General features: G+C 73.8%; 211 protein-coding genes, 1 pseudogene and 3 riboswitches (2 of these 215 only partly in view). Of the genes and pseudogenes, 141 read left to right on the top strand and 71 right to left on the bottom strand.

From position 1 onward, the window contains the following. The 5 genes from BJY28_RS09520 to BJY28_RS09540 all read left to right on the top strand — a co-directional run. Positions 1 to 743, top strand: the 3' portion of a protein-coding gene (locus tag BJY28_RS09520) for a F0F1 ATP synthase subunit gamma (RefSeq protein ID WP_179462796.1). 160 nt of this gene lie to the left of the window's left edge; 743 of the gene's 903 nt are visible here — the last part of the coding sequence; its start codon lies off the left edge, out of view; the stop codon is at positions 741 to 743. Positions 744 to 758: 15 nt separating this feature from the next. Further along, on the top strand, positions 759 to 2219 hold the full coding sequence (gene atpD / locus BJY28_RS09525) for a F0F1 ATP synthase subunit beta (RefSeq protein WP_179462797.1): 1461 nt from the start codon (positions 759 to 761) through the stop codon (positions 2217 to 2219). A gap of 84 nt (positions 2220 to 2303) precedes the next feature. Next, positions 2304 to 2804 (top strand): DUF2752 domain-containing protein, encoded by a 501-nt coding sequence (locus BJY28_RS09530; protein WP_179462798.1) that lies wholly within the window; start codon positions 2304 to 2306, stop codon positions 2802 to 2804. 84 nt (positions 2805 to 2888) lie between these two features. Further along, complete coding sequence (locus tag BJY28_RS09535) at positions 2889 to 3155, top strand: F0F1 ATP synthase subunit epsilon (RefSeq protein ID WP_179462799.1); 267 nt, start codon at positions 2889 to 2891, stop codon at positions 3153 to 3155. A 7-nt stretch (positions 3156 to 3162) separates the two neighbouring features. After that, complete coding sequence (locus BJY28_RS09540) at positions 3163 to 3594, top strand: DUF2550 family protein (RefSeq protein ID WP_179462800.1); 432 nt, start codon at positions 3163 to 3165, stop codon at positions 3592 to 3594. A gap of 62 nt (positions 3595 to 3656) precedes the next feature. Here BJY28_RS09540 and BJY28_RS09545 read toward each other — a convergent pair whose 3' ends face one another. Further along, complete coding sequence (locus BJY28_RS09545) at positions 3657 to 4286, bottom strand: cob(I)yrinic acid a,c-diamide adenosyltransferase (protein WP_179462801.1); 630 nt, start codon at positions 4284 to 4286, stop codon at positions 3657 to 3659. Positions 4287 to 4471: 185 nt separating this feature from the next. Between BJY28_RS09545 and BJY28_RS09550 the strand changes: the two genes are divergently transcribed. From BJY28_RS09550 to BJY28_RS09565, 4 genes are all read left to right on the top strand, one after another. Further along, positions 4472 to 4777 (top strand): STAS domain-containing protein, encoded by a 306-nt coding sequence (locus BJY28_RS09550; RefSeq protein ID WP_179462802.1) that lies wholly within the window; start codon positions 4472 to 4474, stop codon positions 4775 to 4777. A 293-nt stretch (positions 4778 to 5070) separates the two neighbouring features. Next, the gene (locus BJY28_RS09555) at positions 5071 to 7095 is read left to right on the top strand and encodes a protein meaA (protein WP_246313726.1); all 2025 of its coding nucleotides are present in this window, start codon (positions 5071 to 5073) and stop codon (positions 7093 to 7095) included. A gap of 29 nt (positions 7096 to 7124) precedes the next feature. Continuing rightward, positions 7125 to 7406: a metalloregulator ArsR/SmtB family transcription factor gene (locus BJY28_RS09560; RefSeq protein WP_179462804.1), complete on the top strand. Its 282-nt coding sequence runs from the start codon at positions 7125 to 7127 to the stop codon at positions 7404 to 7406. A gap of 7 nt (positions 7407 to 7413) precedes the next feature. Beyond that, complete coding sequence (locus BJY28_RS09565; RefSeq protein ID WP_179462805.1) at positions 7414 to 7770, top strand: hypothetical protein; 357 nt, start codon at positions 7414 to 7416, stop codon at positions 7768 to 7770. 63 nt (positions 7771 to 7833) lie between these two features. On the opposite strand, the gene BJY28_RS09570 is transcribed toward BJY28_RS09565, so the two are convergent. Both BJY28_RS09570 and nucS read right to left on the bottom strand, forming a co-directional pair. Further along, entirely contained in the window at positions 7834 to 9291 is a 1458-nt protein-coding gene (locus BJY28_RS09570; protein WP_179462806.1) for a serine hydrolase domain-containing protein, read from the bottom strand. Positions 9292 to 9388: 97 nt separating this feature from the next. Continuing rightward, entirely contained in the window at positions 9389 to 10084 is a 696-nt protein-coding gene (gene nucS, locus BJY28_RS09575; protein WP_179462807.1) for an endonuclease NucS, read from the bottom strand. 87 nt (positions 10085 to 10171) lie between these two features. On the opposite strand from nucS, the gene BJY28_RS09580 reads away from it, so the two are divergent. Together BJY28_RS09580 and BJY28_RS09585 are read left to right on the top strand one after the other, a co-directional pair. Continuing rightward, on the top strand, positions 10172 to 11401 hold the full coding sequence (locus BJY28_RS09580; protein ID WP_179462808.1) for a 3-hydroxyacyl-CoA dehydrogenase family protein: 1230 nt from the start codon (positions 10172 to 10174) through the stop codon (positions 11399 to 11401). 272 nt (positions 11402 to 11673) lie between these two features. Continuing rightward, a complete protein-coding gene (locus tag BJY28_RS09585; RefSeq protein WP_179462809.1) occupies positions 11674 to 11946 on the top strand; it encodes a hypothetical protein in 273 nt (90 codons plus the stop codon). A 198-nt stretch (positions 11947 to 12144) separates the two neighbouring features. Here the strand turns inward: BJY28_RS09585 and ccrA are convergent, their stop codons facing one another. Together ccrA and mce are read right to left on the bottom strand one after the other, a co-directional pair. Next, positions 12145 to 13485: a crotonyl-CoA carboxylase/reductase gene (ccrA, locus tag BJY28_RS09590; RefSeq protein WP_179464046.1), complete on the bottom strand. Its 1341-nt coding sequence runs from the start codon at positions 13483 to 13485 to the stop codon at positions 12145 to 12147. 164 nt (positions 13486 to 13649) lie between these two features. Continuing rightward, the gene (gene mce, locus BJY28_RS09595; protein WP_179462810.1) at positions 13650 to 14081 is read right to left on the bottom strand and encodes a methylmalonyl-CoA epimerase; all 432 of its coding nucleotides are present in this window, start codon (positions 14079 to 14081) and stop codon (positions 13650 to 13652) included. A gap of 156 nt (positions 14082 to 14237) precedes the next feature. On the opposite strand from mce, the gene BJY28_RS09600 reads away from it, so the two are divergent. Beyond that, positions 14238 to 15440, top strand: a complete 1203-nt coding sequence (locus tag BJY28_RS09600; protein ID WP_179462811.1) for an acetyl-CoA C-acetyltransferase — start codon at positions 14238 to 14240, stop codon at positions 15438 to 15440. Between the two features lies 1 nt (position 15441). Next, a complete protein-coding gene (meaB, locus tag BJY28_RS09605) occupies positions 15442 to 16464 on the top strand; it encodes a methylmalonyl Co-A mutase-associated GTPase MeaB (RefSeq protein ID WP_179462812.1) in 1023 nt (340 codons plus the stop codon). On the opposite strand, the gene BJY28_RS09610 is transcribed toward meaB, so the two are convergent. After that, on the bottom strand, positions 16442 to 17017 hold the full coding sequence (locus BJY28_RS09610; protein WP_179462813.1) for a hypothetical protein: 576 nt from the start codon (positions 17015 to 17017) through the stop codon (positions 16442 to 16444). The two genes, meaB and BJY28_RS09610, sit on opposite strands and share 23 nt — an antisense overlap. A 133-nt stretch (positions 17018 to 17150) precedes the next feature. Between BJY28_RS09610 and BJY28_RS09615 the strand changes: the two genes are divergently transcribed. The 4 genes from BJY28_RS09615 to BJY28_RS09630 all read left to right on the top strand — a co-directional run bounded on the left by BJY28_RS09615 (position 17151) and on the right by BJY28_RS09630 (position 21025). Beyond that, positions 17151 to 18713: a serine/threonine-protein kinase gene (locus BJY28_RS09615; RefSeq protein ID WP_179462814.1), complete on the top strand. Its 1563-nt coding sequence runs from the start codon at positions 17151 to 17153 to the stop codon at positions 18711 to 18713. 76 nt (positions 18714 to 18789) lie between these two features. Continuing rightward, a complete protein-coding gene (locus BJY28_RS09620) occupies positions 18790 to 19101 on the top strand; it encodes a thiamine-binding protein (RefSeq protein ID WP_179462815.1) in 312 nt (103 codons plus the stop codon). Between the two features lie 257 nt (positions 19102 to 19358). Beyond that, positions 19359 to 20036, top strand: a complete 678-nt coding sequence (locus BJY28_RS09625; RefSeq protein WP_179462816.1) for a hypothetical protein — start codon at positions 19359 to 19361, stop codon at positions 20034 to 20036. After that, positions 20033 to 21025 carry a DUF8094 domain-containing protein gene (locus tag BJY28_RS09630; RefSeq protein ID WP_179462817.1) on the top strand — a complete coding sequence of 331 codons (993 nt, stop codon included), beginning with the start codon at positions 20033 to 20035 and terminating at the stop codon, positions 21023 to 21025. The genes BJY28_RS09625 and BJY28_RS09630 overlap by 4 nt, the downstream gene beginning before the upstream one ends. Positions 21026 to 21065: 40 nt before the next feature. Here the strand turns inward: BJY28_RS09630 and BJY28_RS09635 are convergent, their stop codons facing one another. Beyond that, complete coding sequence (locus BJY28_RS09635; protein ID WP_179462818.1) at positions 21066 to 21860, bottom strand: methyltransferase domain-containing protein; 795 nt, start codon at positions 21858 to 21860, stop codon at positions 21066 to 21068. A 167-nt stretch (positions 21861 to 22027) separates the two neighbouring features. Between BJY28_RS09635 and BJY28_RS09640 the strand changes: the two genes are divergently transcribed. After that, entirely contained in the window at positions 22028 to 22960 is a 933-nt protein-coding gene (locus BJY28_RS09640) for a co-chaperone YbbN (RefSeq protein WP_179462819.1), read from the top strand. Positions 22961 to 23272: 312 nt separating this feature from the next. Beyond that, entirely contained in the window at positions 23273 to 24880 is a 1608-nt protein-coding gene (locus tag BJY28_RS09645) for a PQQ-dependent sugar dehydrogenase (protein WP_179462820.1), read from the top strand. On the opposite strand, the gene glgB is transcribed toward BJY28_RS09645, so the two are convergent. From glgB to BJY28_RS09660, 3 genes are read right to left on the bottom strand one after another with little or no spacing between them, the layout of a single operon-like run. Next, entirely contained in the window at positions 24780 to 26978 is a 2199-nt protein-coding gene (gene glgB, locus BJY28_RS09650) for a 1,4-alpha-glucan branching protein GlgB (RefSeq protein WP_179462821.1), read from the bottom strand. The genes BJY28_RS09645 and glgB overlap by 101 nt on opposite strands. Beyond that, positions 26975 to 28390 (bottom strand): maltokinase N-terminal cap-like domain-containing protein, encoded by a 1416-nt coding sequence (locus tag BJY28_RS09655; protein WP_179462822.1) that lies wholly within the window; start codon positions 28388 to 28390, stop codon positions 26975 to 26977. Before BJY28_RS09655 ends, glgB begins: the two co-directional genes overlap by 4 nt. 9 nt (positions 28391 to 28399) lie before the next feature. Then, on the bottom strand, positions 28400 to 30520 hold the full coding sequence (locus BJY28_RS09660) for an alpha-1,4-glucan--maltose-1-phosphate maltosyltransferase (RefSeq protein ID WP_425485706.1): 2121 nt from the start codon (positions 30518 to 30520) through the stop codon (positions 28400 to 28402). Positions 30521 to 30608: 88 nt separating this feature from the next. Between BJY28_RS09660 and glgP the strand changes: the two genes are divergently transcribed. Then, on the top strand, positions 30609 to 33188 hold the full coding sequence (gene glgP, locus BJY28_RS09665) for an alpha-glucan family phosphorylase (RefSeq protein WP_179462824.1): 2580 nt from the start codon (positions 30609 to 30611) through the stop codon (positions 33186 to 33188). 7 nt (positions 33189 to 33195) lie between these two features. Next, complete coding sequence (locus tag BJY28_RS09670) at positions 33196 to 33900, top strand: maleylpyruvate isomerase family mycothiol-dependent enzyme (RefSeq protein ID WP_179462825.1); 705 nt, start codon at positions 33196 to 33198, stop codon at positions 33898 to 33900. Between the two features lie 3 nt (positions 33901 to 33903). On the opposite strand, the gene glgX is transcribed toward BJY28_RS09670, so the two are convergent. Then, on the bottom strand, positions 33904 to 36081 hold the full coding sequence (gene glgX / locus BJY28_RS09675; RefSeq protein ID WP_179462826.1) for a glycogen debranching protein GlgX: 2178 nt from the start codon (positions 36079 to 36081) through the stop codon (positions 33904 to 33906). Positions 36082 to 36115: 34 nt separating this feature from the next. On the opposite strand from glgX, the gene BJY28_RS09680 reads away from it, so the two are divergent. From BJY28_RS09680 to BJY28_RS09720, 9 genes are all read left to right on the top strand, one after another. Next, complete coding sequence (locus BJY28_RS09680) at positions 36116 to 36670, top strand: T3SS (YopN, CesT) and YbjN peptide-binding chaperone 1 (RefSeq protein WP_179462827.1); 555 nt, start codon at positions 36116 to 36118, stop codon at positions 36668 to 36670. After that, the gene (locus BJY28_RS09685) at positions 36667 to 37446 is read left to right on the top strand and encodes an enoyl-CoA hydratase/isomerase family protein (RefSeq protein ID WP_179462828.1); all 780 of its coding nucleotides are present in this window, start codon (positions 36667 to 36669) and stop codon (positions 37444 to 37446) included. Before BJY28_RS09680 ends, BJY28_RS09685 begins: the two co-directional genes overlap by 4 nt. Positions 37447 to 37566: 120 nt before the next feature. Continuing rightward, entirely contained in the window at positions 37567 to 37890 is a 324-nt protein-coding gene (locus BJY28_RS09690) for a YqfO family protein (RefSeq protein ID WP_179462829.1), read from the top strand. Positions 37891 to 38107: 217 nt separating this feature from the next. Continuing rightward, entirely contained in the window at positions 38108 to 38887 is a 780-nt protein-coding gene (locus tag BJY28_RS09695) for an electron transfer flavoprotein subunit beta/FixA family protein (RefSeq protein WP_179462830.1), read from the top strand. Positions 38888 to 38917: 30 nt separating this feature from the next. Beyond that, entirely contained in the window at positions 38918 to 39874 is a 957-nt protein-coding gene (locus BJY28_RS09700; protein WP_179462831.1) for an electron transfer flavoprotein subunit alpha/FixB family protein, read from the top strand. 326 nt (positions 39875 to 40200) lie between these two features. Further along, the gene (locus BJY28_RS16275; protein WP_179462832.1) at positions 40201 to 41100 is read left to right on the top strand and encodes a VldE C-terminal domain-containing protein; all 900 of its coding nucleotides are present in this window, start codon (positions 40201 to 40203) and stop codon (positions 41098 to 41100) included. A 180-nt stretch (positions 41101 to 41280) separates the two neighbouring features. Further along, positions 41281 to 42414: a tyrosine-type recombinase/integrase gene (locus BJY28_RS09710; protein WP_343037043.1), complete on the top strand. Its 1134-nt coding sequence runs from the start codon at positions 41281 to 41283 to the stop codon at positions 42412 to 42414. After that, positions 42389 to 42745, top strand: a complete 357-nt coding sequence (locus BJY28_RS09715) for a helix-turn-helix domain-containing protein (protein WP_179464048.1) — start codon at positions 42389 to 42391, stop codon at positions 42743 to 42745. Before BJY28_RS09710 ends, BJY28_RS09715 begins: the two co-directional genes overlap by 26 nt. Before the next feature lies 1 nt (position 42746). Then, positions 42747 to 44867 carry a hypothetical protein gene (locus BJY28_RS09720; protein ID WP_179462833.1) on the top strand — a complete coding sequence of 707 codons (2121 nt, stop codon included), beginning with the start codon at positions 42747 to 42749 and terminating at the stop codon, positions 44865 to 44867. A 47-nt stretch (positions 44868 to 44914) separates the two neighbouring features. Here BJY28_RS09720 and BJY28_RS09725 read toward each other — a convergent pair whose 3' ends face one another. Next, a complete protein-coding gene (locus BJY28_RS09725) occupies positions 44915 to 45277 on the bottom strand; it encodes an ArsR/SmtB family transcription factor (RefSeq protein ID WP_179462834.1) in 363 nt (120 codons plus the stop codon). Between the two features lie 84 nt (positions 45278 to 45361). Between BJY28_RS09725 and BJY28_RS09730 the strand changes: the two genes are divergently transcribed. Genes BJY28_RS09730 through BJY28_RS09750 form a run of 5 tightly spaced genes read left to right on the top strand, consistent with a single transcriptional unit; the run spans position 45362 to position 48416 of the window. Continuing rightward, positions 45362 to 45829 (top strand): ArsI/CadI family heavy metal resistance metalloenzyme, encoded by a 468-nt coding sequence (locus BJY28_RS09730; RefSeq protein WP_179462835.1) that lies wholly within the window; start codon positions 45362 to 45364, stop codon positions 45827 to 45829. Positions 45830 to 45831: 2 nt separating this feature from the next. After that, positions 45832 to 46935, top strand: a complete 1104-nt coding sequence (gene arsB / locus BJY28_RS09735) for an ACR3 family arsenite efflux transporter (RefSeq protein ID WP_179462836.1) — start codon at positions 45832 to 45834, stop codon at positions 46933 to 46935. Continuing rightward, positions 46932 to 47555, top strand: a complete 624-nt coding sequence (locus BJY28_RS09740) for an arsenate reductase/protein-tyrosine-phosphatase family protein (protein ID WP_179462837.1) — start codon at positions 46932 to 46934, stop codon at positions 47553 to 47555. The genes arsB and BJY28_RS09740 overlap by 4 nt, the downstream gene beginning before the upstream one ends. Before the next feature lie 25 nt (positions 47556 to 47580). After that, on the top strand, positions 47581 to 48003 hold the full coding sequence (locus BJY28_RS09745) for an arsenate reductase ArsC (RefSeq protein WP_179462838.1): 423 nt from the start codon (positions 47581 to 47583) through the stop codon (positions 48001 to 48003). A 14-nt stretch (positions 48004 to 48017) separates the two neighbouring features. After that, positions 48018 to 48416: an arsenate-mycothiol transferase ArsC gene (locus BJY28_RS09750; RefSeq protein ID WP_343037044.1), complete on the top strand. Its 399-nt coding sequence runs from the start codon at positions 48018 to 48020 to the stop codon at positions 48414 to 48416. A 191-nt stretch (positions 48417 to 48607) separates the two neighbouring features. On the opposite strand, the gene BJY28_RS09755 is transcribed toward BJY28_RS09750, so the two are convergent. The 3 genes from BJY28_RS09755 to BJY28_RS09765 form a co-directional block, all read right to left on the bottom strand. Further along, positions 48608 to 49204, bottom strand: a complete 597-nt coding sequence (locus BJY28_RS09755) for a cadmium resistance transporter (protein WP_179462840.1) — start codon at positions 49202 to 49204, stop codon at positions 48608 to 48610. After that, on the bottom strand, positions 49201 to 49560 hold the full coding sequence (gene cmtR / locus BJY28_RS09760) for a Cd(II)/Pb(II)-sensing metalloregulatory transcriptional regulator CmtR (RefSeq protein WP_179462841.1): 360 nt from the start codon (positions 49558 to 49560) through the stop codon (positions 49201 to 49203). The genes BJY28_RS09755 and cmtR overlap by 4 nt, the downstream gene beginning before the upstream one ends. 157 nt (positions 49561 to 49717) lie before the next feature. After that, positions 49718 to 50611 carry a cation diffusion facilitator family transporter gene (locus BJY28_RS09765; protein ID WP_179462842.1) on the bottom strand — a complete coding sequence of 298 codons (894 nt, stop codon included), beginning with the start codon at positions 50609 to 50611 and terminating at the stop codon, positions 49718 to 49720. 174 nt (positions 50612 to 50785) lie between these two features. On the opposite strand from BJY28_RS09765, the gene BJY28_RS09770 reads away from it, so the two are divergent. The 5 genes from BJY28_RS09770 (at position 50786) to BJY28_RS09790 (ending at position 55768) form a co-directional block, all read left to right on the top strand. Further along, the gene (locus tag BJY28_RS09770; protein ID WP_179462843.1) at positions 50786 to 51604 is read left to right on the top strand and encodes an undecaprenyl-diphosphate phosphatase; all 819 of its coding nucleotides are present in this window, start codon (positions 50786 to 50788) and stop codon (positions 51602 to 51604) included. Positions 51605 to 51658: 54 nt separating this feature from the next. Further along, positions 51659 to 52843 carry an aminotransferase class V-fold PLP-dependent enzyme gene (locus BJY28_RS09775; protein ID WP_179462844.1) on the top strand — a complete coding sequence of 395 codons (1185 nt, stop codon included), beginning with the start codon at positions 51659 to 51661 and terminating at the stop codon, positions 52841 to 52843. A gap of 3 nt (positions 52844 to 52846) precedes the next feature. After that, positions 52847 to 53926, top strand: a complete 1080-nt coding sequence (mnmA, locus tag BJY28_RS09780; protein ID WP_179462845.1) for a tRNA 2-thiouridine(34) synthase MnmA — start codon at positions 52847 to 52849, stop codon at positions 53924 to 53926. Between the two features lie 101 nt (positions 53927 to 54027). Continuing rightward, positions 54028 to 55047, top strand: a complete 1020-nt coding sequence (locus tag BJY28_RS09785) for a uroporphyrinogen decarboxylase/cobalamine-independent methonine synthase family protein (protein WP_343037045.1) — start codon at positions 54028 to 54030, stop codon at positions 55045 to 55047. A 463-nt stretch (positions 55048 to 55510) separates the two neighbouring features. Next, a complete protein-coding gene (locus tag BJY28_RS09790) occupies positions 55511 to 55768 on the top strand; it encodes a metal-sensing transcriptional repressor (protein ID WP_179462846.1) in 258 nt (85 codons plus the stop codon). Positions 55769 to 55918: 150 nt separating this feature from the next. On the opposite strand, the gene BJY28_RS09795 is transcribed toward BJY28_RS09790, so the two are convergent. Beyond that, positions 55919 to 57418, bottom strand: a complete 1500-nt coding sequence (locus BJY28_RS09795) for a long-chain-fatty-acid--CoA ligase (protein ID WP_179462847.1) — start codon at positions 57416 to 57418, stop codon at positions 55919 to 55921. A 153-nt stretch (positions 57419 to 57571) separates the two neighbouring features. Here BJY28_RS09795 and ligA point away from each other — a divergent pair, with 153 nt between their 5' ends. Further along, complete coding sequence (ligA, locus tag BJY28_RS09800) at positions 57572 to 59824, top strand: NAD-dependent DNA ligase LigA (protein WP_246313382.1); 2253 nt, start codon at positions 57572 to 57574, stop codon at positions 59822 to 59824. Next, positions 59817 to 60293: a mycothiol transferase gene (locus BJY28_RS09805; RefSeq protein WP_179462848.1), complete on the top strand. Its 477-nt coding sequence runs from the start codon at positions 59817 to 59819 to the stop codon at positions 60291 to 60293. Before ligA ends, BJY28_RS09805 begins: the two co-directional genes overlap by 8 nt. Before the next feature lie 139 nt (positions 60294 to 60432). Here the strand turns inward: BJY28_RS09805 and BJY28_RS09810 are convergent, their stop codons facing one another. From BJY28_RS09810 to BJY28_RS09820, 3 genes are read right to left on the bottom strand one after another with little or no spacing between them, the layout of a single operon-like run. After that, positions 60433 to 61221 carry a hypothetical protein gene (locus BJY28_RS09810; protein ID WP_179462849.1) on the bottom strand — a complete coding sequence of 263 codons (789 nt, stop codon included), beginning with the start codon at positions 61219 to 61221 and terminating at the stop codon, positions 60433 to 60435. Continuing rightward, the gene (locus tag BJY28_RS09815; protein ID WP_179462850.1) at positions 61218 to 61742 is read right to left on the bottom strand and encodes a hypothetical protein; all 525 of its coding nucleotides are present in this window, start codon (positions 61740 to 61742) and stop codon (positions 61218 to 61220) included. Before BJY28_RS09815 ends, BJY28_RS09810 begins: the two co-directional genes overlap by 4 nt. After that, on the bottom strand, positions 61739 to 62059 hold the full coding sequence (locus BJY28_RS09820) for a hypothetical protein (protein ID WP_179462851.1): 321 nt from the start codon (positions 62057 to 62059) through the stop codon (positions 61739 to 61741). Before BJY28_RS09820 ends, BJY28_RS09815 begins: the two co-directional genes overlap by 4 nt. A 127-nt stretch (positions 62060 to 62186) precedes the next feature. Here BJY28_RS09820 and BJY28_RS09825 point away from each other — a divergent pair, with 127 nt between their 5' ends. Both BJY28_RS09825 and BJY28_RS09830 read left to right on the top strand, forming a co-directional pair. Then, entirely contained in the window at positions 62187 to 66986 is a 4800-nt protein-coding gene (locus BJY28_RS09825) for an NAD-glutamate dehydrogenase (RefSeq protein ID WP_179462852.1), read from the top strand. A gap of 31 nt (positions 66987 to 67017) precedes the next feature. Beyond that, positions 67018 to 68505 carry a histidine kinase N-terminal domain-containing protein gene (locus tag BJY28_RS09830; protein ID WP_179462853.1) on the top strand — a complete coding sequence of 496 codons (1488 nt, stop codon included), beginning with the start codon at positions 67018 to 67020 and terminating at the stop codon, positions 68503 to 68505. A gap of 108 nt (positions 68506 to 68613) precedes the next feature. Here the strand turns inward: BJY28_RS09830 and BJY28_RS09835 are convergent, their stop codons facing one another. After that, a complete protein-coding gene (locus BJY28_RS09835) occupies positions 68614 to 68862 on the bottom strand; it encodes a WhiB family transcriptional regulator (protein ID WP_179462854.1) in 249 nt (82 codons plus the stop codon). Positions 68863 to 69069: 207 nt separating this feature from the next. Here BJY28_RS09835 and BJY28_RS09840 point away from each other — a divergent pair, with 207 nt between their 5' ends. After that, positions 69070 to 69483 (top strand): hypothetical protein, encoded by a 414-nt coding sequence (locus BJY28_RS09840; RefSeq protein WP_179462855.1) that lies wholly within the window; start codon positions 69070 to 69072, stop codon positions 69481 to 69483. A 25-nt stretch (positions 69484 to 69508) separates the two neighbouring features. Then, positions 69509 to 71212, top strand: a complete 1704-nt coding sequence (locus BJY28_RS09845) for an amidase (protein ID WP_179464051.1) — start codon at positions 69509 to 69511, stop codon at positions 71210 to 71212. Positions 71213 to 71351: 139 nt separating this feature from the next. Here the strand turns inward: BJY28_RS09845 and BJY28_RS09850 are convergent, their stop codons facing one another. Beyond that, entirely contained in the window at positions 71352 to 75503 is a 4152-nt protein-coding gene (locus tag BJY28_RS09850) for a type VII secretion EssC family protein (RefSeq protein WP_179462856.1), read from the bottom strand. A 237-nt stretch (positions 75504 to 75740) separates the two neighbouring features. Here BJY28_RS09850 and BJY28_RS09855 point away from each other — a divergent pair, with 237 nt between their 5' ends. From BJY28_RS09855 to ftsY, 12 genes are all read left to right on the top strand, one after another. Then, positions 75741 to 76973 (top strand): TadA family conjugal transfer-associated ATPase, encoded by a 1233-nt coding sequence (locus BJY28_RS09855; protein ID WP_179462857.1) that lies wholly within the window; start codon positions 75741 to 75743, stop codon positions 76971 to 76973. Continuing rightward, on the top strand, positions 76970 to 77839 hold the full coding sequence (locus BJY28_RS09860; protein ID WP_179462858.1) for a type II secretion system F family protein: 870 nt from the start codon (positions 76970 to 76972) through the stop codon (positions 77837 to 77839). Before BJY28_RS09855 ends, BJY28_RS09860 begins: the two co-directional genes overlap by 4 nt. After that, a complete protein-coding gene (locus BJY28_RS09865) occupies positions 77836 to 78789 on the top strand; it encodes a type II secretion system F family protein (protein WP_179462859.1) in 954 nt (317 codons plus the stop codon). The genes BJY28_RS09860 and BJY28_RS09865 overlap by 4 nt, the downstream gene beginning before the upstream one ends. 98 nt (positions 78790 to 78887) lie before the next feature. Continuing rightward, complete coding sequence (locus BJY28_RS09870; protein ID WP_179462860.1) at positions 78888 to 79109, top strand: hypothetical protein; 222 nt, start codon at positions 78888 to 78890, stop codon at positions 79107 to 79109. Beyond that, positions 79106 to 79498 (top strand): TadE family protein, encoded by a 393-nt coding sequence (locus BJY28_RS09875; RefSeq protein ID WP_343037046.1) that lies wholly within the window; start codon positions 79106 to 79108, stop codon positions 79496 to 79498. The genes BJY28_RS09870 and BJY28_RS09875 overlap by 4 nt, the downstream gene beginning before the upstream one ends. 19 nt (positions 79499 to 79517) lie before the next feature. Beyond that, a complete protein-coding gene (locus BJY28_RS09880) occupies positions 79518 to 79967 on the top strand; it encodes a pilus assembly protein (RefSeq protein ID WP_179462861.1) in 450 nt (149 codons plus the stop codon). Then, a complete protein-coding gene (locus BJY28_RS09885) occupies positions 79964 to 80452 on the top strand; it encodes a pilus assembly protein TadG-related protein (protein ID WP_179462862.1) in 489 nt (162 codons plus the stop codon). The genes BJY28_RS09880 and BJY28_RS09885 overlap by 4 nt, the downstream gene beginning before the upstream one ends. Positions 80453 to 80571: 119 nt before the next feature. Beyond that, positions 80572 to 81897, top strand: coding sequence for an AI-2E family transporter (locus tag BJY28_RS09890; protein WP_218875280.1), 1326 nt, complete (start codon positions 80572 to 80574; stop codon positions 81895 to 81897). Positions 81898 to 81970: 73 nt separating this feature from the next. Then, a complete protein-coding gene (locus BJY28_RS09895; RefSeq protein ID WP_179462863.1) occupies positions 81971 to 82186 on the top strand; it encodes a hypothetical protein in 216 nt (71 codons plus the stop codon). After that, positions 82183 to 84162 carry a M13 family metallopeptidase gene (locus BJY28_RS09900; RefSeq protein ID WP_179462864.1) on the top strand — a complete coding sequence of 660 codons (1980 nt, stop codon included), beginning with the start codon at positions 82183 to 82185 and terminating at the stop codon, positions 84160 to 84162. The genes BJY28_RS09895 and BJY28_RS09900 overlap by 4 nt, the downstream gene beginning before the upstream one ends. Before the next feature lie 79 nt (positions 84163 to 84241). Continuing rightward, complete coding sequence (locus BJY28_RS09905) at positions 84242 to 87748, top strand: ABC transporter ATP-binding protein/permease (RefSeq protein WP_179462865.1); 3507 nt, start codon at positions 84242 to 84244, stop codon at positions 87746 to 87748. Between the two features lie 506 nt (positions 87749 to 88254). After that, on the top strand, positions 88255 to 89430 hold the full coding sequence (gene ftsY / locus BJY28_RS16280; protein ID WP_343037169.1) for a signal recognition particle-docking protein FtsY: 1176 nt from the start codon (positions 88255 to 88257) through the stop codon (positions 89428 to 89430). A gap of 94 nt (positions 89431 to 89524) precedes the next feature. Here ftsY and BJY28_RS09915 read toward each other — a convergent pair whose 3' ends face one another. The 3 genes from BJY28_RS09915 to BJY28_RS09925 are packed head-to-tail and all read right to left on the bottom strand — an operon-like array spanning position 89525 to position 91419. After that, complete coding sequence (locus BJY28_RS09915; RefSeq protein WP_179462866.1) at positions 89525 to 90337, bottom strand: hypothetical protein; 813 nt, start codon at positions 90335 to 90337, stop codon at positions 89525 to 89527. After that, positions 90334 to 90765, bottom strand: coding sequence for a thiol-disulfide oxidoreductase DCC family protein (locus BJY28_RS09920; RefSeq protein ID WP_179462867.1), 432 nt, complete (start codon positions 90763 to 90765; stop codon positions 90334 to 90336). The genes BJY28_RS09915 and BJY28_RS09920 overlap by 4 nt, the downstream gene beginning before the upstream one ends. 9 nt (positions 90766 to 90774) lie before the next feature. After that, a complete protein-coding gene (locus BJY28_RS09925; RefSeq protein WP_179462868.1) occupies positions 90775 to 91419 on the bottom strand; it encodes a hypothetical protein in 645 nt (214 codons plus the stop codon). Between the two features lie 58 nt (positions 91420 to 91477). Between BJY28_RS09925 and BJY28_RS09930 the strand changes: the two genes are divergently transcribed. The 9 genes from BJY28_RS09930 to BJY28_RS09970 all read left to right on the top strand — a co-directional run bounded on the left by BJY28_RS09930 (position 91478) and on the right by BJY28_RS09970 (position 101736). Continuing rightward, positions 91478 to 91696, top strand: a complete 219-nt coding sequence (locus BJY28_RS09930; RefSeq protein ID WP_179462869.1) for a hypothetical protein — start codon at positions 91478 to 91480, stop codon at positions 91694 to 91696. A 1-nt stretch (position 91697) separates the two neighbouring features. Further along, positions 91698 to 92900, top strand: coding sequence for a hypothetical protein (locus BJY28_RS09935; RefSeq protein WP_179462870.1), 1203 nt, complete (start codon positions 91698 to 91700; stop codon positions 92898 to 92900). 90 nt (positions 92901 to 92990) lie between these two features. After that, a complete protein-coding gene (locus tag BJY28_RS09940; RefSeq protein WP_179462871.1) occupies positions 92991 to 94427 on the top strand; it encodes an ammonium transporter in 1437 nt (478 codons plus the stop codon). After that, complete coding sequence (locus tag BJY28_RS09945; RefSeq protein WP_179462872.1) at positions 94424 to 94762, top strand: P-II family nitrogen regulator; 339 nt, start codon at positions 94424 to 94426, stop codon at positions 94760 to 94762. Before BJY28_RS09940 ends, BJY28_RS09945 begins: the two co-directional genes overlap by 4 nt. A gap of 19 nt (positions 94763 to 94781) precedes the next feature. Next, complete coding sequence (locus BJY28_RS09950) at positions 94782 to 97160, top strand: [protein-PII] uridylyltransferase (RefSeq protein WP_179462873.1); 2379 nt, start codon at positions 94782 to 94784, stop codon at positions 97158 to 97160. 10 nt (positions 97161 to 97170) lie between these two features. Beyond that, complete coding sequence (gene ffh, locus BJY28_RS09955; protein ID WP_179462874.1) at positions 97171 to 98787, top strand: signal recognition particle protein; 1617 nt, start codon at positions 97171 to 97173, stop codon at positions 98785 to 98787. Between the two features lie 9 nt (positions 98788 to 98796). Next, a complete protein-coding gene (locus BJY28_RS09960) occupies positions 98797 to 99621 on the top strand; it encodes an alpha/beta fold hydrolase (RefSeq protein ID WP_179462875.1) in 825 nt (274 codons plus the stop codon). A 186-nt stretch (positions 99622 to 99807) separates the two neighbouring features. Then, the gene (locus BJY28_RS09965) at positions 99808 to 100896 is read left to right on the top strand and encodes an amidohydrolase family protein (protein WP_179462876.1); all 1089 of its coding nucleotides are present in this window, start codon (positions 99808 to 99810) and stop codon (positions 100894 to 100896) included. Positions 100897 to 101037: 141 nt separating this feature from the next. Next, a complete protein-coding gene (locus BJY28_RS09970) occupies positions 101038 to 101736 on the top strand; it encodes a hypothetical protein (protein WP_179462877.1) in 699 nt (232 codons plus the stop codon). Positions 101737 to 101756: 20 nt separating this feature from the next. On the opposite strand, the gene BJY28_RS09975 is transcribed toward BJY28_RS09970, so the two are convergent. Beyond that, a complete protein-coding gene (locus tag BJY28_RS09975) occupies positions 101757 to 102674 on the bottom strand; it encodes a sulfite exporter TauE/SafE family protein (RefSeq protein WP_179462878.1) in 918 nt (305 codons plus the stop codon). Between the two features lie 167 nt (positions 102675 to 102841). On the opposite strand from BJY28_RS09975, the gene BJY28_RS09980 reads away from it, so the two are divergent. The 14 genes from BJY28_RS09980 to BJY28_RS10045 all read left to right on the top strand — a co-directional run bounded on the left by BJY28_RS09980 (position 102842) and on the right by BJY28_RS10045 (position 114025). Further along, on the top strand, positions 102842 to 103339 hold the full coding sequence (locus BJY28_RS09980) for an Rrf2 family transcriptional regulator (RefSeq protein ID WP_179462879.1): 498 nt from the start codon (positions 102842 to 102844) through the stop codon (positions 103337 to 103339). Between the two features lie 330 nt (positions 103340 to 103669). Next, entirely contained in the window at positions 103670 to 104212 is a 543-nt protein-coding gene (gene rpsP, locus BJY28_RS09985) for a 30S ribosomal protein S16 (RefSeq protein ID WP_179462880.1), read from the top strand. 2 nt (positions 104213 to 104214) lie between these two features. After that, positions 104215 to 104457, top strand: coding sequence for an RNA-binding protein (locus BJY28_RS09990; protein WP_179462881.1), 243 nt, complete (start codon positions 104215 to 104217; stop codon positions 104455 to 104457). Between the two features lie 129 nt (positions 104458 to 104586). Next, complete coding sequence (rimM, locus tag BJY28_RS09995; protein ID WP_179464055.1) at positions 104587 to 105162, top strand: ribosome maturation factor RimM; 576 nt, start codon at positions 104587 to 104589, stop codon at positions 105160 to 105162. Continuing rightward, entirely contained in the window at positions 105163 to 106365 is a 1203-nt protein-coding gene (trmD, locus tag BJY28_RS10000; RefSeq protein WP_179462882.1) for a tRNA (guanosine(37)-N1)-methyltransferase TrmD, read from the top strand. Positions 106366 to 106541: 176 nt separating this feature from the next. After that, complete coding sequence (rplS, locus tag BJY28_RS10005) at positions 106542 to 106898, top strand: 50S ribosomal protein L19 (RefSeq protein WP_179462883.1); 357 nt, start codon at positions 106542 to 106544, stop codon at positions 106896 to 106898. 11 nt (positions 106899 to 106909) lie between these two features. Then, positions 106910 to 107608, top strand: a complete 699-nt coding sequence (gene lepB, locus BJY28_RS10010) for a signal peptidase I (RefSeq protein ID WP_179462884.1) — start codon at positions 106910 to 106912, stop codon at positions 107606 to 107608. A gap of 105 nt (positions 107609 to 107713) precedes the next feature. Beyond that, positions 107714 to 108532 (top strand): signal peptidase I, encoded by an 819-nt coding sequence (lepB, locus tag BJY28_RS10015; RefSeq protein WP_343037047.1) that lies wholly within the window; start codon positions 107714 to 107716, stop codon positions 108530 to 108532. 4 nt (positions 108533 to 108536) lie between these two features. Next, positions 108537 to 109349, top strand: a complete 813-nt coding sequence (locus BJY28_RS10020; RefSeq protein WP_343037048.1) for a ribonuclease HII — start codon at positions 108537 to 108539, stop codon at positions 109347 to 109349. Further along, the gene (locus BJY28_RS10025) at positions 109346 to 109660 is read left to right on the top strand and encodes a DUF2469 domain-containing protein (protein WP_179462885.1); all 315 of its coding nucleotides are present in this window, start codon (positions 109346 to 109348) and stop codon (positions 109658 to 109660) included. The genes BJY28_RS10020 and BJY28_RS10025 overlap by 4 nt, the downstream gene beginning before the upstream one ends. A gap of 163 nt (positions 109661 to 109823) precedes the next feature. Next, a complete protein-coding gene (locus BJY28_RS10030; protein ID WP_179462886.1) occupies positions 109824 to 110189 on the top strand; it encodes a YraN family protein in 366 nt (121 codons plus the stop codon). After that, the gene (locus tag BJY28_RS10035; protein ID WP_179462887.1) at positions 110186 to 111721 is read left to right on the top strand and encodes a YifB family Mg chelatase-like AAA ATPase; all 1536 of its coding nucleotides are present in this window, start codon (positions 110186 to 110188) and stop codon (positions 111719 to 111721) included. The genes BJY28_RS10030 and BJY28_RS10035 overlap by 4 nt, the downstream gene beginning before the upstream one ends. Beyond that, complete coding sequence (locus BJY28_RS10040) at positions 111718 to 112905, top strand: DNA-processing protein DprA (protein WP_179462888.1); 1188 nt, start codon at positions 111718 to 111720, stop codon at positions 112903 to 112905. Before BJY28_RS10035 ends, BJY28_RS10040 begins: the two co-directional genes overlap by 4 nt. A gap of 133 nt (positions 112906 to 113038) precedes the next feature. After that, on the top strand, positions 113039 to 114025 hold the full coding sequence (locus BJY28_RS10045; RefSeq protein WP_179462889.1) for a tyrosine recombinase XerC: 987 nt from the start codon (positions 113039 to 113041) through the stop codon (positions 114023 to 114025). A gap of 29 nt (positions 114026 to 114054) precedes the next feature. Here the strand turns inward: BJY28_RS10045 and BJY28_RS10050 are convergent, their stop codons facing one another. The 3 genes from BJY28_RS10050 to BJY28_RS10060 form a co-directional block, all read right to left on the bottom strand. Next, positions 114055 to 114651 (bottom strand): murein hydrolase activator EnvC family protein, encoded by a 597-nt coding sequence (locus BJY28_RS10050; RefSeq protein WP_179462890.1) that lies wholly within the window; start codon positions 114649 to 114651, stop codon positions 114055 to 114057. Positions 114652 to 114806: 155 nt separating this feature from the next. Further along, on the bottom strand, positions 114807 to 115955 hold the full coding sequence (locus BJY28_RS10055) for an aminotransferase class I/II-fold pyridoxal phosphate-dependent enzyme (RefSeq protein WP_179462891.1): 1149 nt from the start codon (positions 115953 to 115955) through the stop codon (positions 114807 to 114809). A gap of 13 nt (positions 115956 to 115968) precedes the next feature. Beyond that, positions 115969 to 117252 carry a PucR family transcriptional regulator gene (locus BJY28_RS10060; RefSeq protein WP_179462892.1) on the bottom strand — a complete coding sequence of 428 codons (1284 nt, stop codon included), beginning with the start codon at positions 117250 to 117252 and terminating at the stop codon, positions 115969 to 115971. A 181-nt stretch (positions 117253 to 117433) separates the two neighbouring features. Here BJY28_RS10060 and BJY28_RS10065 point away from each other — a divergent pair, with 181 nt between their 5' ends. The 8 genes from BJY28_RS10065 to tsf all read left to right on the top strand — a co-directional run bounded on the left by BJY28_RS10065 (position 117434) and on the right by tsf (position 124841). Further along, positions 117434 to 118285 (top strand): ABC transporter ATP-binding protein, encoded by an 852-nt coding sequence (locus BJY28_RS10065; RefSeq protein WP_343037049.1) that lies wholly within the window; start codon positions 117434 to 117436, stop codon positions 118283 to 118285. Beyond that, on the top strand, positions 118278 to 118982 hold the full coding sequence (locus BJY28_RS10070) for an ATP-binding cassette domain-containing protein (RefSeq protein WP_179462893.1): 705 nt from the start codon (positions 118278 to 118280) through the stop codon (positions 118980 to 118982). The genes BJY28_RS10065 and BJY28_RS10070 overlap by 8 nt, the downstream gene beginning before the upstream one ends. Before the next feature lie 24 nt (positions 118983 to 119006). Continuing rightward, positions 119007 to 119882, top strand: coding sequence for an ABC transporter permease subunit (locus tag BJY28_RS10075; protein WP_179462894.1), 876 nt, complete (start codon positions 119007 to 119009; stop codon positions 119880 to 119882). Further along, entirely contained in the window at positions 119882 to 120910 is a 1029-nt protein-coding gene (locus BJY28_RS10080) for a branched-chain amino acid ABC transporter permease (RefSeq protein ID WP_218875283.1), read from the top strand. The genes BJY28_RS10075 and BJY28_RS10080 overlap by 1 nt, the downstream gene beginning before the upstream one ends. A gap of 52 nt (positions 120911 to 120962) precedes the next feature. Next, positions 120963 to 122300 carry an ABC transporter substrate-binding protein gene (locus tag BJY28_RS10085; protein ID WP_179462895.1) on the top strand — a complete coding sequence of 446 codons (1338 nt, stop codon included), beginning with the start codon at positions 120963 to 120965 and terminating at the stop codon, positions 122298 to 122300. Between the two features lie 169 nt (positions 122301 to 122469). Further along, complete coding sequence (locus BJY28_RS10090) at positions 122470 to 122886, top strand: hypothetical protein (RefSeq protein ID WP_179462896.1); 417 nt, start codon at positions 122470 to 122472, stop codon at positions 122884 to 122886. A 167-nt stretch (positions 122887 to 123053) separates the two neighbouring features. Continuing rightward, a complete protein-coding gene (gene rpsB / locus BJY28_RS10095; protein ID WP_179462897.1) occupies positions 123054 to 123977 on the top strand; it encodes a 30S ribosomal protein S2 in 924 nt (307 codons plus the stop codon). A gap of 36 nt (positions 123978 to 124013) precedes the next feature. Then, positions 124014 to 124841: a translation elongation factor Ts gene (gene tsf, locus BJY28_RS10100; protein WP_179462898.1), complete on the top strand. Its 828-nt coding sequence runs from the start codon at positions 124014 to 124016 to the stop codon at positions 124839 to 124841. A gap of 114 nt (positions 124842 to 124955) precedes the next feature. Here the strand turns inward: tsf and BJY28_RS10105 are convergent, their stop codons facing one another. From BJY28_RS10105 to nadA, 4 genes are all read right to left on the bottom strand, one after another. Beyond that, a complete protein-coding gene (locus tag BJY28_RS10105) occupies positions 124956 to 125546 on the bottom strand; it encodes an antibiotic biosynthesis monooxygenase (protein WP_179462899.1) in 591 nt (196 codons plus the stop codon). Positions 125547 to 125634: 88 nt separating this feature from the next. After that, entirely contained in the window at positions 125635 to 126492 is an 858-nt protein-coding gene (gene nadC, locus BJY28_RS10110; protein WP_179462900.1) for a carboxylating nicotinate-nucleotide diphosphorylase, read from the bottom strand. Beyond that, the gene (locus BJY28_RS10115) at positions 126489 to 128042 is read right to left on the bottom strand and encodes an L-aspartate oxidase (RefSeq protein WP_179462901.1); all 1554 of its coding nucleotides are present in this window, start codon (positions 128040 to 128042) and stop codon (positions 126489 to 126491) included. Before BJY28_RS10115 ends, nadC begins: the two co-directional genes overlap by 4 nt. Further along, entirely contained in the window at positions 128039 to 129037 is a 999-nt protein-coding gene (gene nadA / locus BJY28_RS10120; RefSeq protein WP_179462902.1) for a quinolinate synthase NadA, read from the bottom strand. The genes BJY28_RS10115 and nadA overlap by 4 nt, the downstream gene beginning before the upstream one ends. A gap of 150 nt (positions 129038 to 129187) precedes the next feature. Here nadA and BJY28_RS10125 point away from each other — a divergent pair, with 150 nt between their 5' ends. The 8 genes from BJY28_RS10125 to BJY28_RS10155 all read left to right on the top strand — a co-directional run bounded on the left by BJY28_RS10125 (position 129188) and on the right by BJY28_RS10155 (position 137367). After that, the gene (locus BJY28_RS10125; RefSeq protein WP_343037050.1) at positions 129188 to 130120 is read left to right on the top strand and encodes an NUDIX hydrolase; all 933 of its coding nucleotides are present in this window, start codon (positions 129188 to 129190) and stop codon (positions 130118 to 130120) included. Between the two features lie 89 nt (positions 130121 to 130209). Then, the gene (pyrH, locus tag BJY28_RS10130) at positions 130210 to 130962 is read left to right on the top strand and encodes a UMP kinase (protein ID WP_179462903.1); all 753 of its coding nucleotides are present in this window, start codon (positions 130210 to 130212) and stop codon (positions 130960 to 130962) included. A gap of 100 nt (positions 130963 to 131062) precedes the next feature. After that, positions 131063 to 131620 (top strand): ribosome recycling factor, encoded by a 558-nt coding sequence (frr, locus tag BJY28_RS10135; protein ID WP_179462904.1) that lies wholly within the window; start codon positions 131063 to 131065, stop codon positions 131618 to 131620. Between the two features lies 1 nt (position 131621). Continuing rightward, entirely contained in the window at positions 131622 to 132509 is an 888-nt protein-coding gene (locus BJY28_RS10140) for a phosphatidate cytidylyltransferase (protein ID WP_343037051.1), read from the top strand. A gap of 40 nt (positions 132510 to 132549) precedes the next feature. Beyond that, entirely contained in the window at positions 132550 to 133905 is a 1356-nt protein-coding gene (locus tag BJY28_RS10145) for an NAD-dependent succinate-semialdehyde dehydrogenase (RefSeq protein ID WP_179462905.1), read from the top strand. A gap of 202 nt (positions 133906 to 134107) precedes the next feature. Further along, on the top strand, positions 134108 to 135334 hold the full coding sequence (gene rlmN / locus BJY28_RS16285) for a 23S rRNA (adenine(2503)-C(2))-methyltransferase RlmN (protein WP_246313383.1): 1227 nt from the start codon (positions 134108 to 134110) through the stop codon (positions 135332 to 135334). Next, positions 135331 to 136209, top strand: coding sequence for a formyltetrahydrofolate deformylase (purU, locus tag BJY28_RS10150; protein WP_343037052.1), 879 nt, complete (start codon positions 135331 to 135333; stop codon positions 136207 to 136209). The genes rlmN and purU overlap by 4 nt, the downstream gene beginning before the upstream one ends. Positions 136210 to 136341: 132 nt before the next feature. Beyond that, positions 136342 to 137367, top strand: a complete 1026-nt coding sequence (locus BJY28_RS10155) for an ornithine cyclodeaminase (RefSeq protein ID WP_179462907.1) — start codon at positions 136342 to 136344, stop codon at positions 137365 to 137367. A gap of 65 nt (positions 137368 to 137432) precedes the next feature. Here BJY28_RS10155 and BJY28_RS10160 read toward each other — a convergent pair whose 3' ends face one another. From BJY28_RS10160 to BJY28_RS10185, 6 genes are all read right to left on the bottom strand, one after another. Then, on the bottom strand, positions 137433 to 138590 hold the full coding sequence (locus BJY28_RS10160) for an LOG family protein (RefSeq protein ID WP_179462908.1): 1158 nt from the start codon (positions 138588 to 138590) through the stop codon (positions 137433 to 137435). 378 nt (positions 138591 to 138968) lie between these two features. Continuing rightward, a complete protein-coding gene (locus BJY28_RS10165; RefSeq protein WP_179462909.1) occupies positions 138969 to 139550 on the bottom strand; it encodes a dihydrofolate reductase family protein in 582 nt (193 codons plus the stop codon). Between the two features lie 88 nt (positions 139551 to 139638). Then, on the bottom strand, positions 139639 to 140631 hold the full coding sequence (locus BJY28_RS10170) for an NAD-dependent epimerase/dehydratase family protein (RefSeq protein WP_179462910.1): 993 nt from the start codon (positions 140629 to 140631) through the stop codon (positions 139639 to 139641). Positions 140632 to 140744: 113 nt separating this feature from the next. After that, positions 140745 to 142163 (bottom strand): NAD(P)/FAD-dependent oxidoreductase, encoded by a 1419-nt coding sequence (locus tag BJY28_RS10175; protein WP_246313384.1) that lies wholly within the window; start codon positions 142161 to 142163, stop codon positions 140745 to 140747. Between the two features lie 51 nt (positions 142164 to 142214). Beyond that, positions 142215 to 143630 carry an aspartate aminotransferase family protein gene (locus BJY28_RS10180; protein WP_179462911.1) on the bottom strand — a complete coding sequence of 472 codons (1416 nt, stop codon included), beginning with the start codon at positions 143628 to 143630 and terminating at the stop codon, positions 142215 to 142217. Continuing rightward, positions 143627 to 144103: an Lrp/AsnC family transcriptional regulator gene (locus BJY28_RS10185; RefSeq protein WP_179462912.1), complete on the bottom strand. Its 477-nt coding sequence runs from the start codon at positions 144101 to 144103 to the stop codon at positions 143627 to 143629. Before BJY28_RS10185 ends, BJY28_RS10180 begins: the two co-directional genes overlap by 4 nt. Positions 144104 to 144299: 196 nt before the next feature. On the opposite strand from BJY28_RS10185, the gene BJY28_RS10190 reads away from it, so the two are divergent. From BJY28_RS10190 to BJY28_RS10235, 10 genes are read left to right on the top strand one after another with little or no spacing between them, the layout of a single operon-like run. Further along, entirely contained in the window at positions 144300 to 145751 is a 1452-nt protein-coding gene (locus tag BJY28_RS10190; RefSeq protein WP_179462913.1) for an aminobutyraldehyde dehydrogenase, read from the top strand. A 57-nt stretch (positions 145752 to 145808) separates the two neighbouring features. Continuing rightward, positions 145809 to 147059, top strand: a complete 1251-nt coding sequence (locus tag BJY28_RS10195; protein ID WP_179462914.1) for an ABC transporter substrate-binding protein — start codon at positions 145809 to 145811, stop codon at positions 147057 to 147059. After that, entirely contained in the window at positions 147059 to 148219 is a 1161-nt protein-coding gene (locus tag BJY28_RS10200) for an ABC transporter ATP-binding protein (protein WP_179462915.1), read from the top strand. The genes BJY28_RS10195 and BJY28_RS10200 overlap by 1 nt, the downstream gene beginning before the upstream one ends. Then, the gene (locus BJY28_RS10205; protein ID WP_343037053.1) at positions 148216 to 149166 is read left to right on the top strand and encodes an ABC transporter permease; all 951 of its coding nucleotides are present in this window, start codon (positions 148216 to 148218) and stop codon (positions 149164 to 149166) included. The genes BJY28_RS10200 and BJY28_RS10205 overlap by 4 nt, the downstream gene beginning before the upstream one ends. A gap of 1 nt (position 149167) precedes the next feature. Next, the gene (locus tag BJY28_RS10210) at positions 149168 to 149983 is read left to right on the top strand and encodes an ABC transporter permease (protein WP_179462916.1); all 816 of its coding nucleotides are present in this window, start codon (positions 149168 to 149170) and stop codon (positions 149981 to 149983) included. Between the two features lie 18 nt (positions 149984 to 150001). Beyond that, complete coding sequence (locus BJY28_RS10215; protein WP_179462917.1) at positions 150002 to 151324, top strand: saccharopine dehydrogenase family protein; 1323 nt, start codon at positions 150002 to 150004, stop codon at positions 151322 to 151324. Next, positions 151321 to 152202, top strand: a complete 882-nt coding sequence (locus BJY28_RS10220; protein WP_179462918.1) for a nitrilase-related carbon-nitrogen hydrolase — start codon at positions 151321 to 151323, stop codon at positions 152200 to 152202. Before BJY28_RS10215 ends, BJY28_RS10220 begins: the two co-directional genes overlap by 4 nt. Then, positions 152202 to 153908: an amidohydrolase gene (locus BJY28_RS10225; protein ID WP_246313385.1), complete on the top strand. Its 1707-nt coding sequence runs from the start codon at positions 152202 to 152204 to the stop codon at positions 153906 to 153908. The genes BJY28_RS10220 and BJY28_RS10225 overlap by 1 nt, the downstream gene beginning before the upstream one ends. Continuing rightward, positions 153905 to 155275 carry an APC family permease gene (locus BJY28_RS10230; protein WP_343037054.1) on the top strand — a complete coding sequence of 457 codons (1371 nt, stop codon included), beginning with the start codon at positions 153905 to 153907 and terminating at the stop codon, positions 155273 to 155275. Before BJY28_RS10225 ends, BJY28_RS10230 begins: the two co-directional genes overlap by 4 nt. Before the next feature lie 14 nt (positions 155276 to 155289). Beyond that, positions 155290 to 155799: a hypothetical protein gene (locus BJY28_RS10235; protein WP_179462919.1), complete on the top strand. Its 510-nt coding sequence runs from the start codon at positions 155290 to 155292 to the stop codon at positions 155797 to 155799. On the opposite strand, the gene BJY28_RS10240 is transcribed toward BJY28_RS10235, so the two are convergent. Both BJY28_RS10240 and BJY28_RS10245 read right to left on the bottom strand, forming a co-directional pair. Then, positions 155744 to 156937: an MFS transporter gene (locus BJY28_RS10240; protein WP_179462920.1), complete on the bottom strand. Its 1194-nt coding sequence runs from the start codon at positions 156935 to 156937 to the stop codon at positions 155744 to 155746. The genes BJY28_RS10235 and BJY28_RS10240 overlap by 56 nt on opposite strands. After that, the gene (locus tag BJY28_RS10245) at positions 156934 to 157752 is read right to left on the bottom strand and encodes an alpha/beta fold hydrolase (RefSeq protein ID WP_179462921.1); all 819 of its coding nucleotides are present in this window, start codon (positions 157750 to 157752) and stop codon (positions 156934 to 156936) included. The genes BJY28_RS10240 and BJY28_RS10245 overlap by 4 nt, the downstream gene beginning before the upstream one ends. Before the next feature lie 22 nt (positions 157753 to 157774). Between BJY28_RS10245 and BJY28_RS10250 the strand changes: the two genes are divergently transcribed. After that, positions 157775 to 158146 (top strand): MerR family transcriptional regulator, encoded by a 372-nt coding sequence (locus tag BJY28_RS10250; protein ID WP_218875285.1) that lies wholly within the window; start codon positions 157775 to 157777, stop codon positions 158144 to 158146. 132 nt (positions 158147 to 158278) lie between these two features. Here the strand turns inward: BJY28_RS10250 and BJY28_RS10255 are convergent, their stop codons facing one another. Then, on the bottom strand, positions 158279 to 159349 hold the full coding sequence (locus BJY28_RS10255) for a beta-eliminating lyase-related protein (protein WP_179462922.1): 1071 nt from the start codon (positions 159347 to 159349) through the stop codon (positions 158279 to 158281). Then, positions 159346 to 161493: a DUF6421 family protein gene (locus BJY28_RS16865; protein WP_218913143.1), complete on the bottom strand. Its 2148-nt coding sequence runs from the start codon at positions 161491 to 161493 to the stop codon at positions 159346 to 159348. The genes BJY28_RS10255 and BJY28_RS16865 overlap by 4 nt, the downstream gene beginning before the upstream one ends. Before the next feature lie 181 nt (positions 161494 to 161674). Between BJY28_RS16865 and BJY28_RS17050 the strand changes: the two are divergent. From BJY28_RS17050 to BJY28_RS10270, 3 genes and pseudogenes are all read left to right on the top strand, one after another. After that, positions 161675 to 161953 (top strand): annotated as a pseudogene (locus BJY28_RS17050) (DUF7507 domain-containing protein); the annotation flags it as partial. A gap of 75 nt (positions 161954 to 162028) precedes the next feature. Next, positions 162029 to 162517, top strand: coding sequence for a DUF7507 domain-containing protein (locus BJY28_RS17055; RefSeq protein WP_425485724.1), 489 nt, complete (start codon positions 162029 to 162031; stop codon positions 162515 to 162517). 224 nt (positions 162518 to 162741) lie between these two features. Continuing rightward, positions 162742 to 163143 carry a sortase domain-containing protein gene (locus BJY28_RS10270; protein WP_179462925.1) on the top strand — a complete coding sequence of 134 codons (402 nt, stop codon included), beginning with the start codon at positions 162742 to 162744 and terminating at the stop codon, positions 163141 to 163143. Positions 163144 to 163147: 4 nt separating this feature from the next. Here BJY28_RS10270 and BJY28_RS10275 read toward each other — a convergent pair whose 3' ends face one another. Continuing rightward, complete coding sequence (locus BJY28_RS10275; protein ID WP_179462926.1) at positions 163148 to 164272, bottom strand: DUF429 domain-containing protein; 1125 nt, start codon at positions 164270 to 164272, stop codon at positions 163148 to 163150. Between the two features lie 230 nt (positions 164273 to 164502). On the opposite strand from BJY28_RS10275, the gene BJY28_RS10280 reads away from it, so the two are divergent. The 3 genes from BJY28_RS10280 to BJY28_RS10290 are packed head-to-tail and all read left to right on the top strand — an operon-like array spanning position 164503 to position 166789. Then, complete coding sequence (locus BJY28_RS10280; RefSeq protein ID WP_179462927.1) at positions 164503 to 165966, top strand: NAD-dependent succinate-semialdehyde dehydrogenase; 1464 nt, start codon at positions 164503 to 164505, stop codon at positions 165964 to 165966. Then, positions 165966 to 166421 carry a guanyl-specific ribonuclease gene (locus BJY28_RS10285; RefSeq protein ID WP_179462928.1) on the top strand — a complete coding sequence of 152 codons (456 nt, stop codon included), beginning with the start codon at positions 165966 to 165968 and terminating at the stop codon, positions 166419 to 166421. The genes BJY28_RS10280 and BJY28_RS10285 overlap by 1 nt, the downstream gene beginning before the upstream one ends. Then, positions 166418 to 166789, top strand: coding sequence for a barstar family protein (locus BJY28_RS10290; protein WP_218875287.1), 372 nt, complete (start codon positions 166418 to 166420; stop codon positions 166787 to 166789). The genes BJY28_RS10285 and BJY28_RS10290 overlap by 4 nt, the downstream gene beginning before the upstream one ends. On the opposite strand, the gene BJY28_RS10295 is transcribed toward BJY28_RS10290, so the two are convergent. Further along, entirely contained in the window at positions 166764 to 168086 is a 1323-nt protein-coding gene (locus tag BJY28_RS10295; protein WP_179462929.1) for a peptide synthetase, read from the bottom strand. The genes BJY28_RS10290 and BJY28_RS10295 overlap by 26 nt on opposite strands. Before the next feature lie 62 nt (positions 168087 to 168148). On the opposite strand from BJY28_RS10295, the gene BJY28_RS10300 reads away from it, so the two are divergent. From BJY28_RS10300 to BJY28_RS10315, 4 genes are read left to right on the top strand one after another with little or no spacing between them, the layout of a single operon-like run. After that, positions 168149 to 168943: an alpha/beta fold hydrolase gene (locus BJY28_RS10300; RefSeq protein WP_179462930.1), complete on the top strand. Its 795-nt coding sequence runs from the start codon at positions 168149 to 168151 to the stop codon at positions 168941 to 168943. A 7-nt stretch (positions 168944 to 168950) separates the two neighbouring features. Continuing rightward, positions 168951 to 169442, top strand: a complete 492-nt coding sequence (locus BJY28_RS10305; RefSeq protein ID WP_343037055.1) for an acyl-CoA thioesterase — start codon at positions 168951 to 168953, stop codon at positions 169440 to 169442. Then, positions 169439 to 170644 (top strand): 1-deoxy-D-xylulose-5-phosphate reductoisomerase, encoded by a 1206-nt coding sequence (gene dxr / locus BJY28_RS10310; RefSeq protein WP_179462931.1) that lies wholly within the window; start codon positions 169439 to 169441, stop codon positions 170642 to 170644. Before BJY28_RS10305 ends, dxr begins: the two co-directional genes overlap by 4 nt. Positions 170645 to 170646: 2 nt before the next feature. Then, the gene (locus BJY28_RS10315) at positions 170647 to 171978 is read left to right on the top strand and encodes a M50 family metallopeptidase (RefSeq protein ID WP_179462932.1); all 1332 of its coding nucleotides are present in this window, start codon (positions 170647 to 170649) and stop codon (positions 171976 to 171978) included. Positions 171979 to 172083: 105 nt separating this feature from the next. On the opposite strand, the gene BJY28_RS10320 is transcribed toward BJY28_RS10315, so the two are convergent. After that, the gene (locus tag BJY28_RS10320; protein ID WP_179462933.1) at positions 172084 to 173073 is read right to left on the bottom strand and encodes a hypothetical protein; all 990 of its coding nucleotides are present in this window, start codon (positions 173071 to 173073) and stop codon (positions 172084 to 172086) included. A gap of 240 nt (positions 173074 to 173313) precedes the next feature. On the opposite strand from BJY28_RS10320, the gene ispG reads away from it, so the two are divergent. After that, complete coding sequence (gene ispG, locus BJY28_RS10325; protein WP_179462934.1) at positions 173314 to 174474, top strand: flavodoxin-dependent (E)-4-hydroxy-3-methylbut-2-enyl-diphosphate synthase; 1161 nt, start codon at positions 173314 to 173316, stop codon at positions 174472 to 174474. Positions 174475 to 174537: 63 nt separating this feature from the next. Next, positions 174538 to 175380, top strand: coding sequence for a GNAT family N-acetyltransferase (locus tag BJY28_RS10330; protein WP_179462935.1), 843 nt, complete (start codon positions 174538 to 174540; stop codon positions 175378 to 175380). Positions 175381 to 175410: 30 nt separating this feature from the next. Here the strand turns inward: BJY28_RS10330 and BJY28_RS10335 are convergent, their stop codons facing one another. Then, entirely contained in the window at positions 175411 to 176094 is a 684-nt protein-coding gene (locus BJY28_RS10335; RefSeq protein ID WP_179462936.1) for a hypothetical protein, read from the bottom strand. Positions 176095 to 176364: 270 nt separating this feature from the next. On the opposite strand from BJY28_RS10335, the gene BJY28_RS10340 reads away from it, so the two are divergent. From BJY28_RS10340 to BJY28_RS10355, 4 genes are read left to right on the top strand one after another with little or no spacing between them, the layout of a single operon-like run. After that, positions 176365 to 177693, top strand: a complete 1329-nt coding sequence (locus BJY28_RS10340) for a glycosyltransferase (protein ID WP_218875289.1) — start codon at positions 176365 to 176367, stop codon at positions 177691 to 177693. Further along, positions 177690 to 179258 (top strand): polysaccharide deacetylase family protein, encoded by a 1569-nt coding sequence (locus BJY28_RS10345; RefSeq protein ID WP_179462938.1) that lies wholly within the window; start codon positions 177690 to 177692, stop codon positions 179256 to 179258. The genes BJY28_RS10340 and BJY28_RS10345 overlap by 4 nt, the downstream gene beginning before the upstream one ends. A gap of 38 nt (positions 179259 to 179296) precedes the next feature. After that, positions 179297 to 179689: a DoxX family protein gene (locus tag BJY28_RS10350; RefSeq protein ID WP_179462939.1), complete on the top strand. Its 393-nt coding sequence runs from the start codon at positions 179297 to 179299 to the stop codon at positions 179687 to 179689. Further along, positions 179686 to 180480, top strand: a complete 795-nt coding sequence (locus BJY28_RS10355; RefSeq protein WP_179462940.1) for an SIR2 family NAD-dependent protein deacylase — start codon at positions 179686 to 179688, stop codon at positions 180478 to 180480. Before BJY28_RS10350 ends, BJY28_RS10355 begins: the two co-directional genes overlap by 4 nt. A gap of 82 nt (positions 180481 to 180562) precedes the next feature. Here the strand turns inward: BJY28_RS10355 and mftD are convergent, their stop codons facing one another. The 7 genes from mftD to mftA are packed head-to-tail and all read right to left on the bottom strand — an operon-like array spanning position 180563 to position 186437. Then, positions 180563 to 181738: a pre-mycofactocin synthase MftD gene (gene mftD / locus BJY28_RS10360; protein WP_179462941.1), complete on the bottom strand. Its 1176-nt coding sequence runs from the start codon at positions 181736 to 181738 to the stop codon at positions 180563 to 180565. A gap of 11 nt (positions 181739 to 181749) precedes the next feature. Then, entirely contained in the window at positions 181750 to 183198 is a 1449-nt protein-coding gene (mftF, locus tag BJY28_RS10365; protein ID WP_218875291.1) for a mycofactocin biosynthesis glycosyltransferase MftF, read from the bottom strand. Continuing rightward, the gene (locus tag BJY28_RS10370) at positions 183191 to 183970 is read right to left on the bottom strand and encodes a mycofactocin-coupled SDR family oxidoreductase (protein ID WP_179462942.1); all 780 of its coding nucleotides are present in this window, start codon (positions 183968 to 183970) and stop codon (positions 183191 to 183193) included. The genes mftF and BJY28_RS10370 overlap by 8 nt, the downstream gene beginning before the upstream one ends. An 11-nt stretch (positions 183971 to 183981) precedes the next feature. Further along, positions 183982 to 184761, bottom strand: a complete 780-nt coding sequence (gene mftE, locus BJY28_RS10375; protein WP_179462943.1) for a mycofactocin biosynthesis peptidyl-dipeptidase MftE — start codon at positions 184759 to 184761, stop codon at positions 183982 to 183984. 3 nt (positions 184762 to 184764) lie between these two features. Next, positions 184765 to 186027: a mycofactocin radical SAM maturase gene (gene mftC, locus BJY28_RS10380; protein WP_179462944.1), complete on the bottom strand. Its 1263-nt coding sequence runs from the start codon at positions 186025 to 186027 to the stop codon at positions 184765 to 184767. Continuing rightward, positions 186024 to 186287 carry a mycofactocin biosynthesis chaperone MftB gene (gene mftB / locus BJY28_RS10385; protein ID WP_179462945.1) on the bottom strand — a complete coding sequence of 88 codons (264 nt, stop codon included), beginning with the start codon at positions 186285 to 186287 and terminating at the stop codon, positions 186024 to 186026. The genes mftC and mftB overlap by 4 nt, the downstream gene beginning before the upstream one ends. Positions 186288 to 186314: 27 nt before the next feature. Beyond that, positions 186315 to 186437 (bottom strand): mycofactocin precursor MftA, encoded by a 123-nt coding sequence (mftA, locus tag BJY28_RS10390; RefSeq protein ID WP_179462946.1) that lies wholly within the window; start codon positions 186435 to 186437, stop codon positions 186315 to 186317. A gap of 328 nt (positions 186438 to 186765) precedes the next feature. Between mftA and mdo the strand changes: the two genes are divergently transcribed. The 4 genes from mdo (at position 186766) to mftM (ending at position 191908) form a co-directional block, all read left to right on the top strand. Beyond that, positions 186766 to 188058, top strand: coding sequence for an NDMA-dependent methanol dehydrogenase (gene mdo, locus BJY28_RS10395; protein ID WP_179462947.1), 1293 nt, complete (start codon positions 186766 to 186768; stop codon positions 188056 to 188058). A 112-nt stretch (positions 188059 to 188170) separates the two neighbouring features. Continuing rightward, positions 188171 to 189451 carry an AAA family ATPase gene (locus BJY28_RS10400; protein ID WP_179462948.1) on the top strand — a complete coding sequence of 427 codons (1281 nt, stop codon included), beginning with the start codon at positions 188171 to 188173 and terminating at the stop codon, positions 189449 to 189451. A 10-nt stretch (positions 189452 to 189461) separates the two neighbouring features. Further along, positions 189462 to 190988 (top strand): VWA domain-containing protein, encoded by a 1527-nt coding sequence (locus BJY28_RS10405; RefSeq protein ID WP_179462949.1) that lies wholly within the window; start codon positions 189462 to 189464, stop codon positions 190986 to 190988. Beyond that, positions 190985 to 191908, top strand: a complete 924-nt coding sequence (mftM, locus tag BJY28_RS16630) for a mycofactocin oligosaccharide methyltransferase MftM (RefSeq protein WP_179462950.1) — start codon at positions 190985 to 190987, stop codon at positions 191906 to 191908. Before BJY28_RS10405 ends, mftM begins: the two co-directional genes overlap by 4 nt. 9 nt (positions 191909 to 191917) lie before the next feature. Here mftM and BJY28_RS10415 read toward each other — a convergent pair whose 3' ends face one another. From BJY28_RS10415 to BJY28_RS10430, 4 genes are all read right to left on the bottom strand, one after another. Next, positions 191918 to 192598 carry a MadR family response regulator transcription factor gene (locus BJY28_RS10415; protein ID WP_179462951.1) on the bottom strand — a complete coding sequence of 227 codons (681 nt, stop codon included), beginning with the start codon at positions 192596 to 192598 and terminating at the stop codon, positions 191918 to 191920. Then, a complete protein-coding gene (locus tag BJY28_RS10420; protein ID WP_179462952.1) occupies positions 192595 to 194070 on the bottom strand; it encodes a MadS family sensor histidine kinase in 1476 nt (491 codons plus the stop codon). The genes BJY28_RS10415 and BJY28_RS10420 overlap by 4 nt, the downstream gene beginning before the upstream one ends. Further along, positions 194067 to 195287 (bottom strand): iron-containing alcohol dehydrogenase, encoded by a 1221-nt coding sequence (locus tag BJY28_RS10425; RefSeq protein ID WP_179462953.1) that lies wholly within the window; start codon positions 195285 to 195287, stop codon positions 194067 to 194069. Before BJY28_RS10425 ends, BJY28_RS10420 begins: the two co-directional genes overlap by 4 nt. Positions 195288 to 195407: 120 nt before the next feature. Then, a complete protein-coding gene (locus BJY28_RS10430; RefSeq protein WP_179462954.1) occupies positions 195408 to 196028 on the bottom strand; it encodes a pyridoxamine 5'-phosphate oxidase family protein in 621 nt (206 codons plus the stop codon). A 132-nt stretch (positions 196029 to 196160) separates the two neighbouring features. Here BJY28_RS10430 and BJY28_RS10435 point away from each other — a divergent pair, with 132 nt between their 5' ends. From BJY28_RS10435 to BJY28_RS10450, 4 genes are read left to right on the top strand one after another with little or no spacing between them, the layout of a single operon-like run. Continuing rightward, on the top strand, positions 196161 to 197933 hold the full coding sequence (locus BJY28_RS10435) for a proline--tRNA ligase (protein WP_179462955.1): 1773 nt from the start codon (positions 196161 to 196163) through the stop codon (positions 197931 to 197933). Then, entirely contained in the window at positions 197930 to 198766 is an 837-nt protein-coding gene (locus BJY28_RS16870) for an HAD family hydrolase (protein WP_343037056.1), read from the top strand. Before BJY28_RS10435 ends, BJY28_RS16870 begins: the two co-directional genes overlap by 4 nt. 13 nt (positions 198767 to 198779) lie before the next feature. Beyond that, the gene (locus BJY28_RS10445) at positions 198780 to 199556 is read left to right on the top strand and encodes a TSUP family transporter (RefSeq protein WP_179462956.1); all 777 of its coding nucleotides are present in this window, start codon (positions 198780 to 198782) and stop codon (positions 199554 to 199556) included. A 26-nt stretch (positions 199557 to 199582) separates the two neighbouring features. Beyond that, complete coding sequence (locus BJY28_RS10450) at positions 199583 to 200332, top strand: cobalt-precorrin-6A reductase (RefSeq protein ID WP_179462957.1); 750 nt, start codon at positions 199583 to 199585, stop codon at positions 200330 to 200332. Positions 200333 to 200568: 236 nt separating this feature from the next. Here the strand turns inward: BJY28_RS10450 and BJY28_RS10455 are convergent, their stop codons facing one another. Genes BJY28_RS10455 through BJY28_RS10485 form a run of 7 tightly spaced genes read right to left on the bottom strand, consistent with a single transcriptional unit; the run spans position 200569 to position 209402 of the window. Beyond that, the gene (locus BJY28_RS10455) at positions 200569 to 201543 is read right to left on the bottom strand and encodes a cobalamin biosynthesis protein CobD/CbiB (protein WP_179462958.1); all 975 of its coding nucleotides are present in this window, start codon (positions 201541 to 201543) and stop codon (positions 200569 to 200571) included. Beyond that, a complete protein-coding gene (locus tag BJY28_RS10460) occupies positions 201540 to 202094 on the bottom strand; it encodes a bifunctional adenosylcobinamide kinase/adenosylcobinamide-phosphate guanylyltransferase (protein ID WP_179462959.1) in 555 nt (184 codons plus the stop codon). Before BJY28_RS10460 ends, BJY28_RS10455 begins: the two co-directional genes overlap by 4 nt. After that, a complete protein-coding gene (locus BJY28_RS10465) occupies positions 202091 to 202894 on the bottom strand; it encodes an adenosylcobinamide-GDP ribazoletransferase (protein WP_179462960.1) in 804 nt (267 codons plus the stop codon). Before BJY28_RS10465 ends, BJY28_RS10460 begins: the two co-directional genes overlap by 4 nt. Beyond that, on the bottom strand, positions 202891 to 203976 hold the full coding sequence (cobA, locus tag BJY28_RS10470; protein WP_179462961.1) for a uroporphyrinogen-III C-methyltransferase: 1086 nt from the start codon (positions 203974 to 203976) through the stop codon (positions 202891 to 202893). Before cobA ends, BJY28_RS10465 begins: the two co-directional genes overlap by 4 nt. Continuing rightward, on the bottom strand, positions 203973 to 206552 hold the full coding sequence (gene cobBC / locus BJY28_RS16875) for a bifunctional hydrogenobyrinic acid a,c-diamide synthase/histidinol phosphate aminotransferase CobBC (protein ID WP_343037058.1): 2580 nt from the start codon (positions 206550 to 206552) through the stop codon (positions 203973 to 203975). The genes cobA and cobBC overlap by 4 nt, the downstream gene beginning before the upstream one ends. A 31-nt stretch (positions 206553 to 206583) precedes the next feature. Further along, entirely contained in the window at positions 206584 to 207198 is a 615-nt protein-coding gene (gene cobO, locus BJY28_RS10480; RefSeq protein WP_179462963.1) for a cob(I)yrinic acid a,c-diamide adenosyltransferase, read from the bottom strand. Further along, on the bottom strand, positions 207198 to 209402 hold the full coding sequence (locus BJY28_RS10485) for a VWA domain-containing protein (RefSeq protein ID WP_179462964.1): 2205 nt from the start codon (positions 209400 to 209402) through the stop codon (positions 207198 to 207200). The genes cobO and BJY28_RS10485 overlap by 1 nt, the downstream gene beginning before the upstream one ends. 68 nt (positions 209403 to 209470) lie before the next feature. After that, positions 209471 to 209562, bottom strand: a riboswitch (adenosylcobalamin (AdoCbl) riboswitch). A 185-nt stretch (positions 209563 to 209747) separates the two neighbouring features. Between BJY28_RS10485 and cbiE the strand changes: the two genes are divergently transcribed. Next, on the top strand, positions 209748 to 211067 hold the full coding sequence (cbiE, locus tag BJY28_RS16880; protein ID WP_179462965.1) for a precorrin-6y C5,15-methyltransferase (decarboxylating) subunit CbiE: 1320 nt from the start codon (positions 209748 to 209750) through the stop codon (positions 211065 to 211067). Continuing rightward, positions 211064 to 211858 carry a precorrin-4 C(11)-methyltransferase gene (cobM, locus tag BJY28_RS10495; RefSeq protein WP_179462966.1) on the top strand — a complete coding sequence of 265 codons (795 nt, stop codon included), beginning with the start codon at positions 211064 to 211066 and terminating at the stop codon, positions 211856 to 211858. The genes cbiE and cobM overlap by 4 nt, the downstream gene beginning before the upstream one ends. Here cobM and BJY28_RS10500 read toward each other — a convergent pair. After that, complete coding sequence (locus BJY28_RS10500) at positions 211822 to 212217, bottom strand: RidA family protein (protein ID WP_179462967.1); 396 nt, start codon at positions 212215 to 212217, stop codon at positions 211822 to 211824. The genes cobM and BJY28_RS10500 overlap by 37 nt on opposite strands. Before the next feature lie 103 nt (positions 212218 to 212320). Between BJY28_RS10500 and BJY28_RS10505 the strand changes: the two genes are divergently transcribed. From BJY28_RS10505 to BJY28_RS10525, 5 genes are all read left to right on the top strand, one after another. After that, positions 212321 to 213316, top strand: coding sequence for a helix-turn-helix transcriptional regulator (locus BJY28_RS10505; RefSeq protein ID WP_179462968.1), 996 nt, complete (start codon positions 212321 to 212323; stop codon positions 213314 to 213316). Between the two features lie 210 nt (positions 213317 to 213526). After that, positions 213527 to 213652: riboswitch (cobalamin riboswitch) on the top strand. 36 nt (positions 213653 to 213688) lie between these two features. After that, positions 213689 to 214378, top strand: a complete 690-nt coding sequence (locus BJY28_RS10510) for an energy-coupling factor ABC transporter permease (protein WP_179462969.1) — start codon at positions 213689 to 213691, stop codon at positions 214376 to 214378. A 28-nt stretch (positions 214379 to 214406) separates the two neighbouring features. Then, entirely contained in the window at positions 214407 to 214757 is a 351-nt protein-coding gene (locus tag BJY28_RS10515) for an energy-coupling factor ABC transporter substrate-binding protein (RefSeq protein WP_179462970.1), read from the top strand. A 3-nt stretch (positions 214758 to 214760) separates the two neighbouring features. Next, positions 214761 to 215516, top strand: coding sequence for a cobalt ECF transporter T component CbiQ (gene cbiQ, locus BJY28_RS10520; RefSeq protein ID WP_179462971.1), 756 nt, complete (start codon positions 214761 to 214763; stop codon positions 215514 to 215516). Between the two features lie 28 nt (positions 215517 to 215544). Then, positions 215545 to 216426, top strand: coding sequence for an energy-coupling factor ABC transporter ATP-binding protein (locus tag BJY28_RS10525; RefSeq protein WP_179462972.1), 882 nt, complete (start codon positions 215545 to 215547; stop codon positions 216424 to 216426). A 40-nt stretch (positions 216427 to 216466) separates the two neighbouring features. Here the strand turns inward: BJY28_RS10525 and BJY28_RS10530 are convergent, their stop codons facing one another. The 3 genes from BJY28_RS10530 to BJY28_RS10540 form a co-directional block, all read right to left on the bottom strand. After that, entirely contained in the window at positions 216467 to 217087 is a 621-nt protein-coding gene (locus BJY28_RS10530; protein WP_179462973.1) for a WD40 repeat domain-containing protein, read from the bottom strand. Between the two features lie 8 nt (positions 217088 to 217095). Beyond that, positions 217096 to 217875 (bottom strand): WD40 repeat domain-containing protein, encoded by a 780-nt coding sequence (locus tag BJY28_RS10535; RefSeq protein WP_179462974.1) that lies wholly within the window; start codon positions 217873 to 217875, stop codon positions 217096 to 217098. A 781-nt stretch (positions 217876 to 218656) separates the two neighbouring features. Then, positions 218657 to 220114, bottom strand: coding sequence for an nSTAND1 domain-containing NTPase (locus tag BJY28_RS10540; RefSeq protein ID WP_179462975.1), 1458 nt, complete (start codon positions 220112 to 220114; stop codon positions 218657 to 218659). A 311-nt stretch (positions 220115 to 220425) separates the two neighbouring features. Between BJY28_RS10540 and BJY28_RS16645 the strand changes: the two genes are divergently transcribed. After that, the gene (locus BJY28_RS16645; RefSeq protein WP_281366926.1) at positions 220426 to 220557 is read left to right on the top strand and encodes a hypothetical protein; all 132 of its coding nucleotides are present in this window, start codon (positions 220426 to 220428) and stop codon (positions 220555 to 220557) included. A 12-nt stretch (positions 220558 to 220569) separates the two neighbouring features. Here the strand turns inward: BJY28_RS16645 and BJY28_RS10545 are convergent, their stop codons facing one another. The 3 genes from BJY28_RS10545 to BJY28_RS10555 are packed head-to-tail and all read right to left on the bottom strand — an operon-like array spanning position 220570 to position 224029. Continuing rightward, positions 220570 to 222150 carry a precorrin-2 C(20)-methyltransferase gene (locus tag BJY28_RS10545; protein ID WP_179462976.1) on the bottom strand — a complete coding sequence of 527 codons (1581 nt, stop codon included), beginning with the start codon at positions 222148 to 222150 and terminating at the stop codon, positions 220570 to 220572. Next, positions 222147 to 222827: a precorrin-8X methylmutase gene (locus BJY28_RS10550; protein WP_179462977.1), complete on the bottom strand. Its 681-nt coding sequence runs from the start codon at positions 222825 to 222827 to the stop codon at positions 222147 to 222149. The genes BJY28_RS10545 and BJY28_RS10550 overlap by 4 nt, the downstream gene beginning before the upstream one ends. Further along, positions 222824 to 224029: a cobalamin biosynthesis protein CobG gene (locus BJY28_RS10555; RefSeq protein ID WP_179462978.1), complete on the bottom strand. Its 1206-nt coding sequence runs from the start codon at positions 224027 to 224029 to the stop codon at positions 222824 to 222826. Before BJY28_RS10555 ends, BJY28_RS10550 begins: the two co-directional genes overlap by 4 nt. A 52-nt stretch (positions 224030 to 224081) precedes the next feature. Beyond that, positions 224082 to 224186: riboswitch (cobalamin riboswitch) on the top strand. Positions 224187 to 224269: 83 nt separating this feature from the next. On the opposite strand from BJY28_RS10555, the gene cobN reads away from it, so the two are divergent. Continuing rightward, positions 224270 to 226852: the 5' portion of a cobaltochelatase subunit CobN gene (gene cobN, locus BJY28_RS10560; RefSeq protein WP_179462979.1), read on the top strand. It continues 1146 nt past the right edge of the window; only the first 2583 of its 3729 coding nucleotides appear in the window; its start codon is at positions 224270 to 224272; its stop codon lies off the right edge, out of view.

The raw sequence follows: 226852 nt of genomic DNA on the forward strand, positions 1-226852 counted from the left end.
CGTCGGCGGTGGCCACCTTCTCCGACGAGGACCACCCGCTGACCAGCGAGAAGCCCGACGTCAAGCGCGCCGCGGTGCTCGTCATCGCCGCGGACCGCGGCCTGGCCGGCGGCTACAACGCCAACGTGCTCAAGGAGGGGGAGCGGCTGACCACCCGCCTGCGCGAGGAGGGCAAGGAGGTCGTGCCCTACCTCGTCGGCCGGCGCGCGGTGAGCTACTACAGCTTCCGCAAGCGCGAGTACGCCGCCGAGTGGACCGGCTTCACCGAGAAGCCGACCTTCGAGGACGCCCGCGAGATCGGGGAGCGGCTGGTCGCCGACTTCCTCAAGGACACCGACACCGAGGCCGGGGTCGACGAGGTGCACGTCGTCTTCACCCGCTTCGTCAGCATGGTCACGCAGGAGCCGACCGTGGTCCGGCTGCTCCCGCTGGAGGTCGTCGAGTCCGAGGAGGACACCTCCGACGAGGAGCTGTACCCGCTCTACGAGTTCGAGCCGAACGCCGAGGAGCTGCTCGACACGCTGCTGCCGCGGTACGTCAGCTCGCGGATCTTCGCCTGCCTGCTCAGCGCCTCCGCCTCCGAGCTCGCCGCCCGCCAGCGGGCGATGAAGTCGGCGACCGACAACGCCGAAGAGCTCATCAAGAAGTACACGCGGCTGGCCAACCAGGCCCGCCAGGCCGAGATCACCCAAGAGATTTCCGAGATCGTCGGTGGGGCCACCGCCCTCGCCGACTCGAAGTGAGAAGGTAGAGAGCACATGACTGCCACCGTTCCCGAGTCCGCGCAGGACACCCAGACCCCCGGCGGCGTCGGTCGCATCTCCCGGGTCACCGGCCCGGTCGTCGACGTCGAGTTCGCTGCCGACGAGATGCCCGACCCCTACAACCTGCTCACCACGCAGGTCGAGGTCGGCGGGGAGACCAAGGACCTCAACCTCGAGGTCGCCCAGCACATCGGCGACAACATGGTCCGGGCGATCTCGCTGCAGCCCACCGACGGCCTGGTCCGCGGCACCCAGGTGCGCGACAGCGGCGGCCCGATCTCCGTGCCGGTCGGCGACGCCACCCTCGGCAAGGTCTTCAACACCACCGGTGTCTGCCTCAACCTCGAGGAAGGCGAGACGCTGGAGGTCAACGAGCGGTGGGGGATCCACCGCCCGGCGCCCGCCTTCGACCAGCTCGAGTCCAAGACCGCGATGTTCGAGACCGGCATCAAGGTCATCGACCTGCTCACCCCCTACGTCCAGGGCGGCAAGATCGGCCTCTTCGGCGGCGCCGGCGTGGGCAAGACGGTGCTCATCCAGGAGATGATCGCCCGTGTCGCCCGCGACCACGGCGGTGTCTCGGTCTTCGCCGGTGTCGGCGAGCGCACCCGTGAGGGCAACGACCTCATGGTCGAGATGGAGGAGGCCGGCGTCCTCGGCCAGACCGCCCTGGTCTTCGGCCAGATGGACGAGCCGCCGGGCACCCGCCTGCGCGTCGCCCTCTCCGCGCTGACCATGGCGGAGTACTTCCGCGACGTGCAGAAGCAGGACGTGCTCCTCTTCATCGACAACATCTTCCGGTTCACCCAGGCCGGCCAGGAGGTCTCCACCCTGCTGGGCCGGATGCCGTCCGCGGTGGGCTACCAGCCGACCCTGGCCGACGAGATGGGCGTGCTGCAGGAGCGCATCACCTCGACCCGTGGTCACTCGATCACCTCGATGCAGGCGATCTACGTCCCCGCCGACGACTACACCGATCCGGCGCCGGCGACCACCTTCGCCCACCTCGACGCGACCACCGAGCTGAGCCGTGAGATCGCCTCGCAGGGCATCTACCCGGCCGTGGACCCGCTCACCTCGACGAGCCGGATCCTCGACCCGCGGTACATCAGCCACGACCACTACGCCACCGCGGTGCGCGTGAAGTCGATCCTGCAGCGCAACAAGGAGCTGCAGGACATCATCGCGATCCTCGGCATCGACGAGCTCTCCGAGGAGGACAAGCTCCTCGTCAACCGGGCCCGCCGGATCCAGCGGTTCCTGTCGCAGAACACCTACGTGGCCAAGCAGTTCACCGGCATCGAGGGCTCGACCGTCCCGCTGAGCGACACCATCGAGGCCTTCACCAAGATCGCCGACGGCGAGTACGACCACGTCGGCGAGCAGGCCTTCTTCATGTGCGGTGGCCTCGACGACGTCGAGCGCCAGTGGGCGGAGATCCAGAAGGACCTCTGAGCCCACCCGCTCCCGACGGCCGCCCCCTTCCCACGGTGGAAGGGGGCGGGCGCCGTCGTTGCCGGGGCCTGTACACTGGCCGCCATGAGCAACCCGGTCCCGCAGCAGGGCTACCTCGCCCAGGCGCCGGTGCCCCCGCCGGCCGACCAGGGGCGGGCGTACTCCCTGCCCTCCCGGATCGTCACCCTCGCGCTGGCCGCGGTGGGCTCGATCGGGCTGGTGATCGCCGCCCTGTGGCCGGTGAGCAGCGTCGACAACGGCCAGAGCACCTGCCTGCTGCAGATGACCACCGGGCTGCCCTGCCCCGGCTGCGGGATGACCCGCTCGTGGGTGCACCTCGCCCACGGAGACATCTCCGGGGCCTTCGCGTACAACGCCTTCGGACCGCTGGTCATGGCCGCCACGGTCGCGGTCGTCGGGTACACCGCCTGGGCGCTGCTGCGACGCCGCCCGCCCGAGCGCTTCTTCGACCTCATCCGGCCCCGGCCGGTGCTCGTCCTCGTCGGGGCCTGGCTGGCCTACTCGACCTGGCGGATCGTCAGCCTCTCCCTCGGGTACGACACCTTCGCGCTGGTCGTCTCCTGACGCCCGCCCCCGTGGTCGGGGGGTCGCCACGGCGCCGCTACCATGGGAGCAGCCCCTGCCGCCGGAGACGAAGGACTCCCACCCGTGAGCTCGCTGAACGTCGAACTCGTCGCGGCCGACCGCAAGGTCTGGTCCGGCGAGGCCTCCATGGTCCGTGCCCGTACCGCCGAGGGTGAGATCGGCATCATGCCCGGCCACACCCCGCTGCTCGGGGTGCTCATCGAGGGCGACGTGATCATCCACGCCACCGAGGGCGGCGACCAGACCGCCCGGATCGACGGCGGCTTCCTCTCCGTCGACCACGACTCCGTGACGATCGTCGCCGAGACGGTGACCGACGCCGACGCCTGACCCGGTCATGTCCACCCTGCAGCTGACGGAGATCCTCCTCGCTGCGGGGTGCCTGCTGGTGCTGGCCTGGCTGGCGCTGATCCTGGTCCGCCGCCGTCGGATCGGGGCGCTCGGGCCGATCGCGCTGTGCGCGGTGCGTCTGCCCGGGCGGCCGCGCTGGCGGCTGGGTCTGCTGCGGCTGGGGCCCGAGGGGCTCGGCTGGTTCAGCGTCACCGGGGTGACCACGCGGCCTCGGCTGCTGTGGCCGCGCGACGACCTCGAGATCAGCACCCCGCAGGACGAGCAGGTCAGCGTGCCCGGCCTGGAGCGGCCGGTGGCGATCAGCCTGCACGGTCCCGCCGGGCACCTGGCCGACCTGGCCGTCGAGCGACAGGTCTACTTCACGGTGCGCTCCTGGCTGGAGTCCGCGCCGCCCGGGCACGGCGTCAACGTCGCCTGAGCCGAGACGCCCGGTCCGTCGCCGGGTCGACGCCGGGTCGACGCCGGAGGGCGGGGCGCGGCTCAGCCGCGGCGGCGCTCCGGCCGCTCCTCGCGCCCACCGCCGGGCTGCCACAGCACGTCGCCGCCGACCGCCAGGTTGGCGACCCGGGCCAGCACGAAGAGCAGGTCCGAGAGCCGGTTGAGATAGGTCGTCGTCAGCGGGTTGACCCCGCCGGTGCCCCGGTCGTCGGCCTCGTCCGTGCCGTAGGCCTCACGGGCCGCCCACGCCGACCGCTCGGCCCGTCGGACCACGGTCGTCGCCACGTGCAGCTGCGCCGCGGCCGGGGTGCCGCCGGGGAGGATGAAGGAGCGCAGCGGCTCGAGGCGCTCGAGGTAGCGGTCGCAGTCGGCCTCGAGCTCGTCGATCCACTGCTGGCGCACCCGCAGCGGCGGGTGCGGCGGGTCCTGGCGCAGCGGGGTGGACAGGTCGGCGCCGAGGTCGAAGAGGTCGTTCTGCACCCGGGTGAGGGTGGCGACGACGTCCTCGTCCAGGCCGCCGCCGGCCACGGCCACCCCGATCGCCGCGTTCGCCTCGTTGGCGTCGGCGTAGGCCGCCAGCCGCGGGTCGGTCTTGGCGGTGCGGGAGAAGTCGCCGAGCGCGGTGGTCCCCTCGTCACCGGTCCGGGTGTAGATCTTCGTGAGGTTGACCATGGGCCCATCGTCGCAGAGCGAGGGTGAGGCTCTGGCAGGCAGCGGCAGGGGGTCCGGCAGGTAGCGGGCGGCCCCGGCAGGCAGCGGCATCGTGATCCACTCGTGACGGGTTGGTGCTGCGTGGCCGATGTCACATCAGGCACAGTTGTCCCGACGGCAGACGCAGGGGACAAGGGGAACCCGTCATGAGTGCAGCAGCCATCCTCCTCGAGGAGGAGGCCACCACCACGGTGAGCATCACCGTGCCCTTCGACGTGCACCACGCGCCGGATCTGAGGCACCAGCTCATCGCGGCGATCCGCCAGGGGAGCGGGCCGCTGGTGATCGACCTGAGCGGGACGACGGTGCGCGACTCCACCGGCTTCGCCACCTTGCTCTCCTCGCACGTGCGGGCCTCGCACGCCGGGCGCGCGCTGCGCTTCTCCGGGGCCGACGCCCGCACCCGCCGGCTGCTGTGGCGCTCCCGCATGGGCCGCCTCCTCGTCGACTGACCGCGCCCCGAGCCTTTATCGGGTAACCCGATAAAGGCTCGTTCGCCGGGGAAGGCTTCTCCGGCATCCGAGCGGTTCTCCCACCCGCCGCCCGCGGGCCTGGCCGCCGCGCCCGTCCGCGCGTCCTGCGGGCCGACGTCCGCCCGCCTGTGGCCACTTTCACCCCCGGGCGAAGGGGGTGGGCCCTGCCGCTGGCGACCCGGCGCAGGTACCTTGCCCCTATGTCCGAGAGCACCGACGCCCCCACCCCCGCCGCCGAGGCGAGCCGCCCCGAGCGCGACCGACCGTGGGTGATGCGGACCTACGCCGGGCACTCCAGCGCGGCCGCCTCCAACGCGCTCTACCGGCGCAACCTGGCCAAGGGCCAGACCGGGCTCTCGGTCGCCTTCGACCTGCCGACCCAGACCGGCTACGACCCGGACCACGTGCTCTCCCGCGGCGAGGTCGGCAAGGTCGGCGTGCCGATCAGCCACATCGGCGACATGCGTCAGCTCTTCGCCGAGATCCCGCTCGGCGAGATGAACACCTCGATGACGATCAACGCCACCGCGATGTACATGCTCGCGATGTACCAGGTGGCCGCCGAGGAGCAGGCCGAGACCGCCGGTGAGCCGGTCGAGGAGATCGTGCAGCGGCTGGCCGGGACCACCCAGAACGACATCATCAAGGAGTACCTCAGCCGCGGGACGTACGTCTTCCCGCCCGGACCCTCGATGCGGCTGATCACCGATATGGTCAACTACACGGTCGAGGCCATCCCGAAGTGGAACCCGACCAACATCTGCAGCTACCACCTGCAGGAGGCCGGGGCGACCCCCGTGCAGGAGATCGCCTACGCGATGAGCACCGCGATCGCCGTCCTCGACGAGGTGCGCGCCAGCGGGGTGGTGCCGCCGGAGGAGTTCGGCAAGGTGGTCGCCCGGATCTCCTTCTTCGTCAACGCCGGCGTGCGCTTCGTCGAGGAGATGTGCAAGATGCGCGCCTTCGTCGAGCTGTGGGACGAGCTGACCCGCGACCGCTACGGGGTGACCGAGGCCAAGCAGCGCCGCTTCCGCTACGGCGTCCAGGTCAACAGCCTGGGCCTGACCGAGGCGCAGCCGGAGAACAACGTCCAGCGCATCCTCATCGAGATGCTCGCCGTGACGATGAGCAAGGACGCCCGCGCCCGCGCCGTGCAGCTGCCCGCGTGGAACGAGGCGCTCGGCCTGCCCCGGCCGTGGGACCAGCAGTGGAGCCTGCGGATGCAGCAGGTGCTCGCCTACGAGACCGACCTGCTCGAGTACGACGACCTCTTCACCGGCTCCACCGTCGTCGAGGCGAAGGTGGCCGAGCTCGTCGCCGGGGCGAAGGCGGAGATCGACCGGATCCAGGAGATGGGCGGGGCGGTGCCGGCGGTCGAGTCCGGCTACATGAAGTCGGCGCTGGTCGCCTCGCACGCCCTGCGCCGCCAGCGGATCGAGGCCGGCGAGGACATCATCGTCGGGGTCAACAAGTACGAGACCACCGAGCCGAACCCGCTGACCGCCGACCTGGACACGGCGATCCAGACGGTCGACGCCGGTGTCGAGGCCGCCGCCGTCGAGGCGGTCCGTGCCTGGCGCGAGCAGCGGGACGGCGACCCGGCCAAGCAGGAGCGCGCCCGGGCGGCGCTGAGCCGGCTCCAGGAGGCCGCCGGCACGGACGAGAACCTCATGGAGGCCTCGTTGGAGTGCGCCCGCGCCGAGGTGACCGTGGGGGAGTGGGCGCAGGCGCTGCGCGACGTCTTCGGAGAGTTCCGGGCGCCGACCGGGGTGAGCGGGTCGGTCGGGGTCGGTGACGGCGCCGACGCCAGCCTGACCGCGGTGCGCGAGCGGGTGCGGGCCACCGAGGCCGAGCTTGGCGAGCGGCTGCGGGTGCTCGTCGGCAAGCCCGGCCTGGACGGGCACAGCAACGGCGCCGAGCAGATCGCCGTCCGGGCACGCGACGCCGGCTTCGAGGTGGTCTACCAGGGGATCCGGCTCACCCCCGACCAGATCGTCTCGGCGGCGGTCGCCGAGGACGTCCACCTCGTCGGCGTCTCGATCCTCTCCGGGTCGCACATGGAGCTCGTCCCCGACGTCATCTCCGGCCTGGCCGACCAGGGCGCGGACGACCTGCCGGTCATCGTCGGCGGCATCATCCCCGAGTCCGACGCCGCCCGGCTCACCGAGATGGGCGTCGCCGCCGTCTTCACGCCGAAGGACTTCGGGCTCAACGACATCATGTCCCGCTTCGTCGAGATCATCCGCGCCTCGCGCGGTCTGCCGGCCGAGGTGGGCGAGGCCGTCACGGCGGGCTGACCCTGCCGCCGCCGGGGTAGGTTGAGCCGGTGGACGAACGGATCGCTGCCGCCGCGGAGCTCTTCAAGGTGCTCTCCTCACCGGTGCGCCTGCGGGTCGTCCACGAGCTCACCGAGGGACCACGCAGCGTCGCCGAGCTGGCCGCGGTCGTGGAGGCCTCGCCGACCCTGATGTCCCAGCACCTGCGGGTGCTGCGGATGGCCGGCCTCGTCGACGCCGAGCACGAGGGTCGGCAGCGGCTCTACCGGATCGCCGACGAGCACGTGACGCACATCGTCCAGGACGCCGTCCGGCACGCCGCCGAGGACTGAGCACCCGGTGGGTCTGCACTGCGCCGCCGTCGTGATCCTCGCCCGGGTCGAGGAGCTGCGCGCAGACCTGGTCCCGGACGCTGCTCCAGGGTCGGGACGGCTGGACGACGAGCGGATCGCCGCGGTGGCGTCGTTCGGGCCCACGGGCGAGCAGGCGGCACGGCTGGCGATCCAGCTCGAGGTGCCTCACGAAGCGCTGGTGGACGAGCCGTCGGCGCTGCAGGAGCTGGCCGACCGGTATCGCGGGGAGGGCGTGCTGCTGCTGGTCGGCGGTGCCGACCTGCCCCGGTGCCTGGCCCTGGTGGCCACCCGGCTGCCGCGTCGTCTCGAGGTCGACGACGACGGTGTCCGCGTCCTCGCCTGACCGGCCGACGACCGCGGCCCGGGTGCACCCACCCGGGCCGCGGACGTGGCCCGTCGGTCCTCGTCAGCCGGCCGCGTCCCGGCCCCGTCCCCGCCGACGGACCATGGCCACGGCGGCGGTCAGCCCGGCGACGCTCCAGGTCGCGACGACGGCCCACAGCCCCCAGCCCAGGTCGGGCGCCCACAGCCGCAGCTGCGCCGAGGTGTAGCCGAGCAGCGAGGGCGCCACCAGGGCGAGCGCGGTCAGCAGGACGCCGGCGACGAGGACGAGGACCCGGGTCGGCGTGCCCCGACGCAGCGCGGCCAGCGCGGCCAGGACGCCCACGACGCTCAGCCCGAGCACCGCGAAGGGGGCGCCGGCCAGCACCGGGTCGGCGCCGCTGCGCTGCGGCTGCTCACCGTCGAGGATGCGCTGCACGTCGCCGGCGACGTCGTAGAGGGCCCCGGCCCGTGCCTCGCTGTAGCTGTTCGCCAGCACGACGACCGCCCGGTCACGCTCCGGCTGCACCCGCACGTGGCTGAAGTAGCCCGGGGTCGCGCCGGTGTGCTCCACCAGGCTGTGGCCGTCCTGCTCGCCGACCCGCCAGCCGTAGCCGTAGGCGTCGCCGCTGCCGGTCTGCACCCGCGCGGTGTGCAGCTCGGCCAGGGTCGCCTCGTCGATCCCGCCGCCACCGAGCTGGGCGCGGGCCCACGCGGCGGCACCGTCGAGGTCGGTGCCGAGGTAGCCGTAGGGGGCGCCCGAGGTGTCGTAGCGGGTGTCGAAGGCGACCGGTCGGCCGAGCACCTGGCGGTGCCCCGGCGGCAGCGCCTCGGCAGAGGCCTCGTCGGCGACCACCTGCTCCACCCCGGCGGGGGCCAGCACCCGGTCGGTGACGACCTCGGCGAAGGGCGCCCCGGCCTGCTCCTCGACGATCGCCCCGAGCAGCAGGTAGCCCAGGTCGCTGTACTCGTAGCCGGCGCCGGGGTCGCGGGCGAGGGTGACGTCGTCCAGTCCGGTCGCCTGCCGCTGCAGGGCGCCCGACGCGGTGTCGAAGCGGTCGGCGTGAGCCAGCCCGTCGGCGGTGGTCAGGCCGGCGGTGTGGGTGAGCAGCTGCTGCACCGTGATGTCGTCGGCGCGCTCGTCGGCGATGCCGTGCTCGGGCAGCAGGTCACCGAGCCGGTCGTCGAGGGTGAGCTCGTCCGCGGCGGCGAGGTCGAGCACGGCGGTCGCGGTCACCGACTTCGACACCGACCCGAGGAGGAAGGGGGTGCTCTCGCTCATCGCGGCGCCGTCCCCGTCCTCCGCGATCATGTGGGTGCCGACGCTGTCGCCGTCGACGACGGCGACGGCAAGTCCGGGCAGCTGCTGGTCGTCGGCGACCTGCTGCAGGTAGGCCCGCACGTCGGTGCCGGCCTCGGCCGGCTCGGGCGCGGCGGCGGCCGGTGGGGCGAGCAGGAGGCCCAGGCCGGTGGTGGCGAGGGCGGTCCGGGCGCCGGTACGGAGGGTGGCGAGGGGGCGGGGTGCAGGGGTCGCGGTGTCCATGCCCCTACGCTTCCGTCGCGCCGCTGCCGGGGCACTGGTGCCCGGCCCCGAGCGCACCGGCGGGATACCCCACCCCGGCGGCGCGGCGGCCCCCCCGTCAGAAGAGCCGGGTCTCGCTGGAGTCGATGCCCTTGAGCTGGTCGTAGTCGAGGACGACGCAGCGGATGCCGCGGTCCTCGGCGAGGGTGCGTGCCTGCGGCTTGATCGCCTGCGCGGCGAAGACGCCGGTCACCGGGCGCAGCGCCGGGTCCCGGTTCATCAGCTCGAGGTAGCGGGTGAGCTGCTCGACCCCGTCGATCTCGCCGCGGCGCTTGATCTCGATGGCGACGCTGCCGCCCTTCGGGTCCCGGGCCAAGATGTCCACCGGACCGATCGCCGTCATGAACTCCCGGCGGACCAGGCTCCACCCGTCGCCGAGGGTGGTGATGTGCTCGGCCAGCAGCGCCTGCAGGTGCGCCTCGACCCCGTCCTTGACCAGGCCCGGGTCGACACCGAGCTCGTGGGCGGTGTCGTGGTGGACCTCGTGGATCTTCACCCGCAGCCGGTCCTCGGACTTGGCGTGCTGGACGTTCCACACGCTGAGCACGCCCTCGGCGGCGTCCTCCTCGTCCGGCTCCACCTCGGCCATCGCGCACGGCGGGGACATCCAGTTCAGCGGCTTGTACGAGCCGCCGTCGCTGTGCACCAGCACCGAGCCGTCGGCCTTGACCAGCAGCAGCCGGGTCGCCAGCGGCAGATGGGCGGTCAGCCGGCCCTCGTAGTCGACGCTGCAGGTCGCGATCACCAGACGCACGGCGGCCACCCTACGTGCCGCCGGTGGTGGTGACCATCACGCCCGGATGCCCTCCCGAACCGGCGGCGTGGTTGGGAGACTCCCGCCATGCCTACCAACGATGCCAAGGCGCTCGCCGACGCCCTCGTCTTCCCCTACCTCAACCACGCCGCCTCGATGTACGAGGACAGCTACGCCACCCGGGAGGACGTCGACGCCGGCATGCGCTTCGGCTGCGGCCTGCCGCAGGGCCCGCTGGCCGTCATCGACGCCATCGGTGTGGATGTCGTGCGCGACGCCCTGGCCGCCCGGCACGCCGAGACCGGTGACGCGATGCACGCCCCGCGCCCGGTCCTGGACCAGCTGGTCGCCGAGGGACGCACCGGGCGGGCCGCCGGCCGCGGCTTCTACACCTACGCCGAGGCCGGGTCCGAGGAGGTCGTCGCCGACGAGCTGACCCCCGCCCAGGGCGGCTCCCGCGACGGGGTCCGGGTCGTCGAGACCGTCGGGGTGGTCGGCTCCGGCACGATGGCTACCGGCATCGTCGAGGTCTTCGCGAAGGCCGGCTACCCGGTCACCTTCGTCGCCCGCAGCCCGGAGAAGTTGGACGCCGTGCAGGCCCGGATCGAGAAGTCCCTGGCCAAGGCGGTCGAGCGCGGCAAGCTCGACACCGGCGAGGCCGACGCGGTGCGCGGCCGCCTGACCGGCTCGACCGAGCGCGAGGCGCTCGGCGACGTCGACCTCGTCGTCGAGGCGATCGCCGAGGACCTGGAGATCAAGACCCAGCTCTTCCGTGACCTGGACCGGATCTGCAAGCCGGGCGCGGTGCTGGCCACGACCACCTCCTCGCTGCCGATCACCGACCTGGCCGCGGCCACCTCGCGCCCGCAGGACGTCGTCGGGATGCACTTCTTCAACCCGGCCCCGGTGATGAAGCTCGTCGAGATCGTGCGCACCGAGCAGACCGGTCAGGACGTGCTGGACACGGTCGCCGACCTGTGCGCGAGCACCGGCAAAGTGGCGGTGAGCTGCGCCGACCGGGCCGGCTTCATCGTCAACGCGCTGCTCTTCCCCTACCTCAACGACGCGGTCAAGGCGCAGGAGGCCGGGCACAGCGACCACGACGCGATCGACGGCGCGATCACCGAGCACTACGGGTACCCGATGGGCCCCTTCGCCCTGCTCGACGTCGTCGGGCTGGACGTCTCGCTGGCGATCCAGCGCGAGCTGCTCGAGGAGTTCGGCCACGAGGGGCTGCAGCCCGCGCCGACCCTGGTGTCGCTCGTCGAGGCGGGCAAGCTCGGCCGCAAGACCGGCGAGGGCTTCCGCACCTACTGACGCTCGCCCCTGGCCCCCTTCACCCCTTGCTCGCAACTGCCCGGGCAATTCACGTCCTTGGTTCGCAACTGCCCGGGCAATTCACGTCCTGGCTCGCAACTGCCCGGGTAAATCACGTGGTTGCCGGCAACTGCCCGGGTAAATCACGTGGTTGTTGGCAATTGCCCGGGTAAATCACGTGGTTGCTGGCAACTGCCCGGGTAAATGCGGATCAGGTGGGCATCTGCCCGGGCAGGGTCTGGCCAGGAGGCGCGAAGGGGGAGGATGGTGGCATGCCCCGGGCCAACCGCCGCCGCGACGAGCAGCGACCGCTGAGCATGCGGGGCGTGCACGGCACGCTCGAGCACGTCACCTGGGGCGGGCGTCGTTGGGCGGTGCGCCGGTTGTCCGGGAGCACCTCGCTGCGCACCTACCGCTGCCCTGGCTGCCACCAGCCGATCTCGCCCGGCACCGCGCACGTCGTCACGTGGCCCGACGACGGCCTCGGCAGCATCGACGACCGGCGCCATTGGCACGCGTCGTGCTGGCGGGCGCGCCGGGGCTGACCAGCACGCCGAGCCGCGCGCCCCAGCCAGACACGCACAGCGCGCGCACGACAGTCCTAGGAATGTCCTCGAGGACCGCGCGCGCGACCGGTCCGGGGAGGCTGTCCTAGGACTGTCCAACCTCTGGGGGAGCGGCATGACGAAGGGGGTCGCCACCCGGTGCGGTGGCGACCCCCGTCGGCGTGGGGAGCGGGCGGCTCAGGCGTTGCGGAAGCGGTTGATCTCCTGCTCGAAGCCGGAGCGCTTGTCGGCGTTGGTGACGCCCAGGCCCGCCTCCGGGGCGAGGGTGAGCACACCGACCTTGCCCTGGTGCAGGTTGTGGTGGACGTCCAGCGCCGCCTGGCCGACCTCCTCGAGCTGGTAGGTCTTGCTCAGCGTCGGGTGGATCAGCCCGCGGTTGATGAGCTCGTTGGCCTCCCAGGACTCGCGGTAGTTCGCGAAGTGGCTGGAGACGATGCTCTTGAGGTTCATCCACAGGTAGCGGTTGTCGTACTCGTGCATGAAGCCCGAGGTGGACGCGCAGGTGACGATCTTGCCGCCCTTGCGGGCCACGTAGACCGAGGCGCCGAAGGTCTCCCGGCCGGGGTGCTCGAAGACGATGTCGACGTCGTGCCCGCCGGTGAGCTCGCGGATCTTCTTGCCGAGCCGCTGCCACTCCTTCGGGTTCTGCTTGGTGCCCTCCTCGTTCCAGAACTGGAAGCCCTCGGCGCGCCGGTCGATGATCAGCTCGGCGCCCATCTGCCGGCAGATCTCGGCCTTGTCCGGCGAGGAGACGACGCACACCGGCTCGGCGCCTGCGGCCAGCGCCATCTGGGTGGCGTAGGAGCCCAGACCGCCGGAGGCGCCCCAGATGAGCACCCGGTCGCCGAGCTTGAGCGCGGCGCCGTTCTTGGAGATCAGCTGCCGGTAGGCGGTGGAGTTCACCAGGCCGGGGGAGGCGGCCTCCTCCCAGGTGAGGTGGTCCGGCTTCGGCATGAGCTGGTTGGCCTTGACGATGGCCAGCTCGGCCAGGCCGCCGAAGTTGGTCTCGAAGCCCCAGATCCGCTGCTGCGGGTCCATCATCGTGTCGTCGTGCCCGTCCGGGTCCTCGAGCTCGACGGAGAGGCAGTGCGCGACGACCTCCTGGCCGGCGTTCCACTTGCTCACGTGGCTGCCGGTGCGCAGCACGACGCCGGAGAGGTCGGAACCGACGATGTGGTACGGCAGGTCGTGGCGCTTGGACCAGTCGTTGAGCCGGCCGTAGCGCTCGAGGAAGCCGAAGGTGGAGACCGGCTCGAAGATCGAGGTCCAGACGGTGTTGTAGTTGATCGCGCTGGCCATGACCGCGACCAGCGCCTCGTCCGGGGCGAGCTCGGGGATCGGCACGTCGTCGATGTGCAGCGACTGCCGCGGGTCCTTGTCCCGGCTGGCCACGCCCTCGAACATGTCGACCTCGTCCTTGTGGACGGTGGCGGCCCGGTAGGACTCCGGGAGGGCGATGCCGGCGTAGGTCTGCTCGCTCCGGTCGCCGGACATGATGGCGTCGCGGATGGTGTCCATCGTCATGCTGGGTGGGCTCCTCGGCCTGCTCGTGGGGTGGTCTGGGGCGCTCGGCGGCGCCCATCGGGTCAACCTAGCGACGCGCCCCGGGGCGCGGTACTACCTGAGAGGGCAGTCACCGGGTGACGTGTCTCTCAGTGCGCGCCCGTCCGCTCGCTGCTCGCTCAGTGGCCGTCGGCGGACGGCTCGACGAGCTCGACGAGGATGCCGCCGGCGTCCTTGGGGTGGATGAAGTTCACCCGCGACCCGGCGGTCCCGCCCTTCGGGGTGTCGTAGAGCAGCCGCAGCCCGCGCTCGCGCAGCGTCGCCCCCACGGCGTCGATGTCCTCGACGCGGTAGGCGAGCTGCTGGATGCCCGAGCCGTTGCGGTCGAGGAACTTGGCGATCGTCGACTCCGGGGTGAGCGGGGCCAGCAGCTGGATGCACGAGCCGGAAGAGCCGACCTTCATCATCGCCTCGCGGACGCCCTGCTCCTCGTTGACCTCCTCGTGGGCCAGCTCCATGCCGTAGGTGTCGCGGTAGAAGGCGATGGCGGCGTCCAGGTCGGGCACGGCCACGCCGACGTGGTCGATGTGGGTGAAGAGATCGGTGCTCATGCCCGCACCGTAGCCGTCGCCGGCGCCGCTGTCGGAGGCTGCGTGGCCCACGCCACCCGGTGACCCCTTCGGCCGCGGCGCTGGCGTCGCTACAGTGGCGAGCAGTGCACCGGCGCCGTCCGTCGGTGGTCCCGAGCACCCTGTGGAGGCATCGTCATGTCCGACCGTCCCGTGTCCGTCATCGTCGCCGGCGCGCGCACCCCGATGGGTCGCATGAGCGGCTCGCTGAAGGACTTCTCCGGCTCCGACCTCGGCGGGTTCGCCATCAAGGCCGCGCTGGAGCGCTCCGGCGTCGCCCCCGAGGACGTCGACTACGTCGTCATGGGCCAGGTGCTCACCGCCGGCGAGGGCCAGATCCCCGCCCGCCAGGCCGCGGTCAAGGCCGGCATCCCGATGAGCGTCCCGGCGCTGACCGTGAACAAGGTCTGCCTCTCCGGCATCGACGCCATCGCCCTGGCCGACCAGCTGATCCGCGCCGGCGAGTTCGACATCGTCGTCGCCGGCGGCCAGGAGTCGATGACCAACGCCCCGCACCTGCTGCCCAAGAGCCGCGACGGCTACAAGTACGGCGACGTGACGGTCAAGGACTCGATGGCCTTCGACGGGCTGCACGACATCCTCACCGACCAGGCGATGGGCTCGCTCACCGAGACCTGCAACCAGGCGGGGGAGCAGTTCTCCCGCGAGGAGCAGGACGAGTTCGCCGCCCGCAGCCACCAGAACGCCGGGAAGGCCTGGGCGAACGGGGTCTTCGCCGACGAGGTGGTCCCGGTCGAGGTGCCCCAGCGCAAGGGCGACCCGAAGGTCTTCGACACCGACGAGGGCGTGCGCGCCGACACCACCGCCGACTCCCTCGGCAGGCTGCGGCCCGCCTTCGCCAAGGACGGCACCATCACCGCCGGCTCCGCCTCGCAGATCTCCGACGGTGCCGCCGCGGTGGTCGTCATGAGCAAGGCGAAGGCGGAGGAGCTCGGCCTGGACTACCTGGCCGAGATCGGTGCGCACGGCGTCGTCGCCGGCCCCGACTCCACCCTGCAGGCGCAGCCGGCGAACGCCATCGAGACCGCCTGCGCGAAGGAGGGCATCTCCGCGCAGGACCTCGACGTCGTCGAGATCAACGAGGCCTTCGCCGCCGTCGGCCTCGCCTCGACCAAGCAGCTGGGCCTGGACCCGGAGAAGGTCAACCCCAACGGCGGCGCCATCGCCATGGGCCACCCGCTGGGCATGTCCGGCGCCCGGATCACCCTGGCGCTGGCGCACGAGCTGAAGCGCCGCGGCGGCGGCGTCGGCGCGGCCGCGCTGTGCGGCGGCGGCGGCCAGGGCGACGCGCTCATCGTGCGCGTACCCACCGACGCCTGAGGTGCCGGCAGCCACGCGAGCGCGCGCGGTCGACGTCCCCGCCCTGGTCGAGCAGGCCAGGGCGGGGACGCCGCGCGCCGTCGCCCGGCTGCTCTCCCTGGTCGACCACCAGCACCCGGCGCTGCCCGAGGTCATGGCCGCGCTGGCCCCGCTGGCCGGCCGGGCGCACGTCGTCGGGCTGACCGGCCCGCCGGGGGTCGGCAAGTCGACGACGACGAACGCCCTGGTCCGCGAGCTGCGCGAGCGGGGGCGGTCGGTGGCGGTGCTCGCCGTCGACCCCTCGTCCCCCTTCTCCGGGGGTGCGCTGCTCGGGGACCGGATCCGGATGCAGGACGCGACCGGCGACCCAGGAGTCTTCATCCGCTCCCTGGCCAGCCGGGGTCACCTGGGCGGTCTCTCGGTGTCCACGCCGCAGGCGATCCGGGTGCTGGACGCCGCCGGCTTCGACATGGTCCTCGTCGAGACGGTCGGGGTCGGCCAGTCCGAGGTGGAGATCGCCGGCCTGGCCGACACCACGCTGGTGCTGCTCGCTCCCGGCGCCGGCGACGGGATCCAGGCGGCGAAGGCGGGGATCCTCGAGATCGGCGACGTCTTCGTCGTCAACAAGGCCGACCGCGACGGCGCCGACGCCACCGTGCGGGACCTGCGGCACATGATCCAGATGGGCGACCGCAGCGCCCCCGGCCTCTGGCGGCCCCCGGTGGTGCGGGCCTCGGCGATGAACGGCGACGGCGTCGTGGAGGTGCTCGCCGGCATCGGCGACCACCTCGCCTGGCTGGCCCGGGGCGGCGAGCTGCACCGGCGCCGGGTGGCCCGTGCCCGGGACGAGGTGGAGGCGCTGACCGTGGCGCGGCTGCGTGCCCGGATGGGGGACCTGGGCGACGGCGGACGGCTCGACGAGCTGGCCGCCGCGGTGGTCTCCGGCCGTGGCGACCCCTACGCCGCGGCCGAGGAGATGCTGCGGCGGCTGAGCGGCGCCGAGGGCGAGGAATCCTCGGACGTCAGTAGCCCTCGGACATCCTGATCTCGTCGTAGTTCATGTCGTAGATCGCGTAGCAGTCCGCGGTCTCGGTCTGCCCGGCGGTGACGTAGCCGACCGAGCAGGTGGTCTCGTCGACCACCTCGCCCTGGTTCATGAAGTAGAGGTTGACGTAGAAGGTCTCGTCCGTGGTGCCGGTGTTGCGCACCTGGACGTCGATCGGCTCGCCGTAGGCGTCGATCGACCAGCCCGACTGCACCTCGGCGTCGCCGAGGGAGACCTGCTGGCCCTCGGTGACCGGCGTGGCCGCCTGCGCGGCCGAGCTGCTCGAGGCCGAGTAGTCGTCGGTCATGTCGGTGTAGATGCTGCCCGACTCGTCAGCCACCCAGGCGGCGAAGATCACCCCCGCGCAGCAGCAGATGATGATGACGCTGGCCAGGCCGCCGACGATCCACCAGATCGTGTTGCTCCGCTCCGGCGGCGGCTGCTGCGGGTAGCCGTAGGCCGGGTAGCCCGGTGGCGGCGCCCCTCCCGGCGGGTAGCCGCCCTGACCCGGCGGCGGGTAGCCCGGCGGACCGGGCGGCGGGTAGCCGCTCACGTTGCCTCCCCTGCGACATCGGCTGTGCTGGCGCCACTGTAGCCCGCGGGCACCGGGCGGACCATGGTGTCGTCACGGTCGGCCCAGCGCGGTCACGGCTGACGTCCAGGCAGAGCCCCTAGGCTGAAGGGCGATGAACGACCAGACGAGAGCCGAGGGCCCCGGTCTGATCGGTGGCCGCTACGAGACCCGGCGGTCCATCGGTCAGGGCGGCATGGGCACCGTGTGGCTGGCCACGGACACCGTCCTGGGCCGTCAGGTCGCGGCCAAGCAGATCGGCGCCTTCCCCGGGGAGACCCAGGGCGAGACCCGCCGGGCGATGCGCGAGGGACGGGCCTCGGCGGCCCTGAACCACCCCAACGTCGTCGGCGTCTACGACGTGGTCGAGCACGAGGGCACCCCGTGGCTGGTCATGGAGTACGTGCCCGGCCCGACCCTGTCCGAGGCGGTGCGCCAGCGAGGGCCGATGACCCCGCGAGGGGCGGCCGACCTCGGCGCCCAGCTGGCCGGGGCGCTGGCCGCCGCGCACCGCGCCGGGATCGTGCACCGGGACGTCAAGCCGAGCAACGTGCTCATCGGCGGCGGCCGGCCCAAGCTCGGCGACTTCGGGATCGCCCGCAGCGGCAGCGACGACCAGCTCACCCAGACCGGCCTGGTCACCGGCACCCCGAGCTACATGGCCCCGGAGGTCGCCGAGGGCTACGAGCACACCGCCGCCGCCGACCTGTGGGCGCTCGGGGCGACCCTCTACTTCGCCGTCGAGGGCCGCGACGCCTACCCGGCCCAGGGCAACCCGCTGGCGACGCTGCGCCAGGTGGCCACCCAGACCCCGCGTCGTCCCGACCGGGCCGGCCCGCTGGAGCCGGTGCTGCGTCGGCTGCTCGCGCACGACCCGGCCGAGCGGGGCGGGGTCGACGAGCTCCGGCAGCGGCTCGAGGCGATCGCCGACGGCCGCGCGGCCGGGCCCGAGCTGGTGGCGCCGGCAGCGGGTGGTGCCGCGGGCGCGGCCGGTGCGGGTGGCGCAGCGGGTGCGGCGGCCGCCGGTCCGGGGGGCTCGGGTGGCGGCCCGGTCCCGTCCGGCGCGAGGCCTCGCGGCCCGGGCGATCCCGACGCCGGTGGCCGCCGGCGTCGCTGGTGGGTGGCCGCGCTGGCCGCCGTGCTCGCCCTGGTCGTCGCCGGGGGAGCGGCCCTGGCCTGGCAGGGCCAGGACGAGCAGACGGCCACGTCGAGCTCGACCACGCCGACGAGCGAGGTCGAGCCGAGCACGACGACGACCACCCGGACGGAGACGACCACCGCGACGCCGACGTCGCAGAGCAGCTCGAGCAGCAGCTCCAGCAGCTCCTCGTCGAGCGCGTCCTCGTCGTCCTCGGCCGAGCCGGACTTCCCGCAGGCCGAGGTCAGCGGCTTCGTCACCACCCACTTCGCCACGGTCACCGAGGACCCGGACCAGACGTGGGGCTCGCTGACCGCGGACATGCGCCAGGCCGCGGGCGGCAAGCAGGCCTACGTCGACTTCTGGGAGGGCATCGAGTCCGTGTCCGCCTCGGACGTCGAGGTGGACGAGGACACCGGGCAGGTCGACCTCACCCTGACCTACACCCCGGTGGACGGCGAGCGCACGGTCGAGCCGAAGCAGCTGGTGCTGGAGCGGCAGGCCGGGGAGCTGAAGATCGACTCCGAGCGGGCCCGCTGAGCCCAGCAGCTCGGCGCTCTCCGCCGGGGCGGTCTCGTCGCGCCCCCGGCCCGGGCGGCTGGCTACGCTGAGGAGCATGCTGCTCGCCTTCTCCATCGCCCCGTCCTCGCCCGGTGCCGACGGCTCGTACTCCGCCGCGGTCGCTGACGCGGTCCGCATCGTCCGGGAGAGCGGTCTGCCCTCGCGCACCGACGCGATGTTCACCACGCTGGAGGGGGAGTGGGGCGAGTGCATGGCCGTCGTCGAGCGTTGCGTGCAGGCGATGGCCGCGCACGGCGACCGGGTGAGCCTGGTGATGAAGGCGGACATCCGCCCCGGCGCGGCCCCCGGCCAGCTCACCGCCAAGGTCGACCGCGTCGAGCAGCAGCTGGGCTCCACCACCTCCTGACCCCACCCACCTCACCTGTCTCCCCTTTATCGGGTTACCCGATAATGCGCCGGTCACCCCAGAAGGCTTCCCCGGCACGCGAGAGGTTCTCGACATGGCGTCGCCGACCGGGCGCGAAGGGAGCTCCGAGTCGCCGAGCGTGCACGAAGGGTGACCGACGCGACTCGTGACCAATTTGTGACCTTCGGTGTTCCTTGGGACAGTGGTAGACGCGCGCCGTCGCGCGCCTCCCTGCCTCACCCTCAAGGAACCTCACCGTGCGTACCCTCGTCCTGCGCGTCTCCGGCGCGCTCGTGGCCCTGCTGGGCCTGGCGCTCGCCGGCCTCGGCGCCTGGCTGCTGAGCAGCCTCGGCACCTCGGGGACGGCGACCTTCACCGCCGAGCCCGAGGCCGACGTCGTCGTCCTCGACCCGCAGGTGCTCAACCGGGTCGACTCCCCGATGTCGGTCACCGTCTCCTCCGAGCCGGGCGCGCGGCTGTGGGCCGGCGTGGCCCGCCCCTCGGACGCCGGACCCGCGCTCGGGGACGGCGCACGCACCCGCATCGGGCCGGCCGACGTGAGCGACTGGAGCCTGGGCACCACGGAGGAGGGCAGCGGCGAGGCGAGCGACCCCACGGCCGCCGAGGTGTGGCAGCGCGCCAGCACCAGCGACGGCTCGATCACCGTGACCATCGACCAGGCCGAGGCGCCGCAGACGCTCGTCGTGGCCGCACCCCAGGGGCAGCAGCTCGACGAGGTCGAGATGAGCACCACCGACGGCAGCTGGGGAGCCTGGGCGATCGGCCTGCTCGTCGGCGGCATCGTGCTCGTCCTGCTCGGGCTGGGCCTGCTTCTTCTGGCTCGCCGTGGCCGCGCGAAGGGTGCCGGCGAACCGTCCGACCCACCTGTGCGCCGCGGCAGCAGCGTCTACGTCCCTGCGGAGGAGACCCCGTGACCACCCGACGCGCCCGTCCCCACCGTCGCTCCCGCCCCCTTCTGGCCCTCGTCTGCGCCCTGCCCGTCGCCCTGTCCGGCTGCGGGCTGGCCGCCGACGTCGCCGGGGTCCACGACGCGCCGACCGAGCAGGGGCGTGGCGGCGCGGTCACCCGCGAGGCGGCGCAGGAGATCGCCGCCCGGGTGCTCGGCGAGGCCCGCACCGCGCGCGGTGACGGCGCCACCGCCGAGGACCGCCGCTCGGTGCTCATGGGGCCGGCGCTGCGCGAGGCCGACGCCGCGGCCCGGGCCAGGAGCACCGCCAGCCCCAGCGAGGCGGTGCAGCCGCAGGTGCTGGCCGTCAGCGAGGGCACCGGCTGGCCGCGCACCATCGTGGCCACCACCCGCACCGACGAGGAGCAGCGGCTCTACGTGCTCGTCTCGACGTCGGCCGAGGGCGCCTACCGCCTCTTCGCCGACGTCCAGATGGCCTCCGGTGCCGCGGTGCCCGGCCTCGCCGACCCCGCGCAGGGCTCGCCGGTCCGGATCAACGGCACCCCCGGCGACGCGGTCGAGACGGCGGTGACGGGCTGGAGCGAGGCCGTGGCCTACCCGGCGCCGAGCACCCGGCCGAGCGGGGTGTCGGTGGCCGACGAGTTCTCGACCGCGCTGCGCACCAACGCCGAGCAGCAGGCCGAGGAGCTCGACGGGCTGGCCGAGTACACCCAGGAGCAGCAGCGTCAGGAGGCGACCATGGTCAGCATCGGCCTCGCCGACGGTGGCCGGCTGGCCTTCGTCCCGATGACCCGGACCGACACCCTCACCGCCGGTGAGGAGCTGCAGGAGCTGACCCTCGAGGACGCCGCGACCCGGCGGCTGGCCGACACCGAGTCCATCTCGCAGGAGCTGACCGTCGAGCACGCCGAGACCCTCGCGGTGCACGTCCCGAGCGAGGGCGCCGCGCGGGTGGTCGGGGCCAGCGAGCAGATCGAGAGCGCCGAGGGCAGCTGAGGCAGCCACCCCGGCCCGTCCCCTTCTAGCGAAGGGGGGCTCAGACGCGGGCCAGCACCTGGCCGTGCGGGACGAGGAACCACCCGTCGGGATGACCCGCCCAGGCCCGCCAGGTCTGCGAGATCTCCTCGAGCTCGCCGCTCGTGGCCGCCCCGATCGCGCGGGCCGTCTCGGCCAGACGCGAGGGGAGGACGCGCTCGGCCCACATCCCGCCCCACCAGGCACGGTCGGCCGGGTCGACGAAGCACCACGTGTCTGCGCTGGCCGTGACGTCGGTCAGCCCGGCCTCGCGGGCCCACACGTGCAGCCGGCGCCCGGCGTCCGGCTCGCCGCCGTGGTGGCGCGCGACGGCCTGGTAGACCTCGAGCCACCGGTCCAGCCCCGGCAGGCGCGGGTACCAGGCGAAGGCGGCGTAGTCGCTGTCCCGGACCGCGACCAGCCCGCCGGGCCGGGTCACCCGGGCCATCTCCCGCAGCGCCAGGACCGGGTCGGCGACGTGCTGCAGGACCTGGTGGGCGTGGGTGACGTCGTAGCCGTCGTCGGCGAGCTCGAGCGCGTGCACGTCGCCCACGACGACGTCCGCGTCGACGTCACGGGCGAGCAGCTCGGCCCGGGCGATCTCCACCGCCTCGTCGGTCTGCTCCAGCGCGGTGACCCGTCCGGGGGCGACGAGCTCGGCGAGGTCGGCGGTGAGGGTGGCCGGGCCGCACCCGACGTCGAGCAGCCTGTCGCCGGGGGACAGGTGCGCCAGCAGGTAGCCGGCCGAGTTCTCGGCGGTGCGCCACCGGTGCGAGCGCAGCACGCTCTCGTGGTGGCCGTGGGTGTAGGTCGCCATGGGGCTGACCGTACGGGCGGTGCGGGTCGGACGGGGCGGGTGAGTGCGCGGCGTCGAGAAGGTCTCGGTCCACGGACAAGCCTTCCCCGGCGAACGAGCCTTTATCGGGTAACCCGATAAAGGGGAGGCGGGTGGGGTGCGGGGGCGAGGTGAGGGACAATCGGGGCATGAGTCAGCAGCCCAGCCCTGCCCTTCGTGGTGCCGTCGACCTCACCGGCCTCGGTCAGCAGCCGCAGCCCGGATCCGCTCCCTCCGCGGGCGGCGGCCAGCCCGGAGCCTCGGTGCTCGTCGAGGCCACCGACGCCACCTTCGAGCAGATCGTTGCCCGCAGCACCACGGTGCCGGCGGTCGGGGTGGTCTGGTCCTCGCAGCACCCGGAGAGCAAGCAGCTGCTGGACGAGACCGTCGCCGTCGCCCAGGGTCTCGAAGGGCGCCTGCAGGTCGTGGGGATGGACGTGGCCACCAACCCCGGGCTGATGCAGGCGCTGCAGCCGCAGCAGGTCCCGATGGCGATCGGTCTGCTCGGCGGCCAGGCGGTGCACCTGCTCACCGGCATGCCCGAGCGTCAGCAGCTCACCGAGGTCCTCGACCAGCTGCTCGCGGCGGCCGTGCAGAACGGCATCACCGGCCGGGTGCAGGTCTCCGCCGAGGACGCGAGCGAGGCGACCGACGGGGGCGCGGACGAGCTGCCGCCGCTGCACCAGGAGGCCTTCGACGCCATCGAGCGGGACGACCTCGACGCCGCTGCCTCCGCCTACGAGCGGGCGCTCGCGGAGAACCCCAAGGACGCCGAGGCCTCCGCCGGCCTGGCCCAGGTCGGCCTGATGCGCCGCACCCAGGGCGTCGACCTCGACGCGGCCCGCCGCGCCGCCGCCGACGACCCCACCGACATCGACGCAGCGCTCGTCGTCGCCGATCTCGACGTGCTCGGCGGTCACGTCGAGGACGGCTTCACCCGGCTGATCGACCTCGTGCGCACCACCGCCGGGGACGACCGGGAGCGGGTGCGCACCCACCTCGTCGGCCTCTTCGACGTCGTCGGCAACCACGACGAGCGGGTCCGCAAGGGGCGCACCGCGCTGATGAGCGCCCTCTTCTGAGGCCGGCCCTCCCGGGTGACCTCACCCGCCTCCCCTTTATCGGGTTACCCGATAAAGGCTCGGTCACCGGGGAAGGCTTGTCCGTAGACCGAGCGCTTCTCGACGCGGGTCACGGCTGGGCGCGCGCCTGCGTGACGGCAGCGTGACGAGTGCCTTGCGCTGCCCCGCAGGGCTTGGGACACTCCATCTCTGCTCCCTCCGGGGAGCTGGGGGGTTCCATTCTCACGGGGGGAGACCGTGATGCTCGATCCTGCTCGCACACCCTTGCTCGACCGCCGCACGAGAGGGCGAAGGGGGACACGCTGGGGGAGCGTGGCCGCGCTCGCCGTGCTGATGAGCCTGGCGCTCGCCTGGCCGCAGACCGCCCAGGCACGAGGGTCCGCGCCGACTGCGGCAGCCCCCGCCGCGCCGGCAGCACCCGCCGCCCCAGCAGCACCCGCCGCGCCGGCCGCACCAGCAGCAGCCGCCGACACCTTCGCCCCCGGCTTCTCTACCAGCGTCCTCTGGGACGCCCAGACCCCCGTGGTGGACGCGCTCGGTCGCCCCGTCCAGGGGCTGCGCCCCCGGGCCGGCGGCGCCCAGGGCCCCGGCGAGATCGAGTTCGGCGCGCACGGCGACGCCGTCGTCTCGGAGAAGGCCGGCCGGCTGCTCTACTTCGCCGGCCCGGACGCCGACTCCGGCGTGCTGCTCACCGACCGCTCCGGCCGCGGCCTCGACCAGGACACCCTGGCCGTGCGCGACACCGGCATGGGCGGGATCGCGCTCGACCCGATGTGGCCGCGGCGCCCCTACCTCTACGTGCTCTACACCTCCAACCTCAAGCACCCCTCGCAGGGCCCCGGCCGCTGGAGCGAGGCGGAGTGCTGGGACGGGCAGAGCTGCGTCGTCAACGGTCGCCTGGAGCGCCTGACCATCCGCACGCGCACCGCCGGAGGGCAGCAGGTGCGCTACATCGCCCACCGGCGCACCCTCATCCGGGACCAGTGGTGCCAGGTGGCCAACACGCACAGCGTCGGGGACCTCACCTTCGGCCGGGACGGGGCGCTCTACGCCTCCGCCGGCGACGGCACCCCCAACGGTCCGGTGAGCACCCTGCAGCAGCAGTCCTGCGGCTTCGCCCCCGACGAGCACCCCCGGCTGGCCACCCTCGACGTGCTCGACCCGGGCGCCGCGCCGGTCTCCCTCAACGGCAAGATCCTCCGGCTCAACCCCAGCACCGGGTCGGCGGCGCTGGGCAACCCCGAGGGCGGGTCGAGCGACCCCAACCGCGCCCGGGTCGTCGCCTCCGGGCTGCGCAACCCCTACCGGATGGCCTTCCGGCCGGGCAGCTCCACGCTGGCGGTCACGGTGGTCGGCGAAGGGCGCCACGAGGCGGTCTACGAGCTGCCCGACCCACGGGCCGGGGCCGTGACGAACAACGCCGGCTGGCCCTGCGTCGAGGTCAGCGAGCCCTTCCAGGGCGGGCCGCCGTGCGCCGGCCTGTCCATCGCCGAAGGGACGGTCACCGCGCCCGCCGCGACCTGGGTGCACGGCCAGCCGCTGGCCGACGAGCCCTGCGACCCGGGCGGGCCGAACGCGGCCATGGGCGTCGCCTACGGCGGGCTGTGGGCACCCTCTCGGATCCGCTCCGCGCTCTTCTTCGGCGACTACGGCCGCGGCTGCCTGTGGATGCGACCGGACGGCGGCAGCCCGCGCTTCGTCGCCCAGCTGCCGCGGCACAGCGTCCGCGACCTGACCACCGGGCCCGGCGGGATGATCTACCTGCCCGACTACCAGGCCGGGGCGGTGCGCCGCCTCGAGGTCGACGGCAGCGCCGCGGTCAGCTCGCGCGCCTCGGCACCAGGTAGCACGCAGACAGCCCGGCCACCCGCACCTCGAGCGAGTACGGCTGGCCGTGCCAGGGGCGCTCCTCGGCGGTGAGCACCACCCCGCCCTGGCTGGGCGTGCCCTCGGCGTCGAAGCCGGAGGTGTCCACGGCGACCTCCCAGTCGCCGGGCCGGGGCACCCCGATCCGCAGCGACTCCCGGTCGGCGCCACCGAAGTTCACCACCACGGCGACGACGTCGCCGTCGTGGTCGGCCTGGGCGTGCCGCAGGAAGCTGACGGTGTTGCCGGCGTTGTCGTCGGCGTCCAGCCAGGTGAAGCCGGCCGGGTCGGCGTCCAGCTGCCACAGCGCGGGGTGCTCGGTGTAGAGGGTGTTGAGCTCCTTGACGAGGTTGTGCACCCGGTAGTGCGCGGAGTGGTCGAGCAGGTGCCATTCCAGGGAGCGCCCGTCGGCCCACTCGCTGGTCTGCCCGAACTCGCAGCCCATGAAGAGCAGCTGCTTGCCGGGGAAGGCCCACTGGTAGGCGTAGAAGGCGCGCAGCGTCGCTAGCCGGGCGGCGTCGTCGCCGGGGATCTTGTACGGCATCGAGCCCTTGCCGTGGACCACCTCGTCGTGGCTGATCGGCAGCAGGTAGCTCTCGGCGTACGCGTACATCATGGCGAAGGTGAGCAGCTGGTGGTGGTACTGCCGGTTCACCGGGTCCTCGGCCAGGTAGCGGAGGCTGTCGTTCATCCAGCCCATGTTCCACTTCAGCCCGAAACCGAGCCCGCCGCTGTCCGTGGGCCGGGTGACCCCCGGCCAGGCGGTCGACTCCTCGGCCACCGTCACGATCCCCGGCACCCGGCGGTAGGCGGTGGCGTTGGCCTCCTGCAGCAGCCCGATCGCCTCGAGGTTCTCGCGGCCGCCGTGCACGTTCGGCACCCACTCGCCGTCGCTGCGGCTGTAGTCGAGGTAGAGCATCGAGGCGACCCCGTCGACCCGCAGCCCGTCGACGTGGAACTCCTCCAGCCAGTACAACGCGTTGGCGACGAGGAAGTTGCGCACCTCCAGCCGTCCGAAGTCGAAGACGAAGCTGCCCCAGTCCGGCTGCCAGCCCTTGCGCGGGTCGGGGTGCTCGTAGAGCGGCAGCCCGTCGAAGCGCACCAGCGCCCACTCGTCGGTGGCGAAGTGCCCGGGCACCCAGTCGAGGATGACCCCGATGCCGGCCTGGTGCAGCCGGTCGATGAGGTACCGGAAGTCGTCCGGGTCGCCGAAGCGGGAGTTCGGCGCGTAGTAGCTGGTGACGTGGTAGCCCCAGGACGGCGGGTAGGGGTGGTCCATCACCGGCAGCAGCTCGACGTGGGTGAAGCCGAGGTCGGCGACGTAGTTGACCAGGTGCTCGGCCATCTCGCGGTAGGTCAGACCCTGCCGCCAGGAGCCCAGGTGCACCTCGTAGATGCTCATCGGCCCGGTGTGCGGGTCGCGCCCGGCGCGGGCGGTCAGCCACTTCTGGTCGCCCCAGGTGTACTCGCTGGTGGTGATCACCGACCCGGTCGCCGGGGCCACCTCGGCCAGCCGGGCCATCGGGTCCGCCTTCTCCCGGACGACGTCGTCGGCGCCGCGCACCGCGAACTTGTACCGCTGCCCGGCCTGGGCGCCCGGCACGAAGAGCTCCCAGATGCCCGAGCTGCCCAGCGCCCGCATCGGCAGCGAGGGGAGGTCCCAGCCGTTGACGTCGCCGATGACGTGCACCGCCTTCGCCCGCGGCGCCCACACCGCGAAGGAGACGCCCTCGACGGTGCCCATCGGCCCGTCGTAGGAGCGCACGTGCGCCCCGAGGACGGTCCACAGCTGCTCGTGCCGGCCCTCGTTGACGAGGTGCTGGTCGACCTCGCCGAGGGTGGGGGAGAAGCGGTAGGGATCGTCCTGGACGTGCTCGACCCCGTCGTCCCAGGTGGTCAGCACCCGGTAGTCGAAGGTGGCGTCCGCCCCCTCGCGGACCCCGGAGAAGATGCCCTCGGCCTCGTGCTCTAGGTCGATCTCGACGCCGTCGTCGAAGCGCACCCGGACCTGCTGGGCCATCGGGCGCATGACCCGCACCCGCAGCCCGTCGTCCTCGAGGTGCTGGCCGAGCAGGTCGTGCGGCAGGGCGTGCCGACCGTGGGCCAGGGCCCAGAGCGCGCCGGGCAGGGCGGAGGAAGACGTGGGGCTCATGGTGCGGCCTCCTGGAGGGTTCGGTCGATGGCGGTGGTCGGGATGTGCAGCCAGGTGGGGCGGTTGCGGCTCTCGTAGACGACCTCGTAGAGGGCCTTGTCGAGCACGTGCGCGGCGAGCAGCTCGGGGTGGGCGCGCGGGTCGTCGCCGACCTGCGCGTAGCCGTCGAGGAAGGCCTGCTGCGCCTCGGCGACCCACGCGCCGGCGTCGGTGCCGGCGGGCGGGGTGACGCTGGCGCCGGCGTAGTCGAAGGAGCGCAGCATGCCGGCGACGTCGCGCAGCGGGCTGTCCGGCAGGTTGCGCTCGGCCAGTGGGCGCAGCGGCTCGCCCTCGAAGTCGATGGCCACCCAGCCGCGGCCGGGCACGTCGAGCACCTGGCCGAGGTGGTAGTCGCCGTGGATGCGTTGCAGCGCGGGCCAGTCGGCGGCCGCCGCCGCATCGAGCACCCGACCCACCGCGGCCTCGTGCCGGGCGATCGCCGGCACCTCGCCGGCCGCCACCGCGGCCCGTCGGCGCATCGCGTCGACGAGGTGCTCGACCTGCGCGGCGTCGGCGGGCGTGGTGGGCATCACCCGGGCCAGCCCGGCATGGATCTGCGCGGTGGCGGCACCGAGCGCCCGGGCCGCCTCGGCGAAGGAGCGGCCGGCGGCCAGCTCTTGCAGCACCACCCGCCAGGCGTCGGTGGTCCCCGGGAGGAACTCCTGGGCGAAGGCCAGCTGTCCGTGCTCGCTGCCACCGTCGGCGCCCTGCCAGGCGCCGGCGACGTGACCGACGCTGGCCGGCACCACCGGGGAGCCGCTGGCGGCCAGCGCCCCCTGCAGCGTGACGTCCGGGTTCTCCCCGGCGGCCAGGGTGCGGAAGATCTTGACGATCACCGCGGGCGCTCCGGCGTGCTCGGCGTCCGGCTGCACGATGATCGAGGTGTTGGACTGTTCGCCGCGCAGCACCTGGGTGCTGCCGATGCTCGGCTCGCGCGGCCAGGCGGGGTGCGGGGCGCCGACCACCTCGGGCTGCTCGGTCCACGAGCGGGACCCGTGCTGGGCGGCCACCCGCCCGCGCAGCAGCGCCAGCAGCTGGGTCACGTAGACCTCGTCGTGCGGGGCGTCGTAGACCCAGCGGTGGCCGAGCGCCGGGTGCTCCAGCTCGCCGACGAGGGCGTGCTCGGCACCGGCCAGCGGGGCGCCCCGGTAGGTCAGCGGGACCTGGTAGAGCACCGGCGCCGGGCCGGCCTCGTCCCGGTAGACGAGCGTCTCGATGCCGACCTCGCCGGCCGGGTCGTCCAGGCGCCAGCTGTCCACCCGGTGCAGCCGGGGGCTGGCCCCCTTCGCGGCGTACCAGCGCTGGTCACCGATCCAGGCGGTGACCAGGTCGTCCTTGCCCGGGGTGAGGGTGACGTCGTGGATCTCTGCCATGCCGGCCGCTCAGTACCGCCGCAGGGCGAGCACGTGCACCGGCTCGCCGTCGGTGCCGAGGCGCACGTAGTTCTCGCTGCCCCAGTCCCAGACGGCACCGGTGACGAGGTCGGTGGCCTCCACCCGCTCGTCCCAGCCGAGACCGAGCGCCGGCATGTCCAGGCGCACCGTCGACTCCCGGGTGCCGTGCGGGTCGAGGTTGGCCACGACCAGGACCACGTCCTCGCCGTCCGCGGTGCCGTCGTCGCTGCCGTCGCCGCCACCCTCGGTGGTGGCCCGCTTGCTGTAGGCGAGCAGGTTCTCGTCGTCGACGTGGTGGAAGCGCAGGTTCCGCAGCCGGCGCAGCGCCGGGTGCTCCCGCCGGATCCGGTTGAGCATGGTCAGCCAGCCGGCCAGCGACTCGCCCTCGCGGGCTCCGCCCGGCTCGAAGTCGGCCCAGCGCCGGTCCTTGAGCTGGTACTTCTCGTTGTCGATCTGCTCCTCGGCGCCCGGCCGGGCGACGTGCTCCATGAGCTCGTAGCCGGCGTAGATGCCCCAGGTGGGGACCATCGTCGCGGCCAGCGCCGCCCGCAGCCTCCACGCGGCCTCGCCGCCGAACTGCATGTACGGGGTGAGGATGTCGTGGGTGGTCGGCCAGAAGCTGGGCCGCATGTAGGCGGCGGCCTCGCCGCTGACCTCGGTGCCGTACTCGGTGAGCTCGGCGGCGGTGTTGCGCCAGGCGAAGTAGGTGTAGCTCTGCTGGAAGCCGACCTTCGCCAAGGTGTGCATCATCGCCGGCTTCGTGAAGGCCTCGGCGAGCCAGATGACGTCCGGGTGGTCGGCGGCGACGTCGTCGATGAGCCACTGCCAGAACTCGACCGGCTTGGTGTGCGGGTTGTCCACCCGGAAGATCCGCACCCCGTGGTCGATCCAGACCTGCACCACCCGACGGACCTCGGCGTAGATCCCGGCGGGGTCCTTGTCGAAGTTGACCGGGTAGATGTCCTGGTACTTCTTCGGCGGGTTCTCGGCGTAGGCGATGGTGCCGTCGGCACGGGTGGTGAACCACTCCGGGTGCTCGCTGACCCACGGGTGGTCGGGGGAGCACTGCAGCGCCAGGTCGAGGGCGACCTCCAGCCCCTCGGCCTCGGCCGCGGCGACGAAGGCGTCGAAGTCGTCGAAGTCCCCGAGGTCGGGGTGGATGGCGTCGTGCCCGCCGTCGGGCGAGCCGATCGCGTACGGGCTGCCGGGGTCGGTGGGGGAGGCGTCCAGGGTGTTGTTCGGCCCCTTGCGGGCGGTCGTGCCGATCGGGTGGACCGGGGTCAGGTAGACCACGTCGAAGCCCATCGCGGCGATCGCCGGCAGCCGCTGCGCGGCGGTGCGCAGCGTGCCGCTGATCCAGCGGCCGGTCTCCTCGTCGAAGCGGGCGCCCTCGGAGCGCGGGAAGATCTCGTACCAGGAGCCGACGAGCGCGCGCTCGCGCTCGACGAGCAGCGGCAGGTCGGCGCTCGGGCTGAGCAGCTCGCGCAGCGGGTGGTCGGTCATCTCCGCGGCCACCTCGCCGTGGGTGACCGTGTGCAGCCGCGTGCTCGGGCGCGCGGTCTCGTCCTGGAGCACGGCGATGCCGTCGCGCAGCACCTGACGGCCGGACGGGGTGCGCGTGGGCTCCTCCAGCGCGCGCTGCAGCACCCGCACGCCCTCGGCGAGCATGAGCTCGGCGTCGATGTCCGCGGCCACCTTGATCGACGCGTCGTGCACCCAGGTGCCCCAGGGGTCGGACCAGCCCTCGACCCGGTAGCTCCACAGCCCGGTCTCGTCCGCGCTGATCTCCCGGACCCAGTGCGAGAGACCGGGGTTGTCGCAGGACATCGTCACGGTGCGCTCGTCGCCGTCGGGATCGGTGAGCACCACCGAGGCGCTGACCGCGTCGTGGCCCTCGCGGAAGACGGTCGCGGTCACCTCGAAGGGCTCACCGACGACGGCCTTGGCCGGCCGGGCCCCGTGGTCGACGCAGGGGCGGACGTCGAGCACCGGGATGCGGCCCAGCGGGCGCTGCGGTGGCGAGGAGAGGGGGGCCTGCTCCACGTGCCCGCCGACGGTGGCGGGGGGCGGTTCGGCGGCGGTCGTCGCGGCGGCGGGATCGGTCGTCACCCGCACGAACCTACCGTCGCGGCAGGTGCGATTCGAGCCGCAGGTGTCGGCTTCGTCACATCGGCTCGTGGGCCCTACGCTGTGCGCCGTGAAGGCCATCCGTCGTTTCTCCGTCCGCCCCGTCCTGCCCGAGCCGATCCAGGCCCTGGGCGAGATCGCCACCAACCTGCGGTGGAGCTGGTACTCCCCGGCCCGCGACCTCTTCGCCGGCATCGATCCCGATCGCTGGGAGCGGGTGCACCAGGACCCGGTGGCGCTGCTCTCGGCGCTGAGCGCCGGCGAGCTGGCCGACCTGGCGGCCGACCCCGGCTTCGTCGCGCGGGTCGAGGAGGCGAAGGCCGACCTGGACGCCTACATGAGCGCCGAGCGCTGGTACGCCGGCTTCCGCGCCGAGCAGCAGCAGGCCCCCTCGGCGATCGCCTACTTCAGCCCCGAGTTCGGCATCACCGAGGTGCTGCCGCAGTACTCCGGCGGGCTGGGCATCCTCGCCGGCGACCACCTCAAGGCCGCCTCCGACCTCGGGGTGCCGATCGTCGGGGTGGGGCTGTTCTACAAGACCGGCTACTTCAAGCAGAGCCTCAACCGGGACGGCTGGCAGGTCGAGGACTACCCGGTGCTCGACCCGCAGGGCCTGCCGCTGCACCTGCTCCGCGAGCAGGACGGCACCCCCTGCGTCGTCACCGTGGACATGCCTGGCGGCCGCACCCTGCGCGCGCACGTATGGCGCGCCCAGGTCGGCCGGGTGCCGCTGCTGCTGCTGGACTCCGACGTGCCCGGCAACGAGGAGGCGCTGCGCACCGTCACCGAGCGGCTCTACGGCGGCGGCGGCGAGCAGCGGCTGCAGCAGGAGATGCTCCTCGGCATCGGCGGGGTGCGGGCGCTGCGGCTGTGGTCGCGGCTGACCGGCGCCCCGGCACCGGAGGTCTTCCACACCAACGAGGGCCACGCCGGCTTCCTCGGCATCGAGCGGATCAGCGAGCTCGTGCAGCAGCACGGGCTGAGCTTCGAGGAGGCCCGCGAGGCCACCCGCGCCGGCACCGTCTTCACCACGCACACCCCGGTCCCGGCCGGCATCGACCGCTTCGACGCCACCCTCGTCCAGCTCTACCTCGGCGGCGAGCAGGCGCTGCCCGGCGTGCCCACCGAGCGGCTGCTGGCCCTCGGCGCCGAGACCTACGAGGGCGGCGACCGCGGCGTCTTCAACATGGCCGTCATGGGGCTGCGCCTGGCCGGCCGCGCGAACGGCGTCTCCCAGCTGCACGGCCAGGTCAGCCGCGGCATGTTCGACGGGCTGTGGCCCGGCTTCGACGACGCCGAGGTGCCGATCACCTCGATCACCAACGGCGTGCACGCCCCGACGTGGGTCGACGACCGGGTCTTCGACCTGGCCCGCGAGCACCTCGGCGGGGGCGACCTCGAGGTCTCCGAGAAGTGGGACGAGATCGCCCAGGTGCCGGGGGAGCGGATCTGGGCGACGAAGCGGGAGATGCGTGCCCAGCTCGTGGCCGACGCCCGGGCGCGGCTGCGCCGCAGCTGGGCCAAGCGCGGCGCCAGCGAGGCCGAGCTCGGCTGGACCGAGCAGGTGCTCGACCCGGACGTGCTGACCATCGGCTTCGCCCGGCGGGTGCCGACCTACAAGCGGCTGACCCTCATGCTGCGCGACCCGGAGCGGCTCAAGCGCCTGCTGACCGACCCCGAGCGACCGGTGCAGCTGGTCATCGCCGGCAAGTCGCACCCGGCCGACGAGACCGGCAAGCAGCTCATCCAGCAGATGGTCCGCTTCGCCGACGAGCACGACGTGCGTCACCGGATCGTCTTCCTGCCCAACTACGGGATCGGCATGGCCCAGTCGCTCTACCCGGGCTGCGACGTCTGGCTGAACAACCCGCTGCGCCCCTTCGAGGCGTCCGGCACCTCGGGGATGAAGGCGGCGCTCAACGGCGGGCTCAACCTCTCCATCCTCGACGGCTGGTGGGACGAGTGGTACGACGGCGAGAACGGCTGGGCGATCCCCACCGCGGACGGCGTGCACGACCCGGACCGTCGTGACGACATCGAGGCGGCCGCGCTCTACGACCTCATCGAGACCCAGGTCGCCCCGCGCTTCTACGACGTCGACGAGCACGGCCTGCCGCAGCGCTGGCTGGCGATGCTGCGGCACACCCTGGCCACCCTCGGCCCGAAGGTGCTGGCCACCCGGATGGTCCGCGAGTACGTCGAGCGGCTCTACGCCCCGGCCGCCGCGGGCGGTGCCGCCGTCACCGTCGACGACTTCGCCGGGGCCCGCGACCTGGCCGCCTACGAGGCGCGGGTGCACGCCGGCTGGGACCAGGTGCGGGTCGAGCACGTCGAGGGCAGCCTGCCCAGCGACAGCGTCGAGGTCGGTCAGACCCTGCACGTCGACGCCTACGTCCACCTCGACGGGCTGGCCCCGCAGGAGGTGGCGGTGCAGGTCGTGGCCGGCACCGCCGCGCTGGGCACCGACGACCTCTCCGACTGGGAGGCGAGCCCGCTGAGCCTGGTGGAGTCCTACGACGACGGCCGGCACAAGTTCTCCGGCGACCTGACCATCGAGCGGACCGGCCAGTTCGGCTGGACCGTGCGGGTGCTGCCCCGGCACGAGCTGCTCGCCTCGCCGGCGACGCTCGGGCTGGTCGCCAACGCCTGAGGTCCGGGTGCGCGACGCCGTGCCGGACCGGGTGGCCGGTCTCGAGGTCGAGCTGGACCGGATCGCCGGTCTGCTCGCCCCCCTGGACGAGCCCGGCTGGCAGCGGCCCGTGCCCGCCTGCCCCGGCTGGTCGGTGAGCGACCTCGTCGGGCACCTCGGCGGCATCCACCGCTGGGTGGTGGTCGCGGTGCGCGACGGGCACGGGCGGGACGCCCCGCCGGCGCCACCGGCGCAGCGGCTCGCCGACTGGTTCGACGTCGGCGCCCGCGAGCTGCGCGCCGAGCTGGCCGTGGACCCGCAGGCGCCGGCGTGGAGCTTCCACCCGCCGCTGCAGGTGGTCGCCTTCTGGCAGCGGCGCCAGCTGCACGAGCACGTCGTGCACCGGGTCGACCTGGAGCAGGCGCTCGGCCTGCCGGTCACGCCGGTGCCGGCCGAGGTGGCCGCGGACGGCCTGGCCGAGGTGGTGGAGGTCTTCCTGCCGCGGCGGCTGGGCTCCGGGCGCCTGGATCCGCTGCCGGCGGCGATCGCGCTGCGCTGCACCGACACCGGCGACCGGGTCGTCCTCGGCGACGGCGAGCCGGCGGCCGAGCTCAGCGGCGCGGCGGCCGACCTCTACCTGGCGCTGTGGAAGCGGCGGGGGAGCGAGGGCCTGGTCTGGTCGGGCGACGCCGCCCTGGGCCGGCAGGTCTTCGCCATGCCGCTCAGCAGCTGAGCGTCAGCCCGCGGCGGAGTAGAGACGCAGGCTGGCCGCGCCCACCGGCTCCGCGCGCGGCGAGAGGATCTCCCCGGTGCGTCGCCCGCCCGGCGACTCCCAGGCGCTGTCCCACTCCAGCACCCAGCCGCTCGCGCCGGGCACCGGCGGGAGGGTCAGGGTCGCGTCGTGCGGCCCGCCGTGCAGCACGAGCAGCGCGCTGCGGTGACCGAGCGGCCGGCCGTCGAGGACGAGCTGCAGGGTGCGGCGATCGGCCTGCTCCCAGGCGCTCGTCGTCATCGGTGCGCCGTGCTCGTCGAACCAGGACAGGTCGCTGCCGGCGCCGTCGCTGTCGCCGCCGGCCGACCAGCCGGCCCGTCGGCGCAGCACCGGCAGCTCGCGGCGCAGCCGGGTCAGGTGGGCCGTGGTGGCGAGCAGGTCGCGGCGCGGCTGGTCGAGGTCCCAGTCGAGCCAGCTGAGCGCGTTCGCCTGGGCGTAGGGGTTGTTGTTGCCGTCGGTGGTGCGCCCGATCTCGTCGCCGGAGGCGATCATCGGGGTGCCGGTGGATAGCAGCAGGGTGCCGAGCATCCCGCGGGCGGTGCGGCGCCGGGCGGCGAGCACCGACGGGTCGTCGGTGGGGCCCTCGACGCCGTGGTTCCAGGACAGGTCGTGGTCGCTGCCGTCCCGGCCGTCCTCGCCGTTGGCCTCGTTGTGCTTGTGGTCGTAGGCGGTGAGGTCGGCCAGGGTGAAGCCGTCGTGCGCGGTCACGAAGCTCACCGAGGCCTCCGGCCCGCGGTCGTGCCCGCCGAAGAGGTCGTGGCTGCCGGCCAGCCGGGTGGCCAGCTCGCCCATCCCGTGCCCGCCGCGCTCGCCGCGCGCCCGCGCGGCGGCGTCGGTCAGCCAGAAGGTGCGCACCGCGTCCCGGTAGCGGTCGTTCCACTCGGCGAAGGGCGGCGGGAACTGCCCGGTGCGCCAGCCGTGCGGACCGATGTCCCAGGGCTCGGCGATGAGCCGCACCTGGGAGAGCACCGGATCGGTGCGCAGCGCGGTGAGGAAGGAGTGCTGCCGCTCGAAGTCCTCGTGCGCGCCGCGGGCCAGCGCCACGGCGAGGTCGAAGCGGAAGCCGTCGACGCCGTAACGGGTCACCCAGTGCCGCAGCGAGTCCAGCACCATCCGCTGGGTCGCGGTGTCGGTGAGGTCGAGGGTGTTGCCGCAGCCGGTGACGTCGATGTCCCGGCCCCTCTCGTCGAGGCGATAGCTGCGGGCCGCGGACAGACCGCGCCAGGAGAGCGTGGTCCCGTCGACCCCCTGCTCGGCGGTGTGGTTGTAGACCACGTCGAGCAGCACCTCGATGCCGGCGGCGTGCAGCGCGGCGATCGCGTCCTGCAGCTCGCGTACCGTCGCCTGCGGGTCCTCGGGCGTGGCCGAGTACGGCTGGTGCGGGGCGAAGAAGCCCAGCGTCGTGTAGCCCCAGTGGTTGGTCAGCCCGCGGCGCACGAGGTGCGGCTCGTGGGCGAAGGCGTGCACCGGCAGCAGCTCCAGCGCGGTGACCCCGAGCTCGCGCAGGTGCGCGATCGTCGCCGGGTGCCCCAGAGCGGCGTAGGTGCCGCGCAGCTGCTCCGGCACCGCCGGCAGCCGACGGGTCAGCTCGACGACGTGCGCCTCGTAGATGACGAGCTCGTCCGCCGGGTGCCGCGGTGCAGATGCAGGTGCAGATCTCTCGGGCTCCTGGGCCGGGCGGTCGACAGCCGCGAGATCGACCACCACCGCCCGCGGGGTGTCGGGCGCCGAGTCGAGGTCGCTGCGCACCCGGTGGTCGCCGCGCCCGGCGTCGTCGACGACGTGCCCGTAGACCGCGGGGGTGAGCCGCACGCCGCCGTCGATCGCCCGCGCGTAGGGGTCGAGCAGCAGCTTCGCCGGGTTGAACCGGTGCCCGCGCTCCGGTGCCCACGGGCCGTCGGCGCGCAGCCCGTAGCGGGTGCCCGCCGCCAGTCCGGGGACGTGCCCGAACCACCAGCCCTCCCGGCGCCGGGGGAGGCGGTGGCGGTGCTCCCGGCCGAGGGCGTCCTGAGTGGTCAGCCACACGCTGCTCGCGTCCGGCGCGTGCACCGCGACGTCGGCGCCGCCGGCCACCGGGGTGACCCCGGGGGCGGGGCAGCGCGGCAGCGGCTGGGCGTCGGTCTCGGGTGCGGCGGGCGGCATGGCCGACACCCTAGGCAGTCGGTACGTTGGGGGCATGAGCGATCCCACCAGCCTGCCCAACTTCTCCCCGCAGCCCGGCGAGGGCGACGGCGCCGAGCCGCCGGCCGAGGCCCCGCTGAAGCAGCGGGTCAAGGACGCCCTCGTCGAGCTCGGCCTGGAGGCGAGCATCGACACCGACGGCGACGTCTCCTTCACCTTCGAGGGGCAGCAGCTCTTCGTGCGGTGCGCCGACGACGAGTCCAACGTGCTGCGGGTCTTCGGCCAGTGGGCCCTGGAGGACCCGGTGCCGACCGACGAGACCGAGCGGCTGCGGGTGTGCAACGACCTCAACGTCGCCTTCAACCTCGTCAAGGCGGCCGTGGCCAACGACACCCTGCTGGTGACCAGCGAGCACATCCTGCCGCGCGGCGCCGACGTGCGCGGCCTGCTCGGGCTCTCCGTGCCGCTGGTGCTCCAGGGCGTGCAGCTGTGGCACCAGCGGGCCACCGGTCAGGACCTGGCCGAGGCCGTCGAGGAGGCCCGCGCGGCCGACGACGCCGCCCAGGGCGGTGCGGCCGACGGTCAGAACGGGCAGGGCCCGGGCGCATGAGCGAGCTGGTCCGCCTGGAGGTCGAGGACGGCATCGGGGTCATCCGCCTCGACCGGCCGAAGATGAACGCCCTCAACGCCGAGCTGCAGCGCGGCCTCGGCGAGGCGGCCGCGGAGGCCGGCCGGCGCGACGACGTCGCCGCGGTGATCCTCTACGGCGGCGAGAAGGTCTTCGCCGCCGGCGCCGACATCGTCGAGATGTCCGAGATGTCCTACGCCGAGATGGCCGAGCACAGCCGGCTGCTGCAGGGCTTCACCCGCGACTTGGCGGCCATCCCCAAGCCGACCGTGGCGGCGATCGCCGGCTTCGCGCTCGGCGGCGGCTGCGAGGTCGCGCTCTGCTGCGACTTCCGGATCGCCGGGAGCAACGCCAAGCTCGGCCAGCCGGAGATCCTCCTCGGGGTCATCCCTGGCGCCGGCGGCACCCAGCGGCTGGCCCGCCTGGTGGGTCCGGCCAAGGCCAAGGACCTCATCTACACCGGCCGATTCGTCGACGCCCAGGAGGCGCAGCAGATCGGGCTGGTGGACCGGGTCGTCGAGCCCGACCAGGTGCTCGCCGCGGCGCAGGAGATGATGGCGCCCTTCGTCGGTGGTCCGGCGCTGGCGCTGCGCGCTGCCAAGCAGGCCGTCGACAGCGGCCTCGAGGTGGACCTGCAGACCGGGCTGGAGATCGAGCGCTCCCTCTTCGCCGGGCTCTTCGCCACCAACGACCAGAAGGCCGGGATGCGCAGCTTCATGGAGAACGGCCCCGGCAAGGCCACCTTCGACGGCACCTGACCCAGGCCCCCACCTCCCACCCCCACCGACCCGCACCTCCCGAAAAACGCAACTGCCTAGGCAGCTGTATTCGCTCGGCCTGCAGGCCGAGCGGATACAGCTAAGCGAAGGGTCTGCACGTTGTCCGAGCCGCTGGACGTCCTCGTCGTCTACGTCCCCCACGACGACACCGAAGGGGTGCTCGCCGGCCTCTTCGCCGTCGGCGCCGGCGCGATCGGGGAGTACACCGAGTGCGCCTTCGTCGTCCCGGGCACCGGGCAGTTCCGGCCGGTCGGCGGCGCCGACCCGACGATCGGCGAGGTCGGCCGGCTCGAGCACGTCGCCGAGGACCGGGTCGAGCTGACCTTCCCGCGGGGGCTCCGCGAGACGGTGGTCGCCGCCCTGCGCGAGGTGCACCCCTACGAGGAGCCCGCCTTCCACGTGCTGCGCAACGACGCGAGCTGAGCCGCTCCCGACCACCACGATCCCGTTACCTACCGGTCAGGAACCCCGGCAGGACGGGGCGGTGTGGTGAATGGCACCTCACCCACGGTTGGTGCCGCCCGCCTCGCGTCGATAGGTTGCGGGGTGAGGGGCCCACGCCAGCAGCGGCCACGACGTCGCGCGGACACGGCCTCCGGACAGACACCATCGCCTGACCCAGGAAGAGGACGATTCACCGATGAACATCGTCGTCTGCGTGAAGTACGTGCCGGACGCTCAGTCCGACCGCACGTTCAACGAGGACAACACCACGGACCGGGAGGGCGTCGACGGCCTGCTCTCCGAGCTCGACGAGTACGCCATCGAGGAGGCGCTGAAGATCGTCGAGGACGGCGAGGGCGAGGTCACCGTGCTGACCATCGGCCCGGCCGACGCCGGCGAGGCCGTGAAGAAGGCCCTGCAGATGGGCGCCGACAAGGGTGTGCACGTCAGCGACGACGCCATCCACGGCTCCGACGCCCCGGCCACCTCGCTGGTGCTCGCCGAGGCCGTCAAGAAGATCGGCACCCCGGACCTCGTGCTCACCGGCATGGCCTCCACCGACGGCACCATGTCGGTCGTCCCGGCGATGCTCGCCGAGCGCCTCGGCCTGCCGCAGGTGACCTTCGCCTCGGAGCTGACCGTCGGCGACGGCACCGTGAGCATCCGCCGTGACGGCGACACCGCCAGCGAGACCATCGAGGCCTCGCTGCCGGCGCTGGTCTCGGTCACTGACCAGATCAACGAGCCGCGCTACCCCTCCTTCAAGGGGATCATGGCGGCCAAGAAGAAGCCGGTCGAGGAGTGGAGCCTCTCCGACCTCGGCGTCGACGCCGGGCAGGTCGGCCAGGAGGGTGCCTGGACCCAGGTCACCTCCTTCGCCAAGCGCCCGCCGCGCGAGCAGGGCGAGATCGTCACCGACGAGGGCGACGGCGGCACCAAGCTGGCCGAGTTCCTCGCCACGAACAAGTTCGTCTGAGCCGGCTGCGACAAGGAGAGAGACACCCCCATGGCTGAAGTACTCGTTCTCGTCGACCACGCCAACGGCGCGGTCAAGAAGCCCGCGGCCGAGATGCTTACCCTCGCCCGCCGCATCGGTGAGCCCACGGCCGTCTTCATCGGCCCCGGCGCCGAGACCGCCAAGGACCTGCTGGCCCGCTACGGCGCCGAGAAGATCGTCGCCGTCTCCGACCCCTCGGTCGGGGAGTACCTGGTGGCCCCGCAGGCCGAGATCCTCGCCCAGCTCGTCGAGCAGTCCTCGCCGGCCGCCGTGCTCATCCCGAGCAACGCCGCCGGCAAGGAGATCGCCGCCCGGCTGGCTATCAAGACCGGCTCCGGCCTGATCACCGACGCCGTCGACGTGCAGGCGGGTGACGGCGGCCCGGAGACCACCCAGTCCGTCTTCGCCGGCTCCTACACCGTCAAGGCGAAGGTGACCACCGGCACCGCGATCATCACCGTGAAGCCGAACTCCACCGCCCCGGAGCAGGCCAGCGGCGCCGGTGCCTTCGAGGAGCTCACCCCGCAGCTGTCCGACGCGGCGAAGGCGGCGAAGATCACCGCCTCCGAGCCGAAGAAGAAGTCGGGCCGGCCCGAGCTCAACGAGGCGGCCATCGTCGTCTCCGGTGGCCGTGGCACCGGCGGCGACTTCTCGCCGGTCGAGGGCTTCGCCGACAGCCTCGGTGCGGCCGTCGGCGCCTCCCGCGCCGCGGTGGACGCCGGCTGGTACCCGCACACCTCGCAGGTCGGCCAGACCGGCAAGCAGGTCAGCCCGCAGCTGTACGTCGCGGCCGGCATCTCCGGCGCGATCCAGCACCGCGCCGGCATGCAGACCTCGAAGACCATCGTCGCCATCAACAAGGACGAGGAGGCGCCGATCTTCGAGCTCGTCGACTTCGGCGTCGTCGGCGACCTCTTCCAGGTGCTGCCGCAGGCCACCGAGGCGGTGCAGGGCAAGAAGGGCTGACCGCCCCTCCCTGCGCAACCACGCGTCGAGAGCCGCCCGGGATCCCCGGGCGGCTCTCGTGCGTCCGGGGCGCTGGCGTCCGGGTGCGGTCTGCCGGCGTCCGGGCCGGCACGTGTCCCGAGCACGGGTGATGCACCTCGCGTTACCCAAACGTGACATCGCGACGGGGGCCGGTTACGCTGGTCGTTGCGCCTTCATCCATCGTGGTGGCCGTCCACCACGGTGCCCGGCGTGTCGACGGTGTCGTCGACCTCCCCGTCCCAGCCCCGCGCGCGTCAGTCCCCGATGCGCCCGAGGCGCCGAGCTGTCTCCCCTGAGGTACCCCTGTGAGCCCCTCCACCCGCCATGTCTCCCGCCACGCCAGCGCCGGCCCGCTGGCGAGGCTGCGCGCGGCCGGCCCCCGCACCACGGTCAAGGCCGTCGCCGGTCTCGGCCTCGTCGCGGGCTCGCTGAGCCTGGTGATCGCCCCGGCCACCTCCGGCGAGGAGGCGGCCGCGACCGCGCAGAGCACGAGCACCCAGGACGCCTCGGCCCAGCTGGCCCAGCGCTCCGAGGACGCCGGCTCGCGCTCCGCCGGGCGCGAGGTGCTCGTCGCCCCGGAGAAGAGCGAGAAGGACTCCGGCAGCAGCGACTTCGGCTCGGTCGATGTCGAGGCGGTCGCCAAGCCCGAGCCCACCCCGGAGCCGACGCCGGAGGAGAGCGAGACCTCCGAGGAGGCTCAGGCCGAGGAGACCGAGGCCCCGGCCGAGGAGACCCCGGAGGCCACCGAGGAGAGCTCGGCGCCGACCACGCAGGAGAGCACCTCGAGCGAGACGTCCGAGGAGACCAGCAGCGCGAGCGAGGACAGCGGCTCCGGCTCCAGCGGCTCGGGTGCCCCGGACACGAGCAGCTACGCCGCCGAGGGCGCCGGGATCGGCCTCAGCTCGGCCGCCCAGCGGGTGTACTCCGCGGTGCGCACCGAGTTCCCGCACCTGAGCAACATCGGCGGCTACCGGGCCGGCGACAGCGGCGACCACGGCTCCGGCAACGCGGTCGACGTCATGTGCGGCAGCGCCGACGGTGACGCCGTCGCCGCGTGGGCCACGTCCAACGCCGGCCCCCTCGGCATCAAGTACGTCATCTGGGAGCAGCGGATCTGGCTGCCCGGTCAGGGCTGGCGCGCCATGGAGGACCGGGGCTCGGCCACGGCCAACCACTTCGACCACGTGCACATCTCGGTCGGCTGAAACGCTGACATATTGCAGCAGATGTAGGATCCCGAGTCCCGGGAAGGTTGATTTTCCGGGGTTCTTAGGGTTCTAGTCCGATCGACTGCGGCTCTTGACGGGCGTTCTCGGCCCCTGATTTTCCGGGGTTTCTTGCATGTGATGTACGAATCATGCATTTGATGTATGTTGGCTCATGTGGTGGATGACGACGGGGACATGGGCGCGCTCGTCCTGCCGTTCAGGGCGTCGGGAGACCCGGTCGCGACGGCTGACGCCTTCGTCGAGGAGATGTTGCAGGGGTTCGCCAATCAGCAGCGGGCTCGGTCGTTGAACCTCGCCACGATCCACGCGCGGGACCGGCAGGTTCGCCGATTCATGGAGTTCTGCGGTTCGATGCCGTGGGAGTGGGGCCCCGTGGATGTCGAGGACTGGACGACGCATCTGGTGTCTGAGCCCAGGCCGGTGGCCACTTCGACCGTGCGCGCCTACCAGCAGGCCGTTGCGCTGTTCTGCGACTACCTCGTGGACCCTCGTTACGGGTGGGGCGAGCGGTCCATGGAGATGTTTGGCTCGCATCCTGTCCAGATTTTCCACGAGTGGAACACCACCGCGCACGTGATCGAGACGGAGGCGCGTCCGCAAGTCCGCCCTTTGACGCGGGTGGAGGTCCAGCGACTGCTCGACCATGCGGATGAGCGTGCGTTCCAGGCGTATGGCTCGGGCCGCAAGGGGTGGGCGACGGCGTACCGGGATGCGACCCTCTTCAAGGTCATCTACGCCTTCGGGCTACGGCGCAGAGAGGCGGCGATGTTGGACGTGTACGACTTCACGCGAAACCCGGCAGCGCCGGAGTTCGGCAAGTACGGAGTGTGCAACGTGCGATGGGGGAAGGCCTCGCGTGGTTCCGGGCCGCGTCGTCGAGGGGTCATCGCGGTGCACCGGTGGGCGAGCGAGGCGCTGGCCCAGTACGTGGAGCAGGTGCGTCCGCAGTTCCAGACGACGTCGCCGGCGTTGTGGCCCACGGAGAGACAGGGCCGGGTCAGCAGTCACCATGTCGATCGCAGATTCGCGCAGTGGCGCGAGGAGTTGGGGCTCGACCCCCTCCTGCATCCGCACTGCCTGCGACACTCATACGTCACCCATCTGATCGAAGATGGTTTCGACCACCGATTCGTCCAGGAGCAAGCTGGGCACCGCTGGGGTTCGACGACTGCTCTCTACACCGGGGTGTCAGGCGACTACCGCAACCAGGTGGTGCGACAGGCTTTGGACCGAGCGTTCACCCCACCGACAGAAGGGCCGAATGATGAGCCAGGCAACGAAGACGGTTGACTATCGGTGGCACCTACGTCAGGTGATGGCTCAGCACGGGATGCATGCCACCTCGGATCTGGTGCCCCATCTGGCCGATCGCGGGGTGGTCATGACGCCGACGCAGGTGTACCGCATCGTCACATCGCCGCCAGCCAGGATGAACATGCAGCTCTTGTCGGCGCTGTGCGATCTCTTTGGCTGTGGCCCAGGGGATCTGATCGAGCCATATGTGGTGTCGACCTCTCGTCGGGCGCGCAAGGCCGTGGGCCAACGACCAGACGCGCCTCGGCGCGGGGGCGCGCCCAGAGCCGTTCGGGCTCAGATCGTGCACGACCCCGGGGGCACATGACATGCCCGATGACGAGGGCGGCGCTGCCAACGACGACGTGCAGGATGTGGTCGACGCCCTGCAGCGGCATGACCCCCAAGTCCAGCCTGAGCTGATCGCGAAACTCGTCGGGCAGGTCGCACCGGGGCCCCGAACTCGCAAGGACCTGCTCACGTACCTGCGTGAGCACCCCGACGTCGTGACGCAGGGGGGCTCGAGAATGCCGAAGGTCGTCGGCGAGCTGCTCTACGCCGCGATCGCCGCCGGTGTGAAGGGGGTTGTCAGTCCTGCCTGCGCGTCGTGTGCTCGCCCGCGCACCCTCTTCCACAACACCGCAGACGGGCAGCGAATCTGTCCCAGCTGCTACAACCGGACGCGACGAGCCATCTGCTCGGTGTGCGGCCAAGAGCGGCACGTGGCGGGCAAAAGCTCCGAAGGGGGCGCGCTCTGCGGGACGTGCAGGAACGCAGGCAAGCCCGATGGCGAGTGTGCCGGGTGCGGCCGGGTCATGCAGGTGCGGCGTTCGAAGGACGGACTCGAATACTGCCGACGGTGCGCCAGTCGTCGTGCGCCGACCGAGTCCTGCGCCAGCTGCGGCCGGGTCACCCGCGTCAACGCACGCCAGCCAGATGGGACTGGCCTGTGCTCCAACTGCTACACCAAGGAGAGGCAGACGACGGCAACCTGCGACGCGTGCGGGCAGTCGGCCGCGCTCGTCGCGAGAAAGGGCGGTCGTGGCGGTCATGACCGGAATCTGTGCGGACGTTGCTACCGCCACCCGCACAGGGAGTGCGGTCTGTGCGGGCGCACTCGACGGGTCGCTCTTCGTGCGACGGAGACCTCTCCTGACGTGTGCCCGACCTGCTACTGGGCCCCGGTTGTGCTGTGCGCGACGTGCGGGCAGGAGGGGTTGGGACGCAGGACCACCAACGATGGAGACCCGTGGTGCTTCGCCTGCCAGGCGGCCACGAGGGTCGACGAGTTCTTGGCGGACGAGCACGGGCACCTTCGCCTTGGGTATGCGCCCGTGCGCGAGGCACTGCTGGAGATGGACCCTCGTTCGGTGCTGCACAACTGGGGACGGGTTGAGTGCTTCCGGCTGCTCGGAGACCTGCTGACCGAGCACGGGGAGGTCACCCATGAGCTGCTGGATGCCGAGCCGCAAGCGTTCAGCGTGCACTACCTGCGAGGAGTGCTGGTGTCGGCGGGTTTATTGAACGAGCGGGATGAGTACCTGGCGCGGCTGAGGGTCTTCTGCCAGGACGTCGTGGCAGAGGTCGACCAGGTGAGCGAACGGCAAGTTCTCGCGCGCTACGCACAGTGGTATGTGATCGCTCGCCTGCAGATCGGCCCGGGTGGGCTGACGGCCAACCAGGCGTACAACGCCCGCAGCGAGGTTCGCAGCGCCCAGCGCTTCATCGCCTTCCTCAGTCTTCGCGGTGTCGGTGTGCGTGACTGCCGACAACGCGACATCGAGGAGTGGGCGCTCGAGGGCAGGAGCCTGCACTTCGTCCGGTGGCTCAAGCGACAGCGCTTCTTACCTGCGAGCGTCGCCGTCACCACCCCGAGCGTGGCCGCGTCAGCGCAGACTGGGGATCCAGACGACCAGCTGGAGCTGGCCCGCCGGCTGTTGCACGATCCGTCCATAGCCGGAGTTGAGGAGCGAGTGGCAGGAACTCTCGTGCTGCTCTACGCGCAACCGCTGGCCCGGATTGCGCGGCTGACGCTCGAAGACCTCACCGAGGACAGGGGGCGGATGCAGCTCAAGCTGGGCGAACATCCGCTCGACGTTCCTCCCGTGCTGGCGGACCTTCTTCGGCAACTGCCCGTCCACAAGCCCTTCGGGGCTGCTCGTGAGTTGGCCGACGAGCAGTGGCTCTTCCCGGGCAAGAGGGCCGGTCAGCCGCGGCACGCGATGTCGTTGATGAGAGCACTTCGACCACTGGGGATCCCCGCGCGGGTCAGCCGCAACACCGCGCTGCTGCATCTGGCCGCCAGCGTCCCACCGGCGGTCATTGCCAACGCCTTGGGGATCGATACGAGCACCGCCCAGAAGTGGGCCGAGGTGGCGGGTTCAAGCTGGAGCGCCTATGGCCCATCGCGCCGGCGGGACGTGAATCAGGGGCCGGTCATCGATGTGTGACGGGGCCGCCACGCTGCGGCGGGCCGGTTGGTGTCGCTCCCGACTGGTCAGGCGTCGAGGACCTGACGCGCCAGAGCGAGGCGATCGGGCGCGAGGGTGAACCAGGCCCACTGCCCGCGACGCTCCCGGGTCAGCAGGCCGGCGTCGACGAGCACCTTGAGGTGGTGACTCACCGTGGGCTGGGCCAGGCCGAGGGGCTCCGGTAGGTCGCAGGCGCACACTTCCTGACCGGGGGAGCAGCGCACGATGCCCAGGATCTGCAGGCGGACGGGGTCGGCGACCGCCTTGAGGAGTCGGGCCACCGCCTCGGCGTCCTCGCGCGAGATGGGTGCGCTCCCCTCGGTGGCGCAGCACCGCTCCACCGCCTGGGTGAGGAGGGTGCGTCCGTCGGTGGAGTGGGCGATCGACATGGCCTCATATTGACATGCGTCGATGCGCAGTGCCAAGGTTGACGTATCGACACACGTCGATATGACCCGATGGAGGAACCCCACGTGAGCCGCGTTCAGATCGCTCTCAATGTCGTCGACCTCGAGGCGTCCATCGCCTTCTACTCCACGCTCTTCGGTGTCGAGCCGCACAAGCGCCGGCCCGGCTACGCGAACTTCGCGATCAGTGAGCCGCCGCTGAAGCTCGTGCTCATCGAGACCGACGAGGCGACCCGCGAGAGTGGGCCGCGGGGTGCGCTAAACCACCTCGGCGTCGAGGTCGACAGCGCCGAGCAGGTCAGCGAGGCGCGCACCCGGCTCACGGATGGCGGGCTGGCGACGTTCGACGAGGACGACACGACGTGCTGCTACGCCCTGCAGGACAAGGTGTGGGTCCACGACCCGGCCGGCGCCCCGTGGGAGGTCTACGTCGTCAAGGACGAGAACCCGGCGAACGCCCAGCCGGCCACCGCGTCCCTGCCCGTCCTCGAGCAGTCCTCGCCGTGCTGCGCCCCGCAGGGGAGCCAAGCGTGACGATGTCTGAAGAAACCCCCGAACGCGCGCCCGCACGCCTGGCGATGCTGGATCGCTACCTGCCCGCGTGGATCGGCATCGCCATGGTCGCCGGGCTCGTGCTCGGCCGCGGGGTGCCCGGTCTGGGGTCCGCCCTGGACGCGGTCCAGCTGCACGGCATCTCGCTGCCCATCGCCCTCGGCCTGCTCGTCATGATGTACCCACCGCTGGCCAAGGTCAGGTACGACCGCCTTGATTCGGTCACCCGTGACCGCAGCCTGCTCGGGTCCTCCCTCGTGCTCAACTGGATCGTCGGCCCGGCGCTGATGTTCGCCCTGGCGTGGGCCTTCCTACCCGACCTGCCGGAGTACCGGACCGGTCTGATCATCGTAGGCCTCGCCCGGTGCATCGCCATGGTGATCATCTGGAACGACCTGGCCTGCGGCGACCGTGAAGCGGCTGCCGTCCTCGTCGCACTCAACTCGATCTTCCAGATCCTCGCCTTCGCGGCCCTCGGGTGGTTCTACCTGGCGGTGCTCCCGGGCTGGCTGGGCCTGGAGCAAAGCACGCTGGACGTCTCGTTCGGCCAGATCGCCGTGTCGGTCCTGATCTTCCTCGGGGTCCCCCTGCTCGCCGGGTACCTCTCCCGCCGCATCGGCGAGCGGCGCTGGGGCCGGCAGGCATACGAGGGCACCTTCCTGCCGAAGATCGGCCCGTGGGCGCTCTACGGCCTGCTCTTCACCATCGTCGTCCTCTTCGCCCTGCAGGGCGACGCGATCACCTCGCGCCCACTGGACGTCGCCCGCATCGCGGTGCCGCTCCTGGCCTACTTCGCCCTGATGTGGGGCGCCGGCTACCTCACCGGTCGCGTACTCGGGATGACCTACGAACGCACCACCACGCTCGCCTTCACCGCGGCGGGCAACAACTTCGAGCTGGCCATCGCCGTCGCCATCGCGACCTTCGGCGTCACATCCGGCCAGGCCCTCGCAGGCGTCGTCGGACCTCTGATCGAGGTGCCGGTCCTCGTCGGCTTGGTCTATGTCAGCCTCGGGCTGCGTCGACGCTTCCCCCACTCTTCGTCAGCCGTGGCACCATCTCGCATCCCAGCAGAGGACCGCACGTGAGTACCGCACCCCACACGCCCGACACGTACGACCGACTCATCGACGACCTGACCTACGCCTACGACGGGGTCTTCTCACCCGAGACCATCGCCACAGTCGTGCACGAGGCCCGCGCCCTGCTCGAGCCGCGCGCCACGATCACGCAGTACCTGCCGATCTTCGTCGCGAAGCAGGCCCGCGAGCAGCTCATGACCGTGGCCCAGGCTGAAGGGAGAGTCGCCAAGCAAGTCCCCGAGATCCTCTTCATCTGCGTGCACAACGCCGGGCGGTCCCAGATGGCCGCCGCCCTCACCGAGCACCTGTCTGCCCGCAAGGTCCACGTGCGCTCGGCCGGGTCCGAACCCGTGGACACGGTCAACCCCACCGTCCTCGAAGCCCTGGCCGAGCGTGGCATCCCGCTCAGCGCGCCATACCCCAAGCCCTTGACCCACAGCGCCGTCCAGGCAGCAGACGTCATCGTCACCATGGGCTGCGGCGACGCCTGCCCGGTCTTTCCCGGCAAGCGCTACGAGGACTGGGACGTCGCCGACCCCGACGGCCAACCACTCGACGTCGTGCGGGACATCCGGGATGACATCCAACAGCGCGTAACCCGCCTCCTGCGCGACGTCCTCGCCTGACCTCTCCCACCCTCCTGGAGCCCACATGACCAACCAACCCTCAGTCCTCTACGTCTGCGTTCACAACGCCGGCCGCTCGCAGATGGCCGCAGCCTTCACGCGCACCCTCTCCGGCGGTGCCGTCGAGGTTCGTTCGGCCGGGTCGGCACCCGCAGACACGATCAACCCTGCCGTTCGAGAGGCGATGCTCGAGGAGGGCATCGACCTGTCTGCGGAAACGCCCAAGATCCTCACGACCGAAGCCGTCAAGGCCTCCGACGTCGTCATCACGATGGGCTGCGGTGACACCTGCCCGATCTTCCCCGGCAAGCGTTACGAGGACTGGACCCTCGATGACCCAGCCGGGCAGGGGGTCGACGCCGTGCGGCCGATCCGCGACAACATCCGAGCCCGAGTCAGTCAGCTCCTCGACTCCCTCGGAATCGACCCGGTCGAGACCCGCGCATGAGCACCCGACCCTCCGTGCTCTTCGTCTGCGTCAAGAACGGCGGCAAGTCCCAGATGGCTGCCGCCCTCATGCGCCAACGCCACGGCCACACCATCGACGTGCACTCAGCTGGCACACGTCCCGGGACAGCGCTCAACGCGGGCTCGGTCACCTCGCTCGAAGAGGTCGGCGCCAGCGTCGCTGGGGAGCACCCCAAACCGATCGACCCAGCGATGCTCGACACCGTCGACCGCGTCGTCATCCTTGGTGAGGATGCCCAGATCGAGCAGCCGGGCACCTCGACGACCGACCGATGGATCACCGACGAGCCGTCTGCCCGCGGCATCGAGGGCCACGCGCGCATGAACCTCATCCGCGACGACATCACGACACGAGTCGATGCCCTAGCAGCAGCTCTGCGCCACGAGGTGTGAGGTGTCCAAATTGCGCAACGCGGCCCTGTAACAACTCGCCGCCAGCGTGCGCTCGGCCGTGAACGCGAGCGTCTTGGGGAGCGAGCCGGGAACCGCGCCATGGTGCGCGAACCAGGTCGCCTCGAACTGGCTGACATGCGGCCCCTCCCGGGCATGAACCGTCAGATCCGGGGAGAGGGCGGATCCTCCCCCTAGAGGCCGAACGCGCCGCCGCCGACGAGGATGGCGACACCCAGGCCGATCAGGACGATCGGGAAGAGGATGTGCTCCCACCGTTCCAGGACCTCGGCGATGGGCTCGCGAGTGGCGACGAACTTGGCGAGCCCCACCAACACGGCGACGAGGAGCAGGAAGACGAGGCAGTAGGTGATGACAGCGGCCATGCTGATGTTGAGGAAGACCGGGACGTAGACCCCGATGTTGTCGCCCCCGTTGGCGAACGTGACACCAGCAACCGTCGCGACGGCGACGCTCTTGCCGGCCACGGCCGCGTCGTCGTCATCGCCCTCGCCGCGCAGGGCCTGCCACCCAGCCCACAGGCCCAGGGCAAGCGGGATGAGTCCGAAGTAGGGGATGGCCTCAGAGGGGAGCGCCCAGCCTGCCCCGATGGTCACCAGAACTGCGGCGGCGAGGATGCCGAGGAAGCCGAGGTATTGACCCACCAAGATCTTGGCCGTCGTCCCCGAGCGTCCCGCTCCGCGGGCGAAGAAGAGGGAGAGCACGATGATGTCGTCGATGTTGGTCGCGATGAAGAGGCCCACCGCTTGGAGCAGTGCGGTGATGGTCATGCCTGGACACTCCCGTCGTGACAGCCGGGTACCGGACAGTCGGCGTCGAGGCACGGGGCGCTCTCGTCGACGGCCAACTTCACCTCGACCAACTCGGTGAGCGCGCGTGCCAGATGCGGGTCAGCGATCTCGTACAGAGCCTGGCGGCCCTCGTGGGTGGCGACGACGATTCCGCAGTCGCGGAGGCAACCCAAGTGGTTGGAGACATTCGAGCGCGTCAGGTCAAGGTCGCGCGCGAGGTCTGCTGGATGCGCGGCGTGCTCCAGCAACGCCAGGAGTATCCGAGAACGCGTGGGGTCGGCCAACGCACGACCCAGACGACGCATCGCGTCCAGTCGAGAGGGAAATGTCAGCATGTACTGAACAATACAGCGTTCTATGAACTATGCTCGAATCGTGGTCAAGTCAACGAACGGGGCCGCCGAGTCGGTCCCGCAAGGGCTATTCACAGACTTCGAATACGTGACGTTGCCAGTATCGAGCTCGTCGGGGCCGGGCGCTGACCGCTCCGCCTCACCAGCCCACGTCGTCGCACCCGGTGTGCGTGCGCGGCTCCACCTGCACGGTGGAGTGGGCGATGCCGAAGCGCTCCCGCAGCACCGTCTCCGACGCGTCGAGGATGTCGTGGTGGTCGGCGCCGGGCTCGACCGCGACGTGCGCGGTGGCCACGTCCATCCCCGAGGTGAGGGTCCACACGTGCACGTCGTGCACCTCGACCACGCCGGGGGTGCCGGCCAGCGCCTGCTCGACGTCGCTGGGGTGCGCCCCGGCGGGGGCGTGCTGACCGAGCACGCCGAGCACCTCGCGCCCGAGCATCACCGCGCGGACGACGATGAAGGCGGCGATGAGCAGCGCCACGACGGTGTCCCAGACGCCGTCGCCGGTGAGCGCGACGAGACCGCCGGCGACGAGCACCCCGACCGAGCCGAGGGTGTCGGCGAGCACCTCGAGGTAGGCGCCCTTGACATTGATCGACTCGGACGCGCCGCCGCGCAGCAGCACGACGGTGACGAGGTTGATGACCAGACCGAGCGCGCCGACGAGCAGCATCGCCCCGGTGGCCGGCTCGGCCTCCTCGCCGCGGCGGCCCAGCGCCTCGACGAGCACGAAGGCGGCGACCGCGAGCATGATGAGCGCGGCCAGCCCCGCGGCGAAGACCTCCGCCCGGTAGGAGCCGAAGGTGCGCCGACCGGTGCGGTCCGGCCGGGTGGCCAGCGCGGTGGCGGTCACCGCCGCGCCGAGCGCGACGACGTCGGCGGCCATGTGACCCGCGTCGGAGAGCAGCGCCAGCGACCCGCTGCGCAGGGCGGCGACCAGCTCGACGACGAAGAAGGTGGCGACCAGCCCCAGGGCCAGCTGCAACCGCCAGCGGTGCTGCCCGGTCGCGCTCCCGTGCGAGTGGCTCATCCCGTCCCCTTCGTCGTCCCGGTCTGCACCGCCGGAGTCATATATATATATGAAGAACTGTGCAGATGTGCATATGTTGGCACGGCGTCCGCGTGTCCGTCCACCCGGTGGACGCCGCACCGTCCGCGGGCACCTACCCTGTCCCGGGACCAGACGTGAGGCGAAGGGCGAGGAATGGACTGGCTGCAGGCCGTCGTGCTGGGCATCGTGCAGGGACTGACCGAGTTCCTGCCGATCTCCTCCAGCGCGCACATCTCGATCGTCGGGCGCTTCTTCGGCGAGGACCCGGGCTCGGCCTTCACGGCGATCACCCAGCTCGGCACCGAGGCCGCCGTGCTCGTCTACTTCCGCAAGGACATCGTCACCATCGTCACCGCCTGGTGTCTGGCGATCGCCGGCAAGCGCCCGCACAGCGACCCCGATGTCCGCCTCGGCTGGATGGTCATCGTCGGCTCGATCCCGATCGGGGTGCTCGGCCTGGCCTTCCAGGACGTCATCACCGGACCGGCCCGCAACCTCTGGGTCACCGCGACCATGCTGCTCGTCTTCGCCATCGTCATCGGCATCGCCGACGCCCAGGCCCGGCAGAGCAAGGAGCTGCGCCAGCTCACCGTGCGCGACGGCATCTTCTACGGCCTCTGGCAGGCGCTGGCGCTCATCCCCGGCGTCTCCCGCTCCGGCGGCACCATCGCCGGTGGTCTCTTCATGGGCTACACCCGCGAGGCGGCGGCCCGCTACTCCTTCCTGCTGGCCATCCCGGCGGTGCTGCTCTCGGGCTTCCAGCAGCTCTTCGACATCGCCGACGACCCGGTCGAGCCGGCCTGGGGGCCGATCGCGCTGGCGACGCTGATCTCCTTCGCCATCGGCTACGCGGTGATCTCGTGGCTGCTGCGCTACATCTCCACGCACGACTTCAAGCCCTTCGTCATCTACCGGATCGTGCTCGCGCTGGTGCTCTTCGCGCTGCTGGGCACCGGCACCATCGCCGCCTGAGGGGCACCCCTGCGGGCGTGAGCGGGCGGGCGCACCGCGCGTACCATCGAGCGGGTGAGCACCTACCTCGACCACGCGGCGACCACGCCGATGCTGCCCGCCGCCCGTGAGGCGATGGCCGAGCGGCTCGGGGTCACCGGCAACGCCTCCAGCCTGCACGGCGCCGGGCGTGAGGCCCGCCGGGTCGTCGAGGAGTCCCGGGAGCGCCTCGCCGAGCTCGTCGGCGCCCGCCCCAGCGAGATCATCTTCACCTCCGGCGGGACCGAGGCCGACAACCTGGCGGTGAAGGGCGGGTACGCCGCCGTCCGCCAGGCCGACCCGCACCGCCGACGGGTCATCACCTCGGCCGTCGAGCACCACGCCGTCCTCGACTCGGTGGACCACCTCGTCGAGCACGAGGGCGCCGAGGCCACCCTGGTCCGGCCGGGGGAGTGCGGCACCGTGCAGGTCGCCGACGTCCGCGCCGCCGTCGAGACCGACCCCGCCGACGTCGCCCTGGTCAGCGTCATGTGGGCCAACAACGAGGTCGGCACCGTCCAGGACGTCGCCGCCATGGCCGAGGTGGCCCACGAGCACGGGCTGAGCATGCACTCCGACGCCGTGCAGGTGCTCGGCCACCTGCCGCTCGACTTCGCCGCCAGCGGGCTGGACCTGATGAGCCTCAGCGCGCACAAGGTCGGTGGCCCGGTCGGCATCGGCGCCCTCGTCGCCCGTCGGGACGCCCGGCTGCTGCCGCTGACCCACGGCGGCGGGCAGGAGCGCGGCGTGCGCAGCGGCACCCTCGACGTGCCTGCGATCGTCGGCTTCACCACCGCCGTCGCGCACGCGGTCGCCGACCTCGAGCAGGAGAGCGCCCGGGTCGCCGCGCTGCGCGACCGCTTCCTCGCCGGCACCCAGGAGCTCGACCTGGACATCCGGGTCACCGGCTGCTGGGAGCCCGGCGACGTCGCCACCCGACTGCCCGGCAACGCGCACATCACCATCCCCGGCGCCCAGGGCGACTCGCTGCTCTACCTGCTCGACGCCGCCGGCATCGCCTGCTCGACCGGCTCCGCCTGCCAGGCCGGGGTGCCGCAGCCCAGCCACGTCGTGCTGGCCATGGGGCGGACCGAGGCCGAGGCGCGTGGCTCGCTGCGGGTCTCCTTCGGGCACACCTCGACCGAGGCCGACGTCGACGCCGCGCTGACCGCCCTCCCGGACGCCGTCGCCCGCTCCCGGCGGGCCAGCGGCGCCGCCTGAGCGATGCGGGTCGTCGCCGCGATGAGCGGCGGGGTGGACTCCGCCGTCGCCGCCGCCCGGATGCTCGAGGCCGGGCACGAGGTCGTCGGCGTGCACCTGGCGCTCGCCCGCAAGGCCGCCACCCTGCGCGAAGGGGCCCGCGGCTGCTGCACGATCGAGGACGCCGGCGACGCCCGCCGGGTCGCCGACCGGCTGGGCATCCCCTTCTACGTGTGGGACATGGCGGCCGACTTCCAGCGGGAGGTCATGGAGGACTTCGTCGCCGAGTACGAGGCCGGGCGCACCCCCAACCCGTGCCTACGGTGCAACGAGAAGATCAAGTTCGCCGCGCTGCTGGACAAGGCGCTGGCGCTCGGCTTCGACGCGGTGGCCACCGGGCACTACGCCCAGATCGTCGACGGGCCGGCCGGGCGCGAGCTGCATCGCGCGCTGGACGAGGCCAAGGACCAGTCGTACGTGCTCGGGGTGCTCGACGCCGACCAGCTGGCCCGGGCGTTCTTCCCGCTCGGTGACACGACGAAGCCGGACATCCGCGCCGAGGCGGCCGAGCGCGGCTTCTACGTGGCGAGCAAGCCGGACAGCCACGACATCTGCTTCATCGCCGACGGCGACACCCGCGGCTGGCTCACCGAGCGGCTCGGCGAGCAGCCCGGCGACATCGTCGACGCCGGCAGCGGCGCGGTCGTCGGCCAGCACGCCGGCGCCTACGGCTTCACCGTCGGGCAGCGTCGTGGGCTCGGGCTGGACCGCTCCTCGCTCGACGGCGAGCCGCGCTACGTCACCGCGGTGGATGCCGGCACCCGCACCGTGACCATCGGCACCGCCGACCTGCTCGGGGTCGACCTCCTTGAGGCCGACCACCTCCGCTGGTGCGGACCGGCCCCGGTCGGGCCGGTGCGGGTCGGCGCCCAGCTGCGGGCGCACGGCAGCGAGACCGGCGCCCTGGCGCAGGTCGACGGCGACCGGCTGCAGGTGCGCCTGGACGAGCGGGTGCGCGGGGTCGCGCCGGGGCAGTCGGTGGTGCTCTACGAGGGGACCCGGGTGGTCGGGTCGGCGACGATCACCGAGGCCGGGCGCGGCTGAGGTCGGCGCGTGGCGCTGAGCGGCTCGGGGCGCGCGGGGGCTGAGACCGGCGCACGAGCGGGTGCTCCGGGCCGATCGCGGTCACCGGGTACGGTCGGCCGGTGACCGCCCATTCGCTGCCCTCCGACGTGCTCACCGCCGGGCCGCTCGCCTCGGGCATCGGCTCGCTGCCCGGCACCGACGTCCGTGAAGCGGTGCGGACCGTCCGCGACCTGCTCGGCGATCAGCTGCCCTACCTCCCGGAGACCCCGGCGCGGGGGCCTGGTGCCGACATGATCGGCCGGGCCGTCGGGCTGCTGCCCGGGCTGCACGTCGACCGCCAGCCGGCCGGGTGGCGTTTCGTCGACCGCCCCGGCAAGGACGCCTCCCGGACCGCGGCGCTGCGCCGCCAGGACCTCGACGAGCTGGCCGAGGCCTACGACGGGTGGACCGGCCCGCTGAAGGTCCAGGTCGCCGGCCCGTGGACGCTGCTCGGCACCGTCGAGCTGACCCGGGGCGAGCGGGCCGCCGCCGACCCGGGCGCCCGCCGCGACGTCGTCGCCTCGCTGGCCGAAGGGGTCGCCGCTCACCTGGCCGAGGTGGCCCGGCTGGTGCCCGGAGCCCGGCTGGTGCTGCAGATCGACGAGCCCGGGCTGCCCGCGGTGCTCGACGGGCGGCTGCCCACCCGCTCCGGGTACGGGCGGCTGCGCGCGGTCGACCGGGCCGAGGTCCGCGACGGGCTGCGCGAGGTGCTGGGCGGTGCGGGGGAGCGCGAGACGGTCGTGCACTGCTGCGCGGCCGAGGTGCCGGTGCGGCTGCTCACCGAGGCCGGCGCTCACGGTGTCGCGCTGGACACCGGCCTGCTCGCAGGGCCGGGCTGGGAGCAGCTGGCCGAGGCGGTCGAGTCCGGCCACCGGGTGTGGGCCGGGATGCTGCCCACCGACGCGGCGCCGGAGCCGCGGGCCGCGGTCGCCCGGTTGCTCGGCGCGTGGGACCGGGTGGGGCTGGAGCGGGCCCGGCTGCGCCAGGTCGTGGCCACGAGCGGGTGCGGGCTGGCCGGGCTGGCGCCCTCGGCGGCGGTGGTCTCGCTGCGTGCGGCGGTGGCGGCGGCCGACGAGCTGGGTGGTGCGGTCGAGGGCTGACCCCCTTCGCCCTCCCTGCACGCCCTCTTCGCCCTCCCCTACGCCGCGGGCTACCACGCAGTAAGTGCTGCGATCGCGACACTTACTGCGTGGTAGCTCGCGATGTGCGGGTCGCTCGTCGGGAGGGGGATGCGCCGTCGGGCGCGGGTCGCGGTGGAGGTATCCGAGGTCGGTGGAGGTGTCTGGACGCGCTGGGGCGCGTGCCATCACCTCCACCCGTGTCCTTCACATCCACTCATTCACCTCCACCCCAGCCAGCCCCTCACCCCCAGCCCCTCACCTCCACCCCTCAGACCACCCGCCCCCAGAGCCCCTGCCCGGCCGACCGCTGAGCGAGCGCTCACCCCCTTCCGCCGCAGTCTTTGTCCCGCAGACCGCGACAACATGCCGAACGTGCTCCTCGCAGATACACTCACCGAAGCCCGTCAGGGCATCAGTACCGACCCGGGGGGAGGTGGCCCACGTGGCCAACGACGAGACCGACCTGCAGCACGTCGTGCGCCGGCTCAAACGAGCGCAGGGACAGATCGGCGGGATCATCGCGATGATCGAGTCCGGCCGCAGCACGCAGGAGGTGGTGACCCAGGTGGCCGCCGTCTCCAAGGCGATCGACCGCGCCGGCTTCGCGGTCATCGCCACCGGGCTGCGCCAGTCGGTGAACGATCCCGACTCCGGGGTCGACATGGACCAGATGGAGAAGCTCTTCCTCTCGCTCGCCTGAGCCGCGCCGGCACGAACGACCGTCCGGACCAGCGGCCACCGGAACCATCTGCGGCGGTGGTCCGCACCGAAGAGCACGACGAAGGGGGCGCCCGCCTCGGGGGGAGGAGGGCGCCCCCTTCGTCATGGGGACGGCCGTGGCCGACGCCGGTCAGGCCTGCGGCGGGTGCACCTCGCGGCGCAGGATCTTGCCGGTCGGGCCCTTGGGCAGCTCGTCGAGCTGCCAGATGTGCCGCGGGTACTTGTACGCAGCCAGGTTGTCCTTGACGTACTGCTGGATGTCCTCGAGCGAGCTGGACGCGTCCGGCTTCAGCGAGACGGCGGCGCCGACCTGCTCGCCCATCTCGGCGTCCGGCACCCCGACGACAGCGGCCTCGACGACGTCCGGGTGGCTGTAGAGCACCTCCTCGACCTCGCGCGGGTAGATGTTCATCCCGCCGCGGATGATGAGGTCCTTCTTGCGGTCGACGATGGTGTAGTAGCCGTCCTCGTCGACGGTGGCCAGGTCGCCGGTGCGGAACCAGCCGTCCGGGATGGCCGCCTTCGTCTCCTCCGGCTTGTTCCAGTAGCCCTTCATGATGTTGTCGCCACGGATGACGATCTCGCCGACCCCCTCGCCGGGCGGCACGTCGTTGCCGTCGGCGTCGAGCAGCTTCATCTCGCAGCCGGGGATGGCCCGGCCGATGGTGCCCGGCTTGGTCGGGGCGTCGGGCATGTTGAAGGAGGCCACCGGCGAGGTCTCGGAGAGGCCGTAGCCCTCGAGGATCTGCGCCTCGAAGGTCTTCTCGAAGCTGCGCATGGTGTCCTCCGGCAGCGCCGAGCCGCCCGAGGCGCACACCCGCAGCGTCGAGGTGTCCGCGGTGGCCGCGTCCGGGTGACCCACCATGGCGCCGTACATCGTCGGCACCCCCTGGAAGATCGTCACCTTGTCGCGCTCGACGACCTGCAGCGCCTTGCCGGGGTCGAAGCGGGGGATGAGGGTCAGGGTCGCGCCGGTGCGCACCGAGGCGTTGAGGCCGCAGGTGAGGCCGAAGACGTGGAAGAGCGGCAGGCAGCCCATGATGACGTCGTCCGGGGTCATCTCCATGATGACCTCGCTGCTGCGCTTGGCGTTGAGGTCGAGGTTCTTGTGGGTCAGCTCGGCGCCCTTGGGCCGGCCGGTGGTGCCGGAGGTGTAGAGGATCACCGCGGTGTCCTCGTCGTCGCGCTCGACCGGGGTGGCGATCGGGTCGCCCGGGGGCAGGTCGTCCTCGCTGGGGCCGACCGGACCGGAGACGACGACCTTCGTCGGGGTGCCCTCGGAGCCGCGGCGGGCCTCCTCGGCGAAGTCGCCCCAGACGAAGGACAGCTTGGCACCGGAGTCGTTGTAGAAGTACTCGATCTCGTTCGCCTTGAGCAGCGGGTTCATCGGCACCACGGTGCCGCCGGCCAGCAGGGCCCCGTAGAAGAGCACCGGGAAGGCGGGCACGTTCGGCAGGATGAGGGAGACCCGGTCGCCCGGCTCCAGCCCGGCGGCCCGCATCGCGCCGGCGGCCTGGGCGGCCAGCCCGTGCAGCTGCCCGTAGGTCAGCTCCGCGTCGTCCAGCTTGATGGCGACCTTGTCGGGGTGGTTCTGGGCCGTGGTGACGAGGTTCGTCGCCAGGTTGGTCATCGTCGACTCCTGTGACTCGGTGAGTGGTTGCGCCCATCTTCGCTGGTGGGGTGGCGCGAAGGGAAGGGGGCCCCTGCCCACCACCGGCGGGTCCCGGTGTGCGAGATGCACTCCGGGCCTGCTTCGGCGGCGATGTCGGTGGGGTGCGGCAGGATGAGCCGGGTGAGCGAGGACATCCCCACCGACGAGGCCGCCCAGGCCGCCGCCGAGACCCCGGACCAGGTGCCCGAGGAGATCCGCGGCGAGTGGACCGAGCTGGCCGAGCAGGCCACCGCCGCCCAGTTCGCCTACCACGTGCGGGACGCGCCGACGATCAGCGACGGCGCCTACGACGGGCTGATCCGGCGGCTGCAGGAGATCGAGCAGGCGCACCCCTCGCTGCGCACCCCGCAGAGCCCGACCCAGCAGGTCGGCGGCGCCACCGCCTTCTCCACCGACTTCACCGCGGTCGACCACCTGGAGCGGATGCTCAGCCTGGACAACGCCTTCACCGCCGAGGAGATGGCCGAGTGGGCCGCCCGGGTCGAGCGCGAGGTCGGCACCGGGCAGCACTACCTGTGCGAGCTGAAGATCGACGGCCTGGCGGTCAACCTGCTCTACGAAGGGGGTCGGCTGACCCAGGCGCTGACCCGCGGCGACGGGCGCACCGGCGAGGACGTGACGATGAACGTGCGCACCATCGCCGACGTCCCCGAGCGCCTCGACGACAGCGAGCACCCGGTGCCGGACCTCGTCGAGGTCCGCGGCGAGGTCTTCTTCCCGCTGGCGGACTTCGCCGAGCTCAACGCCAGCCTCGTCGAGGCGGGGAAGGCCCCCTTCGCCAACCCGCGGAACAGCGCCGCGGGATCGTTGCGGCAGAAGGACCCTCGGGTCACCGCGACCCGGCCGCTGCACATGCTTGTGCACGGCATGGGCCGCCGCGAGGGCTTCGACATCGACAGCCAGAGCCACGCCTACGAGCTGATGACCGGCTGGGGGCTGCCCACCTCGCCGTACTACCGGGTGCTGGCGACGATGCCCGAGGTGCTCGCCTTCATCGACGAGGTCGAGGCGCAGCGGCACGACTACACCCACGAGATCGACGGGGTGGTCGTCAAGGTCGACGAGATCGCCGTGCAGCGGCGGCTGGGCTCGACCTCACGGGCGCCGCGGTGGGCGATCGCCTACAAGTACCCGCCCGAGGAGGTCAACACCGTCCTGCGCGACATCCAGGTCAACGTCGGCCGGACCGGACGGGTCACCCCCTTCGGCGTCATGGAGCCGGTGACCGTGGCCGGCTCGACGGTCAGCCTGGCGACCCTGCACAACGCCCACGAGGTGCGGCGCAAGGGCGTGCTCATCGGGGACACCGTCGTGCTGCGCAAGGCCGGCGACGTCATCCCCGAGATCCTCGGTCCGGTCGTCGACCTGCGCGACGGTAGCGAGCGCGAGTTCGTCATGCCCACGGAGTGCCCGTCGTGCGGCACGACGCTGGCCCCGCAGAAGGAGGGGGACAAGGACATCCGTTGCCCGAATGCGCGCACCTGCCCCAGCCAGCTGCACGAGCGGCTCTTCTCGCTCGCCGGGCGGGGGGCCTTCGACATCGAGGCGCTGGGCTGGGAGGGCGCGGTGGGGCTGCTCGACTCCGGCGTGCTCACCGACGAGTCCGGGCTCTTCGGGCTGACCGCCGCCGACATCGCCCGGGTGCCGCTCTACACCCGCGCGGCGAAGAAGGGCGACGACCCCGATCTCGTGCACGACGGGCGGGTGCTCTCGGCCAACGGCGCCAAGCTCGTCGCCAACCTCGACCAGGCCAAGGACCAGCCGCTGTGGCGGGTGCTCGTCGGGCTCTCGATCCGGCACGTCGGGCCGACCGCGGCCCGCGCGCTGGCGCAGCACTTCGGGTCGATGGCCGAGATCCGGGAGGCGGACGAGGAGGCGCTCGCCGCGGTCGAAGGGGTCGGCCCGACGATCGCGGCCTCGGTGCGGGAGTGGTTCGACGGGGAGGGCAACGACTGGCACCGGGCGATCGTGCAGCAGTGGGCGGCCGACGGCGTGCGGATGGAGGACGTGCGCGACGAGAGCACCCCGCGCACCCTCGAGGGGGTCACGGTCGTCGTCACCGGCTCGCTGGAGGGCTACTCCCGGGACAGCGCGAAGGAGGCGATCCTCGCCCGTGGCGGCAAGGCCTCCGGCTCGGTGAGCAAGAAGACCGACTGGGTCGTCGTCGGTGAGGGCGCCGGCAGCAAGGAGGACAAGGCGCGCGAGCTGGGGCGACCGATCCTCACCGAGGAGCAGTTCGGCGAGCTGCTCGAGACGGGTGCGGTGGCCGCCTTCGCGGCGGGCGACGGTGAGGGCGCCGCCGACGGCTCGGACGCCGCTGCCGACGGTCCGGAGGAGGGCGCGGCGGGGGAGCAGGGTGGCTGAGGGCATCGACCGGCAGACCGCGCAGTGGTACGTCGACACCGCGCTGGCGAAGCTGATGTCCCGCGCCGACGAGCTCGGCGACGACCTGGTCTCGGTACGCCCCGACCTCGAGGGGGCGAACAGCGTCTTCGCGCTCGTCACCCACTGCTGTGGGGTGCTCGAGCACTGGGGCGGGGCGATCATCGCCGGCCGCGAGGTGGCCCGGGACCGGTCCGCCGAGTTCCGCGCGGAGGGCAGCATCGCGCAGCTGGAGGCCATGGTCAGCGCGCAGCGATCCCGGTGGCTGCGCGACCTCGCGGACTATGACGCAGGTGCGCCGCCACGGGTCGAGCCGCGTCGTCACGACGGGGACCCGGAGACGATCACCCAGGGCTGGGTGGTGCTGCACGTCCTCGAGGAGCTCTACCAGCACCTCGGCCACGTCGAGATCACCGTCGACCTGGTGCGCGCCGCGCACCCCGCGGGGTGACCAGGCATTCACCGTCTGAGCGGTGCCGACGGCGCCACAGACGCTCACCTTGGCCGCATCCCCTCAGGTTGCAACCTGAGGGGATGCAGCTGCCTAGGGGGTTGCGGGAGAGAAGTGGGAGGGGAGGGGAGGCGAGGGGTCAGCGGTCGAGGAGCCAGCTGATGAGGAAGGCGACGGGGACGATCACCAGGGCGGAGGCGCCGATGCCGCCGATGATCAGGGCGGTGCGGGTCTCGGCGTCCAGCGCGGTGCGCCAGCCGGCCCGCTTCAGCACCTCGCGGATCGGCTCGTTGAGCTCGCTGGTGGAGAAGGAGTGGTCGACCCGCTTCTTCATCCCGTCCGGACCCATCCCGTACTCGACACGCCGCTGCGCACCCCACTGCCGGCCGCTGCGCACCGCGATCCGGGCCCCGATCTGGCGCACCCCGGCGACCGTCTCCACGCTGTGCGTGGCGTCGTTGCGGCGCAGCACGCCCGGTGAGCTCTCGGTGAGCGTGACCACCATCGTCTGGTTGATGCCGCGCACGGTCGCCAGGTGCTGCCAGCGGGCGTCCAGCAGGTCGGCGTGCACCCGGACCATCCCCGGCCCGGCGAGCACCACGTGCCCGCTCCCGTCGAAGGCGGCCGCCAGCCCGGCCACCAGGGCCGGGAAGGGCCAGCGCCCGCCGTCCTCGGCCGGCGGCGGCGGAGGCCCGCTCGGCGGCGGCACCGGCCGCAGCGCGTCCTCGGCGTCCGGGTCGCTCTGCCGCAGGAAGGAGATCAGGCCGATCCCGGCGATGATCGCCACGCCGACCCCGATGACCAGCGGCGCCAGCGCCCACCAGCCACCGCCGGCCGACAGCACGATGACGGCGGCCACGATCCCGCCCACCCCGAAGAGCAGGACGAAGGCGCTCATCTGGACGATCTTCGTGCGGCGTCCGGTCACAGCATCCTCCGGATCTCGGTGAGGGTGCGCCGCGCCTGGGCGCACTCGCGGGTCAGTCGGGAGCGGCACCGCCCGATCGTCGAGACGCACGCGTGCAGCCGCCGCTCCAGCTGCTCGCGCACCTGCTCCTGGGCCTGCGGGTCGGTGCGCTCGTCGACGGTGCCGGTGATCCCCCACGCCGGGGCGACGGTGCCGTCGCGCACCTGCAGCCCGCGCCGGGCGGCCTCGTCCTCCAGCCGCTGCAGCGCCGCGACCTGCTCGGCCAGGTCTGCGGCCGCGTGCTGCAGCGCGCCCGCGCTCTCGGTCAGCACCCGGGAGGTCGCCTGCAGCGTCTGCTGCACCCCCTCGGTCCGGCGGCGCCGGTCGACCGGCACCCGGACCGGGGCGTCCGCCAGGTCGGCGCGGGCCCGACCCACCCGCTCCGCCTCGGCCGCGAGCGAGACCGCGGCCGAGCGCAGCGTCGCCGCGAGCGCGCTCACCGAGCCCGGGTCGCCCAGCAGCACCCGGGTCGAGCCGCTCACCGGCGCCCCTGACGGGCCGCGGGCGCGGCGCTGGTGTCCGGGGCGGCCGCGTCCGCCGGGGTCACTGTGCGCGGTGACCCGTCGTCCGCCGGCCCGCCGCCGAGCGCGGCCAGGCCGAGGGTGAGCTCCTGGGTGGTCGCGCTGACCTCGCGCAGCACGCCGGCGATCTCGTCCACCAGCCCGTCGACCGCGTCCTGGGTGCTCCGGTCGCCGAGCACGGCGAGGGTGTCCAGCAGCTCCTCGGAGGCGGCCTCGGCGGTGCGCCCGGCGCACCCGAGGGCCTCGGCGAGGGCGGCGATCTCTGCAGGACGGGCCATGACCAGGCCAGGGTAGCGGCGTCGTGGCCCGAGCCGGCTGAGGCATCCACACCGCTGGCGCTAGCCTGAGGTGCAGCGGGACAGCGAGGTCCCGCGCACGCGAGCCGCAGACCCGAGGATGCCCCCGATGGCCCAGCCGCCTGCCGAGACCGCCCGAGACGACGAGGGCGCGGCGACCGCCGCGTCCGGCGAGCCCGACCCCGCCTTCGTCGCCCGCTACACCCGGCACGTCGCCGACGACCTGCTCGCCGACACCGGCGCGGAGTCGCTGGCCGCGATGGCCCGGGTGCACCGGGAGATGGCCCGGTCGCGGCCCGACGGTCAGACCCTCGTCGCGGTCGACGACGGGGTGCTGCACATCGTCACCGACGACCGCCCCTTCCTCGTCGACTCGGTGCTCGGGGCGCTGGCCCACGACGGCGTGGACGTCGGGCTCATGCTGCACCCCCGCTTCGTCGTCCGCCGCGACGAGCACGGCACCCTCACGCAGATCCTCGACGAGGAGCCCGAGGCCGGCCAGGGCGAGTCGTGGATCCGGATCGCCGTCGACCCCGCGGTCGACCCGGAGCAGCTGCGCCAGCGGGTCGTCGGCGTCCTGGCCGACGTCCGGGCCGCCGTGGACGACTGGCAGCCGATGCGCCGCAGCATCATCGAGCTCGCCGACCGGCTGCCCGAGGACACCCGGATCGGCACCGCCGACGAGCGCGACGCCGCCGCATCCTTCCTGCGCTGGCTGGCCGAGGACCACCTGACCTTCCTCGGCTGCCGCGACCACGTCGTCGAGATCGGCCCCGAGGGCCCCACCGTCCGGGCGCTGCCCGGCACCGGGATGGGGGTGCTGCGCGACGACGACGCCGCCGAGGCGATCACCCCGCTGGCGCTCGGCGAGGAGCACCGCCAGGAGGTCGAGCACCCGGTCACCGTCGGCAAGTCCGAGCAGGTGCTCGCGGTGCACCGGGTCACCCACCCCGACCTCGTCGCGGTGCGCTACCACGACGCCGGACGGCTCATCGAGCGCCGCTACGCCGGCCAGTTCTCCTCGACCGCCTACACCAGCTCGGTGCTGACCATCCCGCTGGTGGCCGACAAGGTCCGGGCGATCCTCGACGAAGGGGGATGGTCCACCCGCAGCCACTCCGGGGCGATCGTCATGCGGCTGCTGGAGACCTTCCCGCGGGACGAGCTCTTCCAGGCCCCGCTGGACCACCTGCGGCACGTGGTCACCCGGATCCTGCAGCTGGCCAACCAGCTGCGCACCGCGGTCTTCCTGCGCCGCGACCCCGGCGGGCGGTTCGTCACCGCGCTGGTCTACCTGCCCCGGGAGCGCTACACCACCTCGGTGCGCCGGCAGGTCGAGCACCTGCTGCGCGGGGCGACCGGTGCCGACCGGGTGACCTTCACCGCGCACGTCTCGGACGAGCCGCTGGCCCGGCTCTACTACGTGCTGCGCAGCAGCGACGGCGCGGTCACCATGCCGGACGCGGCCGCCGAGGAGCGGCTCGACGACGACATCGCCGACGCCGCGCGCACCTGGGAGGACCGGCTGCACCGCACCGCCGCCCGGCTCGTCGGGGACACCGAGGCGCGCCGCCTCGTGCTGCCCTGGCGCGGCGGCTTCCCGGTGGACTACGAGGAGGACTTCGACGCCGCGCAGACCCTGGCGGACCTGAAGAACCTCGCCCGCCTCGGCGACGGTCCCGACGAGGAGCGCTTCGCCTGCGCGCTCTACGACCCCCGCCGCGGGCACGGCGGCGGCGACGACCCGGCGGTGCGCCGCTTCAAGCTCTTCAGCATCGACACCCCGACGCTCACCGACGTCATGCCGGTCTTCCGCGACCTGGGCGTCGACGTCATCGACGAGGAGCCCTACCTGCTGCGCCGCACCGACGGGGTCGAGGTGGGCATCTACGACTTCTCGCTGCGGGTCGACGACCCGGGGCTGTGGGAGCAGTACAGCCACGAGCAGCTGCGCGAGCTCGTCGAGTCGACGCTGACCGCGGTCTGGCGCGGCCAGGCCGAGTCCGACGGGCTCAACGCGCTGGTCATCCGGGCCGGGCTCAGCTGGCGCGAGGTGGCGCTGGTCCGCGCGCTGGTCGCCTACCTGCGCCAGACCGGGGTCACCTGGGGCACCCGCAGCCTCATCTCGGCGCTGGTGGAGAACCACGGCATCGCCCGCGACCTGGTGGCGCTCTTCGAGGCCCGCTTCGACCCCGAGACCGGCGGCACCGGGCCCGCGCGGGCCACCGCCGAGCAGGAGGTGCTCGACCGGATCGAGGCCGCGCTCGAGGAGGTCGCCTCGCTCGACCACGACCGCATCCTGCGCGCCCTCGTCGGGCTGGTGCAGGCGGTCATCCGCACCAGCTACTTCGTGCGCGACGCGCAGGGCCGCCCGCTGCCGCGGATGTCCTTCAAGCTGCTGCCGGAGCGGGTACCGGACCTGCGCAAGCCGCACCCCGCCTTCGAGATCTGGGTGCACAGCCCGCAGGTCGAAGGGGTGCACCTGCGCTTCGGCGCCGTCGCCCGCGGCGGCCTGCGCTGGAGCGACCGGCGCGACGACTTCCGCACCGAGATCCTCGGCCTGGTCAAGGCCCAGCTCGTCAAGAACGTCGTCATCGTCCCCACCGGCAGCAAGGGCGGCTTCTACGCCAAGCAGCTGCCCGACCCCGCCGAGGGGCGCGAGGCCTACCAGGACGCCGGCCGGGCCGCCTACCGCTCCTTCATCTCCGGCCTGCTGGACATCACCGACAACCGGGTCGAGGGGCAGGTCGTGCCGCCGGCCCAGGTGGTCCGCCACGACGGCGACGACCCCTACCTCGTCGTCGCTGCCGACAAGGGCACCGCCACCTTCTCCGACCTGGCCAACGAGGTCTCCCAGGAGTACGGCTTCTGGCTCGACGACGCCTTCGCCTCCGGCGGCTCGATCGGCTACGACCACAAGGCGATGGGGATCACCGCCCGGGGCGCCTGGGAGTCGGTGCGCCGGCACTTCCGGGAGATGGGCCACGACACCCAGACCGAGGACTTCACCGTCGCCGGCATCGGCGACATGAGCGGCGACGTCTTCGGCAACGGGATGCTGCTCTCGGAGCACATCCGGCTGGTCGCCGCCTTCGACCACCGGCACGTCTTCGTCGACCCGGACCCGGACGCGGCCACCTCCTTCGCCGAGCGGCAGCGGCTCTTCGGGCTGGAGCGCAGCACCTGGGAGGACTACGACGCCTCGCTGATCTCCGCCGGCGGCGGGGTGTGGTCGCGCAGCCTCAAGCGGATCGAGATCAGCCCGCAGATGCGGGCCGCGCTCGGCCTGGCCGAGGAGGTCACCGAGCTGACCCCCAGCGAGCTCATCCACGAGATCCTGCAGGCGCCGGTGGACCTGCTGTGGTTCGGCGGCATCGGCACCTACGTGCGCTCGGCCGGGGAGAGCGACTCCGAGGTCGGCGACCGGGCCAACGACGCCGTGCGCGTCCAGGGATCCCAGCTGCGGGCGAAGGTGGTCGGCGAGGGCGGCAACCTCGGCGTCACCCAGCCCGGGCGGATCGAGGCCGCCGAGGCCGGCGTGCGGATCAACACCGACGCCATCGACAACTCGGCCGGGGTGGACACCTCCGACCACGAGGTGAACATCAAGATCCTGCTCGGGCAGGCCAAGGCCGACGGGGCCCTGGACGAGCCGGGCCGGGTGGAGCTGCTGGAGTCGATGACCGAGGAGGTCGCCGACCAGGTGCTGCGGGACAACTACGAGCAGAACGTGCTGCTCGGCAACGCCCGCGCCCAGCAGGGCTCGATGCTCGGCGTGCACACCCGATTCATGCACTCCCTCGAGGAGCGCGGGCTGCTCGAGCGCGAGCTGGAGGACCTGCCCAGCGACGCCGAGCTCGCCGAACGGGTCAAGGACGGGCGCGGGCTGAGCTCGCCGGAGCTGGCGGTGCTGCTGGCCTACGCCAAGATCGCCCTCTCCGGGGAGCTGCTCGACTCCGACCTGCCCGACGACCCGGCGACCGCGCAGCACCTGAGCGGCTACTTCCCGCAGCCGGTGCGCGAGCGCTTCGGCGGCGACATCGAGGCGCACCCGCTGCGCCGGGAGATCATCGCCACCTCGATCGCCAACGACCTGGTCAACCGCGGCGGCATCACCTTCGTCTACCGGGCCACCGAGGAGACCGCGGCCCGCCCGGCCGAGGTGACCCGGGCCTACCTGGTGGCCCGGGAGATCTTCGGGCTGAGCGAGTACGTCGCCCAGGTCGAGGCGCTGGACACTCAGGTACCGACCGAGCTGCAGACCCACCTCTACCTGGAGTTCCGCCGGCTGCTGGACCGGGCCTGCCGCTGGTTCCTCGCGGCGCGACCGGGGCGGCTGGACATCGCCGCCGAGATCGAGCGGCTCGGGCCGGCGGTCCGGGTGCTCGCCCCACGGCTGCCCGAGATGCTCTGCGGCGACGAGGCCGAGCGGCTCTCCGAGGACGTCGCCGAGCTGGTCGACGCGGGCGTGCCGAGCGAGCTCGCCCGCTGGAGCTGCGCCCTGCTCGACCTCTACTCGGTGCTGGACATCACCGACCTGGCCCACGAGACCGGGGAGGACCCGATGGAGGTGGCCCGGGTCTACTACACGGTCTCCGAGGCCTTCGGGGTCGATGCGCTGCTCAACGCGGTCTCCTCGCTGCCGCGGGAGGAGCTCTGGGACGGGATGGCCCGCGGGGCGCTGCGCGAGGACCTCTACGCCACCCTGGAGTCGCTGACCAGCTCGGTGCTGGCGCACAGCCCGGACGCCGGCGGGGACGCCCAGGACCGGCTGCAGCGGTGGAGCGCCGACCACGAGGAGTCGGTCGGGCGCGCCACGACGGCGATCGCCAGCATCCGACGGCTGGACACCCAGAGCATCGCCTCGCTGTCGGTGGCGCTGCGCACCCTGCGCTCGGTGACCCGCTGACCCGCTGACACCAGCCACCTAGGATCGAGCTGTGCCCAGCCTCGCCGAGATCCTCCGCACCGTCCCCGACCTCGAGCCCGCCGAGGTGGAGTGGCTGCACCTGCTCGTCGAGGACTGGCAGCTGCTGGCCGACCTCGCCTTCAGCGATCTCGTGCTGTGGCTGCCCGACGGCGCCGGCGGCTGGGTGGTCGGGGCGCACGCCCGGCCGATGACCGGGCCGATGGTCTTCGTCGAGGACCTCATCGGCTCGCGCCTGGAGAGCCCGGACCTGCGCTCGCTGGTGGACGAGGCGGTGGCCGGCTCGGCCCCCACCAGCCCCCGCCGGCACGCCCGGGAGATGCAGGACACCCTGCTGGAGCGGGCGGTGCCGGTGCGCCGGTCGGGCCGGACGCTCGCTGTGCTCAGCTGCCACACCAGCCTCGGGCAGGCCCGCCGCCGCAGCCGCCTGGAGGAGTGCTACGCGGCCATCGCCGACGACCTCCTGGCGATGATCGCCGCCGGCGACTGGCCGCACCTCGGCGCCCCCACCGGGATGCGCCGCGGCGCCCCGCGGGTGGGCGACGGGGTGATCCGCCTCGACGAGCGCGGGGCGGTGCGCTACGCCAGCCCGAACGCGGTGAGCGCGATCCGGCGCCTGGGCCACCAGGGCCCGGTGGAGGGGGAGGTGCTGGCCCAGGTGATCAGCGGCCTGCCGCGGCACGAGGGCTACGTCGACGAGGGGCTGGCGCTGGTGACGATGGGCCGGGCAGCCTGGCGGGCGGACGTCACCGCCGGCGGCGGCTCGGCGTCGCTGCGGGCGATCCCGCTGCTGACCCGGGGGCGCCGGGTCGGCGCGATCGTGCTGCTGCGGGACATCTCCGAGCTGCGTCGCCGCGAGCACGAGCTGATCAGCAAGGACCAGACCATCCGGGAGATCCACCACCGGGTGAAGAACAACCTGCAGACCGTGGCCGCGCTGCTGCGGCTGCAGTCCCGCCGCCTCGGGCCCGGCCCCGGGCAGGACGCGCTGGTCGAGTCGGTGCGCCGGGTCGGGGTGATCGCCCTGGTCTACGAGACGCTGAGCACCGGCTTCTCCGAGACCGTGGAGTTCGACGAGGTCGCCGCCCGCGGCGGGCGGGCGATCGTCGACGTGGCCACCACCACCGGCCAGGTGCACCTGTCGCTGACCGGGTCCTTCGGCCAGGTGCGGCCCGAGCACGCCACCTCGCTGGCGCTGATCCTCTCCGAGGTGCTGCAGAACGCCATCGAGCACGGGGTGCCCGGCGGCGGCGAGATCCGCGTGGACGCCCGGCGCAGCATCGAGCAGGGGCAGGACATCCTGCGGGTCTCGGTCGAGGACGACGGGGCCGGGCTGCCGCAGGGCTTCCGGCCGAGCCGGGCCGGGCTGGGCACCCGGATCGTCACCTCGATGGTCCAGGACCTCGGCGGGGAGATCCGCTGGGAGGACGGCGAAGGGGGCGGCACCCGGGTGCGCTTCAGCGCCCGGCTGGCGGCGCCGGCCGACGCCGCGCGGTCATGAGCCCGCGGTCGTGAGTCTGCGGACATGAGTGCGCGGACATGAGTCGGCGCCGCCCCGTCCGGTGACGGAGGCGGCGCCCAGGGGGCAGCGTGCTGCCGGAGGTGGGCCTCAGCTGGCCCGGCGGGCCCGGGCGTTGCGCCGCTTGAGGGCGCGGCGCTCGTCCTCGGAGAGGCCGCCCCAGACGCCGGCGTCCTGGCCGGACTCCAGCGCCCACTTCAGGCAGGTGTCGACCACCTCGCAGCGGCGGCACACCTTCTTGGCCTCCTCGATCTGAGCGATCGCGGGGCCGGTGTTGCCGATCGGGAAGAACAGCTCAGGGTCCGCTTCGAGGCAGGCTGCGCGATCGCGCCAGTCCATGGGGGTGGTGCTCCTTGTCTCGAGGGGAGAGGGAAGATGACGATGATGGTGGCCTCGCTCTAACCGAGCAAGGGGAGTCGGGTCGAGGGGCCGGTCGACGTTGACGAGGCCAGCGGGCACGATCGCCCAGGATAGTCCTGAGAGTGCCAACGGGTCGAGACCTGAAGTTGTTCCCGTGCTCCGAGGGCGGTCACCTAGCATGCTCGGGTGAGCCCCGCAGCCTCCTCCTCGACCGACCCGGCCCCCGTACCCCCGCAGGCATACACGGCGGCCGGGGTGTGCGGTTTCCAGGCGTTCCTGCTCTTCGGGGCGGCGGCCGTCTTCGTCATCGCGCTGGTCCGGGGCACCGCTGCCGAGCCCACCGAGGCGGTGATGACGCTGGTCGTCGCGCTCGTCTTCGCCACCCTGCTCGCGGTGATGGCCGTGCACTGGTGGCGCGGGTCGCGGTGGCCGCGCACCCCGACGATCGTGTGGAACATCCTCATGCTCCCCGCCGCCTTCACCCTGGCCAGCAGCAGCGGCCTCGGGGTGGGCATCCCCTTCGCCATCGTCGCCCTCGTCGGGCTGTCGGCCGCGTGGCAGACCCCGCCGCCGCAGCTGCCCGAGGACACGGCGCTGTGACCGGCGGCACCGGGTGCGCTCGCTGATGGACGTCGTCGAGGCGGGCATCGCCCGGCTGCGGGCCGCGCTGGAGGCCGGCGAGGTGACCGCCGAGGGGCTGCTCGACGCCTACCTCGCCCGGATCGCCGCCTACGACCAGGGCGGGATCCGGCTCAACGCGCTCGTCGTCCTCGACCCCGGCGCCCGGGACGCGGCCCGGGCGGCGGACGCCCGGCGGGCGGCGGGGGAGAGCCTCGGGCCGCTGGACGGCATCCCCTACACCGCCAAGGACAGCTACCTGGCGACCGGTCTGACCTGCGCGGCTGGCTCGCCGGCCTTCGCCGAGCTCGTGGCGACGAGAGACGCCTTCGCGATCGAGCGGCTGCGGGCCGCCGGGGCGGTGCTCGTCGGGCTGACGAACATGCCGCCGATGGCGAACGGGGGGATGCAGCGCGGTGTCTACGGGCGGGCGGAGAGCCCGTACAGCGCCGACCACCTCACCGCCCCCTTCGCCTCCGGCTCCTCCAACGGCTCCGGGACCGCGACCGCGGCGAGCCTGGCCGCCTTCGGGCTGGCCGAGGAGACGTGGTCCTCGGGGCGGGGGCCGGCCAGCAACAACGGGCTGTGCGCCTACACCCCCTCGCGCGGGGTGATCTCGGTGCGCGGCAACTGGCCGCTGGTGCCGAGCATGGACGTCGTCGTGCCGCACACCCGGACGATGGCCGACCTGCTGGAGGTGCTCGACGTCGTCGTCGCCGACGACCCGGACACCACCTGCGACCTGTGGCGGCTGCAGCCGTGGGTGCCGATCCCGGCGGCCTCGCAGGTGCGGCCGGCCTCGTACCCGGCGCTCGCCGAGCGGGGGAGCGGGGCGCTGGCCGGGGCGCGGCTGGGGCTGCCGGGGATGTACGCCGATGCCGACCCGGAGGCGGGCACGGGGGAGGACCCCGGCATCGGCGGGCCGACCGGTCAGCCGATCGAGACCCGGCGCAGCGTGCTCGACCTGCTCGCCGCGATGCGCGCCGACCTCGAGGCGGCCGGGGCGGAGGTCGTCGACGTGGACCTGCCGGTGGTCAGCCGCTACGAGGGGGACCGGCCGGGGATGCCGACGATCGCCACCCGCGGGCTGGTGCCGCCGGAGTACCTCGAGGTGGAGATGTGGGAGCTGTCGATGTGGGGGTGGGACGGCTTCCTGCGGGCGAACGGGGACCCCGCCCTGGACCGGCTCGCCGACGTCGACGGGCCGCAGATCTTCCCGCCGCCGACCGGGGCGCTGCCGGACCGGTACGGATCACTGGACCTCGACGTCGCCGAGTACGTCACCCGCGCGCGTGAGCAGGGAGTGGTGCAGGACCCGACGACGCTGCCGCACCTGGAGGCCGGGCTGCGCGGGCTGGAGGAGACCCGGCGGGTCGACCTCGAGGAGTGGATGGACGAGCTCGGTCTGGATGCGCTGATCTTCCCGGCGGTGGCCGACGTGGGGCGTGCGGACGCCGACACGGACGAGGAGTCGGCGCGGCTGGCCTGGCGCAACGGGACGTGGGTGGCCAACGGCAACCTCGTGCCCCGGCACCTGGGCATCCCCACGGTCACCGTGCCGATGGGCGTCATGGCCGACATCGGGATGCCGGTCGGGCTGACCCTGGCCGGCCGCGCCTACGACGACACCGCCCTGCTCACCCTCGGCTGCGCGGTCGAGGCCACCCGCCCCCGCCGCCTCTCCCCGCCCCGCACCCCTCCGCTCCCCTGAGCACGTCGCGTCACCGAGCTTTTATCGGGTTACCCGATAAAGGCTCCTTTGCGGGGGAAGGCTTCTCCGGGGAGCGAGAGGTTCTCTGCACGGAGGGCGCGCTGACGGATAGATGCTTGGCGACGTGGGGGCCTGCGGCTCAGGCGTCGGCCTGCACCAGCTGGATCTCCTCCGCCCGCCCACCCCGTACGAGGTAGCCCCGGCCCGGGACGCGGTCCAGCGGCGGGACCCGCACCCCGAGCGCGTCGCCGTCGCGGCGCTCCGCCGGCTGCAGCAGCACCCCGCACCGACCGCGGCCGACGTCGGCGACGAGCCCGCGCAGCTGGCTGCTCGCCGACATGGTCGAGCTCGTCGCGACGACGACGCCATGGTCCCGGTCGACCCGACGGGTGATCTCGCGCAGCACACCCTCGATGTCGATGCCCTCGAGCCGGTCGGCGTCGTCGACCACCACGGCGAGATCAGGATGCGCCTGACGAAGGGAGAGCAGCGTCTCGTGATCCTCGGCCGTCAGGTGCCGGTACGGCCCGTCGGGGACGGCGCCGGCGGCGACGAGCACCGTCGGGTGGCCCAGCCCGGCCAGCGCCGACGCGAGCCGGCATGCCGCCGTGCTGCGCCCCGACCGGCTCGGGCCCGCGACGAGGAAGCGTCGGGAGTCGTCGGCGGGCGACCAGGCCAGCGGCTCGGCCAGGGGTCCGCCGACACCCAGGACCAACCCTGCGCCGTCCTCGGGACACCCGTCATCATCAGGACGCTTGAGGCCTTCGTGGCGCCCGGGCTCACCGGCACGTCCGACGTCGGCAGGACGGACCAGGGTCGGCAGCGGTGCGACCACCCACGGCGCCTCGGCCACCCCTTCGGCGGCCGATAGATCGTCGACGATCCCCACCTGCGCGGCGTGGCCACCGGGCAGCGCCACACCGCGGCCGGGGACCGGCCGCTCGGGCAGCACCCCGGCCGGGATCCCGGCCAGGGCCGCATCCCCGCGATCCGGCAGGTGCAGCGCCAGCCGGGTGCTGATGAGCGAGGTGATCCGCCCGCTGAGCAGCTCGCGGCCCCCGGTGACGACCAGGCGCAGTCCCGCGCCGCCACCGTCACGCACCAGCGCCTCGATCTCCTGCCCCAGGTCTTCGAGGTCGCCGGGATCGCCCCGGGCCACGATCCGCGCCCACCCGTCGATCCCGAGCAGCAGGTGCGGCGGTCGCGCGGGGTCGTCCACCGGCCACGAGGCGAGGTCCGCGTGCCCGGCAGCACGTAGCCGCTCCTGGCGCTGGGCCACCTCGGCGCGCAGCCGGGTGAGCAACCTCCGCAGCGTCGGCCGGTCGGCCACGTCGATCACCGAACCCACCTGAGGCAGGTCAGCCAGACCCTGCAGCGCGGCCGACCCGTCACCGACCAGGTGCACCTGCGGTGCCTGATCACCGAGCCGGGACGTGGCCGCGACGATGCCCCGCAGCGCGGTGGTGCGACCGCTGCCGGGAGCGCCGACGACCATCCAGTGCCCGGAGCCGGGGGTCCATGCCAACGGTCGGCGGGTCTGCTCCTCGGGCACGTCCAGCAGCGCGAAGACCGCCCCAACGTCCTCTGGCAGTGCGCCGGCCTCGAGCCGCTCCGGCAACGGCGGTACCCAGGGACGGTGCGGCTCGGGCAGCCCCGCCTCCCGCGCCGCGGCACGCAGCGTCGGGACCAGCCGGTCGAGGTCGCTGGGCCCGACCACCGCGGCCGCGGGTGGCTCCGGCCACGGCCGCCCCACGTCGCGCACCACGAGCGGAGGCCGGTCGCCGGTCTCGGCCCGCCCGCCGATCCGCGCCGTCTGCACCGCGACCGGGGGGCCGCTGCCCTGACCGACGAGCAGCCGTCCGGGCAGGTCGTCCGGGATCGCCGCAGCCTCCCCGCTGCCGAGCACGTCGTCGCTGTCGACCTTGTCCCGCACCCTCAGGCTCAGCCGGAGGTTGACATTAGCCCTGATGTCCGGGCCGACGATGCCGCCGGGCCGCTGGGTGGCCAGCACGAGATGCACCCCGAGGGAGCGGCCCACCGCGGCGATCCGGATGAGCCGCGCCAGCACGTCCGGCTGATGCTCGGCCAGCATCCGGAACTCGTCGATGACGATGAGCAGCCGGGGCAGCGCGGTGGCCCCGGTGTACCGCTCGAGGTCGGGCGCGCCGGCGGCGGCGAGCAGCCGCTCACGACGCAGCAGCTCCGCGTCCAGGCTGGTGAGGGCACGCTGCGCCTGGTGCGGCTCGAGGTCGGTGAGCACCCCGACGGTGTGCGGCAGGTCGGCGCACGCGGCGAAGGCGGCCCCACCCTTGTAGTCCACGAGCACGAGGCTGACCTGCTCGGGGGAGCGGTGCACCGCCAGGCTGGCCACCCAGCTCTGCAGCAGCTCGGACTTGCCGGAGCCGGTGGTCCCGGCGAGCAGGGCGTGCGGTCCGTCGGTGACGAGGTCGAGGACCGCGGGGCCGTCGTGCCCGATCCCGATCGGCACCGCGAGCGAGCCAGGTCGCGACGCGGCCCACCTCCGGCGCACCTGCGCCGGGTCGAGCGGGTCGAGGTCGAGGAGGTCGAGCAGCCGCGCGCTGGCCGGCAGGTCCGCGCGCCCGGGTGCCGGGGTGGCGTCGCGAAGCGGCACCAGCGCGGCGCCGACCCGCTCCGCCCACCCGTGCGTGACGGTGTCCGGCGGCCAGGTCCGGGTCGTGGCGACCTCGCTGCCGGTCAGCCGGCCGCTCCCGTCGTCGGTGCGCACCAGGGCGCGGGTCTCGTGCGGCAGGTCTGAGGGAGCGTCGGCCGTGAGCAGCACGAGCACACCGTGCGACCCGCCGTCGGCGAGGACGTGCTGCAGCGCCGCGCTTGACCTCAGCCGCGCCGGCTCGTCGACGACGAGCAGGTGGATCGGGAGGTTCGCCGCGTCGTCGCGACGCTCGGCGGCCTCGCTGACCAGGCGAGCCAGCGCGGCCAGGACCGGCTCGGCCTCAGCGTGCCTGGCGCTGCGGGCCGAGGCGGGCACGTCCACCCGGGAGCGGACGTGCGGCACCTGCGCGAAGGGGGTCCACCAGCACCCCGGTGCACCGACGAGCGTGACCTGCAGCTCGTGCGGGGAGTGCAGGGTGAGGAGCTGCCCGAGCGCCGCACGGGCCAGACCGGCCCTGTCCGGTCCGGTCACCCCGGTCACCCGTGCCGCCGCCAGATCGAGGGTGACCGGGGCGTGGACCAGCGGCGGCCGCAGCCGCCTCCCGGCGCTGCCGTCCTGCACGACGACCGTCGAGGCGACCTCCCCGAGACCCAGCCGCACCGGCAGCTCCGCGGTGCTGGCCAGGCGACGCTCCCACAGCCGATCGTTCTCCCCGGCCGCCGCGGCGAGCACGGTCACCGGGTCGGGGTGCCGGACGAGCCGGGCGCTGCGCTCCAGGGCGAGCGCCGAGCGCAGCCGGGAGGTGGCCCGCTCTGTCTCCGCCGACCAGGTGGCCAGGTCGTCGTGGTGCTCGCGCCGTGAGGTGGAGCGGTCCCCGACGACCGAGCCGAGCAGCATGACCGGCGAGAGCAGCCCGAAGAGCAGCATCCGCGGACCGAAGAAGGCGGCCAGCAGCAGCGCGAAGGGCAACGGCGCCGCGAGCATCACCCACGGCAGACGTCGCCGCCGCGGTGGCGACGGTCGGGCGGGGTACTCGACGTGCACCTCCTCGTCGTCGTCCAGCACGACCGGGCGCGGGCTGACCAGGAGCGTGCCCTCGCCGGTCGGCCGACGACGGACGAGGCGTCGTGGGGTCGGCAGGAGCACCAGGGTGCTGCTCCCTAGCCGCCACTCCTGGCCCACCTTCAGCGTGGTGCTGCCGGTGAGCCGCGCCCCGGCGATCCGCGAGCTGTTGGTGGCCCCGAGCTCGTGCACCCGGACCCCGTCGCGGTCGACGAGCACCTCGGCGTGGGTTCGCGAGACCCCGTCGTCGCCGAGGGCGAGGTCGCAGACGGGCGAGCGTCCGACCCGGTGCTGGCCGGGCGTGAGCGGCAGGCAGCGGCCGCTGCCCGGACCGGCGACGACGGCCAGCGCCAGCGGCGCCGTCGGCAGGGACGCCCGGGGTGGTCCGCCGTCGAGCACCAGCACGGCGCCGTCCAGCAGCGGTGGGTCGCCGACCGGGTTCGACGGGTCCAGCCGCTCTCCGCCGACCCGGAGCCGGGCCGTGCCCGCGCCGAGCGCGTCGGCGAGGTCGGCGACCGTGTGACCGGGGGAGGCCCGGGCCTCGACGGTGCGGGCGGGCGCGTCCGGGCGCGCCAGCACGGTGAGTCGAAGGATCATGCGGGCGACCGTAGGTCGGGTCGGGGTCGCGGCGTCGTCGGTTGTCCACAGGCCCCCTTCTGGATCGGGCAGGACCCGGCCGGAGGGATACCCCGCCCCGCTCTGGGCCTGGTACGCCGGGGGGTAGGCCTGTGGATTCTCGAGATGCGAGGTCGGCAGAAATCGCTAGCGTCGTGGCCACGAGGACGCCGACAGGGGAGCAGGAGGCGTCGTCGCTCCGCCGAAGGGGGCACCGCCATGACGACTGCCGTGGAGACGGTCGAGGTCGAGGTTCGCGAGCTCATCCGCCGCTCGGGGCTGGACCCTGCCCGGGACACCCACGAGGTGGCCGAGCTGGTGCGCGCGGCCGTCTCCGACTACGACGAGCGCAGCCTGCACGGCAGCATGCCGCTGCTCGGCGACGTCGACGCCGCGGTGAAGTCGGTGCTCGACGTCGTCGCCGGCTTCGGCCCGCTGCAGCCCTACTTCGACGACCCGAGCGTCGAGGAGATCTGGATCAACGCACCCAGCCAGGTCTTCGTCGCCCGGCACGGGGTGGCCGAGCTGACCAGCACGGTGCTCACCGCCGACGGGGTGCGTGACCTCGTCGAGCGGATGCTCAAGACCTCCGGCCGCCGGGTGGACCTGTCCTCGCCCTTCGTCGACGCGGTGCTGCCCGACGGCAGCCGGCTGCACGTGGTCATCCCGGACATCACCCGGGAGCACTGGGTGGTCAACATCCGCAAGTTCGTCGTGCGGGCGAACCACCTCGACGACCTCGTGCGGATGGGCACCCTGACCCAGCAGGCGTCGACCTTCCTGCAGGCCGCGGTGGCCTCCGGGCTCAACGTCCTCGTCGCCGGCGGCACCCAGGCGGGCAAGACGACCTTCCTCAACTGCCTCGCCTCGGCCATCCCGGGTCGCGAGCGGGTGGTGACCTGCGAGGAGGTCTTCGAGCTCAAGCTGCCGCTGCGCGACGTCGCGGCGATGCAGTGCCGCCAGCCCAGCCTCGAGGGCACCGGCGAGGTACCGCTGAGACGCCTGGTGAAGGAGGCGCTGCGGATGCGGCCCTCGCGGATCATCGTCGGCGAGGTGCGGCAGGCGGAGAGCCTCGACCTGCTCATCGCCCTGAACTCCGGCCTGCCCGGGATGGCCACGCTGCACGCCAACTCCGCCCGGGAGGCGGTGACGAAGATGTGCACCCTGCCGCTTCTCGCCGGCGAGAACGTCGGCTCTCGCTTCGTCGTGCCCACGGTGGCCAGCTCGATCGACCTCGTCGTGCACGTCGCGCTCGAGGCCGACGGCACCCGCCGGGTGCGGGAGATCGCCGCCCTGCCCGGCCGGGTGGAGAACGAGATCGTCGAGATCGCCGATCTCTTCAGCCAGCGCGACGGGCAGCTGGCGCGTGGCGACGGCTTCCCGCCGCACGACGACCGGTTCGTCCGGCACGGCTACGACCTGGCCACGCTGCTCGCCCCGGAGCCACGATGAGCGGGGTGCTGGCCGGCCTGCTGCTGGGTCTCGGGCTCTTCTGCATCTGGTGGTCCACGTGGCCGCGGGAGGCGCAGCCCGCCCGTGCGCCACGCGAGCACCGGATCATCGAGCGCCTCGCCGACGACCTGGCGCAGGCCGGGTACCGGGGGATCGGACCGGTGACCCTGCTGGGTACGTGCGTGCTCACCTTCGCGCTCGTCCTGCTCTTCGTCACCGCGATGACCCGGGTGCCGGCGATCGCGCTGTGCTTCGCCGCGATGGCCGGCTGGCTGCCGGTGCTCGTCGTGCGGGTGCGGGCCCGCTCCCGCCGCGCCCAGCTGCGCGAGCTGTGGCCGGACGCGGTGGACAACGTCACCTCCGCCGTCCGAGCCGGGATGGCCCTGCCCGAGGCGCTGGCCCAGCTGTCGGTGCGTGGCCCGGTCGAGCTGCGGCCGGCCTTCGCCTCCTTCGCCGAGGACTACCGCACCACCGGACGCTTCAACGACTGCCTCGACCGGCTCAAGGCCCGGCTGGCCGACCCGGTCGGTGACCGGCTGGTCGAGTCGCTGCGGATCGCCCGCGAGGTCGGCGGCAGCGACCTGGGTTCGCTGCTGCGCACCCTGAGCACCTTCCTGCGCGAGGACGCGCGCACCCGCAGCGAGCTGGAGACCCGCCAGTCCTGGACGGTCAACGCCGCCCGTCTGGCCGTGGCCGCGCCGTGGATCGTCCTCGCGCTGCTGTGCACCCGCCCGGAGTCGGTGCGCGCCTACGACACCGCTCAGGGCGCGGTGGTGCTGCTCGTCGGTGCCGGGGTCACCGTGCTCGCCTACCGGCTGATGGTGCGCATCGGGCGCCTGCCGGACGAGGACAGGGTGCTGCGATGACCGAGCTGGTGCACGGGCTGGGGCCGTGGCGCAGCGGGGCCCTGGTGGGGCTCGCGCTCGCCCTGGGCGTGGCTCTTGTGCTGCGCCGGCTGCCGCACCGTCGTCGAGCCACCCTCGACGACCGGCTCGAGCCGTACCTGCGCGACACCCCGCGCCCCTCGCGGCTGCTCACCGAGCCGCAGGTCTCGCTCGCCGCGGTCATCCCGACCGTGCTGCGTCCGGTGGTCAGCGACCTCGCCGGCTGGATCGAGCGGCTCCTCGGCGGCAGCAGCTCGGTGCGCCGACGGCTGCTGCGCGCCGGCCGGGAGCCGCAGGTGGAGCAGCTGCGGGCCGAGCAGGTCGTCTACGGCTTCGCCGGGGCGCTGCTCGGCGGCCTGCTGGGCGCGGTGATGGTCACCGGCCGTGGCCGCAGCCCGGTCTTCGTGCTCGTCCTCGTGCTCATCGGCTTCGCCGTCGGCGTGGTGCTGCGCGACACGCTGCTCACCCGTCAGGCCGAGCGCCGCGAGGCCCGGATGCTCACCGAGTTCCCCACCGTCGCCGAGCTGCTGGCGCTGGCCGTCGGTGCCGGCGAAGGTGCGGTCGGCGCCCTGGAGAGAGTCGTGCGCCTCTCCCACGGCGAGCTGTCCGAGGAGCTCGGCCGGTGCCTGGCCGACGCCCGCGCCGGCGCCAACCTGCCCACCGCTCTGGCCGGTCTGGCCGAGCGCACCGGGCTGGTCAGCCTGGCCCGGTTCGTCGACGGGATCATCATCGCCGTCGAGCGCGGGACCCCGCTGGCCGAGGTGCTGCGCGCCCAGGCGCAGGACGTGCGCGAAGAGGGGCGGCGCCAGCTCATGGAGGCCGGCGGCAAGAAGGAGATCGCGATGATGGTCCCGGTCGTCTTCCTCGTGCTCCCGGTGACCATCCTCTTCGCCCTCTACCCGGGCCTGGGCTTCTTCCAGCTGCAGATGTGAGCTGACGACGTGACCCCTGCGCGCCCCTGGCCCCCGACCCCGCCCACCACCGACCAACCACCGACCGAGTCCACGAGAAGAGCACACCAGGAGAGACCATGACCGACCGACTCCTCGTCGCCCACACCCGCGCCACCGCGGCCCTGCACCGCGCCGCCGAGCGCAGCCGGGACGAACGCGGTGACGTGCCCGGATGGGTCCTCATCACGCTGATGACCGCCGCCCTGGTCACCGGGATCTGGGCGATCGCCGGCGAGCAGCTCAAGGGCATGTTCGAAGAGGCCATCAACGGCGTCACCGGGCCTGACGACGTCCGGTGACCCGGCGCCGCCTGGCTGACGACTCCGGCGCCGCGGTCGCCGAGTTCGTCATGACCTCCACCCTCGTGGTGCTGGTCTTCATGGCCGTCGTCCAGCTGGGCCTCGCGCTGCACGTGCGCAACACGCTCATCTCGTGCGCCTCCGAGGGCGCCCGCTACGGCGCCCGCCAGGGGTCCTCGCCGGAGGAGGGCGCGCAGCGCACCCGTGACCTCATCGGGCGCTCGCTGTCGGAGTCCTACGCCCAGGACGTGCGCGCCGAGGTGCAGACCACCGAGGACGGGGTCGACGTGGTCGTCGTCTCCGTCGAGGCGCCGTTGCCGGTCGTCGGACCCATCGGTCCCAGTGACGGGCTGGACGTGCGCGGGCGCGCCTTCTCGGAGGTGCAGTGAGATGACGCGGTGCAGTGACATGGCACGGTCCCTGGGACGTCGGCTGGCGGCAGAGGACGGATCCGCGGTCATCGAGCTCACCTGGCTGGGCATCCTGCTGCTGGTGCCGCTGATCTACCTCGTGCTCATGATCGCTCGGCTGCAGGCCGGCTCCTACGCGGTGGCTCAGGCGTCCCGGGAGGCCGGCCGCGCCTACATCACGGCGCCGGAGGCAGGCAGCGCCGAACCCCGGGCGCAGGCCGCGGCCGCGATCGCCTTCGCCGACCAGGGGTTCGCCGACGAGGGGCGTCTGGAGGTCTCCTGCTCGGCCGCGCCCTGCTTCACCCCCGAGGGCGAGGTGACCACGACCGCCGAGGTCGACGTGCCGCTGCCGCTCGTGCCGGAGGTGGCCCGGGACGTCGTGCCCCTGGAGGTGCCGGTGAGCGCCACCCAGGTCTCGACCGTGCCGCGCTACGAGGCGCCGCGATGACCGCCCGGCCGCGGGTGCCGGTGAGGCCACGGGTGCCGGTGGGCCTGCACGACGACGAGGGCCGGTTGACGGTGCTCGTCGTCGGACTGCTCGTCGTGGCGCTGACCCTCGTGCTCGGCGGGCTGTCGGTGACCTCGGTGCAGATCTCCCGGATGCGGCTGCTGGACGCCGCCGACGCGGCAGCGCTGGACGCGGTCGACGACAGCACCGGCCGGATCCATACCGACGGGGTCGGTGCGAGCCTGCCGGTCGACGACGCCACGGTGCAGGCCGCAGCCGCCGACACCCTGGCCGGTCGGGAGCTGCCGCCGGGGGTGACCAGCTGGCAGGTCGCCCCCGGCACCGGCTCGCCCGACGGGCAGACCGCAGTGGTGCGGATGCGCGGCGAGGCTGACCTGCCGCTGATCGGGGGGCTGATCCGCGAGCTCGGCGGCTCGGTCACCGTCACCGTCGAGTCTCGCGCGAGGGCAGGCACCACCGGCTGAGCCCGGCCGATCACCGGTGCCACCGGGCGTGGGGGAGGGCGCCGCGGACCGGGACGTGCCACCATCGACCCGACCGGACCACCTTCGCGGTGCGGTCTCGAAGGCAGGAGAGGACCACCGTGGCGACTGGCGAGCAGCACCCCGACGAGCCGACCCCGGACGCGCCGGCCCCGGCGGCCGACGACGGCCGACCCGGCTCCAGCGCCGCCCCTGAGGGCCGCGCCGACGAGGCCGCGCTCACCGCGCGGGCCGGCGACACCCTCGTCGTGCAGCGCGCCGACGGCAGCATCCACGAGCCGAACGGCGACGGCGAGCCCACGATGACCCTCGCCGAGACGATGCACGCCAGCCGCCACCACGAGCACCCCGGTGACCTCGAGCCCCCGCAGCGGATCGCGCTGCCCCCGGTGATCACCCTGCTGCTGGGCATCGCCGGCGGTGTCGTCGCCATCGCCGGGATGCGCCAGGTCAGCTCGATCGTCGCCCCGACCTTCCTCGCGGTCACCCTGCTCATCGCCGTCTACCCGCTGCACAAGGCGCTGCGCCGGGTCGTCCCCAGCGCCCTGTCCGCGCTGGTCCTGGTGATCCTGCTCTACGGCATCCTCGCCTCGCTGGTCGCCGGGATCGCGCTGGCCGCCGCGCAGTTCGCCACCGAGCTGGCCAAGCCGACCTACTCCGACACCTACAGCGACCTCGTCGACGGCGCCATCGACCTGCTCGCCGGCTTCGGCGTCACCCAGGACCAGATCATCGACGGGCTCAACAGCTTCGACCTCACCAGCCTCAGCGGGGTCGCCTCCAGCGCCGTCGACGCCCTCACCGGCACCACCTCGCTGCTGCTCTTCCTGCTGACCGTCATCATCTTCCTGGCGATGGACGCCGGCGGCTTCCCCCGCCGCATCGACGCCATCCACCGCTCCCGACCGGACGTCGCCGACGCCCTCGTCGACTTCGGCACCCGGGTGCGCAAGTACTGGATCGTCTCGACGATCTTCGGGATCATCGTCGCGGTCATCGACTACGTCGCGCTGCTCGCGCTCGGGGTGCCGCTGGCGGCCACCTTCGGCCTGCTCGCCTTCATCACCAACTACATCCCCAACGTCGGCTTCGTCCTCGGGCTCGTCCCGCCCGCCTTCATCGCCCTCCTCGACGGCGGGCTCAGCACGATGCTGTGGGTCATCGGCATCTACTGCGTCGCCAACTTCGTCATCCAGAGCATCCTGCAGCCGAAGTTCACCGGCGACGCGGTCGGCATCAACGCCACCACCGCCTTCCTCTCGCTGGTCTTCTGGGCCTTCGTCTTCGGAGCCCTCGGCGCCCTGCTGGCGATCCCCTTCACCCTGCTCGTGAAGTCGCTGCTCATCGACCGCGACCCGCGCTCGCGCTGGATCAACCAGTTCATCGCCAGCGCCCCCGACGACAGCTCCAGCGCCCAACCCGTCTGACAACCCGTCAGACCGGCGACGCCCGGTGCGTGTCGCGTTGGCGGCCGGGCGTGACATGGGTGACAATCGCGCCATGACCGTCGTCATCCTGGGGCTGCTCGGCTGCCTCCTGCTCTCCGTCATCGTCATGGGCATCGTCGCGATCCCGGCCCGTCGCGAAGGGCGCGGGGTGCTCACCGAGCGCGGCGAGCGGGTCGTCGTCAAGGTGCGTGAGCGCGCCGACTCGGCCGCCAGCCGGACCAGCAGCGCGGTGACCAGTCGTACCCAGGGTCGCCGCTCCGCCTCATGAGCGCACCGGCGGAGCCGCTGGCGCGGGACCCGCACGTCCGCCCGCAGGACGACCTCTTCGGCCACGTCAACAACCCGTGGATCGAGAGCGTCGAGATCCCCGCCGACCGCGGCCGCTACGGCGTCTTCGACATGCTCCGCGAGCGCTCCGAGGAGCAGGTCCGCGAGATCATCGAGGAGGTCTCCGCCCAGGCCGCCGCCGGGCAGACCTCGCCCGACTCCGTCGAGGGCACCGTCGCTGCGCTCTACCGCAGCTTCCTCGACGAGGAGCGCCTGGAGAGCCTCGGCGCCGCCCCGATCCAGGACCTGCTCGAGGCCGTCGCCGGCCTGAGCAGCACCGCCGAGCTGCCCGCGCTGCTCGGGCGGCTCGCCCGCGACGGCGTGACCGGCGCGCTCATGCCCTTCGTCTCCACCGACGACCGCGACTCCGACAGCTACGTCGTCTACCTCGAGCAGGCCGGCATCGGGCTGCCCGACGAGTCCTACTACCGCGAGGAGCAGCACGCGGCCACCCTCGCGGCCTACCGCGAGCACGCGGCCCGGCTGCTCGCCCTCACCGGCGCCGTCCCCGAGGAGCAGGCCGGCGCGGCCGCCGAGCGAGCGGTCGCCCTGGAGACCCGGCTGGCCGGCGCGCACAAGGACCGCGTCGCCAACCGTGACCCGGTGGCCACCTACACGAAGATGGACGCCGCCGAGCTGGCCCGGCACGCCCCCGCCTACGACTGGCAGGCCTGGGCGCAGCAGATGGGCGCCGCGCAGCCCTTCGCCGAGGTCGTCGTCCGCCAGCCCGACTACCTGACCGCGCTGTCCACCGCGCTGGAGGAGGTCGACCTCGCCAGCTGGCAGGACTGGCTGCGGCTGCGGGTCGCCGAGGCCTTCGCCGGCTACCTGCACGACGCGGTGGTGGCCGAGCGCTTCGACTTCCACGGGCGCACCCTCTCCGGCATCCCCGAGCAGCGCGCCCGCTGGAAGCGCGGCGTCTCCCTCGTCGACGACGCCCTCGGCGAGGCCGTCGGCGAGCTCTACGTCCAGCGGCACTTCCCGCCGGCGGCGAAGGAGCGGATGAGCGAGCTCGTCGGCCACCTCGTCGAGGCCTTCCGCCGCTCCTTCGCCGACTCCGCATGGATGGGCGAGGAGACCCGCGAGGCCGCCGCCGCCAAGCTGGCCGCCTTCACCCCGAAGGTGGGCCACCCCGAGACCTGGCGGGACTACTCCGCGCTGCGCCTGGACGAGAGCGACCTCGTCGGCAACGTCCGGGCGTGCGCCGCCTTCGAGGTCGACCGCAACCTCGGCAAGCTCGGCGGCCCGGTCGACCGGGACGAGTGGTTCCTCACCCCGCAGACCGTCAACGCCTACTACAACCCGGGGATGAACGAGATCGTCTTCCCCGCAGCGATCCTGCAGCCGCCCTTCTTCGACGCCGACGGCGACGACGCCGACAACTTCGGCGGCATCGGCGCGGTCATCGGCCACGAGATCGGCCACGGCTTCGACGACGCCGGCTCCACCTTCGACGGGCAGGGCAACCTGCGCGACTGGTGGACCGCCGCCGACCGGGAGGCCTTCGACGCCCGCTCCGACGCCCTGGTCGCCCAGTTCGACGGGCAGGAGAGCCGCTTCGCCCCCGGCCACGGGGTCAACGGCGCGCTGACCGTCGGGGAGAACATCGGCGACATCGGCGGCCTGGCCATCGGGCACGCCGCCTACCGGCTGGCCACCGCCGGCACCGACGCCGCCACCACCGTCGGCGACGACGGGCTCACCGGCGACCAGCGCTTCTTCGTGCGCTGGGCCACCGTCTGGTGCGGCACCGCCCGCACCGAGGAGGCCGTGCGGCTGCTGGCCATCGACCCGCACAGCCCGCAGGACCTGCGCGGCAACGCCTGCCGCAACATCGACGCCTTCCACGACGCCTTCGCCGTCACCGAGGGGGACGGCATGTGGCTGCCGCCGGGTGAGCGGGTCAGCCTCTTCTGACCAGCTCCGACCTGGCGGCAGTGCCCGGCGGAAACTCGATAGGCGCTCGTCGGTGGGCGGTCGTAGGCTGCCGCACGCCATGACCACCCTGACCCGCGACCGGACGAGCCCGCCGGCCACCGTCCCCGCCGCGCGCCGGGTCGGCTGGTCGCGGCTGCGCCACCCCAGCACCGCGCTGGCGCTGCTCACCCTCGTCGGCTTCGGCCTCGGCCAGGCGATCGGGGCGGTGCTCGCCGGACGGGTTGCCGAGGACCCCAGCGCCCGCCTGGTGCTGCTGCTCGGCGTCTGTCTCGTCGGCGGCGCCCTGCTGGACACCCTCGGCCGGGTGCTCTGGGCCGGGGTGGTCGACCGGGCCGAGGGGAGGCTGCGCGAAGACCTGCTCGACGCCGCCCTCGACCAGCCGCTGGCGGCGCTGTCGGCGACCGCCGTCGGCGAGATCCTCGACCGGGTCGACGACGACACCCACGACGTGGGCGCGCTGGCCCGCCAGCAGCTGTGGATGGCCCTGGCCGCGGTCGCCACCGGCATCCCCACCTGGATCGTGGCCTCCCTGACCTGGTGGCCCGCGTGGATCCTCTTCCCGCTCGTCGTCGCCCTCACCCTGCGGCTCATGCGGCCGCTGATGGACACCATCGCCGACCGCAAGGTCGCCGAGGAGGTCGCCTGGACCGACCACGCCGCCGCCCTGGAGGAAGGGGTCGCCGGCCGCGACGACGTCCGCACCAGTCTCGGCCAGCCCTTCGCCGTGCACCGCCTCGCCCGCCTCTCCGCGGAGGTGCACGAGCGCTTCCTCGGCGTCGTGCAGGTGGAGCGCTCGATGCTGCTGCGGGCCACCATGCTGCTGCACGGCCTGCTCGTCGCCGTGGCCGTCGTCGGCCTGGCCGTGGCGACCAGCGGCGGGATGTCGGTGGCCTCGCTGGTCACCCTCTTCCTCGTGACGACGAGCTTCGTCGGGATCGTCGGCCGGGTCGCCGAGCAGCTGCCGGACCTGCAGGCCGGGGTCGGCGCGATCGTGCGCATCCGCCAGCTGCTGGCCGTCGCGCCCGAGCCCACCGGCGGGCAGCCGGTCCCGCCCGGCCCGGTGGACCTCACCTTCGACCGGCTCGACTTCGGCTACGACGAAGGGAGCTTCGCCCTGCGCGGGATCGACCTGCACGTCCCCGCCGGGCAGACCCTGGCCCTCGTCGGCCGGACCGGCTCGGGCAAGTCCACCCTCGCCTCGCTCGTCTCCCGGGCCGTCGAGCCGGAGCCGGGCAGCGTGCTTCTCGGCGGCGTCGACGTCCGCGACCTCGATCTGCAGGCGCTGCGCCGATCGGTCGGCGTGGTCACCCAGCGCACCGAGATCCTCGGCGGCACCCTCGCCGAGAACGTCACCCTCTTCGCCGAGCGCCCCCGCGCCGAGATCGAGGCGGTCATCGACCAGCTCGGGCTCACCGCCTGGGTCGCCGGCCTCGACCACGGCCTCGACACGCCGCTGGGGCCCGGCGGCGCGGCCCTGTCGGCCGGCGAGGAGCAGCTCGTCGCCTTCGCCCGGCTGCTGCTGCGCGACGTGCAGGTGGTCGTGCTCGACGAGGCGACCGCCCGGATGGACCCGGTCACCGAGGCCCGGGTGGTGGCGGCCGCCGAGCGGCTGCTGCGCCGGCGCACCGGCATCCTCGTCGCCCACCGGCTCTCCACCATCGCCCGGGCCGACCTCGTCGCGGTCCTCGAGGAGGGGCGGCTGGTCCAGGCCGGTCCCCGGACCGAGCTGGCCGAGCGGCCCGGACCCTTCCGGGAGCTGCTGCGGGCCGCCGCCTCGGGCGACCCGGACAAGCAGGCGACCAGCGGTGCCTCGACCGCCGCGGGCACCGCGATCGGCGGCAGCCGGCGCCGGGTCGCGCCGCCGCAGCGTCCGAAGACCGGTGACGGGCCGTCGCTGGCCCGGGGCATCTGGCACGCCCTGTGGGTGCGGCCGCGCTGGGGGGTGCTCTCGGTCGGCCTCTTCCTCGGCTTCGCCGTCACCGGCGCCCAGGGCGCGCTGACCGGCTTCGCCTGGGGCCACGCCGTGCAGGCGGTCCGCGACGGCGCCACCGCCTGGCCCTGGCTGCTCGGCGTCGTGGTCGCCGTGCTGCTCGGCCCGGTGCTGCTGGCCGCGGCGATCCTGCGCTACCCGCGGTGGTGGGTCGAGGTGCTGCTGCGCACCCGGATGTCGGTGCTCGTCGGCCAGACCGCGCCCCGTCGGCTGCACCCCTCGCCGGCCGGTGAGGTCGTCGCCAGGGCGATGGACGCCGACCGCTACGCCCGCTACGCCGACCGGTGGGTCGACGTCGTCAACGGGCTGATCATCGTCGTCATCACCACGGTCATCGCCGGGTCCTGGCTGGCCGGGCTGGTGCTGCTGCTCGTGCTCATCGCCTCGGCCGCCGCCTCGGCGCTGGGCCGCCCCGTCGCCGGCCGCTCGGCGGCCGCCGCCTCGGCCCGCCGCGCCGACTTCGGCCGCGCCCTGGTCTCCACCCTCGAGAGCGCCCGCACGGTCAAGCTGGCCGGGCGCACCGACGCCCTGCGCCGGCACCTGCGCGGCGTGGACTCGGGCCGGGTCGCCGCGGCGGTGCGCGAGCACCGGGTGCAGGCGGTGCTCGAAGGGGTCCCCGTCGTCCTCGTCCAGCTCGGCGCCGTGGCCGCCTGGGCGGCGTTGCTGGCCGGCTGGTGGGGCCTGGCCACGGCGCTGCTCGTCGCCGGTGCGGTCACCGGCTTCGACTGGTTCGGGCGGGTGGCCGGGGCGGTCATCACCGAGGCGCCGGGCACCCGCGCGTGGCAGCGGACCACCAGCCGGATGGCCGGCGGGGCCGACCTCATGGACCTCCCAGAGGGCGTGGACCTGGTCACCGGGGACGCGCCGGCCCCGCCGGAGGTGGCCCGGGTGCCGCTGCAGCGGCTCGAGCTCCGCGACCTCACCGCGGTGCACGAGGACGGCACCGTCGGTGTCGAGGGCGTGGACCTCTCGCTCACCCGCGGCGAGCTGGTGCTGCTGCTCGGGCCGGTCGGCTCCGGCAAGTCCAGCCTGCTGCGGGCGCTGGCCGGGCTCGCCGACCACAGCGGTCAGATCCTGTGGAACGGCCGCGAGGTCGAGGACGCCGAGATCTTCCTGCGTCCCGGCCAGGTCGCCTACGTCGCCCAGGTGCCGCGGGTGCTCTCCGGCAGCTTCGCCGACAACGTCAGGCTGGGGCACCAGCGCCCCTTCGACAGCCCGGTCCAGGTCGCCCGCCTGGACCCGGACGTCACCACCGCCGGCGGCCCGCACGCGCTGGTCGGGCAGCGCGGGGTGCGCCTGTCCGGCGGGCAGGTGCAGCGCCTGGCGCTGGCCAGGGCGCTGGCCACCGACGCCGAGCTCATCCTCGCCGACGACGTCTCCAGCGCCCTGGACGCCAGCACCGAGAACGAGCTGTGGGCCGGCCTGCGGGCGCGCTCGACCACGGTTGTCGGGGCGACGTCGAAGCGGGCCGCGCTGGCCCAGGCGGACCGGGTGGTCGTCCTCGACGGCGGCCGGGTGGCCGCGAGCGGACCCTGGCGCGACCTCGAGGCCGACCACGGGCACCTCGCCGGCTGAGCCGCGGTCCCACGGTCGCGGCCGCTGGATTGGTCGGGGCTCGGCCGCGCTGAGATGATGAGCCGGTGATGGGAATCGACACGCTGGCCGAGTACATCGCCGTCGCCGTCGGTCTGCTGCTCCTGCTCGGGGCAGCCGGCGTCGGCCTCCTCCGCGGAGGCAGGGGCGGCACGACCAAGGAGCTGCCCGAGGAGCACCGGCCGCCGGAGCGGCCCCGCGGCACCACCGACCACCGCAGCGGCACCATCGTCCTGGACCGGCAGAGCGATCACGCCACCGGCGACCGGGGCGGTCCGAGCACCACCGAGCCTCCCGCCGCGGACGAGGCGCCCGCTGCGGACGAGGCACCCGGCGCCGCAGGGTCGACCGCTGCGCCCGAGGCGCCGCCGACCGCCCCGGAGGAGCCGGCCGCTGACACGGCACCCGGCAGCGGCACCGCGACCCCCGACGCCCGGCAGGACGCCCCGCCGGAGGCGCCCGAGGCGCCCGCCGAGCCGGCCGGGCCGATCGAGCCCGCTCCGGCCGACGCCGACGAGCGGGCCCGCACCGCCGCCCCCGCCCCCGAGCCGGCACACGACACTGAGGCGCCGATCACCGACGCCCCGGGTACCGCGGTCCCGGAGACGCCCGCGCCGGGCACCGCTGAGAGCGACCAGACCCCCGGCGCGCCGGCCGAGGACACCGCCGCCGAGGCCCCGGTCGAGGAGGCGCCGCCGGTCACCTCGCCCGAGGTGCCGGAGCAGCCCACCGAGCGGCCGGCGGCCACCCAGGACCGGATGCGCACCCTGCGCACCCGGCTGGCCCGCTCCCAGGGCGGCCTGGGCAAGGCGCTGCTCGCGCTGCTGTCCTCCGGATCGCTCAGCGAGGAGGACTGGGAGGAGGTCGAGGACCTGCTGCTGGCCGCCGACCTCGGCATCGAGCCGACCACCGAGCTCGTCGACTCCCTCCGCGAGCACGTCGCCGTCGACGGCACCACCGACCCGGACGTCGCCAAGAACTGGCTCTACGCCGACCTGCTCGCGCTCGTCGACCCGAGCATGGACCGTGGCCTGGCCGCCAGCCGGGTGGACGGGCGCCCGGCCTGCCTGCTCGTCGTCGGGGTCAACGGCACCGGCAAGACCACCACCGTCGGCAAGCTCGCCCGGGTGCTCGTCGCCAACGACCGCGACGTCGTGCTCGGTGCCGCGGACACCTTCCGCGCCGCCGCCGCCGACCAGCTCGAGACCTGGGGCGCCCGGGTCGGGGTGCCGACGATCCGCTCCGACCGGGAGGGCGCCGACCCGGCCGCGGTCGCCTTCGACGCGGTGCACGCGGCCGCCGAGATGGAGACCGACGCGGTGATCATCGACACCGCCGGCCGGCTGCACAACAAGGTCGGCCTCATGGACGAGCTGGCCAAGGTCAAGCGGGTCATCGAGAAGCAGAGCCCGATCGACGAGGTGCTGCTCGTCCTGGACGCCACCACCGGGCAGAACGGCCTGGCCCAGGCGAAGGTCTTCGCCGAGGTCGCGAACATCACCGGGGTCGTGCTCACCAAGCTCGACGGCACCGCCAAGGGCGGCATCGTCGTGGCCGTGCAGCGTCAGCTCGGGGTGCCGGTCAAGCTCGTCGGGCTGGGCGAGGGCCCGGACGACCTGGCGCCCTTCGTCCCCGAGGCCTTCGTGGACGCCATCGTCGGCTGAGCCGGACCGCCCTGGACCACGACACGGACGACGAAGGGGGCCCGCCACCGTCAGACGGTGGCGGGCCCCCTTCGTCGTGCGGAGGCGCTGCGGCTCAGCGGCTCTGCTCGAAGGTGAGGTAGTACTGCAGGTTGTCGCCGCTCACCACGGCCCAGGCCACCTCGACGTCGATCGTCGCCGTGCCGCCCCCGCTGAGCGCGGGCGCGGAGCAGATGGTGGACCGGCCCTCGATGAGGGTGAGCCCGGTGCCGCAGGTGATGTCGCTCGGGCTGTGCCCGTAGCCCTTCATCGCGTCGTAGGCCTTGCTCTCCAGCTCGGCGCTCTCCAGCCGCTGCGAGCTGTCGGTGTTGTCGGTGCCCGACGGCGGGTCCGGGACGCTCGGGGTGGTCGGCGTCGGCGTCGTCGTGGTGCTCGAGCTCGTCGGCGGGGTGGTCGTCGACGTCGGCGGGGTGGTCGAGGAGTCCGTGGTGGAGGAGTCCGAGGTGGACGAGTCGGTGCTGCTCGACGAGGTCGTCGTGGTGTCCGGGTCGTCCGAGTCGCCGTCGTTGACCGCCCAGATGACGCCGCCGGCGCAGCAGACGAGGAGGATCAGGGCGAGGATGCCGCCGACGATCCAGGCCCAGACCGGGACGCCCTTCTTCGGCGGCTCACCGCCCTGCCCGTAGCCACCCTGGCCACCGCCGGGACCGTAGCCGCCGGGCTGGCCGTAGCCGCCCTGACCGCCGCCGGGCTGCGGGCTCTGCGGCGAGCCGTAGGGGCTGGAGCCACCCTGCCCGCCCGGCTGCTGGCCGTAGCCGCCCTGACCCGGCTGCTGGCCGTAGCCCGGCTGCTGCGGGTCCTGCGGCGAGCCGTAGGGGCTGGAGCCGCCCTGCCCGGGGCCGGGCGGCGGAGGTGGGGGCTGCGTCATGGTCTCTCTCCCTGCGCGTCGGTGGCCGTGGGTCCGGCCGGGTCCGTGGTCGAGCCCGGGACGGCGCACGCGGGGGTCCCCCCGGGGAAGATGTGCCGGTTGCGGGCGACCCAACGGTAAGCCAGAGCGGCCACCCGGTCGAGGACCGGCGCGGTCAGCAGCGCGCCGAGCGGCCGTGCCCAGGGGTAGGAGGCGCGCAGCATCCGGGCCACCGCGGCGTGACCGGAGGCGATGCTGCCGTCCGTCGCCACCCACTGCAGGGCCTCGTCGCACTCCGCCTGGGTCAGGCCCAGGGCATCGAGGTCGAGGGCCTGGCTGGGGGCCACGTCGAAACGCTCCGGCTCGGGGCGGAAGCGCCGCTCCACGAGGCTCGCCGCGCGGGTGCACATGCCGCAGTCGCCGTCGAAGACGAGGACAGGTCGTCGCATCACCCGAGCCTACCCGCGCACCGGGACCTCGCCGCCGAGCGTCCAGCCCTCCCGCAGCGGCAGCCGGTCCCCGCTCCAGAAGACCCCCGGGTCGTACCAGCCGGTCGGCACGTCGCCGTCCAGCAGACCCATCTCCTCGAAGGTGGCCCCGACCACCTCGGCGCAGTAGGCCACCTCCGGGCGCATCCCCTTCGCGCGGTCCTGGCGGCGGGAGAGGTGCGCGTCCCGCCCGCGCAGCCACCGCCAGGCCAGCCGCCCGGTGAAGGGGAAGGAGACCCCGTCCAGGCGGGCCACCGCCCGCAGCGCCCCGTCCTCCTGGGCCCGGCCGGCCTCGGGCAGCAGCTGACGCACCCAGGCGCGCTGCCGATAGGTCGTCTGCCAGCGCAGCACCGCCTCGCGCAGGTCGTGCAGCTGCACCCCGCGGTGGCGCTCGCCGGTCCACACGTCCGGCAGCGACCGCCCCAGCTCGGCGTGCCACATCAGCGGCGGCAGGTCCTCGAGCACCAGCGCCATCCCGACATGGTTCACCGGGCTGTTCGTCGCCGCCTGGATCGCCCGGTCCGCCACGCTGCGGCCGCGGAAGATCCACACGTCCCCGGTGCGCGCCGCGGCCACCGCCTCGTCCAGGGTCAGCCCGTCGCTGCTGCTCGCCATGCGGCCCATCCTGCCCGGTCACGGCACAGCCCGTCGGCGGCCAGGGCAGGATGGGCGCATGGCTCTGCGACGCCCCGCTGCCCGACGCCCCCCTGCCCGGCTGGTCAAGGCGCTCGGGGTCGCCTCGCTCGTCGGGGTCGCGGCCACCGGCGCGGTGGTCGCCCGCGGCGAGCGGCAGCGGCGCAGCTACACCCCTGAGCAGGTCCGTCGGCGGCTGCACGAGCGGCACGCCGAGACGGTCGACCACGACGGCCCGGTCCTCGGCGCCCCGGACTGACGTGGCCGCCTCCCGGCTGCGTCGCGTCGGCCGTGGGCTGCGGCTGGTCGTCGTGCTGATCCTCGTCGCGGTCGCCGCGCGGATCCTCTGGTGCGGCTACGGCCCGCACGACCCGGACGTCGGTGCCCAGGTCCGCTTCCTCGACGCCGCCGTCGACGACGGCGCCGGGGAGTCGATGCAGCAGCTCTTCCCCGAGGGCGAGTACTTCCTGCTCGTCCTCAGCGGGCTGGCCGCCCCGGCCGACGACGAGCTCACCGAGCCGCAGCAGGTGACGGTCATGACCGAACGGCTGGAGCGCATCGGGCAGAGCGAGGTCAGCGCTCCCTTCGCCGGCTCCGCCGGGACCGAGCACGGCGCCTTCTACCACGGGTGGACGCTGCTGCTGGAGGTCGAGCGGGCCCGGCTCAGCGGCGAGCAGCCGCACCGTCAGCGGGTGCGCGAGCAGGCCGAGCGCCTGGCCGACGCGCTCGCGGAAGCCCCCAGCGGCTACCTGGAGTCCTACGCCGGGCAGACCTGGCCGGTCGACAACGTCGTCGCCGCGGCCGCCCTCGCCCGCGCCGACGAGCTCCTCGGGCTGCCGGAGGTCGGGCGCACCGTGGCCGCCTGGCCGGAGCGAGTCGCCGCCACCCGCGACCCCGGGACCGGGCTGCTGCCGCACCAGGTGGACGGCCAGGGACAGACCCTCGACGGGCCACGCGCCACCTCGCAGTCGCTGATCCAGCTCTTCTGGCCCGAGATCGACCCGGACACCGCGCCGGAGCAGTGGCAGCGGTTCGTGGACACCTTCGTCGACCGTCGCGCCGGACTGGTGGGCGTCCGGGAGCACCCGAAGGGGGTGGACCGCGGCGGCGACGTCGACTCCGGGCCGCTGGTCCTCGGCGTCTCGCTCAGCGCCACCGTGGTCACCCTCGGCGCCGCCCGGGCGCACGGTGACCTGGACCTGGCCGAGGACCTCTCCCGGGAGGGCGAGCTGCTCGGGCTGCCCCTCCAGCTGGCCGGGCAGCGCCGCTACGCCGGCGGGGTGCTGCCGGTGGGCGACGCCTTCCTCGCCTGGGCGCGGACCGTGCCGGCCGCCGAGCCGGAGGTCGACAGCGGCGCCCCGGCGCCGTCGTGGTGGGCGTGGGCGCTGCTGCCGCTGGGGCTGGCCGCGGTGATCCAGGTCGCACCCCGGGTCTCACGCCGTGGGACGGTGCGCTCGCCGTAACACGACCCTTACCTGCGACCCCTGGCCGTAACACCGGCGAAACACGTCGTGGCCCCGAGGCGAAACACCGGCGGAGAACAGTGTCCGGCCATGAGCACACTCGCACCCCTGGCGGCGGACCCACCCGCCATCGACACCGCGGCCACGGCCTTCATGATCATCTGCGCCTCGCTGGTGCTGCTGATGACCCCGGGCCTGGCCCTCTTCTACGGCGGCATGACCCGGGCCAAGTCGGTCCTCAACATGATGATGATGTCCTTCGGCGCCATGGGCGTCGCCGGCGTCATCTACGTGCTGTGGGGCTACTCCATGGCCTTCGGCGGGTCGGACATCGGCGGCCTCTTCGCCAACCCCTTCGAGAAGTTCGGGCTGCGCGGCGTCGCCAGCGCCGTCGAGGGCGTCACCGCCACCGTCGGCGCCGACGGCATGCCCGTCATCGACGTCTTCGGCGCCGACGTGTGGATCCCCGAGGTCCTCTTCGCCGGCTTCCAGCTCACCTTCGCCATCATCACCGTCGCCCTGATCAGCGGTGCCGTGGCCGACCGGGTGAAGTTCTCCACCTGGATGGTCTTCGTCGCGATCTGGCTGACCCTCGTCTACTTCCCGATCTCGCACATGGTCTGGGGCGGCGGCATCCTCTCCGGCGCCGAGAACGGCTTCGCCGCATGGATGTTCGGCACCGAGGACGGTGCGGCCTCGGTCGCCCCGATCGACTTCGCCGGCGGCACCGTGGTGCACATCAACGCCGGTATCGCCGGTCTGGTCCTGGCGCTGGTCGTCGGCACCCGGATCGGCTTCGGCAAGGTCGCCATGCGGCCGCACAACGTGCCGCTGGTGATGATCGGCGCCGGCCTGCTGTGGTTCGGCTGGTTCGGCTTCAACGCCGGCTCCGAGCTGGCCGCCGACGGCCTGGCCAGCCTCGTCTGGGTCAACACCACCGCGGCCACCGCCGCCGCCATCCTCGGCTGGCTGGTCGTGGAGAAGGTCCGCGACGGGCACGCCACCTCGATCGGTGCCGCCTCCGGCGTCGTCGCCGGCCTGGTGGCCATCACCCCGGCCTGCGGCAGCCTCTCCCCGGTCGGCTCGCTGATCCTCGGTGTCGTCGCCGGAGCGCTCGCCGCGCTGGCCGTCGGCCTGAAGTTCCGCTTCGGCTTCGACGACAGCCTCGACGTCGTCGGGGTCCACCTGGTCGCCGGCCTCTGGGGCACCGTCGGTGCCGGCCTGCTGGCCACCGAGGGCGGCCTCTTCTACGGTGACGGCGTCCAGCAGACGGTCGTGCAGATCGTCGTCGCGCTGGTCAGCCTGCTCATCTCCGGCGTGCTCACCTTCGTCATCGCGATCGCCCTCAAGGCCACCATGGGCTGGCGGATCGCCGACGACGACGAGGTGTCCGGCATCGACGGTGCCGAGCACGCCGAGTCCGGCTACGACCTGGTCTCCCGCGGCGGCCGCCTCGGGGTCTCCAGCCAGGGGAGCCAGCACGACGCCCGCCACGCCGACGAGATCACCGAAGGAGCCAAGGCATGAAGCTCGTCACCGCGATCATCAAGCCGCACCAGCTGGACGAGGTCAAGGAGGCCCTGGAGACCTACGGGATCACCGGCATGACCGTCAGCGAGGCCAGCGGGTACGGACGCCAGCGAGGGCACAGCGAGGTCTACCGCGGCGCCGAGTACACCGTGGACTTCGTCCCGAAGATCCGCCTCGAGGTCCTCGTCGAGGACACCGACGCCGCCTCGGCCGTCGACGTCATCACCACCACCAGCCGCACCGGCCGGATCGGTGACGGCAAGGTGTGGGTCTCCCCGGTCGAGGACGTGGTCCGGGTCCGCACCGGCGAGCGCGGCGTGGACGCCCTGTGACGCAGGGACGCTGACACCGATGACCACGACGCGCGATCGAGCAGACCTGCGCGCGGAGCGGCTCGACCTCGCCGGCACCAGGCAGTTCGCCACGCCTGGTGCCGGCGAGGCCCGTCGCGCCGCGATCACCGAGGTCACCCGCACCTGGCTGCGCGAGCTCTACGCCGACGCGGTGGGGGAGCGACCCGGCCTCGCCCTGGCCGCCGTCGGCAGCCTGGGCCGCGGGGACTCCGGGCCGCTGAGCGACCTCGACCTGGTCCTGGTGCACGACGGCCGCTCGGTCGCCACGAGCGAGGTCGCCCGGCTCGCCGACGAGCTCTGGTACCCGATCTGGGACTCGGGGCTGCGGCTGGACCACTCGGTGCGCTCGTCCGCCGAGTGCCGGAAGGTGGCCGCGGACGACCTGGCCGCCGCGGTCGGGCTGCTCGACCTCAACCTCGTCGCCGGCGACCCCGACCTCGTCGCCGGGGTCCGCTCCACGGTGGCGCACGACTGGCGGGCCGGGGCCCGCAAGCGGCTGCCCACCTTCCTGGAGTCGCTGCGCGCCCGGCACCACCGGCACGGCGAGCTGGCCCAGCAGATCGAGCCGGACCTGAAGGAGGCCGCCGGCGGGCTGCGCGACGCCACCGTGCTGCGGGCGCTCACCGAGGCCTGGCTGACCGACCGGCCCCGTGGCGAGGTGGATGCCGCGCTCGCCCGGCTGCTCGACGTCCGGGACGCGCTGCACGTGGTGACCGGCCGCGGGCGCGACCGCCTCTCGCTGGAGGAGCACGACGCGGTCGCCGCCCTGCTCTGCCTCGAGGACGGCGACGCGCTGCTCACCCAGGTGTCCTGGGCCGCGCGCACCGTCGCCTGGAGCCTGGACGGCACCGCCCGCCGGGCCGCGCAGAGCCAGCGTGCGCGAACCCTGCGCGTCGGCCCCCGCCAGCCGGCGATGAGCCCGCTGGGGCACGGCCTCTTCAAGCACGACGGAGAAGCGGTGCTCGGCTCCACCGGGCAGGTCGGGGTGGACCCGACCCTGCCGCTGCGGGCCGCCTCGGTGGCCGCCCGGGCCCGGCTGCCGATCGCCCCGAAGACGCTGCAGAACCTCGCCGAGTCCCCGGAGATCGCCCAGCCGTGGGACGCCCGGGCCCGCGACCTGCTCACCGACCTGCTGTCCACCGGCCCCGGGCTGGTGGAGGTCTGGGAGGGCCTGGACCAGGTCGGCCTCGTCGAGTGCTGGCTGCCGGAGTGGGTGGCCGTGCGCAGCCGCCCGCAGCGCAACGCCATCCACCGCCACACCGTCGACCGGCACCTGCTGGAGACCGTGCTGCAGGCCGGGACGATGGCCCGCGAGGTCGCCCGCCCCGACCTGCTGCTGCTCGGCGCCCTGCTGCACGACATCGGCAAGGTCGCCGGCTCCCGCGACCACTCCGTCGACGGGGCCCGGATCGCCGACGGCGCGCTGCGCCGCCTGGGGCTGGCCGACGAGGACCGGGAGCTCGTGGTGCTGCTGGTCCGCGAGCACCTCACCCTGCTCGACGTCGCCACCCGCCGCGACCTGGAGGACCCCAGCACCCTGGCGCACGTGCTCGACGTCGTCGGCCACGACATCGAGACCTTCGAGATGCTGCGCGCGCTGACCGTCGCCGACGCCCGGGCCGCCGGGCCGAAGGCGTGGACCGACTGGCGGGCCAGCCTGCTCGACGTGCTCACCGGCCGGGTGCGCGAGGCGCTCACCGGGGAGGCGCCGCTGGTGCCGCCGCCGCCACGACCGGAGCTGGACGAGGCCGCCCTGGACGACGTGGCCACCGGGCGCCCGCACGTCACCGTCGCCGCGGCGCCCGGCGGCTGGGAGATCACCGTGCACGCCCGCGACCGGCTCGGCCTCTTCGCCGACACCGCCGGTCTGCTCGCCGCCTACGGGCTCACCGTGCGCCGGGCCCGGCTGGGCACCGTCGACGGGATCGCCGTGGACGAGTGGTTCGTCGAGTCGCCCGGCGGCGACCCGCCGGAGCCGCTGCGGATCGTGCAGGGCCTGACCCGGCTCGAAGGGGGCGACCGCGGCACCCTGGCCTCGCTCGACCGGCGGCGTCGTACCCGCACCACCATCCCGTCGCCGGCCGGCGGCGCCCGCGCCTTCGTCGTCCCGGCGGCCGGCACCGACGCCACCGTCATCGAGGTCCGCGCCCAGGACCGGCCCGGGCTGCTGCACGACCTCGGGCTGGCGCTCGCGGCGCAGGGGCTGGGGGTCCGCTCGGCGCACGTCTCCACCCACGCCGGGCAGACGCTGGACACCTTCTACGTCACCGAGCCGCTGGGTCGGCCGCTGCCGCCGGCCCGGGTCGCCCGGGCGGTCGGGGCGGTGATCGACGCCTGCGACGCGGGGGTGGACGACGAGGTGCCGCGCGGCGGATAACCTTGGGCGGGTGTTCACCAGCCTGTCCGACCGCCTGACCGGGACCTTCAAGAACCTCCGGGGCAAGGGGCGCCTGTCCGAGTCCGACGTCAACAAGACCGTGCGGGACATCCGCATGGCCCTCATCGACGCGGACGTCTCGCTGCCCGTGGTCAAGCAGTTCACCTCGGCGGTGCGCGAGCGGGCCACCGGCGCCGAGGTGAGCCAGGCGCTCAACCCGGCCCAGCAGGTCATCAAGATCGTCAACGAGGAGCTCGTCGAGATCCTCGGCGGCAACACCCGCACGATCACCTACGCCAAGCGCCCGCCGACGGTCATCATGCTCGCCGGGCTGCAGGGCTCGGGCAAGACCACCTTCGCCGGCAAGCTCGGTGCCCGGCTGAAGGAGGAGGGGCACACCCCCCTGCTCGTCGCCGCCGACCTGCAGCGGCCGAACGCGGTCACCCAGCTCGAGGTCGTCGGCCAGCGGGCCGGGGTCTCGGTCTTCGCGCCGGAGCGCGGCAACACCGGTGGGCACGACGCGGTCTCCGGGACCGGTGAGGGCACCCGCTCCTTCGGCGACCCCGTCGGGGTCAGCCGGGCCGGCATCCAGGAGGCGCTGAGCCGGCAGCACGACGTGGTCATCGTCGACACCGCCGGCCGGCTCGCGGTGGACGCCGACCTCATGCAGCAGGCCTCGGACATCCGGGCGGCGATCGAGCCCGACGAGGTGCTCTTCGTCATCGACGCGATGATCGGCCAGGCCGCGGTGGAGACCGCCCAGGCCTTCCAGGAGGGCGTCGACTTCACCGGTGTCGTGCTCTCCAAGCTCGACGGCGACGCCCGCGGCGGTGCCGCGCTGTCGGTGGCCGGGACCACCGGGCGCCCGATCATGTTCGCCTCCACCGGCGAGCAGGTGAAGGACATCGAGGTCTTCCACCCGGACCGGATGGCCAGCCGGATCCTCGACATGGGCGACGTGCTCACCCTCATCGAGCAGGCCGAGCGCGCCTTCGAGCGCGGCCAGGCCGAGGAGATGCAGCGCAAGTTCCTCGCCGAGGAGGACTTCACCTTCGACGACTTCCTGCAGCAGATGGCCGCGATCAAGCGGATGGGCTCGCTGAAGTCGATGCTGAAGATGATGCCCGGCATGGGCCAGATGAGCGCCGAGCTGGACGCCTTCGACGAGCGCCAGTTCGACCGCATCGAGGCGATGGTGCAGTCGATGACCCGCTTCGAGCGCACCCACCCCAAGCAGATCAACGGCTCCCGCCGGGCCCGGATCGCCCGCGGCTCCGGGGTCGAGGTCTCCGAGGTCAACCAGCTGCTGGAGCGCTTCGGGCAGGCGCAGAAGGTGATGAAGCAGATGGCCCGCGGCGGCGGTGTCCCCGGGATGCCCGGCATGCCGGGGATGCCCGGCGGCGGTGGCGGCCGCAAGAAGCAGGTCAAGCAGCCGAAGAAGAAGGGCAAGTCCGGCAACCCGGCCAAGCGCGCCCAGCAGGAGAAGGAGGCCGCCGACCGGGCGGCCGGGCGGCGGGCCGCGGGGCCGGCCGGGTCCGCCTTCGGCCAGCAGGGCGGTCAGGGTGCGCCGCACGAGCTCGACCCCGACCAGCTGCCCGAGGGCTTCGGCAAGTTCCTCGGGCGCTGAGGCCGCCGCATGGGCACGGCGGATGAGGGCACCCCGGACCAGGACGGGTCGGTACGCCTGCACGTCACCAGCTCGGGGGAGTCGGGGCCGCGGGTCGCCTTCTGCCACGGGCTCTTCGGGCAGGGGCGCAACTGGACGCAGGTCGCCAAGGGGCTGACCGACATCGCCCGCCCGACGCTGATCGACATGCCCAACCACGGACGCTCCGGGTGGACCGAGCGCCACGACTACGTCGCCGCGGCCGACATCGTCGCCGACACCCTGGCGGACATCGACGGTGACGAGCCGTGGGCGCTGGTCGGGCACTCGATGGGCGGCAAGATCGCCATGCTGCTCGCGCTGCGCCGGCCCGAGCTCGTCGAGCGGCTGTGCGTCGTCGACGTCTCCCCCGTGGGCTACCGCGAGGGGCGCGAGTTCGAGACCTACGTCGCCGGGATGCGGGCGATGGACCTGACGGCGATCGAGACCCGCGAGGAGGCCGACGCGGCGCTCACCGAGGCGGCGCCGGACCCGGGGGTGCGCGGCTTCCTGCTGCAGAACCTGCGGCGGGACGGCGACGGCTGGCGCTGGCAGATGAACCTCGACGTGCTCGGCGACAGCATCGACCTGCTGCGCGACTGGCCAGGCGAGGCGGTCGAGGGCGCCAGCTACGACGGGCCGACGCTGTGGGTCGGCGGCAGCGACTCAGGGTACGTGCGCGACGAGTTCGCCGAGGCGATGCGCGGTTACTTCCCCAGGGTGCGGCAGCTGACCGTCAAGGACGCCGGGCACTGGGTGCACTCGCAGCAGCCCGAGGTCTTCCTCGCGACGATGCGCGCCTTCCTGCAGGCCTGACCCGCTCGCCCACCCAGCACCTCACCCCTTCGCCATCCACGGCCCTCACCCCCGAGCCGACCTCCACGACGCGCGCTACCACGCAGTAAGTGTCGTGATCGCAGCACTTACTGCGTGGTAGCGCGCGGGTGGTGCGGGCGGAGGTGCCGGGGGTGTGGAGCGCGAAGGGGGCGCTAGGTTGGCGTCATGGCGACGGTGCTGCACCTGACGGGACCCATCCTGCGCGGCCCGGAGGACGTGGTGCCCGAGGCGTGGGTGGTCGGCGGCCGGCTCACCTACGAGCGGCCCAGCGCCCCGGGGGCGGAGGTGACCACCATCGACGGGTGGGTCGTGCCCGGCTACGTCGACGCGCACTGCCACGTCGGCCTGGACCGGCACGGCGCGGTCGACGCCGAGACCAGCGAGCGGCAGGCCAGCACCGACCGGGACAACGGCACCCTGCTCATCCGCGACGCCGGGTCACCGGCCGACACCCGCTGGATCGACGAGCGCGACGACCTGCCGAAGATCATCCGGGCGGGCCGGCACATCGCCCGCCCCAAGCGCTACATCCGCAACTTCGCGCACGAGGTGGAGCCGGAGCAGCTGGTCGGCCGGGTGCGCGCCGAGGCGCGGGCGGGCGACGGCTGGGTCAAGCTCGTCGGCGACTGGATCGACCGCGGCGTCGGTGACCTCGCGCCGTGCTGGCCGCGGGAGGTGCTCACCGAGGCGATCGCCGCCGCCCACGAGGAGGGGGCGCGGGTGACCGCGCACTGCTTCGGCGAGGAGTCGCTGCGCGACTTCGCGGCGGCGGGCACCGACTGCATCGAGCACGCCACCGGGCTGCAGGACGACACCATCGCCGCCTTCGCCGCGCAGGGCATCGACATCGTGCCCACGCTGGTGAACATCGAGACCTTCCCGGCGATCGCCGAGCCTGCACGCGAGAAGTTCCCCGACTACCACCGGCACATGCTCGACCTGCACGAGCGCCGTTTCGTCACGGTCGCGGCGGCGCACGAGGCCGGGGTGCCGGTGTGGGTGGGGACCGACGCCGGGGGAGCGCTGCCGCACGGCCTCGCGGCCCAGGAGATGGCGCTGCTCGCGCGGGCCGGGATGACCCCGACCCAGGCGGTCGGCGCGGCCACCTGGGGTGCCCGGGAGTGGCTGGGACGGCCCGGCCTGGACGAAGGGGAGGACGCCGACCTCGTCGTCCTCGACGCCGACCCCCGCGAGGACGTCACCGTCTGCGGCGTCCCGCGCCGGATCGTCCTGCGCGGCCGCGTCGTCGCCTGACACCTCACCCGCCTCCCCTTTATCGGGTTACCCGATAAAGGGTCGTTCGCCGGGGAAGCCTTCTCCGGTAACCGAGAGGTTCTCGCGCGCCACCCCTGCACGGGCGAAGGGGGCGAGCCCGCGCCTGCCTAGGATCACGGGGTGACCCTCGGCCGCGACCCCCTGAACGACACGTCCGTCGTCATGCGCCTCTTCGCGGCGGGCGTGGGGTCACCGGTGGGGATGGTGCTGGGGATGGCCGCGGCCACGCTCGTCTCCTGGGGCGAGTCCCCGGGCACCGCCGTCGGGTGGACCACCGCGCTGTTTCTGGGCAACGTCCTCCTCCTCGGTGGGGTCGGCGGCGCGTCCGTGATCCAGCGGGTCGGTCTGACCAGGCTCGTCGACCGGCTCGTCGCCGGCGGCCACGAGATCGTCTCCGGGCAGGTGGTCGCGCGCACCGTGCCGGCCCGCGGGGTCCGCGTCGTGCCGGTCTACCGACGCGCCGCCGCCCCCGTCCTCGGCGCTCCGCCGTGGCCGCGGGCGCACCTGCTCGTGACGGTCGCTCTGAGCGACGACGGGCCCCGGCGGGTGGGGGTGCTGCTGCCGTCGCAGCCCTGGCCGTGGCGCCGCGGATCCCCGCTGGCGCTCGCCCTGCACCCGCGGCTGCCGGACGTGGCGGTGCTCGACGCCCGCGTGCCGGTGGACGGGGCGCGACGCACCGACGCCGACGGGCGGTGGCACGGGCGGTGGGTCGGGGCGATCGACGTCGCCGGCGGGTGGCGCGGTCTGCTGCTCGCGGCGGCCGCGACCGCCTTCGGGCTCCCGGTGGTGTGCGCTCTCGTGGCCCTGCTGGCCGGGTAAGTCCGGGCGTTCGGCGTGCCTCAGGCGCTCTCGGCGACGAGCTCCCGCTCGCCCTCCTCGGCCCGGGCACGCGTCTGCTCCAGCCGGTGCTGCTTGAGGCTGTAGAGCACGGCGGCGACCCAGACGACGATGATCCCGCCGTAGACGCTGTAGGCCACCGCGTCGCCGGCACCGATCCAGTCGCTGCGCAGCAGGGTCCGGCTGTTGGTGAGCAGGATCAGCCCGGCGACCGCCGAGCCGAGCACCCGCGGCGGCAGGTGCCGCACCAGCCAGGCGGCGATCGGCGCGGCCACCGCGCCACCGACGAGCAGGGCGAGCACGGCGCCGAGGATGATCTCCTCGTCACCGAGCGCGAGCAGGAAGCCGGCGCTCGCAGCCAGCGCCACGAGGAACTCGCTGGTGTCGATCGAGCCGATCGTCTTGCGCGGCTCCAGCCGCCCGCTGGAGAGGATCGCCGGGGTGCCCACCGGCCCCCAGCCACCGCCGCCGGTGGCGTCGATGAAGCCGGCGACCGCGCCGAGCGGGGCGAGGAAGCGCTTGCGCAGCGGCTGCCCGAGTCGGTCGGTGCGCAGCCCCTTGAGGGTGAAGCGCACCAGCACGTACAGGCCGAGCGCCAGCAGCACGACGGCCATCAGCGGCTTGGCGGTGCTGGTGTCCAGCGAGCTGAGGAAGGTGGCACCGGCGAAGGCGCCGACCGCCCCGGGGATGCCGACCTTGAGCACGACGCCCCAGTCGACGTTGCCGAAGCGCCAGTGCGCGGTGCCGGCGATGAGCGTGGTGCCGATCTCGGCGAGGTGCACGGTCGCCGACGCGGCCGCCGGGTTGGTCCCGATGACCAGCAGCAGGCTCGTCGTCGTCACCCCGTAGGCCATGCCGAGGCTGCCGTCGACGAGCTGTGCGGCCAGACCCACCAGGGCCAGCAGGACGAGCTTGCGCATGAGGAGCCTCTTCCGGGGGAGGGATCAGGGGTGCATCGGGGGTACGACGTGCTCAGGTATTTCCTACTGCTCCACTAGGTATAACGTCAAGTTATGCATGTTCAAAGCGTAGGCGTGGCATGTCTCGCGGTGTGGACGCCCGCCGGGCGTCCCGGAACAATGGGCCCGTGGAGATCCCGGCGAAGGCGGAGTACGCGGTCCGCGCGATGCTCACCCTGGCTGCCGTCGAGGCCGGGGACGAGCCCCTGCCGGGCGAAGGGGGCGTCGCGCCCCGCCCGGTGTCCGTCGAGCGCCTCGCCGCCGAGCAGGGCCTGCCGCACAAGTTCCTCGAGGGCATCGTCGGCGAGCTGCGCCGGGCCGGGCTCGTGGTGAGCCGACGTGGCGCCCGCGGGGGCTACCGCCTGTCCCGTCCCGCCGGGGAGATCGCCGTCGGCGACATCATCCGCGCGGTCGACGGCCCGCTCGCCGAGGTGCGCGGGCACCGGCCGCACGAGACGAGCTACACCGGCTCGGCCGCGCACCTGGACCAGCTGTGGGTGGCGCTGCGGGTGGCCATGCGGCGGGTCCTCGACGGGACCAGCCTGGAGCAGCTGCGCACCGGCGACCTGCCGGAAGAGGTGCGCGTGCTCACCGAGGACCCCGACGCCCGCCGCAACCGCTGCTGAGCCAGGGCACGCCCCCTTCGCGACCAGCTCGGACGGTCCCGTTGCTCGTCCCCTTCGTGATCGCGCCAGACGCACTCCGCCCCCTTCGCGATCACCTCGGACCGCCAGAGTCCGCCAGGACCGGCCGCGCGTGCGGTCCTGAGCGACAGTCCGCGGATTGTCGGTCGATTGTCGGGGGAGGGGCGACCTCTGGCATGATGTCCCGCTGTACCCGTGCCGGTCGGGCCCCTCTCGCCCGGCCGAAGCGCCTACACCCGAGCGATCGGCACCCCGCGTGTTCCCCACCCGGTCTCGCCGTGCTCACGACACAGCAAGGAGCGACCGCCGCACATGGCCGTCAAGATTCGTCTCAAGCGGATGGGCAAGATCCGCACCCCCTTCTACCGCGTCGTCGTCATGGACTCGCGCACCAAGCGCGACGGTCGGGCGATCGAGGAGATCGGGAAGTACCACCCCACCGAGGAGCCCTCGCTGATCGACATCGACAGCGAGCGCGCCCAGTACTGGCTGACCCAGGGCGCTCAGCCCACCGAGGCCGTCGCCGCCCTGCTCAAGGTCACCGGCGACTGGCAGAAGCACACCGGCGAGCCCGGTGGCGGTGACCTCAAGGTCGCCGAGCCGAAGCCGAGCAAGAAGGACCTCTACGAGGCCGCGCTGGCCTCCTCCGGCGCCGAGGCCGACGAGCACCAGGCCATCACCGCCAAGAAGAAGGCGGAGAAGAAGGCCGCCGAGGAGGCCGCGACGGTCGAGGCGAACGAGGCCCCGGCCTCGGACGAGGCCGCTGCCGACCTCACCCCGGACGGCCGCGAGACCGCCGACGCCGCCGGTGACGCCGAGCAGACCACCGAGCCGGCCGACGCCGAGCAGGCCTGACCGTGCTCGACGAGGCGCTGGAGCACCTGGTCACCGGGATCGTCGACCACAAGGACGACGTCGTCGTGCGCACCAAGAACCTGCGCCGCGGCCAGATCCTCGAGGTCCGCGTGCACCCGGACGACCTGGGCCGCGTCATCGGTCGCTCCGGCCGGACCGCCAGCGCGCTGCGCACCGTCATGGGTGCCATCGCCGGTGGCGAGAACGTCCGGATCGACATCGTCGACACCGACCGCGAGCGCTGAGCGCCCGCACCCGTCTGCACCACGCGGGCCCCGGCCGAGGAGGCCGGGGCCCGTCGTGCGTCCAGCACCAGCACGCAGCACCCAGCACCAGCAGCCCCCGACAGGAGAGCAGCACCAGCGATGAGCGCCATGAGCGAGCAGGGCCACGTCGTCGCCCGCATCGGCAAGCCGCACGGCCTGCGCGGCGAGGTCACCGTGCAGCTGCACACCGACGACCCGCAGACCCGGCTCGCCGACGGGGCCGTGCTGCCGACCCGCGCCGAGCCCGGCTCCGGGGTGCCTCGCGAGCTCACCGTCGCCGGCACCCGGGTGCACCGCGGGATCTGGCTGCTGCGCTTCGCCGAGATCCTCGACCGCACCGGCGCCGAGTCGCTGCGCGGCACCCGGCTGCTCGCCCCCACCGACGACGCGCAGCCCGACGACACGCGGCCCGGGGACGCGCAGGACCAGGACGTCGAGGACGGCTGGTACGAGGAGGACCTCGTCGGCCTGCGGGCGCTCGACCCCGGCGGCGTGGTCCTCGGCAAGGTCACCGCCCTCGAGGTCGGCGCCGCCCAGGACCGGCTCGTGCTCCGCCTCACCGACGGCGCCGAGGCGCTGGTCCCCTTCGTCGAGGCGATCGTGCCCACGGTCGACACCGCGGCCGGCACCGTGACCATCGACGCCCCGCCCGGTCTGCTCGACCCGGACGCCGCGGAGCGGTAGATGCGCATCGACGCCGTCTCGATCTTCCCCGACTACCTCGACGCCCTCGACCTCTCGCTCATCGGCCGGGCCCGCCGCGAGGGGATCATCGACCTGCGGGTGCACGACCTGCGCGCCCACACCCACGACCGGCACCGCACCGTCGACGACACCCCCTACGGCGGCGGCGCCGGCATGGTGATGACCCCGCAGCCGTGGCAGGAGGCGCTCACCGCGGTGCTGGGCAGCGCGAGCGAGGACACCGGGCCGGCCCCGCTGCTCGTCGTCCCCGGCCCCGGTGGGGCGCCCTTCACCCAGGCCATGGCGCACGAGCTCGCGGCACGACCGTGGCTGGCCTTCGCCTGCGGCCGCTACGAAGGGATCGACGAGCGGGTCTACGAGTGGGCCGCCGAGCGGATGGAGGTCCGGGTCGTCTCGCTCGGCGACTACGTCCTCAACGGCGGCGAGGTCGCTGTGCTGGCCATGGTCGAGGCGATCGGCCGGCTGCTGCCGGGGGTGGTCGGCAACGCCGGCTCGCTGGTGGAGGAGAGCCACGAAGGGGGTCTGCTGGAGTACCCCGTCTACACCAAGCCAGCCGTCTGGGACGACCGGGCGGTGCCCGAGGTGCTCCTCGGCGGCAACCATGCCGCCATCGCCGCGTGGCGGCACGAGCAGCGGCTGGCCCGAACCGCCGCCCGCCGCCCGGACCTGCTCGCCGGGGCCGCCACCCTGACCGGGACCGACGGGGTCGAGGCCCTGCATCATGCCACCGCGACCCCGGCCGACGCCGGGGAGATCGTCACCCTGCAGACCGCCTGCTGGGCGCAGATGGTGGCCCGCCCCGAGCTGTGGTGGGGCGCTCCCGCCGAGACGGTCGCCGAGGTCCGCGAGGGCCTCGACGCCTGGACGACGCACACCTACCGCGCCGAAGGGCGCCTGGTCGCCTCGGTCCGGGTGCGTCGCGCCCCGGACGATCCGGCCACCTGGCAGATCGGCCGGCTCATGGTCGCCCCGGACATGCAGGGCCGCGGCCTGGGACGGGCGCTGCTGGCGCACGCCGAGGCGATGGCCCCGGCCGACGTCACCCGCTGCTGGCTCAACGCCGCCGAGGTGCCGCGGCTCATGCGCTTCTACCGGCGGCGCGGCTACCGGATCGTCGGTCCGGGGGAGGGGCCGGGCACCGTCGACCTCGTCCGGACGCTCCGCACCAGCGAGCCCGGCTGAGGATTTCTCCTCCGAGCGCCCGCTCTGGCAGACTGGGCGATCGCGCTCGCACTGACACCGCCCCCGCCACAGGGGGAGTGTGCCGGGGTCGACCCGGAGCATGCGGCGGCCGAGCGCGAACCCGAACCAGTGACATGGTGCAGGCGGCCTGTGGCGTCTGCAGGAAGCGAACAACGATGCAGCGTTTCGACGAGCTCGACCAGGCCTCCCTGAAGGCCGACATCCCCGACTTCCGCGCCGGCGACACCGTCAAGGTGCACGTGAAGGTCATCGAGGGCACCCGCTCGCGTATCCAGGTCTTCCAGGGCGCGGTCATCCGCCGCCACGGCGGCGGTGTCGGCGAGACCTTCACCGTCCGCAAGATCTCCTTCGGCGTCGGTGTCGAGCGGACGTTCCCGCTGCACTCGCCGAACATCGACAAGATCGAGGTCGCCGCCCGCGGTGACGTCCGCCGGGCGAAGCTGTACTACCTGCGCGACCGCGTCGGCAAGTCCGCCCGGATCCGCGAGCGCCGCGAGACCCCGGCCGGCTGAGGCCGACCCGGATGACCGACGAGGCGACCCCTGCCGGAGACCCGGCGGGGGTCGCCTCGCGCCGTGAGGGCGTCGCCGCCGCGGCACCCGAGCGCCGGCGCCGACGGGGCTTCCGCCGGCTCGCCGTCGAGATCGGGGTCGCGCTCGTCCTCGTCATGCTCGTGCGTGCCCTGCTGGCGCAGTCCTACTTCGTGCCCAGCGCCTCCATGGAGCCGACGGTGATGACCGGCGACCGGGTGGTCGTGCTCAAGACCACGACGGTGCAGCGCGGCGACCTCGTCGTCTTCGACGGCACCGACACCTTCGCCGCCGCCGACCGCAGCCCGTACATGTCCGACGGCATCATCGGCAGCATCCTCGGCGGCGTCGCCGACCTCCTCGGGGTGAACCTCGGCGAGCAGGACTTCCTCAAGCGGGTCGCCGCGACCGGCGGGCAGCAGGTCTCCTGCACCCCGGACGGCGGGCTGGTCGTCGACGGGGAGAGCGTCGCCGAGCCCTACCTGGCCGAGGGGGTGGCCGCCTGCGAGGACCCCTTCGACGTGACCGTGCCCGAGGGCCACTACTTCATGCTCGGGGACAACCGCCCCGAGTCCGCGGACTCGCGTGCCCACCTCGGCTCGCCCGGCGGCGGCATGGTCCCCGAGGACGACGTCGTCGGCACCGTCGAGCTGCGCTACTGGCCGCTGGGCGACGTCGGCCCGGTCGACTGACGGCTCCCGGACGCACAGACACGCCGGTGCGCGCGCAGCGACCGGCACCAGCGATACTGGGTGCAGGCCGCTGCCGTCCCCGTGGCCCTCGACAGGAGAGAACCCGTGGCAACTGACGCCGACTCGGCCGCCGCCGAGGCCGACGACGAGTCCCGCCGTCGTCGGCGCGAGCAGCGCTCCGGCCGTGGCGCGGGCGCCCGGCTGGGCGCCGCCGTCAAGGAGATCGTCGTCGTGCTGGCGATGGCGCTGACCCTCTCCTTCGTCGTCAAGACCTTCCTCGTGCAGGCCTTCTTCATCCCCAGCGAGTCGATGGAGGACACCCTCGTCGTCGGCGACCGGGTGGTCGTCTCCAAGCTCACCCCCGGCCCCTTCGAGCTGCAGCGCGGCGACGTCGTCGTCTTCGCCGACCCCGGCGACTGGCTCTCCGAGCAGGAGCAGACCGATCGCGGCGCGGCGCTCAACGCCGTGCGCTCCACCCTCGTCTTCGTCGGCCTGCTCCCGGACACCTCCGAGGGTCACCTCATCAAGCGGGTCGTCGGCCTGCCCGGCGACCACGTCAAGTGCTGCGACTCCGAGGGGCGGCTGCTGGTCAACGGCGAGCCGATCGACGAGAGCGCCTACCTCAAGCCGGGAGAGCAGGCCAGCGCCCAGGAGTTCGACATCACCGTGCCCGCCGGGCACGTGTGGGTGATGGGTGACAACCGCGGCGACTCCTCGGACTCCCGCTTCCACGACCCCGCCGGCAACGGCCAGGACGGCTCCGTGCCGATCGACCTCGTCGTCGGCAAGGCGATGGCCACGGTGTGGCCGGTGGACCGCTGGGGCGGGCTGTCCAACCACGAAGGGGTCTTCGCCGACGTCCCGGAACCGGGCTCGAACCGTTCTCTCGGACCACCGCCGGATCCGGCGGCCACCGGGACGTGATCCGGTGAGCACCGTCGGGCGGCCCCCCGGGCGGGGGACGAAGGGCGGTCCCCGCCGACCCAGCCTGCGGCTCGAGCGCGAGCTGCAGCGGGCCGGGCACCCCGTGCTGGCCGGGATGGACGAGGTCGGGCGCGGCGCGCTGGCCGGTCCGGTGACCGTCGGGGTCGTCGTCATCGACGAGGCATCCCGGACGGCACCCGCGGGGGTGCGCGACTCCAAGCTGCTCACGCCCCGTGCCCGCGAGCAGATGGCCCCGCGGCTGCGCCGGTGGGCGCGCGGCTGGGCCGTCGGTCACGCCGGCGCCGACGAGATCGACGCGATCGGCATCATGGCGGCGCTGCGGCTGGCCGGCACCCGGGCGCTGGCCCGGCTCGACGTGCGGCCCGATTTGGTGATCCTCGACGGCAACCACGACTGGCTCACCGACCCCGAGCAGGTCGGCCTCTTCGCCGGCCTGGACGAGCGACCGGCACCGCCGCCGGTGCGCACGATGATCAAGGCGGACATGCGGTGCAGCTCGGTGGCCGCGGCCAGCGTGCTGGCGAAGGTGAGCCGGGACAGCCTCATGGTCGGCTACGCCCAGGAGCACCCGCAGTACGCCTGGGCCGAGAACAAGGGCTACTCGGCCGAGGCGCACCTGGCCGCGCTGGCCGCGCACGGCCCGTGCCGGGCGCACCGCCGCTCGTGGGCGCTGCCGGGGACCGGCACCGGCATCGACCGCGGCGCTGACCGTGGCGCCGGCCCGGAGAGCAGGAGCGGGAGCAGCGCCGTGCGGACCGAGGACCGAGCGGCCGAGACGACGCAGGAGGTGCGATGAGCGCGGAGGACCTGGAGAAGTACGAGGCCGAGATGGAGCTCGCCCTCTACCGCGAGTACCGCGACGTGGTGCACCTCTTCAGCCACGTCGTCGAGACCGAGCGCCGCTTCTACCTGGCGAACTCGGTGGACGTGCGGGTGCGTGGCGAGGGCACCGAGGTGTACTTCGAGGTGACCATGGAGGACGCCTGGGTGTGGGACATCTACCGCCCGGCCCGCTTCGCCAAGCAGGTGCGGGTGGTCACCTTCAAGGACGTCAACGTCGAGGAGCTGGCCAAGAACGACCTCGAGGTGCCCAAGACCGGCTTCTGAGGACGGCCCGGGCGCCGGCCCACCGAACGCCCACCCACCGAAAGGCCCCTGAGGCTCTCACGGTCCACAGCCCCGTCCACGTCGTGAGCCCGGTCCCCAGCCGTGGCGTCACCCTGGCGGTGCGCCGCAGAAGGGCGTTGCATCGGTGCCGGAGGTGGTGGCTGTGCAGACCACGGCAGCGGCCCGGCAACGGCTGGGCGAGGAGGGCGAGCGCTTCGCCGAGCGGTACCTGACCGATCGCGGGATGCAGCTCGTCGAGCGCAACTGGCGGTGCTCGGAGGGGGAGATCGACCTCGTCCTGACCGACGGGGACACGACCGTCGTGTGCGAGGTCAAGACCCGCACGAGCAGCGCGTTCGGGGCGCCGGTGGAGGCGATCACCCGGGCCAAGCTCGCCCGGCTGCGACGGCTGGCCGCCCGCTGGGCGCGCGAGCACGGGGCGACCGGCGGTCTGCGGATCGACGTCGTCGCGCTGCACCGGCACCCTGACGGCAGCTTCACGGTGACCCACCTCGAGGGTGTCGGATGACCCTCGGGCGCACCCGCGGGGTGGCGCTGCGCGGAGTCAGCGGGACGGTCGTGGAGGTGGAGTGCTTCATCGGGCAGGGGCTGCCCGCCTTCGAGATCGGCGGTCTGCCGGACACCGCGCTGCGCCAGGCGGCGCAGCGGGTCCGGGCAGCGGCCGCCGGGATGGGCGAGTCGCTCAACCAGCGCCCGGTGATGGTCAACCTCTCCCCGGCCGCGATCCCCAAGCAGGGCACCGCCTACGACGTGAGCATCGCCGTCGCCGCGCTCGCGGCGAACGGGGTCCTGCGCGCCGAGGCCGCGCGCGAGGTCGTGCACGTCGCCGAGCTCGGGCTGGACGGCCGTCTCCGCCACGTCGCGGGGGTGCTTCCGGCGGTGCTGGCCGCCCGCCGGGCCGGTCACCGGCACGTCGTCGTCGCCCCCGACGACGTCGCCGAGGCCCGGCTCGTCGAGGGCCTGCGGGTCTCGACCGCGACCACGCTGGAGGAGCTCGTCGGCGCCTACCGCGGCCTGCGCGGCGGCGACCGGCTGCCCGAGGCTGCCGACCAGGCGCTCGCGCCGGTCGTCCCCGGACCGGGCCGCGACCTGGCCGACGTCTCCGGCCAGACCGAGGCACGGCTGGCGCTGGAGCTGGCCGCGGCCGGCGGGCACCACCTCATGCTCACCGGGCCGCCCGGGTCGGGCAAGACGATGCTCGCCGAGCGGCTGGTGACGATCCTGCCGCGGCTCACCGCCGACGAGGCGCTGGAGTCGCTGGCGGTGCGCTCGCTCGTCGGCGAGGTGCCCGACGGCGGGCTGGACGTGGTGCCGCCCTTCGTCGCCCCGCACCACAGCGCCAGCGTGCCCGCGCTCGTGGGCGGCGGCTCCCCGCACGTGCTGCCCGGCGCGCTCTCCCGGGCGCACCGCGGGGTGCTCTTCCTCGACGAGGCGGCCGAGTTCACCCAGTCGGCGCTGCAGTCGCTGCGCCAGCCGCTGGAGTCGGGACGGGTGGTCATCGCGCGGGCCCGGCAGCAGGTGGTCTTCCCGGCGCGGGTGCAGCTCGTGCTGGCGGCCAACCCCTGCCCGTGCGGCCAGGCCTGGGGCAAGGGGCTGGGCTGCCGCTGCCGTCCGACCGAGCGGCGGGCCTACGCGGCCCGGCTGTCCGGGCCGCTGGTCGACCGGGTGGACCTGCAGGTGGACGTTCCGCCGGTGACGCTGGCCAGCCTCGGCGAAGGAGCGGGCGAGTCCAGCGCGGCGGTGGCGGCACGCGTGCGGGAGGCCCGCAGCGCGCAGGCTGCCCGCTGGCGCGAGCACGGCTGGCGGCTGAACTCCGACGTCCCCGGCCAGGTACTGCGCCGCGCCCCGTGGCGGCTGCCGGCCGAGGCGACCGCAGCGGTGGACCGGGCGCTGGACATCGGCGACCTCACGGTGCGCGGCTACGACCGGGTGCTGCGGGTGGCCTGGACCTGTGCCGACCTGCGTGGCCGCGAGCGTCCGGACCGCAGCGACGTCGGGCGCGCGCTGCTGCACCGCACCCGGGGCCGGGCCGCCGCATGAGCCGCGCCGCGCCGCAGGAGGGGCCGAGCCGCGTGCACGTCGCGCGGGCGCTGGCGATGGTCGGTGGTGACGACCGGCGCGCCCGGGTGGCCTGGTCTCGGCTGGTCGAGCCCGGCGGGGAGCGGGCGGGTGTGCGGCTGACGGCGGTGCAGCGGGCCCTGGCCGAGGGGGCTCCGGCACCGCTGTGGGAGGCCTTCGTCACCGGGACGCTGCGGGTCTCGCCCGGCCTGCGCCAGCGGGTGCCGGAGGTGGACGTCGACGCCGAGCTGGCCCGGCTGGCCCGCATCGGTGCGCGCACGCTCGTGCCCGGGGACGAGGACTGGCCGGACCGGCTCACCGGGCCGTACGCGCCGCTGCTGCTGCACGTCCGCGGCACCGGGTCGCTCGCCGAGCTGGCCGAGCGGTCCGTGAGCATCGTCGGGTCGCGCGGCAGCACCGGGTACGGCGAGTCCGTGGCTCGTGAGCTGGGGGCCGGCGCCGCCGGACGTGGCTGGACGGTGGTCTCCGGCGGCGCCTACGGCATCGACGGCGCGGCCCACGAGGGCGCCCTCGCGGTCGGCGGGCCGTGCGTGCTGGTGCTGCCCTGCGGCCCGGACCGGGTCTACCCGACCGGGCACCGGCGGCTCGTCGCCGAGGTCGAGCGCACCGGGCTCGTGGTCACCGAGCTGGCGACCGGGACGGTGGGCCGGCGGCACCGCTTCCTCAGCCGCAACCGGATCATCGCCGGCACGGCGGCCGCGACCTGCGTGGTCGAGGCGGGGCTGCGCTCGGGCTCGCTGAACACCGCGGCCTGGGCCGTCGAGGGCTTCGCCCGGCCGGTGGCCGCCGTCCCCGGTCCGGTGACGTCGATGGCCAGCGCCGGGTGCCACGAGTGGATCCGCGCGGGCAAGGCGGTGCTGGTCACCGACGCCGCGGAGCTCGTCGAGCTGGCGTCACCGCTGGGCCACCTCGTCGACGGGGTCGACCCGGTCCGGGTCGGCGCACGCCCGGTCGACGACCTCGGGGAGGTGGAGCGTCGGGTGCACGACGCCCTGCGGGTGCGCACGGTGCGCACCGTGGACCGGGTCGCCCGCGAGGCGATGCTCGGCACCGACGAGGTGCTCGACCACCTCGCGGTGCTGGAGATCGACGGCTGGGCCACCCGCGACGACGGGGGGTGGCGGCGGGGGAGCGGACCCGGGTGACCGGCGCGTGGGTGCGGCTGTGCCTGCCTCGGCCCGTGCGGGCGGGCCGCGCCTGCCTCGGCCCGTGCGCGCACACCCGGCCGACTCGGCGCGTGCCCGCGGCGCTCCGGGCTCGACGTGCCAGAGTGACGGCATGGCCGACGACGCGGGGTCCCGAGCGCGCGCGAGGGAGGGCGCGCCTGCCTCGCATGCCGCACCGGACGCGGTGCCCGGCTGGGCCGCTGCCGACGTCGACGCCTTCGCCCGGTACCTGCTCACCGAGCGGGACCGCTCCGAGCACACCGTGCGCGCCTACACCGGCGACGTGCAGCGCTGCCTCGCCTGGTGCGCCGAGCACTCCGGCGCCGGTGCGCTGACCGACGTGGTCCTGGCCGACCTGCGGGCCTGGCTCGGGGCGATGGCCGCCGACGAGGTCGCCCGCGCCACCCTGGCCCGCCGGGCCGCGTCGCTGCGCACCTTCTTCGCCTGGGCCCACGAGACCGGGCGGGTCCCGGTCGACCCGGCGCTGCGGCTGGCCACGCCCAAGCGGCGCCGCACCCTGCCCGACGTGCTCACCCAGGAGGGGGCCACCGCGGTGCTCGACGTCGCCGCCGTGGCGGCCGACGACGCCGACCCGGTGCACCTGCGCAACCGTGCCGTGCTCGAGCTGCTCTACGCGACGGGCATCCGGGTCGGCGAGCTGACCGGCCTCGACGTCGACGACGTCGACCTCTCCCGCGGGGTCGTCCGGGTCCTTGGCAAGGGCCGCAAGGAGCGGACCGTCCCCTTCGGCGCGCCGGCCCGCGAGGCGCTGGAGGTCTGGCTGCGGACCGGGCGGCCGGCCCTGGTGGGCGAGCGGTCCGGTCCGGCGCTCTTCCTCGGTCGCCGCGGCGGCCGGGTGGACCCGCGGCAGGTGCGCGAGGTCACCCACGAGCTCCTGGCCCACGTCCCGGACGCCCCGGACCTCGGCCCGCACGGGCTGCGGCACAGCGCCGCGACCCACCTGCTCGAGGGCGGCGCCGACCTGCGGATGGTCCAGGAGATCCTCGGGCACACCTCGCTGGCGACCACCCAGATCTACACCCACGTCTCGGCCGACCGGCTGCGCCGCAGCTACGAGCAGGCGCACCCGCGCGCCTGAGCCGGGCCACCCGCGATCCCCGGCGCCGCTCAGGGCACCGGCAGCAGCACCACCCGGCCCGCCCCGAAGAACGGGAGCGGGTCGAGGTAGTCCCGGCCCCGCAGCGCCCCGACGTGCAGGCAGGTGCGCGGCGCGCAGTGCCCCGCCTCGTCACCCATCCGCCCGACCACCTGGCCGCGGCGCACCCGCTCGCCGACCCGCAGCGTGGAGTCCACCGGCTCGTAGGTGCTGCGGATCCCGTCGTCGTGGGTGATGCTCAGCGTCGGGCGACCGGCCACCCGACCGCGGTGGGTGACCCGCCCGTCGGCGACGGCGCGGACCTCGGCGCCGGTCCGGGTGCCCAGGTCCAGGCCCCGGTGGCCCGGACCCCAGCGCGTCTCGGGCGCGTCGAAGGGCGCCACCAGCGGGGGCGGCGACCCGCCACCCACCGGCCACCGCCAGCGCGGACGGCCCGTGCCTGGCGCCCCGGTGGCCGATGCAGGTCCGTCGCCGACGCCCGCGCGAGCCGCCTGATCTGCCCCCGAACCCGGCGACCCGGACGGCCGGCTCGGCGGCGGACGGTCCACGAGGGCGGCGCCGCCGGTGGCGGCCAGGGTCAGGGCAGCGACGAGAGCGACGGCATCCATGACCCGAGGGTCGTCGCGTCCGGCAGCTCGCGGCGGGTGACGGGCGCACCTGGGGACAGGACGCCCCACCGAGCCGCCCCCTGTGGAGAGCGCCGGGCACGCGTCAGGACCCGCTCGACCGGCAGCGCCCCGGGCGAGGGGGGCGCGCCGCGAGGTCAGCCGGCCAGTCGGCGGCACCCCTCGCGGATCGACTCCTCGCTCTTGCAGAAGGCGAAGCGGGCCAGCGTTGCGACGGCCTCCGGCGCGTCGCAGAAGGCGGAGACCGGCACCGCCGCCACCCCGCGCTCCTGCGGCAGTCGCAGGCACCACTCGTGGGCGTCGGCGACCCCGAGCGGGGCGGCGTCGGCGACGACGAAGTAGCTGCCCTCCGGCGTGCGCGGCACCAGCCCGGCCCCGGTGAGCCCGTCCAGCAGCAGCCCTCGCCGGTGGCGCAGCGAGTCCATCATCGGCGCGACCAGCTCGTCGACCCGGTCCAGCGCCTCGGCCAGCGCGGGCTGGAAGGGCGCCCCGCCGGTGAAGGTCAGCCACTGCGCGACGTGCGCCACCGCCTCGACGAGCTCGTCCGGGCCGGTGGCCCAGCCCACCTTCCACCCGGTGACCGAGAAGGTCTTGCCGGCCGAGGAGATCGTGATGGTGCGCTCCCACATGCCGGGCAGCGCGGCGACCGGGGTGTGCTCGTGACCGTCGAAGGTCATGTGCTCGTAGACCTCGTCGCTGACCACGACGACGTCGTGGGCGATGGCCACCTCGGCGATGGCCGCCAGCTCGGCGCGCGAGTACACCTTGCCCATCGGGTTGTTCGGGGTGTTGAGCAGCAGCAGCCGGGTGCGCGGTCCGACGCTCGCGCGCAGCGCCTCGACGTCCAGCGCCAGGTCTGGCTGGCGCAGCGGCACGGTCCGCCGCACCCCGCCGGCGAGGTCGACCAGCGCCGGGTAGGCGTCGTAGTAGGGCTCGATGACGACGACCTCGTCCCCGGGCTCGACGAGGGCGAGCACGCTGGCCGCCAGCGCGCCGGTGGCCCCGGCCGTGACCATGACGTGCCGGTCGGGGTCGAGCTCGAGGCCGTAACGGCCCTGGTGCTGGGCGATCGCCCGCCGCAGCTCGGGGATGCCGCGGGCCGGCGGGTACTGGTTGTGCCCCTGCGCGATCGCCCGGCGGGCCGCCTCGGCGACCGCCTCCGGCGCCGGGTCGTCCGGGAAGCCCTGGCCGAGGTTGAGCGCGCCGTGCTCGATCGCCAGGCGGGCCATCGTCACGAAGATCGACTCGCCGTGGGCCTGCATCCGGGGCACGAGGGAGCTGGTCATGCCCCCGAGACTGTCACGTCGCCGGCCGCAGCGCGGCGGTCGGCCCGCCCAGGGCCGGGTCCTCGCGCAGCGCGATCGCCGCCAGCGAGAGCAGCAGCCGGTCGCGCGGGTCGTCCAGGGAGCGCCCGGTGAGCTCCTCGATCCGCTTGACCCGGTAGATCACCGTGTTGCGGTGGCAGACCAGGTCCTCGGCCGCGTGGGTGGCCGAGCCGCCGTGCCGCACCGCGGCGACGAGGGTCTCCAGGAGCACGTCGCGGGTCACCCCGGAGACGTGCAGCAGCGGCCGGACCGTCTCCTCGACCAGCAGCGAGGTCAGGCCCGGGTTGGCCGCGAGCATCGCCTCCGGCAGCCGCTCGACGATGTCGGCGACGGCGTCGCTCCCGCGCGGTATCGAGCCGGCCGCGGCCAGCGCGTTCTGGTGCGCGGTGAGGAAGCCGGCCAGGCCGTCCCGGCTGATCGCCGTGCCCACCCGGCCGCGCACGGTGCGGGCCATCACCTGGCGCACCCGGGTCGCGTCGTCGCCGCGCACCGGGGCGATCCCGAGCACGTGGCTGCCGTGCATCCGCCAGTAGGAGATCAGCCCGGCGTCCTGCAGCCGCTCGCGCACGCTGGTGTCGGTGGGCATCGACTCGTCCGGCAGCCAGGCCAGGCACATCACGTCGGCGTCCTGGGTCAGCCCGAGCAGCCCGGCCGCCTCGGTGGCGAAGTCGGGCTCGGAGCCGCGGCCGCGCAGCAGCCCGTCGACGACCTCGGCGATCCGGGCCGGGTCGTGCCGCTCGCGGGTCAGCTCCTCGCGGCGGTAGCTCTCCCGCAGCACCTGGTTCTGCACGTCCAGACCGGCCCAGAGCAGGTGCCCGGCGTGCAGCAGCACCGTCGCCGGGATCTCCCGCTGCTGGCCGACCTCGAGCAGCGCCTCCCACAGCGCCCGGGTGCCCATGCTGTAGGCGGAGAGCACGACGCTCATCGGCACGCCCTGCTGGGCCCGGCGCCGCCCGGTCTCGCGCCACAGGTCGATCGAGCGGGTCCCCGAGTCCGGCATGCCGGCCAGCCGCTCGATGCCGCTGCGGATGTGAGCCCGGGTGCTGGCCCGCAGCTCGGCGGCCCGCTCGGGGTGCTCGGCGTACCAGCGCTCCTCGACGTCCAGCAGCTGGACGGAGATGTCGTCGGCGATCCGGTCGGACCGGGGGAGCAGCGCGGCGTAGGCGTCCGCCAGCTGGTGCTGCTGCTCGGGCGAGAGCGGCCCGCCGATCCCGGTGGGCAGCGTCGGCTCGCGCGTCGTCGTCGCTCGCTCCGTCATGACCCCAGCATGCCAGCCTCTCCTGAATCTGAGTTCAATAACAAGTGTCACAGCATACGAGGGTGTTTGTGCGCCGCGCACATGGCGTTCCACCCGACGAGACGTCAATCTCTACTCACCTCCACGAGGACGTGGAGGCGCCTCACGACGACGTGAGGTCCCGAGGGAGGAAGGACGCCGCGTGCCTGGTTCCACCACGTCGCAGCCCGTGCTCGCGATGAACGAGGTGGTCGTCCGCTTCGGCGGTGTCGTCGCCCTCGACGGGGTGAGCCTGCAGGTGCACCCGCGCGAGGTGCTCGGCGTGATCGGCCCGAACGGCGCCGGCAAGACCACCCTCTTCAACGTCGCCTGCGGCTTCGTCCGCCCCACCGAGGGCCGGCTGCTCTTCGACGGCGAGGACGTCACCGGCTGGCAGCCGCACCACCTCGTCGACCACGGCGTCGCCCGCTCGCTGCAGGGGCTGGGCCTCTTCGGCCGGCTCAGCGTCCTGGACAACGTCCTCGTCGGTGCCGACCGGCACGCCCGCACCAGCTTCCTCGGCTCCCTCTTCGCCGCCCCCACCGCCACCAAGGACGAGCGGGCGCTGCGCGACCGGGCGATGGCCGTGCTGCAGCGCCTGGGCATCGAGGACCACGCCGGCGACATCGTCGGCAGCCTGCCCTACCCCCTGCGCAAGCGGGTCTCGCTGGCCCGCGCTCTGGTCGCCGAGCCCCGGCTGATGCTGCTCGACGAGCCCGCCTCGGGCCTGTCCGAGAGCGAGATGAGCGAGCTCGGCGACATCATCGTCGACCTCGCGCAGGACGTCTCGGTGATGCTCGTCGAGCACCACATGGACCTGGTGATGCGGGTCTGCCAGCGCCTGACCGTCCTCGACTTCGGCCGGGTGATCGCCACCGGCTCCCCGGACGACGTGCGGGACGACCCGGCCGTGCTCGAGGCCTACCTCGGCGGTGTCGTCGAGGACGACGCGTCGGACGAGCCCACCCCGGGAACCACCGGAGAGACCACCCGGAAGGGGAGCAGCCGTGCTTGAGCTCGACGGCGTGACCAGCCGCTACGGCCCGGTGACCGCGCTGCAGGACGTCGACCTGATCGCCGAGCAGGGCCGGATCACCGCCGTGCTCGGCGCCAACGGGGCCGGCAAGACCACCCTGCTGCGGACCATCTCCGGCCTGCACCGACCCGACTCGGGGCGGATCCGCTTCGACGGGCAGGACATCACCAAGCGGTCCGCCGACGCGATGACCCGGGGCGGGCTGGCGCACGTGCCCGAGGGACGCGGGGTGATCACCGAGCTGACCGTGGAGGAGAACCTCCGTCTCGGCGCGCTCGGCCGCTCCACCCACCGGGACGCGGTGCGCATGGACGAGGTCGTCGACCTCTTCCCGATCCTCGGCGACCGTTCCAACGCCCTGGCGCACACCCTCTCCGGCGGCGAGCGGCAGATGCTCGTCATCGCCCGGTCGCTGCTGGCCACGCCGAAGATGCTGCTGCTCGACGAGCCGAGCCTCGGCCTGGCCCCGCGGATCGTCGCGCAGATCTTCGCCATCGTGCGCCGGCTGGTGGAGGAGCAGGGGCTGAGCGTGCTGCTCGTCGAGCAGAACGCCCGCAGCGCCCTGTCCATCGCCGACGTCGGCATCGTCCTCGGCCTGGGCAAGGTCGTCGCCCAGGACGACGCCCAGGTGCTGGCCGCCGACGAGAACCTCCGGCACGCCTACCTCGGCTACTGACCCGGCGACCTACTAGGAGACGACGTGCAGCTCATCAACACCGTCCTCGGCGGGTTGTCGCAGGGGATGATCTTCGCCGCCTTCGCGCTGGCGCTGGTCCTCATCTGGCAGTCCACCCGGATCGTCAACTTCGCCCAGGCGCCGATGGCGATGGTCACCACCTTCATCGCCCTGACGCTCATCCAGAACGGCTTCAGCTACTGGGTCGGCTTCGCCGTGGCGCTGCTGTCCGGCTTCGTCCTGGGGGCGCTGACCGAGCGGCTGATCATCCGCTACGTGGACCACGACAACCACATCAACCCGGTGATCCTCACCCTCGGGTTCTTCATCGTGCTGCACGCCGTGGCCGCGATCGTCTTCGGCAGCGACTTCCGCTCCTTCCCGGCGCCCTTCGGCCTCTCCGGCTTCCAGATCGGCGACACCACTCTGGCGATCACGCCCAACCGGGTCTTCACGATCGTCGTGGTCATCATCGTCATGGCGCTGCTGCGGCTGCTCTTCCTCAAGACCGACCTCGGGCTGACCATGCGCGCCGCCGCCTTCAACCAGGAGGTCGCCCGCATCCTCGGAGTCCGGGTCAACCGGGTGCTCACCCTCGGCTGGGCCCTGGCCGCGGTGGTCGGCTCGCTGGCCGGCCTGCTCATCGCCGGCGGCGGCCTGGTGCACCCCTCGTACATGGACGGGGTGGTCGTCTACGGCTTCGTCGCCGCGGTGCTCGGCGGGCTGGACAGCCCGACCGGCGCGGTGGTCGGCGGGCTGCTCGTGGGCGTCACTCTCGCCCTGGTCAGCGGCTACCTCGGCTCCGGGCTGGTCCCGCTGGCCGCGCTGATCGTGCTCGTCATCGTGCTGCTGGTCCGACCGGGCGGCCTCTTCTCCACCTCGACGGAACGGACGGTCTGATGTCTCGCCTGCTCGGCAACCCGATGCTGCGCCGCGTGCTCGTGGCCCTGGTGCTGCTGGTCGCGTCGGTCTTCGTCATCGACCTGCTCTCCGGCTACCGGCAGGGCCAGGTCGCCAACATCGCCTACCTGGCCATCGCCGCCGGCGGGCTGAGCGTGCTCACCGGGATCAACGGTCAGCTCTCCCTCGGCCACGGCGCCTTCATGGCGATCGGCGCCTACACCACCGCGCTGCTGCTGGAGCGCGGCGAGGTCCCGGTCATCGTGCTGCTGCTCGCCTCGATCGTCGTCGCCATGCTCGTCGGCGCCGTCGTCGGCGTCGCCGCCGCCCGGCTGCACGGCCCCTACGTCGCCGGTGCCACGCTGGCGCTCGCCGTGGCGGTGCCCGCGCTGGCGGTGCACTTCCGCGAGGAGCTCGGCGGCGAGCCCGGTCTGCGGGTCTCCACCCCGGACGTGCCGGTGGCCGTCGACGACGCGCTCTTCTTCCTCACCGGCACCGAGACCGAGACCGCCCAGTGGATGGCCACGATCTCGGTGGCCTGCCTCATCGTCACCTTCCTGCTGCTGCGCAACCTCAGCCAGTCCCGGGTGGGACGGCGGTGGCGGGCGGTGCGGGACGACCCGGTGGCCGCCCAGCTGGCCGGGATCAACCTCGGCCCGAACCGGGTGGTGTGCTTCATCGTGAGCACCGCCTGCGCCGGCCTGGCCGGCTCGCTGATGGCCATGGTCACCCGGATCGCGGCGCCCAGCGGCTTCACCCTGACCCTGTCGCTCACCCTGCTCATGGCGGTCGTGCTCGGCGGCCTGGGCACGCTCACCGGCGCGCTCATCGGTGCCGCGCTGCTGACCGTGCTGCCGGTGTGGGTGACCAACCTCGGCTCCTCGGCCGGCCTGTCCGACCTGCAGTCCGCCGAGCTGGCCCCGCTCGTCCTCGGTCTGACCACGATGGCGGTGGTGCTGCTCGCACCCGCCGGGCTGGTCGGCTCGCTGGCCCGCTACCTGCCCCGACCCCGCCGCTCACGCTCGTGACCGGCGCCCCTTCGACCCTGTCCGCCACCACCCATCCCTGGAGGAAGAACCCATGAGACACATCCGACTGCGGGCGGCGGTCGCCGCGAGCACCGCAGCTCTCGTGCTGGCCGGTTGCGGTGCCGGCGGCCGCGACGACTCCGAGGGTGGTGGCGGCGAGGGCGACACCACCGGCGTCACCGACTCGACGATCAAGATCGGCACCCACCAGCCGCTCACCGGCGTGGCCGCCCCCGGCTACTCCGAGATCAACACCGGGGTCAAGGCCTACCTCGACTACGTCAACGAGGCCGGCGGCATCCACGGGCGCGAGATCGAGTACACCGTCAAGGACGACGCCTACAACCCCACCAACACCTCGAAGGTGGTCGACGAGCTGGTCCTGCAGGACGAGGTCTTCGCCATCGTCGGTGGTCTGGGCACCCCGACGCACAGCGCCGTCGTGGAGTACCTCAACAACGAGGAGGTGCCCGACCTCTTCGTCTCCTCCGGCGCCCAGCTCTGGGGCAACGACCCCGAGGCCCGCCCGATGACGTTCGGCTGGCAGCCGGACTACGAGATCGAGGGCAAGATCATGGGGCAGTACATCGCCGAGAACATGCCCGACGCCAAGGTGGGGCTCTTCCTCCAGGGCGACGAGCTCGGCGAGGACGGCGAGGCCGGTCTGCGCCGGTACATCGACGACCAGATCGTCCAGACGGTCGAGTACGCCTCCGGCAACACCGACATCGGTCCGCAGATGCAGAAGCTGAAGTCCTCCGGCGCCGACCTCGTCATCGGCTTCAACACCCCCAGCTACACGGCGCTGAGCCAGCTGGCGGCGATGCAGCTGAACTACGAGCCGGACTGGATGTACACCAACGTCGGCTCCGACCCCGAGCTCGTCGGCAGCCTGCTGGCCGAGTTCTCCGAGGGCTCGGTGGACGACGACGCCAGCGCGCTGGACGACGTCATGACCACCGAGTACATCCCCAGCACCAAGGACACCGAGGACCCCTGGGTGCAGCTGTGGGAAAAGGTCTGGGAGGAGCAGGGCGGTGAGGGCGAGCTGACCAACTACCGGATCTACGGCATGTCCTACGCCTACTCCTTCGTCTCCGCGCTGCAGGCGGCCGGCGAGGACCTGACCCGCGAGCGGATCGTCGAGGTCATCGAGCAGGACGGCGCGAACTGGGACGGTCCGCAGCTGGCCCCGTACCGCTACAGCGAGGACAACCACCTGGGCATCACCGGGATGCGGGTCTCCGAGCTGCAGAGCGGCAAGGGCGAGCCGCTGACCGAGGTGCTGGTCACCGACATCGGTGACGGCGACATCACCGAGGAGGACTCCGACGAGTCCGAGGACTCCCCGCCGGAGGACGGCGTCCCGGACGTCGAGGTGCTCGAGTAACCGAGCCCGCGCCACCTCTCACGAAGGGGGTGCCCCTCCCGGTCGCACCGGGAGGGGCACCCCCTTCGTCGTGCCGTCTCTTCGGGCCACTGCGTCGTGCCGCTGGGTATCCTCGGGGGCGCCGCGGGGCAGCCGTCCGCGGACCGCAGCAGCGCAGGAGGATGAGCGGATGGCCTCGATGACAGGTGCTGGGGGCGGGGCCTGGAGCCGGGCCTGGGGCCGGCCCCAGCCGGTGCTGCGTCGGGCCGCCGTGGTGGCCGTCGCCGCGACGCTGCTCGTCGTCGCGGTGCTCGGCGGGATGGTGGTCGGGCAGGAGGTGACGGAGCCGGTCGACGTGATGGACCTCCGGCCGCTCTTCTACGGGCTGCTGCTGGGGTGGGTGGTCGGCGCGACCCTGGCCGCGGTCGTCGTCGTGAGAGCCGGCCTGGGGGCGTTCACCGCCGTCGGCCTGCTGCTCTCGGGCCTCGTCGTCGGGTGGACCGTCCTCGTCAGCGGCGACAGCACCGCCGTGCTCGTGGCCCTGCTCGCGGCTGCGGCGCTGGTGGCGCTCGGGCACGGATTCGCCGGGAGGTCCCCGGCTGCGTAGACTGGGGTCACGACCAGTCTCGGCTGGTCGAATTCGCGCGTCTTCTCGCCGGGTGACGAGAGATCTCTGAACCCGGGGCGCACCACGGCAGTCCCGAGCGATCGGGCGGGGTGCGTGCAGGCGCCAGGACACAACTGACAACCCACCACGCACAGGAGGACCACGGCATGGCCGTCGTCACCATGCGCCAGCTCCTCGAGAGCGGCGTCCACTTCGGGCACCAGACCCGTCGCTGGAACCCCAAGATGAAGCGCTTCATCATGACCGAGCGCAACGGCATCTACATCATCGACCTGCAGCAGTCGCTGACCTACATCAACGACGCCTACGACTTCGTCAAGCAGACGGTCGCGCACGGCGGGACGATCCTCTTCGTCGGCACGAAGAAGCAGGCCCAGACCCCGATCGCCGAGCAGGCGCTGCGGGTCGGGATGCCCTACGTCAACCACCGCTGGCTCGGCGGCATGCTGACCAACTTCCAGACGATCTCCAAGCGGCTGACCCGCCTCAAGGAGCTCGAGGAGATCGACTTCGACACCGTCGCCGGCTCCGGCTACACCAAGAAGGAGCTGCTGCTCCTCCAGCGCGAGAAGGACAAGCTGGAGAAGACCCTCGGCGGCATCCGGAACATGACCAAGGTGCCCTCGGCGGTGTGGATCGTCGACACCAAGAAGGAGCACCTCGCGGTCGACGAGGCCCGCAAGCTCGGCCTGCCGGTCATCGCCATCCTCGACACCAACTGCGACCCGGACGAGGTCGACTACAAGGTGCCGGGCAACGACGACGCGATCCGCTCGGTCACCCTGCTGACCCGGGTCGTCGCCGACGCCGTCGCCGAGGGCCTGATCACCCGTGGCGGTGGCGACACCGCCGGCGAGGCCCAGGGCACCGAGGCCGAGCCGATGGCCGAGTGGGAGCGCGAGCTGCTCGCCGGCGAGCAGGCCGCCGAGACCACCGAGGCTGCCGCGGAGACCACCGAGGCTCCGGCTGCCGAGGCCGCCGAGGCCCCCGCCGCCCCGGCTGCCGAGACCGCCGAGGCGCCCGCCGCCGAGGCCCCGGCCGAGCAGCCCGCCCAGGCCGAGCAGGCCTGAGCCCCACCCACGTCACGAAGGAGACGAAGCACATCCATGGCGAACTACACCGCCGCTGACATCAAGGCGCTCCGCGAGGCGACCGGCGCCGGCATGATGGACGTCAAGAAGGCGCTCGAGGAGGCCGAGGGCGACTCCGCCAAGGCCACCGAGATCCTCCGGGTCAAGGGCCAGAAGGGCGTCACCAAGCGCGAGGGCCGGACCACCTCCAACGGTCTGGTCGCCGCGAAGGCCGAGGGGGGCGTCGGCACCCTCGTCGAGGTCCTCTGCGAGACCGACTTCGTCGCCAAGGGCGAGAAGTTCGGCGAGCTCGCCGGCACCGTGCTGGCCGCGGCCGTCGACAGCAAGGCCGGCGACGCCGACACCCTGCTGGCCGCGACCGTCGACGGGCAGAGCATCCAGGCGATCCTCGACGACGCCAACGCCACCATCGGCGAGAAGATCGAGGTCAAGCGGGTCGCCCGCGTCGAGGCGCCGACCGTCGTCGCCTACCTGCACAAGACCAGCCCCGACCTGCCCGCGCAGGTCGGCGTGATCGTCGGCGCCGAGGGCGGCGACGAGCAGGTCGCCCGCGACGTGGCCATGCACGTGGCCGCGCTCGCCCCGAGCGTGCTCACCCGCGACGAGGTCGACGCGGCCACGGTGGAGAACGAGCGCCGCATCGCCGAGGACACCGCCAAGGAGGAGGGCAAGCCCGAGCAGGCCCTCCCGAAGATCGTCGAGGGCCGGGTCAACGGCTACTACAAGGAGAACGTCCTGCTCGACCAGGCGTTCGCCAAGGAGCCCAAGAAGACCGTGCAGAAGGTGCTCGACGAGGCCGGGGCCAGCGTCACCGGCTTCGCCCGCTTCCGCGTCGGCTCCTGAGCCGCCGCAGCAGCACCCACGAACGGGGGCCGGTCACCGCGATGGTGACCGGCCCCCGTTCGTGCGCCTGTGCTCGTGCGTCCGGGTTCGCGGGTCCGGGTTCGTGCGCCTGCGCTAGCGCCGCGGGCGCCCGGTGGTCCAGGGCAGGTAGAGCCGGGTGACGAAGGGGAGGAAGACGTAGGTCATCCACGGGATCGCCACCGCGCAGGTGAGCAGCACCCGGCCCACCACCGGCCAGCCGTCGGTCACCGGCGCCAGCAGGTAGGCCAGCGCGAGGCTGGTGGGGAAGAAGGCGGTGAAGATGACCACCATCTGCTTCCACCGCGGCGGTGCCGGCGGCGGCCGCTGACCCAGGTCCTCGGCGCGGCGCTCCTCCGGCTCGTCGAACCAGCCCTCGATCCCGGTGCGGTGCTCCACCCGGGTCGCCTGCACCAGACCCTGGCCCGAGGCCAGCCAGCGCTGCCGCTCCCGGGACTGCTCCCACGCCTCCAGGTGCGCCGGCGAGGCGAACCGGTAGAGCATGTGCCAGTCCAGCGAGCCGGCCGCCGGCCGCACCCACCCCGAGCCGAGGAAGCCGTCGAACCGCCGAGCCATCGTCGAGCCGGCATCGGCCCAGGCCTGCATGAGGATCTCGTCCTCGGGACGGACCTGCCGGGTGATGGCGACGGTGACCGGACGGGCCGGGGCGGGGGTGCTGGCGCTCACGTCGCCCCACGATAGGCGCCCCCGCGCCGACCCTCGTCGATCCGGTCGTCGTGCCCTGGCGTCCGGGACCCCCGTCACCGGTCGAGCATCACCGCTCCGGCACGCTGTCCAGGCCGACGTCGAGCACCGGGGCGCTGTGCGTGATCCAGCCGACGGAGATCAGGTCCACCCCGCTCGCGGCCAGCGCGCCGGCCGTCTCGGCGGTCACCCGTCCGGAGGCCTCGGTCACCATCCGCCGGTCCACCATGCGCACCGCCTCGGCGAGAGTCCCCGGGTCCATGTTGTCCAGCAGCACCGCGTCCACCGGGTCGGCCAGCAGCTCGGCGAGCTGGTCGAGGGTGTCCACCTCGACCTCGACGCTCACCAGGTGCCCCACCCGCGCGCGCACCCGCCGCACCGCCTCGGTGACCGACCCGGCCACCGCCAGGTGGTTGTCCTTGACCAGCACGGCGTCGTCGAGACCGAAGCGGTGGTTGACCCCGCCGCCGGCCCGCACCGCGTGCTTCTCCAGGGCGCGCAGCCCGGGCGTGGTCTTGCGGGTGCAGCACACCGACGTGCCGGTGCCCGCCACGGCCTCGACGAGCGCCGCGGTGGCGGTGGCGACGCCGCTGAGGTGGCCGAGCAGGTTGAGCGCCACCCGCTCCCCGGTCAGCAGCGCCCGGGCCGGGCCGGACACGGTGGCGATCACCTCACCGGCGCCGATCCGCCCGCCGTCGGCCCGGGCGAGGTCGACGCGCGCCGCCGGATCGAGGGCCGCGAAGGTCGGGGCCAGCAGGTCGCTCCCGGCGACGACGCCCGGCTCCCGGGCGGTGACGGCGACGGTGGCCCGCTGGTCGGCCGGCACGACCGCGTCGGTCGTCAGGTCGCCGGCCCGGCCGAGATCCTCGGCCAGGGCGGCCCTGATCACCGGGCCGGTGATGACGTCGGGCAGCGGATCGAGACTCATGCGCTCCTCCTGGCGGTCATGGGCGGCGCGACGGTGGTCGTCGCCGGGGCCGACACCGCGGCCCGGTCGATGAACGTGTGCCGGGCGAGCGCGTCCGTGCCGGGGCGGTCCCGGCGCAGGTGCCCGCCCCGGGACTCCTCGCGCGCACAGGCGCTGCGGGCGACGAGCAGCGCGACCAGGCTGGGGTCGTCCAGCCCGTCCAGGCCGACGCGGTCCAGCCGGCGCTGCAGGGTGCCGGTGGCGAGGGCGAGCCCGGGGCCGTCCCGGACCACACCGAGATGCCGGTCCATGAGGGTGCGCAGCCAGCGCGGTGCCCGCGCCGGGAGCGGGCGCGCCGGTCCGGGCGTGACGCCGCGACCCGGTGCGACCCACCGTGCCGCGTGCTCGTCGTCCTCGGCCAGGTCCGCCGCGACCAGGCCGCCGCAGACGACCGCCTCGAGCAGCGAGCTGCTGGCCAGCCGGTTGGCGCCGTGCAGCCCGGTCGAGGCGACCTCGCCGACGGCCCACAGCCCGGGCACGGTGGTGCGGCCGCGGTCGTCGACGAGGACACCGCCGCAGTGGTAGTGCGCCGCCGGGCGCACCGGGACCGGCTCCCGGTCCGGGTCGAGCCCCGCCCGGCGGCAGGCGGCCACCAGCGCCGGGAAGCCCGCGGCGACACCGCCGGTGGCGTCCAGCAGCACCCGGCCGCCCCGGCGCAGCTCGGCGTCCACGGCGCGAGCGACGACGTCCCGCGGCGCCAGGTCGCCGTCGCCGGAGAGCAGCCGCTCGCCGGAGCCGGTGACGAGCACCGCACCGGCCCCGCGCACCGCCTCGCTGACCAGCGGCGCCGGGTCCACGCCGACGTCCAGCGCCGTCGGGTGGAGCTGGACCATCTCCAGGTCGCGCAGGGCCGCGCCGGCCCGGGCCGCCAGCGCGAGGCCGGAGCCGGTCGCGGTCAGCGGGTTGGTGGTGCAGCCCCACAGACCGCCGCTGCCGCCGGTGGCCAGCACGACGCGAGCGGACCGCAGCAGCTCGGTGCCGCGCGGGCCGCGGGTCAGCACCCCGCGGACCGCGCCGTCGGGGGAGAGGTCCAGCTCGACCACCCGGGTGTCCTCGTGCACGGTGATCGACGGGGTGCGGGCGACGGCATCGAGCACGGCCCGCAGGATCTCGGCGCCGCTGCCGTCACCGGCGGCGTGCACCACCCGGCGGCGACGGTGGCCCCCTTCGAGACCGAGGTCGAACCGTCCCTCGTCGCCGTCGAAGCGGGCCCCGAGGGCCTGCAGCCACCGGACCGCCTCCGGCGCCGCGGCGGTGACCGAGCGCACCACCGCGGGGTCGCACAGCCCGGCGCCGGCCGCGATGGTGTCCTGCGCATGCAGCGCGGGGGAGTCGTCCGCGCCGAGCGCGGCGGCCAGCCCGCCCTGGGCCCAGGCGCTCGCCGCGCCCAGCCCGAGCCGGGTCGGGGAGAGCACCACGCACGGCTGCGGGGCGAGCCGCAGCGCGACGCTCAGCCCGGCCAGCCCGGCGCCGACGACGATGACCGGCGGCTCCTCCGCTGATGCCGTCACAGGGCGAGCATCCGCTCGACCGCGCGACGGGCCCTCTCGGCCACGTCGTCGGGCACGGTCACCTCGTGGGTGCCGGTCTCCAGGGCTCGACGGATCGTGCCGAGGGTGCTGCGGCGCATGTGCGGGCAGATGTTGCAGGGACGCACGAAGTCGATGTCCGGGTGCTGCGCGGAGACGTTGTCGCTCATCGAGCACTCGGTGATCAGGGCCACCTGCGGCGGGCGCCGCACCTGCACGAGGTCGAGCATCTGGGCGGTCGAGCCCGAGCCGTGCGCCTCGGCGACGACCTCGGGGGAGCACTCCGGGTGCGCCAGCACCAGCGCCTCCGGGTGCTCGGCACGCAGCTGGCGCACGTCACCGGGGGTGAAGCGCTCGTGCACCTCGCAGCGGCCCGGCCAGGTGATCACCTCGACACCGGTCTGCGCGGCGACGTTACGGGCGAGGAACTCGTCCGGGATCATGATCACCCGGTCGGTGCCGAGCGACTCGATGACCGCCACCGCGTTGCCCGAGGTGCAGCAGATGTCGCTCTCCGCCTTCACCTCGGCCGAGGTGTTGACGTAGGTCACCACCGGGACGCCCGGGTGCTGCGCCCGCAGCCCGCGCACGTCGGCCGCGGTGATCGACTCGGCCAGCGAGCAGCCGGCGCGCAGGTCCGGCACGAGCACCCGCTTGGCCGGGTTGAGCAGCTTGGCGGTCTCGGCCATGAAGTGCACCCCGGCCAGCACGATCACCTCGGCGTCGACGTGCTGGGCCTCGCGGGCCAGCGCCAGCGAGTCGCCGACGATGTCGGAGACGCAGTGGAAGATCTCCGGGGTCTGGTAGTTGTGCGCCAGCACCACGGCGTCCTTCTGCTGCTTGAGCGCGAGGATCGCCTCGACGTCCTCGGCGAAGGCGGCCCACTCGACCGCCGGAACCACGTGGCGCACCCGCTCGTAGAGATCGGCGGTGCGGGCGACCGCGTCGTCGGTGGGGGAGGTGGGAAGGGTGCTCATGATCGCTCCTGGTCGACGACGGCGACTTATGCTTGTCGTGAGTATTAGTGGGTGAGAGTCTATATGCTTAACGTGAGCACAACGCAACCCGCGCCGACCGGCAGGAGTGTCGGGCCCGTCGGTGCCGGGGCAGCCGGGCAGGATGGCGCCGTGGACGACCCGGCCCCGACCCCGATGAGCGCGCAGGCGAGCGAGCAGGTGAGCACCGAGCTCGTCGCCGTGCTCACCGCGGTCGTCGGCGACACCCCGGTGGTGCTGACCACCGGCACCGGGAGCCAGCTGCCGTCCGGCCCGCTGCGCTCGGACCACCGGTCGATGCAGGCCGGGCTGCGGGCCTGGGTGGAGCAGCAGACCGGCCACCGCCTCGGCTACGTCGAGCAGCTCTACACCTTCGCCGACCAGGGCCGTGAGGCCCGCCCGACCCGGACGATCTCGGTCTCCTACCTCGGGCTCACCCGCACCGAGGGCGGGCCCGCCTGGCAGGACTGGTACGCCTGCTTCCCCTGGGAGGACCAGCGGACCGTCCGGGACGGCAACACCCCCGGGCGGCAGGTGCTGCAGCAGGATGTGCTGCCCCGGGTGCAGGCCTGGGTCGCCGCGGCCGACGGGGAGCAGCGCCGGCAGCGCGCCCGCCGGGCGGCGGTCTGCTTCGCCCTGGACGGGCTGCCCTGGGCGCCCGAGCTCGCGCTGCAGCGCTACGAGCTGCTCTACGAGATCGGCGCGCTGCCCGAGTCCGGGGCGAGCGACGTCGTCCCCGGCGTGGCGATGACCGGCGACCACCGCCGCATCCTGGCCACCGGGCTCTCCCGGCTGCGGGCGAAGATCCAGTACCGACCGGTGGTCTTCGAGCTGGTCCCGGACCCCTTCACCCTGGGCCGGCTGCAGGCGGTCGTCGAGGCGCTGGCCGGCCAGCCGGTGCACAAGCAGAACTTCCGGCGCCTGGTCACCGGCCAGGACCTCGTCGAGGAGACCGGCGAGACCTCCACCGAGACCGGCGGCCGCCCGGCCCGGCTCTACCGCTTCCGCCGCTCGGTCCTCGACGAGCGCCAGGTCGCCGGCACCAAGCTGCCCAGCGCCCGCTGAGCCCGCTGCCGCTGCCGTCGCCGTCGCTGAACCGGGAGGCGTGTGGCAGGATCGAGCGACCGCCAGGCACGTCCCAGGGAGGATCCCGCATGACCACGACCGCGCCCGCGGACCGGTACGACCCCGACGCCCCCGGCGGCTACCGCCGGGTCCTGCTCAAGCTCTCCGGCGAGGTCTTCGGCGGCGGCAAGGTCGGGGTGGCCCCCGAGGTGGTCAAGGAGGTCGCCGGCCAGATCGCCGACGCCGCCCGGCAGGGCGTGCAGGTGGCCATCGTCATCGGCGGCGGCAACTTCTTCCGCGGCGCCCAGCTGCAGGAGCAGGGCATGGACCGCACCCGCGCCGACTACATGGGCATGCTCGGCACGGTGATGAACTGCCTGGCGCTGCAGGACTTCCTGGAGAAGGCGGGCATCGACACCCGGGTGCAGACCGCGATCACCATGGGTCAGGTCGCCGAGCCGTACATCCCGCGGCGGGCGATCCGCCACCTCGAGAAGGGCCGCGTGGTGATCTTCGGCGCCGGCGCCGGGATGCCCTTCTTCTCCACCGACACGGTCAGCGCCCAGCGCGCCCTGGAGATCAAGTGCGACGCCGTGCTGATGTCCAAGAACGGCGTGGACGGGGTCTACGACTCCGACCCGCGGACCAACCCGGCCGCCCGCAAGCTCGACCAGGTCAGCTACGAGGAGGCGCTGCGCAACGGCCTCAAGGTCGTCGACGCCGCCGCCTTCAGCCTGTGCGCCGAGAACAACCTGCGGATGGTCGTCTTCAGCATGGAGGGCCAGGGCAACATCACCCGGGCCCTGCTCGGCGAGCCCATCGGCACCCTGGTGCACGCCTGAGTGAGAGACTGACGCCGGGCACCAGACCACCCGACCCCGTCGGGACCGCGCCGCCGCCGGCGGCCGCGGCCGGCGCCACCGAGACGACGAAGGAACCGTGATGATCGAGGACGCTCTGCTCGAGGCCGAGGAGAAGATGGAGAAGGCCGTCGACGTGGCCAAGGACAACTTCGCCGGGATCCGCACCGGCCGGGTCAACCCGGGCCTCTTCAGCGGGGTGCTCGTCGACTACTACGGCGCCCCCACCCCGCTGCAGCAGCTGGCCTCCTTCCAGACCCCGGAGGCCCGCACGCTGCTCATCACCCCCTTCGACAAGGGCTCGATGCAGGCCATCGAGGCCGCGCTGCGCGACTCCGACCTCGGCGCCAACCCGAGCAACGACGGCACGGTCATCCGGATCACCATGCCGGAGCTGACCGAGGAGCGCCGCAAGGAGTACATCAAGCTCGCGCACAGCCAGGGCGAGGACGCCAAGATCGCCATCCGGCACGTGCGCCGCTCCGGCAAGGACACCATCGACAAGCTCGTCAAGGACGGCGACGTCGGCGAGGACGACGGCACCCGCGGCGAGAAGGAGCTCGACGCCCTCACCAAGAAGTACACCGACACCGTGGACGCGCTGCTCAAGCGCAAGGAAGCCGAGCTCTCCGAGGTCTGAGGTGAGCGACGGGCAGGACGCGACGGTGACCCGGACGGGCGCCCGGCACCGCCAGGGCGCCCCGCGCTCGGGCTCGACCAGCCGGGCGGGCCGCAACCTGCCCGCGGCGATCGCCACCGGGGTCACCCTGGGGGCCGCGGTCGCGCTGTCCGTCTTCACCGACCGGCGCTTCTTCGTCGGCGTCATCTGCGTCGCGCTCGTGCTGGCCGTCTGGGAGATGCGCCAGGCCTTCGCCGAGCAGGCGCTGCGGGTGCCGCTGGTGCCGGTCGCCATCGGCGCCGTGTGCATGACCGTCGGGGCCTACGCCTCCGGACCCGAGGCGCTGGTGCTGGCGACCACGCTCACCTGCGTCGCCGTGCTCGTCTGGCGGGTGGCCGACGGCGCGGCCGGCTCGGGCCGGGACGTCGGCGCCGGGGTGCTGGTCACCCTCTACCCCTGCTTCCTCGGCGGCTTCGCCGCGCTCATGGCGGCCGAGCCGCAGGGGCAGTGGCGGATCCTCGTCTTCATCCTGCTCGTCGTCCTCTCCGACATCGGCGGCTACGCCGTCGGGGTCCTCGTCGGCCGGCACCCGATGGCCCCCGCGCTGTCGCCGAAGAAGTCCTGGGAGGGCATGGCCGGGTCCGTGCTGACCAGCGCCCTGGGCGGGGCGATCCTCATCCCGCTGCTCTTCGACGGCGGGCAGTGGTGGCAGGGCGCGCTGCTCGGCGCGGTGGTCGCCCCGGTGGCCACCATCGGCGACCTCGTCGAGTCGAGCATCAAGCGTCACCTCGGGGTCAAGGACATGTCGAACATCCTCCCCGGGCACGGCGGGATCATGGACCGCCTCGACTCGCTCGCCCTGGCCGCCCCCTTCGTCTGGGCAGTGCTGCGGGCCGTCGCCCCCGTCTAGGCTGGTCCGCACGGCCCGCCCGACGACGAGAGGAGCCGCCATGACCGGTTCTGCAGGTGCCCCCTTCCGCAGCATCGACCCGGCCACCGGCCAGGTGCACGAGGAGCTGCCCTTCGCCACCAGCGAGGAGGTCGCGGCCGCGCTGGGCGCCGCCGACGCGGCCTACCGGTCCTGGCGGGAGGTCGACCTCGCCGAGCGCTGCGCGCTGCTGGCCCGCTGCGGCGAGATCTTCACCGAGCGCACCGACGAACTGGCCGCGGTGGTCACCGAGGAGATGGGCAAGCCGCAGCGGGAGGCCGCCGGCGAGCTCGCCCTCGTCTCGGCGATCTTCGCCCACTACGCCGAGCAGGCCCCGGCGATGCTCGCCGACGAGGAGATCAGCCCGGCCAGCGGCGGCCGCGCGGTGGTGCAGAAGCGCCCCGTCGGGGTGGTCCTGGGGATCATGCCGTGGAACTTCCCGCACTACCAGATCGCCCGGCTGGTCGCCCCCAGCCTGGCGCTGGGCAACACCGTGCTGCTCAAGCCCGCCCCGAGCTGCCCGCGCTCGGCCCGGCTCTTCGCCGAGGTGCTGCAGCAGGCCGGCGTCCCCGAGGGCGTCTACCAGAACCTGCTGCTGGGCACCGACCAGGTCGAAGGGGTCATCGCCGACCCGCGGGTGCAGGGCGTCTCGCTCACCGGCAGCGAGCGGGCCGGCGCGGCGGTCGCCGAGATCGCCGGGCGGCACCTGAAGAAGGTCGTCCTCGAGCTCGGCGGGTCCGACCCCTTCGTCGTGCTGGACACCGAGGACGTCGCCCGCACCGCCAAGCTGGCCTTCGGCGCCCGGACGATGAACATGGGCCAGGCCTGCAACGCGCCGAAGCGGATGATCGTCCCCGAGTCCATCCACGACGACTTCGTCGCCGCGCTGCTCGACGTCGCCGCCGACCGGGGCACCGCGGCGCCGCTGTCCTCGGCCGAGGCCGCCGACGAGGTGGCCCGGCAGATCCGGGTCGCCGGGGAGCAGGGCGCCACGGTGCACGTCGGCGGGGAGCGCAGCGAGCAGGGCGCCTTCGTGACCCCCGCGGTGATCACCGGGGTGACCCCGCAGATGGACATCTACCGCGAGGAGGTCTTCGGGCCGGCCGCGGTGGTCTACCAGGTGCCCGACGAGGCGGCCGCGGTGGAGCTGGCCAACGACACCCCCTTCGGCCTCGGCGCGGCGGTCTTCTCCGGCGACCCGGACCGGGCCCGGGCGGTGGCCGAGCAGATCGACGCCGGCATGGTCTTCGTCAACCAGCCCGAGGGCAGCCAGGCCGACCTGCCCTTCGGCGGGATCAAGCGCAGCGGCTTCGGCCGGGAGCTGGGGCGGCTGGGGATCACCGAGTTCGCCAACCAGCGCCTCATCCGGATGCCCTGAGCCCGACCCGCCAACCCCCATAGCGCGCACTACCCGCACCCCCAAGCGCACGACCCGCAGCCCCAAGAGCGCGACCCGCACCCCAAGAGCGCGAGCTACCACGCAGTAAGTGCTGTGATCACGACACTTACTGCGTGGTAGCCGGTGGGGTAGGTCGCGCGAGGTGGCGGGGTGGGCTGCGGTTGCTGAGATGATGGGCGGGATGAGCACCGACCTGCCCACCCCGACCAGTCGCCCGGCGCCCGGCGCGCTGACGATGACCGCACCCCGCCGGGGGAAGCCGCCGCAGCACCTCGCCGACCTCGACCTCGCCGGACGCAAGCAGGCGGCGAAGGAGGCGGGCCTGCCCGGCTTCCGCGCCGCCCAGCTCTCCACGCACTACTTCGAGCACCACACCAGCGACCCGGAGCGGATGACCGACCTGCCGAAGGCGGGCCGCGAGGAGCTCGTCGCGGCGCTCCTGCCGACGCTGCTCACCCCGGTGCGCACGATCAGCGCCGACGACGGTGCCACCCTGAAGTCGGTGTGGCGGCTGCACGACGGCTCGCTCGTGGAGTCGGTGCTCATGCGCTACCCGCGGCGCGCGACGATCTGCATCTCCAGCCAGGCCGGCTGCGGGATGAACTGTCCCTTCTGCGCCACCGGCCAGGAGGGGCTGACCCGGAACATGTCCACCGCCGAGATCGTCGGCCAGGTCGTCGAGGCCAACCGGATGCTCGCCGAGCAGGACCTGCCTGCGGTCGCCGACGACGGCACCGCCGGGCTCGGCGAGGAGAGCGACCAGGACGAGCCGGGGGAGCAGCCCGAGCCGCGGACGGCCGCCGGTGCCCGGCGGGTGAGCAACGTCGTCTTCATGGGCATGGGCGAGGCGCTGGCCAACTACAAGGCCGCCATCGGTGCGATCCGTCGGATGGTCGACCCGGCCCCGGAGGGGCTGGGGATGAGTGCCCGCGGGATCACCATGTCCTCGGTCGGCCTGGTCCCGGGCATCGACAAGCTCACCGCCGAAGGGATCCCGGTCACCCTGGCGCTCTCGCTGCACGCCCCGGACGACGAGCTGCGCGACGAGCTGGTGCCGATCAACACCCGCTGGTCGGTGGACGAGGCGATCGACGCCGCCTACCGCTACTTCCAGGCCACCGGGCGGCGGGTGAGCATCGAGTACGCGCTCATCAAGGACATGAACGACCAGTCCTGGCGGGCCGACCTGCTCGCCGAGAAGCTGCTCGCCCGCGGCCGCGGATGGGTGCACGTCAACCCGATCCCGCTCAACCCCACGCCCGGCTCGATCTGGACCGCCTCCCGGCCCGGGGTGGAGCAGCAGTTCGTCGAGCGGCTGCGCGCGGCCGGCATCCCGACCACCGTGCGGGACACCCGCGGCAGCGACATCGACGGCGCCTGCGGTCAGCTCGCGGCGGCCACCGCGTGAGCCCCGCCTCGCCGCCCGCCGCCGGGCGGGAGCTGGTCGTCACGCTCAGCTGCCCCGACCGGGTCGGCATCGTGCACACCGTCACCGGCGCCCTGCTGGCCCTCGACCTGACGATCGTGGACAGCCAGCAGTTCGGCGACCCCAGCACCGGGGAGTTCCACCTGCGGATGCACGTGCGCAGCCAGGACGGACCGGTCAGCGCCGACGGGCAGGAGGGGCTGCGGGCCCGGCTCGCCGACACCCTGGACGCCGACGTCGCGGTGCACGACCTGGCCGTCCCGCACCGGCTCCTGGTGATGGTCAGCCGGCAGGGGCACTGCCTCAACGACCTGCTCTTCCGGGTCCGTACCGGCCAGCTCAACGTGCAGGTGACCGCCATCGTCGGCAACCACACCGATCTCGAGCCGGACGCCCGCTGGCACGACATCCCCTTCCACCACGTCCCGGTGACCCCGCAGACGAAGCCGGAGGCCGAGGCCCGGCTCCGCGAGATCGTCGCCGCCACCGGCACCGAGACCATCGCCCTGGCCCGGTACATGCAGATCCTCAGCCCGCAGGTGTGCGCCGAGATGCCCGGCCGGATCCTCAACATCCACCACTCGCTGCTGCCCTCCTTCAAGGGCGCCAGCCCGTACCGGCAGGCGCACGACCGCGGGGTGAAGGTGATCGGGGCGACCGCCCACTACGTCACCGCCGACCTCGACGAGGGCCCGATCATCGAGCAGGACTTCCGCCGGGTGGACCACCGGATGACCCCCGAGGAGCTTGCCACCACCGGTCAGGAGCTGGAGGCGATGGCCTTCTCCCGGGCGGTGCGCTGGCACGTCGAGCGGCGGGTGGTGCTGCGCGGGCGGCGCACCATCGTCTTCGACTGACCGGCCGACCCGACCCGCCACGCCCGACCCGCCGCGTCACGGGGTGGCTGCGACCGGACGCACGGCGCTCGGCATGATGGGTGCGGACGCACCGACCGCGCACGAGCAGCTCGACGCCCGAGAGGAGCACCCATGACGACCTTCGTCGGAGTCGCCGACATGGCCGCCTGGACCCGTGAACGAGGACCCGAGCGGATCATCGGGGAGATGGCCCGCAGCATGGTGGGCGTCTTCGCCCGCTGGCCCAGCTTCGACCTCGTCCCGAGGATCGCCAGCCACACCCCGATCGGGGTGATCGAGCTGATGCCGACGAGCGACGGCAGCCACTACGCCTTCAAGTACGTCAACGGCCACCCCTCCAACCCGGCCCGGGGCTACCAGACGGTGACCGCCTTCGGCGCGCTCGCCGACGTCGACAACGGCTACCCGGTGCTGCTGGCCGAGATGACCCTGCTCACCGCGCTGCGCACCGCGGCCACCTCGGCGATGGCCAGCCAGCAGCTGGCCCGGCTGGACTCACGGCGGATGGCGCTCATCGGCGCCGGCAGCCAGGCGGAGTTCCAGGCGCTCGGGCACCGCGCCTCGCTGGGCATCGACGAGGTCGCGGTGTGGGACGTCGACCCGGCCGCGATGGCCAAGGCCGAGTGCAACCTCCGCGCCCTCGGCTTCGACGTGCGGGTCGCCACCAGCGCCGAGGACGCGGTCCGCGGCGCCGACGTCGTCACCACGTGCACCGCGGACAAGGCCTTCGCCACCGTGCTCTTCGACGACTGGATCACCCCGGGCATGCACATCAACGCCATCGGCGGTGACTGCCCGGGCAAGACCGAGCTGGAGCCGGCCATCCTCGGCCGGGGACCGGTCTTCGTCGAGCACACCCCGCAGTCGCGGATCGAGGGGGAGATCCAGCACCAGGGCGAGGACTTCCCGGTGACCGAGCTGTGGCGGGTCGTCACCGGGGACGCCACCGGCCGGGAGAGCCAGGAGCAGGTGACGATCTTCGACTCGGTGGGCTTCGCCGTCGAGGACTTCTGCGCGCTGCGCTACCTCAACAGCACCGTGCGCGGCTCCGGGCACTGCATAGAGATCGACCTCGTCGCCGAGCCCGAGGACCCCAAGGACCTCTTCGGGCTCGTCGGGGCGCCGGTCCCGGTCTGACGCCTCGCCCGGGTCCGACGCCGGTCCGAGACCGGGTCCGGGGCTGAGACCGTGCCCGGACCGGCTCAGCCGGTGACGATCTCGGCGGCCTCGGCCACGTCGTCGACGAGGTGCAGCGCGTCGCCGACGGACCGGTCCTCGGCCAGCGCGCGCAACGCCGGCCACACCGGGAGGGTGTGCTGCCAGTGCTGGGTGCCGACGAGCACCAGCGGCGGGACGACGGCCCCCGGCTCGGCGTAGTACAGCGGGGTCAGCGCCTGGAAGATCTCCTGCACGGTGCCGGCGGCGCCCGGCAGCACGACCAGCCCGGCGTCGCACCGGGAGAGCAGGGTGTCCTCGCGCAGCGCGTTGGAGAAGTACTTGGCGATGCCGCCGCAGAAGACGTTGGGCGGCTCGTGGCCGTAGAACCAGGTCGGGACCCCGATGCTGCGGGCGGTGGTCGTGCCGTCCCGCATGCGCTCCTCGCGCAGGTGGGCGCGGACCGTCATGGCCGCGCGCGCCCACGCCTCGATCGACGGGCGGAAGGAGGGGACCGTCGCGAGCTCGGCCAGCGCCGCCGCCAGCCGGTCGTCGTCCCCGACGTAGGCGCCGAGGTTGGCGGCCTCCATCGCGCCGGGTCCGCCGCCGGTGAGCACCACCTGGCCCGCGGCGGCGACCTCGTGGCCCAGGCGGGCCGCGGCCGCGTAGCCGTCGGTGCCGCGCTGCAGGGCGTGCCCGCCCATGACCCCGACGACGTGCCGACCGGCGAGCTGCTCGGTCAGGGCGTCGGTGATCGCGTCGTCGTGCACCGCCCGCAGCAGGGTGGCGAAGACGTCGCGGTGCTGGGCGCTCTCCTGGTCCCAGGCGTAGGCCCGGGCGTCCGGGGTGCTCGGGTAGCCCTCGTCCAGCCCGTCGTAGAGCTCGTCGGCGAGATAGAGCGTGGAGCGGTAGGGGTTGATCGGGGCGCCCGGGTCGGTGGGGAAGAGCAGGGCGCCCTGGGCGCGGAGGTGGGCCGCCAGCCGGTCGCTGACCTGCCCGCCGAGGACGACCAGACCGGTGAGCTCGGTCCGGGTCAGCAGCAGCTCCTCGTAGGGGTGCAGGTCGAGATCCTGGATGCGTACCCCGCGCAGCGGCCGTCGATCGGCCAGCACGGTCCGCAGCTCGGCCGGTGTGCTGACCTCCCGCGCCGCCGGGTGCGGCCGTGTCTCGTCCCCGCTCAGCCACGCCAGCTCGCTCTCGCTCATGCCGCGAGCCTGGCACACCCTCTTCGTCCCACCCGCCACCCCTTTATCGGGTTACCCGATAAAGGCTCGGTCACCCCAGGAGGCTTCTCGGGTGAAGGAGAGGTTCTCGCAGATGGGCGGTGAGAGGCGGCGAAGGGTGGGGTGAGGCGCGACGAAGGGGGAGGCACGGCCTTCCCCGTGCCCCCGAACGCGAGCTGCGGCGTCGTCGCGTGGGGTGAGGCGCGACGAAGGGAGTGGTGCGGCCTCCCCCCTTCGCCGCCGATCTCGCTCGCGGTGTCGGCTCGTGAGTGAGCACATCCGGTCGCCTCGCGCCGACCCGAGGCGACCGGATGCGCTCACTCAGCGTCGCCGCACCGGTCTCCGGAAGTCAGGTGGCGATCAGGCGACGTCGACCGGGCGCGCCCGGTAGGTCAGCAGCACGACCCCACCGGGCAGCGTCTCGCTCCCGGCGAGCTCGAGCGGGCGCGGCGCGTAGCCGAGCCGGGCGAGCGGGATGCCGTCACCGAGCAGCACCGGGTTGAGCTTGACCTGGATCTCGTCGATCTCCTCGACGAGCTGACCGGCGAGGTCCGCCCCGCCGCACAGCCACACGTCCCCGTCGCCCCCAGCCTTCAGCCGCCGCACGTGGCCGGCCACGTCCCCCTCGACCCTGGTCACGGTCGGGTCGTCCGGCAGCTCGCCGTGGGTGACGACGTGCTGCTCCAGGTGCGGGTAGGCGCTGGTCAGCCCGGCGTCCAGGGCCGGCTGGTGGGTCCGGGCACCCATGACGACCGCGGCGAAGCGCCGCGGCGCCCCGCTCACCCCGAGCGCATCGCGCAGGTGCGCCGGGCACGTCTCCGGGTAGCGGGCGAAGAGGTCGCCCACCGTCTCCGGATCCACCGGGAAGCCGTCGGTCTGCCCGTCCGGACCGGCGATGAACCCGTCCAGCGAGGCAGCGACGTAGTAGACGAGGTCGGCCATGACGCCCATCCCACCTCGTGCCGCGCCCGACGTCCACCGGATATCACCCTCGGGGTCGTCCCGGCCGTGGGTGCCCCGTGCCGGCCCGTCAGCGCACACCGCGGGCGTCGAGCACCTCGCGCAGCTGCCGCTCCTGCGCGTCGGTGAGCCCGCAGGCCCGCGGCGCGTCACGCCCCTCCTCCCATGCGAGAGTGCGCTCCAGGGTGTGCTCCAGCGGGCGGGTGACCAGCCCGTCGCGGCGGGCCCGCCGCGAGGTCTTCGTCATGAAGCCGCGCCAGTCCGGGTCCGGGATCCACAGCGGCAGCGACGGGGTACCCATGAACGGCTCGACCCCGGCGTCGGCGAGCACCTCCGCGGGCACGGGACGGGCGACCGCGCTGCTGCCGGCGACCCGCCGCGCGGCGTCGAGGACGGTGGCCAGGTCGGTGGTCGGACCGGTCGCGTCGTACGTCCCGTCGAGCCGCTGCTGCGCGGCCGTGACGATCCAGCCGGCGAGGTCGTCGACGTCGATGACGGCCACCGGGAAGGTGGGGTCGGGCGGGACGAGCACGTCGTCGCCGGTGGGGTGGGCGAAGCGCCACGGGTAGTAGCCGACCCGACCGGTCACGTCGCCGGGTCCGCCGATGAGGCCGGCGCGGACGACGGTCGCGGTCGACCGCCCTTCGCGGACCGCCTCCTCGCAGGCCACCTTCGCCGAGCCGTAGGCCAGCCCGTCGGCGTCGGGAGGCAGCACGTCGCCGGTCGAGGCCGGCAGCAGCGGGGCGTCCTCGGACGTCCCGGGCGTCGCGTGGTCGGCGTAGACGTTGCCGGTGGAGACGAAGACCCGGTGTGCCGTGTCCAGCTCGCGCACCGCGGCCCGCACCTGGCCCGGCTGCCGGGAGACGTCCACGACCGCGTCCCAGCGGTGATCGCTCACCGCGGCCAGGCTGTCGGTGTCGCGGTCCAGCCGGACCAGGGTGGCTCCGGGGGCGATCGGGGCGGAGCCACGGGACGCGCAGGTGACCTGGTGGCCCTGGGCGAGCGCGGCCGCGGCGACGGCCCGGCCGAGGAAGGCGGTGCCGCCGAGGATGAGCAGGTCCATGCGGTCAGCCAAGCAGCGTCGCGCCAGGGGGTCGAGCGATTCCGCCGCCAGCAGATCGAGCGGGCTCGTGGCTGGCCGGTGCCTCGCGATGTCGGCGGTCGGGTGGGTGGCCCCTAGTGACCGGTGAGCCGGTCGACCACCTGGCCGGCCAGCGACGGCCGCCCGGTGAGGCGCTCCTCGTGGTCGGCGAGGGTGGCCACGCCCAGGCCGGAGTTGATGCCGAGCCAGCGCAGCGGCTCGCGCTCCCAGTCGGGGGATCGGTGCCCGACCCAGGGCAGCCCGGTGCGGCGGGTCTGCTGGCCGGTGATGAGCTCGGCCAGGGTGCGCCCGGCCAGGTGGGTGGCGGCCACCCCGTCGCCGACGTAGCCGCCGGCAGACCCGACCCGACCCTCGGGGTCCCAGGTGACGCTGGGGTGCCAGTCCCGCGGCACCCCGAGCGGTCCGCCCCAGGCGTGGCTGAAGTCGAGCTCGACCTGGGGCAGCAGCCGCCGCAGGTAGGTGCGCAGGGCGGTGAAGACCCGCTCGTCGGTGTCGAAGCCCGGGTCGATCCGCGACCCCAGGTGATAGGGGGCGCCGCGCCCGCCGAAGGCGATCCGGTCGTCGACGGTGCGCTGCCCGTAGACCACGAGGTAGCCGTGGTCGGTGAAGACCTCCCGCTCGGCCAGACCGACGGCGCTCCACTGCTGCGGGGTGAGCGGCTCGGTGGCCACCATGAGCGAGTACACCGGCGCGACCCGGTGCCGCAGCCGGGGGAGAGTCGCGGTCCACGCCTCGGTGGCCCGCACCACGGCGTCCGCGGACAGCGCCCGGCCGTCGGCGAGCCGGATCAGATGGCCCTCGCCCCCAGCCCCAGCACCAGCACGCCGCACGTCGGCGACCCGGGCCTGTTCGACGACGGTCCCGCCGAGCCGGCGCACCGCGGCGGCCAGCCCGTCCACCAGAGCCCTCGGGTGGATCCGGGCGCAGGCCGGGTCGAAGGTGGCGCCGCGCACCGGCCGGCCCGGGGTGTCGGCGGCCGCCAGCCGCTCCCGCGTCTGCTCCCGGTCCAGCCAGCGTGCCGATCCGCCCCACCGCCGGTTCGCCTCGACACCCGCCCGAGCCCGCGCCGCCTGGGCATCACCGCGGGCGACCGCCAGGGTGCCGCCGCGGACGAAGCCCGCGTCGATCCCTTCGTGCACGCAGACCTGGCCCACCTCGTCGACGGTCTCGACGAGAGCGTCGAGCATCGCCCGGGCGGAGGCGGCCCCGTGCCGGGCGGCCAGGGCGTCGCCGCCGACCGGGAAGAGGGCGCTGACCCAGCCACCGTTGCGCCCGCTGGCGCCGAAGCCGACGTGCTCGGCCTCGAGCACCACCACATGGATGTCCGGTCGCTGCCGCAGCAGGTAGTAGGCGGCCCACAGCCCGGTGAAGCCGCCGCCGACCACCGCGACATCGGCCCGCTCAGGCAGCTCGACGACGTCGGCGAGTTCAGTGGCCTCGGCCGGGTCCGTCGGGGACGCCACGCGCGGCTCCCACCACAGCGGCATGGTCATGGATCGGCCCTCCGGGCGCGGGTCGGCGAAGCTGCTGCGGTGGGCGGCCGGTCAGACGAGCTCGGCGCCCTTGGCGAGCACCGAGCGCAGCCGCTGCTCGATGTCGTCGAACTCCGGCTGCCCGATGGTCAGCGGCGGCGCCAGCTGGATGACCGGGTCGCCGCGGTCGTCGGCGCGGCAGTAGATGCCGGCCTCGAAGAGCGCCTTGGACAGGTAGCCGCGCAGCAGCCGCTCCGACTCCTCCTCGTCGAAGGTCTCCCGCGTCGCCTTGTCCTTGACCAGCTCGATCCCGTAGAAGTACCCCTCGCCGCGCACGTCGCCGACGATCGGCAGGTCGAGCAGTCGCTCCAGGGTCGCCCGGAAGGCGGGGGCGTTCTCCTTGACGTGGTCGTTGAGGCCCTCCCGGTCGAAGATGTCCAGGTTGGCCATCGCCACCGCCGCCGAGACCGGGTGCCCGCCGAAGGTGTAGCCGTGCTGGAAGGCGGTGGTGCCGTGCTTGAAGGGCTCGAAGAGCCGGTCGCTGGCGATCATCGCGCCGATCGGGGAGTAGCCGGAGGTCATCCCCTTCGCGCAGGTGATGATGTCCGGGGTGTAGCCGAGGTCGGTGCAGGCGAACATCGACCCGATCCGGCCGAAGGCGCAGATCACCTCGTCGGAGACGAGCAGCACGTCGTACTCGTCGCAGATCTCCCGGACCCGCTCGAAGTAGCCGGGCGGCGGCGGGAAGCAGCCGCCGGCGTTCTGCACCGGCTCGAGGAAGACCGCAGCCACGGTGTCCGGGCCCTCGAACTCGATCGCCTCGGCGATCCGGTCGGCGGCGTACCGGCCGAAGGCCTTGGGGTCGTCGCGCAGCTCCTCGCTGGCCCGGTAGATGTTGGTGTTGGGCACCTTGTGCGCGCCCGGGACGAGCGGCTCGAAGGCCTCCTTCAGCGGCGGCAGCCCGGTGATCGACAGCGCGCCCTGCGGGGTGCCGTGGTAGGCGATGGCGCGCGAGATGACCTTGTGCTTGGTCGGCTTGCCGACGAGCTTGTAGTACTGCTTGGCCAGCTTCCACGCCGACTCCACGGCCTCGCCGCCGCCGGTGGTGAAGAAGACCCGGTTGAGGTCGCCCGGGGCGCCCTGGGCCAGCCGCTCGGCGAGGTTGATCGCGCTCGGGTGGGCGTAGGACCAGATCGGGAAGAAGGCGAGCTGCTCGGCCTGCTTGGCCGCGGCCTCGGCGAGCTCGGTCCGGCCGTGCCCGACCTGGACGACGAAGAGGCCGGAGAGGCCGTCGATGTACTCCTTGCCGGCGGCGTCGTAGACGTGGTGGCCCTGGCCGCGGACGATCACCGGGACCTGGCCGCCGTCCTCGTAGACCGACTGCCGGGTGAAGTGCATCCACAGGTGGTCGCGGGCGGCGTCCTGGTGGCTCGTGCCCAGCGGCGTGGTGCCGGTGGTGGTGGTCTCGGGCTGCGTGCTGCTGGTCATCTCGTTCCCCAGTTGTAGTGCTGCTTGTTGAGCTTCAGGTAGACGAAGGTCTCGGTGGAGCGCACCCCGGGCAGGGTGCGGATGCGGTCGCTGAGCAGGGCGAGGAGCTGGTCGTCGTCCTCGCAGACCACCTCGGCGAGCAGGTCGAAGCTGCCGGCGGTGGTGACCACGTAGTCGACCTCGGGCAGCGCGGCGAGCGCATCGCCGACCGGGCCGAGGTCGCCGTCGGCGTTGATCCCGATCATCGCCTGACGGGTGAAGCCCACCTGCAGCGGATCGGTGACGGCGACGATCTGCACCACCCCGGCGTCGAGCAGCCGCTGCACCCGCTGGCGCACGGCCGCCTCGGACAGCCCGACGGAGCGGCCGATCGTCGCGTAGGAGCGGCGGCCGTCCTCCTGGAGGTGCTCGATGATCTGCTTGCTGACCTCGTCGAGGCGCACCGGATCGGTGGACGCGGTCGTGGGGGCCATGTCGTCATGGTGTCGCCAGGTGAGCGGGAGCGCAACCCGTCGACGACGGAAACCGTGGCGAAACAGAGATTTAACGGCGGATTTCGTCGGTATTCCGTCGGAGGGGTGTGCATATGCGAAGACGGCCACTATCGTGCACGTCACACCAGCGATACCCCGCCGCGCACCGGCGGGCGACCCCGAGGAGCGATCCGACGTGGCCGAGTCCACCCCCCGCCAGCTGCGCAACGTCATCGGTGGCGAGCGCGTCGACGCCGCCAGCGGCGAGACCACCGACATCGTCGACCCGTCCACCGGGCAGGTGGTGGCCACCGCCCCGGTCAGCTCCCAGGAGGACGTCGACCGCGCCTACGCCTCGGCGCAGGAGGCCTTCGCGACCTGGGGCCGGGTGACGCCGGGGGAGCGGCAGACCGCGCTGCTGCGCTTCGCCGACGCCCTGGAAGCCCGCGGGCAGGAGCTCATCGAGCTCGAGGCGAGCAACACCGGCAAGCCGCACCACCTCGTCGCCTCCGAGGAGGTGCCGGTGATGTGCGACCAGATCCGGTTCTTCGCCGGCGCCGCCCGGGTGCTCGAGGGACGCGCCTCGGCGGAGTACATGGCCGGGCACACCAGCTGGATCCGGCGCGAGCCGATCGGTGTCGTCGGCCAGGTGACCCCGTGGAACTACCCGATGATGATGGCCGTCTGGAAGATCGCCCCGGCCCTGGCCGCCGGCAACTCGATCGTCCTCAAGCCCAGCGACACCACCCCCGAGACCACGCTGCTCATGGCCGAGATCGCCAGCGAGTTCTTCCCGCCGGGAACCTTCAACGTCGTCACCGGGGACCGGGGCACCGGGCGGATGGTCGTCGAGCACGCCACCCCCGAGCTGGTGGCGATCACCGGCTCGGTGCGCGCCGGTGTCGACGTGGCCACCTCGGCCGCCCGTGAGCTCAAGCGCACCCACCTCGAGCTCGGCGGCAAGGCGCCGGTGGTCGTCTTCGACGACGCCGACCTCGAGGCGCTGGCCGAGGGGATCGGCACGGCCGCCTACTTCAACGCCGGTCAGGACTGCACCGCGGCCACCCGGGTGCTCGCCGCGCCGGGGATCCACGACGACGTCGTCGCCGCGCTGGCCGAGTTCGCCCGGACCGAGGCGAAGGTGGGCGCGCCCACCGACGACGAGGCGCTGCTGGGCCCGGTGAACAACCGCGACCAGCTGGCCAAGGTGTCCGGCTTCATCGACCGTCTGCCCGACCATGCCGACCTGGTCACCGGCGGCACCCGGATGAGCGAGATGGGCGAGGGCTTCTACCTCAGCCCGGCGGTCGTCTCCGGGCTCCGCCAGGACGACGAGGCGGTGCAGAACGAGATCTTCGGGCCGGTCATCACCGTGCAGCGCTTCACCGACGAGGACCAGGCGGTGGCCTGGGCCAACGGGGTCGAGTACGGCCTCGCCTCCTCGGTGTGGACCAGCGACTTCGGTCGGGCGATGCGGATGAGCACCCGGCTCGACTTCGGCTGCGTCTGGATCAACTGCCACATCCCGCTGGTGGCCGAGATGCCGCACGGCGGGTTCAAGAAGTCCGGTCACGGCAAGGACCTGTCGATGTACGGCTTCGAGGACTACACCCGGATCAAGCACGTCATGGCCAACATCGAGGTCTGACGCACCCCCTCCCACCCTCCGACCCCGCGGGGTCCCGTCCTGGAAGACCGACCGCCGATGACCCCCGTCCGGCCCCCGGCCGACCCCACCACCGCTGCCCTCGTGCGGGCCGCGCGGGCCAGCCAGCGCTCCCGCCCGACCCGACGCTCGATGCTCACCGGCGGCCTGCTCGGCGGCGCCGGGCTGGCCCTGGCCGGCTGCGCCCCGCCGGAGCCGCCGACCGCAGGGGCCGCCGCCGCGGCCGCGGACCTGCCGACGGACGTCTCCGAGCGGGAGCAGATCGTCCGCTGGGCGAACTGGACCTCGTACATGGACATGGACGACGCCGGCCGGCGCTACCCGACGCTGCAGGCCTACGAGCGCGAGTCCGGCATCGACGTCTCCTACACCGAGGACATCGACGACAACGACAGCTACTTCAACAAGATCGCCCCGCAGCTGCGCGCCGGCCAGGACATCAGCCGGGACATCTTCACCTTCACCGACTGGATGGCCAACCGGATCATCCGCGAGGGCCTGTGCCAGCCGCTGGAGCTCATCCGGATGCCCAACGCGAGCAACCTGCTGGAGTCGCTGCAGGACGTCTCCTTCGACCCGGGCCGGCAGTACTCGCTGACCTGGCAGACCGGCTTCGCCGGGATCGGCTACCACAAGGGGAAGGTGGGCCGGGAGCTGAAGACCATCGAGGACCTGTGGGCCGAGGACCTCAAGGGCAAGATCTCGGTGCTCAGCGAGTTCCGCGACACCCTCGGCTGCATCATGCTCAGCCAGGGCGTCGACATCGACTCCGACTTCACCCAGGACCAGTTCCAGGCCGCGGTCGACGAGATCGACTCCCGGGTGGCCGACGGCTACATCCGCCGGATCAAGGGCAACAGCTACCTCAACGACCTCAAGAGCGGCAACGCGGTGGCCGGGATCGTCTGGTCCGGCGACCTCTTCGTGCTGCGTGCCGAGACCGAGGACGAGGACTGGGAGTTCGTCATCCCGGAGAGCGGCGGCACGATCTGGAGCGACAACATGATGGTGCCGATCACCAGCACGCACCGGCGCAACGCGCAGGACATCATGAACCACTACTACGACCCGGCGGTGGCCGCCGAGGTCGCCGCCTGGGTCAACTACGTCTGCCCCGTCCAGGGCGCCCAGGAGGAGATGGAGAAGATCGACCCCGAGCTGGCCGAGTCGCCCTTCATCTTCCCCAGCGACAGCTACATCGAGGAGAACAACATCCAGGGCTTCCGGGCGCTCGACCCGGAGGAGGACCGGGAGTACAGCGAGATCTGGGCCAGGACGGTGGGCAACTGATGGGCATCTTCGGCTCGAGCAAGAGCGGCGGCTCGCCCGTCCGCCAGGCCACCGGCGACCTGCGGCTGGACGAGGTCACCAAGACCTTCGGCGACTTCACCGCGGTGGACGACCTCGACCTGCACGTCCCGCGCGGCTCCTTCTTCGCGCTGCTCGGCCCCTCCGGCTGCGGCAAGACGACCACCCTGCGGATGGTCGCCGGGCTGGAGCAGCCGACCTCGGGGCGGGTGCGCATCGGCGAGACAGACCTCACCGGTTCCCGGCCCTACGAGCGCCCGGTGAACACGGTCTTCCAGAGCTACGCACTCTTCCCGCACCTCTCGGTGCGCGACAACGTCGCCTTCGGGCCCAAGCGGCGCGGCGAGACCGAGGCGCTCAGCCAGGCCGACGAGGCGCTGGAGCTGGTGCAGATGGGCCACCTCGCCGGCCGCAAGCCCACCCAGCTCTCCGGCGGGCAGCAGCAGCGGGTCGCCCTCGCCCGGGCGCTGGTCAACCGGCCCGAGGTGCTGCTGCTCGACGAGCCGCTGGGCGCGCTGGACCTCAAGCTGCGCCGGCAGATGCAGGTCGAGCTCAAGCGCATCCAGACCGAGGTCGGGCTCACCTTCATCCACGTCACCCACGACCAGGAGGAGGCCATGACGATGGCCGACACGGTCGCGGTGATGAACCACGGGCGGATCGAGCAGATGGACGCCCCGGAGGCGCTCTACGACCTGCCGAGCACCGCCTTCGTCGCCAACTTCGTCGGCCAGTCCAACCTGGTCACCGCCCAGGTCACCGGCCGCGACGGCGAGCACCTCGTCGCCGACGCCGCCGGCACCACGGTGCGGGTGCCGCTGGCCCGGGCCGCGGTCACCGACGGGGAGGTGCTCTTCGGGGTGCGCCCGGAGAAGGTGCGCATCCACGAGCACCGGCCGGAGAGCCTGGGCGACGACGTGCGCGCCCGGGTCGAGGACGTCTCCTTCACCGGCGTGGCCACCCAGTACATCGTCACCGTGGCCTCCGGGAACCGGTGGGCGGTCTACGAGCAGAACCTCGACGTCGACCCGCAGACCGTGCGCCCCGGCGACGAGGTGTGGATCTCCTGGGACCCGGCGCACGCCTTCGTCGTCGCCCCGGACGCCGAGGCCGAGAGCGCCGCCGACGAGGTGGCCTCGTGAGCACCGCCGCCGACGCCGACACCGCTGCGGGCGGATCCGGCGGAGGCCGCCGCAGCAGGACGAAGGGGGACCGCGGCGCCCTGGACGCCCGCGAGCGGCGCCGGTCGTCGCGCACCGCCTACCTGCTGCTGCTGCCCGGCGTCGCCTGGCTGGTCATCTTCTTCGTCGTCCCGGTCGTGCAGCTCTTCACCGTCTCGCTGCAGAGCGACTTCCCCGGCTACCCGGGCTACTACTACCGCGACGTCAACGTCGGCAACTACCTCTCCGCGCTGGCCGAGTTCTGGCCGCACATGCTGCGCTCGCTGCTCTTCGGGGCGCTGGCCACCTTCTTCGCCTTCATCCTCGCCTACCCGCTGGCGTACGCGCTGGCCTTCAAGGCCGGCCGGTGGCGCCCGGTGATGCTCATCTGCGTCATCGCGCCCTTCTTCACCAGCTTCGTGCTGCGCACCATCGCCTGGCGCCAGATCCTCGCCGACGACGGGATCCTCGCCTCCACGCTGCGCACCCTGCACCTGCTGCCCGGGGACCGGATCACCGAGACCTGGGTGGCCGTGGTCGCCGGTCTGACGTACAACTTCCTGCCTTTCATGGTGCTGCCGATCTACGCCTCGCTGGAACGGGCCGACCCGCGGGTCATCGAGGCCGGCAGCGACCTCTACGGCAACGGGCTGACCACCTTCGCCCGGGTCACCCTGCCGATGAGCCTGCCCGGGGTGCTCGCCGGCACCCTGCTGACCTTCATCCCGGCGGCCGGCGACTACGTCAACGCCGAGCTGCTCGGTTCCGACCGCAGCACGAAGATGGTCGGCAACGTCATCGAGAGCCAGTTCTTCCGAGTCCCCGGCGGCTACGACACGGCTGCCGCGCTGAGCTTCACGCTGATGGCGATCATCCTCGCCCTCGTCTTCCTCTACGTCCGCCGCTTCGGCACCGAGGAGCTGGTCTGAGATGCGCCGCCTGACCCGGTGGATCGGGGACCGCTTCGCGATGATCGCGGCCGTCCTCGTCCTGCTCTACCTCTTCCTGCCGGTGCTGTACGTCTTCATCTTCAGCTTCAACGACTACCGGCGGAACAACCTCACCTGGAACTCCGACGCCGGTCCGACGCTGAAGCACTGGGCCAACCCGTGCGGGGCGCCCGGGATCTGCGAGGCGCTCGGCAACAGCCTCAAGGTCGGCCTGCTGGCGACCCTGGTGGCCACCGTGCTGGGCACGATGATCGCCATCGCCCTGGTGCGCTACCGCTTCCGCGGCAAGGGCGCCGGCAACATGCTCGTCTTCGTGCCGATGGCCACCCCGGAGATCGTGCTCGGCGCGAGCCTGCTGACGATCTTCGTCCAGGGCTTCAGCAACGTCGGTCTGCGGCTGGGCTTCTGGACCATCGTCATCGCGCACATCATGTTCTGCCTGAGCTTCGTCGTGGTCACCGTGCGCGCCCGGCTGCAGAGCCTCGACCCGCGCCTGGAGGAGGCCGCGCAGGACCTCTTCGCCGGGCCTGGCGAGACCTTCATGCGGGTGACCCTGCCGCTGATCATGCCCGGTGTCGCCGGCGCCGCCATGCTGGCGTTCAGCTTGAGCTTCGACGACTTCATCATCACGAACTTCGTCAGCGGCGACACCAACACCTTCCCCAAGTTCGTCTACGTCAGCTACCTGCGCGGCATCCCCGCGCAGGCCAACGTCATCGGCTTCTCGCTCTTCGTCATCGCCGTGGTCCTCGTCGTGCTGGGCCAGCGGATCTCGATGGCTCGGGCGAACCCCTGACGCCACGGAAGGAGTGCCATGCGGGTCCTCATGATCGGCGCCGGCGGGGTCGGCGACGCGGCCGCGAAGATCGCCGCCACCCGAGGCTTCGCGCAGCGGTGGGTGGTCGCCGACGCCGACCCGGAGCGGGCGGCGCGGACCGTGGCGGCCGCCGTCGCCCGGGACACCCACGCCGGTGACGAGCCGCGCTTCGTCGCCGCGCAGGTGGACGCCTCGGACGCTGCGGCGGTGACCCGGCTGGCGGTCGAGCACGAGGCGACGCACGTGCTCAACGCCGTCGACCCGCGCTTCGTCATGCCGATCTTCGAGGGGGCGCTGGCCGCCGGGGCGGACTACCTCGACATGGCCATGTCGCTCTCCCGGCCGCACCCCGAGCGGCCCTACGAGCAGGTGGGCGTCAAGCTCGGCGACGAGCAGCTCGCCCGGGCCGGGGCGTGGGAGGCCGCCGGCCGCCTGGCCCTCGTCGGGATCGGTGTCGAGCCGGGCCTGTCCGACGTCTTCGCCCGCTACGCCGCCGACGAGCTCTTCACCGAGATCGACGAGCTCGGCACCCGGGACGGGGCCAACCTCGTCGTCCGCGACGAGGACGGTCAGGAGGTCTTCGCCCCCGGCTTCTCGATGTGGACGATCATCGAGGAGTGCCTCAACCCGCCGGTGGTGTGGGAGCGCGCCCGGGCCGAGGCGGCACCACGGACGAGCGACGGGCAGGTGGACGTCGAGGCGGGCTTCGCCACGCTGCCGCCCTTCGCCGAGCCGGAGGTCTTCGACTTCCCCGAGGGCATCGGCCCGGTCGAGTGCGTGCACGTCGAGCACGAGGAGGTGCTGCTCATGCCGCGCTGGGTGGAGGCGCAGCGGGTCACCTTCAAGTACGGGCTCGGCGAGGAGATGATCGCCATGCTCCGCCAGCTGCACACCCTCGGCCTGGACTCCACCGACCCCGTGACGGTGAAGGGGGTGCAGGTCAGCCCGCGGGACGTCGTCGCCGCCGTGCTGCCGGACCCGGCCACCATCGGCCCGCGGATGAAGGGCAAGACGTGCGCCGGGCTGCTCGTCACCGGGACCGGCACCGACGGTCGGCCGCGCGAGGTGTACCTCTACCACGTCGTCGACAACGCCGACACGATGCGCGAGGCGGACGCCCAGGCGGTGGTCTGGCAGACCGCGATCAACCCGGTGGTCGCGCTCGAGCTGCTCGCCGCCGGCACCTGGGCCGGCACCGGGGTGCGCGGGCCGGAGTCCTTCGACGCGCGCCCCTTCCTCGAGCTGCTCGCCGCCGACGCGCCGCGCGGCTACGGCTCGCCGTGGGGCCTGCAGGAGCGCACCCCGAGCACCACCGCATGACCCGCGGGCACGTCAGGAGCCTGCGGCTCGCGCTGTGGCAGTGCGCCCCGGTGCCCCGGGAGCCGGCGACCAACCTCGACCGGCTCCGCACGGTGGCGGGGCGCGCCGCGGAGCAGGGCGCCCAGGTGCTGCTCACGCCGGAGGCGACGCTCACCGGCTACGACATCGGCGCGCTGGACGACGGGCTCGTCGCCGGTGCCGTGGACCAGGTCGTCGAGGTGGCGCGCGAGACCGGCATCGCGCTCGTCGTCGGGGTGCTGCGCCGGGACGCGCAGGGTGTCTGGCGCAACTCGGCGGTGCTCGCCCTCCCGGGTGACGACCCGGTGGTCTACGACAAGGCCCACCTCTTCGGCGACCTCGACCGGTCCCGGTTCGTCGCGGGGGAGCGCACCCACGGCGCCGCGGTCATCGACGGCGTCCCGGTGGCGACCCTGGTCTGCTACGACGTCGAGCACCCCGAGGCGGTGCGGTCCGCGGTGCTCGACGGCGCCCGGCTGGTGCTCGTGCCCACGGCGAACATGCACCCCTTCGCCGGGGTCAACGACCTGCTCGTCCCGGCCCGCGCCCTGGAGAACGGGGTGCCGGTCGCCTACGCCAACCACTGCGGCCAGGAAGCGGAGACCCGCTACCTCGGCCGCAGCCTCGTCGCCGGGCCGGACGGCGCCGTGCTGGCCCGTGCCGGGGGCGCGCAGGAGGAGCTGCTCGTCGTCGACGTCCCGGTCGCCATCCCCGTCGAGGCCGAGGGCACCCCGGAGCGGGACGCCGCCGACTGGGGCTACCTGCGCGACCGCCGCCCGGAGCTCTACGGGTCGCTGGTGGCCGGTCGCGGCACCGCCGGTCAGGCGACGACGGACCACCGACCGAGCGAGGAGAGATGATGAGCGACCCGGGCCCGATGCTGCTCACCGGACCGGCCTGGTCGGCCTGCACCGGTGACGTCGACGCGCTCGCCGTCGCCGACGGTCGGATCGTCGCCACCGGCGACGCGGCCCGCTCCTGGGCCGAGGAGACCGGTGCCGAGGCGGTCGACGTCGCCGGGCTGCTCGTGCCCGCGCTCGGCGACGGCCACGCCCACCCCCTCTTCGGCGGGCTGGAGGCCGAGGGTCCGCAGGTGCGTCCGTGCACCAGCGTCGCCGAGATCGTCGCCGAGGTGGCCGCCTACGCCGAGGCCCACCCGGAGCTCGCGGTGATCCGCGGCGCCTCCTACGACGGCAGCCTCGTCGACGGCGGCGCCTTCGACGCGCGCTGGCTCGACGAGGCGGTGCCCGACCGGCCGGTCGTGCTGCGGGCCTGGGACTACCACACGGTGTGGGTCAACAGCCGCGCCCTGGAGCTCGCCGGGATTACCGCGCAGACCCCCGACCCGCCGCTGGGCGAGATCGCCCGCCGCGACGACGGCAGCCCGCTGGGCACCCTGCGCGAGTGGGGTGCGGTGGACCTGGTCACCGCCGCCGTCGGGGAGTGGGAGCTCGAGCCGATGGTCCGGGCGATCGAGCGGGCCGGACAGGCCTACGCGGCGCTGGGGATCACCTGGGTGCAGGACGCCTGGGTGACAGAGGTCGAGCTGCCCGCCTGGATCGCCGCCGCCGAGCAGGGTCGGCTGCCGGTGCGCGTCGACCTCGCGCTCTACGCCGACCCGCGCCGCTGGCCGCAGGACCGGGAGCGGCTGCGCGCGATGCGCCAGCAGGTCCGCGACCTGGCGCACCCGCTGCTGCGCGCCGAGACGGTCAAGCTCTTCGCCGACGGGGTCGTCGAGAACGCCACCGCCGCGCTGCTGGAGGACTACGAGACGCTCATCGACGGCCGCCCGCCGAGCGACCACGACGGGTGCGGCTGCCCCGGCGACGGCATGCTCGTCTGGCCCGCCGACCTGCTCGCCGAGGCCGTCGCGGCCGTCGACGCCGACGGCTTCCAGCCGCACATCCACGCCATCGGCGACCGCGCGGTGCGGGTGGCCCTCGACGCGGTCGAGCACGCCGACCGGGTCAACGGGCGCCGCGACCGGCGGGCGGTGATCGCGCACGTCCAGCTCGTCGACGAGGCCGACCGGGCCCGCTTCGCCGAGCTCGGGGTGATCGCCAACGCCGAGCCGCTGTGGGCGCAGCTGGACGACCTCATGACTGTGCTCACCGTGCCCCGGCTGGGGGCGGAGCGGATCGCCCGGCAGTACTGCTTCGCCGACCTCGACGACCGCGGCACCACCCTCAGCGTCGGCTCCGACTGGCCGGTCAGCTCCGCCGACCCCTTCGAGGGCATGGCGGTGGCCTGCTCCCGGCAGACCGAGCAGCGGCACCCGCCCGGCGGCTGGACACCGGAGCAGCGGCTGCCGGTGGAGACCGCGCTGACCGCGGCCACGGCCGGGACTGCCTACCAGTCCTTCCGGGCCGCCGGCTGCCTCGACCCCGGCTGCCAGGTCCACGGCGACGACGGGCCCGGCCCGGTGGCCGACCTCACCGAGCTGACCCTCGACCCGCGCCGGCTGCCCGACCCGCGGGACATCGACCAGGTCCGGGCCCGCCGCACCTGGCTGGCCGGCCGCCTCATCCACGAGAGCAGCACCACCGAGCGAAGGGGAGACCCGTGACCGATCGCACCGATCCCGGACGTGCCGCCGCCGACCTGGCCTCGCCCCAGGGGGTGACCCTCAAGCGAGCGCTCGGGCTGCCGGCGCTGGTCCTCTTCGGACTCGCCTACCTCGTCCCGCTGACCGTCTTCACCACCTACGGCATCGTCACCGAGGAGACCGGCGGGCGGGTGGCGCTGGCCTACTGCGTCACCACGCTGGCGATGGTCTTCACCGCCTTCAGCTACGCCCGGATGGTGCGCGCCTACCCGGTGGCCGGCTCGGCGTACACCTACGCGCAGAAGTCCTTCGGCGGGCACGTCGGCTTCCTCACCGGGTGGTCGCTGATGCTCGACTACCTCTTCCTGCCGATGCTCAACTACCTCGTCATCGGTATCTACCTCGAGGCGCAGTTCCCGGCGGTGCCGCTGTGGGTGTGGGTGCTGCTGGCGATCGCCCTGGTCACCGTGCTCAACGTCGTCGGGATCACGAGCATCGCCCGGGCCAGCTCGATCATCATCGCCGTCCAGGCGGTCTTCATCGTCGTCTTCATCGCCCTGGCGCTGACCGACCTCGGCGGCTCCGGCGAGCTGGTCAACCCCTTCGTCGGGGACGGCTCGGTGACCGGGGTCGGGCCGGTGCTGGCCGGGGCGGCGATCCTCTGCCTGAGCTTCCTCGGCTTCGACGCGGTCTCGACGATGGCCGAGGAGGCCACCGACGCCACCCGGGACATCCCGCGGGCCATCCTGCTCGTCACCGTCGGCGGCGGCGCGATGTTCGTCGTCCTCTCCTCGGTGGCCCAGCTGGCGCTGCCGGCGACGAGCTTCGCCGACCCGGACTCGGCGTCGCTGGACGTCATGGACGCCGTGGCCGGGTCGTGGCTGGGCGACTTCTTCACCGCCGCCTACGTCGCCGGCTGCATCGGCAGCGCGCTCACCTCGCAGGCCTCGGTCACCCGGATCATGTTCGTGATGGGGCGCGACGGGGTGCTGCCCCGGCCGCTGGCCCACCTGGCGGCGCGGTGGCGGACCCCGGTCGTGGCGATCGGACTGGTCTCGGTGGTGTCCCTGCTCGCGACGGTCATCGATCTCGGGCTGCTCGCCTCGGTGGTCAGCTTCGGCGCGCTCATCGCCTTCTCCGCGGTGAACCTCTCGGTGATCAAGCACTACGCGATCGACGAAGGGCGGCGCGGCGGCGCCGACCTCGGGCGCTACCTGCTCATGCCGGGCATCGGCTTCGCCATGTCGGTGTGGCTGTGGACCTCGCTGAGCCAGCAGTCGCTGACCACCGGGCTGATCTGGCTGGCCGTCGGTGTCGTCTACCTCGTGTGGCTGACCCGCGGCTTCCGGCGGCCGCCGCCGGAGATGGACTTCGCCGAGGCGGCGTGAGGCATGGTGGGGGCATGAGGCGTGGAGGGGGCACGATGCGTGGGCGCCGGGGCGGTGCGGGCCGCGTCCGGGCCGGTGCCGCGGTGGCGGCGCTGCTCGTCGTGACCGCGTGCCTGCCAGGGTCGGACGACCCGGACCAGGGGACGACGACGCCCGGCTCGACGACACCAGGGGCATCGACACCGGGCTCGACCACCTCGCCGCAGACAGGGGGAGACCAGCGCGACCCCGCCGGGGACGACCAGTTCGGCGAGGCGTGCACCGGTGAGGGTGCCTACGAGGTGACCCGGCCGGTCTACCTGCCGCTCGAGGGAGCCCCGGAGGTCGACGGTGACCTGCCGCTGGCTGCCCTGGCGGCCACCTCGCTGGAGGGCCCGACGGGCCGCGTCCTCGTCCAGGAGAGGGGCGGTTCTCCCACCGAGGTCGAGGGCGTCGTCGGGCACAGCGCGACGGCCGGGCCGTGGCGGGTCACGATCCGCTCGATCTGCTCCGGGCAGGTGCGCTTCGACCTGACGCTGGCCTGAGGCCCGGGTCCTGCTCGGCCCGCGCGCCCGACCGCGACGCCACCAGCACCACCGGCACCGTCGCCAGGCCGAGCAGCGCTGCGGTCCAGGCACGCTCGCCGCCGACCACCCCACCCAGCCACGTGCCGGCAGCGATCCCCACCTGGTAGGCCACGACGTACGCCCCGGACGCGAGGTCGCCGCCCGGCCCGGTGAGGCGCACCAGGGTGCCCTGCAGCACCACCGGCAGCGCGGCCATCGGCGCACCCCACAACGGGATGGCGGCGGCCGTCGGTAGCGCTCCCGGGACGAGGGTCAGCAGCGGGAGCGTGGTGGCCGCGACGACGACCGTCGCGGGCGCCAGGTTCGGACGTCGGTCCAGCCCGACCGAGGCGACCCGGACACCGACGATCCCGGCGACGCCGAAGGCGGCGAGCAGCCAGGCGTACGTGGTGCCGTCCAGCCCCGCACGCTCGGCGACCAGGCTGAGGAAGGGGTAGACCGTGTAGGCGGCCAGCACCGCCAGCAGGGTGGCGGCGATCGTCGCGATCACCGGCCCGGTCGCGGCTCGGCGGCTGCCCGAGGCACGCTCGGGGTGTCCGGCCGACCGGGGTGACGGGTCGTCGGGCAGCAGCCGGGTCAGGGCCAGCGCGACCGCCGCCGCACCCAGCGCCAGCAGCGCCGGGACGACCCGCCACCCGAGCAGCTGACCAGCCCAGGTGGCCGCGGGGACCCCGAGCACGGTGGCGGCGCTGGTGCCGTAGAAGACCCGCCCGACGGCGCGGCCGACCTGGTCGCGGGACGCACCCTCGGCGGCCACGAGCGGGACCGTCGCCCACACGACGACGTGCGCGACGGCGCTCGCGCCCCGGGCAGCGGCGACGACCTCGAGCGTCGGCGCCACCGCCACGACGACCTGGCTCGCCGACAGCAGCGCCATCGAGGCCACCAGCACCCGCCGCCGGGGCCAGCGCCGCGCCAGCGCCGAGGCAGGCAGGCCGCAGACGGCCGCCACCGCGGCGTACCAGCCGACGAGCGAGGCCACCCGGCCCGGCGGGACGTGCAGGTCCGCGGCCATCTCGGGCAGCAGACCCACCGGCACCAGCTCGGCGACGAGGTAGACGAAGAGAGCGGCGGCGAGGGTGACCGACCGGGTCATCGGTCGTGCTCGTCGAGGAAGCGCGCGACATGGCCCGCCCAGACCGCCACCTCGTCCCCGGCGAAGATGTGCCCGGCGTCCGGCAGCTCGACGTGCCGGGCGCCGGGGACGGCCTGCGCCAGCGCGCGGGTGGAGGAGGGCAGCACGATCCGGTCGGCGCCGGCACCGACGACGAGGGAGGGTTGGCGTACCTGCGCCAGGTCGGCGGCGCTGAGGTCCACCCGCAGGACCAGGTCCATGTGGGTGGCCAGCGCGCGGTGGCGACCGGCGCCGTCCGCGACCGTCGCGGCGACCGCGGCGTCGACGTCGTCGATCCCGGCGAGGGCGCCGGGGCTGCCGCTGCACAGCACGAGCAGCCGGGCCAGGTCCTGCTCCCGGTCGGCGAGGGCGAGGTCCTGGTAGAGCCGGGCGAAGGCGGTGCTCTGCGCGTCCGGCCGGGCGAAGCCGACCGTGAGCACGAGCGCGGTGATCCGCTCCGGGTGGCGCAGCGCGGCGGTGACCGCGACCGCGCTGCCCAGCGAGACCCCGAGCAGCGGGAAGCGGTCGTGCCCCTCGGCGACCGTCGCGGCGACGAGGTCGTCGGCCAGCCGGTCCAGGGTCAGCGGCGTCTGCGGGATCTGACCGTCGACGCCGGGGTAGTCCAGCCCGAGGAGCGTGCGGCCGGGCAGGTGCTCGGCCAGCTCGCCGACGTTCGCCACGATGCCGCCGCCGGCGCCGTGGGCGACAGCCAGCGGCGGACCGTCTCCCAGCCGGACGAGCGGGTGAACGGGCTCGGCAGCAGGGGAAGGGGTGCGGGGCGCGGAATGGATCTCCATGTCGCGGACGCTAGGCACTGACATGGATGTCAAGGTCAAGCCCGAGGCTCCGTTGCTCATCGGCGAGCTCGCGGCCGCCACCGGTGCCTCGCCCCGGTCGCTGCGGCACTACGAGGCGCAGGGGCTCATCGCCTCGACCCGGCAGGGCAACGGGTATCGCACCTTCGACCCGGAGGTCGTCGGCCAGGTGCGGCGGATCCGTCGGCTGCTGGACGCCGGCTTCACGCTGGCCTCCATCGGGGTGCTGCTGCCCTGCCTGGAGGACGACGCCCCGATCGGCATGTGCCCGGCCGTGGCCGAGCAGGTGCGCCGGGCCGTGGGCGAGCTGGACGAGCAGGCGGCCGACCTCGCCCGCCGGCGCCGCGCCATCGAGCGGCTCGTGGGCGCCGGCTGAGGACGACGAGCACCGCAGGCCCGCGCGCCAGTACCGCCCCCCGTACACGAGAACCTCTCGCTCACCCGAGAAGCCTTCTCCAGCGAGCGAGCCTTTATCGGGTAACCCGATAAAGGGGAGGCGGGTGGGGTGTCAGCGGGAGAGCTCTTCGCGGAGGGCGGCGACGAAGGCGTCGACGTCGCCCTCGGTGGTGTCCCAGGAGCACATCCAGCGGTACTGGTTGGTCGCCTCGTCCCAGGGGTAGAAGCGGAAGCGCGCCGCCAGCCGGTCGGCCACCTGCGGGTCGAGGATCGGGAAGACCGCGTTCGCCTGGGCCGGGGTGGTCAGGGTGACCCCGTCGATGTGGCGGACCGCGTCCTCCAGCCGTGCGGCCATGGCGTTCGCCTGCCCGGCGGTGCGCAGGTAGAGGTCGCCGTCGTAGAGCGCGAGCAGCTGCGCCGAGACGAAGCGCATCTTGCTGGCCAGCTGCATCGACTGCTTGCGCAGCCACGGCAGCCCGCGCACCCGCTCCGGAGACAGGACCACCACCGCCTCGGCGAGCATGGCGCCGGCCTTGGTCCCGCCGAGCGAGACGAGGTCGACCCCGGCGTCGGTGGTGAAGGCCCGCAGCGGCAGGTCGAGGGCCGCCGCGGCGTTGGCGATCCGGGCACCGTCGAGGTGCAGCACCCAGCCGCGCTCGTGCACGTGATCGGCGATCGCCCGGATCTCCTCGGGGGAGTAGAGCGTGCCGACCTCGGTGGTCTGGGTGATCGAGACGACCCGGACCTGCGGCCAGTGCTCGTCGCCCTCGCGCACCGGCACGGTGCCGATGAGCTCCGGGGTGAGCTTGCCGTCCGGGGTCGCCACCGCGTGCAGCTTGATCCCGCCCATCCGCTCCGGGGCGGCGGCCTCGTCGACGTGGATGTGCGCGCTGCTGGTGCAGATCACCGACTCCCACCGGTCGGTCACCGCCTGCAGGGCGATGACGTTGGCGCCGGTGCCGTTGAGCACCGGCCACGCCTGCGCCTGGTCGCCGAAGTGGCCGCGCACCACCTCCTGCAGCCGCTCGGTGTAGACGTCCTCGCCGTAGGCCACCTGGTGCCCGCCGTCGGAAGCGACCAGCGCGGCCAGCACCTCGGGGTGCGTCCCGGCGTAGTTGTCGCTGGCGAAGCCGCGGACCGAGACGTCGTGCAGGGGGGCGAAGGGGGTGGGATCGCTGCTCACGCGGCCATCCTCGCAGCCACCGGCGAGGCGGCGGTGATCCCCTTCGTCGACTCGATGACCGGGCCGAGCTTCTTGCGCAGCGCCTCGTAGAAGACGTTCAGCGGGAACTCGTCCGGCAGCACGAGGTCGGTCAGTCCCTTCGGCGGGCCGTCCAGCGGCAGCGCGGCCGGGTCGTCGACCCCCTTCGCCCACACCGACGCCGGGTGCGGGGCGACGTGACCGGCGACGAAGGCGTAGGCGGCGCGCCAGTGCCCGACCCGGGAGCGGTCGATGCCGCTGCGGTAGAGCTCCTCGACCGCGTCGGAGAGGGCCACCACCGCCTCGGCCACCCGCTCCCAGTCGATGGAGAGGGTGTTGTCGGTCCAGCGCAGCACCCCGTGGCCGTGCAGCCAGGCGAAGAGCAGCTGGCCGCCCAGGCCGTCGTAGTTGCGCACCCGGTCCCCGGTGATCGGGAAGCGGAAGAGCCGGTCGAAGAGGATCGCCAGCTGCACCGGCCGGGCGAAGGGGTGTCCCTCCTCGTCCAGCAGCACCGCCTGCCGGAAGGTGTTGAGGTCGCAGCGCAGCTCCTCCAGCGCGTACATCCAGAAGGGCATCCGCTGCTTGATCATGAAGGGGTCGAAGGGCAGGTCGCCGTGGCTGTGGGTGCGGTCGTGGACGAGGTCCCACATCGCGAAGGTGGACTGCGCCAGCCCCTGGTCGGCCACGAGCAGCTCGCCCTCCGGCGGCAGCTGCATGCCGAGGGTCTGCGCGGCGGCCGCGGTCACCGCGCGGAAGCGGGCGGCCTCCCGGTCGCAGAAGATCGCGCCCCAGGTGAAGCGGGGCACCTCGCGCACCGCGACCGTCTCCGGGAAGAGCACCGCCGAGTTGGTGTCGTAGCCGGGGGTGAAGTCGACGAAGGTCACCGGCAGGAAGGCCGAGTTGGTGTACCGGGCCTCGACCTCGGCCAGCCAGTCCGGCCACACGACGTCGAGCAGCACCGCCTCGAAGACCCGGTCGGGGTTGCCGTTCTGGGTGTACATCGGCAGCACGACGAGGTGGGTGGTGCCGTCCTCGCGGTGGGTCTCCGGGCGCAGCAGGACGAGGCTGTCCAGGAAGTCCGGCACCCCGAGGCCTTCGTCGACCCAGCGCTGCAGGTCGCGGCCCAGCTGCTCGAGGTAGGCGGTGTCGTGCGGCAGGCGCGGCGCGATCTCGGCGACCGAGCCCTGGATGGTGGCCACGAGCTCGCCGGCGCGGGCGGTCGCGTCCGCACCGTGCGCCTCGACGTCGATGCGGCCGTCCGTGGCCTGCAGCAGCCGCAGCTCCTCGACCGCCGACTTGAGCGTGGCCCAGGCCGGCAGCGCGGCCACCGTGTGCTCGCTCGTCGTGGCGCTCGTCGGTGCCGCCGCCGAGGGGACCGCGGCCCAGGTGACGAGGTTGGTCCACAGCCGGCGGTGGGCCAGCTCGTCGATCGAGTCGTCGCCGACGAGGTCGGAGTCGGCGATCACGACGACCCGGCCGGCGCCGTGCTCGGTGGTGACGAGGACGGGCGCCGCGGCCGGGTGGGCGGTGGCCGAGGTGCGGGCGAGCACCTGGGCGTCGGTGCCGGGGGAGATCTCCAGCGCGCCGCTGCGGTAGAGGCAGACGTCCCCGACCCCGGCCAGCGGCCCCTGACCGCCGGCGTGGCCGGTAGCCAGCTCCGGGCGGATCCAGGTCGCGTTGTCGTGGTGGCGCCGTCCGGACCCGGCGCTCTCGTGGACCAGCGTGGAGACGATCCCGATGCCGAAGGGGGCCAGCAGGGCGTCGAGGTTGCTGCCGTGGGCGCGGTGGTCGCACTCGGCGAGCACGACCAGGCCGCCGCCGCCCTCGACGTGGCCGGTGACCGCGGCGATCTCCTCGGGGGCGTAGACCGGGGGGAGGTCGCCGGCGACCCGCTCGGAGGCGGCGTCGGCGGGGTGGGCGACGACGAGCACGTCGACACCGTCCAGGGCTGCGGCGTCCAGCGGCCCGTCCCGGTGCTCCCGGACCGCGACGCCGCGCTCGGTCAGGCTCTGCACGGCGAGCGCGAGCGAGGCGTCCGCCGGGTTGGCCGGGTTCATCGTGGCCGCGCGCTCGCGGTCGGTGGACCACGCGCTGCTGTGCGCCTGGTCGACGAGGACGGTGAACATGGTCACGGCAGAATCCCTTCCTGTATCAAGATCATTCGGTAAGAACGTCTCATGACCGAAGATCTTGCGCAACAGGGGAGGTCCTGAGAGATCGGCACGCCGCCGGACCCGGACGACGAGCCGGTGACCTCCGACCCGTCGACGACCGAGACGCCGACCGAGGACCCGGGCCCCTGGTGTCGCGGTGGAGAAGTCGGCCGAGCTCGACGACGCCGACGGTGACGGCCTGGCCGACGCCGGCGAGGAGATCACCTACTCCTTCGCCGTGACCAACACCGGCAACGTCACCCTGACCGGGATCGGCGTGGACGACGCGATGGTCGGTGACGTGACCTGCGCGGCGACCGAGCTGGCGCCGACCGAGCAGACCACCTGCACCGCCGACGAGCCCTACGTCACCACCCAGGCGGACGTGGACTCCGGGTCGGTGGACAACTCGGCCACCGCCTCCGGGACCCCGCCGGGCGAGGACACCGACCCGGTGGTCTCCGACCCGGCGACGACGAGCACCCCCACCCCGGCCCCCGCCCCGGCGGTGACCGTGGTCAAGGTGGCCGAGCTCGTCGACGAGGACGATGACGGTCTGGCCGACGCCGGGGAGCAGATCATCTACTCCTTCACCGTGACCAACACCGGCAACCAGACCCTGACCGAGGTCACGGTGGTGGACCCGAAGGTGGAGGGCCTCACCTGCGAGAGCGCCACCCTGGCGCTCGGGGAGGAGACGACCTGCAGCGCCGCGCCCTACGAGGTCACCGCCGACGACGTGACCGCCGGGGAGGTGGCGAACACCGCCACCGCCACGGCTCAGCCGCCGGGTGAGGGCACCCCGCCGGTCGAGGCGCCCGAGGGGCCCGTCAGCCGTGAGCCCACCGATCTCGGCGGCCGGCCGGCCCCCCCGACGTCCATCCCCACCGGACAGGCTCCGGTCCGGCTCGTGCTCCCGCTGGGGGCGCTGGTGATCGCCCTGGGCGCCGGCGTGCTCGGCCTCTCGCTGCGTCGCCGCCGCCCCGACCATGGCTGACGCCGCGGCACCCGGGCGACGGCGGCGGATCGGCGTGCTCGTCGGTCTGGCGCTGCTGCTCGTCGGCGGCGTGCTGCTCGCGGTCGATTCCCGGGAGCGCAACGTCGGCCGGATACCCGACCAGGCCGCACCGACGGCCTCGGCCGGGCCGCTCACCTCGGCCGAGCCGGTGGCCGCCGACGAGGTGCTCTACCCGCGGCGGGTGATCATCCCCTTCGCTGTCGGTGGACGCGCCCGTGGAGCCGGAGGCGGTGGACGCCGAGGGTGTGCTCGGGGTGCCCAGCGACCCGCAGACCCTGGGCTGGTGGGCCGAGGGCCCGTTGCCCGGCAGCGACGAGGGCACCGCGATCATCGCCGGGCACATCGAGTACCAGGGTGAGGACGGTGCCTTCGCCGAGCTCGACTCGATGGACGTCGGCGACCGGGTGACCGTCGTCGACGACGGGCGTCGGGACGACTTCGAGGTGGCCGTGTTGCGCACCTGGGACAAAAGCTCGCTGGCCGAGCAGGACGCCTTCGCCGCCGATGTGCCGGGCCGGGTCGCGCTGGTCTCGTGCACCGGCGACATCGACCCCGAGACCGGTGTCTACGAGGACAACGTCGTCGTCTACGCCGTCCCCGCCTGAGCGCTCACGCCCAGATCGCCGCCGGGATGCCGTCGGAGTGCACCTGCGGCTCCTCGGGCAGCGGGCGGGCCCGGCCGGAGGCCACCCGCGCGGCGGTCCAGGCCACGGCGCAGGCGTCGAGGACGTCGTCTGCGGCGTAGCCGCTGCCGGACAGCACGCTCGGCGAGCCGATCCCGACCGCGGCGAGCGCCGCGAGACGCTCGGCGGCCCCACTCTCGGCCCGCTTGGCGTGCCGCATCGGGGCGCCGGCCATGGTCGCGAAGGAGAGCTCGGGGTGCGCCTCGACGATCCGGGTGTCCCGCGGCACCCGCACCAGCGCGTCGGCCTCGCGGATCTTCCTCGTGATGCCCCAGGCCTGCTGGGAGATGCCCTGGCCGGCGGCCTCCCGGTTGGCGGCGTTCGCCGCCTCGTAGGAGTCGGCGACGGTGGCCGCCCGGGTCGGCGTCGTGAAGACCGAGCTGCTCCGGCCCGGCAGCGCGGCGCGGGCCAGCCGGTCCGCCTCGCGCGCACCGTCGTCGGGCAGGCCGATCGGGATGTCCACCGCCGCGACCGCGATCCGCAGCTGCTCGCCGGCCGCGGCCAGCAGTTCCTCGAGCGTCTCGGCGACCACCACCCGGGGTCGGGGCGCGCCCGGCTCGAGCAGGGCGCCCACCCAGCCGGCGCGGCAGGCGTCGACCCCCAGCACCGGGGCGAGCACCTCGAGCGGACCTGGCGCAGAGGTGCCCACGTCGTGGGCGTCGCCGTCGGGGGCGTCGTCGCCCGGGCGGTCGCGCCCGTCCGGGCCGGCACCCGACCCCGGCAGGCCCGACGGGAGCGAGCCCACCGGGTAGCGCTGCTCGGCCTCGGCGAGCTTGTCCGCCATCGCCGCGTCCAGGTCGATGTCGAGCACGTCGACCAGCCGCAGCAGGTAGGTCATGACGTCCGCGACCTCGTCGCGGACCGCCTGCGCCCGCTCCGGGTCGGCCATCACCTGCGCCGACTCCTCGGTCTCCAGCCACTGGAAGATCTCCACGAGCTCGGCCACCTCGACGGACAGAGCCATCGCCAGGTTCTTCGGGGAGTGGTAGCCGCTCCAGCTCCGCTCCTCGGCGAAGCGACGGATCCGCTCGGCCCACGTCTCGCTCTGCATGATCTCCAGCCAACCACGTCCGTCGCTTGTTGGCGTCGGAGCCAGGCGGGGGGAGCCGACCGCTGGTCGCTGCCGGCGGGCTGCTGCTCGCCCTCAGCGGCGCGCTCCTGGGTCGGCGACGGGCCTCCGCACGGCACTGAGCCGCCACGGTCCGCGCGGGGTGCTCCGCGGCACCGACCCGCGCGGAACCTGAGGCCCCCGATGTCCCCGCCGCGGTCTAGGCTCGGGCCATGGCAGCGGTGACGCAGAAGTCCGCCCTGGCGGCGGCCCCGACCCAGCTCTTCATCGACGGCAGGTGGCGCGCGGCCTCAGGCCGGGACACCTTCGCGGTGCACGACCCGGCGACGGGCGCGGTGCTCGCCGAGGTCGCCGACGCCTCCGTGGAGGACGGTGCCGCGGCCCTCGACGCCGCCGTCGCGGCCCAGCAGGAGTGGGCGAGGACCGAGCCGCGGGTGCGCAGCGAGATCCTCCGGTCCGCCTTCGAGCTGCTCACCGAGCGGGCCGACACCTTCGCCATGCTGATGACCCTGGAGATGGGCAAGCCGCTGGCCGAGGCGCGCGGCGAGGTCACCTACGGCGCCGAGTTCTTCCGCTGGTTCGCCGAGGAGGCGGTGCGCATCCACGGCCGCTACGCCGTCGCGCCGAGCGGTCCCTCGCGCCTCATCACGATGCAGCAGCCGGTCGGTCCCACCTTCATGATCACGCCGTGGAACTTCCCGCTGGCCATGGGCACCCGCAAGATCGGGCCGGCCATCGCCGCCGGCTGCACGATGGTCGTCAAGCCCGCCCACGAGACCCCGCTGACCATGCTCGCCCTGGCCGCCGTCCTCGAGGAGGTGGGGCTGCCCGCCGGGGTGCTCAACGTCGTCACCACCACCCGCTCGGGCGAGGTCTCCGGGCCGATCATCGGCGACCCGCGGCTGCGCAAGCTGACCTTCACCGGGTCGACTGCGGTGGGTCGCCGGCTGGTCGAGCAGTCGGCCGAGCAGCTGCTGCGGGTCTCCATGGAGCTCGGCGGCAACGCCCCCTTCGTCGTCTTCGAGGACGCCGACCTCGATGCCGCCGTCGACGGGGCGATGGCCGCCAAGATGCGCAACATCGGCGAGGCCTGCACCTCGGCCAACCGCTTCCTCGTGCACGAGTCCGTCGCCGAGGAGTTCGGGCGCCGGCTGGCCGAGCGGATGGGTGCGATGACGGTCGGCAAGGGCACGGTGAAGGGCGTCGAGGTCGGTCCGCTGATCACCGAGAAGGCCCGGGCCGGGGTGGCCGAGCTCGTCGACGACGCGGTGGCGAAGGGGGCCACCGTGCTCACCGGCGGCGAGGTGCCCTCCGGCAAGGGCTGGTTCTACCCGCCGACCGTGCTCACCGACGTCGCCAAGAGCGCCCGGCTGGTGCGCGAGGAGATCTTCGGCCCGGTGGCCCCGATCCGCACCTTCCGCACCGAGGACGAGGCGGTCGCCGCCGCCAACGACACCGAGTACGGGCTGGTGGCCTACGTCTTCACCGAGGAGCACCGGCGGGCGCTGCGGGTCAGCGAGGCGCTGGAGTTCGGCATGGTCGGCATCAACCAGGGCGTGGTGTCCAACCCGGCGGCCCCCTTCGGCGGGGTCAAGCAGTCCGGCTTCGGTCGCGAGGGCGGCTTCGAGGGCATCGGGGAGTACCTGGAGACGAAGTACGTGGGCACGGCCCTCTGATGCCACCGGGCCAGGGACGGCGCGCCGCGGCCGCGCCGCTGGCCGGGCTGCTCGCCGCCCTGCTGCTGGCGCTGGCCGGGTGGATCGTCCTGGGGGGGAACGACGACCCGGGCGGTTCGTCCTCCACCGACACCTCCGCGTCGGTTGCGGCATCACAGACGCCTGACTCCGGGCTGCCGACGATCGCCGAGAGCGCCCTGCCGGCCGAGGCGCACGAGACCCTGCGGCTGATCCGCGCAGGTGGGCCCTACCCCTACGACCAGGATGACGAGACCTTCGGCAACCGGGAGGGCCTGCTGCCGGACCGGCCGGGCGGCTACTACCGCGAGTACACCGTCGAGACCTCCGGCGAGGACGACCGCGGCGCCCGCCGGATCGTCACCGGCGCCGACGGCGACCGGTACTTCACCCGCGACCACTACGCCAGCTTCGAGCAGATCCAGGAGGGCACGTGATCCACGTCGAGCGCGCCGCGGTGGACGCGATGCTCGCCCGGGCGCTGGCCGGCACCGAGCACCTGCACCTCGTCGACGGCGGGACCGGCAGGCCCTCGACGCTGGACGCCTTCGCCCGCCAGCTCGGCTTCCCGGACCACTTCGGGCACAACCTCGACGCGCTCATGGACTGCCTCCGGGAGAAGGCGGACGCGCACGACGCGCCGTGGACGCTGCTGTGGCGACCGTGGCCGCACGACGCTGCCGACCTCAGCCTGCCGCCGGGGGAGGGGGCCGGCCCCGACGAGACCGACCCCGGGGTGCTCGCGGTGCTCGCCGACCTCGAGCAGGAGCACCCCGAGGTCACCGTGGTCGTCGCCGACCGCTGATCCTCAGACCGGACGCGGGGAGGTGGCGTCCGCGCGCAGCCGCCGGCAGACCCGGTCCAGCCAGCCGCCGACGTGCGCGCGCCTGCGGGGTGTCGGGGTAGCGGCAGCGCACGTGCAGCCCGTCGTCGGTGAGCACGAACCACAGCATCACCCCGTCGGTGCGGATCACCGCCGAGACGTGCTGCGGCCGCAGACCCGACGGGACCGTGACGGGCAGGCGCCGGTTGTCCAGCCAGGAGACGGCCAGCATCCCTGGCGTCGACGGCATGCCGCCGACAGGGTCGAGGATCGGAGCCAGCGCGTGCGAGCCGAGCGCGATCGCCTCGCTCACGGCCGCGGCGCCGGAGGTCGGGGACGGGTCGTGGCACTCGATCACGGAGTTCGTGATGAACCACCCGACGCTGTCGTGCCAGCGCTGCTCGTCCCGCGAGTGCACCGGCAGCACCGCCCGCAGCCCCGGAGCGCCCTCCGCCTGCAGCTCGGCGGTCATCGCCGCGGTCGCCATCGCCACCATCCGGACCCCGGCCCGCTGCGCCTGCCGCTCCAGCGCCGTCACCCCGGCCGGGTCGAGGACGTCGTGGACCTTGACGACCTCGGGGCACGGGGTCGAGACGTCACCCAGGTCGAGCGGCACGGTCGGCATCCCGCCGGCTCCCTCACGCAGGATCTGCGCCCACCGCCGGTGGACCTCCGTCGGCGCGGGCGGCCGGTCCGCCAGTGCGGCGGTGTGCGCGGCGAAGGGGGCGGGGTCCGGCGGCAGGTCCGCGACGCGGCCGTCCAGCAGCGCGGTGAGGTCACGCACGAGCACCAGCAACGACCAGGCGTCGACGTGGGCGTGGTCGGCCGCCAGCAGCACGACGTCGGGCCGGGCCGGGTCGTCGCTGCGCACCAGGCACATCCGGTGCGCCAGCGGCTGCCTCGGCGAGCACGCCTCGTCGAGCACGGCCCGCACCTCCGGGCGTGGATCGCGCAGCCGCTCGCCGTGGGCGCGCCACCGCCCGGGCGAGACCGCCACCTCGTGCAGCGCCAGACCGTCCTCGTCCTCGGTGAAGACGCTGCGCAGCGTGCCGTGCCGGGCCACGACACCCATCCAGGCCACGGCCAGCTCGTCCGCCGAGCAGGCCCGCGGCAGGTCGAGGGCCACGGCCATCCACGAGCCCGGACGCTCGCCGGCGCCGACGTGGCGCGCCTGGTCGAAGGAGATCGGCAGCCGTCGCAGCCCGTCACCGGCGACCGCGCCGTAGCTGTGCACCCGGCCGGGAGGCAGCCGCATCTGCGCGACGTTGGTCAGACGCATCGTCGTACTCTAGGGCGCTCGTAGGCTGGAGCGGTGTCATGAGATCCGGGCAGGAGCTGCACATGACGACCCACCAGGTGCCGGGCGCGGTGCTGGCCCTCGACGAACGGGGCGACGGCCCCGCAGTGGTCCAGCTGCACGGCCTGACCTCCAGCCGGGCGCGCGACGAGACCCTGCGGCTCGACCTGACCGCGGGCCTGGACGGCCATCGGGTGCTGCGCTACGACGCGCGCGGCCACGGACGCTCCACCGGGCGGCCCGAGACGTCCGACTACCTGTGGCCACGGCTCGCCGACGACCTGCTCGACCTGCTCGCGGCCCGCTGCGCGGGCGACCCGGTCGCCGGGGTCGGCCAGTCGATGGGCACCGCGACCCTGCTGCACGCCGCCCTCCGCGACCCCGCCCGGTTCAGCCGGCTGGTGCTCGCCCTGCCGCCCACCGCCTGGCAGAGCCGGGTGGCCCAGCGCGAGGTCTACCGGGCCAGCGCCGAGCTCGTCGAGCGCCGAGGCGTCGGCGCCTGGACGGAGATGTCCCGGCTGGCGCCCCGACCGCCCGCGGTCGACCCGCAGATCCCGCTCACGGCACCGGACGTGGCCGAGGCTCTCGTCCCCAGCCTGCTACGAGGCGCGGCCGGCTCGGACCTGCCCGACCTCACCCACCTCACCGGGCTGCGGCTGCCCACCCTGATCCTCGCCTGGGAGGGCGACGCGGCGCACCCGTTGAGCACCGCCCGCGCGCTGTCCGTGGTGCTGCCGGACAGCCATCTGGTGATCGCCGCGACCCCGGCGCAGGTGGTGGGCTGGCCGGCGCTGGTGGCCCAGCACCTGCGCGGAGATCTCGGCACCGGCTTGCGATGATGTATCGGTGACCACACCGACCGACACGCAGATCACCCTGAGCCGGGTCATGGGCAACGTCGAGGGGAACCTCCTCGGCACCGTGCACGGCGGCAACATCATGAAGATCGTCGACGACGCGGCCGGGGTGGCCGCCAACCGCTTCGCCCAGGGGCCGGCGGTGACTGCGGGCATGGACGAGATGGTCTTCCTCACCCCGGTGCGGATCGGTGACGTGCTGCACGTGCACGCCTGCGTCAACTGGGCGGGGCGCAGCTCGATGGAGGTCGGGGTCCGGGCCGAGGTGGACCGCTGGGACGCGGTGACCCCGCGGGTCCACGTCGCCAGCGCGTACCTCGTCATGGTGGCCGTGGACCAGGACGGCGCCACCCGTGAGGTGCCCGAGCTCGTCGTGCAGACAGCCGCAGAGCGACGTCGCCACCACGAGGCCGAGATCCGGCGGCGCCACCGGCTGGCCCGGCGTGAGGAGATCGCCAGCTCGCGCGGGGTGGGGGAGTGACCGCCCGCCGGGTCAGCCTGCTCGGCTCGACCGGGTCGATCGGCACCCAGGCGCTGCAGGTGATCGACGCCCACCCGGGCCGCTTCGAGGTGGTCGCGCTGAGCGCGGGCGGCAACCTCGCGCTGCTGGCCGAGCAGGCGGTGGCCACCCGGGCGCCCCTGGTCGCCGCCGCCACCGGCGACCGGGCAGAGCTGACCGACGCGATCCGGGCGTCGGCCGCCGCCGCCGGCGTCACCGGCTACACCCCCGAGGTGCTGGTCGGTCCGGACGCGGCCACCGAGGTCGCCGGGCGGCCGGTGGACGTCGTGCTCAACGGGATCACCGGCGCCATCGGCCTGCGGCCCACCCTGGCCGCGCTGCGGGCCGGCTCCACGCTGGCCCTGGCGAACAAGGAGTCGCTGATCATCGGGGGGCCGCTGGTCAAGGACCTGGCCGGGCCGGACCAGATCGTGCCCGTCGACTCCGAGCACTCGGCGATCGCCCAGTGCCTGCGCGGCGGCCGTGCCGCCGAGGTGCGGCGGCTCGTGATCACCGCCAGCGGCGGCCCCTTCCGGGGGCGCGGCCGGGCCGAGCTGGCCGAGGTGACCCCCGACCAGGCGCTGGCGCACCCCAACTTCGCCATGGGCCGGGTGATCACGACGAACTCGGCGACCCTGGTCAACAAGGGGCTGGAGGTCATCGAGGCGCACCTGCTCTTCGACATCCCCTTCGACCGGATCGCGACCGTGGTGCACCCGCAGCAGCAGATCCACTCCATGGTCGAGTTCCACGACGGCAGCACGCTCGCCCAGCTCGGACCGCCGCGGATGCTCGTGCCGATCGGGCTGGGGCTCTCCTGGCCGGAGCGGCTCACCGACGTCGACGCGCCCCCGGACTGGACCCAGGCGCAGTCCTGGGAGTTCGGGCAGATCGACGACGACGCCTTCCCCGCGGTGCGGCTGGCCCGCCAGGCCGGGGCCGCCGGCGGCACCCACCCGGCGGTCTACAACGCCGCCAACGAGGTGGCCGTCGACGCCTTCCACGAGGGCCGGCTGCCCTTCGTCGGGATCGTCGACACGGTGGCCGAGGTGCTGCAGCGGCACCAGGAGAGCGGCGGCGAGCACACCCTGGAGGGGGTGCTCGCGGCGGACGCCTGGGCGCGGCGGGAGGCCGCTGACCTGCTCGGTGTCTCGGCCCCGGCGCCCGAAGGTGAGAGCATCTGAGCATGCTCTTCCTCCTCGGCGTGATCCTCATGGTGCTGGCCATCGGCGCCTCCATCGCGCTGCACGAGATCGGCCACCTCGTCCCGGCCAAGAAGTTCGGGGTGCGGGTGCCGCAGTACATGGTCGGTTTCGGGCCGACCCTGTGGTCCCGGACGAAGGGGGAGACCGAGTACGGGGTGAAGGCGATCCCGCTCGGCGGCTACATCCGGATGATCGGGATGTACCCGCCGAAGCCGGGTCAGGAGCCCGGGACGATGCGCACCGCCAGCACCGGTCGGATCAGCCAGCTCGCCGACGAGGCCCGGGCGATGTCCTTCGAGGAGGTCCGGCCCGGAGACGACGGGCGGATGTTCTACCAGCTGCCGGTGCGCAAGAAGATCATCATCATGCTCGGCGGGCCGATGATGAACCTGGCCATCGCCCTCGCCGTCTTCACCGGGATCTTCACCCTGCACGGCATCGCGGTCACGACGCCGACGCTCTCCTCGGTGAGCGAGTGCGTGGACTTCACCCGCGCCGACCAGCAGGCCGCCCAGGAGTGCACCGACGACATGCAGCGCTCGCCGGCCAACGCCGCCGGGCTGCTGCCAGGGGACACCATCACCCGGATCGACGGGCGCGACGTCGAGACCTGGGAGGAGGTGCGCACCGCGATCCGGGACAACGGCGACGCCCCGCTGGCGATCACCGTCGAGCGGGACGGGCAGCGCCAGCAGCTGACGGCCGAGCCGATCGTCCTCGACCTGCCGAAGATCGAGGACGGCCAGTACGTCACCGACGTGCGCGGCGAGTACGTCACCGAGCAGGTCGGCTTCCTCGGCGCCAGCGGCACCCGCGAGGTGCAGCAGCAGCCGATCACCGCCGTCCCCGGGCTCTTCGGCGACATGCTCGTCGACACCTTCGACCTGGTGCTGCAGATCCCGGAGAAGATGGTGGGCATCTGGCACGCCGCCTTCGGCGACGCCGACCGCGACCCGAACGGACCGATGTCCGTCGTCGGGGTCGGCCGGGTGGCCGGCGAGGTCACCAGCTCGGACGCCTTCGGCACCGGCCAGGAGCGGGCGGTGATGCTGGTCAGCCTCGTCGGCTCGCTGAACCTCATGCTCTTCGCCTTCAACATGCTGCCGCTGCTGCCGCTGGACGGCGGCCACGTCGCCGGCGCGATCTGGGAGGCGCTCAAGCGGGGCTGGGCGCGGGTGCGCGGGCGCCCCGACCCCGGCCCGGTGGACGTGGCCAAGGCGCTGCCGCTGGCCTACGGGGTGGCGCTGGTCTTCATCGCCATGACCGTGCTGCTCATCTACGCCGACCTGGTCGCCCCCGTCCAGCTCACCTAGCCCCAACCCCCTTCCGCCACCCCGCGACGACCGGTCACCCAGAACCGCCGGCTACCACGCAGTAAGTGCTGTGATCACGACACTTACTGCGTGGTAGCCCGCGCTCTAGGCGGAGCGGACGACGGGGCGTGGCGTCGCGACGACGCCCGGGCGGGGGCGCCTCGCGGCGATGGCGTGGCTGTCCTCGACCCGGCGAAGGGTGCCCACCGGGTCCTCCCGCATCCCGGTGGGCGTGATCCCGAGGACGAGCACCCCACGGCGGGTCAGCTCGCCGTCCGACTCGACGGTCTGCACCCAGTCCCGCCCGGTGGAGTGGAAGAGGTGGGAGTGGACCATGACGGCCATCGCCACCTCGTCGAACCACACGTCGGGCGTGAGCAGCCGCCGACCGCCCTCGTCGCGCAGCGTGGGGTTGAGCATGGGTTCCGGCAGGATCGACGACGTGGCCACCAGCTCGAGCAGCTGAACCTCGGGCACGGACCAGGCGCCGCTCGCCGCATGCTCCAGCGGGCGGAGGAGGCGGGCTGCGTCGCGGGTGCGCAGCCGGCAGATCCATGCGTGCAGTTCCTCGGGCGAGGTGACCCCGCGCTGGACCGCCTCGATGAGCAGGGCCGAGCGAGCGGCGCTGCCTGGTCGAGCATGTGCCAGGTCGAGCACCGCGCGTGCCGCGGAGGCGTAGCGCAGGGGTCCCACCGAGACCACCGCCGGGTCATCGATCGTCGTGCGCCGGAGCGACGCGAAGCCGTGGCCCCGGGACCTGGCCGGGGCCGGGGCCAGCATCTCCAGCGTCGCCAACGGCGGCAGGATCATCCCGTGGTGCCGCGCAGCCGCGGACCCGGTGAGGTAGGCGCGTCCCCCGCCCCACAGCAGCGCACCGATCTCGCGCTGCCGGTGGGTCGGCGGGCCACCGGTGACGAGGTAGACGCTGGGCAGCAGGGCCAGCCAGGTGCGTCCGGCACGCCATCGGATCGTCGCCTTGGACACCCCGGAGTCCAGCAGCTGGCTGCGGGTCACGAGCCCGTCCTGGCGGGCGACGTGCGCGAGGGCTGCCTCGGTGAGACCGCTGGGGCTGGTGGTGTCGGCTGAGCGTGGCATGCCGGGATCGTGCGGCAGGGGAGCAGGGCTCCGGGTGCGCGCTCCTCAGGGGGTGGACGCTCCTGCGACGCCTGCTGGGGATGTGGACGACTCCCTGCCTTCGCCCCCTACCCCGCGCGCTACCACGCAGTAAGTGCTGTGATCACGACACTTACTGCGTGGTAGCCGGGTGCTGTGCGGGACCGGGGTGGGTTGGGGGAGGCACAGGGAGCATCCAGGGTGGGCGCGCATAATGGGGGCATGACTGTCTCCCTCGGCATGCCGAAGGCTCCCGCGCCCGTCCTCGCCCCCCGGCGGCAGACCCGGCAGATCAAGGTCGGGTCGGTCGGGGTCGGCAGCGAGTCGCCGGTCTCGGTGCAGTCGATGACGACGACGCCGACCACCGACATCAACGCCACGCTGCAGCAGATCGCCGAGCTCACCGCCGCCGGCTGCGACATCGTCCGGGTCGCCTGCCCCAGCCGCGACGACGCCGAGGCGCTCCCGGCGATCGCCGCGAAGAGCCAGATCCCGGTCATCGCCGACATCCACTTCCAGCCGAACTACGTCTACGCGGCCATCGACGCCGGCTGCGCCGGGGTCCGGGTCAACCCGGGCAACATCCGCAAGTTCGACGACCAGGTCGCCGAGATCTCCCGCCGGGCGAAGGCGGCCGGCGTCTCCATCCGCATCGGCGTCAACGCCGGCTCGCTCGACAAGCGCCTGCTGGAGAAGTACGGCAAGCCCACCCCGGAGGCCCTCGTGGAGTCCGCGGTCTGGGAGGCCAGCCTCTTCGAGGAGCACGACTTCCACGACTTCAAGATCTCGGTCAAGCACAACGACCCGGTCGTCATGGTCCAGGCCTACGAGCTGCTCGCCCAGCGCGGCGACTGGCCGCTGCACCTCGGGGTCACCGAGGCCGGACCCGCCTTCCAGGGCACGATCAAGTCGGCCACCGCCTTCGGCAACCTGCTCGGCCGCGGCATCGGCGACACCATCCGGGTCTCGCTGTCCGCGCCGCCGGTCGAGGAGGTCAAGGTCGGCAACCAGATCCTGCAGAGCCTCAACCTCAAGCCGCGCAAGCTCGAGATCGTCTCCTGCCCCAGCTGCGGTCGCGCCCAGGTGGACGTCTACAAGCTCGCCGACGAGGTCACCGCCGGGCTGGACGGCATGGAGGTCCCGCTGCGCGTCGCCGTCATGGGCTGCGTCGTCAACGGCCCCGGCGAGGCCCGCGAGGCCGACCTGGGCGTCGCCTCCGGCAACGGCAAGGGCCAGATCTTCGTCAAGGGCGAGGTCATCAAGACCGTCCCGGAGAGCCAGATCGTCGAGACCCTCATCGAGGAGGCCATGCGGATCGCCGAGGAGATGGGCGAGCCCGTGGACGGCGAGCCGACCGGGCAGCCCTCGGTCACCGTCGGCTGACCAGGACGACCCGCTGAGGACGAGCGCCCCCGCACGACGACGCGTAGTGGGAGACTGACGCTCGTGCTGCGCACCCGCCACCCGGTCCGCCTGCTCGGCGGCGACGACGTCGACGAGGCGCTCGAGCTGTGCGCGCAGGACCCCGCCTCGCACGTCTTCGTCGCCAGCCGGATCATCGACGGCGCCATGGGGCGCGGCAGCACCTCCACGCACGGCTACTTCGAGGACGGCCGGCTCACCGCGCTGCTGTGGACCGTCGCCAACGTCGTGCCGGTCGGCACCGACCCCCGCGCCCGCCTGGCCCTGGCCGAGCGCGCCCGCAAGGCCCGCCGCCGGTGCGCCTCCTTCCTCGGCCCCCGCGAGGAGGTCATGGACCTGTGGGCGCTCGCCGGGGACGCCTACCCCCCGCCCCGCTCGGTGCGCGACCAGCCGCTGATGACCACCCGCACCCGCCCCAGCGAGCTCGGCGTGAGCCTGGACGAGCGGGTGCGCCCCGCCCGCCCCGAGGAGCTCGACCTCGTGCTGCCGGCCGCCGAGCACATGTTCACCGAGGAGATCGGCTACCCGCCGTACTCGGGCAGCCCCACCTTCTACCGGGACTCGATCTGGCGGCTGATCCAGGCCGGGCGGACCTACGTCGTCGTCGACGGTGGCCGGGTGGTCTTCAAGGCCGACCTCGGCTCGGTGGCCCTGGACACCTGCCAGGTCCAGGGCGTCTGGCTCGCCCCGGACCTGCGCGGCCAGGGGCTCGCGGTGCCGATGATGGCCGCCGCCGTCGAGCGGGCCATGACCGAGCACGCCTCGCTGGTCACCCTCTACGTCAACGACTTCAACGCCCCGGCGCTGGCCACCTACCGGGCCATCGGCATGCAGCAGGTCGGGCGCTTCGCCACCATCCTCTTCTGAGCCGGCTCGCGCTGCCGGGCGACAGCGGGGTCAGCACTCCTCGGCCAGGTCCGCCGAGCACGGCTCGACCCGCACCTGGGCCAGCTCGACCTCGGTGGCGTCCGCGCGGACCCCGACCGACCCCGACCCGGTGATGGCTCGCGCCCGGCTCTGCCCGGGACCGGGCTGCCCGTGATCGAGCGCGTCGAGCACCGGCTCGCCGTCGATGGCGAGCGCGATCCGCACCTGCTCGCCCTCGTCCCGCACCCGGACCTCGACGTCCTGCCAGCGCCCCAGCGGCATCGTCCGCTCGGTCGTCGCCAGCGTCGCGTAGGTGCCGCCGTTGCTGGGACCGCCGGGCAGCTTGCGCTTGATCGCGACCTGACCGTCCCGACGCATCACCGAGACCGCGTACAGCTCCTGCTCGCTGACGTGCCGCACCCACACGTGCACCCCGTCCCAGTCCGGGGCCGTCCCGCCGGTCGGCTCGTCCTGGGCGAGGGCTCTGAGTCGCACGGACGTCGCCACGTCGCCGAGATCGGCCCGCCGCGAGTGCATCCGGAAGACCGCTGACCCGACGCTCGGGCCGATGCCCGGGATCGGCTGCCCGGCCGACGTCGGGCCGGTCCAGCCCGTGCCGTCCCGCACGTACAGGGCCCCGCTGGTGACATCCCACACGTTGTCGGGGGACGAGTTGATTGAATCCGCATCGACCGTGCGATACTCGTCAGTCACGAGGCGGTCCTCACCAGAGGCCGTCCACGTGAGCAGGGGAGCCGCGGGGCGAAGGGCGTACCAGCCCGCCGCTGCTCCCAGCGCCACCACGACGGTGGCGCACACGATCAGCAGCCACGGGGGGCGCGCTCGTCCACGCATGTATCCATCATGCGGTGCGGGCGTGGCCGTGGCCGAACCGAGACCGACGGGTCGTCGCGGATGCTCGCCCGCCGCGACCGAAGGAGGGGGCCCGTGCGCCCGAGAAGCCCTGAACGGGCCCGTGTCCTCGTGCCCGGAACCAGCCGGCGGGAGCGGGTCACCCGCGTCGCCGCGGCGGTGCTGACCACCGTCATCTGCCTGCTCTTCCTCTGGCACGTCCTGCTCTACCTCGACGGCTCCCGGTGGCGGATGCCGATCGCCCTCTACACGGTCGTCGTCTCCACCTACGTACTCAGCCGCTTCCTGCTCGGCGCGCTCTACCGCCCGCCGAGCGACGCCGGCCACGAGCCGCACGTGGCGATCGTCGTGCCGGCCTACAACGAGGGCGCTGCGGTGGCCCGGACGATCCACGCCTGCCTCGCCGTGGACTACCCGGCGGAGAAGGTCGAGCTCGTGGTCGTCGACGACGGGTCGGAGGACGACACCTGGGAGCGGATGGAGGCGGCGGCCGCCCTGCACCCGCCAGGCGCGGTGACTCTTGTCGACCTCGGCCACAACCAGGGCAAGCGAGCCGCGATGGCGGCCGGGATCCGGGCCACCGAGGCCGAGGTGCTCGTCTTCGTCGACTCCGACTCGGTGCCCTCGCCGGGGGCGGTGCGGCAGATCGTGCAGGGCCTGGCCGACGAGCGGGTCGCCGCCGTCTCCGGCATCACCCATGTGCGCAACGCCTACACCAACGCGCTCACCGCGATGCAGATGGCCCGCTACTTCGTCTCCTTCCAGCTGCTCAAGGCGGCCGAGTCCGTGGTCGGGGCGGTGACCTGCTGCTCGGGCTGCTTCTCGGCCTACCGCCGCTCCGCGGTCATGGAGGTCCTCGACGGCTGGGAGCACCAGCGCTTCCTCGGTGCCGAGTGCACCCACGGGGACGACCGGGCGCTGACCAACCAGCTGCTGCGTCGCGGCTGGCGGGCGCTCTACGACTCCTCCGCGGAGGCCTGGACCGATGCCCCGGCCACCTACCGGAAGTTCTTCCGGCAGCAGCTGCGCTGGAAGAAGTCCTGGTTCCGGGAGGGGCTGATCCTGCTCACCCACAGCTGGCGGACCCACCCGGTGGCCTTCCCCTTCATCCTCGCCGGGACGATGGCCGGCCTGCTCAGCCCGCTGGTGCTGCTGCTCAACCTCAGCCAGCCGGCGGTCACCGGCACCCTCCCGCTGGTCTACCTGCTGGGGCTCTTCCTGGTGAGCATGGCCTACGCCCTCTACTACCGGGCGATGCGCGACGACGGCCTGTGGCTGTACGCCTTCGTCGGCACGTACTTCTACATCGCCTTCTGCTTCCAGCTGTGGTGGGCGATCCTGCGGGTGCGCGACGCCTCGTGGGGCACCCGCGACCTGCCCGGCGAGCGCGCGGCGACGCGCACCGGGGAGCAGACGACCACCGAAGAGGTGCGCGCATGACCACCGACCGTCCCCAGCCCGAGAGCGAGGAGCGGGTGCACGCCGGCTACTCCCAGGACCGACCCCGACGGGGGATCCTCTACCGCCTGACCACCTCGACGCTGATCGTCGGCGTGCTGCTCGCCTGCGTGGCGTGGGCCCGGCTGGTCAGCCCCTCCGGCGAGGACGCCGCACCCGGCTGGGCCGAGGAGATCCCCACCGTCACGCTGAGCCCGGCCGAGCAGCACCTCGCCGACGCGGTGCCCGACTACGAGGGCGCCGTCCCCGTGGTGAACTTCCACGCGGTGACCAGCCGGGCCGACGCCCAGGGCGCCCAGACCACCCCGACCGAGCGGTTCGCCCGGCACGTGCGCGCCCTGGACCGGGCCGGCTTCACCACCATCACGCTGCGGCAGCTGCGTGACTTCCTGGACGGCGAGGGCGAGCTGCCGGAGAAGCCGATCATGCTCACCTTCGACGACGGGCACGCCACCACGCTCGAGGTCATCGACCCGATCCTCGCCCGGCACGGCTTCACCGGGGTGTCCTTCCCGGCGACCGGCTCGGTGCCGATGCGTGACACCCCGTCGTACTACATGACCGTCGAGCAGGTCCACGAGCTGCAGGCGACCGGGCGCTGGGAGATCGGCAGCCACACCCACGCCCAGCACGACCACGGCACGGACGAGAGCGGTGCCGAGGTCAGCGTGCTGGACCACCGGGTGGTGCGCGACGGGCAGCTGGAGAGCACGCCGCAGTGGCAGCGACGCGTCGAGCAGGACCTGCAGACCAGCCGGGACTGGCTCGAACGAGAGGTGGCTCCGTCCGTGCCCGCCTTCGCCTACCCCTTCAGCCAGCACGGCCAGGGCAGCAACATCGACGACGCCGAGCAGCGGCTGAGCGGCCTGCTCGAGGACTCCGGCTTCCAGCTGGGCTTCGTCGGGCAGGACGGCCTGCCGCACCGCGCGATCCTCGCCGGCGACGACCCGATGACCCTGCGCCGGCTGCCGATGCTCGGCTCGACCACCACGACCGAGATGCTGCGCACCATCAGCGAGGCCGTGCCGACGACGATGCCCGCCTCGGCCGCCGACCTGCGGTGGACCGGCACCATGGCCGCCTGCGAGACCGCCGAGGACGCGGTCCGGGCCACCCTGGAGCGGGACGGCTACGCCGAGTGCCGGAACGGGGCCACGGCGGTCACCTGGGAGGACTACACGCTGAGCACCACGGTCTCCGGGACCGATGCGGACACCTCGGCCTCGGTCGTCGTCCGCGACGGTCAGGACTGGGCGCAGGCCGGCAGCGTCGAGGTCCGCCTGCGCGGCACCGACGTCGAGCTGCGGGAGCGCACGCAGGACGAACCGGTGGTGCTGGCCCGGGGCACCGTCAGCGCGAGCGACGAGCACGAGGTGCGGATCAGCGTGGACGGCCGCCAGGTCTCGGTGACCGTCGACGACGCAGCCCCGATCTCCGCCGAGCTGAGCGCGGCGGTGCCCGGGGGCGTGACCCTCGCCGTCGCCGGGGCCGACGGGGACACGGTGGCCTTCAGCGGTCTCGACCTGGGGCGCACCGCGAGCAGGTGACACCCGCCGAGCGTCCGGGCGGTGACAGGATGGGTCGCATGAGCGCACCGCTGGCCACCGACACCCGTGCCCTGGCCGGGCTCTTCACCGCCTCCGGCGTGATCCACCTGGTCCGGCCGCAGGTCTTCGAGCCGATCGTCCCGGCGCCGCTGCGCGAGCACGACCGCGCGCTGGTGCTCGCCTCCGGGGTGGCCGAGCTGGCCTGCGCGGCCGGTCTGGTCCACCCGGCCACCCGCCGCGCGGCCGGCTGGGCGAGCGTCGCCGTGCTGCTCGGGGTGCTGCCGGCCAACGTCCAGATGAGCCTGGACCACGGCCGACGAGCGCAGCGCAGGCAGACCCCGGCCGCCCGCGGCGCCTTTGCCGGGACCCTGCTGCGGCTGCCGCTGCAGCTGCCCATGCTGCGGGCCGCCTACCGGGCCACGCGCCGATGACCTCCGACGCCGACGCCGTCGAGGAGACCCAGGTCGCTGGCCTGGGCGAGGCGGTCGACGCGCTGCGGGGCGCTCGCCGGGTGCTCGTCCTCTCCGGGGCCGGGATGAGCGCCGAGTCCGGGGTGCCCACCTTCCGCGACGCCCAGACCGGGCTGTGGGAGCAGGTCGACCCGACGGACCTGGCCACCCCCGAGGCCTGGGAGCAGGACCCGCCCTACGTGTGGGCCTGGTACGCCTGGCGGATCGGTCGGCTCCGGGCGGTGCAGCCCAATGCCGGCCACCGCGCCCTCGCCGAGCTGGCCGCCTACCGCGAGGTGAGCATCGCCACCCAGAACGTCGACGACCTGCACGAGCGCGCCGGATCCACGGTGCTGGCGCACGTCCACGGCTCGCTCACCGACCTCCGGTGCAGCGACTGCGCCACCCCCCACGTGGGCCCGGTCGAGGTGCCCGAGGACCCGGTGGAGCGCCTCGAGCCACCGTCCTGCGGCGAGTGCGGCGGCGACGTGCGTCCCGGGGTGGTGTGGTTCGGCGAGATGCTGCCGGCCCGCGCGCTGGCGGAGACCACCGCGGCCATCGAGGCGCTCACCGAGGGTGACGTCGTGCTCGTCGTCGGCACCTCCGGGGTGGTCTACCCGGCGGCCGGGTTCCCGGCGATGGCCCGCGCCGAGGGCGCCACGGTCATCGAGGTCAACCCCACCGAGACCGAGGTCAGCGACGTGTGCGACCTGCGGCTGCGCGGCACGGCCGCGCAGGTCCTGCCGCGCCTGGTGGCCGCGATCACCGGCTGAGCGCCGCACCGGTCCCCGAGCAGCGCCCGGTCCCCGAGCACCGCCCCGGTCCCCGAGCACCACCTCGGTCCCAGCGCCCGTCTCAGTCGCCCAGCACCCGGGCGAAGCCCTCCGGCACGAGGATGTCCTCCGGGGCGAGGTCGGCCACCGACGCCTTGCCCAGGCCGAGCATCGCCGAGGAGATCCCGCCGGAGAGGATGTCCAGGACGTTCTCCACCCCGGCCTGGCCGTTGGCGGCCAGCCCCCACAGGTAGGCGCGGCCGATCATCACCGCCTGCGCCCCCAGGGCCAGCGCCTTGACGACGTCGCCGCCGCGGCGGATGCCGCTGTCCAGCACCACCTCGATCTCGTCGCCGACCGCCTCGGCGATCCCGGGCAGCATCCGGATCGCCCCGGGGATGCCGTCGAGGTTGTTGCCGCCGTGCGTGGACACCGAGATCGCGCTGGCCCCGGCGTCGACCGCCCGCCGGGCGTCGTCGACCCGGCAGATCCCCTTGATCATGAAGGGCCCGCCCCAGGCCTCGCGCATCCACGCGATGTCCTCCCAGCTCGGCGGCGGGGTGGTCATCCACTCCCCGTAGGCGCCGAAGAAGGTGGGTCCGGGCTCACCCTTCGCCGCCATGTTGGGGGTGGTCAGGTCGGGCAGCTGCCCGGTGCGGGCGAAGTCGAGCAGCCAGCGCGGCTTGAGCGCCACCTCGGGGGCGAAGGAGAGCATCGCCTTCGGGGTGAGGGCCTCCGGGATCGCCGGGCTGCCCCAGTCGCGGCCGAAGGAGAAGGTCCAGTCGAGGGTGGCGATGACCCCCTTCGCGCCGGCCTCCCGGGCCCGCTGCAGCCGCTGCTCGATGACGTCGCGCCCGCCGGACCAGTAGATCTGGAAGAAGGTCCGGTCGTTGGCGGCGACGACGTCCTCCAGGGTGCGCGAGCCGAAGGAGCTCAGCCCGATGGCGGTGCCGCGGGCGGCGGCCGCCCGGGCGACGGCGACCTCGCCCTCGGGGTGCACGGCCTGCACCCCGGTGGGGGAGATGATCACCGGCAGGTCGAGGTCGACCCCCATCACCTGGGTGCCCAGCGCCCGCTCGGCCGGGCCGCCGGCGACGTGCGGGGCGAACCCCAGCTCGGCGAAGGCGTCGATGTTGTCGCGGTAGGTCTGACCGCGCTCGGACCCGGCGAGCAGGGCCTTGTAGACCGATCGCGGCAGCCTCTTCTGGGCGCGTCGCTGCGCCTCGGCGACGGTCTCGAACCATCCGTTGTTGCCCATGGCGGTACCTCTCAGGTGGGGTCGGGGGACTGGTCGGGGCGAGGGTGGGCCGGTGCGGCGGCGCGCACCCGGATCAGCGGGAGCAGCGCCCGCGGCGAGCGCTCGGCGAGGCAGCCGCGCCACAGCCCGAGGCCGTAGGCCAGGTCGTCGGCCCGGCGCAGCACGGCGTAGCGGACCAGGTCGGTCCCGGGGGCGTGCCGGCGGTGGTCGAGGACCGCGTCGAGGACCGTCATGGCGAGCGCGGCCCGACGCACCCGGGCGGAGAAGGGGGCGAGCGCGGCGGTCACCGGCCAGTGGTGGCGCAGCAGCGCGCTGCCGGTCTGGGCCAGGGTGGCGTGCAGACCGAGGCCGATCACCGCGGCGGCGTCCCGGTGCGGGGCTCGGCTGCCGGTCAGCCGACGGGCCAGCGCCAGCTCGGCCACCACGGTGGTCACGGCCGCCACCGGCAGGCTCCAGCGGCGCTGGGCCAGCAGCGCACCGGCGACGACGAGGCCCCACGCCGGGCTGACCACCGGGGCGACGGCGGAGCCGTGCCGCCGGGCCAGCGGGGCCGCCCCGGTGCCGTAGAAGGCCTTGCGCCGCAACCAGGCCCGCGTGCCGGTGCGGTGCTCGTGCCGGACCTGGATCGCCGGGTCGTAGCGCACGTCGTGGGTGCGGGAGAGCCGCCAGACGAGGTCGACGTCCTCGGCCACCCGCATCCGCTCGTCGAAGCCGGTGCCCAGCACGCCGGTCCGGGCGAGCATCATCGCGCTGGGCACGTAGGAGACCCGGGCGTGCGGGCGCACCAGCGCCGGCTCGGGGCCGAGGTCGAGGGAGGAGCGGGCGGCCTCGTAGCGGGCCAGCGGGCCGCCACCCTCCTCCAGGCCGAGCACCCGCGGCGCGGCGAGCGCCACCCGGGGGTCGTCGAGGTGACGGTGCAGCGCCACCAGCGCGTCGCGGTCCAGGACGACGTCGGCGTCGACGAAGGCGACGGCCGGCGTGCGCACCGTGGCCAGGCCGGTGTTGCGGGCCGCGGCCGGTCCGCGGCAGACCGGGTGGCGCAGCAGACGTGCGCCGTGCCGGCGGCACACCGCGGCCAGGGCGGCCGGGTCGGTGCTGCCGTCGTCGACCACCACCACCGCGACGCCGGGCAGCCGCCGCAGCAGCCGGTCCACCTGCAGCGGGGCGTCCAGCACCGGCACCACCACGGTGACGTCGGCCAGCCGGTCGTCGGTGCCCGGGCGCCAGCAGGGGTGGGCCAGGCCGCGCTCCAGCAGCATCCGGGCCAGGCGCGCGCTGGTCGGGTCGCCGACCTCGAGGGTTCCAGTCGGCTGCAGCCGCTCCAGCGCGGCCGGGCGCAGGTGCACCATGCGTCCGCCGGACCCGCCGTAGAGGGTGCGGCCGCCGTCGCGGCTCCTGGTCCCGGGGTCCAGACGCACCTGAAAGCCGGTCGGCAGCGGTGCAGTGTCCTGCTCAGCCACGGCGGAACCCCCCGTCGGCGTCCAGCACGGCGCCGTGCACCACCGGGCCGGCGGTGGCGGCCAGCTCGACCACCTGGGCCACCTCGTCCGCGTCCATCGGAGCGCGCAGGTGCTGCTGCTCGGCGAGCGCGGCGGTGCTCTCCAGGCCGTAGATGCGGGCGGTGGCGGCCAGCATCTCGGTCTCGGTGGCGCCGGGGGAGACTCCGACCGCGGTGACCGCGGTGCCGGCCAGGTCGGCAGCGAGCGCCCGGACCAGGCCGACGGCGGCGTGCTTGGCGATGACGTAGCCGGAGAGCCCGAAGAGCCCCTGACGGCCGGCCACCGAGGTGATGACGACGGCGCTGGGCCGGTCCTCGGCGGGCCGGTCCAGCAGGTGCGGCACGGCGGCCTGGATGAGGTGCACACCGGTGAGCAGGTCCGCCTCCAGCAGGGCGGTCAGCTGGTGCGCCGGCGCCTGCCAGAGCAGCGGACCGCCGGCGACCACCGAGGCGGCGGCGACGACGACGTCGAGGCGCCCGTGCTCGGCGACCACCGCGTCGAGCGCGGCGCGGGTGGCGCCCGGGTCCCGCAGGTCGACGTCGTGGCCGTCGATGCCGCCCTCGGCCAGCCGGGCCAGATCCTCGGCGTCGGCGTGCGGATAGCCCAGGGTGGACCCGCCGAGGGCGTCGAGCACGACGACGGTTCGCCCCGAGTCCGCCAGCCGCCGGGCGGTGGCGGCACCGATCCCGCGGGCACCGCCGGCGACGACGGCGACCGGCGGCCCAGCGGTCACAGGGACACTGCTCAAGAGGGCACCCGGTGCGGCCGGACGAGGCAGCCGCGGGAGTCGCTGAGGTCGTGCTCGAGCTGGGCGGCGATGCGCCCGGCCAGCTGCTCCAGGTGGGCGCGCCCGTCGGCGGGGGTGGCCTGCCGCGGGTCGCCGAGCACACCGCTGGGGGAGACTGCGGCCACCCCGCCGGAGCGCAGCCGGGGCAGCAGGTCGGCGACCGGCTCGCGGGCCCCGGGGACGAAGGGCGGGGCACCGACCTGGTCCGGGCGCAGCGCCTGCATCATCGAGGTCTCGGCGTGCCCGGCGTGGGCGTCCCAGCCGGGCTCGGCGCAGCTGGTCCACACGACGTCGTGCCCCTCGTGGCGCAGCCGGGTGACCGCGGTCGTGAGCGCCTCGGCGTTGCCGCCGTGCCCGGTGACGAGCACGACCTGGCGGCACCAGCGCCGGGCGGAGCGGACCAGCTCGAGCACCACCTGCTGCAGCGCCTCGGTGCCGATCGAGACGGTCCCGGGGAAGCCCTCGTGCTCGCCGCTGGCGCCGTAGCCGAGCACCGGGGCGACCAGGGCAGGTCGCCCGGTCGACCGCAGTCGCTCGGCGACCCGGGCGCACACCGCCGCCGCGATGGTGCTGTCGCTGCTCAGCGGCAGGTGCGGGCCGTGCTGCTCCAGCGCACCGAGCGGGATCAGCAGCGGCCCGGGGTGGTGGCCGTCGGGCACCGTGGCGGCCCCGACCTGGGGCGAGGTGGCTCGGCCGAGGTCCGCGCCGGTCGGCTCGTCCGGGGCCACGACGTCCATCGCTCAGCCGGGGGTGACCGTGGCGCGTCCCGGGGCGAGCGGGCTCTCGTCGCACGGCGAGGACGGCGGGCGCGACCCGATGGTCACCGGCACCGGGGCGTTGCGCGTCGGGCCACGGTGGCTGTGGTCGCCCGAGGGGCGCGGCCGGTCCGCCTCGGCGGCCGCGGCGAGCGCGCCGGTGGCGTTGCCCTTGACGCACTCCGGGTCGGGGCCGTCCAGCGGCAGGCCGGTGAAGAACTTCGCGGCCATGCAGCCGCCGCGGCAGGCGTCGTAGGCCGAGCACCGGGTGCAGGCGCCACCGGTCTGCGGCGAGCGCAGCTCGCGGAAGAGCTCGGCCTCGCGCCACACCGTGCCGAAGCCGGCGTCGCGGGTGTTCCCGGCGAGGAAGCGGTCGTGGATGGCGAAGGGGCAGGCGTAGACGTCGCCGACCGGGTCGATGAGGCAGACCACCCGGCCGGCCCCGCAGAGGTTGAGCCCGGGCAGGGCGTCGCCGAAGGCGGCCAGGTGGAAGAACGAGTCCCCGGTGAGCACCCCGTCGCCGTGGGCCACCAGCCAGTCGTAGATCTCCCGCTGCTGCTCCGGGAGGGGGTGCAGGTCGGCCCACACGTCGGCGCCCCGGCCCGCCGGACGCAGCCGGGTCAGCCGCAGCGTGGCGCCGTGGTCGTCGGCGATCTCCTTGAAGCGGTCCAGCTGCGGCACGTTCTCCCGGGTGCAGACCACGGAGAGCTTGGTGTCGCTCATCCCCGCGTCGGCGAGGGTGCGCAGCGCCCGCAGCGCCGCGTCGTAGGTGCCGGCGCCACGGATCGGGTCGTTGACCTCCGGGGTGGCCCCGTCCAGGGAGACCTGCACGTCCACGTAGTCGGTCGCCGCCAGCCGGGCCGCCTTCTCCGGGGTGATCCGGAAGCCGTTGGTGGAGAACTTCACCCCGACGTCGTGCGCCACGGCGTGGTCGACGATCTCCCAGAAGTCGGGTCGCACGGTGGGCTCGCCGCCGCCGATGTTGACGTAGAAGACCTTCATCGCCTGCAGCTCCTCGATGAGCGCGAAGCACTCGGCGGTGCTCAGCTCGCGCGGGTCGCGCCGACCCGAGGAGGACAGGCAGTGCACGCAGGAGAGGTTGCAGGCGTAGGTGAGCTCCCAGGTGAGGCAGATCGGGGCGTCCAGGCCGTGCTCGAAGTGGTCCACGAGCCGAGCCCCGGTGCGGACCCGGGGGGCGGCGGCGTGGTCGGCGGCGGAGCCGGTGCTGCGCTCGGGGGCGAGGGTCATGAGGTCCTCCTGGTGATCATCCGCTGCTGGGCCAGCCGGTCCAGGGCGGCGCCGAACCCGGGACGCAAGGCCACGGGCACCCCGGCCCGGGCCAGCGCGTCGTCGACGGTGGGTGCCGCGGCGAGCCCCTCGACCACGGCGACGAGGCGCCGGTCCTTGAGGAAGGTCAGCCGGCGGCTGTGGAAGTCGTAGAGCAGGGCGCCGAACGGCTCGGGGCGGATCGCCACCGAGCCGTTCAGCTCCCAGGCCTGGTCGAGCACGAGCGTCGTCCGTCTCGGGGGGCGGCGTCAGTAGACGCCGCACATGCCGTCGATGGACACGTCCTCGACGAGGTCGTCGGCCAGCGCCTCCGGCGGTGCGGTCTCGGCCTCGACCGGGGCGTCGGTGTCGGTGCGGTCCTCGGGGGTCATCGCGGTGCTCCTTCTCGCTGGTCCGACGCGGCCGGCGGGACGTCGTCCTCGGTCCGACCCGTATCGCCGCACGGTCGACGGCGACACCGCTCACGCTAGGAAGGCGCCCGCCGAGGGCACACCCGTCTGGGGGGCAGGCCGCACCTGCCGGACCGGGCAGGGGTGCACCGACGCCCTGCCCGACCGGGCAGGTGCCCGCGCTGCCCGGCCCGGCGGGCGCCGCCCGGGCGGGGCGGGCGGTTCCTCGTCCTCGTCTACCCGTGGCCGGTCCCGATCCCTAGCGTCGGCCTCACCACCCCCGATCGCCCTCACCGAGGAGGAGACGACGATGCAGGTCGACGAGCTGCTCAAACCATTCCCGATCAAGGAGTTCCACCCCTTCCCGCGGGGGCTGCTCGGTCCCGGGTCGCACGAGATGATCGGGCCCGAGGCGCTCAAGCTCGGCTTCCGCAAGACGCTGGTGATGACCTCGGGCCTGCGCGGCACCGACATCGTCCACAAGATCGTCGAGTCGATGAAGTACCACGGGCTCGAGGTCGTCGTGTACGACCAGGTCGAGTCCAACCCCAAGGACTACAACGTCATGGACGCGGTCGGGCTCTACCAGGACAACGAGTGCGACAGCTTCGTCTCGATCGGCGGCGGCAGCTCGCACGACGCCTGCAAGGGGGCCCGGATCTCGGTCGCCCACGACGGCCGCAACGTCAACGAGTTCGAGGGCTTCAACAAGTCCGAGAACCCGAAGAACCCGCCGCACATCGCCGTCTCCACCACCGCCGGGACCGGCTCGGAGACCTCCTGGGCGTACGTCATCACGGACACCACGACCGACCCGGACAACCCGCACAAGTACGTCGCCTTCGACGACGCCTCGGTGACCACGCTGGCCGTCGACGACCCGGTGCTCTACTACGACTGCCCCATCGACTACACCGCCCAGTGCGGCTTCGACGTGCTCGCGCACGCCTCCGAGCCGTACGTCTCCCGGCTCAACTTCGAGCCCTCCCTGGGCAACGCGCTGCATGCGGTGAAGCTCACCTCGCAGCACCTGCGCCAGGCGGTCTGGAACGGCGAGGAGCTCTCCGGGCGCGAAGGGATGATGTACGCCCAGTACATCGCCGCGCAGGCCTTCAACTCCGGCGGTCTGGGCATCGTGCACTCGATCTCGCACGCCGTCTCCGCCTTCTACGACACCCACCACGGGCTGAACAACGCCATCGCGCTGCCGCGGGTGTGGGCCTTCAACATGCCGGCGGCCTACCAGCGGTTCGCCGACATGGCCGAGGCGATGGGTGTCGACACCCACGGGATGACCAAGGTGCAGGCCGCGGACGCGGCGCTGGAGGCGGCCATCCGGCTGCTGCGCGACGTCGGCATCACCGAGAAGTTCACCGACGTCACCCAGGACAGCTACTCCAAGAACCGCCTGGGGCAGGGGCCGACGAAGTTCTACGAGGACAGCCCGACGATCGTCGGCGACGACGCGGACATCGACCGGATCACCAACCACGTCCTCGGCGACGCCTGCACCCCCGGCAACCCCAAGGAGTGCACCTTCGAGACCGTGCGTCCGGTCGTCGAGCACTGCCTCAACGGCGACCTCGACGAGCTGCTGCCGTGAGCCGGGCCGCGCCGTCCGGGCCCCGACCCGCACGGTGCGGCCCCCTCCGGGGGAGCGCACGACGGGCGGCGAGGCAGCCGTCCGACCCTGGCGAGCACGCGGGAGAGAGCCGATGACGACCACCGAGACCGACACCGAGAGCGACACCGAGACCGACACGCTGACCTTCACCGACGTCGGCGACGCCCGGCAGCGGCTGGCCGACGTCGGCTACCTGACCGACGAGCGCCTGGCGACCACCACCTTCCTGCAGGGGGCGCTCGGCAAGCCGCTGCTGCTCGAGGGCCCGGCCGGCGTCGGCAAGACCCAGCTGGCGCAGAGCGTCGCCCAGGCCACCGGCCGCCGGCTGCTGCGGCTGCAGTGCTACGAGGGGCAGGACGAGACCAAGGCCCTCTACGAGTGGGACTACGGCAAGCAGCTGCTCTACACCCAGATCCTGCGGGAGAAGATCAACCAGGTCGTCGCCGACGCCCCGGACCTGCCCTCGGCGGTGGAGATGATCGCCGCCCAGGACAGCATCTTCTTCTCCGAGCGCTTCCTCGCCCCGCGGCCGCTGCTGGAGGCGATCCGCTCCGAGGACCCGGTGGTGCTGCTCATCGACGAGGTGGACCGGGCGGACGAGGCGCTGGAGGCGGTCTTCCTCGAGCTGCTCGCCGAGTTTCAGGTCTCGGTGCCCGAGGTCGGCACCTTCGCCGCCCGGCACATCCCGCTGGTGGTGCTCACCTCGAACAACACCCGCGACCTGTCGGCGGCCCTGAAGCGCCGGTGCCTGCACCTCTTCCTCGACTACCCCTCCGCCGAGCGGGAGCTGGAGATCATCCGGTCCAAGGACACCGGGCTCTCCGACGCCCTGGCCGGCCAGCTCGTCGAGGTCGTCCGCGGCCTGCGCGAGCTGGAGCTGCGCAAGGCACCGAGCATCTCCGAGACGATCGACTGGGCGCGCACCCTGGCGGTGCTCGGGGTGGACGAGCTCTCCGCGCCGGTGGTCGCCGACACCCTCAACGTCGTCATGAAGTACGAGCGGGACATCGGCCTGGCCACCCGCCAGATCCCGCGGCTGCTCGATCCCAACGCCACCGTGCCGGAGCCGCACCACCACCATCACGGGCACGAGCACCACCACGGCCACGGGCACGCCCACGATCACGGGTCGGCCTCGGGGCACCCGCACGACGAGCCGCCGGGCTCGGGGCGGGTGGCGGCCGCGACCGGCCGGTCGGAGAGCGCGGACGGACCCGACGGGCGTGAGGTGCGCGCGGCCAAGGACGAGCCCGGCCGCCACGACGAGGCGTACTACGGCTCGCCCAGCGCGCTCGCCGGCTCGCGGCGGCGCTCGGTGACCTCCGGGCAGGGGTCACGCTCCTTCCGCACCGCACGCAAGCGCCCGGTCTGAGGGGCCCGGCATGGAGGGCGCGCTGCACCGGTTCATCCGCTACCTGCGGCTGCACGGGATGCGGGTCAGCGTCGCCGAGGCGCTCGACGCCCTCGAGGCCGCGGCGCAGGGCGGGATCATGTCCGACCGGGAGCGGCTGCGCTCGGCGCTCGCGGTGACCCTCGTCAAGGACCGGCGGGACATGGAGGTCTTCGACGAGGTCTTCGACCGCTTCTTCCGGCTGCGCCGGGTGGTGCCCGAGGAGGAGGGGCACGGTCACGCCCACGACGACCTCAGCGACACCGGCGAGCTGACCGACCTGACGCTCTCGGAGGAGCTCTCCGACACCCCGCAGCAGGGTCACAGCCACGGCGCCCCGAAGGACATCAAGGACTTCTTCAAGCCCGAGGACATGGCCGAGCAGTACAACCTGCACCAGGAGGCGAACAAGCTCGACCTGGCGTCGATGACCGACGAGGTGGTGCTCTCCAAGGACGGCGCCGGCACCCAGGGTGAGGCCGCCCGGGTGCAGGTGACCACCTCGCGGCTGCACAACCCCGGCACGCCCGGGACGCTGGCCAAGCAGCCCGGCACCGAGCTCGACGTCGAGCTGTCGGTGGCCGAGGAGCTCGCCCTGCTCAGCTGGCTCGGCGAGCCCGACGACGAGCTGGCCGAGCTCGCCCCGGACATCGACGTGGCCGAGCTGCGGGAGCGGCTGGCACCTCTCCTGGAGAGCCTGCCGGAGCGGATCAAGGAGCACCTGCAGGCGCTGATGTCTGCCGAGGCGGAGGTCGAGGAGCGCGAGCTGGACGTGGCCCGCGCCGAGGTGCTGGCCGAGCCCGACCGGCTCGCCTTCGAGGAGTCGGTCCGGCGGCTGCTGCGCGTGCTGCGCGGCGCGCCGCGACCCCGGCGGCACGTCGCCGGGAGCGGCACGATCGACCCGCGCCGGACGATGCGCGCCAACATGCGCTTCGACGGGGTGCCCTTCCGCCCGGTGCTGGTGAGCAAGCGCGAGGACCGGCCGCAGCTGCTCGTGCTCTGCGACGTCTCGCTCTCGGTGCGGGCCACCTCCGGCTTCGCGCTGCACCTGGTGCACAGCCTGCAGTCGGTGGCCTCGAAGGTGCGCTCCTTCGCCTTCGTCGACGAGGTGGTCGAGGTGAGCGACCTCTTCGCCGACCACCACGTGCAGCAGGCCCTCTCGATCGTCATGGCCGGCGAGGGGGACGGCGGCGTCATCGACGTCGACGCCGACTCCGACTACGGGGCGGTGCTGCGGCAGTTCCTCGAGGAGTTCGGCGGCGCGATCACCCGGCGCACCACCGTGGTGATCATCGGCGACGGGCGGGGCAACGGCCGCGACCCCGGCCTGCGCGCCTTCGAGGAGATCGCCCGCCGGGCCCGGCACGTCGTCTGGCTGACCCCCGAGCCGCGCTACTCCTGGGGGCTGGGCCGGTGCGACCTGCCGCTCTACGAGCCGGACATCGACCACATCGAGGTGGTGCGCAACCTCGGCGGGCTGGAGACCTTCAGCCATCGCATGGGCGAGGTGCTGGTGTGAGCGTGGGCGCGATCGAGGCCCTCGCGCCGGCCCGGGGAGGCTGCTACCGGGACGGGGTCATCACCGTGCGGCCACGCAGCCCGGTGGCGCCGCGCCGGCCCGGCGGGCTGCGGACCGCGCACTTCGACCTGCTGCGCGAGGACGGTGAGCTGGTGCTCGAGCACGCCCTGACGCTGGCCGGTGTCGACGACGACCTGGCCGGTCTGCTGTCCGAGGAGCTCTTCGAGCCCGGCTGGCTGCGCGGCGCCGACCTCTTCGAGCGGGTCTTCACCGGCGTCGTGCTCACCTGCGACGACGACCCGGTGACCGCGTGGGCGGCCTTCTACGAGAACACGTTACGGGCGGTGGACAGGGCGGCGCCGGGCGACGCCGACCTGCCCGCGCCACCGGAGGGCGGCGCCGGGCACGGCACGGTCGCGGGCTACGCGCCGGTCTACCGGAGGGTCGCCGCGCTGGTCCGGGGCCGGTCGGTGCTCGAGCTGGGCAGCTGCTTCGGCTTCCTCGCGCTGCGCCTGGCCGACCGGCACGAGGTCATCGCCTCGGACGTCTCCTCCGGGACGATGGACCTGCTGCAGGTCATGTCCGGCCGGATGGGTCTGCCGCTGGACACCCTGGTCTGCGACGCGGCGCACGTCCCGCGAGCGGACCGCAGCGTGGACACCGTGCTCGCGGTGCACCTGCTCGAGCACCTGGAGCCGGAGCACGCCGGCCGGGTGATCGGCACGGCATGCCGGCTGGCCCGGCAGCGGGTGGTGGTGGCGGTGCCCCTGGAGGAGCGACCGAGCGAGCAGTACGGCCACCTGTGGGCGGTCACCCTGGATGCGTTGCAGCGATGGGCCGACGGCGCTGCCGGATGGTGCGGCGAGGTCTCCGAGGACCACGGTGGCTGGCTCGTGCTGGACCGGGTCGAGCGCGGGTGAGACGGCCGGTCACAGCAGGCCGCGCTTGGTCGCCTCGTAGACCGCCTCGGCCCGCCCGGAGACCTCGAGCTTGCGCAGGATGTTGCCGACGTGGAACTTCGCGGTGGTCTCGCTGATGTAGAGCCGTCGACCGATCTCGGGGTTGCTCAGCCCGTGCGCCAGCAGGTCGAGCACCTCGCCCTCGCGGGTGGACAGGGTCGGCGGGGCGCTCGGCGGGGCCTGCATCGCCCGGACCATCGCGGAGGCGCTGCGGGCGTCGAAGGCGGACTCCCCGGTGCTCACGTCGTGGATCGCGCCGACCAGGGCGCCGGTGTCGACGTCCTTGACGACGTACCCCTTCGCCCCGGCCCGGATCGCCTCGGCGACCAGCTCGTCGTCGATGAAGGTGGTCAGCACCAGCACCGCGACCTGCGGGTGACGGGTGGTGATCTCCCGGGCCAGGTCGAGCCCCTCGGCGTCGCTGGAGGTGGAGAGCTTGAGGTCGAGCAGGACCACGGTCGGGGTCACCCGGTCCAGCACGGCCAGCGCCTCGCCGACCGAGGAGGCCTCGGCGACCACGTCGATCTCCGGCTCGCGCTGCAGCACCGCGCGCAGCCCCTGGCGCACGATCGCGTGGTCGTCGACGAGCATCACCGAGATCGCGGCCGGCCCGCCGTCCTCGCGGGTCGCGGGGTTTGTTCCTGGCGTCATCGCGATCCTCCTCGCGCCCGTGCGTCCGCGACCGGGGCGCTGCGCACCGGGGTGACCGCGTCGGGGGCGGCGGCTCCGGGTGCGACGGCTCCGGGTGCGACGGAGGCGGGCAACGTCTCCGGCCCCGTCCGGGTCACCGGCAGCGGCACCCGGACGACGAGCTGCACCCCGCCGCTCCGGGCCCGGCGGAAGCTCAGCCGACCGCCCAGACCGCGGGCCCGGGTGTCCATGTTGGACAGGCCCTGGTGACGGCCGTCGCCGACCGTGCGGCGCTCCTCGCGCAGCATCCGGCGCAGCCCCGCGGGCTCGCCGTCACCGTCGTCGGCCACGCTGACGACCACCTCGTCCGGACGCCAGCGCACCCGGACCCGGGCGGTGGCCGCGTGCGCGTGGCTGACCGCGTTGAAGAGCGCCTCGGCGACGATCCGGGCGATCTCGTGGTGCACGTCGTGGCCGAGGTCGAGGCTGCGCCCGGTGACGTCCACCGACACCTGCAGCCGCGAGCCGTGGTGCCCGGCGACCTCGACGAGCAGGTCGTGCAGCGAGACCACCGCCTCCTGGCGAGGGCGGGTCAGCGAGAAGATCGCCGAGCGCAGCTGCTCGACCGCGTCCTGGGTAAGCTCCTTGGCGACGACCAGCTGCTCGACCACCTCGTCGGCGGCCATGCTCTCCGCCTCGCCGCGGGCGACCTCGACGGCCATCCCGGCGGAGAGCACGTACTGGGTGACGCTGTCGTGCAGCTCCCGGGCGATCCGTCGCCGCTCGGTCTCGACGAGCTCGCGCTGCTCGGCCACCACCAGCCGTCGCTCGGCCCGCTCCAGCTGGCTGGTGCGCACCGCCAGGTCACGCGCCTGGGCGCGGGTCTCCTCGGCCAGCCGCTCCGCCTGCCGGTGCAGCGCCAGCCCGGCGTGGTACTGCTCGGAGGTGTGCAGCGAGACGGCGGCCTGGTTGGCCAGGATGCGCAGCACCGCCAGGTCCTCGGGCTCCGGCTCGCCGTCGACCCCGTGCTGGGCGGCCAGGCCGCCGATCCGGCGCCCCTCGAGGTACATCGGCACCCGGACCCAGACATCGGTGCGGGCGCTGGGCGCGGAGAAGCCCGACCGGATCGCCGAGAGCTCCAGCCGGACGATCTCCGGCACCTCCTCCGGGGTGGCCGCGGCGTGCCGGTCGGGACCGACGACGACGAAGCGCTGCCGCGCCTTCGGCAGGTGCTTGTCGGCCAGCGCGAGCACCGCCCACGAGGCGTTCATGTGGTCCGCGGCGGCGCGGGCCACCTCCTCCAGCAGCGAGCGGGGGCCCTCGACGGTGCGCACCACCGCCCGGGAGATGGTGTCCATCGCCCGCACCGCCCGCTGGGTGCGCTGGGTGGACCGCAGGTAGGCGGGGTAGTAGGACTTCTTGCCGGAGCGGACCCCGGTGAGCCGGGCCAGCTCGGGAGGGCCGTCGTCGGCCGCACGAGCGCCGTCGGTCACAGCGCCGCCCGGAAGATGTCCTCGAGGTCCTGGCTGTCGGTGGCGCGCGGGTTGGTGGTCAGGCAGGCGTCCTCGAGGGAGTGCTCGGCCAGCACCCCGAGGTGGTCCTCGGTGAGCCCGATCGCCCGCAGCGACCTTGGCACCCCGACCTCGTCGGCCAGGGCCCGGGCGTGCGCGGCCAGGTGCTCGGCCGCCTCCTCGTCCGGCATCCCGTCGACGTCCAGCCCGGCCGAGCGAGCCAGCGCGCGGTACCGGCCGGGGGCGGTGCGGGCGTTGTAGCGGATGACGTGCGGCAGCAGGATGCCGTTGATGACCCCGTGCGGGGCGTCGAGCAGCCCGCCGACCTGGTGGCTCATCGCGTGCGTCGCGCCGAGGATGGCGTTGGTGAAGGCGAGCCCGGCGGCCAGCGACGCCTCGGCCATGCCGGTGCGGGCCGCCGCGTCGAGCGGTCGGGTCATCGTCGTCGTGAGGTGGGTGGTGACCAGCCCGACGGCGTTGAGGGCGTGCACGTCGGCGAGCGCGTTGTGCGCCCGGGAGACGAAGGCCTCGACCCCGTGGGTGAGTGCGTCCAGGCCGGTGGCCGCGTTGAGCCAGTCCGGCATGGTGGTCAGCAGCCGCGGGTCGGTCACCGAGATGTCCGGGACCAGCGCCCGGCCCATGATCGTCACCTTCATCCGGCGGGCGGTGTCGGTGACGATGCAGAACTGGCTGACGTCGGCGCCGGTGCCGGAGGTCGAGGGCACCATGAGCAGCGGCGGGATCTCGTGCCGCACCTGGTCCACGCCCCGGTAGTCGAGGATGCTCCCGCCGTTGCCGGCGAGGATGGCCACCCCCTTCGCCGCATCCATCGCGGAGCCCCCGCCGAGGCCGATGATGACGTCGCAGCCGTTGGCCCGGTAGGTCTCGTGCGCGGCGGTGACCTCGGCGTCCCGCGGGTTGGGCGAGACGTCGCTGCACACGACGGGGGTGAGGCCGGCCTCGGCGAGATGGCCGCGCAGCTCGGCCACCCAGCCGGCCTCCACCAGGCCGGGATCGGTGACGACGAAGGGGCGCACCGCCCCGAGCCGCCGGGCCGCGTGCCCGGTCTCGGCCAGCGCGCCGGCGCCGAAGACGATCTCCGGGGCATGGAACTTCACCAGCGGGTCGCCGGTGGCGCTCCATCCCGGCGGGCGCTCCCGGTCCACCGTGGCGGCCACGCTGCCGTCACGACCATCCATGTCTGACCTCCTGCGCCCATGGTAGGGACGAGAGGTTGGTTACCGGCTGGTCACGAGCTGGCTTCTTGACAGATGACCAGCCCGTCGGCCGAGGTCAGGTCACCGGTGCACCGGGTGGCGTCAGTAGAGGTGCTCGGCGTACTGCGGTCCGTAGTAGGTCTCCAGCTCCGCCAGCGGCGTCTCCGGCCGGTCGGTCGCCTGGGCGATCCGGGCCCGCGACGGCAGCGCCTCCGGCGCCCAGCTCTCCGGCTCCCACAGCCGGCTGCGCAGGAAGGCCTTGGCGCAGTGGTGGTAGACCTCGTCGATCTCGACGACCAGGGCGAGGATCGGACGGTGCCCCCTGACCTCGAGCTGGTCGAACCACGGGGCGTCGGCGACCAGCCGGGCGCGCCCGTTGATCCGCAGCGTGTCGCCGCGACCGGGGATGACGCAGAGCAGCCCGACGTGCGGGTTGCGCAGCACGTTGCGGTAGCCGTCGACCCGCTTGTTGCCAGGCCGCTCGGCCAGGGCGACGGTGCGCTCGTCGAGGACGTGCACGAGGTCGCCGGCCGGGTCGCCCTTCGGCGAGGCGTCGCAGCTGCCGTCGTCGGCGGAGGTGGCCACGACGACGAAGGGGGTGGCCGCGAGCCACTGCCGGTCCAGGTCGGTCAGCGCCGGGCGTGCCTTGTCGCGGACCCGGGGGAGCGGCTCGCCGACGAGCGCGGTCAGCTCCTCGTCGGTGGTGATCTCGCGCGCGGTCATGGGTGAGAGCCTGCCACGGGTGACGGTTATCCTGCCGTGGTCGTGGCGGCTGCGGTCGTGACGGCCACGAGCGCGACGGTCGTGCTCGTCACCCCTTCGCCCTCCCGCACGTCAGGAGCCACCCCCGTGGTCATGCGCATGTCGTCCCTCTTCCTCCGCACCCTTCGTGAGGACCCGGCGGACGCGGAGCTGCCGGGGCACAAGCTGCTCGTCCGGGCCGGCTACGTGCGTCGGGCGGCGCCGGGGGTCTACACCTGGCTGCCGCTCGGGCTGCGGGTGCTGCGCAAGGTCGAGGGCATCGTCCGCGAGGAGATGGAGGCGATCGGTGCCCAGGAGCTGAGCTTCCCCGCGCTGCTGCCCAAGGAGCCCTACGAGGCGACGAACCGGTGGACCGAGTACGGCCCCAACCTCTTCCGGCTGGTCGACCGCAAGGGTGCCGACATGCTCCTCGGGCCCACCCACGAGGAGATGTTCACCCTCACGGTCAAGGACATGTACACCTCGTACAAGGACCTGCCGCTGACCCTCTTCCAGATCCAGACGAAGTACCGCGACGAGGCCCGTCCGCGGGCCGGCGTGCTGCGCGGTCGCGAGTTCATCATGAAGGACAGCTACTCCTTCGACGTCGACGCCTCCGGGCTGCAGAAGGCCTACGACGCCCACCGCGCGGCCTACGTGAAGATCTTCGACCGGCTCGGCTTCGAGTACGTCGTCGTCCAGGCCGACTCCGGGGCGATGGGCGGCTCGGCGAGCGAGGAGTTCCTCGCCGTCAACGACGGCGGCGAGGACACCTTCGTGCGCGACGAGGCCGGCTACGCGGCCAACGTCGAGGCGGTCGAGATCCCGCCGGCGGCCGCGGTGCCGGTCACCGCCGGGCCGGCGCACGTCGAGGACACCCCGGGCACCCCGACGATCGAGACGCTCGTCGCGGCGCTGAACGCCGACCACGCGCGGGCGGACGGGCACGAGTGGACGGCCGCGGACACCCTGAAGAACGTCCTCGTCATGCTCGTCCACCCGGCCGACGAGGAGCACCCCGAGGGGCGTCGTGAGCCGCTGGCCATCGGCGTGCCCGGCGACCGGGAGGTCGACCTCGCGCGGCTGGAGGTCACGGTCGCCCCGGCCGCGGTCGAGGCCTTCGCGGAGGCCGACTTCGCCGCGCACCCGGCCCTGGCGAAGGGGTACATCGGGCCCGGCGTGCTCGGCGAGGAGAAGGCGACCGGCATCCGCTACCTGCTCGACCCCTCGGTCGCCGAGGGCAGCGCCTGGGTGACCGGCGCCGACGAGCACGGCCGGCACGTCATCGACCTCGTGCACGGCCGCGACTTCACCGCCGACGGGACGGTGCAGGCCGTCGAGATCCGCGAGGGCGACCTCGGCCCGAACGGCACCCCGCTGACCCTGGCCCGCGGCATCGAGATGGGGCACATCTTCCAGCTCGGCACGAAGTACGCCGAGGCGCTCGGGCTCAAGGTGCTCGACGAGAACGGCTCGCTCGTCACCGTCCACATGGGCTCCTACGGGGTCGGTGTCACCCGCGCCGTCGGCGTCATCGCCGAGGACAACCACGACGAGCTCGGTCTCGTCTGGCCGCGCGAGGTCGCTCCCTTCGACGTGCACGTCGTGGCTGCCGGCAAGGGCGAGGACCTCTTCGTCGCCGCCGGCCAGCTCGCCGCGGACCTCGAGGCCCAGGGCCTCGACGTGCTCTACGACGACCGGGCCGGCAAGGTCAGCCCGGGCGTGAAGTTCAAGGACGCCGAGCTCGTCGGTGTCCCGACGATCCTCGTCGTCGGCAAGGGCCTGGCCGACGGGGTCGTCGAGCTCAAGGACCGCCGCTCCGGCGAGCGTCGCGACGTGCCGGTCGGCGAGGTGGTGGCCGCGGTCGTCGCCGAGGTCCGCGGGTGAGCCCGACCGACGACCACGCCGACGAGCACAAGGACGGCCGCGGCGACGTCCCGCGCCGGGTCGCGCCCGACCGCCCGACGCCGGGACCGGTGCAGGCGGTGATCTTCGACTGGGGCGGCACGCTCACCCCGTGGCACACCATCGACCTCGGGGAGCAGTGGCGGGTCTTCGCCCGCGAGGTGCACGGGATCCCGGTGGACTCCGCCGGGGTCCCCGAGGCCGACCTGGCGCGGGCGCACGAGCTGAGCGAGCGGCTGCTGGCGGCCGAGACGGTCGCCTGGCAGCGGACGAAGGGGGACCACGGCAGCGCCGACCTCGACGAGGTGCTGCGGGCGGCCGGGGTGGACCCGGCGCACGACCGGCACCACCTCGCGCTGGCCGCCTACCGCCGCTTCTGGGAGCCGCACACCTGGACCGACCCGCAGGTCGGCCCGCTGTGGCGGGGCCTGCGCGAGCGGGGCCTGGCGGTCGGGGTGCTCTCCAACACGATCTGGAGCCGGGAGTACCACCGCGGGATCTTCGCGCGGGACGGCGTGCTCGACCTGCTCGACGGCGACGTCTACTCCAGCGAGATCCACTGGACCAAGCCGCACGCGCGCGCCTTCGAGGCCGCCTGCGACGCGGTCGGGGTGGCGCCGATCAACGCGGTCTACGTCGGGGACCGGCTCTTCGAGGACGTGCTCGGCCCGCAGGAGGTCGGCATGCGCGCGATCTGGCTGCCGCACAGCGACATCCCCGCCGACCAGCAGGTCAGCGTCGACGTCGTCCCGGACGCGACGGTGAGCGAGCTCGCCGAGATCCTGGCCGTCGTCGACGGCTGGCGCGCGGGCTGAGGGTGGGCGCCGGGTGGAGCTGACCCTGGAGACGATCGCCTGGCTGCTGCTGGCCGGTCTGGTCGCCGGCTGGGTGGACGCCGTCGTCGGCGGCGGCGGCCTGGTGCAGCTGCCGGCGCTGCTGCTCGGCTTCCCCGGGGCCAGCCCGGCCCAGCTGCTCGCGACGAACAAGCTCGGCTCGATCGTCGGCACCGCGACGAGCTCGATCACCTACTACCGGAGGGTGCGACCCGACCTGCGCACCGCGCTGCCGATGGCGGCGCTGGCGCTCGGCGGGGCGGCGCTGGGGGCGGTGGTGGCGCTGCACATCCCCAAGTCGGCGTTCAACCCGATCATCCTCGGGCTGCTCGTCGTCGTCGGCGCCTACACCCTGCTCAAGCCGGACCTGGGCTCGGTGACCGCGCTGCGCTTCACCGGGCGGCGGCACACCGGAGCGGCGATGCTCACCGGCTTCACCATCGGTGTCTACGACGGGGCGCTCGGTCCGGGTACCGGATCCTTCCTCGTCTTCGCCCTCGTCGGGCTCATGGGCTACGCCTTCCTCGAGGCGAGCGCGAAGGCGAAGATCACGAACTTCGCGACGAACCTCGGGGCGCTGCTCGTCTTCGTCCCCGGCGGTCACGTCATGTGGGCGGCCGGGCTGACCCTGGCCTCGGCCAACCTCGTGGGCGGCTACGTCGGCGCCCGCACCGCGGTGCACCTGGGCAGCGGCTTCGTGCGCGGGGTCTTCGTCGTCGTCGTGGGGGCCTTCGTCGTGCGGATCGGCGGCGAGCTCGTGGGGGTGTGGTGAGCGAAGGTCTGGTGAGCGGGGGTGCGGTGAGTGGCGCGGCCCGGCGGGTGCTGCTGCTCGGCGGGACCGCGGAGGCGCGGGCGCTGGCGGCCCGGCTCGTCGACGACGGGATCGAGGTCACCTCCTCGCTGGCCGGTCGGGTCTCCCGGCCGCGGCTGCCGGTCGGCGAGGTGCGGATCGGCGGCTTCGGCGGGGTCGACGGCCTGGTGGCGGCGCTGCGTGACGGCGGCGTCACCCATCTCGTCGACGCCACCCACCCCTTCGCCGCGACGATGACCGCGCACGCCGCGGCGGCCGCGGAGCGGGCCGGGGTGCCGGTGCTGCGGCTCGCCCGCCCCGGATGGCGGGAGCGCCCGGACGCCGCGAGCTGGAGCTGGGTGGGCGACGTCGACGCGGCCCGGGAGCGGGCCGAGACGCTGGGCGGGCGCCCGTTCGTCACCACGGGGCGGCAGTCCCTGGGGCGCTACGCGGGGTGGACCGACCGGCCGGTGCTGGTGCGGGTGGTGGAGCCGCTGACCGAGCCGGTGCCGGCGGGCTGGAGCGTGCTGGAGGCGCGCGGACCGTACGACGTGACAGGGGAGCGGGAGCTCATGACCCGTCATCGGGTGGACGTGCTGCTCACCAAGGACTCCGGCGGGTCGTACACCGCGGCCAAGCTGGATGCCGCGGCCGAGCTGGGGGTGCCGGTGGTCGTCGTCTCCCGCCCATCCCCGCCGGCGGGCTTGCGCGAGGTGCCCGACGTCGCCGCCGTCCTGGCCTGGCTCGACCAGACCTGACCCACCCTCTTTCGCGTTCACCCGGGCGCGCTCCGACGGGTGCCGCAGCTGCCCGGGCAGTTGCCCAGTGGGTGGCATTTGCCCGGGCAGTTGCGCAGGGTGGGTGATTTGCCCGGGCAGTTGCGCAGTGGGTGGGTGATTTGCCCGGGCAGTTGCGGAGGGGGTGGGTGATTTGCCCGGGCAGTTGCGCAGTGGGTGGGTGATTTGCCCGGGCAGTTGCGCAGGGTAGGGCCCGGCTAGGGCGAAGGGGGGCGGCGGGCGAGGCGGCGGGACAGCAGCACCGCGGCGAGGGTGAGCGCCCCGACCTGACGGGAGAGGGTGACCGCACGTGGGATGTCCGGGACGGCCACCGGCGGGCCGTCGCCGAGGGTGCCGCGGTCCTCGACCTCGCCGGCGTACTCGTTGCGACCTCCCAGGCGGACCCCGAGCGCGGCCGCGGCGGCCGCCTCGACCGGCCCGGCGTTCGGGCTGGGGTGCTGGCCGGCGTCCCGGGCGACGACCCGCAGCACTGCACCCGGCCGCCCGGACAGCCCCGCCGTCGCGAGCACCGTGACCCGGGCCGGCAGCCAGCCGAGGACGTCGTCGACACGGGCGGCCACCCGTCCGAAGCCGTGGTATCGCGGGCTGCGGTGCCCCCACATCGCGTCGAGGGTGTTCACCGCGCGGTGGGCCACCACCCCGGCCGGCCCCAGCAGACCGCCCCAGACCAGCGTGGCGACGACGGCGTCCGAGGTGTTCTCGGCGAGCGACTCGACGGCGGCCCGGGCGACGTCCTCGACGCTCGCCCGTTCCGTGCGCCGGCCGACGAGGTGGCGCACCCGCACCCGTGCCGCGGGCCGGTCGCCATCGACCAGCAGACGGTGCACCGCCGTACCCTCCCGGGCCAACGAGGTGCCGCCCAGCGCCGCCCAGGTCGCCGCAGCCGTCACCAGGGTGCGCCGCGCCGGTCCGCCGCGCCCGGCGACGCCGGCGAGCGTCACGATCGGCACGACGGCGAGCCCCCAGGCGAGACCGCCACGCCGCACCTCGTCGCCGTAGCAGCGTGCCTCCACGAGCCCGGCCCACCGGCCGAAGGCGGCGACCGGGTGCCCCCGTCGGGGGTCGGCCAGCACCTGGTCCAGCAGCCATCCGGCGGCCAGCCCGAGCGCCACCGGGTCGGGCGCGCACGTCCGGACCGCCGGCCGGGAGGAAGGGCGGGACGGCCGGCTCATCGTGGCGGCGTCGCCTGCCAGGCCCGTCCCCGGTCCCGGACGACGAGCGGCTGACCGGCGACGACCAGCACCACCCGGTCGCTGGCCGCGGCCAGGCGCTGGTTCGTCAGGCCAAGCCGGTCGGCGAAGATCCGGCCGGAGCGGTGCTCGGGCACGACGCCCCAGCCCACCTCGTTGGTGACGGCCACGCCGTCGCTCGTGCTCCAGGCCGCGACGAGATCCTCGACCCGCCGGTCGAGCTCGGGCACCCACGCCGTCTCCGGGGCGTCCCAGGCCGCCAGCTCGTCGAGCTGCGCGGTCAGCCAGGTGCCGACGCAGTCCAGCAGCACCGGACCCTCGGCGACCCTCAGCGCGTCGGCCGCGTCGCTGGTCTCCACGGTGCGCCACGACCCGGGACGACGCTGCTGGTGGGCCCGCACCCGGGCCGCCCAGTCGGCGTCGTCGCGCTGCGGCCCGGTCGCCAGGTAGGTGACCTCGCGGTGGCCGGCGAGCAGCTCCTCGGCGTGCGCGGACTTGCCGCAGCGCACGCCCCCGGTGACGAGGGTCCTCACGAGGTGCCCACGGTGAGGGTGAGCAGCAGGGTCAGCAGCATGACCTCGATGGTGGCACCGATGACGTCGCCGGTCACCCCGCCGAAGACCCGCTGGCAGGTGCGCAGCAGCGCAGCGACGGCGACGGCGGCGGCCAGGACGGCGACCGGGCCCTGCCACCAGGCCAGGCCGGCCAGCGCGCCCGCCCCGGTCAGCAGCGCGGTCCACGCCAGCAGCGCGACGCAGGCGACCGGCACCGGGACCGCCCCGGCGACCAGGCTGCCCATGCCGCTCTGCCGGGCCGGCGGGACGCCACGCAGGCACGCCAGGGTGCACCCGCCCCGGCTCACCACGACGACGGCGGCGACGAGCAGCGGCGCCCAGGGGAGCGCGACCAGGCTGGTCAGGGCCGCGACCTGGAGCAGCAGCACGAGCACCAGCGTGGCGGCGCCCATCGGGCCGACGTCGCCGCGGTGCATGACCTCCAGCGCGCGCTCCCGGTCCCAGCCGGCGCCGATGCCGTCGGCGGTGTCGGCGAGCGCGTCCAGGTGCATCGCCCGGGTGCCCAGCGCCAGCACCGCCGGCACCAGCGCGGCGACGACCAGCGCAGGCAGGCCCAGCAGGTCGCCCGCGGCGACCACGAGCGCCGCGGCGGCGGCCAGCGGGAGCACCGCCACCGGCGCGAGCAGCATCGCCGCACCGCCCGTCCGCCGAGCCGCGGCAGGGTCCGTCGCCGGGAGCTCGAGCACGTCGTCGAGCGAGCGCACCGGCACGACGGTCAGCAGCCCGGTGGCCAGGCGCAGCCCGGCCCCGAGGCTCATCCGCCGCTCGGCGTCGGGTGACCCGGGGTGGCGACCGCCTCCTCGCGGGCGGTCGCCGAGGACGCGGCCGGCCGATCCTCGGGCAGCACCGCGGCCACCCGTCCGATGACCGCCACCGCGGGTGCGCCGACCCCTTCGGCCGCGGCGCGGGCAGCGATCTGCGGCAACGGTGCCCGCACGCGGCGCTGGCTGGGCATCCCGGCGTCGGCGACCACGGCCGCCGGCGTCTCAGGAGGCATCCCGCACGCCAGCAGCCGCTCGGCGATCGCCGGCAGCGTGGCGACCCCCATGAGCAGCACGATGGTGAGCCCGGCGTCGGCCAGCGCCTGCCAGTTCACGGCGTTGCGCTCGTCGTCCGGCCCGACGTGGCCGGAGACGACGACGAAGCCGGAGGTGACCTCGCGGTGGGTGACCGGCAGCCCGGCCAGGGCCGGCGCGGCGACCGCCGAGGTGACCCCGGGGACCACGCGCACCGGGACGCCGGCCTCGGTGCAGGCCAGCCACTCCTCGCCGCCGCGCCCGAAGACGAAGCTGTCGCCCCCCTTCAGCCGGACCACCCGCCTGCCCTCGAGGGCGTGGCCGACGAGCAGCTCGTTGATCCGCTCCTGCGGGGTGAAGTCGCTGCGCGGGATCTTGCCGACCGGGACGAGCAGGCAGTGCTCCGGGGTCTGGTCGAGCAGCCCGATCGGGGCCAGCCGGTCGTGCACGACGACGTCGGCCTGCCGCAGCTCCTGCAGCCCGGCGACGGTGATGAGGTCGGCGGCGCCGGGACCACCGCCGACGAGCACCACCTCGCCCATGCCCGGCAGCCCGGACGCGGGGCTCGGCGACGAGGCGGCCGTCGGGCGCGGCTCGTGGGTGCGGTCGCGGACCACGAGGTCGGCACCGGTCTCGGCGTCCGCCGCGACGAGCGCGACCAGGCCGCGGCCGTGCAGGTCGCGCAGCTCGGGGCCGGGGTCGTCGCTGGCCACGCTGACCGTGCACCCGGCATCGAGCAGCGCGTGCACCATCTCGCTCACCCTCGGTCCGGGCTCGCGGACCAGCGCGGTGCGCGGCGACCCGGGCAGACGGGGGGTGCTCATGCGGTGGCCTCCTCGGGCGTGATCTCGGCGACGGCGCGCAGCAGGCCGTCGGTGGTCAGCGGGTCGCGGACAGCGATCCTGCACCATGCCGCGTCCAGCCCGGGGAAGGTGTCCCCCCGCCGGACGGCGTAGCCGCGCTCGCGCAGCGCCTCCCGGGCGCCGCTGCCCAGCCGGACGAGGACGAAGGGCGCCTCGCCCGCCACCGGGCGGTGGCCCAGACGCTGCAGCCCGGCGACGAGATGCGCCCGCCAGCTGCGGGCCTGCTCGGCCAGCTGTTCGGCCTCGGCGCGGGCGGCCGGCGTCGCGGTGGCCTCCATGACGACGGCGGCCGGGGTGGAGACCGACCAATGGGCCTGCTGGGCGCGCAGCCGGGCGATGAGCGCGGGGTCGCCGACGACGTAACCGGCGCGCAGCCCGGCGACCCCCCACGTCTTGGTGAGGCTGCGCACGACGAGGGTGCCGGCCATCTCGCGGTCGATGAGCGTGGTCGCGGCCTCGCGCTCCGCGCCGAGCGCGTCGAGGAAGGCCTCGTCGACGAGCAGCGTCGGCCCGTGCAGCGCGGCGACCTGCTCGCGAGGGTGCAGCACCCCGGTCGGGTTGGTCGGGTTGCCGACGACGACCAGGTCCGGGTCGGCGGCGCGCACCCGCACGACCGCGTCGTCGTCCAGCGCGAAGCCGGTCGCCGCGTCGAGCACGACGTGCTCGGCCGGGGACCCGGCCCGACGCAGCGCCGCGTCCGGCTCGGTGAACTGCGGGTGCACCACGACCGGTCGCCGCGGCGCCAGCGCCCGGGCGACGAGGGTGAAGGCCTCGGCCGCGCCGGCGGTCGGCAGCACCATCTCCTCGGGGACCCCGTGCGCCCGGGCGATCGCCGCAGTGGCCCGGCCGGTACTGGGGTAGGTCGCGAGATCGGCTGTGGCCGAGCGGATCTGGGTGGCCAGCCAGGGCGGGGGAGCGCTCACCCGGACGTTCACCGCGAGGTCCACCAGGCCAGGACCGACCTCGGTGTCGCCGTGGTGCAGCAGCGGGTCGGTCAGCTGGGCGTCGGCCGGGCCGGTGCTCATCGGTGGCTGGGCCGAGATGCGCGGTCCGGTCGTGGGGGCAGCAGCCGCACGCGAGACCGGTGCGGTGTCACCGGTCCGCGAGCGGGCCGCGAAGTCGCTGACCGCCGCAGCGAGGTGCGCCGGCATCGCCGGGGCGCCGGCCCAGCTGACGTGCAGGTAGGAGGCGTGCACGGTGGCCCGGCCGGTGCCGGCCGGGTCGAGGGCGAAGCCGTGCCCGTCACCGTCGGCGGTCCAGGCGGGCCGCTCGCCCCGGGCCGGGTCGGTGCGGGTGCGGTGGAACTCGTGCCCCCGGACCGGGCTGCCGGCCGGGCCCAGCACGGAGTCGGTGCCGGTGGTCGCGTCCAGGTAGCGCAGGGTGAGCCGGGGGTGCATGGCGGCCCGGGCCGGGACCACGCCGGCGAAGGGGTGACCGTCGACCTGCTCGCAGAGGTAGAGCAGCCCGGCGCACTCGGCGACGGTGGGCATCCCGGCGCGGACCGCGTCGCGGATCTCGTCGCGCAGCGTGGCGTTCGTCGACAGCGCGGCGGCGTGCACCTCGGGGAAGCCGCCGCCGAGGTAGAGCCCTGCGGTGCCGGCCGGCAGCTCCCGGTCGGTGGCCGGGTCGAGGACGACCGGCTCGCAGCCGGCGGCGCGCAGCAGCTCCTCGGTCTCGGGGTAGCGGAAGGTGAAGGCCCGACCGCCGGCGACGGCGACCCGCGGGCGACCGCCGAAGCAGTGCACCGGGTCCGGGCCGGCGCTGTCCCGGATCGCCGCGGCCGGGTCCCAGGGGGCGACATCCAGCGGTGGCGCGCTGCGGGCGAGGTCGAGCAGCAGGTCGAGGTCGACGTGCTCGGCGGTCTGCTCGGCGAGCCGGTCCAGGGAGGCGGCCGCGTCCGCGCGCTCGGCCACCGGCACCAGCCCGAGGTGGCGCGAGGGCGCGCTGACCCCGGCGTCGCGCGGCAGCACGCCGAGCACCGGCAGCCCCAGCGAGGCCACCGCGCGGCGGGCCTCGTCGGCGTGCCGCGGCGATCCGGCCTTGTTGAGCACGACCCCGACGACCTGGACGTCGCCGCCGTCCACCCCGGGACCGGCGGCCGCGCCCCAGGTCCGCATCCCGTGCACGGTGGCGGCCACGGTCCGGGAGGCGCTGGAGATGTCGACGACGAGCACCACCGGGGTCGCGGTGAGCGCGGCCACGTGGGCCGTCGAGGCGAAGCCGTCGGTGCCGATTCGTCCGTCGTGCAGGCCCATCACCCCTTCGACCACGGCCACGTCCGCCGGGGTGGTCGCGGCACAGGCGTGCGCGAGCATCGGGGCGATCGCCTCCGGTCCGCCGAGCAGCCACGGGTCGAGGTTGCGGCCGGGGCGGCCGGTGGCCAGCGCGTGGTAGCCGGGGTCGATGTAGTCCGGGCCCACCTTGGCCGGGGCCACGACGTGCCCGGCGCGGCTGAGCGCGGCCATGATCCCGACCGCCACGGTCGTCTTGCCCTGGCCGGAGGCCGGGGCGGCGACGGCGATGCGCGGGGTGCTCACCACCGTGCACCTCCCGTCGTACGGCGTCCGGTCACCACTCGATGCCCTTCTGCCCCTTCTGCCCCTTGTCGAAGGGGTGAGCGACCTTGGTCATCTCGGTGGCCACGTCGGCGATCGCCAGCAGGTCCGGGTGCGGGTCGCGGCCGGTGATGACGACGTGCTGGTAGCCGGGGCGCTGCTGCAGGGTCTCGACGACCTCGGCCACGTCGACCCAGCCCCACTTCAGGACATAGCTGAACTCGTCGAGGACGTACATCTGGTGCTGCTCGGCGGCCAGTCGTCGCTGGATCTCGGCCCACCCCTCGCGGGCGTCGCGCGCGTGGTCCTCCTCGGTGCCGGCCTTGCGCGACCACGACCAGCCGGAGCCCATCTTGTGCCACTCGACCGGGCCCCCTTCGCCGGTCTGCTCGTGCACCCGGCCGAGGGTGGTCAGCGCCTGCTCCTCGCCGATCCGCCACTTCGCGCTCTTGACGAACTGGAAGACCGCGGTGGACCAGCCCTGGTTCCAGCCGCGCAGCGCCAGGCCGAAGGCGGCCGTGGACTTGCCCTTGCCGGCGCCGTGGTGGACGACCACCAGCGGGCTGTGCCGCCGCTGGCGGGTGGTGCGGCCGTCGTCGGGGGTGGTGGGGACCTGTCCCTGGGGCATCAGGCGGCGCTCCTGCGGTCGGTGCGGTGCGGTCCGGCGGTGCCGTCGGGGCGCGCGCGGTGCTCGTCGACGACATCGACGATCGCTCCGGCGGCGACCTGCTCCAGCGGCACGTGCTCGGCGCGCATCCGGCGGGCCAGGTCGGCCGCCAGACCCATCCGGAAGCGACCGGTCTCGCAGTCGATGACGACGACGTCGGTGTCGGCGGCGGCGCTGCGCGACCACGAGTCGGCCACGCGGCGGGACCGCGCCAGGGCGTCCTCGCCGGCGGTGGCCCGGCCGTCGGTGAGCACGAGCAGCAGGGCGCGCTGGCGGGGGTCGCGGATGCGTTCGCGGGCGATCACCCGGGCTGCCTCGAGCAGGCCCTCGGCGACCGGGGTGCGGCCGCCGTGCGGCAGGTCCTCCAGCCGCGCGGCCGCGGCGTCCACCGAGGTGGTCGGCGGCAGCGCCAGCTCGGCACCCTCCCCGCGGAAGGTGATCAGCCCCACCCGGTCGCGCCGCTGGTAGGCGTCCATGAGCAGCGAGAGCACGGCGGTCTTGACCTCGTCCATCCGCCGGCGGGCGGCCATCGAGCCGGAGGCGTCGACGGCCAGCAGCACGAGGTTGGACTCGCGGCCGCGGGTCACCGCGTGGCGCAGGTCGCCGGCCTGCAGCCGCAGACCGGCCCCCGATCCTTCGCTGGACCTTGACGCGGCGCCCACGTCCGTCCCGGTGGTGGCCCGGCGGGCGGCGCCCGCGGTGAGCGTGGCCAGCAGGTGCACCTTGGCGCCGGCCGGCTCGTGGCCGGGGGCGTGCACGCCGACGGTGCGGCCGGACTCGGTGTAGGCCGCGCTGCGGCGCCCGCTGCGTCCGCTGCCGGTGCCCCGGACGGCGAACCGGCGGGCCCGGTAGGGGGTGCCCGCGGCGGCGACCCCGATCGTGGGTGCCGCGGCCGGGGGAGCCTCGGGGCTGTCCGGCGCGTCGGCGGGCTGGTCCGCCTGGTCGGGTGCGCTCTGGTCGGTCGAGGGGTGCTCGGCCCGGCTGGGATCGGGCTGGTGGGAGGGCTCCGGGTGGCCCTGCGGGTCCTGCGGGCCGGGCTCCGGGGAGCCGACGTCGCCGTCCCCGTCGGGGGTGTCGTCCTGGTCCTCCGGACCGTCTCCGCTGTCGTCCGTGGGGTCCTCGCCGCCGCCGTCCGGGGGCTCCGGCGGCTCCTCGTCGAGCAGCTGGTCGAGCAGCTCCTCGTCCAGGCCCGGGGCGTCGAAGGGGTTGCGGCGTCGGCGGTGCGGCAGCGCCAGCAGCGCGGCGGCGCGGATGTCGGCGCGGGTCACCTCGGTGCGGCCCTGCCACGCCGCGTGCGCGCGAGCGGTCCGTGCGGTGACGATGTCGGCACGCATCCCGTCGACGTCGAAGCCGGCGCACACCCGGGCGACCGTGGCCAGCGCCCGGTCGTCGAGGGTCACCTCGTCCAGCCGGTCGCGGGTGGCGGCGATCCGCGCGGTGAGCTCGGCCTGCTGCGCGGCGTAGTCCCGGGCGAAGGCGGCCGGGTCGGCGTCGTAGGCGAGCCGGCGCCGCACCACCTCGGTGCGCTCCCGGGGCTCGCGGCTGGCGGCGACCTCGACGGTCAGCCCGAAGCGGTCGAGCAGCTGCGGGCGCAGCTCGCCCTCCTCGGGGTTCATCGTGCCGACGAGCACGATCCGCGCCGGGTGGCTGATCGAGACCCCGTCCCGCTCGACGGTGTTGCGGCCCATCGCCGCGGCGTCGAGGAGCAGGTCGACGAGGTGGTCGTGGAGCAGGTTGACCTCGTCGACGTAGAGGATGCCGCGGTGCGCGGTGGCCAGCAGCCCGGGCTCGAAGGCGGCCTCGCCGGCGCCGAGCGCCTTGCGCAGGTCGAGCGAGCCGATCACCCGGTCCTCGGTGGCGCCCACGGGCAGCTCGACCAGCCGGGCCGGGCGCTCCTGGGCGGCAGCGCTCTCGCTCTGGTGCGGGCCGTCCGGGCAGTCCGGCTCCGGGGCCGAGGGGTCGCAGCCGAAGCGGCACCCGGCGATCACCGGCTGGGTGGGGAGCACATCCGCGAGGGCGCGGACCATCGTCGACTTCGCCGTGCCCTTCTCGCCGCGCACGAGGACGCCACCGACCTCGGGTGCGATCGAGGTGAGGATGAGGGCCAGCGACATGTCGTCGGCACCGACGATCGCCGTGAAGGGGTACGGGGTCCGCTGCTGCATCGTGCTCCTGAAGCGAGTGTCCGCGCTCGCCGCGTGGTCGGGACCCGGGCACGGGCGCGTGCGCGGGTGACCCCGGGCGACGTCCTGGCTCTCCCCGACGGTGGGGTCTCACAGTGGCGGGACCGCTCCGGAGTCGCACCGGATTCCTCGCCCTGGGGTCGCCGCTCATGGTCTCACACGCCGTCGGTCGGGCTCGTGCAGCGTGAGCGGAGGCGACCGGGGGTGGCCGCGCAGCGAGTGACGCGTGGGGTCGAGGTGATCCACGCCCGCCAGAGCGGCGCGGAACACCTCGACCGACGGTCGTCCTCGGGCGGCGCGGTCTCGTCGGCGGCCTACAGTGGCGCCGTGATCGACGTCGTGGGCATCAGCGCCGCGGGCTGGGAGGCTCTCGGGCCGGGCGAGCGTGCGCTGCTCGAGGGGGCCAGGGTGATCGTCGGCGGCGAGCGGCACCTGGCGCTGCTCCCCGAGCACGTCGCGGCCGAGCGACGCACCTGGCCGCGGCCGCTGCGCGAGGGTCTGCCGGACCTGCTCGCCTCGCTCGGCCAGCCCGCCGACGCCGACAGCCGCTCGGGCGCCGGTGTCGTCGCGCTCGCCAGCGGCGACCCCCTTCGCTCCGGGATCGCCAGCACCCTCATCGACCTGCTCGGCGCGGACCAGGTGAGGGTCCACCCCTCGCTGGCCTCCGACACCCTCGCCCGGGCACGGATGGGCTGGTCCGCCGAGCGTGTCGAGGTGATCACCACCGTCGGCCGGGACCTGCGTCGGGTGCTGCCCTCCCTCGCGCCCGGCGCCCGCCTCGTGGTGCTCCTCTCCGACGGCAGCGGGCCGGCCGAGCTGGCGGCGCTGCTCACCGACCGGGGCTGGGGTGCTTCTCGGGTGACCGCCTGGTGGCACCTCGGCGGTGACGACGAAGGGAGCGCCCGCTCCCGGGCCAGCACGTGGGAGCTGCCGCGCACCCCCGACCTCGTGCTGTGCTGCGTCGAGGCCGCCCCCGACGATGCATCCACCGACGGTACGGCCGACGAGAGCGGCGCGGAGACCACGACCGCCGCAGCGCTCGGGCCGGTGCCCGGGCGACCCGAGGCCACCTTCGCCAGCGACGGGCAGATCACCAAGCGCGACGTGCGGGCCAGCGCCTTGGCCCACCTGCGCCCGGCCGACGGCGGCCACCTGTGGGACCTCGGGGCCGGCAGCGGTGCCGTCGGCATCGAGTGGTGCCTGGCCGCGCCACGGACGCGCTGCACCAGCGTCGAGCGCGACCCCGGGCGCGCGGCCCGGATCCGTGCCACCGCCGACGACCTCGGGGTCGGGGCCCGGCTCACCGTGCTCACCGCCGACCTCGCCGACGGGCTGGACGTCGTGCTCGGGGACGGCGGCGACGCGGCCCCGGACGCGGTCTTCGTCGGCGGGGGCCTCACCGAGGAGCTGGCCGACGAGGCGTGGACGCGGCTGCCGGTCGGCGGCCGGTTCGTCGCGCACGCCGTGACCCTGCAGACCGAGGCCGTGCTCGTCGCGCTGCACGGCCGCACCGGCGGGGCGCTGACCCGGCTGTCGGTCGAGCACGCCCGGCCGCTGGGGCGCTACCTGTCGTGGACCCCGGCGCGCCCTGTCGTCCAGCTCGCCGCGGTCCGCACCCGGTCCGGCATCACCGAAGGAGAGGCATGACCGTCCACTTCATCGGCGCCGGGCCCGGCGCCGCCGACCTGCTCACCGTGCGCGCGACGCGCCTGCTGCAGGCCAGCCCGGTGTGCCTCTACGCCGGCACCTACCTCGACGAAGCGGTGCTGGCGCACTGCCCACCGGGAGCCGACCTCGTCGACACCCAGGGCATGAACCTCGACGCGATCACCGCGCGGATGGTCGCCGCCCACGAGGCCGGCGAGGACGTCGCCCGGCTGTGCAGCGGCGACCCCAGCGTCTACTCCGCCATGGCCGAGCAGGCCCGCCGGCTGGACGCTGCCGGGGTGCCCTGGGACGTCACCCCGGGCGTCCCGGCCTACGCGGCCACCGCGGCGCTCGTCGGGCGCGAGCTGACCGTGCCCGAGGTGGCCCAGTCGGTCGTGCTCACCCGGGCCCAGCGGGACTCCACGGCCATGCCGGAGGGGGAGGAGCTCGCCGCCTTCGCCGCCACCGGCGCCACCCTCGTGCTGCACCTGGCGATCCGGCACACCCGCCGGCTCGCCGAGGAGCTGACCGCGCACTACGGCGCCGACTGTCCGGTGGTCGTCGGCTCGCAGGTCAGCGGGCCGGACGAGCTCGTGCTGCGCGGACGCCTCGGCGACATCGCCGACCAGGTCGAGGCGCACGGGCTGCGCCAGGCCGCGGTGATCATCGTCGGGTGGGCGCTGGAGGCCGAGGGCTTCGTCGAGTCGCACCTCTACTCCTCGCGGCGGGCGCGCGCCGAGGGCGGCCCGGCCGGTCAGTCCACGGCCGTCCCCTCCAGCTCGACGACCTGACCCGGCACCGCCAGCCGGACCACCTGGAGCATCGTCGTCGGCGGGGCCACCCCGGCTGCGGCGAGACGCCCGGCCAGCACGCCGTAGTGCGGCATGAGCGCGTCGATGTCGGTGGCGTAGACGGTCAGCCGCACGAGGTTGCCCAGGCTCATCCCGGCGTCGGCGAGCACGGCCTCGAGGTTGTCCAGACTGAGCGCCAGCTGCCCGGCGGGGTCGCCCTCGTGCTGCGGCACCCCGTCGGGGTCCATCGCCGTCTGCCCGGAGCAGAAGAGGGTGCGGCGCTGCCCGCTGACCACCTCGCCCTGGTTGAAGCCCAGCTCCTGCGACCAGGTCACCGGGTTCACCGCGGTGCGTTCCATGCTCGTCTCCGATCCGTCCGTGGCCCACCGGTGCGGGCCATCGGGAGCAGCCTGCGGCCCATATGCGACACCTTGTGTCGGGTATCTCGCCTAGTCTCGCGCCATGCGTGCGGACCGGCTCGTCTCGCTCGTCCTGCTGCTGCGGCAGCGCGGGCTGACCAGCGCGACGGCGCTCGCGGCCGAGCTCGAGGTGACCACCCGCACGATCCAGCGGGATGTCGAGGCGCTCTCGGCGGCGGGGGTGCCGGTCTACGCCGAGCGCGGCCCGCTCGGCGGGTACGCGCTGCTGCCCGGTTTCCGGGCCGAGCTCACCGGTCTCACCGACGACCAGGCGGTGGCGGTGCTCGCGGCCGGGTCGGGCCGTGCCCTCGGGCTCGGCGGGGCGCACGCCGCGGCGCTGCGCAAGGTCCTTGACGCGCTGCCCGAGGAGCGCCGCGGAGGGGCGCGGGAGGCCGCCCGCCGCATCCTCGTGGCGCCCGAGACCGACCTGCTGGCCCGGCCAGTGCTCCCGCCGGAGATCCCCGCCGAGGTGCTCGTCGAGGTCCGCCGCGCGGTGCTGGACGGCCGACAGCTGCGGCTGCGCTACGCCCGTCCTGGCCGGGCGGCGACCTGGCGCACCGTCGAGCCGGTCGGCCTCGTCGTCGCCGGCGAACGCAGCTATCTGCTGGCGACCGCGGCGGGGGAGGACCGGACCTACCGGCTGTCCCGGGTGCAGGCCGCCGAGGCGCTCGCCGAGCCGGCCGAACGGGCCGAGGAGATCGACCTCCCCGCGCTGTGGCGCGAGCGCAGCGAGCGCTTCCGGGGTGAGGACACCCTGACGGTGGTGGTGCGGGTGCGCGAGGAACGACGCGCCCAGCTGGTCGGGAGCGCGGTCGCGCTCGTCGCCGAGCGTCCGGACGGAGGCGACCGCATCGGTAGCCCCAGGGACGACCACGAGCAGTCCCCGGGGTGGACCACGCTGGAGCTGACCTTCCAGGACGAGCGGCACGCCGACTGGGCGCTGTGGCGGCTGGGCGACGAGGCCGAGGTGCTCTTGCCCGAGGCCCTGCGCGCCCGGCTGCGCGAGCGAGCGCTCCGTCTGGCCGCCGCCCTCGCCTGACCGGCCTCCGCCCTCGCCTGACCTGGTCGCCCGTGCTGCATCTCTCGGTGCTGGACCCGTAGCGCCCCCGAGATGCCGCGGACAGCCACGGCGGTCGAGGCAGGCATGCAGCACGGCGGACCACCTCGCGCAGGCTCGTGGCCGTGCGCAGCGCCCCGAGCGTCGGGTCGGAGGATCCCGCGCCGCCCGGCGACGCCTGGGCCCTGCGGACGGCACGCGCTACGCTGCGCTCGCCGACGTCGACCCGATGAGGAACCCGGTGAGAGTCCGGGACGGTCGCGCCACTGTGAGCGGGTCTTCCGCGAGTCAGGAACTCACCGACGCCCGGCATGTCACCCCGGGACGCGTCATCCCGGGAGAGAGTGAGTGCGCATGCACATCGCCGAGGGTTTCCTGCCACCGGTCCACGCCGCCGCGTGGACGGTCGTGGCCGCCCCCTTCGTCGTCCACGGCGCCCGCGCTGTCGTCAAGGTGGTGCGGGAGCAGCCGAACGCCCGCATCCTCCTCGGCGCCGCCGGCGCCTTCACCTTCGTCATGTCGGCGATCAAGCTGCCGTCGGTCACCGGCTCCAGCTCGCACCCGACCGGCACCGGGCTGGGCGCGATCCTCTTCCGGCCGCCGGTGATGGCGCTGCTGGGCACGATCGTCCTGCTCTTCCAGGCGCTGCTGCTCGCCCACGGCGGCCTGACCACCCTGGGCGCCAACGCCATCGCCATGGCCGTCGTCGGGCCCTGGGCCGGCTACGGCGTCTACCGGCTGCTCGCCGCCGCGCCGCTGAGCGTCAAGGTCTTCTGCGCGATGGCGGTGGCCAACCTCGCGACCTACGTCACCACCTCCACCCAGCTGGCGCTGGCCTTCCCCGAGGGCGGCTTCCTCGAGGCGTGGGGGCGCTTCCTCGGGGTCTTCGCGGTCACCCAGATCCCGCTGGCGATCGTCGAAGGGATCATCGGCGTCCTCGTCGTCAACGCCCTGCTCAGCTGGGCCCGCCCCGAGCTGCGTGACCTCGGCGTCGTCGGCGACCCGACGACCGCCCGGACCGGGGAGGAGGCCGCCCGTGCGTGACACCGACCCTGGGTGTGACACCACGCCCGTGCGCGAGACCAGGCCCCTGTCGAAGGGGGTCGTGTGGGCCCTGCTGGCCCTGGCCGCTCTCGTCGTGGCGATCGCCCTCGTCCTCGGCGCCCGCGCCGCGGCCGGCGAGGAGGAGCCCTTCGGCGGCACCGACGCCGCCGTTACCGAGCAGATCGAGGAGGACGGCCACGAGCCGTGGTTCGAGCCGATCATCGCGCCCGCCGGCGGCGAGATCGAGTCCGGTCTCTTCGCCCTGCAGGCCGGTCTGGGCGGCATCGTCCTCGGCTACGCCTTCGGCGTGCTGCGCGAGCGGCGCCTCCGCGGCGACGGGGACGTCGACGGTGCCGGGGACATGGACAGGGACGGCTAGGCCGTGCAGCTCGACGACGCTGCCTGGAGCAGCCCGTGGCGGCGCCGCTCGGTCGCCGAGAAGGCGCTGCTGTGCCTCGGGCTGCTCCTGGTCGCCGCGACCACCGGCTCCCCGGTGGTCGCGGCAGTCGTCGGGCTGCTGGTCACCGGGCTGGCCCTGCTGACCGCGATGGTGCCGCCCGGGCTGTGGTGGCGGGTGCTGCTCGGCCCGGCGGTCTTCGTCGCCGTCGGTGCGGTGACCGTCGCCCTCGACCTCGGCGCGGCCACCGGCAGCGACGTCTGGCGGCTGGGGCCGGTCGGCATGACCACCAGCGGCGTCGAGACCGCGCTGCTGGTCAGCCTGCGGGCGCTCGCCGCGACCAGCGCGATGCTGCTGCTCGCGGCCACCACCCCGATGGTCGAGGTGCTCTCCGCACTGCGCCGGGTGGGTGTGCCCGGGCCGGTGGTCGACGTCGCCGCGGTGATGTACCGGATGATCTTCGGGCTGCTGGAGGCCATGGCGGCGATCCGGGAGGCGCAGGCCGGCCGGCTCGGCTACGCCTCCGGACACGCCGCCCGCCGCTCCCTCGGGCAGCTCGTCGCCGCGGTCATGGTCCGTGCCTGGACCCGGGCTGCCCGGCTCGAGGACGGCCTCGCCGGACGCGGCGGGGTCGAGGCGGTGCCTATGGTGCCCGCCCGGCCGGTCTCGCTCCCCTTCGCGCTGGCCGCGGTCGTGCTCGTCACGGTGACCGGCGCGGCGTCGGTGCTGGTGGCGCTGTGAGGCCGCCGCAGGCGATGATGAGCCGGCCATGACCCACCGCCTCGGCTCCTGGAGCCCGCCCGACGACACCGATACCGCGCTCGCGGTCCGCGGCGTGCACGCCGGCCACCCCGGGGCGCCGGACGTCCTCGACTGCGTCAGCGCGAGCATCGGCGCCGGGGTGCGCACCGCACTGCTCGGGGCGAACGGCTCCGGCAAGACCACCCTGCTGCGGGTGCTCTCCGGGGTCCACCGGCCGACCGAGGGGCACGTCATCAGCGGCGGCGCGGTGCTGGCCCACGACCGGAGGGGCCTGACCGCGCACCGTCAGCGGGTGCAGCTCGTGCTGCAGGACCCCGACGACCAGCTCTTCAGCGCGGACGTGCGCTCCGACGTCGGCTACGGCCCGACCAACCTCGGTCTCGGCGCGGCCGAGGTCGCCGCCCGGGTGGACGAGGTGCTCGACCTGCTCGGCATCACCGACCTCGCCGACCGCCCGGTGCACCGGCTCAGCTACGGGCAGCGCAAGCGGGTGGCGATCGCCGGGGCGCTGGCCATGCAGCCGCAGGTGCTGCTGCTCGACGAGCCGACCGCCGGCCTCGACCCGGTCGGGGTGCAGGAGATGCTCGCCGCGCTGGCGACCCTGGAGGAGCACGGTACGACGGTCGTGCTCGCCACCCACGACGTCGACCTCGCCTGGGCCTGGGCCGAGGAGGTGCTGCTCGTCGTCGACCACGTCGTGCATCAGGGCAACGTCGTCGACGCGCTCACCGACGAGGCGCTGCTTGCCTCGGCCCGGCTGCACACCCCGTGGATGGTCGACCTGCTGAGCCGGCTGGGGCTCCCGGTCCCGGCCGACGGGCGACCACGGACCGTCACCGACGTGGCCGACGCGGTCGCGACGAGGGCGCCGGCACCCGCGGACCGCTGAGGATCGGCTCGCGCGTCGGCCGGGCGGCGACGACCTACGCTCAGCCCGCGCACGGGTCCTGGAAGCCGGAGCCCCGGACGTGCTGGCTCCACTCGTCCTCGGTCAGCGGGTCGCCGAGCTCTCGGCAGACCCGGTCGGCGACGCTGTCGACGTCGAGCGACCAGACGTTCACCCGGGCGTTGGTGCCGCCGGCCATGATCGTGTCGCCGCGCGGGTTGAAGCCCACGCCGAAGAGCCCGCCGTCGATCGGGCCGAGCACGGCGTGCTCGCGCGGGTGCGCCCGGTCGGTGATGTCCCAGACCCAGGCCTGACCCGCGTTCGTCGTCGCGACGACCTGGCCGCCGTCCGGGGAGAATGCCGCCCACTGGATGAGCGACGACGGGCCGACCAGCGGTGGACCGACGCGGCTCGGCTCCGTGGGCTCGCCGATGTCCCACAGCTGCAGCTCGCCCTCCGAGCCACCGATCGCCAGCACGCTGCCCTCGGGGGAGAAGGCGACGGCGGGCTGCCGGATGTCCGACTGGGTGATCTCGGCGAGCAGCACCGGTTCCGTGGCGTCGGCGACGTCGACGAGCCGGACGACCCCGTCCACATGGGTCACCGCGACGACCGGGTCCGTCGGGCTCCAGACGAGCGTGGACGCCTCGCTGTCCGAGGGCACCCGCGCGGTCACCTCGGGCCGAGCCGCATCGCCGGCGTCGACGATGACGAGCTCGCCGTCCCGACCGCCGCGAGGGTCTCGCTGTCCGGCGCCCAGGCCAGATCGGTCATGACGCCCGGTCCGTCTCCCCGTGTGCGACCTTCCAGGCTCGGGTCGGACAGGTCGGCGCCGTAGACGGCGATGTGCCCGTCGTCCCGGGCGAGGGCGACGTGCTCGCCCGAGGATGAGATCCCCCCGGCGCCGGTGATCTCATCCTCCCGCAGGATCGCCGGCTCCTCCTGGGCGGGCAGGAACCCGCCCGGCACGCTCACCGAGCGCGCGAACCCGGGCCCGACGGCCACGGTGGCCCCGGACTCGCCGGAGGTGGTGACGTTGAAGACCGTGTGCGGGGTGGTGACGAAGCCTTCGGCCGGCTCGGTCCACACCCGCACCGCCCCGTCGTCGGCGGTGGTGACGAGGGTGTCGTCGTCGGCGAACTCGGCGCCGGAGACGATGCCGCCGTGCGGCAGGGTGCCGATCTCGGACCAGTCCGCGGTGTCGTAGAGGCGGACCGTGTCGTCGGAGGCACCGGCGGCCAGCACGTCGCCGTCGACGCTGAAGCTCACCGCGTTCACCCAGCTGCCGAAGGGCTGATCGGGACCCTCGAGGCCGTCCGGCTCTGCGGGGTCGGTGACGTCCCAGACCATGACGAGGTTGTCGACGACGGTGCCGACCACCAGCACGGACGAGTCCGGCGCGAAGGTGAGCGGACGGGCCCGGGCGTCGCCGGGCATCGTCAGCGTGCTCACCCTGCGGGAGGTGCCGCGGTCGAACACGTGGACCAGCCCCGTGTCGTCGGAGGCCGCCAGCGCAGCGCCGTCGTCGCTGTAGGCCAGGCCCCAGGTCTGGTCGGCGTCGACTGGATAGGCCGGCAGGGCGCGGGCCGGCCGGTCCCTCCAGCTCGTGCACCACCTGCGGCTGGTCCGCGGTGAGGTCCCACAGGGTGATCCCGACCGTGGCGGTGCCCACCGCGAGCAGCCGGCCGTCGGGTGAGATGTCCAGCGTGTAGGTCTCGCCGCCGACGGGAAGCGTGGCGGACTCGACGAACCCGCCGGACTCCCCGGCGGTGTAGAGGGTGACGTCGTCGGTGGTGGTGGTCGACGCCGCGACGAGGTCGCCGTCCGGTGAGACGGCCACCGCCTTCGCCCCCGGGTGGTCCGACGAGGCGCTGCGGCAGGTTCTGGCTGCCCAGCTCCAGGACGGCCGAGCGGGCGTCCAGCGTGGGCGCGATCCGGTAGGCGGACAGGGCCAGCCGCGCGGCGACCGAGGGGTCGCGACCGGCGAGGCTCTGCGCGGACACCGCGACCTGCCGGGAGAGCGCACGGCTCCGGGCGCTCTGCGCGTCGTCGCGGGCGAGCCCTGCCTGCTGTCCCTGGTAGACCGCGACGCCCGCCAGCACCGAGGTGACAAGGGCCACCACCACGGCCGCCGCCAGCAGCGCGCGGCGGCGCCGCACGCGCCGGCGGCCGAGGGTGGCCCGGCGCTCGGCCTCGGCCCGGCTCGCGTCGAGGTAGCGGCGCTCCAGCGGGGTCAGCAGGACGGTGCTCCGGTCGGCCAGGGCGGAGAAGCGGTCGTAGGCCGAGCCGCGGGCGACGTCCCCGACGACCCGTCCGTGCTCGTCCCACGGGGTGGCGGCGTCGCGCAGCTGGGCCTGGGCTCGAGGTCGGCGCGGGCGTCCTCGATCCACCGGGTCAGCCGCGGCCACGCCGTCAGCAGCGACTCGTGAGCCAGCTCGACCTGGTCGGTGGAGACGCTGAGCAGGCGGGCCGCGGTGAGGTGCTCGACGAGGTCGGTCTGCGGGACGGTCGCCGTGAGGTCGGCCAGCTCGTCCTTCGTCGCGGACCGGCGGGTGAGCGGCCCCTCGTGGGAGACGTTGACCAGGCGGAGCAGCAGGTGCCGCAGCACCTCGCGGGCCTCGGGGTCGAGGCCGGCGTAGGCGGCCTCGGCGGTCTGCTCGATGGCGCCGGTGATCCCGCCCGCGGCCCGGTAGTCCGCCACGCTCAGGGCGCCCTGGCCGGCCGCCTCCCAGGTCGCCCGCAGCGCGGTGGACAGGTGGGGCAGCAGGCCCTGGTGGCCGGTGGCGCTGTAGCCCCGGGCCTCGGTGACGACGACCTCCAGGAGCGCATCCGGCATCGTCGCCCCCGCCGCCCGCGCCGGCTCGACGACCGCCCGCCGCAGCTCGTTCTCGCTCATCGGGCCGACGACGACCTGCGAGCCCTGCAGCACCTCGCGCAGCCGGGGGTCCGTGGCGGCCGGTTCGTAGTAGTCCGAGCGGAGCACGAGCAGGACCGTCCGGTCGGGGACCGGCGCCAGGGCCGCGTCGACGTAGCGGTCGCGCACGGACCGTTCGACGCCCGCGCCGAGGATCTGCTCGAAGCGGTCGACGATCATTAGGGTGGGGCCCGGGACGGCGGAGCGCAGCCGCTCCAGCTCGGTGTCCGGGTCGCTGCCGGCGGCGATCGTCTCGATCTGCCAGCCCTGGTCGGCCAGGCGCGGACCCACGCCGGCCTGGACCAGAGAGGTCTTGCCGCTGCCTGACGAGCCGACGAGGATCCGCACCGTCGGCTCGCGGCCCTCGACGATCGATCCCACCATCGTGGCGACGATGTCCTCGCGCCCGAAGAAGGTGTCTCTCTGCTCCTGCGAGAAGGGGGCCAGCCCGGGGTAGGGGGACGGTCCGAGCTCCTTGTGCGCCCGGATCCGCCGGGTGGCCTCGATCCAGGGAGCGTCGTCGGTCACCTCCAGCGCCGCGAGCAGCGCCCGGAAGGCGGGCAGCTGCCGGGGCGCCGGCACCGAGTCGCCCCGGCACCAGGAGGCGATGGTGCTGTAGACGACCGCGTCCTGCTCGCCGACGCGCTGGCGGACCTCCGTCTCGAGGGACCGGACCGATCTGTCCTCGCGGAGCCCGGTCAGCAGCTCGCCGAGCGCCTGCCGGTCGGTGATGGTCTCGACGGACGGGACATCGGGTCCATGCAGGCTCCGGGTCACGGGTGCTCCTCGGCCCCTCGGCTCGTTGCGGCGAGTGTAGGGCGGTTCCCATCCTCGGTGTGCGGATCCGGGCGACGCCGTGATCGGGGCGTGCGAGGTCGTGCGATCTGGCCCCAGAACCTCGTCGTGGCGCGGCGCGTGGCGCAGTCTCGTGCCCGGAGAGGCCGGCGGTGACCACGCGCGCGGCCGGTCGCACGACCGGACCGGGGGGAGCGCCAGGGGTCACCGGCCGAGGACTCTCCGCCCGTCCCGACGGCCGCCGGCAGGGAGGCGGCCGTCGGGACGTATCCCCAGGGAGCGAGGAGGGCATGGTGAGCGTCCACCGGCAGGGACGAGGTGCTGCGCGGGTCGAGGCCCGGCGGCGCCTGACCGGAGAGGACCGGCGCTTCGCCCGTCAGCTGCGCCGACGTCGCCGCGGGCGGTGGTGGCTCGCCGCCCGGTGAGGCCGGGCGCCGTCAGCGCTGGTCCTGAGACCGCGGCGTCCAGACCCGCCCGTCCGCGGTCACCCGGGTGCTGGAGGCACCGACGACGACGAGGCAGCCCATGTCGACGGCCGCGACGTCGAGGTCACCGAGGGTGGTGACGGTCACTGACTCCTCCTCGCGCCCGACGTGCCGGGCGACGACGACCACCCGCTGCGGGCCGACCTCGGTCACGAGCAGGTCGCGGGCGTGCCCGAGGGTGTCCGGGCGGGAGCGGGAGCGCGGGTTGTAGAGGGCGAGGGTGACGTCGCGGGAGGCCAGCGCGACGAGCCGGTCGGCGAGGACCTCCCACGGCTTGAGGTTGTCGCTGAGGTTGACCAGGGCGTGGTCCCCGCCGAGCACCGCCCCGACGAGGGCCGAGGCGGCGTGCGCCGCGGTCACCCCGGGCAGCACCCGCACCGGCACGTCGCCGTACGCCGGGTCCTCCTCGACGGCGCGCTCGCGCGCCTCGAAGAGCGCCGTCGCCATCCCGAAGACCCCGGCGTCGCCGCCGCTGACCAGCGCCACGTCCTCGCCGCCGCGGGCCAGGTCCAGCGCCAGCCTGCCGCGGTCGAGCTCGACGGTGTTGCCCGAGGCGTGCCGGGTCAGGCCCGCCCGCTGCGGCACCCGGGCGACGTAGGGGGCGTAGCCGACGACGTGGTCGACCCGGGCCAGCATCGCGCTCGCCTCCGGGGTCAGCCAGCGCTCCGGGCCGGGCCCGAGCCCGACGACGTGCACGGTGCCGGGCCCGGCGGCGCGCTCGCCCCCCACCGCGGGGGCGAGCTCGCGGTAGGCCGCGGCCCGCCCGGCGGCGTCGGCGCGCACGTCCACCCCGGGGACGACGACGATCGACATGTACGGCACCGCGTCGGCGTCGACGTCGGCCACCGGCAGCACCCGCTGCCCCTCCCGGCTGGCCCTCTCGACGTAGACGGCCCGCTCCAGCACCCCGGCCTGGCGCAGCGCCTCGCGCACCCCGTCGAAGGTGCGCCCGAGCTTCATGACGATCGCCGCGTCCGTGTCCGCCAGCCGCCGCGCCAGCTCGGGCACCGGCAGCGTCCCGGGCAGCACCGTGACCGTGTCCTCGTGCCGGGACATCCCGGTGCCGACGGCGGCCGAGGCCGCGGCCATCGCGGTCACCCCGGGCACCACGGTCGTCGGGAAGTCCTCGCGCAGCGCGTCGTGGACGTACATGAAGGAGCCGTAGAAGAGCGGGTCGCCCTCGGCCAGGCAGACGATCGAGCGTCCCGCGGCCAGGTGCTCCCGGAAGCGCTCGGCGCACTCGTCGTAGAAGTCGGCCAGCGCCCCGTAGTAGCCGCCCGGGTGGTCGGTCGTCCCGGTCGTCACCGGGTAGACCAGCGCCTCCTCGATCACCCCGTCGGCGATGTGCCCGGCCGCAATCCGGCGCGCGGTCGACTCCCGGTGCGCCGCCCGGTGGTAGGCCACGACGTCGGCGCTGGCGATGAGCCCGGCCGCGCGCAGGGTGATCAGGCCCGGGTCGCCCGGACCGACCCCGACGCCGTAGAGGTGCCCGGGGACCGCCCGGTGGTCACCGGCGACCGGGATGTCGCTCATGCCAGCTCGTCGTCGTCGGCGATGGCGTTGACCGCGGCCGCGGCCATCGCCGACCCGCCGCGCCGCCCGTGGACGACCATCCACGGCACCTGCTCGCCGCCCGAGGTGCCGGGCAGGGAGTGCTCGGCCAGGGCCACCTTCGACTCGGCGGAGCCGATGAAGCCGACCGGCATGCCGATGATCGCCGCCGGGCGGGGCGCGCCGTCGGCGAGCAGCTCCAGCAGGTGGAAGAGGGCGGTCGGGGCGTTGCCGACGGCCACCACGGCGCCCTCGAGCCGCTCGCCCCACAGCGAGACCGCGGCGGCCGCCCGGGTGGTGGAGAAGTCCAGGGCGAGGTCGGCCACCCCCGGCTCGCGCAGGGTGCACACCACCGGGTTGTCCGCCGGCAGCCGGCGGCGGGTGATGCCCGAGGCGAGCATGTTGCTGTCGGTGAGCACGTGCGCCCCGGCGGCCAGGGCCCGGCGGGCGGCACCGACGGCGTCCGGGTGCGCGGCCAGGTCAGGCAGCACGCTGGTGTCGCCGGAGGCGTGCACGATCCGGACGGCGACCCCGTGCTGGTCGGCCGGCAGCCCGCTGAGGTCGAGCTCGCTGCGGATCGTGGCGAAGCTGCGCCGGTAGATCTCCAGCCCGTCGGTGACGTAGTCGTAGCGGCGGGTCGGCTTGCCGGGCGTGCTCAACGGTCCTCCTGGTCTGTGGTGCGGGACCGGGTCATCATCGCGCGCTGCGCGGCGAGGACCGCATCCGGCCCTGCGGGCGAGTCCACCCGCAGGTGCTCCCGCGCCGGGTGGCCGCAGGCGCGCTCGCAGCCGATGACGTGCACCGGCGGCCCGGCCGGGTCGATCCGCGGTGCCGCCTCCCGGGCGATGTCCCGGGTGGGTACGTCGGTGCGGGCGCAGCCGGGGGCCCCGGCGCAGGCGCTGAGCACCGTCCACGGCGAGCTCGGGTCGAGCACGAGACCGCTCGCGGTGAGGCGCTCGGGCACATCGCTCGTGCTGCTGTCCGTGCCGGCAGCGCCGTCCGCGACCGGCACCAGCACCGCCCGCCACGGGGTGAGCTGCACCTCGGCGGCGACCTCGGCGAGCGCGTCGACCTGGGGCGGGGTGAGCAGGCCCAGCGGGGCCAGCGCGAGCAGCCCACGGTCCGGCGCGGTCTCGGTCGTCGCGCCGGGCAGCGGTCCCGGCAGCGGGGGAGCGGCGGGGTGCGGCGAGGCCGGGACTGATCCGGGCAGCAGCCCGGCCCGGACGTCGGCGGCGAGGTCGGCGACGTTCCAGGCGCGGGCCCCCGGGCGCGCGGCGAGGAAGCGGTGGATCACCGCGAGCACGACCTGCGGAGCCCGGGCGGCGGGGACGGTCAGCGAGCGTCCGTCGACGAGCACCGTCGCCTGCGCGGTGTCCGCGGCGTCGACGACCACCGCGAGGTCCCAGGGCTCGGCGAGCACCGGACCGTCCGGGCCGGCCACCGCCAGCAGGAACCGCCCCGGCAGCCCGGCCGCCACGTCGTCGGCGAGCAGCGCCGCATCGAGCGCGGCCACCATCGCCCGGACCTGCGGGTCGCCGGGGTCGGCGACGATGTTGCGGGCCCGGTCGTGCGCCGCCGAGGGCACCAGACCGAGCTCCCCGACGGTGGTGATGATCTCGGCCGGCAGCACCTCCGGCAGCCCGCGCAGCTGCAGCGAGCCGCGCGAGGTCAACGTGAGGTCGGGGTCGCCGTGCGTGCCGGCGAGGGCCGAGACCGCGCGCAGCGTCGCCGTGGGCAGCCAGCCGCCGGGGACCCGCAGCCGGACCATCGCCCCGTCCGCGGAGACGAAGGGGGAGAGCAGCCCGGGGCAGCGGTCGGCGCCGGAGCGGGCCGGTGCGGTGGCGGGGGTCGGCGTGGCCACGGCGCACGAGCATACGGCGGGCACCGGTTAGGCTGCCCGGGACCGACCTCGCACGGAACCCGGTGAGACTCCGGGACGGTCCCGCCACTGTGAGCCGCTCCGCGGCGCCCTCCGCCACCGGGCGGGCGCGCCCCTGGGGCGGTGGAGTCAGACACGTCGGGCCGGTCGGCCCGGCGCACCCTGCCCGGGTCCCCCTTCGAGCCGGCGGGGCGCGGACCCTGCCTGAGGAGCGCGCCACCCGTGCCGACCATCGCCCTGCTGTCCACCTCCGACACCGACCTGCTGTGCGCCCGCGCCGCCGAGGTGGACTACGTCTACGCCAACCCCTCCCGCCCCGGGCACACCGACATGGCCGAGGCGATCGAGGGCGCCGACGTCATCGTCGCCCGCATCCTCGGCGGGCCGGACGACATGTGCGACGGCTTCCGTCGGATCCGCGAGCACACCGACGTCCCGATGGTCGTCCTCGGCGGCGAGCAGACCCCGAACGCCGCGCTCATGGAGCTCTCCACCGCCCCGCAGGGCGTGGTCCAGGAGGCCCACCGCTACCTCGCCGAGGGCGGCCGGGAGAACCTCACCCAGCTGCACCACTTCCTCTGCGACACGCTGCTGCTCACCGGGGAGGGCTTCGAGCCGCCGCAGCCGCTGCCCACCTGGGGCCTGCTGGAGCGGCCCACGCCGGCGCCGCTGCTCGGCCCCGACGGCGCCGCCCTGACCCGGCCCCGGGTCGGCGTCATCTTCTACCGGGCGCAGTTCGCCGCCGACAACACCACCTACGTGCAGGCCCTCGGCGACGCCATCGACGCCGCCGGCGGTCACGCCGAGGTCATCCACGCCACCAGCCTGCGCGACGCCCCGGACGACCTCATGGCGCACCTGGGCACCCTGGACGGGCTGATCACTACGGTGCTCGCCGCCGGCGGCACCCGCCCGGCGACCGCCTCGGCCGGCGAGGACGACGAGTCCTGGGACGTCGAGCGCCTGGCCGCCCTGGACATCCCGATCCTGCAGGGGCTGTGCCTGACCTGGAGCCGCGAGGAGTGGGCCGGCAGCGACGACGGGGTCTCCCCGCTGGACGTGGCCACCCAGGTCGCGGTGCCGGAGTTCGACGGCCGGCTGATCACCACCGCCTTCTCCTTCAAGGAGCTCGACGAGGACGGGCTGCCTGCCTACGTGCCCGACCCCGAGCGCTGCGCCCGGGTCGCCGGGATCGCCGTCGGCCACGCCCGGCTGCGGCACACCCCGGCCGAGCAGCGGCGCGTCGTCGTCATGCTCTCGGCCTACCCGACCAAGCACGCCCGGATCGGCAACGCCGTGGGCCTGGACACCCCGGTCAGCACGGTGCGGCTGCTGCGGCAGATGCGTGAGGCCGGTTACGACCTCGGCGAGGGCTTCCCCGGGATGGAGCCGCTGCCGCCGGTCGAGGGCGAGGAGCCGGACACGACCGCGGGCAACGCCCTGATCCACGCGCTCATCGAGGCCGGCGGCCAGGACCCGGACTGGCTGACCCAGACCCAGGTCGAGGGCGCCACCGTGCGCATCCCGGCGGCGACCTACCAGGGCTGGTTCGACCGGCTGCCCGAGCCGCTGCGCGAGGAGATGACCGAGCACTGGGGCCCGGCCCCCGGCGAGCTCTTCGTCGACGCCGGGACCGACGCGAGGGCCCGTGACCCGAAGGGGGAGATCGTCACCGCGGCCATGCAGCGCGGCAACGTCACCCTCATGGTGCAGCCGCCGCGGGGCTTCGGGGAGAACCCGATCGCCATCTACCACGACCCGGACCTGCCGCCGAGCCACCACTACCTGGCCACCTACCGGTGGATCGAGGAGGGTTTCGGGGCGCACGCGATCGTGCACGTCGGCAAGCACGGCAACCTCGAGTGGCTGCCCGGCAAGACCCTCGCTCCCTCGGCCGCCTGCGGCGTCGACGCGGCGCTGGGCAACGTGCCGCTGATCTACCCCTTCCTCGTCAACGACCCCGGCGAGGGGACCGAGGCCAAGCGTCGCGCGCACGCCACCGTCGTCGACCACCTCGTGCCGCCGATGGCCCGCGCCGAGTCCTACGGCGACATCACCCGTCTGGAGCAGCTGCTCGACGAGTACGGCAGCGTCTCGGTGATGGACCCGGCCAAGGCGCCGGCGCTGCGCGGGGAGATCTGGACCCTGCTCAAGGCCGCCGAGATGCACCGCGACCTGGGCCTGGAGGACGCCACCGACGACGAGGTGCTCGGCGACGACTTCGACGACCTCGTCATGCACATCGACGGCTGGCTCTGCGAGATCAAGGACGTGCAGATCCGCGACGGGCTGCACGTGCTCGGCGAGGAGCCGGTCGAGGCCGGGCTGGTCAACCTCACCCTGGCGATCCTGCGGGCCGGGCAGATGTTCGGCGGCTCCGGCGACGGCATCCCCGGGCTGCGTGCCGCCCTCGGGCTGGCCGGCGGCGAGGGGGTCGAGGGCACCGCCCGGACCGACGCCGTCGAGGAGGTCGCCCGCGAGCTGGTGCAGGCGCTCGCCGACGCCGGCTGGGCCGGGGAGCAGGTGCCGGGCATCGTCGAGCGGGTGCTCGCCGGGCACGCCGACGACACCGCCCTCGGTCACGTCGACCTCGACCAGGTCGACCGGGCCGGGGTGGCGGCCTCGCTGCGCTTCGCGGCCGCCGAGGTGGTGCCGCGGCTGCGCCGCACCACCGACGAGATCCCGCGGGTGCTGCACGCCCTCGACGGCGGCTACATCCCGGCCGGTCCCAGCGGGTCCCCCCTTCGTGGCCTGGTCAACGTGCTGCCCACCGGGCGCAACTTCTACTCCGTCGACCCCAAGGCG

The sequence above is a fragment of the Janibacter alkaliphilus genome (assembly GCF_013408565.1).
GTDB classification, from domain to species: Bacteria; Actinomycetota; Actinomycetes; order Actinomycetales; family Dermatophilaceae; genus Janibacter; species Janibacter alkaliphilus.

What these genes read in the sequence shown, in the direction of transcription:
- atpD (WP_179462797.1), top strand. Translation starts at nt 759, where the DNA reads ATGACTGCCACCGTTCCCGAGTCCGCGCAGGACACCCAGACCCCCGGC.
- BJY28_RS09530 (WP_179462798.1), top strand. Translation starts at nt 2,304, where the DNA reads ATGAGCAACCCGGTCCCGCAGCAGGGCTACCTCGCCCAGGCGCCGGTG.
- BJY28_RS09540 (WP_179462800.1), top strand. Translation starts at nt 3,163, where the DNA reads ATGTCCACCCTGCAGCTGACGGAGATCCTCCTCGCTGCGGGGTGCCTG.
- BJY28_RS09545 (WP_179462801.1), bottom strand. Translation starts at nt 4,286, where the DNA reads ATGGTCAACCTCACGAAGATCTACACCCGGACCGGTGACGAGGGGACC.
- BJY28_RS09550 (WP_179462802.1), top strand. Translation starts at nt 4,472, where the DNA reads ATGAGTGCAGCAGCCATCCTCCTCGAGGAGGAGGCCACCACCACGGTG.
- BJY28_RS09555 (WP_246313726.1), top strand. Translation starts at nt 5,071, where the DNA reads ATGCGGACCTACGCCGGGCACTCCAGCGCGGCCGCCTCCAACGCGCTC.
- BJY28_RS09570 (WP_179462806.1), bottom strand. Translation starts at nt 9,291, where the DNA reads ATGGACACCGCGACCCCTGCACCCCGCCCCCTCGCCACCCTCCGTACC.
- BJY28_RS09580 (WP_179462808.1), top strand. Translation starts at nt 10,172, where the DNA reads ATGCCTACCAACGATGCCAAGGCGCTCGCCGACGCCCTCGTCTTCCCC.
- BJY28_RS09585 (WP_179462809.1), top strand. Translation starts at nt 11,674, where the DNA reads ATGCCCCGGGCCAACCGCCGCCGCGACGAGCAGCGACCGCTGAGCATG.
- ccrA (WP_179464046.1), bottom strand. Translation starts at nt 13,485, where the DNA reads ATGGACACCATCCGCGACGCCATCATGTCCGGCGACCGGAGCGAGCAG.
- mce (WP_179462810.1), bottom strand. Translation starts at nt 14,081, where the DNA reads ATGAGCACCGATCTCTTCACCCACATCGACCACGTCGGCGTGGCCGTG.
- BJY28_RS09600 (WP_179462811.1), top strand. Translation starts at nt 14,238, where the DNA reads ATGTCCGACCGTCCCGTGTCCGTCATCGTCGCCGGCGCGCGCACCCCG.
- BJY28_RS09615 (WP_179462814.1), top strand. Translation starts at nt 17,151, where the DNA reads ATGAACGACCAGACGAGAGCCGAGGGCCCCGGTCTGATCGGTGGCCGC.
- BJY28_RS09620 (WP_179462815.1), top strand. Translation starts at nt 18,790, where the DNA reads ATGCTGCTCGCCTTCTCCATCGCCCCGTCCTCGCCCGGTGCCGACGGC.
- BJY28_RS09635 (WP_179462818.1), bottom strand. Translation starts at nt 21,860, where the DNA reads ATGGCGACCTACACCCACGGCCACCACGAGAGCGTGCTGCGCTCGCAC.
- BJY28_RS09640 (WP_179462819.1), top strand. Translation starts at nt 22,028, where the DNA reads ATGAGTCAGCAGCCCAGCCCTGCCCTTCGTGGTGCCGTCGACCTCACC.
- glgB (WP_179462821.1), bottom strand. Translation starts at nt 26,978, where the DNA reads ATGAGCCCCACGTCTTCCTCCGCCCTGCCCGGCGCGCTCTGGGCCCTG.
- BJY28_RS09655 (WP_179462822.1), bottom strand. Translation starts at nt 28,390, where the DNA reads ATGGCAGAGATCCACGACGTCACCCTCACCCCGGGCAAGGACGACCTG.
- glgX (WP_179462826.1), bottom strand. Translation starts at nt 36,081, where the DNA reads ATGCCGCCCGCCGCACCCGAGACCGACGCCCAGCCGCTGCCGCGCTGC.
- BJY28_RS09680 (WP_179462827.1), top strand. Translation starts at nt 36,116, where the DNA reads ATGAGCGATCCCACCAGCCTGCCCAACTTCTCCCCGCAGCCCGGCGAG.
- BJY28_RS09685 (WP_179462828.1), top strand. Translation starts at nt 36,667, where the DNA reads ATGAGCGAGCTGGTCCGCCTGGAGGTCGAGGACGGCATCGGGGTCATC.
- BJY28_RS09695 (WP_179462830.1), top strand. Translation starts at nt 38,108, where the DNA reads ATGAACATCGTCGTCTGCGTGAAGTACGTGCCGGACGCTCAGTCCGAC.
- BJY28_RS09700 (WP_179462831.1), top strand. Translation starts at nt 38,918, where the DNA reads ATGGCTGAAGTACTCGTTCTCGTCGACCACGCCAACGGCGCGGTCAAG.
- BJY28_RS09715 (WP_179464048.1), top strand. Translation starts at nt 42,389, where the DNA reads ATGAGCCAGGCAACGAAGACGGTTGACTATCGGTGGCACCTACGTCAG.
- BJY28_RS09720 (WP_179462833.1), top strand. Translation starts at nt 42,747, where the DNA reads ATGCCCGATGACGAGGGCGGCGCTGCCAACGACGACGTGCAGGATGTG.
- BJY28_RS09725 (WP_179462834.1), bottom strand. Translation starts at nt 45,277, where the DNA reads ATGTCGATCGCCCACTCCACCGACGGACGCACCCTCCTCACCCAGGCG.
- arsB (WP_179462836.1), top strand. Translation starts at nt 45,832, where the DNA reads ATGTCTGAAGAAACCCCCGAACGCGCGCCCGCACGCCTGGCGATGCTG.
- BJY28_RS09745 (WP_179462838.1), top strand. Translation starts at nt 47,581, where the DNA reads ATGACCAACCAACCCTCAGTCCTCTACGTCTGCGTTCACAACGCCGGC.
- BJY28_RS09755 (WP_179462840.1), bottom strand. Translation starts at nt 49,204, where the DNA reads ATGACCATCACCGCACTGCTCCAAGCGGTGGGCCTCTTCATCGCGACC.
- cmtR (WP_179462841.1), bottom strand. Translation starts at nt 49,560, where the DNA reads ATGCTGACATTTCCCTCTCGACTGGACGCGATGCGTCGTCTGGGTCGT.
- BJY28_RS09765 (WP_179462842.1), bottom strand. Translation starts at nt 50,611, where the DNA reads ATGAGCCACTCGCACGGGAGCGCGACCGGGCAGCACCGCTGGCGGTTG.
- BJY28_RS09770 (WP_179462843.1), top strand. Translation starts at nt 50,786, where the DNA reads ATGGACTGGCTGCAGGCCGTCGTGCTGGGCATCGTGCAGGGACTGACC.
- mnmA (WP_179462845.1), top strand. Translation starts at nt 52,847, where the DNA reads ATGCGGGTCGTCGCCGCGATGAGCGGCGGGGTGGACTCCGCCGTCGCC.
- BJY28_RS09795 (WP_179462847.1), bottom strand. Translation starts at nt 57,418, where the DNA reads ATGACCAACCTGGCGACGAACCTCGTCACCACGGCCCAGAACCACCCC.
- ligA (WP_246313382.1), top strand. Translation starts at nt 57,572, where the DNA reads ATGAGCCGGGTGAGCGAGGACATCCCCACCGACGAGGCCGCCCAGGCC.
- BJY28_RS09820 (WP_179462851.1), bottom strand. Translation starts at nt 62,059, where the DNA reads ATGGCCCGTCCTGCAGAGATCGCCGCCCTCGCCGAGGCCCTCGGGTGC.
- BJY28_RS09825 (WP_179462852.1), top strand. Translation starts at nt 62,187, where the DNA reads ATGGCCCAGCCGCCTGCCGAGACCGCCCGAGACGACGAGGGCGCGGCG.
- BJY28_RS09835 (WP_179462854.1), bottom strand. Translation starts at nt 68,862, where the DNA reads ATGGACTGGCGCGATCGCGCAGCCTGCCTCGAAGCGGACCCTGAGCTG.
- BJY28_RS09845 (WP_179464051.1), top strand. Translation starts at nt 69,509, where the DNA reads ATGGACGTCGTCGAGGCGGGCATCGCCCGGCTGCGGGCCGCGCTGGAG.
- BJY28_RS09850 (WP_179462856.1), bottom strand. Translation starts at nt 75,503, where the DNA reads ATGATCCTTCGACTCACCGTGCTGGCGCGCCCGGACGCGCCCGCCCGC.
- BJY28_RS09855 (WP_179462857.1), top strand. Translation starts at nt 75,741, where the DNA reads ATGACGACTGCCGTGGAGACGGTCGAGGTCGAGGTTCGCGAGCTCATC.
- BJY28_RS09860 (WP_179462858.1), top strand. Translation starts at nt 76,970, where the DNA reads ATGAGCGGGGTGCTGGCCGGCCTGCTGCTGGGTCTCGGGCTCTTCTGC.
- BJY28_RS09865 (WP_179462859.1), top strand. Translation starts at nt 77,836, where the DNA reads ATGACCGAGCTGGTGCACGGGCTGGGGCCGTGGCGCAGCGGGGCCCTG.
- BJY28_RS09870 (WP_179462860.1), top strand. Translation starts at nt 78,888, where the DNA reads ATGACCGACCGACTCCTCGTCGCCCACACCCGCGCCACCGCGGCCCTG.
- BJY28_RS09880 (WP_179462861.1), top strand. Translation starts at nt 79,518, where the DNA reads ATGGCACGGTCCCTGGGACGTCGGCTGGCGGCAGAGGACGGATCCGCG.
- BJY28_RS09885 (WP_179462862.1), top strand. Translation starts at nt 79,964, where the DNA reads ATGACCGCCCGGCCGCGGGTGCCGGTGAGGCCACGGGTGCCGGTGGGC.
- BJY28_RS09895 (WP_179462863.1), top strand. Translation starts at nt 81,971, where the DNA reads ATGACCGTCGTCATCCTGGGGCTGCTCGGCTGCCTCCTGCTCTCCGTC.
- BJY28_RS09900 (WP_179462864.1), top strand. Translation starts at nt 82,183, where the DNA reads ATGAGCGCACCGGCGGAGCCGCTGGCGCGGGACCCGCACGTCCGCCCG.
- BJY28_RS09905 (WP_179462865.1), top strand. Translation starts at nt 84,242, where the DNA reads ATGACCACCCTGACCCGCGACCGGACGAGCCCGCCGGCCACCGTCCCC.
- BJY28_RS09915 (WP_179462866.1), bottom strand. Translation starts at nt 90,337, where the DNA reads ATGACGCAGCCCCCACCTCCGCCGCCCGGCCCCGGGCAGGGCGGCTCC.
- BJY28_RS09920 (WP_179462867.1), bottom strand. Translation starts at nt 90,765, where the DNA reads ATGCGACGACCTGTCCTCGTCTTCGACGGCGACTGCGGCATGTGCACC.
- BJY28_RS09925 (WP_179462868.1), bottom strand. Translation starts at nt 91,419, where the DNA reads ATGGCGAGCAGCAGCGACGGGCTGACCCTGGACGAGGCGGTGGCCGCG.
- BJY28_RS09930 (WP_179462869.1), top strand. Translation starts at nt 91,478, where the DNA reads ATGGCTCTGCGACGCCCCGCTGCCCGACGCCCCCCTGCCCGGCTGGTC.
- BJY28_RS09940 (WP_179462871.1), top strand. Translation starts at nt 92,991, where the DNA reads ATGAGCACACTCGCACCCCTGGCGGCGGACCCACCCGCCATCGACACC.
- BJY28_RS09945 (WP_179462872.1), top strand. Translation starts at nt 94,424, where the DNA reads ATGAAGCTCGTCACCGCGATCATCAAGCCGCACCAGCTGGACGAGGTC.
- BJY28_RS09950 (WP_179462873.1), top strand. Translation starts at nt 94,782, where the DNA reads ATGACCACGACGCGCGATCGAGCAGACCTGCGCGCGGAGCGGCTCGAC.
- BJY28_RS09960 (WP_179462875.1), top strand. Translation starts at nt 98,797, where the DNA reads ATGGGCACGGCGGATGAGGGCACCCCGGACCAGGACGGGTCGGTACGC.
- BJY28_RS09965 (WP_179462876.1), top strand. Translation starts at nt 99,808, where the DNA reads ATGGCGACGGTGCTGCACCTGACGGGACCCATCCTGCGCGGCCCGGAG.
- BJY28_RS09975 (WP_179462878.1), bottom strand. Translation starts at nt 102,674, where the DNA reads ATGCGCAAGCTCGTCCTGCTGGCCCTGGTGGGTCTGGCCGCACAGCTC.
- rpsP (WP_179462880.1), top strand. Translation starts at nt 103,670, where the DNA reads ATGGCCGTCAAGATTCGTCTCAAGCGGATGGGCAAGATCCGCACCCCC.
- rimM (WP_179464055.1), top strand. Translation starts at nt 104,587, where the DNA reads ATGAGCGAGCAGGGCCACGTCGTCGCCCGCATCGGCAAGCCGCACGGC.
- trmD (WP_179462882.1), top strand. Translation starts at nt 105,163, where the DNA reads ATGCGCATCGACGCCGTCTCGATCTTCCCCGACTACCTCGACGCCCTC.
- rplS (WP_179462883.1), top strand. Translation starts at nt 106,542, where the DNA reads ATGCAGCGTTTCGACGAGCTCGACCAGGCCTCCCTGAAGGCCGACATC.
- lepB (WP_179462884.1), top strand. Translation starts at nt 106,910, where the DNA reads ATGACCGACGAGGCGACCCCTGCCGGAGACCCGGCGGGGGTCGCCTCG.
- BJY28_RS10025 (WP_179462885.1), top strand. Translation starts at nt 109,346, where the DNA reads ATGAGCGCGGAGGACCTGGAGAAGTACGAGGCCGAGATGGAGCTCGCC.
- BJY28_RS10035 (WP_179462887.1), top strand. Translation starts at nt 110,186, where the DNA reads ATGACCCTCGGGCGCACCCGCGGGGTGGCGCTGCGCGGAGTCAGCGGG.
- BJY28_RS10040 (WP_179462888.1), top strand. Translation starts at nt 111,718, where the DNA reads ATGAGCCGCGCCGCGCCGCAGGAGGGGCCGAGCCGCGTGCACGTCGCG.
- BJY28_RS10045 (WP_179462889.1), top strand. Translation starts at nt 113,039, where the DNA reads ATGGCCGACGACGCGGGGTCCCGAGCGCGCGCGAGGGAGGGCGCGCCT.
- BJY28_RS10050 (WP_179462890.1), bottom strand. Translation starts at nt 114,651, where the DNA reads ATGGATGCCGTCGCTCTCGTCGCTGCCCTGACCCTGGCCGCCACCGGC.
- BJY28_RS10055 (WP_179462891.1), bottom strand. Translation starts at nt 115,955, where the DNA reads ATGACCAGCTCCCTCGTGCCCCGGATGCAGGCCCACGGCGAGTCGATC.
- BJY28_RS10060 (WP_179462892.1), bottom strand. Translation starts at nt 117,252, where the DNA reads ATGACGGAGCGAGCGACGACGACGCGCGAGCCGACGCTGCCCACCGGG.
- BJY28_RS10080 (WP_218875283.1), top strand. Translation starts at nt 119,882, where the DNA reads ATGTCTCGCCTGCTCGGCAACCCGATGCTGCGCCGCGTGCTCGTGGCC.
- BJY28_RS10085 (WP_179462895.1), top strand. Translation starts at nt 120,963, where the DNA reads ATGAGACACATCCGACTGCGGGCGGCGGTCGCCGCGAGCACCGCAGCT.
- BJY28_RS10090 (WP_179462896.1), top strand. Translation starts at nt 122,470, where the DNA reads ATGGCCTCGATGACAGGTGCTGGGGGCGGGGCCTGGAGCCGGGCCTGG.
- rpsB (WP_179462897.1), top strand. Translation starts at nt 123,054, where the DNA reads ATGGCCGTCGTCACCATGCGCCAGCTCCTCGAGAGCGGCGTCCACTTC.
- tsf (WP_179462898.1), top strand. Translation starts at nt 124,014, where the DNA reads ATGGCGAACTACACCGCCGCTGACATCAAGGCGCTCCGCGAGGCGACC.
- nadC (WP_179462900.1), bottom strand. Translation starts at nt 126,492, where the DNA reads ATGAGTCTCGATCCGCTGCCCGACGTCATCACCGGCCCGGTGATCAGG.
- nadA (WP_179462902.1), bottom strand. Translation starts at nt 129,037, where the DNA reads ATGAGCACCCTTCCCACCTCCCCCACCGACGACGCGGTCGCCCGCACC.
- pyrH (WP_179462903.1), top strand. Translation starts at nt 130,210, where the DNA reads ATGACCACGACCGCGCCCGCGGACCGGTACGACCCCGACGCCCCCGGC.
- frr (WP_179462904.1), top strand. Translation starts at nt 131,063, where the DNA reads ATGATCGAGGACGCTCTGCTCGAGGCCGAGGAGAAGATGGAGAAGGCC.
- BJY28_RS10145 (WP_179462905.1), top strand. Translation starts at nt 132,550, where the DNA reads ATGACCGGTTCTGCAGGTGCCCCCTTCCGCAGCATCGACCCGGCCACC.
- rlmN (WP_246313383.1), top strand. Translation starts at nt 134,108, where the DNA reads ATGAGCACCGACCTGCCCACCCCGACCAGTCGCCCGGCGCCCGGCGCG.
- BJY28_RS10155 (WP_179462907.1), top strand. Translation starts at nt 136,342, where the DNA reads ATGACGACCTTCGTCGGAGTCGCCGACATGGCCGCCTGGACCCGTGAA.
- BJY28_RS10160 (WP_179462908.1), bottom strand. Translation starts at nt 138,590, where the DNA reads ATGAGCGAGAGCGAGCTGGCGTGGCTGAGCGGGGACGAGACACGGCCG.
- BJY28_RS10165 (WP_179462909.1), bottom strand. Translation starts at nt 139,550, where the DNA reads ATGGCCGACCTCGTCTACTACGTCGCTGCCTCGCTGGACGGGTTCATC.
- BJY28_RS10170 (WP_179462910.1), bottom strand. Translation starts at nt 140,631, where the DNA reads ATGGACCTGCTCATCCTCGGCGGCACCGCCTTCCTCGGCCGGGCCGTC.
- BJY28_RS10175 (WP_246313384.1), bottom strand. Translation starts at nt 142,163, where the DNA reads ATGACCATGCCGCTGTGGTGGGAGCCGCGCGTGGCGTCCCCGACGGAC.
- BJY28_RS10180 (WP_179462911.1), bottom strand. Translation starts at nt 143,630, where the DNA reads ATGACCAGCAGCACGCAGCCCGAGACCACCACCACCGGCACCACGCCG.
- BJY28_RS10185 (WP_179462912.1), bottom strand. Translation starts at nt 144,103, where the DNA reads ATGGCCCCCACGACCGCGTCCACCGATCCGGTGCGCCTCGACGAGGTC.
- BJY28_RS10195 (WP_179462914.1), top strand. Translation starts at nt 145,809, where the DNA reads ATGACCCCCGTCCGGCCCCCGGCCGACCCCACCACCGCTGCCCTCGTG.
- BJY28_RS10200 (WP_179462915.1), top strand. Translation starts at nt 147,059, where the DNA reads ATGGGCATCTTCGGCTCGAGCAAGAGCGGCGGCTCGCCCGTCCGCCAG.
- BJY28_RS10210 (WP_179462916.1), top strand. Translation starts at nt 149,168, where the DNA reads ATGCGCCGCCTGACCCGGTGGATCGGGGACCGCTTCGCGATGATCGCG.
- BJY28_RS10215 (WP_179462917.1), top strand. Translation starts at nt 150,002, where the DNA reads ATGCGGGTCCTCATGATCGGCGCCGGCGGGGTCGGCGACGCGGCCGCG.
- BJY28_RS10220 (WP_179462918.1), top strand. Translation starts at nt 151,321, where the DNA reads ATGACCCGCGGGCACGTCAGGAGCCTGCGGCTCGCGCTGTGGCAGTGC.
- BJY28_RS10225 (WP_246313385.1), top strand. Translation starts at nt 152,202, where the DNA reads ATGAGCGACCCGGGCCCGATGCTGCTCACCGGACCGGCCTGGTCGGCC.
- BJY28_RS10235 (WP_179462919.1), top strand. Translation starts at nt 155,290, where the DNA reads ATGAGGCGTGGAGGGGGCACGATGCGTGGGCGCCGGGGCGGTGCGGGC.
- BJY28_RS10240 (WP_179462920.1), bottom strand. Translation starts at nt 156,937, where the DNA reads ATGACCCGGTCGGTCACCCTCGCCGCCGCTCTCTTCGTCTACCTCGTC.
- BJY28_RS10245 (WP_179462921.1), bottom strand. Translation starts at nt 157,752, where the DNA reads ATGGAGATCCATTCCGCGCCCCGCACCCCTTCCCCTGCTGCCGAGCCC.
- BJY28_RS10250 (WP_218875285.1), top strand. Translation starts at nt 157,775, where the DNA reads ATGGATGTCAAGGTCAAGCCCGAGGCTCCGTTGCTCATCGGCGAGCTC.
- BJY28_RS16865 (WP_218913143.1), bottom strand. Translation starts at nt 161,493, where the DNA reads ATGTTCACCGTCCTCGTCGACCAGGCGCACAGCAGCGCGTGGTCCACC.
- BJY28_RS10275 (WP_179462926.1), bottom strand. Translation starts at nt 164,272, where the DNA reads ATGCAGAGCGAGACGTGGGCCGAGCGGATCCGTCGCTTCGCCGAGGAG.
- BJY28_RS10280 (WP_179462927.1), top strand. Translation starts at nt 164,503, where the DNA reads ATGGCAGCGGTGACGCAGAAGTCCGCCCTGGCGGCGGCCCCGACCCAG.
- BJY28_RS10285 (WP_179462928.1), top strand. Translation starts at nt 165,966, where the DNA reads ATGCCACCGGGCCAGGGACGGCGCGCCGCGGCCGCGCCGCTGGCCGGG.
- BJY28_RS10295 (WP_179462929.1), bottom strand. Translation starts at nt 168,086, where the DNA reads ATGCGTCTGACCAACGTCGCGCAGATGCGGCTGCCTCCCGGCCGGGTG.
- BJY28_RS10300 (WP_179462930.1), top strand. Translation starts at nt 168,149, where the DNA reads ATGACGACCCACCAGGTGCCGGGCGCGGTGCTGGCCCTCGACGAACGG.
- BJY28_RS10315 (WP_179462932.1), top strand. Translation starts at nt 170,647, where the DNA reads ATGCTCTTCCTCCTCGGCGTGATCCTCATGGTGCTGGCCATCGGCGCC.
- BJY28_RS10320 (WP_179462933.1), bottom strand. Translation starts at nt 173,073, where the DNA reads ATGCCACGCTCAGCCGACACCACCAGCCCCAGCGGTCTCACCGAGGCA.
- ispG (WP_179462934.1), top strand. Translation starts at nt 173,314, where the DNA reads ATGACTGTCTCCCTCGGCATGCCGAAGGCTCCCGCGCCCGTCCTCGCC.
- BJY28_RS10345 (WP_179462938.1), top strand. Translation starts at nt 177,690, where the DNA reads ATGACCACCGACCGTCCCCAGCCCGAGAGCGAGGAGCGGGTGCACGCC.
- BJY28_RS10350 (WP_179462939.1), top strand. Translation starts at nt 179,297, where the DNA reads ATGAGCGCACCGCTGGCCACCGACACCCGTGCCCTGGCCGGGCTCTTC.
- BJY28_RS10355 (WP_179462940.1), top strand. Translation starts at nt 179,686, where the DNA reads ATGACCTCCGACGCCGACGCCGTCGAGGAGACCCAGGTCGCTGGCCTG.
- mftD (WP_179462941.1), bottom strand. Translation starts at nt 181,738, where the DNA reads ATGGGCAACAACGGATGGTTCGAGACCGTCGCCGAGGCGCAGCGACGC.
- mftE (WP_179462943.1), bottom strand. Translation starts at nt 184,761, where the DNA reads ATGGACGTCGTGGCCCCGGACGAGCCGACCGGCGCGGACCTCGGCCGA.
- mftC (WP_179462944.1), bottom strand. Translation starts at nt 186,027, where the DNA reads ATGACCCTCGCCCCCGAGCGCAGCACCGGCTCCGCCGCCGACCACGCC.
- mftA (WP_179462946.1), bottom strand. Translation starts at nt 186,437, where the DNA reads ATGACCCCCGAGGACCGCACCGACACCGACGCCCCGGTCGAGGCCGAG.
- mdo (WP_179462947.1), top strand. Translation starts at nt 186,766, where the DNA reads ATGCAGGTCGACGAGCTGCTCAAACCATTCCCGATCAAGGAGTTCCAC.
- BJY28_RS10400 (WP_179462948.1), top strand. Translation starts at nt 188,171, where the DNA reads ATGACGACCACCGAGACCGACACCGAGAGCGACACCGAGACCGACACG.
- BJY28_RS10405 (WP_179462949.1), top strand. Translation starts at nt 189,462, where the DNA reads ATGGAGGGCGCGCTGCACCGGTTCATCCGCTACCTGCGGCTGCACGGG.
- BJY28_RS10415 (WP_179462951.1), bottom strand. Translation starts at nt 192,598, where the DNA reads ATGACGCCAGGAACAAACCCCGCGACCCGCGAGGACGGCGGGCCGGCC.
- BJY28_RS10425 (WP_179462953.1), bottom strand. Translation starts at nt 195,287, where the DNA reads ATGGATGGTCGTGACGGCAGCGTGGCCGCCACGGTGGACCGGGAGCGC.
- BJY28_RS10430 (WP_179462954.1), bottom strand. Translation starts at nt 196,028, where the DNA reads ATGACCGCGCGCGAGATCACCACCGACGAGGAGCTGACCGCGCTCGTC.
- BJY28_RS10435 (WP_179462955.1), top strand. Translation starts at nt 196,161, where the DNA reads ATGCGCATGTCGTCCCTCTTCCTCCGCACCCTTCGTGAGGACCCGGCG.
- BJY28_RS10455 (WP_179462958.1), bottom strand. Translation starts at nt 201,543, where the DNA reads ATGAGCCGGCCGTCCCGCCCTTCCTCCCGGCCGGCGGTCCGGACGTGC.
- BJY28_RS10465 (WP_179462960.1), bottom strand. Translation starts at nt 202,894, where the DNA reads ATGAGCCTCGGGGCCGGGCTGCGCCTGGCCACCGGGCTGCTGACCGTC.
- cobA (WP_179462961.1), bottom strand. Translation starts at nt 203,976, where the DNA reads ATGAGCACCCCCCGTCTGCCCGGGTCGCCGCGCACCGCGCTGGTCCGC.
- cobO (WP_179462963.1), bottom strand. Translation starts at nt 207,198, where the DNA reads ATGCCCCAGGGACAGGTCCCCACCACCCCCGACGACGGCCGCACCACC.
- BJY28_RS10485 (WP_179462964.1), bottom strand. Translation starts at nt 209,402, where the DNA reads ATGCAGCAGCGGACCCCGTACCCCTTCACGGCGATCGTCGGTGCCGAC.
- cobM (WP_179462966.1), top strand. Translation starts at nt 211,064, where the DNA reads ATGACCGTCCACTTCATCGGCGCCGGGCCCGGCGCCGCCGACCTGCTC.
- BJY28_RS10500 (WP_179462967.1), bottom strand. Translation starts at nt 212,217, where the DNA reads ATGGAACGCACCGCGGTGAACCCGGTGACCTGGTCGCAGGAGCTGGGC.
- BJY28_RS10505 (WP_179462968.1), top strand. Translation starts at nt 212,321, where the DNA reads ATGCGTGCGGACCGGCTCGTCTCGCTCGTCCTGCTGCTGCGGCAGCGC.
- BJY28_RS10510 (WP_179462969.1), top strand. Translation starts at nt 213,689, where the DNA reads ATGCACATCGCCGAGGGTTTCCTGCCACCGGTCCACGCCGCCGCGTGG.
- BJY28_RS10525 (WP_179462972.1), top strand. Translation starts at nt 215,545, where the DNA reads ATGACCCACCGCCTCGGCTCCTGGAGCCCGCCCGACGACACCGATACC.
- BJY28_RS10545 (WP_179462976.1), bottom strand. Translation starts at nt 222,150, where the DNA reads ATGAGCGACATCCCGGTCGCCGGTGACCACCGGGCGGTCCCCGGGCAC.